This is a genomic window from Agarivorans sp. OAG1 (assembly GCF_037076485.1).
Lineage (GTDB): Bacteria > Pseudomonadota > Gammaproteobacteria > Enterobacterales > Celerinatantimonadaceae > Agarivorans > Agarivorans albus.
This window is the reverse complement of sequence record NZ_AP028990.1, coordinates 1,001,685-1,232,370: the sequence shown is the minus strand read 5'-3', so window position 1 is coordinate 1,232,370 and position 230,686 is coordinate 1,001,685. Positions and strand designations below refer to the sequence as shown.

Annotated in this window: 212 protein-coding genes, 5 tRNA genes and 3 rRNA genes (2 of these 220 only partly in view); 96 read left to right on the top strand and 124 right to left on the bottom strand. The window is 44.6% G+C overall.

What is annotated here, in order from left to right; translation table 11 throughout:
• Positions 1–1,065, bottom strand: the 5' portion of a protein-coding gene (locus tag OAG1_RS05745) for a methyl-accepting chemotaxis protein (RefSeq protein WP_338624765.1). 852 nt of this gene lie to the left of the window's left edge; the window shows 1,065 of its 1,917 coding nt (coding positions 1–1,065); the start codon lies at positions 1,063–1,065; its stop codon lies beyond the left edge, outside the window.
• A gap of 182 nt (positions 1,066–1,247) precedes the next feature.
• Positions 1,248–2,141, bottom strand: a complete 894-nt coding sequence (locus tag OAG1_RS05740; RefSeq protein WP_338624763.1) for an AraC family transcriptional regulator — start codon at positions 2,139–2,141, stop codon at positions 1,248–1,250.
• A 135-nt stretch (positions 2,142–2,276) separates the two neighbouring features.
• On the opposite strand from OAG1_RS05740, the gene OAG1_RS05735 reads away from it, so the two are divergent.
• On the top strand, positions 2,277–3,437 hold the full coding sequence (locus OAG1_RS05735; RefSeq protein ID WP_338624761.1) for a PLP-dependent aminotransferase family protein: 1,161 nt from the start codon (positions 2,277–2,279) through the stop codon (positions 3,435–3,437).
• A gap of 7 nt (positions 3,438–3,444) precedes the next feature.
• Here the strand turns inward: OAG1_RS05735 and OAG1_RS05730 are convergent, their stop codons facing one another.
• Positions 3,445–5,190: a lysophospholipid acyltransferase family protein gene (locus tag OAG1_RS05730; protein WP_338624759.1), complete on the bottom strand. Its 1,746-nt coding sequence runs from the start codon at positions 5,188–5,190 to the stop codon at positions 3,445–3,447.
• A gap of 120 nt (positions 5,191–5,310) precedes the next feature.
• Here OAG1_RS05730 and OAG1_RS05725 point away from each other — a divergent pair, with 120 nt between their 5' ends.
• Both OAG1_RS05725 and OAG1_RS05720 read left to right on the top strand, forming a co-directional pair.
• Positions 5,311–5,757, top strand: coding sequence for a hypothetical protein (locus tag OAG1_RS05725; protein ID WP_338624757.1), 447 nt, complete (start codon positions 5,311–5,313; stop codon positions 5,755–5,757).
• Between the two features lie 207 nt (positions 5,758–5,964).
• Positions 5,965–6,516, top strand: a complete 552-nt coding sequence (locus tag OAG1_RS05720; RefSeq protein WP_016402655.1) for an acyl-homoserine-lactone synthase — start codon at positions 5,965–5,967, stop codon at positions 6,514–6,516.
• Here the strand turns inward: OAG1_RS05720 and OAG1_RS05715 are convergent.
• Positions 6,513–6,959 carry a DUF4902 domain-containing protein gene (locus OAG1_RS05715; RefSeq protein WP_338624754.1) on the bottom strand — a complete coding sequence of 149 codons (447 nt, stop codon included), beginning with the start codon at positions 6,957–6,959 and terminating at the stop codon, positions 6,513–6,515. The two genes, OAG1_RS05720 and OAG1_RS05715, sit on opposite strands and share 4 nt — an antisense overlap.
• Positions 6,960–7,114: 155 nt before the next feature.
• Here OAG1_RS05715 and OAG1_RS05710 point away from each other — a divergent pair, with 155 nt between their 5' ends.
• Both OAG1_RS05710 and OAG1_RS05705 read left to right on the top strand, forming a co-directional pair.
• A complete protein-coding gene (locus OAG1_RS05710; protein WP_016402653.1) occupies positions 7,115–7,819 on the top strand; it encodes an autoinducer binding domain-containing protein in 705 nt (234 codons plus the stop codon).
• 90 nt (positions 7,820–7,909) lie between these two features.
• Positions 7,910–8,581 (top strand): trimeric intracellular cation channel family protein, encoded by a 672-nt coding sequence (locus OAG1_RS05705; RefSeq protein WP_338624750.1) that lies wholly within the window; start codon positions 7,910–7,912, stop codon positions 8,579–8,581.
• On the opposite strand, the gene OAG1_RS05700 is transcribed toward OAG1_RS05705, so the two are convergent.
• Together OAG1_RS05700 and OAG1_RS05695 are read right to left on the bottom strand one after the other, a co-directional pair.
• Positions 8,578–9,756: a 3-phosphoglycerate dehydrogenase family protein gene (locus OAG1_RS05700; RefSeq protein WP_338624748.1), complete on the bottom strand. Its 1,179-nt coding sequence runs from the start codon at positions 9,754–9,756 to the stop codon at positions 8,578–8,580. The two genes, OAG1_RS05705 and OAG1_RS05700, sit on opposite strands and share 4 nt — an antisense overlap.
• An 81-nt stretch (positions 9,757–9,837) precedes the next feature.
• Positions 9,838–10,953: a phosphoserine transaminase gene (locus OAG1_RS05695; RefSeq protein ID WP_338624746.1), complete on the bottom strand. Its 1,116-nt coding sequence runs from the start codon at positions 10,951–10,953 to the stop codon at positions 9,838–9,840.
• A 414-nt stretch (positions 10,954–11,367) separates the two neighbouring features.
• Between OAG1_RS05695 and OAG1_RS05690 the strand changes: the two genes are divergently transcribed.
• The 6 genes from OAG1_RS05690 (at position 11,368) to glgC (OAG1_RS05665) (ending at position 17,060) form a co-directional block, all read left to right on the top strand.
• Positions 11,368–11,793 carry an NUDIX domain-containing protein gene (locus tag OAG1_RS05690; RefSeq protein ID WP_338624744.1) on the top strand — a complete coding sequence of 142 codons (426 nt, stop codon included), beginning with the start codon at positions 11,368–11,370 and terminating at the stop codon, positions 11,791–11,793.
• A gap of 114 nt (positions 11,794–11,907) precedes the next feature.
• Positions 11,908–13,374, top strand: coding sequence for a multiheme c-type cytochrome (locus OAG1_RS05685; RefSeq protein WP_152781855.1), 1,467 nt, complete (start codon positions 11,908–11,910; stop codon positions 13,372–13,374).
• Between the two features lie 49 nt (positions 13,375–13,423).
• Positions 13,424–13,990 (top strand): NapC/NirT family cytochrome c, encoded by a 567-nt coding sequence (locus tag OAG1_RS05680; protein ID WP_016402646.1) that lies wholly within the window; start codon positions 13,424–13,426, stop codon positions 13,988–13,990.
• Positions 13,991–14,108: 118 nt separating this feature from the next.
• Positions 14,109–14,651: an acyl-CoA thioesterase gene (locus OAG1_RS05675; RefSeq protein WP_016402645.1), complete on the top strand. Its 543-nt coding sequence runs from the start codon at positions 14,109–14,111 to the stop codon at positions 14,649–14,651.
• A 108-nt stretch (positions 14,652–14,759) separates the two neighbouring features.
• Positions 14,760–15,485, top strand: coding sequence for a transporter substrate-binding domain-containing protein (locus tag OAG1_RS05670; RefSeq protein WP_338624740.1), 726 nt, complete (start codon positions 14,760–14,762; stop codon positions 15,483–15,485).
• 321 nt (positions 15,486–15,806) lie between these two features.
• On the top strand, positions 15,807–17,060 hold the full coding sequence (gene glgC, locus OAG1_RS05665) for a glucose-1-phosphate adenylyltransferase (protein ID WP_016402643.1): 1,254 nt from the start codon (positions 15,807–15,809) through the stop codon (positions 17,058–17,060).
• Between the two features lie 27 nt (positions 17,061–17,087).
• On the opposite strand, the gene OAG1_RS05660 is transcribed toward glgC (OAG1_RS05665), so the two are convergent.
• From OAG1_RS05660 to OAG1_RS05640, 5 genes are all read right to left on the bottom strand, one after another.
• A complete protein-coding gene (locus OAG1_RS05660; RefSeq protein ID WP_016402642.1) occupies positions 17,088–18,332 on the bottom strand; it encodes an EAL domain-containing protein in 1,245 nt (414 codons plus the stop codon).
• Positions 18,333–18,420: 88 nt separating this feature from the next.
• The gene (locus tag OAG1_RS05655) at positions 18,421–21,090 is read right to left on the bottom strand and encodes a molybdopterin-dependent oxidoreductase (protein ID WP_338624737.1); all 2,670 of its coding nucleotides are present in this window, start codon (positions 21,088–21,090) and stop codon (positions 18,421–18,423) included.
• 376 nt (positions 21,091–21,466) lie between these two features.
• Positions 21,467–21,829, bottom strand: a complete 363-nt coding sequence (locus OAG1_RS05650) for a hypothetical protein (RefSeq protein WP_338624735.1) — start codon at positions 21,827–21,829, stop codon at positions 21,467–21,469.
• Positions 21,830–21,832: 3 nt separating this feature from the next.
• Entirely contained in the window at positions 21,833–22,603 is a 771-nt protein-coding gene (locus OAG1_RS05645; protein ID WP_338624733.1) for a ribonuclease H family protein, read from the bottom strand.
• A 104-nt stretch (positions 22,604–22,707) separates the two neighbouring features.
• Complete coding sequence (locus tag OAG1_RS05640) at positions 22,708–23,646, bottom strand: LysR family transcriptional regulator (RefSeq protein ID WP_338624731.1); 939 nt, start codon at positions 23,644–23,646, stop codon at positions 22,708–22,710.
• Between the two features lie 48 nt (positions 23,647–23,694).
• Between OAG1_RS05640 and OAG1_RS05635 the strand changes: the two genes are divergently transcribed.
• Entirely contained in the window at positions 23,695–24,468 is a 774-nt protein-coding gene (locus OAG1_RS05635) for an SDR family oxidoreductase (RefSeq protein ID WP_338624729.1), read from the top strand.
• Positions 24,469–24,542: 74 nt separating this feature from the next.
• Here the strand turns inward: OAG1_RS05635 and OAG1_RS05630 are convergent, their stop codons facing one another.
• The 3 genes from OAG1_RS05630 to OAG1_RS05620 form a co-directional block, all read right to left on the bottom strand.
• The gene (locus OAG1_RS05630; protein WP_016403794.1) at positions 24,543–24,776 is read right to left on the bottom strand and encodes a YdcH family protein; all 234 of its coding nucleotides are present in this window, start codon (positions 24,774–24,776) and stop codon (positions 24,543–24,545) included.
• A 291-nt stretch (positions 24,777–25,067) separates the two neighbouring features.
• A complete protein-coding gene (locus OAG1_RS05625; protein WP_338624726.1) occupies positions 25,068–25,874 on the bottom strand; it encodes a hypothetical protein in 807 nt (268 codons plus the stop codon).
• Complete coding sequence (locus tag OAG1_RS05620) at positions 25,871–26,329, bottom strand: hypothetical protein (protein WP_338624724.1); 459 nt, start codon at positions 26,327–26,329, stop codon at positions 25,871–25,873. The genes OAG1_RS05625 and OAG1_RS05620 overlap by 4 nt, the downstream gene beginning before the upstream one ends.
• A 258-nt stretch (positions 26,330–26,587) precedes the next feature.
• On the opposite strand from OAG1_RS05620, the gene OAG1_RS05615 reads away from it, so the two are divergent.
• From OAG1_RS05615 to arsJ, 4 genes are all read left to right on the top strand, one after another.
• The gene (locus OAG1_RS05615) at positions 26,588–27,370 is read left to right on the top strand and encodes a metalloregulator ArsR/SmtB family transcription factor (RefSeq protein ID WP_338624722.1); all 783 of its coding nucleotides are present in this window, start codon (positions 26,588–26,590) and stop codon (positions 27,368–27,370) included.
• A 9-nt stretch (positions 27,371–27,379) separates the two neighbouring features.
• Positions 27,380–27,874 (top strand): tyrosine-protein phosphatase, encoded by a 495-nt coding sequence (locus OAG1_RS05610; RefSeq protein WP_338624720.1) that lies wholly within the window; start codon positions 27,380–27,382, stop codon positions 27,872–27,874.
• 11 nt (positions 27,875–27,885) lie between these two features.
• Positions 27,886–28,896 carry an ArsJ-associated glyceraldehyde-3-phosphate dehydrogenase gene (locus OAG1_RS05605; protein ID WP_338624718.1) on the top strand — a complete coding sequence of 337 codons (1,011 nt, stop codon included), beginning with the start codon at positions 27,886–27,888 and terminating at the stop codon, positions 28,894–28,896.
• A 189-nt stretch (positions 28,897–29,085) separates the two neighbouring features.
• Entirely contained in the window at positions 29,086–30,312 is a 1,227-nt protein-coding gene (gene arsJ, locus OAG1_RS05600) for an organoarsenical effux MFS transporter ArsJ (protein ID WP_016403798.1), read from the top strand.
• A 100-nt stretch (positions 30,313–30,412) separates the two neighbouring features.
• On the opposite strand, the gene OAG1_RS05595 is transcribed toward arsJ, so the two are convergent.
• From OAG1_RS05595 to OAG1_RS05570, 6 genes are all read right to left on the bottom strand, one after another.
• Positions 30,413–30,943, bottom strand: coding sequence for a hypothetical protein (locus tag OAG1_RS05595; protein WP_040307656.1), 531 nt, complete (start codon positions 30,941–30,943; stop codon positions 30,413–30,415).
• 73 nt (positions 30,944–31,016) lie between these two features.
• Positions 31,017–31,553 (bottom strand): hypothetical protein, encoded by a 537-nt coding sequence (locus OAG1_RS05590; RefSeq protein ID WP_040307657.1) that lies wholly within the window; start codon positions 31,551–31,553, stop codon positions 31,017–31,019.
• Positions 31,554–31,729: 176 nt separating this feature from the next.
• The gene (locus OAG1_RS05585; RefSeq protein ID WP_016403799.1) at positions 31,730–31,873 is read right to left on the bottom strand and encodes a hypothetical protein; all 144 of its coding nucleotides are present in this window, start codon (positions 31,871–31,873) and stop codon (positions 31,730–31,732) included.
• Between the two features lie 31 nt (positions 31,874–31,904).
• The gene (locus OAG1_RS05580) at positions 31,905–32,684 is read right to left on the bottom strand and encodes a metallophosphoesterase family protein (protein WP_338624711.1); all 780 of its coding nucleotides are present in this window, start codon (positions 32,682–32,684) and stop codon (positions 31,905–31,907) included.
• Positions 32,685–32,815: 131 nt separating this feature from the next.
• Positions 32,816–33,691 carry a carboxypeptidase-like regulatory domain-containing protein gene (locus OAG1_RS05575; protein ID WP_338624709.1) on the bottom strand — a complete coding sequence of 292 codons (876 nt, stop codon included), beginning with the start codon at positions 33,689–33,691 and terminating at the stop codon, positions 32,816–32,818.
• Between the two features lie 439 nt (positions 33,692–34,130).
• Positions 34,131–35,144 carry a linear amide C-N hydrolase gene (locus OAG1_RS05570; RefSeq protein WP_338624707.1) on the bottom strand — a complete coding sequence of 338 codons (1,014 nt, stop codon included), beginning with the start codon at positions 35,142–35,144 and terminating at the stop codon, positions 34,131–34,133.
• 279 nt (positions 35,145–35,423) lie between these two features.
• Between OAG1_RS05570 and OAG1_RS05565 the strand changes: the two genes are divergently transcribed.
• Both OAG1_RS05565 and OAG1_RS05560 read left to right on the top strand, forming a co-directional pair.
• Positions 35,424–37,874: an EAL domain-containing protein gene (locus OAG1_RS05565; protein ID WP_016403803.1), complete on the top strand. Its 2,451-nt coding sequence runs from the start codon at positions 35,424–35,426 to the stop codon at positions 37,872–37,874.
• 89 nt (positions 37,875–37,963) lie between these two features.
• A complete protein-coding gene (locus OAG1_RS05560; RefSeq protein ID WP_338624704.1) occupies positions 37,964–38,734 on the top strand; it encodes a class I SAM-dependent methyltransferase in 771 nt (256 codons plus the stop codon).
• A 259-nt stretch (positions 38,735–38,993) separates the two neighbouring features.
• On the opposite strand, the gene OAG1_RS05555 is transcribed toward OAG1_RS05560, so the two are convergent.
• Complete coding sequence (locus OAG1_RS05555; protein WP_338624702.1) at positions 38,994–41,978, bottom strand: ExeM/NucH family extracellular endonuclease; 2,985 nt, start codon at positions 41,976–41,978, stop codon at positions 38,994–38,996.
• Positions 41,979–42,269: 291 nt separating this feature from the next.
• Positions 42,270–43,481, bottom strand: a complete 1,212-nt coding sequence (locus OAG1_RS05550; RefSeq protein ID WP_338624700.1) for an MFS transporter — start codon at positions 43,479–43,481, stop codon at positions 42,270–42,272.
• Positions 43,482–43,585: 104 nt separating this feature from the next.
• Here OAG1_RS05550 and OAG1_RS05545 point away from each other — a divergent pair, with 104 nt between their 5' ends.
• The 4 genes from OAG1_RS05545 to OAG1_RS05530 all read left to right on the top strand — a co-directional run bounded on the left by OAG1_RS05545 (position 43,586) and on the right by OAG1_RS05530 (position 46,709).
• The gene (locus tag OAG1_RS05545) at positions 43,586–44,470 is read left to right on the top strand and encodes a LysR family transcriptional regulator (RefSeq protein ID WP_338624698.1); all 885 of its coding nucleotides are present in this window, start codon (positions 43,586–43,588) and stop codon (positions 44,468–44,470) included.
• 83 nt (positions 44,471–44,553) lie between these two features.
• Positions 44,554–45,387 carry an ion transporter gene (locus tag OAG1_RS05540; RefSeq protein ID WP_338624696.1) on the top strand — a complete coding sequence of 278 codons (834 nt, stop codon included), beginning with the start codon at positions 44,554–44,556 and terminating at the stop codon, positions 45,385–45,387.
• A gap of 67 nt (positions 45,388–45,454) precedes the next feature.
• Positions 45,455–46,162: a glycerophosphodiester phosphodiesterase family protein gene (locus OAG1_RS05535; protein ID WP_338624694.1), complete on the top strand. Its 708-nt coding sequence runs from the start codon at positions 45,455–45,457 to the stop codon at positions 46,160–46,162.
• Between the two features lie 49 nt (positions 46,163–46,211).
• Entirely contained in the window at positions 46,212–46,709 is a 498-nt protein-coding gene (locus OAG1_RS05530; protein ID WP_338624692.1) for a hypothetical protein, read from the top strand.
• Here the strand turns inward: OAG1_RS05530 and OAG1_RS05525 are convergent.
• On the bottom strand, positions 46,706–47,251 hold the full coding sequence (locus OAG1_RS05525; protein WP_338624690.1) for a GNAT family N-acetyltransferase: 546 nt from the start codon (positions 47,249–47,251) through the stop codon (positions 46,706–46,708). The two genes, OAG1_RS05530 and OAG1_RS05525, sit on opposite strands and share 4 nt — an antisense overlap.
• A 9-nt stretch (positions 47,252–47,260) precedes the next feature.
• Positions 47,261–47,605, bottom strand: coding sequence for a DUF2956 domain-containing protein (locus OAG1_RS05520; protein WP_338624688.1), 345 nt, complete (start codon positions 47,603–47,605; stop codon positions 47,261–47,263).
• A 171-nt stretch (positions 47,606–47,776) separates the two neighbouring features.
• Here OAG1_RS05520 and OAG1_RS05515 point away from each other — a divergent pair, with 171 nt between their 5' ends.
• A complete protein-coding gene (locus OAG1_RS05515; protein ID WP_338624686.1) occupies positions 47,777–48,997 on the top strand; it encodes a uracil-xanthine permease family protein in 1,221 nt (406 codons plus the stop codon).
• A gap of 61 nt (positions 48,998–49,058) precedes the next feature.
• Here the strand turns inward: OAG1_RS05515 and OAG1_RS05510 are convergent, their stop codons facing one another.
• From OAG1_RS05510 to OAG1_RS05490, 5 genes are all read right to left on the bottom strand, one after another.
• Positions 49,059–50,405, bottom strand: a complete 1,347-nt coding sequence (locus OAG1_RS05510; protein WP_338624684.1) for a DUF1501 domain-containing protein — start codon at positions 50,403–50,405, stop codon at positions 49,059–49,061.
• Positions 50,406–50,414: 9 nt separating this feature from the next.
• Entirely contained in the window at positions 50,415–52,304 is a 1,890-nt protein-coding gene (locus OAG1_RS05505) for a DUF1800 domain-containing protein (protein WP_338624682.1), read from the bottom strand.
• Positions 52,305–52,544: 240 nt separating this feature from the next.
• The gene (locus tag OAG1_RS05500) at positions 52,545–53,345 is read right to left on the bottom strand and encodes a phosphotransferase (RefSeq protein WP_338624680.1); all 801 of its coding nucleotides are present in this window, start codon (positions 53,343–53,345) and stop codon (positions 52,545–52,547) included.
• A gap of 11 nt (positions 53,346–53,356) precedes the next feature.
• Positions 53,357–54,043 carry a hypothetical protein gene (locus tag OAG1_RS05495; protein ID WP_338624678.1) on the bottom strand — a complete coding sequence of 229 codons (687 nt, stop codon included), beginning with the start codon at positions 54,041–54,043 and terminating at the stop codon, positions 53,357–53,359.
• 216 nt (positions 54,044–54,259) lie between these two features.
• Entirely contained in the window at positions 54,260–54,853 is a 594-nt protein-coding gene (locus OAG1_RS05490) for a LysE family translocator (protein ID WP_016403820.1), read from the bottom strand.
• A 119-nt stretch (positions 54,854–54,972) separates the two neighbouring features.
• On the opposite strand from OAG1_RS05490, the gene OAG1_RS05485 reads away from it, so the two are divergent.
• The 6 genes from OAG1_RS05485 to OAG1_RS05460 all read left to right on the top strand — a co-directional run bounded on the left by OAG1_RS05485 (position 54,973) and on the right by OAG1_RS05460 (position 60,001).
• Entirely contained in the window at positions 54,973–56,358 is a 1,386-nt protein-coding gene (locus tag OAG1_RS05485; RefSeq protein WP_338624675.1) for a PLP-dependent aminotransferase family protein, read from the top strand.
• Positions 56,359–56,466: 108 nt separating this feature from the next.
• Positions 56,467–57,309, top strand: coding sequence for a 23S rRNA (adenine(2030)-N(6))-methyltransferase RlmJ (gene rlmJ / locus OAG1_RS05480; protein ID WP_016403823.1), 843 nt, complete (start codon positions 56,467–56,469; stop codon positions 57,307–57,309).
• A gap of 94 nt (positions 57,310–57,403) precedes the next feature.
• Positions 57,404–57,859 carry a hypothetical protein gene (locus OAG1_RS05475; protein WP_338624672.1) on the top strand — a complete coding sequence of 152 codons (456 nt, stop codon included), beginning with the start codon at positions 57,404–57,406 and terminating at the stop codon, positions 57,857–57,859.
• A 284-nt stretch (positions 57,860–58,143) separates the two neighbouring features.
• Positions 58,144–58,638, top strand: coding sequence for a DUF2798 domain-containing protein (locus OAG1_RS05470; RefSeq protein WP_338624670.1), 495 nt, complete (start codon positions 58,144–58,146; stop codon positions 58,636–58,638).
• Between the two features lie 65 nt (positions 58,639–58,703).
• A complete protein-coding gene (locus OAG1_RS05465) occupies positions 58,704–59,018 on the top strand; it encodes a DUF3861 domain-containing protein (protein WP_338624668.1) in 315 nt (104 codons plus the stop codon).
• Positions 59,019–59,155: 137 nt separating this feature from the next.
• A complete protein-coding gene (locus OAG1_RS05460; RefSeq protein ID WP_338624665.1) occupies positions 59,156–60,001 on the top strand; it encodes an SDR family oxidoreductase in 846 nt (281 codons plus the stop codon).
• Here OAG1_RS05460 and OAG1_RS05455 read toward each other — a convergent pair.
• Entirely contained in the window at positions 59,998–60,807 is an 810-nt protein-coding gene (locus OAG1_RS05455) for a phosphotransferase (RefSeq protein WP_338624663.1), read from the bottom strand. The genes OAG1_RS05460 and OAG1_RS05455 overlap by 4 nt on opposite strands.
• Positions 60,808–60,853: 46 nt before the next feature.
• Between OAG1_RS05455 and thiB the strand changes: the two genes are divergently transcribed.
• The 4 genes from thiB to OAG1_RS05435 all read left to right on the top strand — a co-directional run bounded on the left by thiB (position 60,854) and on the right by OAG1_RS05435 (position 64,535).
• A complete protein-coding gene (thiB, locus tag OAG1_RS05450; protein WP_338624661.1) occupies positions 60,854–61,837 on the top strand; it encodes a thiamine ABC transporter substrate binding subunit in 984 nt (327 codons plus the stop codon).
• A 3-nt stretch (positions 61,838–61,840) separates the two neighbouring features.
• Entirely contained in the window at positions 61,841–63,415 is a 1,575-nt protein-coding gene (locus OAG1_RS05445) for an ABC transporter permease subunit (RefSeq protein ID WP_338624659.1), read from the top strand.
• Positions 63,399–64,100 carry a thiamine ABC transporter ATP-binding protein gene (gene thiQ / locus OAG1_RS05440; protein WP_338624657.1) on the top strand — a complete coding sequence of 234 codons (702 nt, stop codon included), beginning with the start codon at positions 63,399–63,401 and terminating at the stop codon, positions 64,098–64,100. Before OAG1_RS05445 ends, thiQ begins: the two co-directional genes overlap by 17 nt.
• A gap of 96 nt (positions 64,101–64,196) precedes the next feature.
• Positions 64,197–64,535, top strand: coding sequence for a hypothetical protein (locus OAG1_RS05435; protein WP_016402916.1), 339 nt, complete (start codon positions 64,197–64,199; stop codon positions 64,533–64,535).
• Positions 64,536–64,538: 3 nt separating this feature from the next.
• Here OAG1_RS05435 and OAG1_RS05430 read toward each other — a convergent pair whose 3' ends face one another.
• Positions 64,539–65,297 (bottom strand): transporter substrate-binding domain-containing protein, encoded by a 759-nt coding sequence (locus OAG1_RS05430; RefSeq protein WP_338624654.1) that lies wholly within the window; start codon positions 65,295–65,297, stop codon positions 64,539–64,541.
• Between the two features lie 254 nt (positions 65,298–65,551).
• Here OAG1_RS05430 and OAG1_RS05425 point away from each other — a divergent pair, with 254 nt between their 5' ends.
• A complete protein-coding gene (locus tag OAG1_RS05425; RefSeq protein ID WP_338624652.1) occupies positions 65,552–67,048 on the top strand; it encodes a hypothetical protein in 1,497 nt (498 codons plus the stop codon).
• Between the two features lie 54 nt (positions 67,049–67,102).
• Here OAG1_RS05425 and OAG1_RS05420 read toward each other — a convergent pair whose 3' ends face one another.
• Both OAG1_RS05420 and dapA read right to left on the bottom strand, forming a co-directional pair.
• Entirely contained in the window at positions 67,103–67,879 is a 777-nt protein-coding gene (locus tag OAG1_RS05420; protein WP_338624650.1) for a diguanylate cyclase, read from the bottom strand.
• 146 nt (positions 67,880–68,025) lie between these two features.
• Positions 68,026–68,898 (bottom strand): 4-hydroxy-tetrahydrodipicolinate synthase, encoded by an 873-nt coding sequence (dapA, locus tag OAG1_RS05415; protein ID WP_338624648.1) that lies wholly within the window; start codon positions 68,896–68,898, stop codon positions 68,026–68,028.
• A gap of 316 nt (positions 68,899–69,214) precedes the next feature.
• Between dapA and rsmC the strand changes: the two genes are divergently transcribed.
• From rsmC to OAG1_RS05395, 4 genes are all read left to right on the top strand, one after another.
• Positions 69,215–70,246 (top strand): 16S rRNA (guanine(1207)-N(2))-methyltransferase RsmC, encoded by a 1,032-nt coding sequence (gene rsmC / locus OAG1_RS05410; protein WP_338624646.1) that lies wholly within the window; start codon positions 69,215–69,217, stop codon positions 70,244–70,246.
• A gap of 116 nt (positions 70,247–70,362) precedes the next feature.
• Positions 70,363–71,604: a glucose-1-phosphate adenylyltransferase gene (gene glgC / locus OAG1_RS05405; protein ID WP_256471422.1), complete on the top strand. Its 1,242-nt coding sequence runs from the start codon at positions 70,363–70,365 to the stop codon at positions 71,602–71,604.
• Positions 71,605–71,696: 92 nt separating this feature from the next.
• Positions 71,697–73,175: a glycogen synthase GlgA gene (gene glgA / locus OAG1_RS05400; RefSeq protein ID WP_016402923.1), complete on the top strand. Its 1,479-nt coding sequence runs from the start codon at positions 71,697–71,699 to the stop codon at positions 73,173–73,175.
• A gap of 77 nt (positions 73,176–73,252) precedes the next feature.
• Complete coding sequence (locus OAG1_RS05395) at positions 73,253–73,531, top strand: late competence development ComFB family protein (protein WP_016402924.1); 279 nt, start codon at positions 73,253–73,255, stop codon at positions 73,529–73,531.
• Positions 73,532–73,695: 164 nt separating this feature from the next.
• Here the strand turns inward: OAG1_RS05395 and OAG1_RS05390 are convergent, their stop codons facing one another.
• Entirely contained in the window at positions 73,696–73,908 is a 213-nt protein-coding gene (locus tag OAG1_RS05390; RefSeq protein ID WP_016402925.1) for a hypothetical protein, read from the bottom strand.
• A 58-nt stretch (positions 73,909–73,966) separates the two neighbouring features.
• Entirely contained in the window at positions 73,967–74,857 is an 891-nt protein-coding gene (locus OAG1_RS05385; protein WP_338624642.1) for an EamA family transporter, read from the bottom strand.
• Positions 74,858–75,133: 276 nt separating this feature from the next.
• Between OAG1_RS05385 and OAG1_RS05380 the strand changes: the two genes are divergently transcribed.
• A complete protein-coding gene (locus OAG1_RS05380) occupies positions 75,134–76,147 on the top strand; it encodes an AraC family transcriptional regulator ligand-binding domain-containing protein (protein WP_338624640.1) in 1,014 nt (337 codons plus the stop codon).
• 3 nt (positions 76,148–76,150) lie between these two features.
• On the opposite strand, the gene OAG1_RS05375 is transcribed toward OAG1_RS05380, so the two are convergent.
• Positions 76,151–76,558 carry a GFA family protein gene (locus OAG1_RS05375; protein ID WP_338624638.1) on the bottom strand — a complete coding sequence of 136 codons (408 nt, stop codon included), beginning with the start codon at positions 76,556–76,558 and terminating at the stop codon, positions 76,151–76,153.
• A 141-nt stretch (positions 76,559–76,699) separates the two neighbouring features.
• On the opposite strand from OAG1_RS05375, the gene OAG1_RS05370 reads away from it, so the two are divergent.
• Together OAG1_RS05370 and OAG1_RS05365 are read left to right on the top strand one after the other, a co-directional pair.
• Complete coding sequence (locus tag OAG1_RS05370) at positions 76,700–77,170, top strand: WbuC family cupin fold metalloprotein (RefSeq protein ID WP_338624636.1); 471 nt, start codon at positions 76,700–76,702, stop codon at positions 77,168–77,170.
• 191 nt (positions 77,171–77,361) lie between these two features.
• Positions 77,362–78,486 (top strand): DUF481 domain-containing protein, encoded by a 1,125-nt coding sequence (locus OAG1_RS05365; protein WP_338624634.1) that lies wholly within the window; start codon positions 77,362–77,364, stop codon positions 78,484–78,486.
• Between the two features lie 47 nt (positions 78,487–78,533).
• Here OAG1_RS05365 and OAG1_RS05360 read toward each other — a convergent pair whose 3' ends face one another.
• Together OAG1_RS05360 and OAG1_RS05355 are read right to left on the bottom strand one after the other, a co-directional pair.
• Positions 78,534–79,259 (bottom strand): hypothetical protein, encoded by a 726-nt coding sequence (locus OAG1_RS05360; RefSeq protein WP_338624632.1) that lies wholly within the window; start codon positions 79,257–79,259, stop codon positions 78,534–78,536.
• A 192-nt stretch (positions 79,260–79,451) separates the two neighbouring features.
• The gene (locus OAG1_RS05355) at positions 79,452–81,650 is read right to left on the bottom strand and encodes a malate synthase G (RefSeq protein WP_338624630.1); all 2,199 of its coding nucleotides are present in this window, start codon (positions 81,648–81,650) and stop codon (positions 79,452–79,454) included.
• A gap of 296 nt (positions 81,651–81,946) precedes the next feature.
• Here OAG1_RS05355 and OAG1_RS05350 point away from each other — a divergent pair, with 296 nt between their 5' ends.
• Positions 81,947–82,864, top strand: a complete 918-nt coding sequence (locus OAG1_RS05350) for a hypothetical protein (RefSeq protein WP_338624628.1) — start codon at positions 81,947–81,949, stop codon at positions 82,862–82,864.
• 38 nt (positions 82,865–82,902) lie between these two features.
• The gene (locus OAG1_RS05345; protein ID WP_338624626.1) at positions 82,903–83,208 is read left to right on the top strand and encodes a 4a-hydroxytetrahydrobiopterin dehydratase; all 306 of its coding nucleotides are present in this window, start codon (positions 82,903–82,905) and stop codon (positions 83,206–83,208) included.
• 34 nt (positions 83,209–83,242) lie between these two features.
• Here OAG1_RS05345 and OAG1_RS05340 read toward each other — a convergent pair whose 3' ends face one another.
• Positions 83,243–83,716 carry a YHS domain-containing (seleno)protein gene (locus tag OAG1_RS05340; protein WP_338624624.1) on the bottom strand — a complete coding sequence of 158 codons (474 nt, stop codon included), beginning with the start codon at positions 83,714–83,716 and terminating at the stop codon, positions 83,243–83,245.
• A gap of 113 nt (positions 83,717–83,829) precedes the next feature.
• On the opposite strand from OAG1_RS05340, the gene OAG1_RS05335 reads away from it, so the two are divergent.
• Positions 83,830–84,660, top strand: a complete 831-nt coding sequence (locus OAG1_RS05335) for an AraC family transcriptional regulator (protein ID WP_338624622.1) — start codon at positions 83,830–83,832, stop codon at positions 84,658–84,660.
• Here the strand turns inward: OAG1_RS05335 and OAG1_RS05330 are convergent.
• Both OAG1_RS05330 and OAG1_RS05325 read right to left on the bottom strand, forming a co-directional pair.
• Positions 84,657–85,265, bottom strand: coding sequence for a uracil-DNA glycosylase family protein (locus OAG1_RS05330; RefSeq protein ID WP_338624620.1), 609 nt, complete (start codon positions 85,263–85,265; stop codon positions 84,657–84,659). The two genes, OAG1_RS05335 and OAG1_RS05330, sit on opposite strands and share 4 nt — an antisense overlap.
• Positions 85,265–86,305: an NADP(H)-dependent aldo-keto reductase gene (locus tag OAG1_RS05325; RefSeq protein ID WP_338626415.1), complete on the bottom strand. Its 1,041-nt coding sequence runs from the start codon at positions 86,303–86,305 to the stop codon at positions 85,265–85,267. The genes OAG1_RS05330 and OAG1_RS05325 overlap by 1 nt, the downstream gene beginning before the upstream one ends.
• A gap of 215 nt (positions 86,306–86,520) precedes the next feature.
• On the opposite strand from OAG1_RS05325, the gene OAG1_RS05320 reads away from it, so the two are divergent.
• Entirely contained in the window at positions 86,521–87,882 is a 1,362-nt protein-coding gene (locus tag OAG1_RS05320) for a pullulanase-associated domain-containing protein (RefSeq protein WP_016402940.1), read from the top strand.
• A gap of 117 nt (positions 87,883–87,999) precedes the next feature.
• Positions 88,000–88,656 (top strand): HAD family hydrolase, encoded by a 657-nt coding sequence (locus OAG1_RS05315; RefSeq protein ID WP_338624617.1) that lies wholly within the window; start codon positions 88,000–88,002, stop codon positions 88,654–88,656.
• 478 nt (positions 88,657–89,134) lie between these two features.
• Here the strand turns inward: OAG1_RS05315 and bfr (OAG1_RS05310) are convergent, their stop codons facing one another.
• From bfr (OAG1_RS05310) to OAG1_RS05295, 4 genes are all read right to left on the bottom strand, one after another.
• Entirely contained in the window at positions 89,135–89,602 is a 468-nt protein-coding gene (bfr, locus tag OAG1_RS05310; protein ID WP_016402942.1) for a bacterioferritin, read from the bottom strand.
• On the bottom strand, positions 89,602–90,081 hold the full coding sequence (gene bfr, locus OAG1_RS05305) for a bacterioferritin (RefSeq protein WP_338624614.1): 480 nt from the start codon (positions 90,079–90,081) through the stop codon (positions 89,602–89,604). The genes bfr (OAG1_RS05310) and bfr (OAG1_RS05305) overlap by 1 nt, the downstream gene beginning before the upstream one ends.
• A 451-nt stretch (positions 90,082–90,532) precedes the next feature.
• The gene (mtgA, locus tag OAG1_RS05300; RefSeq protein WP_338624612.1) at positions 90,533–91,219 is read right to left on the bottom strand and encodes a monofunctional biosynthetic peptidoglycan transglycosylase; all 687 of its coding nucleotides are present in this window, start codon (positions 91,217–91,219) and stop codon (positions 90,533–90,535) included.
• 44 nt (positions 91,220–91,263) lie between these two features.
• Entirely contained in the window at positions 91,264–92,466 is a 1,203-nt protein-coding gene (locus OAG1_RS05295; protein ID WP_338624610.1) for a benzoate/H(+) symporter BenE family transporter, read from the bottom strand.
• A gap of 122 nt (positions 92,467–92,588) precedes the next feature.
• On the opposite strand from OAG1_RS05295, the gene OAG1_RS05290 reads away from it, so the two are divergent.
• Positions 92,589–93,167 (top strand): XRE family transcriptional regulator, encoded by a 579-nt coding sequence (locus tag OAG1_RS05290; RefSeq protein ID WP_338624608.1) that lies wholly within the window; start codon positions 92,589–92,591, stop codon positions 93,165–93,167.
• 53 nt (positions 93,168–93,220) lie between these two features.
• Here OAG1_RS05290 and OAG1_RS05285 read toward each other — a convergent pair.
• Positions 93,221–93,296, bottom strand: a tRNA-Phe gene (locus tag OAG1_RS05285).
• Between the two features lie 423 nt (positions 93,297–93,719).
• On the opposite strand from OAG1_RS05285, the gene OAG1_RS05280 reads away from it, so the two are divergent.
• The 4 genes from OAG1_RS05280 to OAG1_RS05265 all read left to right on the top strand — a co-directional run bounded on the left by OAG1_RS05280 (position 93,720) and on the right by OAG1_RS05265 (position 96,701).
• Complete coding sequence (locus OAG1_RS05280) at positions 93,720–94,169, top strand: Fur family transcriptional regulator (RefSeq protein WP_016402947.1); 450 nt, start codon at positions 93,720–93,722, stop codon at positions 94,167–94,169.
• An 87-nt stretch (positions 94,170–94,256) separates the two neighbouring features.
• The gene (locus tag OAG1_RS05275) at positions 94,257–95,696 is read left to right on the top strand and encodes a peptidoglycan DD-metalloendopeptidase family protein (RefSeq protein ID WP_338624605.1); all 1,440 of its coding nucleotides are present in this window, start codon (positions 94,257–94,259) and stop codon (positions 95,694–95,696) included.
• Positions 95,697–95,832: 136 nt separating this feature from the next.
• The gene (locus OAG1_RS05270) at positions 95,833–96,006 is read left to right on the top strand and encodes a hypothetical protein (protein WP_338624603.1); all 174 of its coding nucleotides are present in this window, start codon (positions 95,833–95,835) and stop codon (positions 96,004–96,006) included.
• A 179-nt stretch (positions 96,007–96,185) separates the two neighbouring features.
• Positions 96,186–96,701, top strand: coding sequence for a cysteine hydrolase family protein (locus OAG1_RS05265; protein ID WP_338624601.1), 516 nt, complete (start codon positions 96,186–96,188; stop codon positions 96,699–96,701).
• 19 nt (positions 96,702–96,720) lie between these two features.
• Here OAG1_RS05265 and edd read toward each other — a convergent pair whose 3' ends face one another.
• The 4 genes from edd to OAG1_RS05245 are packed head-to-tail and all read right to left on the bottom strand — an operon-like array spanning position 96,721 to position 102,535.
• On the bottom strand, positions 96,721–98,529 hold the full coding sequence (edd, locus tag OAG1_RS05260) for a phosphogluconate dehydratase (RefSeq protein ID WP_338624599.1): 1,809 nt from the start codon (positions 98,527–98,529) through the stop codon (positions 96,721–96,723).
• 7 nt (positions 98,530–98,536) lie between these two features.
• Positions 98,537–99,067 (bottom strand): gluconokinase, encoded by a 531-nt coding sequence (locus OAG1_RS05255; RefSeq protein WP_338624597.1) that lies wholly within the window; start codon positions 99,065–99,067, stop codon positions 98,537–98,539.
• The gene (locus OAG1_RS05250) at positions 99,064–101,505 is read right to left on the bottom strand and encodes a glycosyltransferase 36 (RefSeq protein WP_338624595.1); all 2,442 of its coding nucleotides are present in this window, start codon (positions 101,503–101,505) and stop codon (positions 99,064–99,066) included. The genes OAG1_RS05255 and OAG1_RS05250 overlap by 4 nt, the downstream gene beginning before the upstream one ends.
• Before the next feature lie 4 nt (positions 101,506–101,509).
• Positions 101,510–102,535, bottom strand: coding sequence for a LacI family DNA-binding transcriptional regulator (locus tag OAG1_RS05245; RefSeq protein WP_338624593.1), 1,026 nt, complete (start codon positions 102,533–102,535; stop codon positions 101,510–101,512).
• Between the two features lie 405 nt (positions 102,536–102,940).
• Between OAG1_RS05245 and OAG1_RS05240 the strand changes: the two genes are divergently transcribed.
• The 3 genes from OAG1_RS05240 to OAG1_RS05230 all read left to right on the top strand — a co-directional run bounded on the left by OAG1_RS05240 (position 102,941) and on the right by OAG1_RS05230 (position 106,265).
• The gene (locus OAG1_RS05240; RefSeq protein WP_338624592.1) at positions 102,941–103,573 is read left to right on the top strand and encodes a glutathione S-transferase family protein; all 633 of its coding nucleotides are present in this window, start codon (positions 102,941–102,943) and stop codon (positions 103,571–103,573) included.
• Between the two features lie 218 nt (positions 103,574–103,791).
• Positions 103,792–104,982 carry a class I SAM-dependent methyltransferase gene (locus OAG1_RS05235; protein ID WP_338624590.1) on the top strand — a complete coding sequence of 397 codons (1,191 nt, stop codon included), beginning with the start codon at positions 103,792–103,794 and terminating at the stop codon, positions 104,980–104,982.
• A 233-nt stretch (positions 104,983–105,215) separates the two neighbouring features.
• A complete protein-coding gene (locus tag OAG1_RS05230; protein WP_338624588.1) occupies positions 105,216–106,265 on the top strand; it encodes an alpha/beta hydrolase in 1,050 nt (349 codons plus the stop codon).
• 57 nt (positions 106,266–106,322) lie between these two features.
• Here the strand turns inward: OAG1_RS05230 and OAG1_RS05225 are convergent, their stop codons facing one another.
• The 3 genes from OAG1_RS05225 to OAG1_RS05215 form a co-directional block, all read right to left on the bottom strand.
• Complete coding sequence (locus OAG1_RS05225; RefSeq protein ID WP_016402961.1) at positions 106,323–106,571, bottom strand: hypothetical protein; 249 nt, start codon at positions 106,569–106,571, stop codon at positions 106,323–106,325.
• Positions 106,572–106,799: 228 nt separating this feature from the next.
• Positions 106,800–107,189 (bottom strand): CBS domain-containing protein, encoded by a 390-nt coding sequence (locus OAG1_RS05220; RefSeq protein WP_016402962.1) that lies wholly within the window; start codon positions 107,187–107,189, stop codon positions 106,800–106,802.
• A gap of 235 nt (positions 107,190–107,424) precedes the next feature.
• Positions 107,425–108,408, bottom strand: a complete 984-nt coding sequence (locus tag OAG1_RS05215; protein WP_338624584.1) for a hypothetical protein — start codon at positions 108,406–108,408, stop codon at positions 107,425–107,427.
• A 278-nt stretch (positions 108,409–108,686) separates the two neighbouring features.
• On the opposite strand from OAG1_RS05215, the gene OAG1_RS05210 reads away from it, so the two are divergent.
• Entirely contained in the window at positions 108,687–109,403 is a 717-nt protein-coding gene (locus OAG1_RS05210; protein WP_338624582.1) for a hypothetical protein, read from the top strand.
• Between the two features lie 66 nt (positions 109,404–109,469).
• On the opposite strand, the gene OAG1_RS05205 is transcribed toward OAG1_RS05210, so the two are convergent.
• Positions 109,470–110,234 carry an exodeoxyribonuclease III gene (locus OAG1_RS05205; RefSeq protein WP_152781982.1) on the bottom strand — a complete coding sequence of 255 codons (765 nt, stop codon included), beginning with the start codon at positions 110,232–110,234 and terminating at the stop codon, positions 109,470–109,472.
• Positions 110,235–110,557: 323 nt separating this feature from the next.
• Here OAG1_RS05205 and OAG1_RS05200 point away from each other — a divergent pair, with 323 nt between their 5' ends.
• Entirely contained in the window at positions 110,558–112,132 is a 1,575-nt protein-coding gene (locus OAG1_RS05200) for a BCCT family transporter (RefSeq protein ID WP_016402966.1), read from the top strand.
• 56 nt (positions 112,133–112,188) lie between these two features.
• Here OAG1_RS05200 and OAG1_RS05195 read toward each other — a convergent pair whose 3' ends face one another.
• From OAG1_RS05195 to OAG1_RS05185, 3 genes are all read right to left on the bottom strand, one after another.
• On the bottom strand, positions 112,189–112,905 hold the full coding sequence (locus tag OAG1_RS05195; RefSeq protein ID WP_152781984.1) for a 3'-5' exonuclease: 717 nt from the start codon (positions 112,903–112,905) through the stop codon (positions 112,189–112,191).
• Positions 112,905–114,791, bottom strand: coding sequence for a DUF294 nucleotidyltransferase-like domain-containing protein (locus OAG1_RS05190; RefSeq protein WP_338624573.1), 1,887 nt, complete (start codon positions 114,789–114,791; stop codon positions 112,905–112,907). Before OAG1_RS05190 ends, OAG1_RS05195 begins: the two co-directional genes overlap by 1 nt.
• A gap of 328 nt (positions 114,792–115,119) precedes the next feature.
• Positions 115,120–116,421 carry an anaerobic C4-dicarboxylate transporter gene (locus OAG1_RS05185; RefSeq protein WP_338624571.1) on the bottom strand — a complete coding sequence of 434 codons (1,302 nt, stop codon included), beginning with the start codon at positions 116,419–116,421 and terminating at the stop codon, positions 115,120–115,122.
• A gap of 313 nt (positions 116,422–116,734) precedes the next feature.
• Between OAG1_RS05185 and OAG1_RS05180 the strand changes: the two genes are divergently transcribed.
• Positions 116,735–117,178 (top strand): GNAT family N-acetyltransferase, encoded by a 444-nt coding sequence (locus tag OAG1_RS05180; protein WP_338624569.1) that lies wholly within the window; start codon positions 116,735–116,737, stop codon positions 117,176–117,178.
• Here the strand turns inward: OAG1_RS05180 and OAG1_RS05175 are convergent.
• The 3 genes from OAG1_RS05175 to OAG1_RS05165 all read right to left on the bottom strand — a co-directional run bounded on the left by OAG1_RS05175 (position 117,175) and on the right by OAG1_RS05165 (position 121,061).
• Positions 117,175–119,838: a family 14 glycosylhydrolase gene (locus OAG1_RS05175; RefSeq protein WP_338624567.1), complete on the bottom strand. Its 2,664-nt coding sequence runs from the start codon at positions 119,836–119,838 to the stop codon at positions 117,175–117,177. The genes OAG1_RS05180 and OAG1_RS05175 overlap by 4 nt on opposite strands.
• A 196-nt stretch (positions 119,839–120,034) precedes the next feature.
• The gene (locus tag OAG1_RS05170) at positions 120,035–120,505 is read right to left on the bottom strand and encodes an isoprenylcysteine carboxylmethyltransferase family protein (RefSeq protein ID WP_338624564.1); all 471 of its coding nucleotides are present in this window, start codon (positions 120,503–120,505) and stop codon (positions 120,035–120,037) included.
• Between the two features lie 13 nt (positions 120,506–120,518).
• Positions 120,519–121,061 (bottom strand): hypothetical protein, encoded by a 543-nt coding sequence (locus OAG1_RS05165; protein WP_338624562.1) that lies wholly within the window; start codon positions 121,059–121,061, stop codon positions 120,519–120,521.
• A 1,055-nt stretch (positions 121,062–122,116) separates the two neighbouring features.
• Between OAG1_RS05165 and OAG1_RS05160 the strand changes: the two genes are divergently transcribed.
• The gene (locus tag OAG1_RS05160) at positions 122,117–123,046 is read left to right on the top strand and encodes a pyridoxal-phosphate dependent enzyme (RefSeq protein WP_338624560.1); all 930 of its coding nucleotides are present in this window, start codon (positions 122,117–122,119) and stop codon (positions 123,044–123,046) included.
• On the opposite strand, the gene OAG1_RS05155 is transcribed toward OAG1_RS05160, so the two are convergent.
• Complete coding sequence (locus OAG1_RS05155) at positions 123,043–123,798, bottom strand: hypothetical protein (RefSeq protein ID WP_338624558.1); 756 nt, start codon at positions 123,796–123,798, stop codon at positions 123,043–123,045. The genes OAG1_RS05160 and OAG1_RS05155 overlap by 4 nt on opposite strands.
• 118 nt (positions 123,799–123,916) lie before the next feature.
• Positions 123,917–124,633: a transporter substrate-binding domain-containing protein gene (locus OAG1_RS05150; protein ID WP_338624556.1), complete on the bottom strand. Its 717-nt coding sequence runs from the start codon at positions 124,631–124,633 to the stop codon at positions 123,917–123,919.
• A 205-nt stretch (positions 124,634–124,838) separates the two neighbouring features.
• On the opposite strand from OAG1_RS05150, the gene OAG1_RS05145 reads away from it, so the two are divergent.
• A complete protein-coding gene (locus OAG1_RS05145; RefSeq protein ID WP_338624554.1) occupies positions 124,839–125,873 on the top strand; it encodes a DUF2157 domain-containing protein in 1,035 nt (344 codons plus the stop codon).
• Positions 125,874–126,372: 499 nt separating this feature from the next.
• Positions 126,373–128,004 carry a methyl-accepting chemotaxis protein gene (locus tag OAG1_RS05140; RefSeq protein ID WP_338624552.1) on the top strand — a complete coding sequence of 544 codons (1,632 nt, stop codon included), beginning with the start codon at positions 126,373–126,375 and terminating at the stop codon, positions 128,002–128,004.
• Positions 128,005–128,157: 153 nt separating this feature from the next.
• On the opposite strand, the gene OAG1_RS05135 is transcribed toward OAG1_RS05140, so the two are convergent.
• Positions 128,158–129,105 (bottom strand): LysR family transcriptional regulator, encoded by a 948-nt coding sequence (locus OAG1_RS05135; protein ID WP_338624549.1) that lies wholly within the window; start codon positions 129,103–129,105, stop codon positions 128,158–128,160.
• A 354-nt stretch (positions 129,106–129,459) separates the two neighbouring features.
• Here OAG1_RS05135 and OAG1_RS05130 point away from each other — a divergent pair, with 354 nt between their 5' ends.
• A complete protein-coding gene (locus OAG1_RS05130; protein WP_338624546.1) occupies positions 129,460–130,584 on the top strand; it encodes an efflux RND transporter periplasmic adaptor subunit in 1,125 nt (374 codons plus the stop codon).
• On the top strand, positions 130,581–133,682 hold the full coding sequence (locus OAG1_RS05125; protein WP_338624544.1) for an efflux RND transporter permease subunit: 3,102 nt from the start codon (positions 130,581–130,583) through the stop codon (positions 133,680–133,682). Before OAG1_RS05130 ends, OAG1_RS05125 begins: the two co-directional genes overlap by 4 nt.
• Before the next feature lie 32 nt (positions 133,683–133,714).
• On the opposite strand, the gene OAG1_RS05120 is transcribed toward OAG1_RS05125, so the two are convergent.
• Positions 133,715–134,032, bottom strand: coding sequence for a heavy metal-binding domain-containing protein (locus OAG1_RS05120; protein WP_221074530.1), 318 nt, complete (start codon positions 134,030–134,032; stop codon positions 133,715–133,717).
• A gap of 449 nt (positions 134,033–134,481) precedes the next feature.
• On the opposite strand from OAG1_RS05120, the gene OAG1_RS05115 reads away from it, so the two are divergent.
• Positions 134,482–135,636 (top strand): hypothetical protein, encoded by a 1,155-nt coding sequence (locus tag OAG1_RS05115; protein WP_338624540.1) that lies wholly within the window; start codon positions 134,482–134,484, stop codon positions 135,634–135,636.
• Between the two features lie 243 nt (positions 135,637–135,879).
• Here OAG1_RS05115 and OAG1_RS05110 read toward each other — a convergent pair whose 3' ends face one another.
• A complete protein-coding gene (locus OAG1_RS05110; protein WP_221074535.1) occupies positions 135,880–136,392 on the bottom strand; it encodes a pyridoxamine 5'-phosphate oxidase family protein in 513 nt (170 codons plus the stop codon).
• Positions 136,392–136,907, bottom strand: a complete 516-nt coding sequence (gene hutX, locus OAG1_RS05105) for a heme utilization cystosolic carrier protein HutX (RefSeq protein ID WP_220718739.1) — start codon at positions 136,905–136,907, stop codon at positions 136,392–136,394. Before hutX ends, OAG1_RS05110 begins: the two co-directional genes overlap by 1 nt.
• A 179-nt stretch (positions 136,908–137,086) precedes the next feature.
• Here hutX and OAG1_RS05100 point away from each other — a divergent pair, with 179 nt between their 5' ends.
• The 6 genes from OAG1_RS05100 to OAG1_RS05075 all read left to right on the top strand — a co-directional run bounded on the left by OAG1_RS05100 (position 137,087) and on the right by OAG1_RS05075 (position 141,842).
• A complete protein-coding gene (locus OAG1_RS05100) occupies positions 137,087–137,914 on the top strand; it encodes a TonB family protein (RefSeq protein ID WP_338624534.1) in 828 nt (275 codons plus the stop codon).
• A 4-nt stretch (positions 137,915–137,918) separates the two neighbouring features.
• Entirely contained in the window at positions 137,919–138,656 is a 738-nt protein-coding gene (locus tag OAG1_RS05095) for a MotA/TolQ/ExbB proton channel family protein (protein WP_338624531.1), read from the top strand.
• A complete protein-coding gene (locus tag OAG1_RS05090; RefSeq protein WP_016402994.1) occupies positions 138,653–139,075 on the top strand; it encodes a biopolymer transporter ExbD in 423 nt (140 codons plus the stop codon). The genes OAG1_RS05095 and OAG1_RS05090 overlap by 4 nt, the downstream gene beginning before the upstream one ends.
• The gene (locus OAG1_RS05085; protein ID WP_338624527.1) at positions 139,068–139,922 is read left to right on the top strand and encodes an ABC transporter substrate-binding protein; all 855 of its coding nucleotides are present in this window, start codon (positions 139,068–139,070) and stop codon (positions 139,920–139,922) included. The genes OAG1_RS05090 and OAG1_RS05085 overlap by 8 nt, the downstream gene beginning before the upstream one ends.
• A 62-nt stretch (positions 139,923–139,984) precedes the next feature.
• Positions 139,985–141,052, top strand: coding sequence for an iron ABC transporter permease (locus tag OAG1_RS05080; RefSeq protein WP_338624525.1), 1,068 nt, complete (start codon positions 139,985–139,987; stop codon positions 141,050–141,052).
• A 7-nt stretch (positions 141,053–141,059) separates the two neighbouring features.
• On the top strand, positions 141,060–141,842 hold the full coding sequence (locus tag OAG1_RS05075) for a heme ABC transporter ATP-binding protein (protein WP_338624522.1): 783 nt from the start codon (positions 141,060–141,062) through the stop codon (positions 141,840–141,842).
• An 8-nt stretch (positions 141,843–141,850) separates the two neighbouring features.
• Here the strand turns inward: OAG1_RS05075 and OAG1_RS05070 are convergent, their stop codons facing one another.
• Positions 141,851–142,750, bottom strand: a complete 900-nt coding sequence (locus tag OAG1_RS05070; protein ID WP_338624520.1) for an AraC family transcriptional regulator — start codon at positions 142,748–142,750, stop codon at positions 141,851–141,853.
• A 295-nt stretch (positions 142,751–143,045) separates the two neighbouring features.
• On the opposite strand from OAG1_RS05070, the gene OAG1_RS05065 reads away from it, so the two are divergent.
• The 7 genes from OAG1_RS05065 to OAG1_RS05035 all read left to right on the top strand — a co-directional run bounded on the left by OAG1_RS05065 (position 143,046) and on the right by OAG1_RS05035 (position 151,249).
• The gene (locus tag OAG1_RS05065; RefSeq protein WP_338624517.1) at positions 143,046–143,921 is read left to right on the top strand and encodes a virulence protein; all 876 of its coding nucleotides are present in this window, start codon (positions 143,046–143,048) and stop codon (positions 143,919–143,921) included.
• Positions 143,921–144,850, top strand: a complete 930-nt coding sequence (locus OAG1_RS05060) for an alpha/beta hydrolase (RefSeq protein WP_338624514.1) — start codon at positions 143,921–143,923, stop codon at positions 144,848–144,850. Before OAG1_RS05065 ends, OAG1_RS05060 begins: the two co-directional genes overlap by 1 nt.
• A 5-nt stretch (positions 144,851–144,855) precedes the next feature.
• Entirely contained in the window at positions 144,856–146,157 is a 1,302-nt protein-coding gene (locus OAG1_RS05055; RefSeq protein WP_338624512.1) for a DUF4056 domain-containing protein, read from the top strand.
• Positions 146,150–147,301: a BamA/TamA family outer membrane protein gene (locus OAG1_RS05050; RefSeq protein WP_338624509.1), complete on the top strand. Its 1,152-nt coding sequence runs from the start codon at positions 146,150–146,152 to the stop codon at positions 147,299–147,301. The genes OAG1_RS05055 and OAG1_RS05050 overlap by 8 nt, the downstream gene beginning before the upstream one ends.
• A gap of 110 nt (positions 147,302–147,411) precedes the next feature.
• The gene (ribA, locus tag OAG1_RS05045) at positions 147,412–148,047 is read left to right on the top strand and encodes a GTP cyclohydrolase II (protein ID WP_016403003.1); all 636 of its coding nucleotides are present in this window, start codon (positions 147,412–147,414) and stop codon (positions 148,045–148,047) included.
• Between the two features lie 107 nt (positions 148,048–148,154).
• Positions 148,155–149,063: an EamA family transporter gene (locus tag OAG1_RS05040; RefSeq protein WP_016403004.1), complete on the top strand. Its 909-nt coding sequence runs from the start codon at positions 148,155–148,157 to the stop codon at positions 149,061–149,063.
• A gap of 140 nt (positions 149,064–149,203) precedes the next feature.
• Entirely contained in the window at positions 149,204–151,249 is a 2,046-nt protein-coding gene (locus OAG1_RS05035; RefSeq protein ID WP_338624505.1) for a methyl-accepting chemotaxis protein, read from the top strand.
• Between the two features lie 73 nt (positions 151,250–151,322).
• On the opposite strand, the gene OAG1_RS05030 is transcribed toward OAG1_RS05035, so the two are convergent.
• The 4 genes from OAG1_RS05030 to OAG1_RS05015 all read right to left on the bottom strand — a co-directional run bounded on the left by OAG1_RS05030 (position 151,323) and on the right by OAG1_RS05015 (position 156,127).
• Positions 151,323–152,429, bottom strand: a complete 1,107-nt coding sequence (locus tag OAG1_RS05030; protein ID WP_338624503.1) for a DUF1513 domain-containing protein — start codon at positions 152,427–152,429, stop codon at positions 151,323–151,325.
• Positions 152,419–153,396, bottom strand: coding sequence for an imelysin family protein (locus tag OAG1_RS05025; protein ID WP_338624501.1), 978 nt, complete (start codon positions 153,394–153,396; stop codon positions 152,419–152,421). Before OAG1_RS05025 ends, OAG1_RS05030 begins: the two co-directional genes overlap by 11 nt.
• Positions 153,397–153,405: 9 nt before the next feature.
• Complete coding sequence (locus OAG1_RS05020; RefSeq protein WP_338624499.1) at positions 153,406–154,815, bottom strand: di-heme oxidoredictase family protein; 1,410 nt, start codon at positions 154,813–154,815, stop codon at positions 153,406–153,408.
• Between the two features lie 70 nt (positions 154,816–154,885).
• The gene (locus OAG1_RS05015; RefSeq protein WP_338624497.1) at positions 154,886–156,127 is read right to left on the bottom strand and encodes an imelysin family protein; all 1,242 of its coding nucleotides are present in this window, start codon (positions 156,125–156,127) and stop codon (positions 154,886–154,888) included.
• Between the two features lie 294 nt (positions 156,128–156,421).
• Between OAG1_RS05015 and OAG1_RS05010 the strand changes: the two genes are divergently transcribed.
• Entirely contained in the window at positions 156,422–156,589 is a 168-nt protein-coding gene (locus OAG1_RS05010; RefSeq protein ID WP_016403909.1) for a hypothetical protein, read from the top strand.
• Between the two features lie 124 nt (positions 156,590–156,713).
• Here the strand turns inward: OAG1_RS05010 and OAG1_RS05005 are convergent, their stop codons facing one another.
• The 4 genes from OAG1_RS05005 to OAG1_RS04990 form a co-directional block, all read right to left on the bottom strand.
• Positions 156,714–157,061 (bottom strand): RidA family protein, encoded by a 348-nt coding sequence (locus OAG1_RS05005; RefSeq protein ID WP_016403908.1) that lies wholly within the window; start codon positions 157,059–157,061, stop codon positions 156,714–156,716.
• A 59-nt stretch (positions 157,062–157,120) separates the two neighbouring features.
• Positions 157,121–158,572 carry an FAD-dependent oxidoreductase gene (locus OAG1_RS05000; protein ID WP_338626413.1) on the bottom strand — a complete coding sequence of 484 codons (1,452 nt, stop codon included), beginning with the start codon at positions 158,570–158,572 and terminating at the stop codon, positions 157,121–157,123.
• Positions 158,573–158,926: 354 nt separating this feature from the next.
• On the bottom strand, positions 158,927–159,322 hold the full coding sequence (locus OAG1_RS04995; RefSeq protein WP_338624494.1) for a hypothetical protein: 396 nt from the start codon (positions 159,320–159,322) through the stop codon (positions 158,927–158,929).
• Positions 159,323–159,735: 413 nt separating this feature from the next.
• Positions 159,736–159,811 (bottom strand) — tRNA-Trp (locus OAG1_RS04990).
• Between the two features lie 245 nt (positions 159,812–160,056).
• On the opposite strand from OAG1_RS04990, the gene OAG1_RS04985 reads away from it, so the two are divergent.
• The gene (locus OAG1_RS04985; protein ID WP_338624492.1) at positions 160,057–161,514 is read left to right on the top strand and encodes a methyl-accepting chemotaxis protein; all 1,458 of its coding nucleotides are present in this window, start codon (positions 160,057–160,059) and stop codon (positions 161,512–161,514) included.
• A gap of 60 nt (positions 161,515–161,574) precedes the next feature.
• Here OAG1_RS04985 and OAG1_RS04980 read toward each other — a convergent pair whose 3' ends face one another.
• The 3 genes from OAG1_RS04980 to OAG1_RS04970 form a co-directional block, all read right to left on the bottom strand.
• Positions 161,575–162,018 (bottom strand): TerB family tellurite resistance protein, encoded by a 444-nt coding sequence (locus tag OAG1_RS04980; RefSeq protein ID WP_016403902.1) that lies wholly within the window; start codon positions 162,016–162,018, stop codon positions 161,575–161,577.
• A 123-nt stretch (positions 162,019–162,141) separates the two neighbouring features.
• A tRNA-Thr gene (locus tag OAG1_RS04975) sits at positions 162,142–162,217 on the bottom strand.
• 124 nt (positions 162,218–162,341) lie between these two features.
• A complete protein-coding gene (locus tag OAG1_RS04970) occupies positions 162,342–163,157 on the bottom strand; it encodes a UDP-2,3-diacylglucosamine diphosphatase (RefSeq protein ID WP_016403901.1) in 816 nt (271 codons plus the stop codon).
• 212 nt (positions 163,158–163,369) lie between these two features.
• Between OAG1_RS04970 and yvcK the strand changes: the two genes are divergently transcribed.
• Positions 163,370–164,407 carry a uridine diphosphate-N-acetylglucosamine-binding protein YvcK gene (gene yvcK, locus OAG1_RS04965; protein WP_016403900.1) on the top strand — a complete coding sequence of 346 codons (1,038 nt, stop codon included), beginning with the start codon at positions 163,370–163,372 and terminating at the stop codon, positions 164,405–164,407.
• Here yvcK and OAG1_RS04960 read toward each other — a convergent pair.
• On the bottom strand, positions 164,388–164,897 hold the full coding sequence (locus OAG1_RS04960) for a hypothetical protein (RefSeq protein ID WP_338624484.1): 510 nt from the start codon (positions 164,895–164,897) through the stop codon (positions 164,388–164,390). The genes yvcK and OAG1_RS04960 overlap by 20 nt on opposite strands.
• A gap of 321 nt (positions 164,898–165,218) precedes the next feature.
• Between OAG1_RS04960 and OAG1_RS04955 the strand changes: the two genes are divergently transcribed.
• Positions 165,219–165,935 carry a DUF3581 family protein gene (locus OAG1_RS04955; RefSeq protein WP_016403898.1) on the top strand — a complete coding sequence of 239 codons (717 nt, stop codon included), beginning with the start codon at positions 165,219–165,221 and terminating at the stop codon, positions 165,933–165,935.
• 25 nt (positions 165,936–165,960) lie between these two features.
• Here OAG1_RS04955 and OAG1_RS04950 read toward each other — a convergent pair whose 3' ends face one another.
• Positions 165,961–166,434, bottom strand: a complete 474-nt coding sequence (locus tag OAG1_RS04950) for an Lrp/AsnC family transcriptional regulator (protein ID WP_016403897.1) — start codon at positions 166,432–166,434, stop codon at positions 165,961–165,963.
• A gap of 430 nt (positions 166,435–166,864) precedes the next feature.
• Here OAG1_RS04950 and OAG1_RS04945 point away from each other — a divergent pair.
• From OAG1_RS04945 to OAG1_RS04925, 5 genes are all read left to right on the top strand, one after another.
• Positions 166,865–166,940 (top strand) — tRNA-Phe (locus OAG1_RS04945).
• A 147-nt stretch (positions 166,941–167,087) separates the two neighbouring features.
• Entirely contained in the window at positions 167,088–168,242 is a 1,155-nt protein-coding gene (locus tag OAG1_RS04940) for a BamA/TamA family outer membrane protein (RefSeq protein WP_338624481.1), read from the top strand.
• A 75-nt stretch (positions 168,243–168,317) separates the two neighbouring features.
• A complete protein-coding gene (locus OAG1_RS04935) occupies positions 168,318–168,794 on the top strand; it encodes a DUF4442 domain-containing protein (RefSeq protein ID WP_040307680.1) in 477 nt (158 codons plus the stop codon).
• A gap of 196 nt (positions 168,795–168,990) precedes the next feature.
• The gene (locus OAG1_RS04930; RefSeq protein ID WP_016403893.1) at positions 168,991–169,704 is read left to right on the top strand and encodes a PEP-CTERM sorting domain-containing protein; all 714 of its coding nucleotides are present in this window, start codon (positions 168,991–168,993) and stop codon (positions 169,702–169,704) included.
• 223 nt (positions 169,705–169,927) lie between these two features.
• Positions 169,928–170,950, top strand: a complete 1,023-nt coding sequence (locus OAG1_RS04925) for an SMP-30/gluconolactonase/LRE family protein (protein ID WP_338624475.1) — start codon at positions 169,928–169,930, stop codon at positions 170,948–170,950.
• Between the two features lie 54 nt (positions 170,951–171,004).
• Here OAG1_RS04925 and OAG1_RS04920 read toward each other — a convergent pair whose 3' ends face one another.
• Entirely contained in the window at positions 171,005–171,463 is a 459-nt protein-coding gene (locus OAG1_RS04920; protein WP_016403891.1) for a hypothetical protein, read from the bottom strand.
• Between the two features lie 336 nt (positions 171,464–171,799).
• On the opposite strand from OAG1_RS04920, the gene OAG1_RS04915 reads away from it, so the two are divergent.
• Positions 171,800–173,953: a TonB-dependent hemoglobin/transferrin/lactoferrin family receptor gene (locus tag OAG1_RS04915; protein ID WP_338624471.1), complete on the top strand. Its 2,154-nt coding sequence runs from the start codon at positions 171,800–171,802 to the stop codon at positions 173,951–173,953.
• 68 nt (positions 173,954–174,021) lie between these two features.
• Here the strand turns inward: OAG1_RS04915 and OAG1_RS04910 are convergent, their stop codons facing one another.
• From OAG1_RS04910 to OAG1_RS04900, 3 genes are all read right to left on the bottom strand, one after another.
• Positions 174,022–174,864 carry an HDOD domain-containing protein gene (locus OAG1_RS04910; RefSeq protein ID WP_221074562.1) on the bottom strand — a complete coding sequence of 281 codons (843 nt, stop codon included), beginning with the start codon at positions 174,862–174,864 and terminating at the stop codon, positions 174,022–174,024.
• 84 nt (positions 174,865–174,948) lie between these two features.
• Positions 174,949–175,515, bottom strand: a complete 567-nt coding sequence (locus tag OAG1_RS04905; protein ID WP_338624468.1) for a DUF1415 domain-containing protein — start codon at positions 175,513–175,515, stop codon at positions 174,949–174,951.
• Positions 175,516–175,574: 59 nt separating this feature from the next.
• Positions 175,575–176,453, bottom strand: coding sequence for a LysR family transcriptional regulator (locus OAG1_RS04900; protein ID WP_338624466.1), 879 nt, complete (start codon positions 176,451–176,453; stop codon positions 175,575–175,577).
• Positions 176,454–176,553: 100 nt separating this feature from the next.
• Between OAG1_RS04900 and OAG1_RS04895 the strand changes: the two genes are divergently transcribed.
• The 3 genes from OAG1_RS04895 (at position 176,554) to OAG1_RS04885 (ending at position 180,377) form a co-directional block, all read left to right on the top strand.
• Positions 176,554–177,531 (top strand): aldo/keto reductase, encoded by a 978-nt coding sequence (locus tag OAG1_RS04895; RefSeq protein ID WP_338624464.1) that lies wholly within the window; start codon positions 176,554–176,556, stop codon positions 177,529–177,531.
• A gap of 29 nt (positions 177,532–177,560) precedes the next feature.
• Positions 177,561–178,532 (top strand): aldo/keto reductase, encoded by a 972-nt coding sequence (locus OAG1_RS04890; protein ID WP_338624461.1) that lies wholly within the window; start codon positions 177,561–177,563, stop codon positions 178,530–178,532.
• 114 nt (positions 178,533–178,646) lie between these two features.
• Positions 178,647–180,377: a GGDEF domain-containing protein gene (locus OAG1_RS04885; RefSeq protein WP_338624458.1), complete on the top strand. Its 1,731-nt coding sequence runs from the start codon at positions 178,647–178,649 to the stop codon at positions 180,375–180,377.
• A 104-nt stretch (positions 180,378–180,481) separates the two neighbouring features.
• On the opposite strand, the gene rrf is transcribed toward OAG1_RS04885, so the two are convergent.
• The 5 genes from rrf to pssA form a co-directional block, all read right to left on the bottom strand.
• Positions 180,482–180,597 (bottom strand): 5S ribosomal RNA (gene rrf, locus OAG1_RS04880).
• A gap of 111 nt (positions 180,598–180,708) precedes the next feature.
• Positions 180,709–183,598 (bottom strand): 23S ribosomal RNA (locus tag OAG1_RS04875).
• A 242-nt stretch (positions 183,599–183,840) separates the two neighbouring features.
• Positions 183,841–183,916, bottom strand: a tRNA-Glu gene (locus tag OAG1_RS04870).
• 105 nt (positions 183,917–184,021) lie between these two features.
• Positions 184,022–185,564, bottom strand: a 16S ribosomal RNA gene (locus tag OAG1_RS04865).
• The 16S, 23S and 5S rRNA genes sit together here with 1 tRNA gene alongside, the layout of an rRNA operon.
• Before the next feature lie 452 nt (positions 185,565–186,016).
• Positions 186,017–186,859 (bottom strand): CDP-diacylglycerol--serine O-phosphatidyltransferase, encoded by an 843-nt coding sequence (gene pssA, locus OAG1_RS04860; protein ID WP_338624456.1) that lies wholly within the window; start codon positions 186,857–186,859, stop codon positions 186,017–186,019.
• 192 nt (positions 186,860–187,051) lie between these two features.
• Between pssA and OAG1_RS04855 the strand changes: the two genes are divergently transcribed.
• Positions 187,052–187,297: a hypothetical protein gene (locus tag OAG1_RS04855; RefSeq protein ID WP_338624454.1), complete on the top strand. Its 246-nt coding sequence runs from the start codon at positions 187,052–187,054 to the stop codon at positions 187,295–187,297.
• 18 nt (positions 187,298–187,315) lie between these two features.
• On the opposite strand, the gene clpB is transcribed toward OAG1_RS04855, so the two are convergent.
• From clpB to rluD, 3 genes are all read right to left on the bottom strand, one after another.
• Positions 187,316–189,886 (bottom strand): ATP-dependent chaperone ClpB, encoded by a 2,571-nt coding sequence (clpB, locus tag OAG1_RS04850; RefSeq protein ID WP_338624452.1) that lies wholly within the window; start codon positions 189,884–189,886, stop codon positions 187,316–187,318.
• 116 nt (positions 189,887–190,002) lie between these two features.
• A complete protein-coding gene (gene pgeF, locus OAG1_RS04845; RefSeq protein WP_338624449.1) occupies positions 190,003–190,731 on the bottom strand; it encodes a peptidoglycan editing factor PgeF in 729 nt (242 codons plus the stop codon).
• Between the two features lie 2 nt (positions 190,732–190,733).
• Positions 190,734–191,702: a 23S rRNA pseudouridine(1911/1915/1917) synthase RluD gene (rluD, locus tag OAG1_RS04840; protein ID WP_152784521.1), complete on the bottom strand. Its 969-nt coding sequence runs from the start codon at positions 191,700–191,702 to the stop codon at positions 190,734–190,736.
• Between the two features lie 246 nt (positions 191,703–191,948).
• On the opposite strand from rluD, the gene OAG1_RS04835 reads away from it, so the two are divergent.
• On the top strand, positions 191,949–192,686 hold the full coding sequence (locus tag OAG1_RS04835; protein ID WP_016401298.1) for an outer membrane protein assembly factor BamD: 738 nt from the start codon (positions 191,949–191,951) through the stop codon (positions 192,684–192,686).
• 60 nt (positions 192,687–192,746) lie between these two features.
• On the opposite strand, the gene OAG1_RS04830 is transcribed toward OAG1_RS04835, so the two are convergent.
• Positions 192,747–193,085: a P-II family nitrogen regulator gene (locus OAG1_RS04830; protein ID WP_016401299.1), complete on the bottom strand. Its 339-nt coding sequence runs from the start codon at positions 193,083–193,085 to the stop codon at positions 192,747–192,749.
• Positions 193,086–193,419: 334 nt separating this feature from the next.
• On the opposite strand from OAG1_RS04830, the gene OAG1_RS04825 reads away from it, so the two are divergent.
• Positions 193,420–193,941: a GspH/FimT family pseudopilin gene (locus tag OAG1_RS04825; RefSeq protein WP_338624446.1), complete on the top strand. Its 522-nt coding sequence runs from the start codon at positions 193,420–193,422 to the stop codon at positions 193,939–193,941.
• Positions 193,942–193,967: 26 nt separating this feature from the next.
• Here OAG1_RS04825 and OAG1_RS04820 read toward each other — a convergent pair whose 3' ends face one another.
• From OAG1_RS04820 to murJ, 12 genes are all read right to left on the bottom strand, one after another.
• Complete coding sequence (locus OAG1_RS04820; RefSeq protein WP_040307052.1) at positions 193,968–194,279, bottom strand: hypothetical protein; 312 nt, start codon at positions 194,277–194,279, stop codon at positions 193,968–193,970.
• On the bottom strand, positions 194,263–194,694 hold the full coding sequence (locus tag OAG1_RS04815; protein WP_338624443.1) for a type IV pilin protein: 432 nt from the start codon (positions 194,692–194,694) through the stop codon (positions 194,263–194,265). The genes OAG1_RS04820 and OAG1_RS04815 overlap by 17 nt, the downstream gene beginning before the upstream one ends.
• Entirely contained in the window at positions 194,695–198,429 is a 3,735-nt protein-coding gene (locus OAG1_RS04810) for a PilC/PilY family type IV pilus protein (protein ID WP_338624440.1), read from the bottom strand.
• 56 nt (positions 198,430–198,485) lie between these two features.
• Positions 198,486–198,947 (bottom strand): hypothetical protein, encoded by a 462-nt coding sequence (locus tag OAG1_RS04805; RefSeq protein WP_338624438.1) that lies wholly within the window; start codon positions 198,945–198,947, stop codon positions 198,486–198,488.
• A complete protein-coding gene (locus tag OAG1_RS04800) occupies positions 198,947–199,957 on the bottom strand; it encodes a PilW family protein (RefSeq protein ID WP_338624436.1) in 1,011 nt (336 codons plus the stop codon). The genes OAG1_RS04805 and OAG1_RS04800 overlap by 1 nt, the downstream gene beginning before the upstream one ends.
• Positions 199,954–200,514, bottom strand: a complete 561-nt coding sequence (pilV, locus tag OAG1_RS04795; RefSeq protein ID WP_338624434.1) for a type IV pilus modification protein PilV — start codon at positions 200,512–200,514, stop codon at positions 199,954–199,956. The genes OAG1_RS04800 and pilV overlap by 4 nt, the downstream gene beginning before the upstream one ends.
• 130 nt (positions 200,515–200,644) lie before the next feature.
• On the bottom strand, positions 200,645–201,589 hold the full coding sequence (gene ispH, locus OAG1_RS04790) for a 4-hydroxy-3-methylbut-2-enyl diphosphate reductase (RefSeq protein WP_249483306.1): 945 nt from the start codon (positions 201,587–201,589) through the stop codon (positions 200,645–200,647).
• 9 nt (positions 201,590–201,598) lie between these two features.
• The gene (gene fkpB, locus OAG1_RS04785; RefSeq protein WP_016401308.1) at positions 201,599–202,024 is read right to left on the bottom strand and encodes an FKBP-type peptidyl-prolyl cis-trans isomerase; all 426 of its coding nucleotides are present in this window, start codon (positions 202,022–202,024) and stop codon (positions 201,599–201,601) included.
• Entirely contained in the window at positions 202,021–202,533 is a 513-nt protein-coding gene (gene lspA, locus OAG1_RS04780; RefSeq protein WP_152784507.1) for a signal peptidase II, read from the bottom strand. The genes fkpB and lspA overlap by 4 nt, the downstream gene beginning before the upstream one ends.
• Positions 202,526–205,357: an isoleucine--tRNA ligase gene (ileS, locus tag OAG1_RS04775; RefSeq protein ID WP_338624428.1), complete on the bottom strand. Its 2,832-nt coding sequence runs from the start codon at positions 205,355–205,357 to the stop codon at positions 202,526–202,528. The genes lspA and ileS overlap by 8 nt, the downstream gene beginning before the upstream one ends.
• A gap of 20 nt (positions 205,358–205,377) precedes the next feature.
• Positions 205,378–206,316: a bifunctional riboflavin kinase/FAD synthetase gene (gene ribF, locus OAG1_RS04770; RefSeq protein ID WP_338624426.1), complete on the bottom strand. Its 939-nt coding sequence runs from the start codon at positions 206,314–206,316 to the stop codon at positions 205,378–205,380.
• A 42-nt stretch (positions 206,317–206,358) separates the two neighbouring features.
• Positions 206,359–207,936 carry a murein biosynthesis integral membrane protein MurJ gene (gene murJ / locus OAG1_RS04765; protein ID WP_338624422.1) on the bottom strand — a complete coding sequence of 526 codons (1,578 nt, stop codon included), beginning with the start codon at positions 207,934–207,936 and terminating at the stop codon, positions 206,359–206,361.
• A gap of 238 nt (positions 207,937–208,174) precedes the next feature.
• Here murJ and rpsT point away from each other — a divergent pair, with 238 nt between their 5' ends.
• Positions 208,175–208,435 (top strand): 30S ribosomal protein S20, encoded by a 261-nt coding sequence (gene rpsT, locus OAG1_RS04760; protein ID WP_152784499.1) that lies wholly within the window; start codon positions 208,175–208,177, stop codon positions 208,433–208,435.
• Positions 208,436–208,500: 65 nt separating this feature from the next.
• Here the strand turns inward: rpsT and OAG1_RS04755 are convergent, their stop codons facing one another.
• The 8 genes from OAG1_RS04755 to rppH form a co-directional block, all read right to left on the bottom strand.
• Complete coding sequence (locus tag OAG1_RS04755; RefSeq protein ID WP_016401314.1) at positions 208,501–208,794, bottom strand: metalloregulator ArsR/SmtB family transcription factor; 294 nt, start codon at positions 208,792–208,794, stop codon at positions 208,501–208,503.
• Between the two features lie 139 nt (positions 208,795–208,933).
• Positions 208,934–213,190: a PKD domain-containing protein gene (locus OAG1_RS04750; protein WP_338624418.1), complete on the bottom strand. Its 4,257-nt coding sequence runs from the start codon at positions 213,188–213,190 to the stop codon at positions 208,934–208,936.
• Between the two features lie 555 nt (positions 213,191–213,745).
• Entirely contained in the window at positions 213,746–214,684 is a 939-nt protein-coding gene (gene nhaR / locus OAG1_RS04745) for a transcriptional activator NhaR (protein ID WP_016401316.1), read from the bottom strand.
• 65 nt (positions 214,685–214,749) lie between these two features.
• The gene (nhaA, locus tag OAG1_RS04740; RefSeq protein ID WP_338624415.1) at positions 214,750–215,973 is read right to left on the bottom strand and encodes a Na+/H+ antiporter NhaA; all 1,224 of its coding nucleotides are present in this window, start codon (positions 215,971–215,973) and stop codon (positions 214,750–214,752) included.
• A 192-nt stretch (positions 215,974–216,165) separates the two neighbouring features.
• Entirely contained in the window at positions 216,166–217,017 is an 852-nt protein-coding gene (locus tag OAG1_RS04735) for a thymidylate synthase (protein WP_338624413.1), read from the bottom strand.
• Positions 217,014–217,820 carry a prolipoprotein diacylglyceryl transferase gene (lgt, locus tag OAG1_RS04730; RefSeq protein ID WP_215426380.1) on the bottom strand — a complete coding sequence of 269 codons (807 nt, stop codon included), beginning with the start codon at positions 217,818–217,820 and terminating at the stop codon, positions 217,014–217,016. The genes OAG1_RS04735 and lgt overlap by 4 nt, the downstream gene beginning before the upstream one ends.
• Positions 217,821–217,905: 85 nt before the next feature.
• Positions 217,906–220,173, bottom strand: a complete 2,268-nt coding sequence (gene ptsP, locus OAG1_RS04725) for a phosphoenolpyruvate--protein phosphotransferase (protein WP_338624411.1) — start codon at positions 220,171–220,173, stop codon at positions 217,906–217,908.
• A 3-nt stretch (positions 220,174–220,176) separates the two neighbouring features.
• Complete coding sequence (gene rppH / locus OAG1_RS04720) at positions 220,177–220,716, bottom strand: RNA pyrophosphohydrolase (RefSeq protein ID WP_163132963.1); 540 nt, start codon at positions 220,714–220,716, stop codon at positions 220,177–220,179.
• A 638-nt stretch (positions 220,717–221,354) separates the two neighbouring features.
• Between rppH and mutH the strand changes: the two genes are divergently transcribed.
• Positions 221,355–222,023 carry a DNA mismatch repair endonuclease MutH gene (gene mutH, locus OAG1_RS04715; RefSeq protein WP_338624408.1) on the top strand — a complete coding sequence of 223 codons (669 nt, stop codon included), beginning with the start codon at positions 221,355–221,357 and terminating at the stop codon, positions 222,021–222,023.
• Positions 222,024–222,121: 98 nt separating this feature from the next.
• Entirely contained in the window at positions 222,122–222,442 is a 321-nt protein-coding gene (locus OAG1_RS04710; protein WP_016401323.1) for an isoamylase early set domain-containing protein, read from the top strand.
• Positions 222,443–222,500: 58 nt separating this feature from the next.
• Here OAG1_RS04710 and rplS read toward each other — a convergent pair whose 3' ends face one another.
• The 4 genes from rplS to rpsP are packed head-to-tail and all read right to left on the bottom strand — an operon-like array spanning position 222,501 to position 224,461.
• A complete protein-coding gene (gene rplS, locus OAG1_RS04705; protein ID WP_016401324.1) occupies positions 222,501–222,851 on the bottom strand; it encodes a 50S ribosomal protein L19 in 351 nt (116 codons plus the stop codon).
• A gap of 27 nt (positions 222,852–222,878) precedes the next feature.
• Complete coding sequence (gene trmD, locus OAG1_RS04700; protein ID WP_040307065.1) at positions 222,879–223,631, bottom strand: tRNA (guanosine(37)-N1)-methyltransferase TrmD; 753 nt, start codon at positions 223,629–223,631, stop codon at positions 222,879–222,881.
• Between the two features lie 29 nt (positions 223,632–223,660).
• On the bottom strand, positions 223,661–224,191 hold the full coding sequence (rimM, locus tag OAG1_RS04695) for a ribosome maturation factor RimM (RefSeq protein WP_220718811.1): 531 nt from the start codon (positions 224,189–224,191) through the stop codon (positions 223,661–223,663).
• A gap of 24 nt (positions 224,192–224,215) precedes the next feature.
• Complete coding sequence (rpsP, locus tag OAG1_RS04690; RefSeq protein ID WP_016401327.1) at positions 224,216–224,461, bottom strand: 30S ribosomal protein S16; 246 nt, start codon at positions 224,459–224,461, stop codon at positions 224,216–224,218.
• Between the two features lie 283 nt (positions 224,462–224,744).
• Here rpsP and yjjG point away from each other — a divergent pair, with 283 nt between their 5' ends.
• Complete coding sequence (yjjG, locus tag OAG1_RS04685) at positions 224,745–225,422, top strand: pyrimidine 5'-nucleotidase (protein ID WP_338624400.1); 678 nt, start codon at positions 224,745–224,747, stop codon at positions 225,420–225,422.
• Here yjjG and OAG1_RS04680 read toward each other — a convergent pair.
• The 7 genes from OAG1_RS04680 to urtB form a co-directional block, all read right to left on the bottom strand.
• The gene (locus OAG1_RS04680; protein ID WP_338624397.1) at positions 225,388–225,624 is read right to left on the bottom strand and encodes a ribosome alternative rescue factor ArfA; all 237 of its coding nucleotides are present in this window, start codon (positions 225,622–225,624) and stop codon (positions 225,388–225,390) included. The genes yjjG and OAG1_RS04680 overlap by 35 nt on opposite strands.
• A gap of 161 nt (positions 225,625–225,785) precedes the next feature.
• The gene (locus tag OAG1_RS04675; RefSeq protein ID WP_016401331.1) at positions 225,786–226,142 is read right to left on the bottom strand and encodes a zinc ribbon domain-containing protein; all 357 of its coding nucleotides are present in this window, start codon (positions 226,140–226,142) and stop codon (positions 225,786–225,788) included.
• A gap of 11 nt (positions 226,143–226,153) precedes the next feature.
• Complete coding sequence (fmdA, locus tag OAG1_RS04670) at positions 226,154–227,389, bottom strand: formamidase (RefSeq protein WP_016401332.1); 1,236 nt, start codon at positions 227,387–227,389, stop codon at positions 226,154–226,156.
• A 34-nt stretch (positions 227,390–227,423) separates the two neighbouring features.
• On the bottom strand, positions 227,424–228,113 hold the full coding sequence (urtE, locus tag OAG1_RS04665) for an urea ABC transporter ATP-binding subunit UrtE (protein WP_221074593.1): 690 nt from the start codon (positions 228,111–228,113) through the stop codon (positions 227,424–227,426).
• Between the two features lie 10 nt (positions 228,114–228,123).
• Entirely contained in the window at positions 228,124–228,885 is a 762-nt protein-coding gene (urtD, locus tag OAG1_RS04660; RefSeq protein WP_016401334.1) for an urea ABC transporter ATP-binding protein UrtD, read from the bottom strand.
• Positions 228,872–230,077 carry an urea ABC transporter permease subunit UrtC gene (urtC, locus tag OAG1_RS04655; RefSeq protein ID WP_338624391.1) on the bottom strand — a complete coding sequence of 402 codons (1,206 nt, stop codon included), beginning with the start codon at positions 230,075–230,077 and terminating at the stop codon, positions 228,872–228,874. The genes urtD and urtC overlap by 14 nt, the downstream gene beginning before the upstream one ends.
• A gap of 8 nt (positions 230,078–230,085) precedes the next feature.
• A protein-coding gene (urtB, locus tag OAG1_RS04650; RefSeq protein ID WP_016401336.1) for an urea ABC transporter permease subunit UrtB crosses the window boundary here: on the bottom strand, positions 230,086–230,686 show its 3' portion. 326 nt of this gene lie beyond the right edge of the window; only the last 601 of its 927 coding nucleotides appear in the window; its start codon lies off the right edge, out of view; it ends in the stop codon at positions 230,086–230,088.

Here is a 230,686-nt window from a genome sequence, read left to right as displayed (position 1 = left end):
GTTGAAAAAGGTGGCAATTTCGCCAATCTCAGTATTATTTCGGCGTACTTTTAATCGCTCGATACTGCCATTCTCAACCAGTGAGGCAAAGCCATTTCGCAGTTCACGAAGCGGTTTTAATACGGTACTTTGCATCACAACTTGCATTACGATGGCAATTAGCAAAATTAAGCCCGCAACACTGTATAGGGTGATTTTAACCGTTTGAGTAACCCCATCTCGCTGCTTAATAACGCCCTGCTCTGCTTGAGATATTTGCTGGGTAAGTAACTCAATGTCGGCCGCTAATGCGCTGCGTAATACCATCCGTTGTTCGATTAAAGCGTTAGTCGATTGCAGCTCCCTTGGGTAGCGCTGAGTTAAACTTACTAGCTCGCTCTTTATCTCTTCGGCTAAATCGACAGCTTCTTCAGGGTCGCCTAAGGCAAACTCATCAACTTCAACTTCGCTCATAACCCCCAGCAATGGTAAAGCATCAATTGCTTTTGCATGTTTGTTTACCCGCAAAAATGCATCGTCGTAAGCAGATTTGCTGTTGGCACTAGGGTCTGCAAAATAGCGGCTTCGCTGCATCGACAAGTTAACTAAAGCATTAAGAAGTTCTGTACCTTGTTGAATATAGTCACGAGAACTGGCTGCTTGCGCGCTTAAGCCGTAGTCAACGGTACTGTCTGCCCAACCAAGCATTTCACGCTCTGCATTTATCAACAAGCCTTGCTCATTACCGCTGAGTTTGCCCAGCGCTAAATAACGGTCTTGCAAGGCACTATGTAGTTGATTTAGTAGCTCAGCCAAACCTGGCAAATGCTGCTGATTGGAGCGCTCTACCAGTTCCAGCAGCAAACGCTCAGCTTCACTAAGCTCTAACGCGTTACCGGTATTTAAGTAATTGTTTACCTTAGCCACCAGCTGGCTATTAAATTGAGATTTGAGAGATTGATAATTTTGTAGCTGCTGATTGGAGCTCGACAACTCAACTAAGGAAAAGTATAAGGCTGCAATTAACACCGCACTTACGGCAAATAATGCTATCGCAGATAGTCTAGAGAATCGTGATACTCGCATAAAAACTCCATTCGCAGATTGGCTAAAACTAGCTCTGCGGCAATCCCAAACAGGCCTATTAGGCGCTAATTTGGGCGAAGATTTTATGACTAAAATATGACAATAATATTACATTGATAACTGTGTTAAAAATAGCAAAGCATTTGATATATAAATGAAAATCAACAATTACAGCAACTTAACTACAATGTTATCGGTATACAAAGCTGTAACTCAAAGCGTTCATTTGGATCCAGAAATTGACATCGAGAATAGCGCACATAAGCAGGCGTATTACCTAAACGGTAACCACTATTGGGCAGCCATTGCATATAAAATTTATGCAATATTGGTAACAAATCCCCATATTCTCCAGCGGCATGTAAGGTTGCATGCATGCCTTCGGGAATCGTTAAGGCACTAACTCCACCTCGGCGCACTATTGGGCCATCTACCGCTAAACACGCGACATAGTGACAAAGCGGAGCCGGAACAATATCAGGATTAGAATGATACAAACCTAATAGCTTGTTTACTTGCCACTCCACGCCTTGGCTATCAGCCCAAACTTGCAGTTTTTCATAGGCTTGGCGAATTGAACGATCGTAGCCTTGGTGCCTAACATAAGCGACTGGTTGGGCAGGCAAGCGCTGCACCTTAACCTCAGGCATTTGCAGCGCCTTGGCATTTAGAATTCGCTGTTGTAAGTCATCGCTCCAATGCTGTTGGTAATTAGCTAGGCTAAACTTGCTATAACCATGGTTTCGCCATTGTGTAGGTGAGCAGGCAAAGTGCTTTTTAAAAGCTTGAGAAAACGACGCCGGTGACAAAAAACCACAACATTGCGATGCTTCTTGTATGGTGAGACCGGGCGAAAACATTAATAAATTTGCACAACGCTCCAACCGCGCACGGCGAATATACTCATTAACATTTTCGCCGGTCACTTGCTTAAAACAACGATGAAAATGATAGGGGGAATACGCAGCTACTTTAGCTAATTGCCTCGCACCTAAGGGCTCAGCGATATGTTGGTGAATGTAGTAGAGGGCATCGTTGATTCGATTTACTCGCATTCCATCTGTGCTTAAAGACATTCGATACCTTAAAGACCCACCGTCAGTTCCTCAAAATAGCACATATGGACAAGTCATTGCACATAAACGCTAAAGCATTGCCACAGCAGCTTCTGCAATGATAGTCAGCAGTTTTTACTAAGTAGGTAAATGGCCATGTTAGCGGTAAGCAAACGAGTTAAACAAACTAAACCATCATATATACGCAACATTTTAAAGGTGACTCAGCAAGCTGATATGCTCTCTCTTGCTGGCGGTTTACCCGATGCAGAATTGTTTCCTCTAGATATTTTAAAGCAAGCAGCTGATGAGTTGGCTCAATCACCTAGCATCTTTCAATATGGTGCTACCGAAGGCTTAACTGAGCTTCGCCAATGGCTACTTGAAGAAAATAGCGCTGCGGAGGAGGTATTAATTACCACAGGCTCACAACAAGCCTTGGATTTAATCGCTCGTAGTTACTTAAACCCAGGGGATAAAGTCTTGTGCGAAGCTCCTAGTTATTTAGGCGCCTTGCAGGTTTTTGATTTAGCAGAAGCCGAGATACATACCGTGATAGCAGAAGCTGACGGCCCCAATTTAGCCCAGCTAGAGCAACAGCTAGCTAACTACAAAATAAAGCTTTTTTATGCTGTACCCGATTTTCAAAACCCTAGCGGCCACTGTTGGAGCCTTAGCAAACGAAAGGCTGTTGCTAGCCTACTAGCTAAATATAAAGTCGCACTTATTGAAGATGCCCCTTACCGCCAACTTCGCTACCAAGGTGAGCCACTTCCCACGGTAAGCGAGCTGTCTAAGTATGCAGCATTTCACCTCGGCTCTTTTTCAAAAATAGCCACACCAGGCATGCGCGTGGGCTATGTAAGGGCCAAACAAGCATTACTAGCACCGCTAATTAAAGTGAAACAAGCAAGCGATTTACATTCCGCTCAGCCCATGCAATTGATGCTATTAGCCACGGTTCGTCACCCTTCGTTTGCTGAGCACTTGGATAAGTTGACCAATACTTACCGAACTCGGCGAGACTACTTAGCAGAGCTTTTGCAGCAGCAACTTAGCTATGATTTAGAATTTAATGTCCCTCAAGGAGGCATGTTTATTTGGGCAAGGCTCCCCCGCCACAATGCAATGTCTTTAGCAGAGGCTGCATTAAAGCAAAAGGTAGCAATAGTGCCGGGTGATGAGTTTTGGCCAAGCAAGCATACACCAGACTACCAAGCAATTAGACTAAACTTCACCGCATTAACAGAGCCTCAGCTGGAGCAGGCAGTAAGCCGCTTAAAAAAGGCGCTGCAGCAATGTTCGCCTATCAAATAGAGCGCCTTTATTTCGCTTCAACCAATATCGACTCTTCCCTAATGTGGGTGTCGATATAGCGGGCTTTTTTCTTTTCTTTTAGCTGATGTAAGTCAACCAATACCAAGCCATCAATACACTGGTTGAATTCTGGATCGACATTGAAATCGATGAACTGAACTCCACCGGCGTGACATAACTCGGTGTATTGCTTATAAAGTGTTGGCACTGCGGTACCCATTGCTGCCAATGCACTTTTTAGCTGGGCAAAATCAGTTTTATAATCATCACCGCTAAAGGACATATGAATACTGTTTTTTATTTGCTTGGCCAGCTGGTAAGGCTGGCGCGAACGCGCATAGCTTTTGTTCGAAGGGAAGTAAGTTTGATAAAAATGTATCAGCAAGTCTCTACCAGCCTCTGGCATTGCGGCGCTAATGCTAACCGGGCCAAACAAGTATCGGTAGTGAGGATTGCGCGCTAAAAATGCGCCAATACCCAGCCACAAGTAGTCTAAGCTGCGTTTTCCCCAATATTTCGGCTGCACAAAGCTGCGCCCTAACTCAATACCCGAAGCCAAAAAGTCACAGTTTTTCTCATCGTATTCGAATAGTGATTGGCTATATAGCGCGCCAATTCCCTTATCTTCGATTAAGCGTTTAGTATCGGCAAAACGATAAGCGCCGGCAATTTCAAGTTGCTCTGCGTCCCACAATATAAGATGCAAATAGTTTGCGTCGTATTTGTCGGTATCGGTGCGTCGACCGGTGCCCTCACCTACGGCGCGAAAGGCTAACTCTCGGAGGCGGCCAAGTTCAGACAAAACTAAAGGTTGAGAGTTTCCATAACAAATGCAAATCTGCTTTCCATCTGGCGTCTCGCCTATTTTCTCTAACTGCTTAATCGCCTTTTTTAAGGCAAGGCGCTGCTCTGGATGAGCAATCGCAGCCTCTGTTTGGAACAGGCCTTTTTTGTTACTGCCAATACGATAAAGGTGCTTTTTGATCAACTGAGCTTGGGTGGAACGATCTAGACCACTTAAACCAAAACTCTTTACTGGGATCTGCTCACCCACCACCATCGAGAACACTTTATTGCGATGAAAGAACAGCTCTTTTACCAATAACAAAGTAGATAAAGGTCTATATACAAAAGAGCAAAAGTAAAACAACTTGCTGTTTTTAGCCTTTACGCAAATAGGCAATAAGGGAGTGTTGGTTTTCTTGGCAATGCTCACAAAGCCCTTGGTCCACTTTCCGTCTTTTACCTTAACGCCCTTTAAACGAGAGACCTCTCCAGCAGGAAATATAATCACTGCCCCTTCGTCATCTAATAGCGCTTTAATGGCATTAAGCTGCTTACGCTGGCTATTGCCGCGCATGTTATCGACTGGCAGTAATAAATCGTCAAGCGGCTTAATGGCGGAGAGAATTTCATTGGCAACAATTTTTACGTCTTTACGCACTTGGCTAACTAGGTGTAACAAAGCAAGGCCATCTATCGAGCCTATTGGGTGGTTAGCTACAATAATCACTCGCCCTTCGCTAGGAATGCGCTCTCGCTCATTCTGACTAACGCGATAACTAACATTAAGCTCGGTGAATACTTGGTCGATAAAAGCCACCCCTTTTAAGTGAGGGTGCTTTTCGCCAAAGGCTTGGAATTCGTCTTCAAACAACACTTTAGAAAAAAACCATTTAGCCAAGGAATAACGACGCGGATGCTGTGCTAGGCTGGGGTAATGTTGATTGAGTACCTGCTGTGCTGAAATCATTGCTCTCTCCCTGTATTCGCCGTTAGGCTAGAAGCAGAAGATGACAAAGAAGCAACAATTTTGTGTCAGTTGCATGACACTCCCACACGTAGAAAGTGGATAAATAACAAGGACTGTTAAGTGCAATTAGGTAGCGAAAATCCGCAAATCGTACTCTATCTCGATACCCAAACTCCCTCTCTGCCAAAGAATCATCAAGATTTAAAGGGAGCTGAACTAAGCCAGGCAATTCTAGAAAACAACAATAATAATTGGCGTAAAGTGCTAACTATCTTTGCCAAGCTTTGTGCACCTGATGAAGATTGGCGAAGTTATTTGCATCAAGATTTACTGCTTAAACAGCAAATTAATTTTAAGCAGGTTTTAGTCAAATCTGCGCAAATGCACGTGGTGGCGGGAAAAGCTAACTGGCAACGATTTGACACGGCACTTGTAGAAAAAAGTGCCATAAATCAAAAAAAATGGATTTATTTAAGGCCAAATATTCTGTTTACCCCTTACCCAGACTACCGACAATTCCCTAATAGCATGATTAGCGAATGTAGGGCGCATCTTCATCAAAGTTAAATAAAAATTTAGCTAGTCAACTGAATTATAATAAGTTTATTTTTTGAGCAGCAATATTAGAACTAAAACTAAGACTCAATTGATAAATCCAACAAAAACAAAGCCATAGCTGATTATTACGTCCTTAGCTAGCTGTTAGGTTTAACAGTTTAAAAACAGTGCGCACTGGATTGTACTCATAGCATCATCACTAAGGGAGAGATGCTAATGGACTTTGTTAACGGCGTTGCAGAACAACTTTCACCAACTACATTTCAACACCTAAACAACTACCGTCATCAAGTGTTTGTAGAAATGCTTGGCTGGGAACTCGATACCCCTGATGGCATAGAGCAAGACCAATTTGATCGCGATGACACCGTTTATGTTATCGCTAAAAACGAACAAGACCATATTAGCGGTTGCGCTCGTTTATTGCCGACCACTAAACCCTACCTACTGGAAGAAGTATTTCCAGAGTTATTGAATGGCCTTCCCTGCCCCAAGCAACACGACGTTTGGGAACTTTCGCGCTTTGCTGCAGTAGACTTTGATAATCATAATCAAGCGCCAACTCAACTTATGTCGAGTGAAGCTTTAGCCTTGCTCACCGCCTCAATCGAGTGCGCCAAAAAACAAGGTGCTAAGCGCTTAATCTCAGTCTCTCCGCTAGGTATAGAGCGAATGTTACGCAATGCAGGTTTTCGCTACCACCGTGCCGGTCCACCTAAAATTGTGAATGGCTACGCGCTGTTTGCCTGCTACATAGATATTGCTTAACTCATTACCATTGGCGACTCGCGGTAGCGATTTTTTATCGCTTCCGCCGTTGTTGCTTGCCAAGCCATCACTTCAATAGCCTCTAACAACAATTCATCATTGCGACGTGGGCTCACATCAAAGCCCTCTTCTTGCAACTGAATATTACTGCGTGGTAGGCCTTTTACTCGGCATTGCATCCGACCATTGTGCCATTGCCAATGCCAGTCCCACCCTAGGGTGATAGCGCACACATTTTCAAATAGCCATTCGGTATAGCCACTGAAAATAGCCTGTTCACTATTAAATTCTTCACTACTAATATTGTCTAAGCCAGAAATAATATGGCTAAAAGCGAGCACATTAAGCTGCTCAATTGACAACCTCACCAAACCATCACTGCAGGGAACAACCTGATAGCGATGTGATTCGATTACATTCTGTACACTTGCCTGTGTTTTCATAATTTTATTTTTTAATTATTTGAGCTTCCCCTCAATGAAAGCATTGTGAGGTCTAAGCATCAATTGTCAACATTAACAGTTGCGTTATACTGGTAATTCTACGGGAAAAATGATTATGCGCAGTATTTGCATAACTAGGAGAAGATAAAGCTGTCATGGAAGCTTGGTTAGAAGAACAGTTCTGTTTGTTGGAAACCCAAGGCTCTAGTGAGGCCTTTTTCCAAGAATTATCTAAAATCACCAACGCTTTAGGGTTTGACTTTTGTGCTTATGGCTTGCGAGTTCCTTATCCCTTGTCTGCTCCTCGCACCGAAATGCTCAATAACTACCCCACTATTTGGCAACATACCTACCAAGAGAAAAACTACTTGGCGGTTGATCCTACGGTGCACCATGGGATGACGTCCCAATTACCTATTGTGTGGAGTGACCAAGTGTTCTCCCAAACGCCAGAGCTAATGGAAGACGCCCGCGCCTTTGGCCTTGAATATGGCTGGGCGCAATCGTCTCGCCAAGCCAATGGCACAGTAGGTATGTTAACCCTAGCCCGCTCTTCTGAAATGCTAACGCCAGCCGAGCTAGTGCGTTATCGCTATCAATTATTATGGTTAACCCAGGTAACTCACCACGGTCTTGCATCTCGAATAACCGAAGAAAAGCTTGAGATGCCAGAATTAAGTTTACGAGAGCTAGAAATGTTGAAATGGACAGCCGATGGCAAAACTGCCGATGAAATAGCTACCATTCTCAATATCACCGCGCGTACAGTAAACTTTCACATCAGCCAGGCGATGCGTAAGTTAGACGTGGTTAATAAAACTGCCGCTACGGTTAAAGCGGCACTTATGGGGCTAATCTAAGCCCCAAAAAAGCAGCTCAAACGTTAGAAATCAAAGTCTCAAGGCTAATATGCACTATAATCTAGCAGTCTCTCACCAGCCTTAACTAGCATGACTCTTGATTTAGATTTCCACTCCACCTTATACCTAATAGGCTTAATCGCAGTATTTGTTTTTGCGCTAACTGGCGCGCTGGCTGCGGCTAAGCGCGAGTTAGACATCCTTGCTTTTGTATTTGTTGGCATTGTCACTGGCATAGGTGGCGGAACAATTCGCGATTTATTGCTGAGAACTGATCAAATCTTCTGGATTGCCGATCCCAACTACCTCACTGTGTGTATTGTCGCTTCAGTGATGACCTACTTCTTTGCTCATTGGGTGATCAAAATTGACCGAATCTTGTTGTGGATGGATGCTGCGGGCATCGCCTTGTTTGCCGTGTTAGGTACCAGTAAGGCCTTAAGTTACGAGGTAGCGCCGCTTGTTGCTATTTTAATGGGGGTAATCAGCTCCACTCTAGGTTCTGCAATTCGCGATTTAATGATACAAGTGAAGCTGGTGATTTTTGAGCCTGAAATATACGTAACAGCTTGTCTATTAGGAAGCTTGTCTTACGTAGTGCTAAGTCACTTTGGTATTAACGAGGTCTACAATATCTTGTTATCTAGTGGCGCGGCTTTTCTGTTACGGGTACTGGCTATAGAACTCGATTTAAGATTTCCCAGCTTCACACTTAGTAAGCTACAAAACCGGGAAATTCGTAAACAACAACATAAGTCTTAAGTGTGTTCACCAATGGCATTCACATGGAATACATGCTCTACATTGGCAATCGCCTCTAGCAACTCTGTGGTGGCTGGTGTTGCGATGTCCATCAAGGTGTAAGCAATATCATTGCGACTCTTGTTCAGCATATCAATCACGTTAATATCCATGTCTGAGAGCAAGGCTAATACATTACTTAGTACCTTGGGTACGTTGTCGTTGGCAAAGGCAATACGGTAGCCCTCTGTTCTGCTTAACTTAATGTTTGGAAAGTTAACCGAATTATGGATGTTGCCATTCTCTAAGAAATCAATTAGTTGGCGGGCTGCCATTACGGCGCAGTTTTGCTCGGCTTCGTTGGTGCTTGCGCCTAGGTGTGGCAAACTAAGTACCTTAGGATGCTTTAGCAAAGCAAGGCTCGGAAAATCGCTAACGTATTGAGATAACTGCTGTTTGGCTAAGGCGGTAAGCAAGGCATCTTCGTCTACAATGCTGCCTCGCGCAAAGTTGAGCAACACTGCACCTTGTTTAATAGATGCTAAGTTATCGCTATTAATTAAGCCTTGGGTATGTTTGTTAGCAGGCACATGAATAGTGACATAATCACTCGCAGCTAAAAGATCTTTTAGCTCATCAGCACACTCAACTTCTGAAGATAAGCGCCAAGCTGCTTGCACACTCAGTGCAGGGTCAAAGCCAACCACCTTCATGCCTAAACCAAGAGCAGCATGAGCCACCTCGGCGCCAATGGCACCTAAGCCAACTACTCCTAGCGTTTTACCGGTGAGCTCAGAGCCAACAAACCCTTTTTTCTCGGCTTCAACTTTAAGCTGCAGTGCTTTTGCGTCCATATCTTCGCTCAAGCCTTCAATAAAGCTTAAACCGGCGGCGATGTTACGCGCACTTAGTAGCATTCCCCCCAAGACTAACTCTTTTACGGCGTTGGCATTGGCGCCAGGCGTATTAAACACAACGATGCCCTGCTCACTACAACGCTGGATGGGAATATTATTTACCCCCGCACCACAACGCGCTAAGGCTTTAACTTCACTTGGAAAATCGTAGTCATGTAAATTAGCGCTGCGGAGCATAATGGCATCTGGTGCCTCCTGCCCTTCAGCTACTTGGTAACGCTCCTTAAAACATGCCAAGCCTTGTTGGTGAATATTATTAATGGTCCGAATATTCGGCATACAGCTTCTCCCTAAACAACAATTACGGTGTTTTCGTGACAAACTGCAGCACGAAAATAGAATATTAAAATCTTTACAAACTTATAGGCACACCTGCTTATAAGCCCAAGCTAACCAAGGCATAAAGCGCTCTAGATCTTCTTTCTCTACAGTGGCGCCACACCAAATGCGCAAGCCTGCAGGAGCATCTCGATAAGCACCTATGTCAAAAGCAACCTGCTCTTGGTCTAACAGACCGATAATGGTTTTAACCTGTTCAGCAGACGCATCCAATGTTAAACAAACACTGGTATTTGATAGGGTTTCAGGCTGTTTCGCCAAGAAGTTGATCCACGCGTTGTCGGCAACAAACTGTTTTATGACTTCGAGGTTTTGTTGGGATTTGCTGATGCTTGCCGAGACTCCGCCCAACGATTGAACCCATTTGAGGGCGTCGATATAGTCCGCCACACATAACATCGACGGCGTGTTAATCGTTTCGCCTTTGAATATACCTTCAATGAGTTTCCCTCCTTGGGTTAATCGAAATACTTTAGGCATTGGCCAGCTTGGTTGGTGGCTCTCTAATCGTGCTACTGCTCGTGGGCTAAGAATAATCACCCCGTGAGCACCCTCACCGCCCAGAGCCTTTTGCCAGCTGTAAGTCACAACATCAAGCTTTTCCCAAGGCATGGGCATGGCAAATACTGCGGAAGTGGCATCACAAATCGTTAAACCACTGCGTTGCGAGCTTATCCAATCACCATTTGGCACGGCGACACCAGAGGTAGTGCCGTTCCAAGTAAAAATACAATCATTATCAGGGTTAGCTTGGTTCATGTCTGGTAGCTGGCCGTAATCGCTGCTGTAGTGATTAACCTGCTCAAGCTTTAGCTGCTTGCTCACGTCGGTGAACCACCCTTTACCAAACGACTCCCAACTAAAAATATCTAATGGCTTAGGGCCTAATAGCGACCACATCACCATTTCCATCGCACCCGTGTCAGAGCCTGGAACAATGCCCACTCGGTAACCTTCTGGTAACTCCAATAATTGCTCGGTAAGATGAATCGCTTCGCCTAGTTGAGCTTTACCAATTTTACTGCGATGAGAGCGACCAAGCGCATCAATGTTCAGCTGGCTAAGCGCGTAGCCCGGACGTTTTGCACAAGGCCCAGATGAAAAGTTTGGGCAATTGGGTTTTAACTGCGGTTTCATTAACGATCCTTGTAAGTAGCTGCCTAACTAGGCAATTGAATAATAACTAAAAGCAGTATATGCGAGAGAGCTAGACCATAAAATGACCTGACACCAATTTTAAACGCTGGTGAAAACTTCAATACAAACAAAGGTAAATAGTCTAATTATCAAGATAATTGCAGAGCATATATAGTGGTGAGCAACGCTTAAAACTAAATAGAGATACTAATCCACCATATAACACTAAGGCCCAAATCCTTGACTTCATTTAAGACCTAAAGCTGGGTAGTATTTAACAAAGTCTCAATCTCAAAAAGCGAACATAGCTTGCCAGCCCTTACTTATTGCCCTCAATGTTCCAGTACTACATTCAAGCAAATCGATGTTAAACAATGGGCTTGCAAACAATGCCAATTTAGCTACTTTCACAATATGGCCTCTACCGCTGGCGCCTTACTCATTTATAAAGGAGAACTATTACTAATAGAGCGCGCCATTGATCCGCAAAAAGGCTACTGGGACTTACCGGGTGGATTCATCGAATATGGCGAAAGCTTAGAACAGGGCTTACAACGAGAGCTAAATGAAGAACTTGGGCTTGAACTAGCCACCGAAAAATTTAGCTACTTTGGCTCATTTGCTAATCAATATACCTACAACCAAGTGCTTTATCATACTTGCGACAGCTTTTTTGTTTACTTGCTAGACAGCAAAATATCACCACAAGCAAGAGATGATGTGGCAGGTTGGCAATGGCACAATCTAAAAAACCTTCCTTTAGACAAAATAGCTTTTACCTCGGTAAAGCAAGGACTTAAACAGCTTTCTCAACAAATCACCAACCCCATTCACAAATAAATCACATAAAGTTGATTTAGAACATGCCCTTTTAACCATATTTTTACTATGGTTAATTTGCTCAAAAAGCGAACAACAAGAACTTCTAGCAGGAAGCAAAAAGAGGGTACAAATATGGATAACCATCCCCGTAGTTCTAGTGTTATTACCGCAATACTCACTTTGGCAGCAGCGCTGTGTTTAATACTGTCGTTTTCAAGTAATGCGGAACCCAAAGCCTTAGTGCTAAAACCATTCAAGCAACTCAGCCAAGAAAGCGCCGAGTGTGCCGGATGTCATAAAGACAAAAACCCATCAATTTATGCACAATGGGGCCGTTCGAAACACTACGGAGCCAACGTAGGGTGCTACGAATGTCACCAAGCAAACCCTGAAGACAAAGACGCCATCACTCACGAAGGCCACACCATTTCGGTGATTGTTTCACCTACCGATTGTGCTAATTGCCATACTCAAGAAGTTGACGAGTTCGCTAAAAGCCACCACGCAAAAGCTGGGCAAATCATTGGCTCACTAGATAACTTCCTCGCAGAGGTAGTGGAAGGAGCACTTACCTTTAATGGCCAGTCTCCCGCTGCGGTTAATGGCTGCTGGCAGTGCCACGGTTCAGAGGTAAAAGTGCTGGAAAACGGTGATTTAGACCCCACCACGTGGCCCAACACCGGCATTGGACGAATTAACCCAGATGGCTCGGTTGGCGCTTGTACAGCTTGTCACCAACGCCACGAATTCTCGATGGTGCAAGCTCGCAGACCAGAAGCCTGTGGTAAGTGTCACCTAGGTCCAGACCACCCTCAAAAAGAGGTTTACGAAGAGTCTAAACACGGCATTAACTTCTACGCCAACGTTGATCGGATGAATCTGGACTCGGCCAAGTGGATTGTTGGTGAAGATTACGACGCCGCGCCAACGTGTGCCACTTGTCATATGTCAGCTACTCGCGAGCTGCCTGTCACCCATGATGTTGGCAACCGCATTTCATGGACATTGCGCCCAGCAATCTCGGAAAAAATTGATGCTAAAGCGAAGGCTCAAGGTAAAGAAGTTAAGTCTTGGGAAGCGCGCCGCGACGACATGAAGAACGTCTGTGAGTCTTGCCATACTAAGTCGATGATCGACAATTTCTACCAGCAATTTGATTCACTGGTTGTTTTATACAACGACAAATTCGCCCGTCCAGGTAAAGACTTAATGGATGTGTTGAAGAGTGAAAAAATGCTAACTGAAACAGGCTTTGATGAAGAGATAGAATGGACCTGGTTCTACTTATGGCACCACGAAGGACGCAGAGCTCGTCACGGCGCAGCCATGCAAGCACCAGACTACGTGCAGTGGCACGGCATGTATGAAGTAGCAGAACGCTTCTACATAGAGTTAGTTCCACAATTCCTAGAAGTGGTAGAAAAAGCCGAACACAACGGCAATACCGAAGGTGCAGAAAAAGCCCGCGCTGTTCTTGCCGAAATACTCGATCGCCCAGAGCACGCTTGGTTTAGTGGCAACGAACCGGAAGAAGTAAAAAAAGCCAGAAAAGAAGCACAAGCGGCGTTTAAAGCCCGTTACCTAAGCGAAAGCAAATAGCCACCGATGGGAGCAGTAATGCTCCCCTCTTTTAAAAGAGGATGCTGATATGACAAATAACCAGCAGAAGACTCGGTGGCAAAAACTATGGGCTTGGCTTAAAAAGCCACTCATTGTTGGGATACCCATTGGTGTATTTGTATTAGTGTTAGGTTTAGCAACTGTACAAGGCAGCTTAGTACTATCCAGTACTAACGAGTTTTGTTTTAGTTGCCATCTTAAAATGGACACCATAGTTCAAGAGTACAAGGCATCGAGTCACTACGGAGACGGCAGCAACATCGCCGCCACCTGTGCCGACTGCCACGTACCACACCCATACTTTGAAATGCTACAGGTAAAAATTGCTGCCACCGCCGATATATATCACATGATGGTAGGCACCATAACCAAGGAGAATTTCGAAGAGCACCGGCCAGCCCTAGCTGAAACCGTTTGGCGTGATATGCAAGCCAATGACTCAGCCAACTGCCGACACTGCCACCAAGGTGACAACTTTGATTTAAGCAAACAACCACAGCGCGCGCGATTAAATCACCAGCAAATAGCCGCCCGCGGAGAAACCTGCGTAGACTGCCACCAAGGCTTAACCCACAAGCGGATAGTAATCGAATAAGACCTTTACTATTAAATATAAAGTCTTCAAAGTAACTGCTTTGAAGACTTTTGTTTTTCTACCCTTTACTCATCCGACCTCTCATGTTAAAAACTTGTAAAAAACCACAAAGTAAATTATGAATCACTACTTTCGCCTATTAAGCATGTTTATCCGCCATTGGTTTAGTGCCAAAACTCACCTAGATCCCACGGGAGATTTTGTTATTAAGCTACGTGCCTTACCCTTTGATTGCGACGCCAACATGCACCTTACTAACTCTCGCTATTTTAGCTTTGGTGATTTAGGGCGCATAGATATGATGTTAAAAACCAAACTGGGCTCGGTGGCACTTAAAAAGCGCTGGTTAGGCGTAGTGAATGCACAGTCGGTAACTTATATTCGCCCGATTAAGCCTATGGCCAAAGTGGAGCTGCACAGCAAGCTATTAGGCTGGGATGAAAAGTATTGGTATTTTGAACACCGCTTTATTGGCAACAATACTTTGTACGCCACCATTTTAGTGCGCGGAGTTTTTTTAAAAGGTAAAAAGCCAGTGCCAATGAGCGAGCTACTGTCGTTGGTTGACCATGACCATCCTTCTCCAGAGTTACCGATGCGGGTAGCTCACTGGAAGCAACTACTGTCGACTAAAAAACAAGAATCTCCGGTGCTAAGCTAAATGTCTTGCTTTGCTGGAAATCTGTAAGCGATAAAATATCCGCTAGTGGGTAATCAAAAAGTCGTTCTATCTGCCATAATTTAGATAGAACGGCGACTTGGTATACCCATGAATAAACACCCAAAGCCTATTTGGCTTACCGCTTTATTAATTCTCTTTGTCAGCAACATGGGCTTCACCCAAGCCCAAACCATTACCTTGGCTACCAGCAAATCCATTCCGCCTTACATCATCAAAGATCAGCAGTCTGGCATTCAGCTAGATATTATCAAGCAGGCTTTTAGCAATGCAGGCTATCAAGTAAAGCAGGTTATTTTCACTTCTAATTTACGCGCAGAACGGATGCTAGAACAAAATGCCGTAGACGCCATTGTAAATGCCCCTAACAACGGCACACACGCTCACCTCTCAGAACCGGTTATCTTCTATCAAAATGTTGCTATTAGCCTGTCTGTTCGTCAGCTAAACATCCAATCCATTGATGACTTAACTAAGTTTCGCTTAATGGCTTTTCAAAATGCTAAGAAGTACCTTGGTGAACACTTTGCCAAAGCTACTGAGCAGGCCAAATTCTATACCGAGGTGGCTAACCAAAGTGCCCAATTAGAGCGTTTATACCGCGGACAAGTGGATGTAATTGTTTTAGATAAGCGGATATTCCACTATTTAAATCAGCAACTTATTGCCAAGCAACGTCCTACAGCGCCGGTGACCAAGCACCTCATTTTTCCAGAATCACCGCGACTATTAGGCTTTCATGACCCAGAGCTTCGCGACAAATTTAACGCAGGTCTAAAACAGTTAAACGATCAAAAAGTAAAACATTCAGAATGAACCAACTGGCTAAACCAGTGAAAACAACCATTTTGTGTTACAAATTAGATCAAGCAGCTATTTTCGATAGTTTTTACAAGAATAATTGGGCTTAACACTGATAACAAAAATTTAACAGCCCACTAATTGAGCAGCTTTAAAATAGTAGCAATGCCCACTTATTCAGGCCTACTAGCTGTTTAAGATCACTTTTTAGAAAAATCATCTTTTTTTTACTTAGCGAATAAAAGATTTAAGCCAAAACTGTCATAAATGACAGTTACATTCAGCATGAAAACGCTATCATAGACTTTCTATTACGCCCACGAGGAAATTTTCGATATGTCCGAAAACCGCTATTCCCACACTTCCAGTAATCGCTTAGTGAGACGTTCAGTTGCTTTGGTTCTTGCTGGAGGAAAAGGCACTCGTTTAAAAGAGTTAACCAACAAGGTTGCCAAGCCAGCTGTTTCTTTTGGTGGCAAATATAGAATTATTGATTTCACCCTATCAAACTGTATCAATTCAGGGGTGCGAAACATTGGGGTGCTTACGCAATACATGGCGCATGATTTGATCATGCACCTACAGTCAGGCTGGCAAATTCTTAACCCCGCCTTAAACGAGCGAGTATCAATTATTCCTGCTCAACAACGAACCGGCGAAAACTGGTATCGTGGAACGGCTGACGCGGTATATCAGAACCTCGATATTATTGACCATGAACATTATGACCGGGTGCTGATTCTAGGTGGCGACCATATCTACAAAATGGACTACTCTCGCATGATTAACTTCCATGCAGAGAACGATGCCGATGTTACCGTAGCTTGTATTCGTAAACCCTTATCTCAAGCCTCCTCTTTTGGCGTAATGGGCTTGGATGACCAAGGTCGAATCGTCGATTTTGAAGAAAAACCCGACCACCCTAAATCTGACCCCAACAACCCTGAAAAAGCACTGGTGTCTATGGGCATATACATCTTCAACATGGACGTATTAGACGATGAGCTGCGTAAGGGTTTATTAAAACCAGGATACTCTCACGACTTTGGCCACAATGTTATTCCTAGCATGCTAAAAAACCGCAAGGTTTACGGCTATGTATTTGCTGACAAAGGCCACCCAGGACGTACCGCTTACTGGCGTGATGTGGGTGATATTGATGAGTACTTTGCAGCAAACATGGACTTGGTTGACCCTAACCCAGAGCTAGACTTATACGATCGTGATTGGCCAATTATTACCGATCAAAAACAACGCCCCGGCGCTAAGTTTGTATTTAATGAAGAAAACCGCAGAGGCTATGCCACCGACTCTTTGCTTTCAGCAGGCACCATAGTATCGGGGGCTAAAGTGCATCGCTCGTTATTATCTTTAGATGTGCGGGTCGAAGAGCACTCTGAGCTTGAGCAGGTAATTGCGCTTAATGGCTGCAGTATTGGCAAAAAATGTAAGATTCGAAAGGCAATTATTGCTGAAGACTGTGTCGTGCCAGATGGCACCGTAATTGGCTATGATGAAGCCGAAGATAAGCGCCGTTTTACCGTATCGGCCGGCGGCGTTATTTTAGTCTCTTGTGAAATGCTAAGTTGATTCAAAAGGGGCTAGCTTGCTAGCCCTCTATTCTACCAACAAGGTATCGTCTGCTACCTTACAATCCACTAACAACACCAAGTCTTTAGTTAAGTAAGTACTAAAGGTTTTACACATTTCTTTGCTGCTAGAATCTCGATAGATTTTCGACAAAATTAGTTGTTGTGGCTTAACCGAATCCAAAGCGATTAAGGCGTGAAAATAAGGTCTAAAGCTCCAGTTAAAGCCCACAAAGTTATCATCTTCTTCGATACCTAAGCCGGTCACTTCAAAGTTAGGAGAGACTTGAGTGCCATCAATACGGCACAAAAAGTATCGCAGTATGCCCACACTCGCTAGCTGCTGCTCCAGGCTTAAAGCATTGCCGCCATTTTGCAATTGGTGTTTAAGTGCCAGCACCGTGGTTTTTACCGAAACATTGTGTTTTACCGTTGCTAAAGAGCGCTGACTCTTACGCTTTAAATAACTGGCTAATAGGGTTTTAACTTTAGCTTGGCTAGATTGGGCAGATAGAAACTCCTTCTCGGCTTTATAAAACAACCAGCCCTGCATGTATCGCGCTCCGCACTCTACACCAAAGTGAAATTCCTGCTCGGTTTCCACGCCTTCACAAATCAGTTCACAGCCCGCACGCTGTACTAGCTCAGAAATAGACAACACCACATCTGCGGGCAAGCCTCCTTTGGTGGCGTCTTTAAACAAACGCATATCTAACTTAATGATGTCTGGTTCGAGTGCGATAATTCGATCGATTTGTGAAGCCCCAGCGCCAAAGTCGTCAATCGCCACTTTTAAGCCAGCTTGATGGTACTCTTTCACCACTCGCTGCAAATTATCGATATTGCCGCTGGCTTCGGTGATTTCCATAACGACCCTGCTAGGGTCAATACCAATTTTTTCGATCATCGAAATGGTGGGGGTGCAAATATCTTCAGGTAGCATGTCGACCCAGTCGGGCACAATGTTTAAGGTAAGAAAACCCTCTTGCTGGGATTTTGCAAACTGCTCTAAAGCCTGCTGTCTAACATAGCGATCTACTTGGCGACGATTGCTCAAAGAATACTGATGATCGGCAAACAGCTCTCCTGCGCTGGTAGGCTCTCCAGCGGGATTGTTTCGGCGCGCCAAAGCTTCGTAACCGGCTATTTCCCCAGTAGGTAAATAAACAATCGGTTGATAATGTGGAAAGTAGCTAAGCGGGTTGAGTTGTGTCCGCTTAGCTGCCAATAAAGCTTGATGTAAGCTCACCACTTTTGAAGGGTTCTTAGTCAACGCTTGTGTTGTCCATATCAATACTACCAGTACATAGCCTAAAATTAATCACTAGCTTAATGCACAAAGTACGCCATAAAAACCTTAGCTACTCTATGGTTACAGTTTTAATCATTCGTTTTATCTCAGGAACACAAGATCCACAGTTGGTTCCGGCTTTACAGTGCTTGCCCACTTGTTCTGCACTTTCGCAAGCATGTTCACTAATCACATCACTAATGGTCTGCTCCCGAACCTGATGACAAGAACAGACTATCTTACCTAGATCAGGAGCTGGGCTGGTGCCAGCCAGCACGCCACGGCGAATGTTGTCGGACATTGGTTGCTGCAACAACGACTCCAACCAAGAGCTTGCATTAAGCTCGCCTTTAGCCGCCACGCTAAAGCTAGAGAACAGCTCGCCCTCAATCACCAAAGCGCTGCGGAAGTTCTGTTTGATAGGGTCCGCAAAATCTAAGCTTTGCAGCTTGGTTTGCGACATTAAAAAGCCCTTTAGCTTGGCTGCTAGTTCAACTGGGCTACTGCCATCTGCCAAGCGATATAAAAAGCCATCGGCCAAACCTTGTTTCACCCAATAATCCGCAGGTAAGGCTTGGCATTGCGCTTTTGTTAAAGGCTTAGCTGTGAGCAAAACCGCCTCACTGGCATATTCCCAAGCCGCCAATTTAACTGGCGTATACTTTGACTCAGGCTGACCAGAAAGAGGATCCACAGAGCTATCAACCACTTGGCTCACTAAGCCATCACTTGAATATTGTTCGGTCCAATGAATAGGCATAAATACGTGGCCGGACTTTTGCCCTTCACTTACTTGAATTCGCACTTTTAGCTGACCAACATTGCTAGATAAGCTCACTATGCTGTTATCACACAAACCTTGGTTAGCTGCATCTTGTGGATTCACTTCTAACAAAGGCTCTGAACTATGACTTGTTAACTGTGCAGCCAAACCGGTGCGTGTCATGGTGTGCCACTGATCTCGCATACGGCCAGTGTTTAATACCAAAGGAAAAGCATCGCTAGTCACTTGCTGGGTTGCTTGGTTTGTCACCGCAATAAGTTGTGCCTTACCAGAGGCGGTAGAGAAACGACCATCACTGAACAAACTACGATTATCACTACCCTGTTTGCTTACAGGCCAACGCTGCGGCTCAATGGCATCAAAGGCTTGCTGGTCTTTGCCCGACAACTCACTAATGTTGAATAAACGCTCACCACTTTCTGCTAACAGGCCAGATAATACTGCGTGCTCACTAAATATATCGGCAGAGCTGGTGTAAGAAAATGCTTCAGCAAACCCCATTTTTTGCGCTACTTGGCTTAATAAATACCAATCAGGTTTAGTATCACCTTGCGCCTCTACAAAGGCGCGCTGGCGAGACAACATTCGCTCCGAGTTAGTCACTGTGCCATCACGCTCTCCCCAGCCAGCTGCCGGTAACAGTACATCGGCATAACGGGTTGTATCGGTTTCGGCAATACAGTCTGACACCACTACCATTGGGCATGACAACAGCGCTTCACGTATTTTTGCAGACTCAGGCAAACTTACCGCCGGGTTGGTGCCCATAATCCAAATAGCTTTAATCTCGCCTTTGGCAACTTTATCAAATAAATCAACGGCTTTATGGCCAGGCTTTTGGCTTAAGTTGGAAGTATTCCAAAAGCCCGCTAAGGCTTCTAAATGCTCAGGTTTGTAGTCTAAGTGGCCGGCTAATAGGTTAGATAAAGCGCCCACTTCACGCCCGCCCATAGCATTAGGCTGACCGGTAATAGAAAATGCGCTAGCACCAAGCTTACCTAACTTACCTGTAGCTAAATGGCTGTTAATAATCGCATTAACCTTATCTACACCTTGGCTACTTTGATTTACGCCTTGGCTAAACACGGTCACACAACGCTCGTTATTAGCAAACAACTGGAAGAAACGAAGTAGTGCTTCAGGCTCTAAGCCACAGGTTTTGGCTAAAGCAGCTAGATCACCAGCGTCTTCTACAGCACTTGCCACTGCAGCTTCAAAGCCCTCGGTAAACTGGGCGATGTAATCACTATCTAATTTTCCATGCTCACTTAAATAAGCTAATAAACCATTGAACAAGGCTACATCGCTACCGCCATTTAGTGGCAGGTGTAAATCTGCAATATCGCAGCTATCGGTTCTACGTGGGTCAATCACTACGACTTTTAAGTTTGGATTGGCTTGCTTAGCGCGCTTTAAACGTTGGTAAACAATCGGGTGACACCACGCCAGGTTAGACCCAACCAAGGTCACCAGCTGGGCATGTTCTAAATCTTCATAGCTACCTGGGACAATGTCTTCACCAAAGGCGCGTTTATGTCCAGCAACCGCAGAAGACATACATAAACGAGAATTCGAATCGATGTTTGAACAACCAATAAAGCCTTTAATCAGCTTGTTAGCAACGTAGTAGTCTTCAGTTAATAGCTGTCCTGAAACATAAAATGCTACCGATTCTGGGCCATGTTCAGCAATGGTTTGGCTGAAGCGAGAGGCTACATAACTTAATGCTTTATCTAAAGATTCTTGATGGCCTTTAATATAGGCATGCTCTAAACGGCCTTGCTTAATCACCGTTTCACCCAGCGCTGAGCCTTTAGAACATAACAAGCCTCGGTTGGCCGGATGGCTCGCATCACCGCGCACTTCTACTGCTCCATTACTTGCTACTTTTGCTTCAACGCCACAGCCCGTTCCACAATATGGGCAGGTGGTCTTAATCCATTGTTGTTGAGACACCACGTAAACTCCTCACCTTATTCTTTGCTGGGCTTTTATTGCCCGCATTTATGCTTAGATACAAAGCAAAAGGCGAACCAATAAAATCCCGCAAAAACCTATTACTTAAGGAGTATAAAAAATCGATAAATTGGCAGAAAAAGCCGAATTTTGAGCGCTGAAACAAAATGGCGCACAAGTATGGTGCAAGATGTCCCGAAATTGGGCTTTATTGAAATAGCAGCAAGCATCTCTTTCCAGCTATTTAAACCTCAATTCTTAAACGAACAGATGCAAAGCGCGAAATGGGGAAGCAATTAAACAAACCGCCTTAATTACAACAATGGCTAACAAGATATAAAACACAAAACCGGAGCCTTAGCTCTGGTTTCTATGCTTAGTTTACAGCTGGAGAAAAGTAAGATTTTATCCAATCGTAAAGTACTTGTTGGTTAAACTCGGCAAAAGTGATTTGGTTAAAATCACCCGCGGGGTCTTGCTCTTTAAAAGCAAATTTATACAGCACTTGCTCTGGATTTTGATCATGTAAAATCACAATAATTCGCTTGCTGGTTTTTAAGCAATCGATGGTCATCACATCAGCCGGCACGCCATTTTTACGCATGTTACGACTAATTCCTATCACCGGATCGATTTGCGCAAAATCTTGCTGAATTCTTAAATGAGCAACGTTTGCGATATCAGACAATTTTATTAAGCGCTGTTCACTTGGGCTATTTTCTGCGGTTTGATTTTCCATTTACTAACCTGCCCGTAGCGCCAAAATAGCGGGAATATTTAAGGCCTTGCTGTAAGCAACAAAAGCTTGTTTCTTCTCGGCAATGGCCACTATCGACATCCGATCAGCTAGTTCGTTACCCTCTACCCCAACATGGCCATTTACATGCAATATTTGCAGTTTGTCTTTAAGCTGTTGGTAGCGTTCAAACATTTCCTGAATTAACTGCAGATTCTTAATCTCACCACTGGCTTTCTTCCAGCCTTTTTTCTGCCAGCCTGCAGCCCATTGAGTAATGCATTGAATGGAATATTTAGAGTCACACAAAATCGCCACTCGTAAGCCTTTTTCCAGCTCTTGCTGGGCCATAATCATTGCTTGATTAAGGGCGTTTAGCTCTGCGGTATTGTTAGTGCCCATGGGGTTATATAAGCCATACCAAAGCTCGGCCAACTCTTCGTTGCGATACAAGGCTAAGCCCGAGCCAGCTTCTCCTGGGTTTGGCTCGCAGCCACCGTCGGTATAAATTTTCACTTCTGCGGCTAATTTATTGATTTCCGCAGCAGTATAAGTTTTCACCGTTTGCCCCGACGCTCGTTTACGTGCTGGCGCTGCACCGGAAGCCTTTACGCTAGCACTGGCCTTACCGCCAAAAGCCGCTTCAGCCTCTGCTAAAGTGGGGAAAGACTTGTAACGCGCGCCAGCAAACTTATCAATGCTGCGCTTACAGGTGGGCCAATCGTTAAAAATGCCGGTGTCTCGCCCTTGCCATACCACGTAGTACTTTTTAGCCATGTTTGATTCTCTTACTTATTTGCTGGCTAATATAACCAAGCAAGCGGCTGAACACGAAGGAAAACTTAGAATTTATCTGAGCGCGAATACTTAACTCAATCTGTTTACAAGTTATCTAGCAAAAACTGACTAAATACCGCCACCTTATTTGGCATAAAAGCACGAGATGGATAAAGCAACCATATTGCACTATCACTATTCACTCCTGTCACTTGCCAATCGTTAAGTACCTGCACTAACTTGCCTGACATAAGATCCTCGCGAACCGTCCAATCCGCCAGCAACGCTAAGCCCATGTCATGGTTCACACACTCTTTGATTGCGGCAGCACTCGATAAACTAAGCGAAGGGGTGATTGCAATCTTTTGGCTAGTTTTACCTCGGCTAAATAACCACTGCTTATTTAGCTCGCGATAAGTAAAACCTACAAGGTTATGGTTACTAACATCGCAAGGTTGTTCAATCTTAGCGCTCCGCTTGAGGTAAGCCGAACTCGCCACCAGTAAATAATTAACATCCAGTAATTTACGAGCCACCAAGCTACTATCGTTAAGTGCCCCGTGGCGCAACACCAGATCAAATTGCTGAGCAATAAGATCAACTCTTGAGTCGGACAAGTCCAACTCCAACTGTATCTTGGGATAGGCTTGCTGAAACTTAGCCAGTAGAGGTGCTAATACCAATTGGCCAAAGGAGCTGGACGCGCTCACTCGCAGTAACCCCGAGGGCTGCAAAGTTTCGCCTAAGGCCTCTTGCTGAGCCAAATCAAACTCTTCTAACAAGGGTTCCATACGCAAATAATAGCGCTCGGCAGCTTGGGTTGGATTAAGTGTTCGAGTAGTTCGCTGGAACAACCGCAAGCCCAATTCCTCTTCTAAACCGGCAATGGTACGAGATATAGAAGACGCAGCTACATTGCGCTGCTTTGCCACTACAGCAAAGCTTTTAGCCCGATAAACCGCCCCAAAAATCTTCAGCTTAGCAATGTCCATTGGTGCATAATCCGCATTAATGATTTGCATATAGCCTAGTTTATTGTGCATTTAGATCAACTTAATCTCACTAACAAGAAAGCTTAAGGAGATTGGTTGATGCAAAACACTACACACTTTTCAGGAAAAACCGCCCTCATCATGGGCGCAAGCCGTGGGATAGGCCTAGCGACAGCTCAAGTACTCGCAAGCCTTGGTGCCAAGGTGGTACTGGCAGCACGCAATGAGCAAGAAATCGAAAAACAAGCGCTACTCATTAAGCAACAGGGCGAAATTGCCGACGCCATCACCTGTGATGTAAGCCAATATAGCTCGGTGCTTAATGCGGTCGACTACTGCTTGTCACTGCATGGACAAATCGACTTTCTAATTAACAATGCCGGGGTGATAGAGCCTTTAACAACACTAGTAGAAAGCGATCCAAGTTTATGGGGCTTAGCAGCCGACATAAACTACAAAGGGGTGTATCACGGCATGCGAGCAGTATTGCCACACATGATTAAGGCTAAATCTGGAGTCATTGTTAATCTTAGTTCTGGCGCAGCAAATAGCGCCCTTTGGGGCTGGAGCCACTACTGCTCGAGCAAAGCCGCCAGTCAAAAACTCACCGAAGTGGCACAACTAGAAGTGGCTGAACACCACATCCGTATAGTGGGTTTGTCACCAGGTACTGTGGCTACCGACATGATGGCAAGCATTCGTGATTCACAAATTAACGCGGTGAGTAAACTCGATTGGAATAGCCATATCCCTGCCCAGTGGGCTGCCAAAGCAGTCGCGTTTTTGTGTGGGCCAGAAGGACAACAATTTGCGGGCAGCGACTTCTCGTTAAAATCGGAGCAAGCCAAGCGTCTAGTGGGTTTACTTGACTAAATAGCAAAAAAGGCCACGAAAGCAGCCTTTAAAATTTCAACGAAAAAGTTGCTGTGAGACAAACTAGAATATGTTTACTTAAGGCGGTGATACAGGGAGTCTTTAAGCTCTGCCCTATCATGTTTTAACTGGTGCATCGCCTCGTCATCTATTGGGCCGCCACGCAACTCCAACACACGAATTTCTTTATCTAAGGCATTGTAGCGCTTGGTGTCTGCGGCAAACTTCTCATCGCTGCCCGTTAAGGCAGTAATCTTATCTAGCAGTTCTGGAAACTCTTTTGCCAAAGAATGATCTTCACCTAACATAAAAACTCCTTTCAAATTAAAGGCTGATAAACAAAAAGTTTAGCTTACTGCTTGAGAAGCATACAAGTATCTAAAGAGAGGTACGTTGAGCTTAGGTAAAGCTTAGATGTTCATCTTGTGTTCGCCCCTATTTAAGAGCGTAAAAACCAAATGAAGTGACTATTCACCACCCTATCGAATGATGCTTCTTATTTTTCGTTAGCTAATGCTCGATAATATCGACACAAAACCTAGGCGGCAAATTTCATAGCATCACTCCCAAGCTCAATTACAAAAGAAGCGAGTTAGACGCTATAGTTTCAGAGTATCACAAACTAAACTCTGCACACTCTGAGTAGCACCACACACTCTGGAAACCCGCTTTTCAACCAATCCCCAGATCAATTCGGGATCTTCGTCCAACGCCCTCTCCATTGTACCAATCCCAAAAGTAGCAAATAAAACACTCAACTCAACCTTAGAAACCCAAAACCTTAAGTATTTTGGTGATTTATCTGCAACATAGATTACGTTACCAATTACAAAACCGCCTTGTTGAGCCAACTCTTCAAGCGGCAAAGGTATAACATCAAACTGATTGAACAAACAAATGCTTAGAACCTGCTCATTCTCAAAATAGCCAACATCCCTAAGTGCTAACAACTGTTGTTTAGTAAACCCCCAGCATTTATTGTGGTCAGTACGACCCAAATAACCTGCAAATCCGGTCTTAGAACCTTCCAACTGTTTGCTTTCACAAACAGCTTTCTGTTGCCACACATTGGCATTACAGGCAGCTTCCTTAGCCTTATTCGCAAGAACACAGTTACTGATACTAACTGCATACTCGTTCGCATATAAGCTATTACTCGCAGCCTTCGCAGCCTCACAAACAGGATCGTTACCTCTAACTGAACAAGCTCCCGTTAGCTTGTCTGGCATAAGACATTTATTGCAATCTCTAGTATCTTTTTGGATAGTGAAATCACATGTATCTTCAACCTTGCACTCAGTAACAATATTACATTGCCCATCAAGGTCAGGAAACTCACTAATGCTCAACGCAAGAGCTGGTGGTAAAAAATACAACAAAAATGTAAATATTGTTAAGGGTCTCATTGTGAGCACTCCTTGTTCTTCATTATTGTATCTTGCTTTGCTCTTTCATCGATAGCTAACCCCATGTCTCGCTTGGCTTCAGCCAGCTCCAGCTCCAGCTCATGAACCTGAGTAACTACAGTAACTCCACCCGATTCCCTTGATTCTAGAAGTTCAGCTCGTTGTAAGGTCAGCATCATTTGCCGATGCTTTAATTGTTCTATTGTCTGGTCTAGTCCGCGACCAGCTATCGCTGCACCAATAAGACACTCAATGGTTGCTAATGATTTTTGGTTATCTTGCTGGATCGCATCTACAGTATCTTGAGTTGCAAAAGCAGCATAAATCCAAACAACACCTCCTGCAAAAAAAATTATTATTGAAACTAATTCCTTGTATATCAGAAGCTTATCCACCAAAGCGTTACCTTCTGAGTTTCCTTCAACACCTTCTTGATCGGCTATGTTATTCGGCATATCGAATCCATTCTCATTGATAATCTGGTTACATATTAACCAGTGTAGACAATGACTAATAACTAACAACTAATTACTCACTACATATGAACGAGACATCATCGGGGACAGATAGACCGTTGAATTACAAAGATTACATCCGATTACAAATAATTGTACTGTAAGCAAAGCCTACATTCTTCTTAATAAAAATTTACTTGCCCAAACCCAATATATGAAATATCGTATATATGATTTTTCATATACCTGGTTGCTGAAATGTTATCTATGTTGTTTTTATGTACCGCAAATGCTGCTCGCTCTCAGTTAGCCGAAGCTTTGGTTAACCAGCGTTACGCCGAGCACTTTGTGGCTTATAGTGCGGGCACTCAGCCTAAAGGTATCGATCCTCGCACCATTAAACACTTGCAGGCTCAAGGTCTATCCAGCAGCGGCCTACGCAGCAAAACCATTACAGAGCTTGAGCAAGATATTCAACAACAAACTCAGCGCCCTGCTTTATTTAATTTCATCATTACTTTGTGTGACAGCGCTAAACAAGAATGCGCCTTGCTACCAAATGGCGAAGCGATTTTGCATTGGAATTTGCCCGATCCCGCTAGCGAACAAGGCATGGCCTTATTCGAACAGGTATTTAGCGAGTTAGAACTACGTTTAGCCGAATTTGTGCGTTTTAATCACAACCCACAAGCCGCACTGCAAATCGAAGCTATCGATGTATTTAAACAGTTTAGCGACAATACTCGCTTACAAATTTTGATGCTGATAGAAGATGAGCAGCGCTTGAGCGTTAATCAGCTTTGTACTGCTCTAGAAGTAAGTCAACCAAAGGTATCGCGCCACCTAGCCTTACTGCGCGAATGTCAGTTGCTGTCTACCACGCGCCAAGGCCAGCAGGTGTTTTATCACCTAAACCCTCTATTACCAGAATGGGTGGCGCAAACGCTATCAACTACGCGAGTAGCCAACCCCAGTTATATAAACCAGCCGCTAGCACGCATTAGGCAGCAGGCTAATCCCCAATTAGTTAATCAAGATTAAGGTACTTTTATGTCTTCACATCCTATTTTTGCCGTTGATGTTAGTGACACAGCGCAACTACTGTTAACTCCTTGCCCAGGTACTAAAGGGGTAGATCTTTCTACCTCACTACAACAGCTTTGCTACAAAAATAGCCCGGCACTCATCACCTTAATGACCGAGCAAGAACTGGCCGATAACGACCTAAGTGATTTACCGAAAACTTCTGTCACTCACGATATGCAGTGGTTCCACCTGCCTTTAGCAGACGACACTGTGCCAGACGAAGCCTGGGAAGAGCAATTTCAAAGCGTTCTGCCGCGTTTTTTACAGCTACTAAACAATGGCATGAACTTAACCATTCATTGTAAAGGTGGCAGCGGCCGCACTGGCTTGTTAGCTGCACGCATTATGCTAGCGCTAGGTTTTGAGCTAGACGATGCCATTTCCAAAATTAAAGCAGTGCGCCCTAACGCATTCAGCGTACCTGCTCAACAAACTTACATTCAACAATTTGCCAAATAAGAGACTTAGCAATGACCATTAAAGTAGGAATTAACGGCTTTGGCCGTATTGGCCGCCTTGCCCTGCGCGCAGCTTACGACTGGCCAGAGTTAGAGTTTGTAATGATTAACGATGTGGCCGGCAATGCCGAAACACTAGGCCACTTGCTCGAGTTTGATTCTGTACAGGGGCGCTGGCACCACGGTGTTGAACACAACGCCGATGGCATTGTTATCAACAACAAAACCATTAAGTGCTACCAAGAAAAAGACTTAAGCAAAGTAGATTGGTCGGGCTGTGATGTGGTACTTGAGTCTACCGGCGTTCACCGCTCTAAAGCCAAATTAGCACCTTACCTAGCCCAAGGCGTGAAACGTGTTGTGGTATCTGCGCCAGTTAAAGAAGACGGTGTAGCCAACATTGTTGTGGGTGTAAACGACGATATTTTTGATGCTAGCCAACACCAAATTGTTACTGCTGCATCTTGTACCACCAACTGCTTAGCGCCAGTAATTAAGGTGATTCAACAGCACTTGGGCATTGAGTCTGGCTGCATGACCACCATCCATGATTTAACCAATACCCAAACCATTTTGGATGCACCGCATAAAGACTTACGCCGCGCCCGCGCTTGTGGCATGTCGTTAATACCTACCACTACCGGCAGCGCTAAAGCAATTTGCGACATTTTCCCAGAGCTAGACGGCAAGCTAAACGGACATGCTGTGCGCGTACCACTAGCCAATGCCTCTCTTACCGACATGGTATTCACTCTAGAGCGTGATACCACCGCTGAAGAAGTAAACAGCTTATTTAAACAAGCAGCCGAAGGCGAGCTAAAAGGTATTTTGGGTTACGAAGAAAAACCGCTAGTTTCTATTGACTACAAAGGTGACCAACGCTCTAGCATTGTAGATGCACAATCCACCATGATGGTAGGCAAACGCATGCTTAAAGTGTACGCCTGGTACGACAATGAGATGGGCTACGCAACCCGCACCAGCGAGCTTATTCGCAAAGTTGGTTTAGCAGATAAAGGCTAGGACCAGTAGAACTTTGCTGATGGTTTTTGCAGCAATTTATTCGCCATTTAGGCAAGGCAGTGAGTGTGAAGTTAAGTGGGCTTAATAACCACTCACTAACGCTGAATAAATGGCTAACAAATGCTGCCCGAAGGGTTCAGATAAGCGAACAAAATTTCAACACCAAAGATCAACAGGCCCTAGGCAAACATGATAAAAGCACTACCTCAACAACTTAAACAATACCTATTAGTTACTTTTAACTATTGGAACTTCACCATTACCGACGGTGCATTGCGCATGTTAGTGGTGCTGTATTTTCACCAGCTAGGTTACTCGGCGATTGCGATTGCCATGCTGTTCTTGTTTTACGAGTTTTTTGGGGTAGTGACCAATTTAATTGGTGGCTGGTTAGGGGCGCGTATTGGTCTTAACCACACCATGAACATTGGCTTGGCCATGCAAATTGTTGCCTTGTTGGCATTGGGTTTGCCCTCTGAGTTTTTATCTATTCCCTTAGTTATGGCAGCGCAAGCCTTGTCGGGCATAGCTAAAGATCTAAATAAAATGAGCGCTAAAAGCTCGATTAAGGGTTTGGTGAGCGGTGACCAACAACATAGCTTGTACAAATGGGTGGCCATTCTTACCGGCTCAAAAAACGCCCTAAAAGGCTTTGGCTTTTTTCTAGGTGGTGCGCTACTTAACCTAATTGGCTTTCAGCTATCGATGCTGGCTATGGCGGCGGTATTGTTTGTGGTGCTGCTATTAAGCTTAAAGCTGCTAGAAAAAGACTTGGGCAAAGCTAAGAGCAAACCTAAGTTCTCGCAAATATTTTCTAAAAGCCCACAAATCAATATTTTGGCAGCAGCCCGCTTATTCTTGTTTGCTGCCCGCGACGTATGGTTTGTCGTTGCCCTGCCAGTATATTTAGGTGCCAGCTTAAACTGGTCGCACATCGAAACCGGCACCTTTATGGCCGCGTGGGTCATCGCCTATGGCGTAGTGCAAGGCTTGGCTCCCAAAATAACTGGCAGCCAATCGGGCAAAGTGCCAGGACGAGGCGCAGCCTTAATCTGGGCACTATTGCTTAGCATTATTACCGGCATCCTCGCCTACTTAGTGCAACTTGGCTGGCAGCCACAGGCCACCATAATCGTCGGTTTAATGCTATTTGGCATCGCCTTTGCCATTAACTCCTCACTGCACTCTTACTTAGTGGTGAGTTACGCCAGCGAAGACGGCGTATCCATGGACGTAGGCTTTTACTACATGGCCAACGCTATGGGTAGATTAGTGGGTACAGTATTGTCGGGCGTAGTATTTCAAATGGCCGGACTTGCTGCCTGTTTATGGGTGAGTTTTGCGATGTTAGCGATATGCTGTGTGATTAGTGTAGCGCTGCCAAAAGGAAACGAGGGACTAGTTAAGCACATCTAGTAACTCAATAATTAAGAATTTGGACTCTAAGGCTCAAATAATAAGCGACGAGTATGTGACGGACAGAGGAATGAAATAGAGTGAATTGTTAGCTGTTTATTTAATCGGTAGAGACTAAATAATCTTGTTTTTTACTACAGTATTCGTAATCAATTTTTGTAGGGTAATCTTCGCTCGCTATCACGAGTATTTCGATGATTGTTGATATAGGAATTTTATAGATTTTCTTATTCCTTTCAAAGTCAGAGCAAGTATATACTCCAGCCCAATTTCTAGTCTCATCACGATAAGCATAAATTGCTTGCCCATGAATTAGTTGATTTGAAATGAATTTAACATCCTTTTTCTCTTTAGTTTCACCCTCCAAATCATATAACTCACCAACATCCCAAAAATTCATATTGTTCGCTTGTTTCTGGCATAAAGAAGAATATACCTTAAAGTTTCTTTTTAATGTCTTAGATGATAATTTTAGGGACTCTCCTAGTTTCCTCACCATAAACAACGAAATGATAACATCCTTTTCAAAGTTAACTTGTCGCTTTTCAGAGTAATACGGAGGATTAGCAAGAGGCTTAAAGCTTTTCGCGTATCGAGCTAAGTCATCTTTCCAAACCCTTGATTCAATCATGCAACTAATACCTTGTAGCTACCAGAAAAAACAACATCAACAAAAGCTTTATGACCTGCGCGTCATGCTATTGTCATAAATTATTCTGCGACTCTCTAAATTCACTAAATTTTAGTTTCTTTCCAGATGAATCAATGGAATAAAAAGTCGCAATAATAGTGTCAATATCATCTAAAGAACATGACTCATCATTGCAGTTATAATCACCAAGTGATAAGTACACTTGAACATCATTATTTAAGAGTATGAAGTCAGCAGCTTTGTATTCGATATTACCATCCCTGAAAAAACCCTCGCAAAAAGCATATCCATTTGATTCATGGTTATAATGTTCATCACGGAGAGTTGTAAAGTTCTTTCTCTCTTTTGAAAATGAAGTTACTTGTGTAGGTTTTTTTACATTGAATATCACTATTATTAATGATTTGGTTCCATCTTCAGAAATAAGTGATAGCCTATCCTGTGACTCATCTATTTTCCAACCCGCAGGCATTTCAACATAAAAATACTTGTTACTAAAGATTTCATTATTTTTTTCAGAGGCTTCCGCAATACACTGGAATGAGAATAGTGCTAGAAAGAGCGGTATTATTTTTCTAAGGTGTTTCATTACCTGATTCCCTTGTGACATATAACATTATATTATTGCGACCTTGAAAGCTTGGCTACCTTGTAAAGTAGCTAGATTACTATATATAGAAAAGCCAACAAGCATTAAAAAATTCAGAACAATCATACCCTAACAACACTTACAAAAATAACAACAAACTCAATAATTGAGTTTTCTCATGCTTGCTCTTCTCTCCCTTTCATTATCGCCGAGTCACGCAAGTACCAAGCGATTAAGCCGAGCAATGTTTGAGCGTAGCGAGTTGCGATATGCTTTGTGATTAGCGTGGCACTGCCAACAAGCAAGATAAAAGCATGCATTTGCATGCTTGGGGCGTTTATAACTTGTGGGTTATAAGCCCCGCCCCGTGGTTAAGAAATGCACCCAATCCAGCCTATTTCTTTTCTTGGCTTCACGAGCAGCCTTATCATATGCGTAATCAACTTTTATGTGCTGCACCGACCAGCCTTCTTTATTATTTTCAACGATCGCATAAGTCGCATGAGGGGAGAAACTTTCCATTGAATGAACAACCGGTTCATCGTCGGTATAAGCAGGTAGGCCAACACTCCCAGGGTTTACAATAAGCTGTTTTGTACTGGTTTTAACGGCCCTAGGTGTATGGGTATGACCACAAATAACAACGTCAGATTGAATGGTGCCGAGTAAGCTAACTATTTCGTTATCCGAACGAACAATTGCCCGACCACTATCAATGTTCTCTAAAAGGTAAGTTAAGTCATCATTGGGCGTGCCATGGCAAAGAAAAACATGCTCATTGAGTTGCAGATTGAAAGGCAAATTCCTCATCCATTTAAGCGGCTCAACACCAAGTTCAGCAAGGATGAACTGCATTGTAGGGTTTGACGCGACCTCAACTGAGCTGGCTTCATATATCTGCCGATCTTGGTTGCCACGTACAGTAACAAGATCGTTCTCCATAAGAAGCTCAAAGGTAGATCTGGGAGCTATTGGTCCATAGAGAATATCACCGAGATTAACAACGACATCTGCGCCCCGCTTTCGAATATCGGCTAAAACAGCATCCAATGCATAAACATTGCTGTGAATATCTGATATGGCTGCTAATCGCACAAACTCTCCTGAGGATAAAACACTGAATTCAGGCATGAGCCACCCTAAAAACTAAACCATGGCTCCTTCAACATCTACGCCGATAATTACAATAGGAGGCGCTGCAGGCTTGATCAACACCCGAATAAGGTGTCGGCTGCGCGACACCTTATTTTATAGACACACTTTTACTCAACAATTTCGAAATCAAACTCAAAGTGTTCTCTGTTTGTATTAGAAAGGAGACTTCCTTTACTATTTCTAGCCTCAACTTCAAAAGCATAGAAATAGCCAGGCTTTAGCTCAATCTCATACTGACTCAAATCCAATTCCGTTAAGGCAACTTTAGGCCTCATTGGCCAAATGAATAAGTTTGAACTTTTCCAAGAATTAGCATCAGCTTTTTCATATACTTGCACCGTATACTCGGCGGCTTCTGGATAAGGTTCCCATTTTAGAGTCACTTTTTCATTTTTGGAGTATTGGCTTTTATCTGATTTTTTGACAATTGGATCAACAAACCTGAATTTAAGCCCGCTACCTTTTTGACCTTCGACAACCTGAAATTGGTTTGTGGAATTCCTGTTTTCTGGATGTTCTATTTTGTTAGGAAGTACTTTATTAGCTACAAAATAATCTAGCTCGTAACCATCAATTCGATATTCTCCATAAGGAACGCTTACACGATAAATGCCATTCTCATCCGTAACAGCCCATTGACTCAAGACACTGCCGTTTAATGCCAAGCGTAACTTAAAACCTTTAAGTGGCTGACCATTTACCAAAGCCTCCCCTTCAATAACTCCTTGCCCGCTAGATAACTCCCCACTTTTGTTATCTAAAAAACCTCCTGAATAGGATCCACTAGAGCCTAAAAACCTTCCTGAGTTGCTTAGTAAAGGGGCTTCATCAACTATATGTTTATTTGATTCTACAATTTCTTTTTCAAACCTACTTTCCAAAACGCTAGGTAGAATGAAATATATAGCGATAACCCAGATAGCCACGAAAGCTATACCAAATCCCGTACCAAAAACTACTCCGTTAAACAATTTTCTAAGCATCCCTTCTTCCTTTGAACTTAACACTTTATTATTGATACCTTGCAAATTTAGCTATCTGGGCACTATAAAAATAAGAGCTAGCAACCTTCAAAAATCTAAAACAATCATACCCTAACAACACTTACAAAAATAACAACAAACTCAATAATTGAGTTTTCTCATGTTCGCTCTTCCTTCCCCTTCATTATCGCCGAGTCACGCAAGTGCCAAGCGATTAAGCCAAGCACTGTTTGAGCGTAGCGAGTTGCGCAGGCGCGCTTGGCACTGAGTAACGAGGAAATAAAGTAATGTAGGGCGGCCTTTCTTTAGCTTAGTAAGCTTTAACTGACTAAAGCTTATGTCGTCGCCGAAAGGCGAAACCATCACCCTTTGTAGACAAACGAAACCAACAAAAAAACGGGCCGCAGCCCGTTATAAGTTAAACCCTGTTTCACAACACTTAATTGCTTAACTCATTGGTAAAAGTTGCGTTTGGCATTGGGTTCTCACCTAGCACTACTCGCTTGGCTACACCGGTATCAAACATATCGAAGCTGTAGCTTTCAACCGCAAAGGTATGAGCGCGATCTAACATCATGGTTTTGTTAGTGCGGTCGGTGAATACTGTCCAAAGCGTTGGGAAAGTTGCGTTATCGGCATAGGGGTCTTGCTGGTTGTAGCCAGAGAACGCAGCCGCTTGGGTAGCTTTCATTGAGATAAGCGCTTGCTGGCTATCGGTAATATTACGTTGGTATAAATCTTCGGTGCTTAGTTTGGCGCGCAAGCGACGGTCGGCAGCTCGAATAGTGGCATTAGGTTCTACCTGTTCTTTATCTAGGTTTAAGTGAAAGTCAAAGGCTGGATCGTTGCTCATGTAGCTAGCACCATGCTCGTTATATACCTTCATTTCGCCGCCAATATACTCTACAACCGCTACATCGCCAGATGCGTCTACCAACTGAAAATGAACTGGCGGGTAAATAGCTTCGTCTTCATGGCCTGGTATGCCAGTAATACCGGTAGGTATTACCTCTACCGCTTTTAAACCTTCTAGCGCTTCGGCTACCGTGGCAAAGTTATCTAATACGTAGTTTGGTACTTGCCCTGCATCTACGTTAGGCACCTCGGCAGTGTCGTCTTGAAACTGCGTTCCGGCTGCCGTACCTAAATACAAGATGCGCGCTTCTAAGCCTTTTTCATTTATGCCCTCGGCAACAGTACCATGAGCAAATGATTCAATTTTAATGGCTGCATATTTTGCTTTGCTGCTTACGCCGTCGGTTTTGCTGTAGCTAGTCTCTATGCCGCGACCTTTGCCTACTACCGTGGCGTTGTCGTAACCGTTCCAGTCCATGGTGCGCATGGTCACTTGTGCTTCACCATTGTGGTAAGCAGCTGTTGTGCATGCCTGAGCAGTTTGCATAATGCCGAAAGTAGAAGCTGCGATAGTAAGTGCGATAAGAGTCTTGTTCATAATGTTCACCTTTCTTAATCAGTATCTGTTGCGTTGATGGGTGTAGATTAACGGCAAAACTAAAAAAGCTTTAACTAGCACCTTTCAGTATTACTTACAGCTTATTAAGGCGAGAGAATGAACACTTGGGGAGTAATCAAGCTCAAAAATTGAGCTAAAGCAATGCATCAAAAATAAGGTAGTAATTTGTCAGTAGCCTTTCTCAGTGTTTGCTAAAGTTTAAATGAGTAATCTAATTGTTGTTGGTAATGACAAGTAACCAGTCGCTAGGGGCGAATAATGGTCGTTGATGAATCTTCATTCCAAAAAGTTAAAGATTTTGCCCCACAGGCTTGGTCTATTAACTTACAAAACAACGACTTTACATGCCCTCATCAACTTATTGCGATGCTGGGTTACCCTAGCCAATCGGTGCTCACCCTTTCGCAGCTATTTGCAGCCTTTGAGAAAACCCAATTATCTTTACTTAAAAAGCATATTCGCCAAGTCATCGATACGGGTAAGCCAATTATTCAAACCGCTATATTAAATGCCTACCAACATCGCTACATTGCTGAGATTGTAATTAATCCCCTACCCAAAAATGACAAGGTGATTACTGGTACCATTGAGTTAAAACAGTATTTTCTTACCAAACAGCAAGAACTCGCATTTTTAAAACGGGTTTTTGCTCAAGCTCATGAAGGCTTAATGATTGCCGATATCAATCACACCATATTGATGGTGAACGAGGCAATGTGTAATAACACGGGCTACCCAGAACATGAATTGCTAGGCCAACCCGCATCGATACTTAAAAGTGGGCGCTATACCAAACCGTTTTATCAAAAACTGTGGGGCCACGTAGACGAGAAAAAAATTTGGACCGGCGAACTATTAGCAAAAACCAAACAAGGTGAGGTATACGCTCACGAAGCGCGCATTCAACGTATTGATCTACCTAATGAAGACCATGTTTATGTCTCATCTAGCCACCGCTTAGATACCTCTACCGATTTATGGGACGAAGACGATCCCAACGCTAACTCAAAAGTGCATGTTCCAGACAAAAACGCATTTAACAAAAAGCTAAATGCCGACTACAAGCAGCTTAGCAATGAAGTAACCATAGTTGGCTTAGTATTTAGCGTTAGCCTTGCACAAGCCACCAGCACAATAACCCGCCAATGGTTGGTGGCGCAGCGCTTTAGTCAGCTAAGCCAACGTGGGCATTTAGGCATACTTAATGAAAAAATGTTTGCGGCTTATTGGGTTGTGCCCAAGCAAATGGAAGACATTGAACAAACCTTAAAAAGCGCCCTCGCTGCGCTAGAAGGCCACAACAGTTATGAAGATATTGGCCTGTCGGCTACCGTACATGGCGGAGCCTCGGTGTTACAGATAGATGCGTCTTCGCCTTCGCAGATGTTGGCACATGCTAGCCAAGCGCTAATTGCTAACAGCCAAGGCAACGATTCTTCCTTGTATTATTATGACCGGCGCTTGTCTAAGCGCTTTAACCGAAAAGCCACCTTGGCCACCTTACTAAGGCAAGCCCTAGCGGCTAATCAAGTAGAAGCCTATTACCAACCCATTGTTGCATTACCCGAGCTAAAAATAGTTAAATTTGAAGCACTATGCCGAGTAAAGTTAGACACCAAACTCCCCTACAGTGTGCAAGAGCTAATTGAAATAGCGGAAGAATATAACTGGATTGATCAAATAGACGCCGCGGTTACCAAACAAGCCTTACACGATTTACCACTGCTGCAACGCCACTACCACGACAACAACATTGGCATGTCGATTAATCGCTCGGTAGTTAATGATAGGGTTTCCCATTGTTGCTTGGCAGATACCTTAAATATTTTTGAAGCCAGTGATATTGATTTAAGCCTAATCACTTTAGAGCTTACCGAATCGGCTTATTTTGACGACTCTTATTACCACTCTGAATGGTTAGATAAGCTTAAAGCACATAACATTGCCATTGCCTTAGATGATTTTGGAACAGGCTATTCGTCGTTCTCTTATCTGCGGCAAATTCCGGTAAACATTGTGAAAATTGATCGCTCGTTTGTTTCTGGTTTAACCGAGGAATCTAACGAATTTTCGATGATCGACATGCTGTGCAAGCTTACCCACAAAATGGGAGGTAAGGTGATCGCCGAAGGCGTAGAAACCCAACAAGAGCTTTACCTATTATCCAAGTTAAATGTCGATATGCTGCAAGGTTATATTTTTAGTAAACCACGTAGCCTAGAGCAAACCTTAAGCTGCCATAACGACCCAGTTTATATGCCGCTGTCACAGCACTTATATCACGACAATATAGTGAACGCGCAAACCATAATGCGTCGTGACTTTCCCAAAATTGGCCCCGACCAAAAGCTCAGCGTGGCACTAGAAAAATTTGAACGGCATCAAACCAGACACTTACTTGTGATTGAACAAAGCCACTGCTTAGGTGTGCTGCAACAAAGTGATGTAAGCGCCGCCATTAGCCCGTACCTAAATACCAAAGGTGAACAAAACCGCGACCTAATGACCTTAAATAAACGCGTCCATCAGGTAATGAGTAAAGATTTTCTGCAAGTAAGTTTAGAGACTTCATTCGATCAGCTGTTTGAGCAATTTGTTAATCAACCCTACACCGTAGTAGCAGTAACCGGCCCCAACGGCGTGTGTTTAGGTTTAATATTGCTGGAAGACATGTTGCTAAAACACCGGGAGCACCAAAGCAGCCACTAAAACGTCTAGTTTTGTCAGCGAGTACTGCTTTAAGCACACGCTTTGCGGTAAACTTTTAGCCTAGTAATGATAATTGAGCAGTGGCCAACATGGACTATTTAGCGCTAAACAAAGCCGCTTGGGACAAACGTACCGAGCTTCACGTAGATTCTGATTTTTATGATGTAAATGGATTTCTCGCTGGGAACAGTTCGCTCAAGTCTATAGAGCGCGAACTCATGGGCGATGTTAATGGTAAAAAGCTGTTACACCTGCAATGCCATTTTGGCTTAGACAGCTTATCTTGGACGCGCTTGGGCGCCGAGGTAACCGCTGTTGATCTTTCTAGCGAGGCGATTAAGCGCGCTGAAGAACTGGCAGAAAAAACAGGCTTAAAGGCCGAGTTTGTTTGCAGCGATGTATATGCTTTTGGCGACATAAATCAAACCACTTATGACTGGGTATTTGTGTCTTACGGCGCGTTATGTTGGCTGCCCGACATCACTCGCTGGGCACAAGTAGTTGCAAACAGCTTAAAACCCGGCGGCAAGCTTTGTTTAGCTGAGTTTCATCCGGTGCACGATTTAGTCAGTGGCTATGGTTACTTTCACCGTGATGAAGCAGATTTAGATGAGGAAGGCACTTATACCGAAAACGACAATGGCGAAGAGAGCCCAATGCTAACCTGGGGTCACCCCTTATCTGATGTAGTAAATGCACTGATTCAAGCTGGCTTAAACATCGAGTTGCTAAACGAATACGATTACAGCCCATATAACTGTTTTGAAGATTTAACCGAGCGCGCTGCCGGCGAGTTTGTTTATGAACACGAGCACTATAACTCGCCACTAGTTTACGCCATTGTTGCCAGCAAAAAGTAAGTAACCTGAGCTCAGGATAATAAACTGGTTTCTAGCGGCTATTTTTACTTATTTCGGTGTTGAAGCTACTTGCAATAGACTAGCTATTGGCGCGCAGCTTCGTCTTGAACTAAGTAAAACTATCTCGCCAGAAACATGAAGCTAGATTAAGTACTGGCTAGCAGAGTTATCGTCACTTCCTTATCCCGAGTTCAGGTTAAGTATTAAAAACAAAAAAGCGAGCCATGCAGCTCGCCTTTTCTATTACAATGTTGGCTGTTTAATCGTTGTCGCTAATGTTTACCCAAGTGCTGGTAATGTTACCTAGTTGGGCAGGACGAGCCGAGAACAAATAAACCTTAAAGCGTTCGTCACCTTCTTTGCGCTTATCATCAACGATTTTTGCGTTCACCGTTTTAACGCCACTTTCACCTTCACTCCATTGTACACGTTGGAAAAACGGCGCGCGGTAGTCAAACCAATTAGCAGACGATGGCAATACCAATACCCACGCACTAACAGTAGTGCTGGCTTCACCATTTAACACCAGCGGGATGGTAATGTTGCCAGCAGACTCAGCAACGTTCATTTGCTCAAACTGCATGGCTACACTTAATGGCGTGTTGTCTTCAATAATCAGCTCAACTTGCGGCAAGGCTAAACTGGCCGCGCCTTGCTCTATGCTTAACTGCAAATAGGCGCGCTCTGTTCCCTCTAAAAGCTCATCGGAGTACGCAGCAATATTTAGCTCTCGGCTGCTCATATCACCGTCAAGCCAAGTTAGTTCGCCACTTAGCAATGCTAAATCTTGCTCATCGGCTGAACCCGCAACTACTTGGTACTTAAGCACTACATCGCCAAAATCACCGGCTAAACGCTCTATCGTTAACGAGCCATTACTGCCTTCGGCAATGGTGAGTTCAGTCGCGGTGCTAATAGTGCCCGCACTGCGCATATCTAAAGCAATGATTACTGGATCATGATCCGATGCGCGGTAAGCATGTGGCGCATAAAAGTTAGTAATTTGCGCATCAGACTTATACTCGGTGTTGTAATCTAAACCAGTTGGTTCGTCGGCATTAATATGCCAATCGGTGGCATCTAGCACTCGCGATGCTAAGGCTGAATCGGCTAAGGCGTGGTCTAAACTGCCTGCTTCTTCATCGTAGTAGTAGGAGTAACTGTTTGCTTCAAACAATGGTACTAGGTTAGTAAAACCGGCCGTTTCAAAGGCTAACATTGGGTCTTCTTTGGCATACGCGTTAAAGTCTCCCAACAACAATACCTGTTGTTTTTCGGCAAAAAACTGGCTCAGTGTTTGCGCCGCTAAGGTGCGCTGACCATTACAATTGCCCTGACCATCTCCCATGTCTGGGTCACCTAAAGCATTACAGTTACTGCCTTTAGACTTAAAGTGGTTAACTGCAACATAAAAACGCTCGCCGCCATCTACCATGCTAAATTGCTGCACTAAAGGAACACGGTGCTTAGCAGTAACGTCGTCAAAGGGATAAGCATTAATTAGCTGCGCATCACCATAAACCTGCACAACACTTGGTTGGTAGATTAAACCTACCGTGATCATATCGTTACCAATACGTTCACTTAAAGGCTTCACTACGGCGTAATGTTGCTGCTCGGGCAGCTGAACATTAACCGCATCAACTAAGTTTTGAATTGCGCTAGCCTCATCAAAACCGTTATTTTGCAGCTCCATCAAGCCTACTACATTGGCATTCATAGCAACCAAAGCCGACACCAATTTAGCCCGCTGACGTTCAAATTCTTCAGCAGTATCCGCCCCACGAAAATCAGTCGCATTGTCGATGTCTAAATCAGTGAAAAAGTTAAGCACGTTAAAGCTTGCAACAGTTAAGTTGCCCAGCTCGTCTAGTTCTGGCTCGGTGGTTCTTGGATTCGCATCGATAAAGTTAGGTACTACCGTAGGCTGCACCCGAAACTGGCCGAAGCTGTAATTAATAACGCCTTCAACATTGCTCACTTGCGAACCAGCGCGCAGGCTGTTTAAGGCCGAGAAGTTAGGGAAGTAGGCTATATCATCGGGATTTTGCGAACTTAAACCATCATCCAATACCAATCGGTTAAGCTGGTTAGCTAGGGCTAAAGCTTCGGCTTCTGGCGTATTGGCTGGGTAAACCTGGGTAGACTTAAAGCGCTTACCTAAGGACAACACCGTTTCGCCATAGCGATTAAAGGTGTAGGCAGGCGTGGCGTGTAAGGTTTGTGGCAGCACCACACGCATGCCCTCTAGGTGATAAAGATCCGCATCCACCAAAGGTAGGTTTAAGCTGGTTGCACTAGGTAGTGCTTCTTCGCCACACACAATTAAGCCGCTTACATCTTTAAGCTGATTACCACCGCTATAAGTGGCTACAGTTGCTTTTACGCGTACTCGTTGGCCTAGTGAAACCTCATCTGCATAGTGATAAACAAATATCCCTTCAGAAGTTTCAGGGTCTGCATCCCAGTTAGCATCGGCATGCTGTATAAAAAAGCCAGATAATTGATTGTTAGTAGCATCACCTTGGAAGTCACCCACGACAACAGCTTCAACCACTACTTCTTGGTCTAATAAATTGGCTGAACGAATGCTATTAATCGCAGTGCTTGTATCACCACATTGGCCAATTTCTGAGATTGGAGGATCAATTGGCCCGCCATCGTCATCGCAAGCATCTTGGCCAATGCAGCCTAGGCCATCAACGGTGTTTGTTGCGTAGTTGAACCAGCGAGAAGAAATCACAAATTCTTGGCTGTTGTCGTTATCAGGGCTGCTTTCATCAAGGCGACGCAAGGTTTGATTTTGCGTTGAAGCGCCGCCATCGGTCCAAGTTTGACGCACGCCAATTTGACCAACACGATCAAGCAATACATCGCTGGCAAACAAGCCAACTGCATCATCACCATTAAAGTTAATCACACTTGACTCAATGCCCACACCAGGGGGAATTAGGGCATTGTCGTTATTGCCAATCACCGCATTGCTGTTCACAAATACTAAGGTTTCGCCTGGCGCTAAGTTGCCACTTAACGCTTGGGTATTGGTGGCAATGCTTGCTCCATTGGAAAACAAGCGCAGCTGATAATCACCAGCGCTTAGATCGACCGTTTGATCACCATAGTTCGCAATTTCAATTGCCTTGTTAAAGCTACTACCTTCTATATATTCACTAATTAGTACATTCGCTTGCGCGCTAGTACCTAAGGCGCATAGGCCCACTAACATAAAATTTCTGGGGTTCATATTACTCGTCCCTGAGACCATAAGAATGCCGCACACAGCGGCGCCATTAACTGGTCTAGCCTGACGAAACTTAATGACAAAAAAACATAAAAATGACGAACAAAATGTGACAACTCAGTGACAGTTTTTTGAAGTTAAAGCTCTAAATTTGCCTTAAGCTGAGTGATTAAACACTTTTGATGTCGCAGAATTAATGAAGAAATTTAGACTTCAAAAACTAAATATTGGCGCTAACAAATAGAAACGGCCACACCAGGCAAGGTTTAATAAAGTGGATGAACGGCGATAGCCTTACACCTTAGCAATCTTTAATTCGCCTTCGTCAGCATGCAGGTAACGCTGCGCCATAAATGCCACCGCCGACAGTGAGCAAACACTTACCAACACAATGCCCTGCCAGCCCCAAGCTGCAAAGAAGGGTTGCATTAATGCGCCGCCACTTGCCGCACCAATGTAATAACTAATGGTATAAAGAGCTGATGCGCTGGCCTTAGCTTGAGTGGCATGTTGGTTTACCCATGCGCTGGCTTGAGCATGGCAGAAAAAGAAGCCCATTGAAGAGACCACCATTGCCAATAACAACATCCATAGCTCGCCAAACAGACTTAATAAGCTGGCAATAGTCATCACCAATAAACCCAACACTATACAACTTTTACCGCCGTAACGTTGCGCAATTCGCCCGGCCGAGCTGGCAGTAAATGTGCCGCCTAAGTAACTAAGAAACAATAACGACGTAAGGCTAGCAGGCAGCGAAAATGGCGCTTCGGCCAAAATAAAAGTGAGGTAAGAGAACTGGTTTATAAACACCCCAAAACCAATGCCGCCCACTAAGTAAGCACATACTAACTGCGGGTTGCGCATATGCCGTTTATAGTTAGCGAGACTTTGACATAAGCGCCAGCGACCTAAGGTTTTAGCTTGTTCTGCTGGCAGTAGCATTACTACTGCTAAGGCCATAAATAAGCTAAGTAAGGCAACTACCATAAACGACATCTGCCAAGAGCCCAGCAAGTCGGCACTCCAGCCCCCAAGTAAACGCCCTCCAATTCCACCTAAAGAGTTAGCCGCAATAAAAATACCCACTGCTTTAATCAAGGCTTGCGGATCCAATTGCTCAGCTAAGTAAGCAATCGCTACCGCAGGAACGCCAGCCAAACAAACACCCTGCAGAAAACGCAACGCTACAATGGCATAAAACGATTGGGGGTGCGCCAAGCCTATCAGTAAACTTAAACAAGGGACTAATGCGATAGAGAACAGCAGGATCTTGCGCCGACCCACGGCATCAGATAAGGAGGCTAACAACAACAATCCCAAAGCCATGCCTAACATGGCTGCAGATAACATAGCACTGGCGGCCAACGCCGATACCTGATACTCGCTGGCAAACATAGGCAACAACGGTTGCACCAAGTAAAGGTTAAAAAAGGTGACCAATGAAGCCGCAGACACTGCTGCGGTTACTTTCCAAAAGCCCTTACTGTTTTGCTGATACTGCATAGCCAACTCAATCAATAGCGATAAGTTAATGCTATGCCTGCGCTACCAATAAATAAAATATATTAGTATTATCACTGTGATAACTTTTATTTATGGAAGTACAAATGGAACTGCGACAACTGCGACAATTTGTAACGGTAGTAGAGTTAGCTAGTTTTACCGCCGCGGCTAAACACTTGGGCATTGCCCAGCCAGCCATTAGCGCTACCATAAAAAAATTGGAACAGCAGCTCTCCATTCAATTGCTACAACGCAATGAGCGTAAAGTAAGCTTAAGCGCCGAAGGCCAAATTCTTTACCAGCACGCAATACAATTGCTTAAACAAGCCGAAGACGCAGAACAAGCCATGCAATCTTTAAAAGGCTTAGAAAGCGGTACAGTCACCATTGGCATTCCTAGCATGATGGGCTCTTACTTCTTCCCTCCTTTACTCATGGGCTTTAAAAGTCTCTACCCACAACTAAATTTGTCGGTAATAGATGCAGGTACCGAGTTAGTGAGAAAAAAGCTCCTGAATGGCGAGTTAGATTTAGGCATTGTAGTCACCCACGATGTACCACCCGAGCTACATTGCGAACCAATTTACAAAGGAGAACTGCTAGCTTGTTGTAGCCAAGATAACCCGCTAAGCCAACAAGACAGTATTAGCCACCAAGAATTTTTAGACCATGAGTTGGTGCTATTTAGAGAGGGCTACTTTCACCACAAGGTGATTGAGCAAATAAGTCGTGAGCAGCAGCGAGTGCCACAGGTCTCTTTTCAAACCAACTTAATACCTTTGATTAAATCGATAGTGGCGCGAGATTTTGGCATCACCACCCTGCTTAGCATGGTGGTGCAACCGGGCGACTCCCTGCACTCATTAAGCTTTAATCCACCGTTTTTTCTAGAACTGGGGTTAGCTTGGCGTCGCGACGCCTATATGTCCCGCGCCAATCAGCGCTTCAAAGATTTTGTATTAGAGAACTGCAAACTGGCAGAGGCATAACCAAGAAATCGGAAAACCCAGCAACTACCATTGCGAATTTTTACCGATATACTTAAGCCAGAAACTTAATCAAGGATGAATGTGTGTCTAACGAAACAAGCAAACAAAGCCCAATGCAGCAGCGGCTTTATGAGATAATTTTTGGTTATAATTCAAAAGCCGGTAAACGCTTTGATCTGCTGTTAGTCCTCGCCATTATCACCAGCGTAAGCGTGGTTATTTTAGATTCAGTGAGTGAATTCGAGCAGCTCTACCATACTTGGTTTATCGCCTTAGAGGTGGTATTTACCTTGTTTTTCACCCTTGAATATATCGCTCGCTTGTACTGTTCTCCCCAGCCTAAAGAGTACGCCAAAAGCTTTTATGGCATTGTTGATTTACTGGCTATTCTACCTACCTATTTAGCGCTGCTTTACCCTGCTGCCCAAGTTATGCTGCTATTTCGTTTACTGCGTATATTACGAATTTTGCGGGTGCTTAAGTTAGTGCGCTATATGAGTGAGGCCAACGTGCTACTGCGCGCCTTAATGCTGGCAAGGCGCAAGATTTTAGTGTTCTTATTCTGTATCTGCTTAATTACCACCATTTATGGTGCCTTAATGTATGCCATTGAAGGGCCCGAAAACGGCTTTACCAGTATTCCTAAGAGCATCTACTGGGCGATTGTTACCATTACCACCGTGGGTTATGGCGATATCTCCCCTGCTACACCATTAGGACAAGCGCTGGCGGCCTTAGTCATGATAACCGGCTTTGCCATTATCACCGTGCCAACCGGCATTGTGGGCGCTGAGTTAGTAAACGAAATGCGCAGAGAACAGCGCGAACATCGTTGTTTGCATTGTGAGCGCGCAGGCCACGACCATGATGCAGACTACTGTAAACACTGCGGCGCAAGCCTGTTAGAGGAATCATAAAATTGTGTTATTCAGGCATTAGTCTGCTGGGCTAAACTGAATTACATAACTTAATAACGGTAAATCTATGGTGATTATTGTAGGGCATCGCGGCGCAGCAGGCAGCGCGCCAGAAAACACTTTAGCAGGTTTAGACCGAGCTGCAGAGCTAGGTTTAAGCTGGGTCGAATTTGATACCTTTTTGGCTAGTGATCACCAAGCTATAGTATTTCACGATGAAAACTTAGACCGCTGCACCCACAGCAGTGGCAAAGTGGCTGAGCACAGCTTAGATCAATTGCTAACCATCGATGCTGGAGTTAAGTTTGCACCAGAGTTTATTGGCCAACAAATCCCAAGCTTGCGACAATATTTAATACACGCCAAAAAATTAGGTTTGAAGCTAAATTTAGAGCTTAAGTATCACCAACAACCCCGCCAACAACTTGCCGAAGCGGTGCTAGAGGAGATTGAGCACTGTAATTTTCCCTTAAGCGATTTGCTGATATCCAGCTTCGATCACCAAATTTTGTTGTTTTTACATAAACATGCCAACCAATTAGAGCTCGCCCAGCTTTATGAAGCCCCTCCTGAAAACTGGCGACAACAACTCGCAGACATTGATGCCGTTGCTTGCCATTGTAATTATCAAAAGCTGAGTGTCGCTCAAGCTAAACAAATCAAACTGGCGGGTTATCGTTTGTCTACATACACTGTAAATGAGCCCACCGAAATCACCGCATTGTTACCATGGTTGGATATGGTTATTAGTGACTTTCCTGAGCGATTTTTATAGTCCCTAAGTATGTGGAAAGTTGGCATACTTAATTCGCAGGAAGCGAGCCATGACGCCAGCAAACTTGTCACCTCAGCAGCAACTTAAAGAACGCATTCTCGATCAGGTATTGGCCTTTCTATTAGAGGGTGATTGGCAGCAAATTGAGATGAAGAACATCGCCAGCCAATGCGCTATTAGCGACGCCGAACTTAACGACTGCTTTCCTAACTTGCAATCGATTACTTCGGCGGTAAATAGCCGACTGACTCAAAACTTTATTCAACACCTAGATTTAAGTAGCCGAGAAAGCTTGCGCCTCACTTGGTTAGACAGTTTGGAGTCTCCACGTTTTCGGGCGATTGTGCATTTGTTTATTGATGCTTCTCAGCAAAAAAGTGTGGCGTGGCGTTTAGCGAACGTTGGTTGGAATCAATTCACTAACCATGTGGCTAGCCATTTAGGTTATCAGGCCGTGAATCAAGATCTCCCCTGGCTGCTGGGGAAATCGATGCTCAAATTTATTAACCAACGTGGTCGCACACCACTTAAAAGCGTGGATAGCTAACCTTGTGGTTGTAGTAGGTCATCGCCAATCAGTGAGTAAATTGCTGCATGGCAGGGCTTGCCGTAATCCAATACTCGTGCACGAGCTAAGCATTCAAACTGAGCGCCGGCTTTTTCGGCAACGCGGCGGCTAGCAAAATTTTCTTCAGCAATAACCAACTCTAGTCGGTTTAGCTGCAAAGCATTAAAGGCATAATCAGCCATTAAACGCACGGCTTCGGTGGCGATGCCTTTTCCGCTGGCGCTGTCTTTTATCCAATACCCCAGGTTGGCGGCGCGGTAATTCCATTCAATACGATTAATGGCAATAGCGCCCAAAAACTCCCCACCTTGGCTAGCAAATATACCCATATCAAAGGCAATGTTCTTGGCAATCGCAGCTTGGCTTAGCGCTAACCAAGAGCGGCTTTCCTCTTCAGGGTAATCTTCTTCCATCCAATCTAGCCAACGACACCCGCTAATAGCCGTTTCGCGAACCGCCTCGGCATGGGCAACAGCATCGCTTGGTAAGTAAGGGCGGATAAGTACGTGCTTGCCTCGCATGTTTAGCTCCTAGGCTGGCGATTTACTATAAACATAGGCTGCAAAACCTATCCACGACAAACCTAGCAGTACCCAAGGCAAATACTGCGGCTTGTTCGAACCTGCAGACTGTGAGCTTTCTTGTGCATCAACTTGCTTATCGCTTTGTTGACGAGCTTGTTTTTTACGTGCTTTGTCGGCTTCACGCATTTTAGCTTTATGCTGCTTTTTGTATTGCTCAATTCCTTTTTGAATACCCGCCGATATTAATTTGGTTTGTTCTTTAGTTTGACCCGGCCGCTGATTAGCTTTTGCTATCGCATCCGCCGTTGCTACCGTTTCATCTGAGATTTTTTGTTTCTGCTGCTTTGCCACATTACCTCCTAGCGTAGAGTATTACTTTGAACTATCCCGCTACATAAGTCTAAAAGAACACGCAACTATAATAAAACAAAGACTTTTTTAAAGAGTAACTACCTTGATCATTTTTTTATAACAGCCTTCGGATTACACTAGGCAAATTTTTTTGTTCAGGGAGAATGACGGATGAACACCCCACTACTTGGGGCACAAATGTTACTTGTTGCATTTGGCGCTACCACCTTAGTACCACTATTAACCGGAATAAGCCCCAACCTTGCACTGTTGGGTGCGGGTATTGGTACCTTAATCTTTCAGTTTTGCACCAAGCGACAAATTCCTATTTTCTTAGGAAGTTCATTCGCCTTTATTGGTCCAATTATTTTGGGCACGCAACAATTTGGCTTACCCGCTACCTTAAGTGGCCTAATGGCTGCTGGCTTAATGTTCATTATTATTAGTGCCGTGGTAAAAGTACGTGGCGTTAAAGTGATTGAGCGCTTTTTACCACCCGTAGTGGTTGGCCCTGTAATTATGGTAATTGGCTTAGGTTTAGCGCCAGTTGCGGTAAACATGGCACTAGGTAAAACTGGTGATGGATCAGCGGTATTAGTAGAACAAGACATCGCATTGCTTATCTCTTTAGCCGCCTTGTTCACCACCATAGTGGTATCTATTTTTGCCAAAGGCATGCTTAAACTCATGCCAATTATTAGTGGCGTGGTAGTAGGTTATGTACTGAGCTTATTCTTTGGCTTAGTAGATTTTACTTCTGTAAGCGAAGCCGCTTGGTTTGCTATTCCAGAGTTTGTAACACCAGAGTTTAACTGGCAGGCCATCTTATTCATCGCTCCAATCGGCTTAATTGTTACCATTGAGCACTTTGGTGACATACTGGCAATCTCCAATGTTACTGGCAAAAACTTCGTAGAAAAGCCTGGTATTCACCGCTCATTATTGGGTGATGGTTTAGCCACTATGACAGCTGCCAGCTTTGGCGCTCCACCGGTAGTAAGTTACGGCGAAGTGACCGGTGCAGTAAGCCTACTTAAAACTTACAACCCAGTGATTATGACTTGGGCTGCGGTATTTGCCATTGGCCTAGCTTTTGTGGGTAAAACCGGTGCCTTGTTGTTGTCGATTCCGGTACCGGTAATGGGCGGCATTATGTGTTTGTTATTTGGTGCTATTGCTGCCATTGGTTTAAACACCTTAATTAGCAAACAAGTTGATCTCTCTATTCCACGTAACTTGGTGATTGTGTCTGTAACCCTAGTGTTTGGTATTGGCGGCATGGCAGTTGGCGTAGGCGAGTTCACCCTTAAAGGTGTTGGTCTATGTGGCATTGTAGCTATTATTCTTAACTTGGTATTACCTCAAGAAGAGAAAGCAACAGAGGCTAAGTAAACTCATATGCATACTAAAAGGCCAGCTTTAAGCTGGCCTTTTTTGTTACTTGTTTAAACCCTTAGCTAAACATCGATAAATGGCTTTGGTTAAAGTTGCTAAGGCTTGGGAATAACTCAAGCACCTCACTATCACTTAAACCAAACCAACGGGCTAAACTGGCAAAATATTGCTCATTGGCCACTTGTGGGATCATTCGACCACCGCCCACATCATAAGCGCTGTCTAAGGCTTGCTCGATAACCGAGCCATAAATCTCGCCACCATTTACCGCGCCGCCCATCACAAGTTGGTTACCAGCCCAGCCATGATCAGTGCCGTCGCCATTAGAGCTTAGGGTTCTGCCAAAATCTGACATGGTGAAAGTAGTCACTTGATTAGATAAACCTAAGCTCGTCATCGCGCTGTCAAACTCAGCCATGGCTTGAGAAAGCTGCTGCAATAAAGCGGGGTGATTAACATTTTGATCATCGTGAGTATCAAAACCGCCCATGCCTACAAAATAAACTTGTCGCCCTACCCCAAATTGCGATTGCACAGATAAGGTTTTGGCAACTGCAAGCAATTGCTTAGACAAATTGCTATCACCAAATACATCGGTGAACTCCTCAGCACTGCCAAGCGCTTCGTTTAGCTGTTCGGTATTGCTAATCGAGGTATCTAATTTATCGCTGTAGCTTTTTGCCAAGGGGTGACTGGCACGACTAAACATTTGCTCGAGCTGTTGCCTAAAATCTTGAGTACGTTGCGAAGTACTGTTGTAAGCATTCACTCGGGTAATACCCGATTTATTCATGGCAAAAGGAATCGCATTTGGGCCAGTTTGCCACAGGTTATTTCCCGATAAAGAGATGTTTGAACCAAAGTTGTCATGTTGATTGAGCAGCTCTAAAATGCGCCCGCCCCAACCATAATTAATGCTTTCTTTTTCGCGACCTTGCATCCACGTGGCTTGCTGGTCGTTATGTGAAAACAAATTGTTAGGTATAGCAGCACTTTTGGCTTTGTACTGCTCCAAGGTAATAGGCGCAACTAAACTCCCTACGCCAGAAACCACAGCAAGTTTTTGATTATTAAACAAAGGTGCAATGGGTGATAACGCAGGGTTTAAACCAATTCCCCCATCAACTGCTGTAATCGGGTCAATCGCAATCGCATCACTCACCGCCAGATTTTGGCGACTGTTTAAATAAGCCGCTAAAGGATCACCTTGCTGAGGGATTAGCATATTGAAAGAGTCGTTGCCGCCTTTCAAAAAAATACATACTAAGGCTTTAAATCCATCGGCGCTGGCCGCGGGTGTCGCCAAACTTGTCATCGCTTTTAATTGCATACTGGTGAGCGCTGCCATCGACACCCCACCTTTTAAGCACAGCGATAAAAACTCTCGCCTGTTTTTATAAGTCATCTCAGGCTCCTAAAGCTGAACTATGTAGTCGGGAGACACCGACACGGTAAACAACAAAAACGCAACTTGCTGATAAGGGGTCCAACTCGACCAAATATCTTGCACTTCGCGCAGAGTTTGGCGCTGGTCACTGCTCATGCTGCCGCTATAAAACAAGGTATCGTAGTAATCGAGCAACGGTTCTAAACCCTGTTGCTCAAGAATATCCACGTGAGCTTGCAGGCTCAGCATAATGCGTTTATCACTTGGCTCAGAAATCAGCTCTTTTATGTTCCATAAAAAGCCGCTGTACTGGTTATTAAACTGACCAATTAGCGCTGCGTCATTAGCAATTTGTAGCTCAGGTGCAACAATATCTAGCTCCAACAAATCGGCGGGTTGATAATCTGGCCTAAAGAAATTAAATACCGATGGCGATCCCAGCGGGGTTTGTCCGTGGCTATCGTTTAGCGACCAAGTGAAGTACCAATTAGCAGGGCTAGCGGCATCTAGTTCACGCCAAAACTGAACGGTTCGTAATAAAGGCTCGCGAATTTTTCCGTAATAACTTATTACACCTGAATTTTGCCTGGCTTCATCATCAAGCAAAATAGCGCTTACTACAGCCGCTAAATCACCGCGCTCTCCACTGCCATTGTCATCAAATACGTTGGCTACGCGCTCTACATATTGTGGTGTAGGGTTAGAGGTCACTAAACGTTGAATAAGCTGCTTAGAGATAAATGGCGCAACATTAGGATGCTCAAAAAGATTATCTAGTGCATCACGCATGTCATCTTCAGCGGTTTGCCCACCTGCTAGCACCACACCATTTAACAATGTTTTGTCTTTTTGCGAGTGATAATCAGGGTAAGCTTCCATAGGGATAGTGAAATTACGGCTTGGTCGCTTCCAACGGGCGCTAGCACCAAAGGTCCAACCGGTGAAAACTCTCGCAAAACCTTCAATTTCCTCTTGCCCATAGGTGGCAATGGTATTGCCTTCACCATCGAGTTTAACGCTACCATCTTGATTCAGCTCAGCTAAACCAATGGTAAATAACTGCATCACTTCTCGGGCGTAGTTTTCATCTGGGCGAATATTAAGTTCTTCGTCAGCTTTTTCGTTGCCTAAATGACTTAAATAAGTGCCCATTACTGGTGATAAGGTTACGTCTTCCAACAGCTCACGAAAATTACCAAAGGCATGGGTCAGCAAAATATCTTGATAATGTGCCATGCCTTCGGGCTCGCCGCGCAGGGCATTGTTGCTATCAGATACAACAAAAATCTCACTTAAAGCAAAAGCTACCCGCTGTCGCAGCTGGTCAGGAGCATTAAGAGAGGCCTTCCACCATGCATCGATTCGGTTAATTTGGTTTGGCTCTTCACGGTCTGGGTAATTAGCCACTAGAGGTAAGTGCTTGGTTATTGGCAACTGCATTTGCTCTGCTAACCACTCTTGCTCGCTAATACCTGTTGCCTCGTCAATTTCGCTACCTTTAGGTCCTAAAGTAGCTTGATGCAGCAATCGCGCGGCTTGAGAGCTGCTCATTGCATTTTGCACCTCAAAACTCAAACGCTGGCGAGTCACTTGATCTTGGTCGTTAGTAATAGCAACTTCAAAAGTGTAAGTATCAGCGCTAAGGCTGGAGTTGTTATCTGGAACAATTTCCAACTCTAAGCTGTCGCTTTGAACAAAGTTAATGCTAGGACCCGATACTTGGCGCCATTCAACTTTACTAATGGTGCCTAAACCAGTTGCTTTCGCTCTTAGGCTTACAGGTTGCCCCTTGCGGGCGGTTTCAGTTAGCTCTACTTCTACATTGGGCTCTTGAGGCTCTGCAGGTCCGGACTCTGAGCCCCCGCCACCACAAGCAAACAATGACAAAAGCAAAGCAATACTAATTAGACTTCGCATTAACACGTCCATGTTATTAACAATTAAAAAAATAAAGTGTCCAGAAATCGCACATGCAAATCAACAACTTACTAACATCTGGTTTTCATCACCTGTTAGCGCTACTTTACACCAACAATATGATTAATAAGCACACAAGCCCCGCACTTTGGCCAAACTAGTCTACGGCGTGCTTAAAATGAGGGGAGGAAGCAATCGCTCAAAGAGGACCTTATCCAATAACTGAGCCCAGCTTAAGGGTTAAACTAAACCTTGCTGCGCAATTGCCAAGGTTTGCTCGAAGCTAGAACCAGCCAGCTTTTCTGATAATCGGCCTATAGCAACTAACGGGAGCCAACGCGCTAGCTGCAGTTCATCACGCTTGCTTAGCTGAAAATAATGCCGTTTGTAAGCCGCTACAAATTGCTGTTTTAATTCAACATAAGCCTGTTGCTCAAAGCTATCTGCCACGATCATACTGGTCGCAATTAGCAACTCGGTACGGGCTACATCAGCTAAAGCCGGACCTTTAGTGGCATCAACCCAATCAATCACCATCAAGCCCTGAACAGATAAAATGACGTTAGCAGGGTGAAAATCGCCATGGCAGAGCATGTTTTCCTGGGGGTAAGTTTCTAGTTTCTCCAAGGCCTGTTGTCGCAAATCATGATCAACATCTGCGCGGTATATTTTATCGCTAAGGCGCTGCTGTGTTATGGGCAATGGACTAGCATCGTATTGATGAATAGTGGCATGTAGGCTTGCAAACTCGCAGGCCAAATGAGGAGCGTCTTTAGGATGTTGCTGTAAATAAGCGGCTAAACTTGGACCTTTACAACGCTCAAACACTAGCCCTTGGCGCGAGCCTAACTGCAGCAAATCGATGGGTTTGGGAGTGGGTATCCCTTGTAGATAAGCAAACTTTGCCTTGTTAAGCTCATTTTCGGCTTCGTCTGGAGGATAGCCATCAAAATACAGTTTTAGTACCTGTTTGTTTGATAAGGCAAATACCTCAGCGGTGTTACCACTGGCGATTTTTTTGAGGCGTTTTAGTGTAAGCACCTTTCCTCACACTATGCTGTTAGTTGTTCAAGCCTTAGTCGGCAAGATTTATTTCGTGAATACAACAGCATAAACATACAACAGCTTAACTGCCCTAAACTTAATGGTTCAGACACTTTAATCACATTAAACGTGAGCTCGTAACTCACTCTTTCTTGGCCTATATATTCGTGCCAGCCAGGAAACACCATTGCGGTTTTACCACTGGCACTAAGATGTAGAGCTTGGTCGTTAACCGTAACCAAACTTAAATCACTCAACTCAGCTTGTTGCACATCAAATATGTCCACCCAAATGTCATCAATTGTGAATCGAGAAACAAAATGAGTATGCCCATAAACTAAGGCTTCACTGGCTAAAATGAAAAAGCTTACCGATTGAATTTTGTGCTGTTCTTGAAGCTCCAACCACAGATCTAAGATATCGCTATCATCATAAGCGAGGCTAGCATAGTCAAACCCCTCTGGGCGCAATCGGTCGTAGCCCATAGCCTCTAACTCATCGTCGTAGGCGGCGTTTAGCTTTCGAAGAGGAGAGGTGGTAAACGTGCCTTTTATGGTATTTAAGCCCTTTTTTAGCGTTAAACTAGTAGGGCTCTGTAAGCTAAAATGACCATCAATAGCTTCATCGTAATGCAATACACCCGCCTGTATTGGTGCTACAACAAGCAGCATTAACAGCCCAAACAAACATTTCATCGTCACTTCCTTGTTGTTCGAAAGCTTAGGCCTAGGCACTAACTCATCGACTTAGTTAACTAGTGCCTAATTGCTATGCACCATTGTTAGCTTATAGATAAAAACCATATCAACTATTTACATAATTATTATTAACGAAGATCAATAATACTTACCTGAATCAAACAACAAGGAATAAAGGCAGTTCTAAGCAATAGCTAAGCACCGCTTAATAACTTACACCCACAGCAGCACAACACAGCCAGCCGTTAAAAATGACATGGTGATATTAAAACGCTGCCGAGCGATAGGTGCACTTAACCAACGGGCAATAAACTTTCCAAAGCTCACCCAAATTGAACCAGTAACCGGATTCACCAAGAAAAACGTAAGAACTAAAGCCCAAATAGACTCCCAGTAAGCTTCGCCCGGTAAGGCAAAACTGGCCACGGCCGAAGAGGTCATCATCCACGCTTTAGGGTTTAAGTATTGAAAACCAAGTGACTCAAAAAAACTCAGCGGTTTTGCCATCTGCTGCTTAGCTAGCTGACTTTGACGCAAAATACGCAAAGCCAAATAAAGCAAGTAAGCACTTCCTAATATTTTTAAGGTCCATTGCAAGCTTGGATACTGCTGAAATACCCAGCTAAGCCCCAAGCCCATTAATAAGATCATCGTGGCAATGCCAGTGGGTATACCTGCCATTTGCGGCACACTGCGCTTATAGCCAAAATTAGCACCCGAAAATGTTAACAGCATATTGTTGGGCCCAGGAGTACCTGCCATTACAAAAGCAAATAACACCATAGATGAAAACAACGCGATATCCATACCGTCCTCCCAAATTCAAATTGTATCGATACAATCAACCGAAATTATTAAAAAATCGTAGTTAACTCTCATTACTCACGCTAATATAGCGGTAAGAAGAGATCAAAAGGTTTATTGTCATGATGACAATTTGGCAGAACTTAGATAGTAGCAATAACAAAGCGACTCAGATTGTTGAACAGATCCGCTTTCACATTGAGCAACAGCAACTTAAGCCTGGCGACAAATTGCCGCCTCAGCGACAACTGGCAGAGCGCCTCGCTGTTACAGTAGGTACAATTAGCCGCGCCTACGCCCAAGCAGAACTGCAAGGTTTAATTGAATCGAAAACCGGCAGTGGCAGTTATGTAAAAAGCCCAACCAATTATCAGCAACAATGGGGGAGCTTAAAGGGCAATAATCAGCATATTGAGCTTTGGCAAAACACTGCCTTTACCCAAGCGCGGGCGCAGCAGTTGGTGCCCTTGCTGCAAAACTATGCTCAGGCAGGAGAGCAGCTCGATCAGTTATTAGACAATGACCACAGCCAAAACTTAGTGGCGCAGCGCGAATCGGTGTGTGCTTGGCTTAATCAGAGCAGCAGTTGCTTTAAACCTGAACAACTTTTTTTTAGTTATGGTGCCCAGCATGGGTTAAATCTATGTTTAATCGCCCTTGAGTTAGTCGGTGAACGGGTACTGTGCGAGGCCTTGTGTTATCCCGGCTTAATCACCCTTGCTAAACAATTAAAGATAGAGCTAAAAGGTGTTGCCTTAGATGAACAAGGCATTTGCCCAGATAGCCTGCTAAGCCATATCGAGAAATATCATCCCAAAGCTTTATACCTTACGCCAACCCTGCAAAACCCTACTACTGCAATAATGTCTGAAGCCCGACGACAGCAAATCATCGATATTTGTCGTGCGCATCAAGTGATTATTATTGAAGATGATGTATGTGGCTTATTGCCCGACCAACGCCCACCAGCCATGGTTGAAATGGCGCCGCAACAGGTTATTTACTTAAACAGTTTCTCTAAAGGCGCTTTTAAAGGGCTTAGGTTTGCCTACTTACACACGCCGGCTCATTTGCAAACCGCCTTTAATAGCGCCATAAGGGGCAGTGTTTGGAATATTAGCCCTTTACTGGTTGATGTGGCGATCCAGTGGATACAAGCCGGTTTTGCCGACAAAGCCCTAATAGAGCAACGGCGCTTAATTGGCCAACGGGCCCAGCTACTTCACCACCATATGGCAGGTATGGATTATAGTTACCAAGAAGGCGGGTTACACTGCTGGGTGCGCTTACCCGCTAACTGGCGCTGCAGCCAGTTTGTTGCTGCAGCGCAGCAACACGGTGTAGAGGTCGCTTCTGCAGAACATTTTGTGGTAGATAATCAAGCTAGCCCTAATGCAGTGCGTTTATCTTTAGGCCAAGCTGAAACTAATCAACAGCTCGATCAAGGCTTAACTATTTTAGCTAAACTGCTCAAAGCCACACCCGAGCCCAAACGGCAATTATTCTAAGCGACTAAACACCGATAAACTTGCATCTGCGCTAGTCTCTACCTAGACTAGCGCAATATTGCCAGCCTTGGCTGAGCCCTCATATTTCTTCAATGTCGAGACAACACTTTGTTAAGCTATCGCCACTCTTATCATGCAGGCAACTTTGCCGATGTACTTAAACACTTAGTGCAGCAACGCATCATTTCTTACCTTACTCAAAAAGATAAACCCTTGTGTTACATCGACACCCACGCAGGCGCTGGGGCTTATAGCCTTAATAGCCCAGAAGCTAAGAAAAAGAGTGAGTACGAAAACGGCGTAGGTAAACTTTGGGATGCTGAAGACTTGCCCGAGTTGGTTAAAAACTACCTTAAGCTGGTTAATCAAATTCATCCAGAAAAAACTCGCCAGCACTACCCCGGTTCACCGTGGATAGCCAAAATGATGCTACGCCGTGAAGACCGCTTGTTTTTGCACGAGTTGCACCCAAGTGAACAAGCGCCATTAAACAGCTTATTCCAACGTGATCGCCGCGCCAAAATTCGCCAAGAAAATGGTCATCAAAGCCTTATCGGATTAATGCCACCCAAAGAGCGCCGTGGCCTAGTATTAATTGATCCATCTTACGAAGTTAAAGACGAATACCAAACGGTGGTTAAAACCTTAAAAGAGGCTCATAAACGCTTTGCCTCTGGTACTTATGCACTTTGGTATCCAGTGGTAGACCGCCACCGCATCGACAAACTAGAAAAGCAGCTGATCAACAGCGGCATTAGCAATATTCAATTGTTTGAATTAGGTATTCGCCACGACAGTGAAGAGTTTGGCATGACCGCCAGCGGCATGATCGTCATTAACCCACCGTGGACCTTGATGAAAGAAATGCAAGAAGTACTGCCCTATTTAGCAGAAACCTTAGGCGAAGAAGGCGAAGGTAATTGGCGCGCCGAAGTACTGGTAGAAGAGTAAGCTAACACATCCAACTGGCGCACTTTGCGCCAGTTTTCTGAACCTAAATTATCTTTTTACCTAGTGCAATTGTATAAAGCCGTGGAATTGATTTTTGAAGAATATATCAAGAGACATTAAGGATCAGGCCTTAAAAGCTGGAAGAAGAAATACTCAAGCAGTTTTTAGGTATTGGGGACTTAAAGCTAGCCTTCCTACTTTTGGCATGTTGCTTTCGTCGATCTTCGGACTCTCACCTTATTCAGCTGCCACACTTCTGACACTTAGCCTATTACTTGTATGGTGTGCGAGAAAATCAAAATCAAAGCTCTTATATCAAGCGTATCATGTTGCGGCTTTTTTCTGCGGCACCTTATTTCAAACTGTAAAACCCGACTTTAGCCTTTTGGACTGCTCTTTAATGACAGGCATATATATGTGGCTCAGTTACGACCACCTAAAACGTGAAACTCGAATTTCGTGGATAGGGAGCGTCCGCGCGACCATAAGAGATGAATTGCAACAAGAAGAATATAAAGAGCTGAACCGTAGATTAGGATTAAAACCCTAAAATAGTTTATTCAATTCGTGAAACAACCAAGCCAATCTGCTCTTTACACTTATTTATGCATGAAGCTATGACTTAAGTGCTCAACCTGTCGCTTCTTGTGCAGCTACCGTTAACTATAACCCTCTAAAACCGCCTAAACTTCTAAGTCCCACTCTAGGCCAATATCTCCTGTTGAATGACCCTTTGTCGCTAAGCCATACAAATTAAGCCCAACCTATAGTTGACTTAATCAACCAAATTAAATATAGTTGACATATTCAACTAATTTCAATCTGGAAAAAGCCTTGAATGCACAAATGAACCCAGCACTAACTGCAGAACTTCAACCCAAAAGCCCTCCTTTGTTTCAAAAGGTATTGCTAGTTATGGCAATGATGACGGCGATAGGAGGCTCGTTAACTGGCGTAATGACTTACCTAAACCTAGGTTATAGCCCGTTATTTTTTAGCCAATGGCTATCAGCGTTTCTGTTAGCAGCTAGCACAATTATGCCTATTGGTTTCTTACTGATGGCTGCAATCAGCAAAGCTGCCGAGAAATGGTTACCTAAGATGCAAGTACAGCAACGCAATATTGTGGTGGGAGTGGTAATGGCCGTAATTATGGAGTCTGGGCTGGCCTTTAGCACCACACTAAACAACCTAGGTTTAAGTAATGGCGCTGACTTTTTAGCGAGTTGGTTACAAACACTATTAACAGCACTGCCCTTTGCACTGGTGTTAATTATCACCGTTTCATTAACCATAAAACCTAGAGTGGAACGCTTTTTAAAAAGCTAACAGCCAGACTCCGTTTGCCCGCTGCAGACCGCTCTGTAAACAAGCTAAACAACATAGGAAACAATATGATGTCTACATTAAGAAAAGATAAACACTACCAAATCACTATTGAAGAATTAGCTAGCGATCAACAAACCGCTAGAACCTTGCAATTTAACTACCAAGACCGAGAAGACTTATTCAAGGCGGTAGAGCAAATAACTAAAGGTAGCGAGCTGGCAAATAATGATGCGAAAAGACTGGCAGTATCGTTGCGTTTATTAGGTCCGTTAATGATGAAAAACCGAAAACACTCTCTATTCGCTGAGTTTTTTCCACACTTTAAAACCTTTATGCAGCAACTTAAATCAACGGTAAAACAAGCCAATAATGCTCACTAATTGCCATTAGCCATTGCCTAGCGGAAATCTCGTTAAACTATAAATATCTTTTGGTTGCGCGAGTTAAACCAGCAGCTTTTAAATTCTCATCTAGAATTTTTCTAAGCGTCGAGCCATAGCCTACAGAGAGACAAACCATGAAAATAGCCGTAACAGCAGCCAGCGGACAACTTGGAGCCGCCATTGTAAAAGCCACTGTAGCTTTAACATCCAAGCAAGATGTAATTGCCCTAGCACGCACCCCAAGCAAAGCTGAGCATTTAGGCGTAGAGGTTCGTGCAGGAGACTACAATCAGCCAGAACAACTGGAACAATCTCTGCAATCTGTAGACGCATTACTGTTGGTGTCTGGCATGGACGCCCCGGATAAACGCATTGGCCAACACCGCAATGTAATTAATGCTGCAAAAAAAGCGGGCGTGAAAAAAATTGTCTATACCAGTGTGCAAGGCGCTGAAGAAAACACCGCGTTTTCTCCTGTAATTCAAAGCAACCGCCAAACCGAGCAAGACCTAAAAGATAGTGGCTTAGCATGGGTTATTGGGCGCAACGGCATCTACATAGAACCAGATATTGAATACATCGAGAATTACAAAAAAGCAGGCACAATAACTAACTGCGCAGGCGATGGAAAATGTGGTTACACAAGCCGTGGCGAGCTAGGTTACGCCTACGCAAAAATGCTAAGCGAAGACAAACATAATGGGCAAACTTACAATTTGCACGGACAATCGTTAACGCAATACCAGCTGGCCGATTATTTGAACCAAGCCTTTGATACCGAATTAAGCTATCAGCCAATGAGTGTTGAAGATTATCGGAAAGACCGCATTGAAGAACTCGGCGATTTTATCGGAACCGTTATTGCCGGCATCTATCAAGGCATCGCCGAAGGAAAATCGGATAATCCTAGTCATTATGCGCAAGCAGCAGGTAGAGAACACATCAGCTGGCAAGATTATTTTAATAAGTTAAAGCGTTAAACGTGAGCGAGTAACCAGCGCTCTGAGCGCTGATTTAACCCAGCTAAACTGGGTTGATATTGCCAGTACCAAGCCAGATCTAGTAGCTCAACAGCTGCTTCTAACAACGTGAATTCAGCTTCGCTTAATTGAGAGGCGAGCACTAAATCTTGGCGCTGCTGCCTGCTTACTGGGCAACGTACCGCAACACTGGCAGCATCCCAGCCTTGCATAGAGCTGGCAGCATATTCCCAATCCAATACAAACAATTGCTGCTTAGGGCTAAGTAGCAGGTTGTCTAAATGTAGATCATGATGATTAAAGGCGAGACCACTTGGCCAAAGCTGTTCTTTAAGCCATGTCAAAGCGAGTTGTCGAAAACGCTTCGCTTGAGCTGCGGTAATATCCCCTACATAACGGCTTAGGTAGTGGATCATATCAAACTTGGCTAAGCCTTGGCCTAAACGTGGCAAGCTAATAATTATCGACAATAGCTGTTGCCAAAGCGCGTCAGAAAAACCGCTTACGTGACTAAGCACTTCACCAGATTGGTAACGATAGAGTAGAAACTGCCCCTTAAAACTTAGCGGGTGCAAATCAATAATCCACGCTTGTCCTTTAAGCTGTTGTAATACTTCTCTTTCGCGTTGATAATCCAAGCCATAACAAGGCTGTTGTTGATTAAGTCGCAATACCAAGCGTTCGTGTTCGGTTGTTAATAACCAAGAATGCTGATGTCCACCCGCAAAACGGTCTACTGTTAGAATGTTGCCCAAATGCTGTTGTAGATACGTGGCTATCGATTCTGGCAGTGGAGAGTTATGCAAGGTGACGTCCGGCGGTGGTCTTAAATCTATTATCAAGGAGTGTAAGATGAAAAAATTGCTATGGCTAGCTTGCTGTACTCTTAGTCTATTTGGCTTAAATGCCCAAGCAAACAGCGAGCTAACAGTTTATACCTACCAAAGCTTTGTCTCTGACTGGGGACCAGGCCCAGCCTTAAGCAAAGCCTTTGAAGCTGAATGTAACTGCAGCATTAACTGGGTAGGTTTAGACGATGGCGTAGCCATTTTGAACCGCTTAAAGCTAGAGGGAAAACGCAATAAGGCTGATGTTATTTTAGGTTTAGACACTAACCTTATCCCAGAAGCTGAAGCAATTGGTGCAGTGCAAGCTCACCAATTAACCCTTCCTAAGTTAGCCATAGACTGGCAAGACAACAACTTTGTGCCTTATGACTACGGTTACTTCGCGTTTATTTACAATACCGAGTTGTTAAAGAATAAACCTAGCTCAATGGAAGAACTGATTAATGAGTTTGATGGCACCATCCTTTACCAAGATCCGCGAACTAGCACTGTAGGCCAAGGTTTAATGCTTTGGCTAAAAGCGCTATATGGTGATGATACCAAGCAAGCTTGGAGCAAGTTAAAAGATAAAACGGTTACCGTAACCAAAGGCTGGAGCGAAGCTTACGGCATGTTCTTAAAAGGCGAAGCCGACTTAGTACTAAGTTACACCACCTCCCCGGCTTACCACATGGTAGCCGAGCAAGAAAACCGCTACCAAGCGCTAGGGTTTAGTGAGGGGCACATGAGCCAAGTGGAAGTGGCTGCAATAAGTGCAACCAGCCAACAGGTTGAGCTGGCTCAGCAGTTTTTGGCTTTCTTGGTTAGCGCACCTGCTCAACAGGTTATTGCCACCACCAACTGGATGCTGCCAGTAAACCCAGAAGCTGAGCTGCCAGAAGCCTTCTCAACACTTGTAACACCAAAAGCCTTAAGCCTTGACCAAGCGACTGTTAGCCAACAGCGCAAAGCGTGGACTAAAGAATGGCGTAACACGGTTAGCCAATAATAAATGATGAAGAAACTGGCGGCCATTGCGGGTTATACCGCCAGTGCATTTCTTGCCTTGGTAATTTGCGCTGCCTTTTGGGGCCTAGCAGAGCAAGCCAAGGAGTTAAGCTGGAGCGCGTTTAACGATCCATATTTATGGCGAGTACTGCGCTTCAGCCTTTGGCAAGCTTTGCTGTCGGCATTGCTCGCCTGTGTTGGCGGTATATTGCTCGCTCGCGCTTGGTTTTATCTTCAACCCAGAAGCCTTAACTGGCAATTGCGCCTAGCAAACTTATGTTTTGTATGCCCGGTGATTTTGGTGGTGCTAGGCTGCGTTGGTAGCTTTGGCCTAAATGGTTTTTGGCAACATTTAGCCCCTTTTTCATGGAAGATATACGGCCTACCAGGCATTTTAATCGCACACACCTTTCTAAACATGCCGCTTATAGCGCGCTATTGTTATTTACAATACCAAGCCATACCTGCCAGCTATTGGCGCCAAGGCAAGCAACTTGGTTTCAGCCAATTTAGTTATTGGCGCTTAATCGAATGGCCAATGTTGCGCTCTCGCTTGGCAGGTTTGTTTGGCTTAGTGTTTTTATTGTGTTTTGGTAGCTTTACGATTGTGCTGGCACTAGGTGGTGGGCCGCAAAGTACAACTCTTGAAGTGGCGATCTATCAGGCACTTCGCTACGATTTTGATCCCTTATTCGCACTTCAATGCGCCTTATTACAACTGCTTATAGCAACTAGCCTTGGCTGGTTATTACTTGGTCGAGAACAACAAGATAGTATTCGCCACCAACAAAACTTAACTAGCATTCATCAACATTCCACCCTGTCACTTACCTGGCACCGGCTAATTATTACCAGCTACTATCTGTTTATAAGCTCAGTTGTCTTAGGCATGTTTAGCCCGCTGTTAGCGCTTAGCTGGCAAGCCTTACCTTGGCAACAGTGGATAGAAAGCAGCTTGTGGTCGTTAAACATTGCGCTGCAAAGTGTAGTTTGGGTATTAATATTGGGCAGCGCTCTTTTATGGCAATACAGCAGTAACTTAAGCCAAAATAAAGGCGCTAAAAGACACAAAGGCCAAGAGTTACTTGCGTCTGTGATGCTATTAGCACCAGCCATGGTGATTACCACCGGATTGTTTTTTCTACTGCTTAGCCGCACCGACATTAGCCGCTATACAGTGCCCTTAGTTGCGTTGATTAACGCCTTAATGAGCTTACCGTTTTATATGCGCAGCCTAAAACCGGCCCTCAACGACAGCGTAAAACAATACGCCAAACTTAATCAAAGTTTAGACCTGCCTGCGCTTAGCCAAGTCCGTTTTATTTATTGGCCTTTAATGCGCAAACCCTTAAGTGTGGCGATTAGCTTGTGCATGGTTTTATCTTTGGGTGATATGGGAGTGATAGCGCTAATCGGCAGTGTTGATGTCACCACCCTGCCACTCCTTCTGTTTCAACAACTAAGTAGCTATCAATACGCCTTAGCTAGTGCCACAGGGCTAATCATGCTACTGCTATGCGGTGTTATTTTTTACTTACTCGATATTAGCCTCGGACGAGACAATGCTGAACATATCTAAGCTACAGTGCCAACGCCATCACCAGCACTTTAGTTACTCTCTAGAAGTAAAGCCCGGTGAAGTGGTGGCCTTGTTGGGTGCCAGCGGCAGCGGAAAAAGCACTTTGTTGGAGCTTATCTCCGGGTTTGTTCAGGCCAGCTCGGGCAGTTTAAGCTGGCAAAATGGAGACTTGTTAACACTGCCGATCAATCAACGGCCGGTAACGTCGCTATTTCAGCAGCATAATTTATTTCATCACTTAAGCCTCAAGCAGAACATTGCTTTGGGTATTAGCCAACAGCTAAGGCTAAGCCCTAGCCAGCAACAACAAGTTACAGAAATTGCCAAAAACCTTGGCATCTCAGCAATTTTAGACAAACGCCCAGACCAAGTTTCTGGTGGCCAACAACAACGCGCCGCGCTAGCACGCTGCTTAATTCGTCATCGCCCTATTCTGTTGTTAGATGAACCCTTTAGCGCGCTTGATCCAATGTTACGTTTAGAGTGTTTAGAACTAGTTAAACAACTCGCTGAGCAATACCAGCTAGCGGTGTTGATGGTAACGCATCAATGGCAAGACGCATTGAGAGTTGCCCAACGAGTGGCGTTTATTGAACAAGGCAAAACCCAGCAATTTGCTACCGTTGATGAACTGCAACAATCGCCGGCCAATCAACACATTGCTCACTACCTGGCCTGTAGCTAGATTTTTAGCTTGTCAGCCTTCAGGACAGTAAAGTTTGTATTGATTCAGCCGATATAAGTCCAATAGTCATTTATGTACTTGGGTTAGAGCTCAGTTATGCAGGTTAATTACAATCTACAAGCCGCCTCGTTAGAATCTACCTATCAAGCTCGTCAGCGCATCGAGAGCACCGCGCCACGCCAAACCATTACCGAGTATACGGCGCAGCGCCAAATGACGAATCCAGGTACTGCGGTTTTTGGCAATAACGATGTTCAACCCGGATTAACCGCCACTCAGCTACGTGACAGTGACGACGCCAAGCAAGCTAACCGTAAGGCAATTCGAGAAGCAATGGGGCGCAGTGTGGACCAATCGGCAACCCACATTCGTTTGTACTTTCAATATATGGAAGAAAAAGGTACCCGAGGCCCACAATTACTGGCTCGAGCCTAAGCGCTAATTGGCAAGCGCCAACTGATACTTACTCATTATTTTCTGCAATTCTCCCGACAAGCTTAACTGTTGCAAATACACATTTAGCTGTTCAATGGTTAGCGATGACTCTCCGCGCACGAGAGCATGCAAGCTATATACTGGGCTAAAATTATCCACCAACTTAAGTGAGCTTAATAAACTAGGTCTTTGGCGAGTAAGTGGCAGGTAATAGCTTTCGTTAACCATGGCAAAATCTACCCGGCGCTTTAACACCATTTTTATACAATTCATCACATGGGAACAGGTACTAACTGCAAAGCCTTCATCGGATAAATGCTCACGCTGATGTAATTCATCAAACAATACCACGCTGTAATTATGCTCAGGCACAAACAGGCCATCTTGCTCATAATCATGCTGCTGGTGAGTCAGTAATAAGTTTCTGTCTAAAACCAGAGGAAGGCTTTGTTGTACATTGAGCTGCTGCCAACCCCACTCTAGATTTTCAAATAAGATCAGCTCAAAGCGTTGCCGTGAGAACGCAGCATGACGGTGGTGGCGTGAGGTAGATACAAAGCGAAACGAATACTCATCTTGAAGATGATTGAGCGCCCTTAATATATCTAAGGTAACACCGCTATAACGGTTGGTGGATATGTCGTGAATGACATAGGGAGGATAATCGTAACCGCCAACTTTAATCTCTGTAAGTTGCTTAGCACTAGTAAATAGCGGGCACAGTACTACTAAGCCCCATAGATACATCCTTGTTTGTAACATCTAGCACACCCTAAACAACCATCAAACAAATATAAAATAAACATGAGACCCACTAAACAATCATCATGCAGAAATGCCTTATCCAACACACTTTTACTTAGCTAAGTACCAAAGTTAGCAGCCATCAACCAGCAACTAATTCTAAAAAATATATAAATACCAGTATTTAAATCCACAAAACAATCAAAAAGGCTTGATAATTGCTTTGTATACAGCAATATCAATATTTTGACTCGCAGTTTGAGGACTTTTAAGTGAATAAAGCTTTGTTACCCAGTTTGGTTGCCACCCTTGTGTTAAGTGGCTGCGGAGGAGGTGACAGCTCACCTTCTACTCCGAGTACCCCTAAGTACAATTGGCAAATAATCCAATTGCATACTCTAAAAGAGAGCGATGTAAAATCCGGCTGTATTATTTATGGCACTTCAGAAAGCGATCCTAGCCGAGTAATTACCGCATCGGTCGCCAATGCTGGATACAATGTTTTGTTCCACAACGCAGATGGTTCGATTATTGATGAACACACTATTCCAGCAATAGATGTTCCCAGCAGCGGCATTGTGACCATTGATAGCGGATTAGTACCAGATGACGGCTATGTATCTTTAGAAGAGGTTGATAGCAATTTAAGCGGTAACCCTGACGTATACATGTTTAGTGTGGAAAAAGACCTATTAAGCCACAAGGTGTTAAATGTACGCTCAGCACAAACTGGCAGCGAGTGTTACAAGGGCAAAGACTATCGCTCAATCAGTGATACCGCCGATTCGGCAGCATTAACAGTACTTCAAGAAAGTGGCGTAAGTTACTACCAAACTAGCTATTCTGCGGATGCGGTATCGGGCAGAGAGATCGCATCCCACATTCCGGTACTCTCGCCGCTTCCCGCCGCCCGAGATACTCTAGTTACCGCTTTTTACACCAGCAACAACGACCAACATACAGACCTAGCTTATTATGGCTTTATTGAACCTAGCTTTGTTTACGACACTGAAGACTACGATGAGATTGTAGCCGCTAGTTTGAGCAATCAAGATCTCATGCCAATGTATTGGCAAAGTGCCGCTAACCTAGATCTTGATGAAGGCAGCGCCATCTTGGCAATCCACAACAATCAAAGCTATCAATGGCAAACCCTTTATCATGATGTTGATGAGTTTACGATTGCCGCTGACTACAACGAGGTTAGCCACTGGTTAGGTTTATTCTCAGGTATCAGCAATGATAGCTCTTGGCAATTTGAGAGCGTAATGGCGATAGACGAGCAAGATAGTAACCTAGAGGTAAGTTTACCTGAGTTAGCGCCAATAACTGGTGTAGATATTCAGCAGCAATGCCCTACCGCACTCGATAACGCTAAGTTCTGTATCGACAATTCTGGCAGCTTCTCTGAAGAGGACTTTGCCCTGCAACGCAGCCACATAAAAGTACTAACCAATAATAACCGCGCCTTCTATCAAAGTATTTATGCCCAGCCAAAAGCGCAGCAACCGCTTTTAGAGAGCAGCGCTATTGAACTGTCTATTCAAGATCTTGAAGGCCTAGAACTGGCCTTAATAGATGCCGAGTTAGCAAGCACTCAGCAAGATTACTTTATGGCTAAATACCTTGATAGTAGAAGCATCGCAGAAACAGGTCAGGGTGGCACCTTTAGTGATGCCAATGGTTTCATTATCACTCCCGACGACTACCAAGAGCTGTATTTAGATATGCTGAAAAGCAGTACCACCGTGGTGCAGCAAGCTAAATAAAACGTAGAGACGTGCTCCTACTGGCGATAAAGCTAGGAGCATTCTTGCCTTGGTCTAAGAAAGACGCAGCGCTTCCACTGCGTCTAATCGATGGGCCAATAACGTGTCAACATTGTCACCATGCTCTGGGTAATAAGCCCAGCCCATTTTTAAACTATCCAAAGCCACACCCTCAAGCTGCCTTTGTAACTCACTACTGAGCTTACTGGCAACGGTATTTACCGCTCCCCTGCTGGTGCCATACAACAAAGCAATTAATTCACCCTCTTTAAACTGGGCAATGCTGTCTGAACGGCGCAACTGTTCTTGCAAAACTTTAGCAACAATAGCGCAGACCAAAGAGCTATCGTTGCTGGCGTAATGCAAGGTGAGAATGGCAAAAGGCTCGTGATTACGCTGGCTTAAGCGCATGGCTTGAATCAGCAGCTCTCGAAACAACGAGGCAGAAAGTAAACCGCTTTGCGGATCACGCAGTTTAGCTTCGTCGTTTATCACTGGCATGGTTAAGGGTAATACACTCGCCAGCAAATACTGCTGCTGCTGAATTTCAACCGGCATTCCGTGAATGCGTAACCACTCATCATCGCTATGGCAATAGTGACAAAAAAAGGCTTGTTGGCTTTGCAGACTGGTATGTAAAGCTTGTTGAAAAGCAGCGCGACAACGTACGTCAATTCGTTCTAACCATTGCTCTAGGCTAAGCTGCTCAGAACGACCATCTTGCCAGGGGTAGCGCACCGACACTTGGCCGTTATCAGGCTGCAGTAACCAATACCCACTATCGGCTTCTACAATGCCATGAAAAAAACTCACCAGATCTATTTCTGCCACTACTACGTCCCTGAAGTTTGCGTGATTATCAGTATAGCAGAGTTAAATCAGGGGCTTAGCTTAAGCGAGGGAAAGCGGTAGTTGAATAAACGCTAAGTAAATAAAAAGGCCGAGCAAGCTCGGCCTTATCAATAATTATATTATTACTAAATGAGTTCTAAGTTCTGCATCACATTGCGGATACGGGTCTTGGTTGACTCTGACAATTCAGTTACCGGTAAACGGCATTCTGCTTGGCATTTATTCAACAAAGACATCGCGTATTTAGCACCTGCAGGGCTAGGCTCGGCAAACATCGCTTGATGCAAAGGAATCAGTTTATCTTGAATCTCACTAGCTTTAGCATAATCACCATCTAGGGTGGCTTGCTGCATTTGAGCACACAGTTTTGGTGCTACATTGGCAGTAACCGAAATACAGCCTTGACCACCACTCACGTTGTAAGAAACTGCAGTGGCATCTTCACCACTTAACCAGCAAAAGTCTTGCTCAATTAATTGACGTTCAAACAATGGGCGAGATAAATCACCAGTTGCATCTTTAACACCAACAATGCGTGGTAACTGCGCCAGCTTAGCAATAGTGCTAGGGCTTAAATCTACCACTGCGCGTGGAGGAATATTGTATAAAACAATTGGGATGCCGGTGGCATCGTGCAGCATTTTAAAGTGTTGGAACAAGCCATCTTGATTTGGACGATTGTAATATCCCGCCACGTGCAAGGTAGCATCGGCGCCAGCTTGTTGAGCAGCCTTAGTATATTCGATGGCTTCGATTGGGTTGTTTGAACCAGCACCAGCAATAACAGGCACTCGCCCTTTTGCCTGCTCTACTACCGCTTTAACCACAGCAATATGCTCATCGTGAGTTAAGGTTGGGCTTTCACCAGTTGTACCTACAGGCACAATACCGTGAGTACCTTGGCCAATATGCCACTCAACTAACTCGCGAATCGCTGCATAATCTACTTCACCTTCAATAAAGGGAGTAACCAACGCTACTATCGATCCTTTAAACATGCCCGCTCCATCACTTACTTCAAAAATAAAAAAACCCGGTCACAGTGGCCGGGTTCAAAAACGTTTTTTCGATTTAGTTACACCCAGCCGTTAACCACCCGCGTTTTAATTCGGGCCGTTTATACTTCTTCAATTCTAAAGAAAATGGCAACAAGGTGTTGTCCTTAACAATCAAAATTCTTGCTAGCTAGTTTCCTTAGCACGCGGTAAAAGTCAAGTAACCTGAAAAATAAATCCGCATAAGTTCTCATGAGATAGCCTTTTCCCTTAAAACTTTTTATTATTGCGGGCAACCACGCCCCAACCAAGCCAGATTATGAATACCTCTCCGCACGCCACTAGCCAAGTTCTTGCTCGCCATGATGACCTGTTCTCTCAACAACATCTTGTAGTGGCTGGCCAGTTAGCTGATAACTACCCGTTGAACTTGTTGGAACAGGTGGCTTCGTTGCAGGTATGTTGTAGTCATTTTGGCCACCATCAATATTTTGCCAAGCAAGCAAACAGCAAGCTCTCCAGTCAATTTAGCGCAGCACCAAGTTTAGCCAGCAACAGCAATGCTTTGCTGCTATTTATGCCTAAAGCCAAACAAGAAGCCGCCTATCTATTTGCCTGCATTTTGCCGCAGCTTGAAGTTGGCGCCGAGATATTTGTAGTGGGCGAAAACCGCGGCGGCGTAAAAAGTTGTGAAAAGCTGCTGGCGGAATTTGGTATTAAAGTAAATAAAATCGACAGTGCACGCCGTTGTGGGCTCTATTTTGGCGTGCTCAATCAAGCTGCACCACAGTTTGATGCTAGCCAATGGCAAAACAGCTTTGAGGTAGCACTTCCTAATGCTTCACTTAAAGTAAAGTCCCTTCCTGGGGTATTTAATCATGGAAAACTCGATGAAGGCAGCCAATTGTTATTGGAACACCTGCCCACTTTGTATGGCAGCGTGCTCGACTTTGGGTGTGGTGCGGGCATTATTGGTGCAAGCCAGGCCCTGTTACACAATGTAGACATAAGCCTGCTCGATGTGAGTGCATATGCTATTGCAAGCAGTAAGGCTACTCTGCAAGAAAATCAACTCACTGGAACGGTAATTGCTTCGGATGGTTTAAGCGAGGTGAAACAGCGCTTCGATTTTATTGTAAGCAATCCGCCTTTTCATGCTGGAATTGATACCCAATATGAAACCACCGAGACGTTTCTTGCTCAGGCAAAACAGCACTTAAACGCCAACGGTGAACTGTGGTTAGTCGCCAATAGTTTCTTACAATACGAAGCACTAATAAAGCAGCACTTCTCCCGCTTTGAAAGTGTACTCGACAACAAAAAATTCAAGATTTTGCGTTGTTGTGTATAGAAAGAACTTTTTTTTAATGTGGAATTACTAAAACCCAGTTTCTGCTATTTACATTAAGGTAAATATCTGGAAACTAAGCCAAGCCACTTTGAAAACGATTTCACGAAACTGACACAATTACAGAGGTACAAAGTCTCATGGCAGGAATTCTTACAATGATCCTCGCTGGTGGTGAAGGTACTCGCCTTTATCCACTCACCGATAGCCGCACCAAGCCAGCGGTTCCGTTTGGAGGAAGTTACAGGCTGATCGACTTTGCCTTAAATAACTTTGTTAACTCTGACTTCTTAAAAATCTACGTGCTAACTCAGTTTAAATCGCAATCGTTAAACATTCACTTGCGCCAAGCTTGGCACCTATCAGGTATTACCGATCGCTTTATTGATGCGGTTCCAGCACAAATGCGAGTAGGCAAACGTTGGTACGACGGCACAGCGGATGCTATTTACCAAAATGCCCGCTTCATTGAAATTAACGAACCTGAGCATGTATGTATTTTTGGCAGCGACCATATCTACAAAATGGACGTACGCCAAATGGTAGATGAACACCGCCGCAAAGAGGCTGCACTTACTGTAGCGGCGATTAAAGTACCCAAAGAACAAGCCGATCAATTTGGCATTATTGAAGTAGATGAAGAGGGCCGCATGATAGGTTTTGAAGAAAAACCTAAAGTGAACCCTAAAACGATTCCTGGCGACCCTGACCACGTTCTTGCTTCTATGGGTAACTACGTATTTGAACGTAAAACCCTACTAGAAGCCTTATACGACGATGCCAAAGAAGACAGCTCCACCCACGATTTTGGCCACGACATCATTCCAAAGCTTTACCCTAAAGGAAAAGTATTTGCTTATGACTTCACCCAAAATACCATTCCTGGCGAAACGGTAAGTGGCTACTGGCGTGATGTGGGTACCCTAGATGCTTATTGGGCAGCCCACATGGACTTGTTGGATGAAGAACCACCATTCTCACTATATAACCCCAAGTTTCCACTACATACCCATTACCCACCGCTACCACCAGCCACATTTAAAGATGTTGGCGACAAAAAAGTCAGCGTTAGCCAATCACTAATTTCTGCTGGTAGCTTTATTTTGGGCTCAGAAGTTAACCGCAGTGTGTTTGGATTTAGAAGCCACGTACGTCCAGGTTCGGTAGTTAGCGAATCGGTGCTTATTGGTAATTGTAGAATTGGTGAAGGTTGTCAGATCCGCCGCACTATCATCGATAAAAACGCTGAAATTGCACCGGGCACCATTATTGGTGAGAACCTCGAGGAAGATCGCAAGCGCTTTACGGTATCCCCAGAAGGGATTGTTGTGATACCGAAAAACGCCAAGGTAGGCTTTTAAGCTGCAAATTGCCTTGAAAACAAATAAGCAATTACTCTAATATTGTTTCACATAAGGCACCCTTCGGTGCCTTAATCGTTAAGGAGTGCTCTGTGACAGCCCATCCTGTCAAGATTCTGTTTGTAGCTTCTGAAGTAGAAAGCTTAGCTAAAACAGGTGGCTTAGCCGACGTTGCTAAAGCCTTACCGCTGGCTCTGAAGGAACATGGCCAAGACGTAAGAATTATTATGCCGTTTTATAAAACTATAAATCGTCATGATGAAGCCGAGAAAATTCTCGACCTTAGCCTTCAAACTAGCCATGGTTGCCAAGATATTGATTACGCAGTCTTCAAGCTGATGCTCGAAGATGTGCCCGTTTACTTAATTCAGCAAAATGACTATTTTGAGCGGGACCAATTGTACAGCGAAGGTGAGTTTGCCTACGATGACAACGGCGAACGCTTTACCTTTTTCTCTCGTGCAGTATTCCAAGTGGCCGAAGCCCTTGAGTTTAAACCAGACATTTTCCATTGTAATGACTGGCACACTGCGCTTATACCTTACTTACTCAAGCAAAAATTTGCTCATCACCCATTTTTTTGCAACAGCAAATCGGTACTTACTATCCATAATGCTGCTTTCCAAGGCATTTTTGAGAAGCACCAATTTCAGCTTTTAGAAGGCTTAGCCGATGGCTTAGTTGATCAAATACTTGATGGCTACAACTGCATTAACTTGCTTAAAGCTGGCATTCGCTTTGCCGACAAGATCAATGCAGTAAGCCCAAACTACGCTCAGGAATTACTCACCCGTTTAGGCTCACACGGCCTTTGTGATTATTTTGAGCAGCGCCGCGGCGATTTGGTAGGCATATTAAACGGTTGTGAATACTCCGACTGGGATCCAGCAACCGACAAGTATATTCCAACAAACTACTCTGCCGCTGATATGAGTGGTAAAGCTGTTTGTCGCCAAGAACTTCAAGTTGAAACAGATTTAGCCCAGCTAAACGTGCCAATTTTTGGCATGGTATGTCGCTTAACCGAGCAAAAAGGCTTTTACCTGTTACTACCTGCCCTACAACAGTTTTTACGTCACAATGTACAAGTGGTGATAGTAGGCACTGGTGATAGCGGCATCGTGGCTGAGCTTGAGTCAATGCAAAAGCAATGGCCAGATAAACTGCGGTTTATTCATGCTTATAGCAATGAGATGGCCCATTTAGTGGAAGCTGGCGCAGACTTCTTCTTAATGCCTTCGCTGTTTGAACCATGTGGCCTGAATCAAATGTACAGCTTAGCCTATGGCACCTTGCCGATTGTGCGTGGCGTTGGCGGCCTAAGAGACACGGTAAGCGATTACGATGAAGATGCAGAAAACGCCACCGGGCATATCTTCTATGACCCAGAGCCAGCCGATTTGCTAAACATTTTGCGCCGGGCCCTGTTACTTTATTTAGAACATCCGGAAGAGTTTCAGGCGATGCGCCATCGTGCAATGCTGTCTCGATTCCATTGGAAGGAGTCAGTTTGGCAATACGAAGCCTTGTATAATGACGCCTTAAATGTGAATCCGGTTCAACATCAATAAGATTAAACAGCTAGAGAGTGGCGACTCTGGCTTTTCTTATATAACCTGAATGTATACATTTACTTGAGGGAAAGATAATGCGCTTATCAGAGGAAATTCATAATTTTACTGAGTTCCTACTAGGTGAACAAATTCATGCCTTAGAGATCCATAAGCGCTGTGACCTAGATACTCTGCAAGATTTATGTTGCTTAGTGCTCAATCGTTTACCACCACGTTATATTCGTCATGACGTGGATGTACTAAGTGCAATTAGCGACGCAGAACGGGAACAATTGGTTGAAAAAACCAAAGTGGCAATTGAAGAAAGCCTAAAATTTCTAGAGCAAGATCGTCGCCAAGCACCACGCGATTAGTTATACCAATCACACTAAGTAAGTGATCAGAAATAACGCAGAAAAAATACTCGAGAATAAGGCAGAATTTTTTTGATAAGTAGATATTCTACAATCAAAAATTCTAACGCAGTTATCGAGCATTTTAACCAGATAGCATGAACCGTTACTTAGTACGATTGGTATTATTTAGGTAAACTTAGCTCTAGTTCGATAGACGTACAGCCCTTGGCGCAATAAACGCCAGGGGCTTTTTCTTGCCCAGGTAACACCACCGTCAAAGGCTGCTTACAATGCTCACACTGCTTAGCTTTGCCTGCCAATACTTGCTTAATTAAGTTTCGCTGCTGAGCATAAGCATTAGCACTGCGCTTATTGAGTTCTTTAAATTCCGACATAATTAATACTCTTTCATTACTCCCGCTACTGTAGAGCGTGAGCCCTAGGCTTACAATATCAAATCGACTTGCTTGGGCTATTTGCTAGAAACTTATGCAAGTTTTGGCCAAAGACACAACATATCAAACCCAATAAGACTAAGCCTGCAGCAAGCCACTCCAAGTGAGTTAAGCTCTCATCAAAGACTAGGTTGGCAGTCAACATTCCCACTACAGGTACCAACAGGGCAAAAGGTGTTACAGCAGCGGCGCTATACTTAGCCAGTAGATGCCCCCAAATTGCAAAAGCAAGTAAGGTAGAAATAAACCCGACATAAGCTAAAGCTAACCAAGTTGAAGTTTGAGCACTTACTAGCAACTGATAAGGCGTATTGGTTTCAAATAAATATGAAAAAGCCAACAAAGGTAATGGAGGAATCAGACTCACCCACACCATAAAATGCAGTACATTAACGCCTTTCGCCTGCTTCATAAACAAGTTAGAAACGGCCCAAGACAAGGCCGCCAAAAGCAACAACAGCAAGCTTATCAAGCTGAGGTTCTCGGAGCTCAAGCCAAAAAACAGCGCAAAACCAAGGCTGGACAAGCTTATTCCTGCTAGCTGATAAGTGGTAATTTTTTCTTTAAACCAAGTAAAGCTGAGCAAAATAGTGAACATCACTTGTGCTTGCAATAACAAAGACGACAAACCAGCCGATGCCCCAACCTGCATGGCCACAAACAGTAAGCTAAACTTGATCACTCCCAAAAACACGCCCACGGCGACTACGTTGCGCACCGCTGTTTTAGGAAAAGGTACAAAGAACACCGCAGGTATTGCCACAATGGCAAAACGCAAAGCAGAGAACAATACTGGTGGAAGCTCCGCTAAACCCAACTTAATTACTGAGAAGTTCACTCCCCAAATAGTGGCTACGATTAAGGCAAACAGAATATCAATAGGCTTCATAGTATCCATGGGTGAAGACAGGAGTGCTTATCCAGCCTAACCGCAAGTGTTAAAGGCGTCAAAGCTGATTCAAGAACCCAACAACAAACCCCTTGCCCTAACAACGAAGCTACACCTCCCCAGCTGCAAGTTATAGCCACAGAAAAACCTTTAAAGAGCGAAACAAAAACCAAGGTATTGAGTAAACGAATATGAGAAGATGCCCTCAATAGATAGAAGTGACCATTTTATGAGATTTATTGACGTAAAATGTAAATAGTGTGAGTAGTAAATACGATGAAAGAATTTGATATTGGGTTTGTTCGGCTTAACTTCATTAAGCCCTTGCTCAATGGCTTATACGCAGAGTATGCGATTAAGCCTGATGAACTTGGCATTCCTTCGGCTTTGCTTGAAGAACCTCTCACACTTATCCCCGTAAACGTCGCCAATCGCTGGTTTGAACAAGCCGAACACTTAAGCCAAGACCCACTTTTTATGCTTAAGCTTACCCCGTATATTGGTTTTGAAAATGTAGAACTGTTTAACAAATGGGTTTACCACACACCTGATTTTGTAGTGACATTTCGCCGTATTAACTATGGTTGTTCGATGCTACAGTCAGGTTGCTCGTTGAGCGGGTTGCAGTCAGGAAATATTGTAAAATGGGCATACAATAACCCCTATGCAAGCCACCAAGCGCGCCTGCATGATAGCCTGCGTATGGCAATTATGATGGTCAACATGTTGCGTTATTACTTAGGTGAGGAGTTCACGCCTTTGCAAGTTAACCTAACTGGCCCAGCCGCAGAACTTAAACAACTGGAAGCATTTTTTGGCTGCAAGGTTAAACAAAGTAGCGCTCAAACCGAAGTATGGCTTAATGCTTCAGTTACCCATTTAGACGAAAATAGCCAGTGGGAGAGGCATGCTCCACTACGCTTAAATGATGCCCAGCTCGACGAATACATTAATATCCCTCAGCCTCACGACACGGTTAAATCATTATATTCACTAATAAACTTTTCCCGCTATTACGGACGCCCGAACGTAGACTTTTTGGCCGACTGCTTGAGTATATCGCGTCAACAATTACAACGCCGCTTATTGGCCCATGGCTGGAATTTTTCAGCCATGACAGCCAACGTATTATGTAACGAAGCGGTACAGTATCTATTTAAGGGCTACGACATTAATAACATTGCCCAGCGTTTATCTTATAGCAATGAGCAAAGTTTTTGCCGCGCCTTTAAACGCTTACGTGGTGTAACACCTTATCAATACTTGCAAAAGCTTAAGGCTAAAACCTAATGCTTATTCACGTCCTTCTTGGTGTTGCGGTAAGTTATCGCAAATATCGAACCAGTTAGCTTTATAAGCTACAAAGATATGTGCGTCTGGTTTTAGCTTTATGTCAGTATCAAGAGTAGCCAAGCTAAACTCTATAAAACGGCCATCATCATTGGCGGGAGCAAAGCTTAAGCTTGAGCCACACTCGCTGCAAAATTGCCTTACAGTGCCATTCTCAGCGGTGAATTTCTTTAAGTATTCCAAACCGCTTGTCCAGCGAAAGTTCTCGGTTTTAGCTTCACCATAGCTTGCAAAGGCAGCCCCATGAAACTTTCTGCACATACTGCAATGACAATGCCCCATTCGAGGCTCAAGTTGCTCAACTTGATAGCTCACTTTTCCACATAAACAACGCCCTGTCATTTTGCTCATAGCGAATTCCTTAACCAATAATGGGAATGAATTATCACCTTACACTGATAATCCGCGTTTGTTGAGTCAGCAAAAATATGCCACCATCTGGCCCTATAACCATGACTTAATCGAATACGTTCATTTATAGGACTCTAGTTAATGTTGAAGATCATCAACAACAAGGACTTTTCAGACTTTAGCGACAAGGCTAAAGCAGCGCCACGCCAGCGCAGTCATCACAATTTACACGAAACCTTAGACGCAGGTGTGCAACGCTTGTTTATTGCTACAGAGCCCGATACCTACATGCGTCCGCACCGCCATAGTGAAGCCCACAAATGGGAACTATTTTTAGTGCTCAAAGGACAACTCGACTTACTAATATTTAATGAGCAAGGCGAAGTTACCGAGCGCCATAGTTTGTCCCCAGAAACAAACCGAGCTATCGAGGTTCCACCCAATGTTTGGCATGGATACGCTTGCATGCAAGCTGGAACAGTCGGCCTCGAGATAAAAGAAGGTGCCTATGTGCCCACTCCCGCAGAAGATTTTGCGCCTTGGTCTCCAGCTGAAGGAGAAGAGGGAGCAGATGAGTATCGCGAGTGGATGCGCAGTGCTCAAGTAAAGTAAGCAATTTGCGATGTTTAGCTGAGTAATACTCATCGAGATAGATAACTGAGCAGATATCTATTTCGATGAGTATAAAGTGTACTTGGCTAAACAAAACACCTTGTATTCTCAAGCGTTTATTCCGTATTGCTTAAAAAGCCGCTAATATCAAAATACTGTCATTAAATGTCTGATGGAGCAGCCACCACTTAATGCGCCTTTTAGTTGTTATATTGTTCATAAGCTCTAACCTTAGCCTAGCCTTAGCTGCAGAAACCTCTCTTCCCGAGGCCGAGCAGACGCCCAACTCAATAACCGAACAATTTCAACAAGACTACTTTAGTGCACTAGATTTGGATGAAGACAAAGACTGGATTCAATTAGATTCTGGTGAAGTTATTCAAGGAGACTTAGAAGAGCTTTATCAAAAAGAAGTGCTATTTGATAGCGATGAGTTAGACGATCTAAACATTGATATTGACGATATTCAACGGCTGCGCACAGCCAAATGGTTTCAAGTAAATTTACGCGGCTTAGGGGTAGTACGTGGCCGCTTAATGGTAGATAAAGATGGCGTAACCATCATTGGCAAAGACACCCATTATGCCTCGCGCCAAGATGTTATATCGGTGTACCGAGTAGCCGAACGAGAAGCCGATCGCTGGGAGAACAAAGCGACCTTAAGCGCCAACGTTGCCAGCGGGAATACCAATACCTTAGAGATAAACGGCAAACTAAATAGTGAACGAAAAACGGCACTTAATCGTACAATTATTACTTATCTTGGGGTGATCTCAGAATCAAATGATGAAACCACCGCGCGTAATCACCGCGTTACCCTTTCTCACGATTTATACAAACACCACGATTGGTTCTTTCGCCCTATATTGGCTGATTTCTATCACGCACCATTAAAAAATATAAAACTGCAAAGCCAATTGGCCTCGCAAGTGGGTTACATCGCAGTGGACGATGATGACAAAAAATGGGAGTTGTCTGTTGGTCCTTCATGGCAGCAAACCCGTTTTGAAGAAGTTACCGAAGGCAGTTCTAACAAAGAAAGCAGTATGGGTTTGTCTTTTGGTTCTAACTTCGAAATAGACATCACCAAAGACATTGAATTGACTCATGACTACCAAATGACCTTGTCGCAGAAAAAGACCGGTGGTTACCAACACCACAACCTACTTAATCTAGCCATTGATATCACCGACGATCTAGATTTAGACATCGACTTTATTTGGGATTACACCGAGTCGCCCACAGCAGACTCAGACGACATAACACCGGAAAAAAATGACTATCGCCTAGTGATTGGTATTGGCTTAGATTTTTAACAAAAAAAGCCTCTTAACAAAGAGGCTTTAGTAGCAAGTATCGAACTTTAAAGGGTTTTGGTGTTTGTCTGACCTTCAGCAGTGGCAGCTTTAACACTGTTTGCGTTTGTCTCATCGCGCAAACGCGCCATATTGCGAATATGTTCTACACAAAATTCTACTGAACGCGCTAACTCACGCTTAAGCCCTTCACCACTTTCCAGCTCGACATAAGAAGGCCCTTGCTCAGTATCTGCATACTCAGGCATATTGTTACAAGCTTCTTCAGCAATAACGATTCCCTTTTCACGGTCGATAAGTCGAGCATGCACCTGATAACTCACACGATAATTGTCCCAGTCACTGGTGTAATATATCGAGCTCCAAGATAGGGTGCGAACATCAAGAATGTAGTCATAATCAGAGTATAGTTCGATGATGTTTGGCAATTCAGGAATGGTTACTGATTTAGATTCATCATCCACCACCTTTACTTTATAGCTATCACTTAGGCCGCTGGCTAATTCACGTGCAATATCCAGAGCAGGGTCTTCAATTTGATTGTTTACAATCATGGCATTGCCTGAAGAAATAGCAGAAGCCAACCCCAATAAGCCAAACTGCACATTTGCGGCAGTTTGTGCAGCAAAATCAGGAAGCGCACTATAACGGGTATAAACGAGGCTCTTATCCGCTAAAGATAGAGACTCATTAGCATCTAATGGTTTGGTTTTTATCGTAGAACATGCCGTAAGAGACAACACAACTACTGCAAATATCAGTCGTAGTAACAAGATTTTAATCCTTTAAAAATTTAAGTATCCACTTCGCATACCAAGCTCAATCATGCAGCTTTGGTGCGGACAAAAGACTACCTAATTTAATCAAGGATTTCAGTACCTAAGCACCTGATTTTATTGTTTAATATCAAAATCATACAAAATAAGCACCTATTAAGGTGCTTATTAATAATGAAAATGTTTACCCTACCGGGACTTAAACTCTCGACGCCATGCGTGTAATAGGGGTTCGGTATAACCACTAGGTTGCTCACAACCTTTAAACACCAGATCTAGGGCGGCTTGATAGGCACAACTGGTAGCGACATTTCCTGCCATATTCAGATAGGCTGGGTCGCCACTGTTTTGTTCATCGACCAATGCGGCAATCACTTCAAAACGCTGCTTCACTAGCTCTTCACTTACAATATTGTGTTTTAACCAGTTTGCCACGTGCTGACTAGATATACGCAAGGTAGCGCGATCTTCCATTAAACCTACGCCATTAATATCTGGTACTTTAGAACAACCAACTCCTTGCTCTACCCAGCGAACAACGTAACCAAGAATACCTTGGATGTTGTTATCTAGTTCTGCAATAAGTTGCTGCTCAGTCCAAGCCGTATCAGCCGCTAATGGCGGCGTTAATAAGTCATCTAAGTAACGCTGTTCATCACTACTTAGTGCCTCTAATAGTTGATTTTGAATACTCGATACATTTACCTGGTGATAATGCATCGCATGCAGCGTTGCGGCAGTGGGTGAAGGAACCCAGGCCGTGCTAGCGCCACTTTCTGGATGAGCTTGTTTAGCCTGCATCATAGCTGCCATCATCTCGGGCATGGCCCACATGCCTTTACCTATTTGTGCTTTGCCGTGCAAACCACAAGCAAGGCCGGCTTGAACATTGTTGAGTTCATAAGCTTTAATCCACACGCTTTCTTTTATATCACCTTTTGGCACCATAGCGCCGGCGGCCATGCTAGTGTGAATTTCATCCCCCGTTCTATCTAAGAAACCAGTGTTAATAAACACCACTCGCTGATGAGCTTCTGCTATACACGCTTTTAAATTAACACTGGTGCGGCGTTCTTCATCCATTATGCCCAATTTAATGGTGTTAGCTGTAAGACCGATAAGCTCTTCAACGGCTGCAAAAATTTGATTACTAAACGCAACCTCTTCTGGGCCATGCATCTTAGGTTTAACAATGTAAATCGACCCTTCGCGGGAGTTGCGATAAGGGCTATTTCCAAGCAAATCATGTTTAGCGATGAGGCTGGTAAACACAGCATCAAGTAAACCTTCTGGAACTTCATTGCCCTTAGCGTCTAACATTAGGTTGTTGGTCATCAGGTGACCCACGTTACGAACAAACATTAACGAGCGTCCACTTAAGCTAAAGCCGTGGCCTTGAGTGTTAATGTATTGGCGGTTAGGCGCTAGCTCGCGAGTAATCTGTGTGCCGTTTTTGGTTAAGCTTTCATTCAATGTTCCGCACATTAAACCTAACCAGTTTTTGTAAACTTCTACTTTATCTTCGGCGTCTACCGCGGCAATAGAGTCTTCACAATCCATAATGGTGGTAAGTGCAGACTCCAATACAATGTCTTTTACATTGGCACTGTCTTGCGCGCCAATTTGGTGTTCTTCATCAAACTGAATTTCGATATGTAGCCCATGGTGTTGCAACAAAATCGCCGAAGGCTGCTCGGCATCTCCTTGGTAGCCCGCAAGGTGAGAGGCTTCTTCCAAGGTGGTATTCGAACCGTCTTTAAGGCCAACCAGTAAACCACCAGAAAGCACACTGTATTTGGTTGCATCAGCATGGCTGCCATGAGCTAAGGGACAATGTTTATCAAGTAATGCGCGGCCATAAGCAATAACCGCTTCTCCACGCGCAGGGTTATAGGCAGAGCCGGGGGCAAGCTCACCACTTTGCTCAATCACATCGGTACCATAGAGTGCATCATACAAACTGCCCCAGCGAGCATTAGCGGCATTTAAGGCATAGCGAGCATTCATTACCGGTACCACTAACTGTGGGCCTGCTAATAGAGCTAGTTCACGGTCTACTTTTGATGTAGCAAGGCTCACTTGCTCAGGCGCTTTAACCAGATAATTAATATCTTGTAGAAACTGTTGGTAAGCTTGGGCATCGATGGGGGCTGGATGCTGCTGATGCCATTGGTCAATTTGGCTTTGTAAGCTATCACGCTTAGCCAACAAATCTTGGTTTTTAGTAATGAAGTGATCTAAATAGGCTTCTAGCCCAGACCAAAAGCTGTCTTGCTCTACACCAGAGTTAGGCAAAACATCCTGATTAATAAACTGATAAAGCAAATTCGATACTTGGTAGTGTTCCAGCTGATGATAGCTAGATGCGTTATTAGTCGGTTTACTCATCAAACGTTCCTTTATTTTATAGTTATTATGTAGTTAACGAAGTTGAAACTTCGCTAATTGGTTCATGTTACCCTTAACAGTGTTGCAAGCCCGACGAGTAACTCGACGCGCAATAGATTTCAGATTAGCATCCCATAATCGGCCCATGAATAACAATTGGCCAAATGTAGCATTTGCAATCATACATCTCTTTGCTAGTATTTTTCAAACACTTGTTTGAATCCGTTTCTAACTTGCGTTTCAATATGTAAATAACACCGCGCTAGCACAGCGTATAACCAAAATGGGGCAAGGACTTGCTAAGGTTTATCACTCGCTACTCTACTCAGCTATTAGCCAGCTGTGTTTTCATCGGCTTTGCGCTGCCTAACTTCTCTAATGCCTTACTGCCTTTTTTACCGGCGGTACTGTTTGCTTTAATGCTATTTACCATCGTAAGTTTGAACATCAGAACCTTAGTTAAAGACTTAGCCCAAACATCAATTTGGCTTTACGCAATTTGGCATACGCTTGGTTTAACCGCTTTGATCATGCTAATTGCTTGGTTTTTCAATGTTAGTAGCCAACTCTATTTAGCCATTGCAGCCACTTGCGCTACTGGCTCTCTGTTCGCCAGCCCTGCGATTGTTCGCTCGATAGGCTTAGATGCTCAACGCTGTATGGCCATGACAATTGCCTCTACCTTATTAATGCCTGGCGTTTTACTGCTTAATAGTCATCTGTTCAGCCACTTTAGTCATAACCAGCAATTACAATTAGACATGCAGGTTTATGGCCAACGTTTAGCAATTTTTATCATATTACCTATTATTATCAGTTTGTTACTGCACAAACTGCTCAAGCAACAACTGATCGACAAAGCACTTATTCAGATCCGGCCGGTAACCATAGTATTGGTGTTTTTTTTTCCCTTGGGCCTAATGGGAGCATTTCGCGAAGTGTATGACACCAGCCCAGCTGTTGCGTTAGAGTATTTAGCAATTGCCAGTGCTGCATGTTTCATTGCCTTTGTCGCCAGCTTTTTGTTGTACCTCAATAAAGGTAAAGAGCTCGCTATAATTAGCGGGGTAACTGCCACTAATCGTAATGTTTTGCTCACCTATAGTATTACCGGTAGCTTTTTAGGGATTGAATACATGATTTATATGGGGGCAATTCAGCTACCCGTGTATTTGTTGCCAATGCTAGTAAAACTGACTTCACGCTCTCGCTAAACTAATCTTATAGGTAATCAAACAAGTTAGAGGTAATTATGAGTGAGCATGCACTAAGCCAACCAGCTATTCACTTAGCCTTAAAACACCTACCGAGTTGGCAGTACCAAAATAACTTTATCGTAAACTCTTATCGGTTTAAGAGCTTTGTACAAGCCTTTGAGTTTATGGGAAGAGTAGCTGATTACGCTGAGCAGCAAAACCATCATCCAGATTGGTCCAACTGCTATAACAAGGTAGATATTTCATTGACCACCCACGAATTAGGCGGAGTAAGTGAACGTGACTTTAAGTTGGCCACACTTATCGAAGACTTGTACCAACAATACTATCTCACCAAGTAGGCAGCCCTAATTGATGAGATAGTGATAGATGCAATTAAAGTTTAGCGGCATCTACGGCTTTTATTTCTGGCCAATTCTGGTTGGCGTCCACAATCAATTCACCGGTGTTTTCTAACCAACGCTGTTGGACCTTTTTATCAAGGTTAAGGTAAAGCTTCCCATCAACAATTTTCCATGCTGTTGGGTCGGTATCAAACTTCTTCTCCATGGCTACGCCAAAGGCACAATAACCACCGTATTGAGGCGCGTACTTAGTAGGGTCAGCTTTAAATGCATCACGATTGTCTGCTGATGCAAAATGGTAGATAGCATTATTATGAGTAGCGGTATAGCTATTGTTACCTTGGGTTGGCTGACCACTGACAAAGTAGGCAACTGGATCATAGCCCTTAATGGCTAAATCATTGGCGTCTACGCTCATACCCACATCGGCAGCAAAGCTAAAGCTACTAAAAGCTAGGGAAGTGGCAAGTGCGCTGGTACGAATAATTGCTTTTAGTGTATTCATTTTCATTCTCCAAATAATAGTGTGCTAAACGACAATGAAACATTAACGGCTAGCTCCGGTCTGTTGGGATACAATCGTTCAGCAATTAGTGCAAAAAGTACGGAATAACTAAAATGGACCAACTTTCTAGCCTACTCAGACAGTTTTCAATCAGCGCTGGTGTTTTTTATTCAGGGCAATTATGTGGCTTATCTGATGTAGCTACAGGTGATGAGCTTGTTGGACACATTCATGTATTGCGATCTGGTAGTTTAAGTATTCAAAGCAAGCAGCAACTGTTAAATGTAGTTGCACCCAGTTTAATTTTTTTCCCCCAACCGCAAGCCCATCGACTTATTGTGGATGAGCAACAGCCAGCAGAACTTGTGTGTGCCACTATTCGATATGACAATGCCAATCACAGTGCGCTAGCGAATGCCTTGCCAGAGCAAATTGTGCTACCGCTTAGTCAACATGCTCAATTTGCCCGCACTATAGAGTTGCTCTTTAACGAAGCCTTTGAGACTGACCAGGGCTCGTTAGTGATAATGGACAAGTTAGTGGAAGTCCTCGTCACCTTATTACTACGCCACAGTATTAACCAACAAAACAAACACTCCGGCTTAATTGCCGGCTTATTGCACCCCAAACTATCGCTCGCCTTAGCGGCTTTACATAAGCAAACGGCTTGCGAGCACTCAGTTGAATGGCTCGCAGAACAAGCGGCTATGTCGCGCACTAGTTTTATTGAAAGCTTTAAGCAGACTATCGGCTGTTCGCCTGGCGACTATTTAGTGGAATGGAAAATCAACCAAGCCAAACAGTTGCTAAAGCGTGGAAAACCGATTACTTGGGTTGCTTCGGAAGTGGGTTATCAAAGTGTATCTGGCTTCACCCGAGCATTTAGAGCCAACACGAATATGTCTCCTAAACAATGGTTAGATGAGCGTAGCTCTAGCAACTAGCTTAATAACTGCTTAATCTGGTTTTGCAGTTTAGGTACTAAGTCTTGCTCAAACCAAAGGTGCTTAGCAAACCAATGGCGATTGCGCGGTGAAGGATGAGGTAAAGGCCATATACCTTGGGCCGCGTAATGCTGATAATTACCAACATTTTCACTTAGCGTAGTTTTTGTATCTGTGGGCAAATAAAGAGCTTGGGCGTATTGGCCAATCAACAAAGTAAGCTCAACCTTGTTGAGCTGTTCGATGATTTGTTGATGCCAAGTATCAAAACACAGTTTTGGTGGCGGCAAATCTCCATGCCTGCCTTTACCGGGGTAACAAAAAGCCGAAGGAACAATCGCCACCGTTTCTGCATCATAAAATGTCTCTGGTTCTAGCGCCAACCATTGTCTTAAACGCTTACCACTGGCGTCATCCCAAGGCACGCCACTTTTGTGTACTTTTATTCCAGGAGCCTGGCCAATAATCAATATCTTTGAGTGAACACTAGCCTGCACCACTGGGCGTGGCTCAAGCTGTTTCTCACACAAACGACAAGCACTCACCTGCTCTAGTAATTGCCTAAAGCTTTCAGAACGATCTTCTTTGATCATAGATTCACGCATTAGGGACAAGGTATCCTAAATGTATCACCCAGCTCTTGAATTCGCTGCTCCAACTGATCAGACATTAACACTTTAGTACTACTCAGATTTTCTTTGAGCTGTTCAAGGTTGGTGGCACCAATAATATTGGCTCCCACAAAGCTACGCTGATTGACAAATGCCAAGGCCAACTGGGCAGGACTTAATTCAAATTCACGCGCTAAATCGACATAATGCTGAATCGCTTGTTGAGCTTCTGCGCCATAGCGAGCAAAACGCTTATATAAGGTGAGTCGTGCACCTTCGGGCCATTGATCATTCAAATACTTCCCAGTTAGTGCACCAAATGCTAATGGGGAATAGGCTAATAAAGGAATATTCTCGCGGTGCGACACTTCCGCTAAGGCAACTTCAAAACTTCGATTAAGCAAATTGTAAGGGTTTTGGATCGAGACGATCTTCGGCAAGTTATGCTTCACTGCTAAATGAACATAACGCATTGCTCCCCATGGTGTTTCATTAGAGATCCCCAGGTAGCGAACCTTTCCCGAATTCACAAGATCAGCTAAGGCTTCAAGTGTTTCTATAATAGGTGTTTGATCAGCGCCTTCTTGATGCTGATAGTTTAACTGGCCAAAAAAGTTGGTAGCACGATCTGGCCAATGCACCTGATAAAGATCAAGGTAATCGGTTTGTAATCGATTTAAAGAGTCTTCTAGTGCTTGATGAATGCCATTCCATGTAAGCCGCATATCTTGGCGGATGTAACCACCGCGATCTGATTTAGAAGGCGCAGCAACCTTTGAGGCTAATATCAGCTCGTCTCTACATTTTCGCCGTGTTAAGTAGTCGCCAATGATAGTCTCGGTGTCACCTTGGGTACTTTGTTGAGGTGGCACTGGGTACATTTCTGCTGTATCAATAAAATTAACCCCATGCGCCAAAGCGTAATCAAGTTGATCAAAAGCCTGATCACGAGAGTTTTGCTCTCCCCAAGTCATTGTTCCTAAGCAAATTTCGCTTACTCGTAAATTTGACTCTCCTAATTGACGATATTTCATCATGCAATCCTCATAAGGTCAGACAATTTCTTTTTGACGTAAAAAACAATTAGCAGCAAAAACTGGACATTTTTACTGCAAAAACCTGCAGCAATTGGAGCTAAGTCTATTTTTCTTTAAAATTTAACACCATATTGGTGATCTAGTTGCTACTTCTTTAATGTTTTTTTAGTTATTATGGGTTCATGCGACTTAAACAAGTTAATGGAGTAATTGTGCAAAGAGCATCCATATTTATATTACTTTTCTGGTGTATTAGTACAGTTGCCAGTGCAGATAGCGTAACTGTTCACTACAAGAGCATTAATAACAACTATGATGGTTGGGGTTTACATATCTGGGCCGGTGAAGAAATGGTGAATGGCAAACAAGTTGGTGCTAGAACCGACTTCCGTTTGCGTAAAGGCACCACCCCTGGCGACCCGTTAATGCCGAGCAAGTTTGACGACTTCGGTGTAGCCTTTACGATCCCTGTACGTAAAGATGCTAAACAATTCTCATACACGTTGACTAATGGTGAACTTCACCATATGAACGTTGAAGAATGGAAGTGGATCAAAAGCAAGCATGGTTTAGAGATTTGGATTGTAGAAAAAGATCCGAAGATATACACCGGCGTGCCAAGACAGTTTGCTAAAAGTGCTACAACGCAAACGGCAAAAACCACAACTACTTCAGCTAAGCCTAAAGCAGTACTGCCACCGCCAGTGCCTAAAGCTAAAGCAACAACCACTACAGCCAAGGTAGCTGCCAAGCCTAAGCCTACGCCAAAACCGGTTGCGAAGAGTACAGGCCCAAGCCCAGAAATGACGCGTACTTTGAATTTGCTTAAGAACGATTTAAGCAAAAAGAATAAGACTATTAACAAGCTTCAGTCTGCGCTAAACGATACTCAAAAAATCAACCAGCGTTTACAAAACGACTTAAACAGCAAGTTGATTGACTACCAAGCCTTGCTGCAACTTAACGACAAAATAAGCAACGAAAACCGCACATTAACTGCGTCTAACCAAAGCTTATATGCGCAAGTTGAACAGGCTGGTAGCAGCAATGCCGAAGCTCAGTTGTTAGAGCGAAATCAGCAGCTTGAAAAACAACTTGCTGGCGTTAACGAGCAAGTGCTTGGTTTACAGAAAACCATTGCTGAAAACACCGGTAACTCTGAGCAACAAAAACAGTTGCAAGAGCAGTTTAACCAAATGCAAACGCAACGAGATGAGCTACGAGCAGACAACAACAAGTTAAGTGCTCATATTGTAGAACTTGTACAACGCTCGGAAAATGCTGGCCAAGCCCAAGAGTCAGGCATTGCTTGGTGGTTATTCGGCGCGGTAGTTGCGGTGCTAGTGGTATTAATTGGTCTAGTCTTCTTGGCAACCAGCAAGCGTTACAAAGATCTTCAGTTAGATATGGAAGATGCGCTTAAACGTAAAGAAGAAGAAATCAAAACCGAGAAAATTTACGCTGCAGCTGCTAACGAGAAGCTACGCAAGGTACTTCACGGTGAAGCGCAACAACGCAGTTGGGCGCCAGTACCAGATGGCTTACCAGAGAATCTCAAAAAAGATACTGCATAAAATAACAAGGCCAGCTCAGCTGGCCTTTTCTTTACCCTCAATAAAATTTAGCCATTGAGCTATCCTTCAGTTTTCCTTAGCATCGTCTTTAGTCGCTCACACGTGAAAGAGGCCTATGTGGAACTACATATATTCGATTTAGATGAAACACTGATCGCTGGCGACAGTGGCGTACTATGGCATCAATTTCTAGTACAGGAAGGAGTGGTTACCCAAGCAGGTTTTCTTGAACAAGACGCTGCAATGATGCAGCAATATGCTTTAGGCGAGCTAGCCTTAGAGCAATACATATCTTTCAGTTTAACTCCGATAAAACACCTTAGTAGTGAGCAAGTTGACCGCTTAGTAAGTCAGTTTGTTCGCCAGCAAGTTAATCGTATTGTCTACCCGCAAGGCCAAGCATTAATCTCTCAGTTAAAGCAAAGCCATGAAGTACTTATAATCTCCGCTACAGTTAGCTTTATAGTTAACCAGATTGCGCAATTATTAGGTGTTGAACATCATTTAGGCGTTGATTTACATGCCGAGCAGGGAAAGTACACAGAACAAATACATGGTGTTGCTAGCTTTCGAGAAGGTAAAGTCACACGGCTTAAGCAATGGCTCACTAGTCAGTCAAGGCAGTACTCATCAATCAGCTTTTATTCTGACTCAATTAACGACCAGCCCTTACTAGAGTATGCAGACAATGCATACACGGTTAACCCCTGCCCTAAGCTTAAACAGCTCGCTTTAGAGCGGAACTGGACGCAATTTAGCTGGCAGCTCAGCTAATACCAATCGTACTAGGGTCTGTTGATCTTTGCTGATGGTTTTTGCAGTAATTTGTTTGCCATTTAGGCAAGGCAGTGAGTGTGCAGTTAAGTGGGCTTAATAATCACTCGCTAACGCTGGATAAATGGCTAAGAAATGCTGCCCGAAGGGTTCGGATAAGCGAACTTTACTCTTTGTTAAGCACTTCTTGCTTAGCCCACTAGGCTTCTAAGTGCTCGCCGCGATTAAAGCCCGCTTATCTCGAACAAAATTTCAACACCAAAGATCAACAGACCCTAAGTAACAGTTCACTCTATCTGGTTAAAATACTCGATAACTGCGTTAGAATTTTTGATTGTAGAATAATTACTTATCGAAAAATCCTGCCTTATTCTCGAGTATTTTTCCTGCGTTTTTTTGAACTCTTACTTAGTGTGATTGGTATAAAACAAAAAACGAGAGCAAAAGCTCTCGTTTTTATATCTGCTGGGCACAACTTTTACATTTGGCTTTGTAGGTAATTCTCTAAGCCAATTTTCTTAATTAAGCCTAACTGCTGCTCTAACCAATAAGCGTGATCCATCTCGGTATCATCAATCAGGGTTTGCAACATGTTACGTGTTACGTAATCTTGCTTAAGCTCGCAAAGGGCCATCGCTTCTTTTAGTAAGGCATCAACTTCGTACTCAACTTTTAAGTCATTCTCAAGCATACTTGGTACATCGCTACCAATACGCAAAGGCTCACGCTTACTTAAGTCTGGAGTACCTTCTAAGAACAAAATACGTTGAATAAGCAATGAGGCGTGACCTTTCTCATCATCAAACTCGTGGTCGATGCGCTCATATAACTTATTGAGGCCCCAGTCTTCATACATGCGTGAATGGATAAAGTACTGATCCATTGCCGTTAGTTCATTCATCAACAGGCGGTTTAGCACATCAATGACTTCATTATTACCTTTCATTAGTCATCTCCTTCGGTAATTTGAGCAGCTAAATAGTTTTCTAGGCCCATTTTTTCAATTTGATATTGTTGAGTTTCAATCCAATCAATATGATCTTCTTCGTAATCTAAGATTTCTTCTAACAAATCTCGACTAACGAAGTCTTTAGCCTGCTCACATTCGGCAATAGCTTGTTTAATGATTGGCAACTGCTCTAACTGGAAGTCCATATCACATTGCAGCATTTCCTCGGTCGACTCACCAATGCGCAATACACCCAACATGTGGGCATGAGGTAAACCTTCTAGGAACAAAACTCGCTCCATTAATTTGTCGGCTTGCTTCATATCCTTAATCGATTTTTTATAATTACGCTCATTCAGCGCATCAAAACCCCAGTTTTTATACATTCTGGCATGTAAAAAATACTGGTTAATCGAAGTAAGTTCTGAAACTAACACCTTATTTAACAAAGCAATTATATTTGGTTCGGCTTTCATTACTGCGCTCCAAGCTGCCAATTTGAGGTATCGAAAAAGTATACACCCTAACTAAGCTCACTGCATAATACATTTACATTTCATTAACTTACAGTAAAAAGAATGACAACCATTATCATTAATATTTAAATTTAGTATGCGATTAAGTGACCAAAATTAAAATCGATTTACCGATCACACTCTTTAGCGATTGTTTAAAAAAACAGCAGTCAATATTGATCTAAAACAAGTTCTAAAATTCAGTGTTTACTCAACATTTAGTATAATTACATTGAATCAAACTCCAGGGATGGCTAAACACAAGTGAGGTCACTATGTTCTTTGGATTCTTAAAAACACTCTCAAAAGCTAGCCTTATCGCAATCTCTGTATTTGTCATTTTGCTTTGTCTAAAGCTGTCATCTCAATTCGCTATAGACCTTTTCCAAGCAGCACTTTAGTCATGCGTAAACTAATGGCGGCTCAACTCTAAAGATCCTAATTGGCGCATTTGCTGGCGAATCCACGAGATTCGCTGGCTCATAAACGCACTGTTGGGGTTTAGTGAGTAGCGATATGGACTTGGCAGCAAGGCTGCCAAGCTTGCCGCTTGATGAGCGCTAAGTTGTGATGAAGACAAAGCGAAGTAATGCTGACTAGCAGCCTCTACCCCGTAGATACCAGGACCAAACTCAGCAATATTTAAGTAAATCTCGATGATTCTGGATTTAGGTAGGTTCAACTCCAGCAAACCTGCAAAGCCAGCCTCTACTGCCTTTCGCCAATAACTCTGACTAGGCCACAACCACAGATTCTTGGCAGTTTGTTGAGTAATAGTACTACCGCCCCTTAATCGCCCGCCTTGTTGATTGCTCTTATACGCTTTCCAGATAGCTAAAAAGTCTACGCCATAGTGCGACAAAAACCGTTGGTCTTCAGCGGCAACCACCGCCAAGGGCATTGATTTGTTGATATTAGCTAATGGTATCCATTGGTGCTGTACTTGCTCAGGGTAAGAAACAGGGGGGAACCAAGCACGGTGTATACGCCAAGACCAAATTGATGGGTCTATCCAACGCAAGGCTAACACCATTAACTCGGCAAACAGAGCAAGTAGCAGAAAGCCTTTTAGTAAATAGAACAAAAAACGTTTAATCAACGACGTAAACAATCATATTTGTGATGCTTCAACCTTAAGATAAGCTAGGCTTTATTGCTAGCTTCTCTAGTCTCTTTAACTATTCCAGCGGCTTCATTACGAGAAAAAAGGTAGTGCACGATCAAACCTAAACTTAGGCCCCAAAACGCGCTGGCAATGCCAAACAAGTTGACCGATGAAGCCGTTACCAAAAAAGTAATGGCGGCCGCCTCTCTCCCCTTTGTGCAGGCCAAGGCAGTTGATAAACTGTTTGCGATGGTACTAATCAGCGCTAAACCAGCAATAGCCACCACCAACTCTTGAGGAAAAGCGGCAAACAAACTCACCACCGTTGCTCCCAGCAAGCCCACCAGTAGATAAAACACTCCAGCCCATATCGAGGCAAAATAGCGTTTTGTGGGATCTTCATCGGCCTCCTTGCCCATGCAAATTGCAGCAGTAATGGCCGCCAAATTAAAAGCAAAGCCTCCAAATGGCGCTAGCAGTATCCCGGCGACGCCTGTCCAAGATATCAGTGGAGAAATTGCAGGCCGATATCCGTTGCCATATAAGGCAGCGATACCAGGCATATTTTGTGAGGCCATGGTGACCACAAACAAAGGCAAACCTACACCTAAAATTGCTTGCCATGAGAACGCTGGACTAATCCACACCGGCATAGCTAGCTCTAAAGTCACCGACGATAACTCCAGCAAACCCAAGTAAAAAGCTGCTGTAATGCCTACCAGTAAGGTAACCAGCATAACGTAGCGTGGGCCATACAATTTGCCGATTAGGTAGCAGGCCACCATGCTGGATACCAATACCAATTGGCTCTCTAGTGATTGAAACAACTGCAAACTAAATTGCAATAACACCCCAGCTAACATCGCGGAGGCCACTGATTGTGGGATCCAACGGATCAGCTTATCCATCAACCCACTTAAACCCACTAAAGTTATTAATAGCGAGCTAAACAAAAACGCACCAATCGCTTGATTAACCGAGAGCCCAGATAAGCTAGTCACTAGCAGTGCTGCGCCAGGCGTAGACCAAGCAGTAAGAATCGGCTTTTTGTGATACCAAGAAAAGCCGATACTCGTCGCCCCCATCCCAATACCTAAAGCCCACAACCACGAACCAATTTGCTGTTCGCTAGCTCCTGCCGAAGCAGCAGCTTGAAACACAATAACGGCTGAGCTGGTATAGCCCACTAATACTGCGATAAAACCAGCCGACACTCGAGATAAAACAAACCAGTCACGCATAGCTACTCCTTGGCTTAACTGTAAATTCCTACTCACACCGTGCGCTATAGCGCACGCACTGGACAAGCCTAGCACTTGTGCGCTATAACGTACAAGACTAATTTTTCAACAAGTAGGTTATTTTGCTGGCCTTAAATCAATATCTCGCGGCAGCGCTCAAACAGCAGCGTAAAGACAAACAGTGGAGTTTAGACACCACAGCCAAACAAACCGGTGTGAGTAAAGCCATGTTAGGGCAAATAGAACGTGGTGAATCTAGCCCCACTATTGCCACATTGTGGAAAATAGCCGGAGGCTTTAATACTTCCTTATCAACCTTTTTAGAGCCAGAACTTGCAGAACAAGCTCAGCCAGAAATTCGCAGCGCAGATCAACTTCGCCAACAACCCGCCAGCGATGACATGCTCGTAGCAATTTTATTCCCTTACGATGAAAAGTATGGCTTTGAGATGTACGAACTCACCTTGTTAGAGAACTATCAGCGAGTATCTGAGCCCCACGAAGCTGGAGTGAGTGAACATGTCATTGTGACCAGTGGGGAGATGGAAGTTTTAGCTAACGGGCAATGGAATAAACTCAGCCAAGGACAAGCGTTGCGCTTTGCCGGCGATAAACCACACGGCTACAGAAACTTAAACAAGCAAGCGGCGGTGTTTCATTGCTTAATTCACTATTCTCGCAATAAATCTCAGCAGAACTAAACGCAAGGCTTGAAACGAAAAAAGCCTGCTAAATTTAGCAGGCTTTTTAAAGATGGTGCCCGGAGGCGGAATCGAACCACCGACACGAGGATTTTCAATCCTCTGCTCTACCGACTGAGCTATCCGGGCAACGGCGGCTATTAAACGTTTTTAGCCGAAACAAGTCAACCGCTTTTTCGCAATTAAGGTTCGAGTGCTTACAAAGCGAGCAAACTAAATAAAAAATCAGCACTTTTAGTGGAGCCTTTATCTACAGCAGCTTCAGCGCTAATCAATCGCATTAAATTACTCGGTATTTACATGTCTTCACTCTTTGAAGTAAACAGCAATAGCAGACGGCATAATCACTTAAAGCAGCACATTTTAACCTGTCGCCAATCAACGACAGAATTTAGCGCTTTATTTACAATCACTTAAATAAGACATAAAAAACCATGGCAATGTCGATACTTGACCTTGCAAGACTTGCCTATAAGCAGTGATTGTTATAATGTAACGCTCAAATTTTGTGGGTGTATTTCGCTCATCAGCTAAGTTCTATTTCGGTAAAGCATGTCTACAGCCAATTATATACAACGTGTCAGTGACTACTGTAGCCAAAATAAGCTTAAGTTCACGCCAAATCGTGCAGCAGTGTTGGCTATTCTTCATCAACATCAACAAGCACTTAGCGCTTACGATATTTTGGCTAAGCTGCAACAACAGCAACAAAATACCAAGCCTCCAACGGTATATCGCGCTTTAGATTTCCTACTGCAATATCACTTCATTCAGCATATTGAATCAAGTAGCCGTTACATCATTGGCCACCAGCATGCCCCATTTACTCCACAACCCTTGCTTATTTGCACCGACTGTAAATCTGTCACTCAAATAGGCTTGTCTGAATCATTAAAAATTGAATTGGACCAGTTTGCCGGACAGCAAGGCTTTAAATTGCATTCGCAAAGTTACGAATTCCAAGGGCTTTGCTCTGGTTGCCAACAAGGGCAAGTGTCGTGAATAGCACCACGAACCAGCAAAAGTCGCTCACTAGTATTAATACAATAACAGCTGCGTTAAGACAGCGTTCATTAGGTAAAAGATTGTATGTTTAACAGTAAAACTCGTTTGTTTGGTCGCCCTAGCAGGCTTCCCAACAAACATTGGCAGCTCATTATTGCCTGCGGTGTACTCGTAGGCATTGCCAGTATTTGGCCTAGCTCCAAACAAGTAAGTACCAACAGCCGCCAGCTCATCGAACTGCCGCAAAACGACTTTAAGTCAGAGTCCGATGGCATCACTTTTAGTCTGGCTAGTCGCTCCAATGAAGCCATCGATATAGTAAAGCAGAATACCCAAGATGAGCCCAGTGCCGAGCAGTTTAGACAAGCTGCTGAATCGCCAGTTGTGGCGAAGCAAAACACCAACGAGCCAACACTCACTGCTGCAAAAACAGAGCCTGAACAAGCTGAGGTTGGAGGCGAGCGCAGCTATCAATACACTATTGAGAAGGGTGATACTCTAGGTAAAATTTTCACTCGCTTTAACATCGACCAAACCACGATGTATCAAGTACTAGAGGCGGATATTTCGGTACTAGCTTTAGATACCTTAAGTCCTGGCCATGATCTTACCTTTACCATCGACCACGACCAGCAACAGTTATTGGCCCTACAGCTTGCCTTTAATCCGGCACAAAAAATCATCTTTAAGCGTGTAGATGCAAGCAGCTTCGAATACGAAACCATTAATATTGAAGGGCAATGGCAGAAACAAGCCATAGCAGGCACCATTGAAGGTAGCTTTTACGTATCAGCCCGAAAAGCTGGCTTAAGCCCAAGTGAAGTAGAGCAAGTAGCGCAAATGTTTAAAGACAAACTGCGTTTTTCTCGTGACTTTAGAGCAGGCGATGTATTCCAAGTTGTACGTAATCGCCAATACATCGATGACGAACTCACCGGTCAAAGTGAAATTAGTGCAGTGCGTATTTTTAACCGAGGCAACGAATACAGCGCTTATTTGTTTAGCAATGGTAACTACTATGACAAAGATGGCGAAAGTCTAGCGCGCGCCTTTATGCGAGTACCGCTTAAAGGCGCTCACCGGGTCACCTCTGGTTTTAACCCACGTCGCAAGCACCCAATTACCAGACGTATCTCGCCACATAACGGTGCCGATTTCGGCGTAGCTATTGGCACCCCGGTATTGGCCGCAGGTGATGGCGTAGTAACACGAGTCGAGAATCACCCTTATGCGGGTAAATACATCGTGATTCAACACGGCGGTAAGTATCGCTCACGTTACCTACATTTAAACAAATTTAAAGTTCGCAAAGGGCAACGAGTCACTCGTGGCCAAGTGATAGCAGACTCAGGCAATACCGGCCGCTCAACCGGGCCCCACCTGCATTACGAGTTCCATATTAACGGCCGAGCGGTTAACCCAATGACAGCAAAAATCCCCCTCGCCTCTGCCATTGATAAACAAGAGCGTGCTGAGTTCGACCAGCTGGTGAGCAATATGAATGATTTGATTGCGGCGGGCTAAACCACTTCACTTTCCCCTTTAAAAGCGGACCTTAATTGGTCCGTTTTACTTTTCTTTACGTTTTATTACAGATTGCTGGCAATCAAAAGAGGCTATTCGCGGTCTAATAACATGTACAGCTTGTTAGGGGTATTTTATGAACCGACTTACATTGGTGTTGTTGCTGCTTATTCCAGTGTTGCTCTCAATCTCTATTGCCAGTCAATTACACAAAGGTGTGGCGCTAAATTCATCGCTATTTTCTTCGCAAACTGATTTGCCAGAAAGCCACAACACCCATCCAATATTAGCTAGCAAGGATAATAGCTAGCTCAACACTAAACATGCTAGCTTCTGAGTAAAGCAGTGGTGCCTACTGTTCCTTATTAACACTTCTCACAATGTCAGTTTTACCCTCATAGTTGTCATTTATGACTCTGTTAGCCAACCAGCACCAATCCGATAATAGCCTCACTGATTAAACGCAATTATATTAAAAGGCTAACAATTATGACCACTGCCCTGTTAATCATCGATCTACAAAATGACTATTTCCCTGAAGGCAAATACCCGCTTTGGAATACCTCAAAATGCTTGCAGAACATTCAATCTGCGATAGCAAAGGCTACAGAGCAACAGATGGAGCTTATTCATATTCAACACATTGCCGACCCAGCATTGGGGCTCGCCCCGTTTTTCAATCAAGACTCAAGCGGCGCAGACATTCACCCAGAGATCTTAGCGGCAGCTCCACAAGGCAAAGTGATAGTGAAAAGATTTGCCGACAGCTTCGAGCAAACCGAACTTAATGCTTACCTGCAACAGCGTGGTATAAACAAGCTGCTAATCTGCGGCATGATGACCCAAAACTGTGTTACTCACACTGCCTTATCAAAAGCTGCAAAGGCTTATGAAGTATCCATTTTGGCGGACTGCTGCACCACGGTAGATGAAATGCTACACAACATGGCCCTACATGCCTTGTCTACCCGGGTTCCACTATTAAGCCTTGAGCAAGCTTTTTAAGTTGCGGCTACGTGAAGACTTAGTCATTAAATAATATGGTAGCGCCGCTCTCGGCGCTGCCTACCAAACGCCTAAAGGGATTAAATAGCTCTCTGCCACAACCCTCATCTTGTTTGGTTTTGCTGTCGGCGACAGGCTCTCGTTGCAGTAGTTCTTGCTCGGTAACTTGGCAGTCGATGCGTCCTTTAATCGCATCTAAGTAGATCATGTCACCGTCTTGTACTTTGGCCAGCAAACCGCCTTTGGCCGTTTCTGGACTTAGATGCAACGCGGCAGGAATTTTGCCTGATGCGCCCGACAAGCGACCATCGGTAAGCAGTGCCACCTTAAAACCTTGTTTTTGCAAGTTGCCCAATACTGGCATCAATTTATGTAGCTCTGGCATTCCATTGGCTGCAGGACCGTTATAACGCACCACTACTACAATGTCTTGGTCAAGCTGACCTTGTTGATACGCTTCTACCACTTTGTGCTGACAATCAAATACCTTGGCTGGCGCACAAATAACTTGATGCTCAGCCTTAACTGCACTGGTTTTTATTACAGCCCGCCCCAAGTTTCCGCTTAATACCTGCAAGCCGCCACTGCGATTAAACTGTTTTCCGTCTGCTGCAATCACATGATTATTGTTGCTGGCCTGTGCTGGCCCCCACTTTAGCTCTTCGCCTACTAAAACAGGTGACTGTAAGTAATCACTTAGCTTTCCATAGAGAGTAGTGGCATCCATATGCAGCAAGTCTCGTTGCGCTAACAAACGCAGTAAACTAGGCACTCCACCAGCTTGCTCAAAGGCATTAATATCTGCTGGGCCATTAGGGTACATACTAGAAAGTTGCGGCACTACCTCGGCAAGCAGCGCAAAATCATCCCAATTAATGATAATGCCGGCACAACGGGCAATCGCTATCATATGTAAGGTGTGATTAGTGCTGCCTCCAGAAGCCAACAAAGCCACTAAACCATTCACAATGGCTCTCTCATCGATAACTTGATAGAGCGGGCGATAAGCTGAGCCTCCGCGAGTAATTCCCACCATGTGACTAAGTAAATGTTGATTAAGCTTGTCTCTAAGTGCGGTATTCACATTAACAAAGGCGCTACCCGGTAGCATTAAACCCATGGTTTCAAATACCAGCTGATTAGTATTGGCAGTACCATAAAAAGTGCAGGTGCCGGGCGCATGGTAGGCTTTGTTTTCCATCTGCTGTAGCGCCGCTTTATCCACTTCTCCGGCTGCATGCTGTTGGCGAACCGCCACCTTTTCATCATTGCTAATACCACTTGGCATTGGCCCGCTGGGCATAAAAGCAGTTGGCAGGTGACCAAAAGACAAAGCTCCCATCAACTGCCCTGGGGCAATTTTGTCGCAAACCCCTAATAAGACGCAGGCATCAAACCCTTGATGGCTCAAACCAATGGCAGTGCTTTGGGCAATAAGGTCACGTGAATACAGCGATAAATCCATGCCCTCTTGGCCTTGAGTAACGCCATCACACATCGCAGGCACTCCACCAGCAACTTGCGCGCTATGGCCAAGTTCAGCCATTTTTTGCTGAATCAACTGAGGGTATTGAGCGTAGGGCTGATGAGCACTTAACATATCGTTGTAGGCAGTAATAATAGCCAGATTTACTTTGGTAAAATCTAGCAAACGGTCTTTTTGTTGCTGACCACAGGCAGCAATGGCATGGGCTAAGTTACCACAGCTTAAATGCGCCCTTGCATTCCCCTGCTCTGCTTGTTTCTCCATTCTTTGAACATAAGCGCTGCGCAAGCCTTGGCTGCGCGCAATAATGTTTTGGGTAACTTGTTTGATAGTGGGATTCATTTCAACCTCAATTAAGCGCAGGCTTGCGACTAATACTATTAATACAACGTGCTAGTACCTGCTCTAGGTTAGCGTCAATTTCAATCGGAATAACATCAGCTTCGGCAGAAGAAGGGGCTTCTAAGGTGGCAAATTGGCTAGCTAATAAGTGCTGTGGCATAAAATGATTACTGCGCCGCTCTAGCCTTTGCTGAATTAGAGTTTGTTCACCTTTTAAGTAGATAAACACCACTTTATTGCTTACTTGGCGCAATAGATCTCGGTAAGATTTCTTTAATGCAGAACAAACAATGACTACCGTTTTTCGTTGCTGGCTAATAGCATCAGCTTTAGCCACTATGCTCGCCAGCCAAGGCTTACGGTCCTCATCATTTAGTGCAAGACCACTGCGCATCTTTTCTATGTTGCTTTGAGGGTGTAGCGTATCTCCGTCAATAAACTCAGCTTGCAGATAGTTTGCCAGCCCTTCACCAATGCTAGATTTGCCACAGCCGGAAACTCCCATAATGTAATAAACCATACCCTGTTCAGCATTCATACTAAGGCACTCTCAGCAGCGGCTTGGCTGGCCTTGTCTTCTAGTGCCTGTATTACCCTTATCTGATACCGTTCGCCAGCCACGAAACCACTAAGCAGCAATTTACCATCGGCCAGCTGAATAATGGTGAGCTTAGCTTCATCAGCACTCAATAGCTGTTTTGCGCTTATAGGCTTGGCACCGCCTCCACTAAGTTGTTGGTATTGGACATCAAAGCTTGCCCCTCTAAACTCTCGAACCACCGAGGCTTTAGGCCAATCACTTGGCAGCTGCGGCCGAAGCAGCAAGCCCTGTGGCGTACCACGTAGGCCAAATAACTGCTCAACCACTAATTGATAATACCAAGCGCAAGTACCAGTATTAAACAAGTTACTTGAGCGCCCAGCAGTGCGTGGGTATTGGTAATAAGCGCCGCGATAATAGTTAGGTAAATAAATGGGCAATTGCCCACGCACTTTCAATTCGTCTGCTGCATTGCTTGGCAGCATTTTGCGCAATACATCAAATGCCCGCTCCCCTTCTTCACAGGCATACAAAGAAGCCGCGTAAAACGCTGCTGCATGGTTATACACCGAGCCATTTTCGGCACTGCCCGGCCACTTTTGAGTAACTCGACCAACATCATCGCGCATTTCGGTAAAGGCAGGCGCACTCATCATTACGCCAAACGGCGTGTCTAACTGCTCATCAATGGCCTGCAGCATCTGCGTTTTTTGCTCATTACTGGCAGCCCCACATAACATTGCCCAGCTCTGGGCATTAAGAAATATTCGCCCTTCCTTATCGCTGCTTATGCCAAATAACTTCCCTGCATCGGTAATGCCGCGCCCATACCATGCGCCATCCCAAAAATAGTGATTAATGCGCTGGTTTAATTGTTCTGCATATTGGCGAAAGGCTTGAGCTAAGGCAGCTTCGCCTAAGTGCTCACACACAGGCACCCACAGTTGTAAGGCATAAGAAATGGCTTCGGCTAACCAACCCGACACGCCCTTGCCTTGATAGCCCACCATGTTCATTGGGTCGCACCAATCCCCCTGGGCGATATAAGGCAAACCACGTTCATCTTTGGCCTCACACAAAAATTGCATCGCCTTGCTAACATGCTCAAATACACTTTGCTCGAGTGGGTTATCTGCCCAACAAAGCCTAAGTTGTAGCAAGCTATAGTCGTTGGTTTCTTGAAGATAGGCGTTTAACACAATGGCGAGCCAAACGGGGTGGTCGGTATGGGGCACTTGGTTAATGTACTTAAGCTCCGCCTGTTCGCTTAACAAAATGCCGTCGGGCATCTCACCTGAGAACTTTTGCTGTTTTAGCGCGGTTAGCAATGCCTGTTTACAGGCTTCTGGTTTGAGGTAAACCATGCCCATGGCATCTTGCAAATAGTTACGGGTTTGAGGATCGGTCGTTAAACGCTGACTATCACCATGATAAAACACCTGCCTAGGCAGCCAATGGTTAACAAAGTGATTAAACTGCTGATCGGGCGTCTCTATGGAAATACAGCCTTTGGCCTGAGCAAAATAGGCTTCGCTAGCTTGGCGTTGAGGCTCTAGCTCGGCGTACAAATACTGCTGGTTGAGTTGCTTAATTTCGGCCTTATCTTTCGCCGGACCAAAACTAAGATTAAGCACATCGCTGCCCTTGGCCGGTAAATTATATTGAAACTGCATAATCGCCGCTGGCAGCTCATAATGCGCTTCGCCATTATTTAAGTTTCCACCTTGCTGCAAAGCACTGGGGTTATGTAAACCGCCCTCTCCTTCAAAAGCCTGTTGTGAAACTTCATAGAAATCAGGCAGTCGGCTGGCAGACAAAAAGGTAAGATCTTTGAAGTGCTGATTTTTGAAATAATCAGTTACTTTTTGGTAAGGAGTTACACTACTGCAAACAATCGCATTAAGCTCAGCATCATATTGCCCGCCCATGTTCATCCACGAGGCGTAACCCACTGGGAAATAGGGTATTAAAGAAATGTCTCGGCGCTGCGAGCTTAGGTTTCGCAAAGTGACTTGCCAACTCTCTAGCACTGCATCAACTGCAAGGCTAAGCCTTATACTTAACTCAATATCAAGCTTTTCTACCACCCAGCGAATGTCAGCCAAGCCCGGCTCAAAAGCAAAGCGGTCTAAGTCCACTTTCATTGGCTCGTAGGGAGCAGAAAACATCTCGCCAGTTTGATTATCTCGCAAGTAGAAAAAACGCCCAGGATGATGACTAAAATAAGGCTGCTCAGGTTGCATAAAGCTTTGCGCAGCTAAATTGGGCACATGAGCATATTTGCGAGGTTCGGGATCCATATATTGGCTAACCGCAAAGCCACGACAGTTCATGTGCAACATCATTTTTTTATTCCACAAATAAGCCGCGCTGTTTGGCGCAATACAAGGGTCTTCTAAGTGATAACGTGTTCCATCTTCTATAAACTTCGCCATAAGCTTAGCCTTCTTTAACCTTAAGATACGGGGATGCTTGGGTGCTCGCTCGCGCAATAAAACGCGGCTCAGACACGCTGGGAATAGTGAGTGTTAAGTCGTAAGCTAAATTGAGTACTTGCCTGCTAGCGGCTGTCGCCATTTGTTTGATAGGAATGGCAATCGTGCTAAGAGGTGGTGAGGCGACTGCGGCAAAATCGACATCATCGTAGCCCAATACCGAAACCTGTTGCGGCACCTTTATGCCAGCCCCCTGCAAGATTGATAAAGCCACTAAGGCAACTTTGTCGCTACCACAAAACAGTGCATCAAAAGGCAACTGTTTATCCAGTAGCTGCTGCACTGCAAACTGGCTAGTGGCAAAATCAAAGCTTCCTTCAATACACAATTCCGGGTTAATCGGCCGACCTTGGCGGGCTAATTCATCCACAAAACCTTGCTGGCGCTGCTGCGCATCTTGGGCACTTAAACGGCCACTTATACAAGCAATGTTCTTATGGCCTAGCGCCAACAAGCTGTTTGCTGCCAAACAACCACCTGCATAATGATCAACACTAAAAGACTGCTTAGACAATAAATCGGTGGAGTGATTAATAAATACCAGCGGTGGGTAATTAGCTTGAGCAATCAGCAGATCTGAAATGGCGATTTCTGGGCACACCATCAGCACCCCATCGCAATCACGATTAATTAAATAGTCTAAGTGCTGCAGATATTCTTCATTACTGTTTGCTTCTTCAGCATTGGCAATAATCAGGTGTTTGTCGTGCAAGCGCAGTTCAAACTCTATGGCTTGTAGTATGTGCTGATAAAAAGGGCCGGACAATGAAGGTAACCAAACACCAATAATGTTGGAGCGCTGGGTAGATAAAGCCCGAGCAAGGCTGTTCGGCCGGTAGTTAAGCTGCTGCATGGCTTCGCTTACCTTTTGTTCAGCCTTGGCAGACACTCCGCCGTTGCCAGCTAAGCAGCGAGATACGGTTCCCACACCTACTTGCGCCAACTTAGCCACATCTTTAATCGTTGCCATCGTTTCCAATATTGCTAACCCGCCTTGGAACTAGCATGGTCGCCAAATCTTAGATGCTCAAGCTTTAAACAAGCAAAACGGAACCGATTCCAAATTACTATGAAACCAAGCTTGAATTAGCTCTTTAGTTTCACAGCAGCTCTTCAAAACGCTGACAAATTGCCAACAACAAAAGCTCGCGTAGTCGCGTTCAAACAACTACTTTATACCAATCACACTAAGTAAGTGCTCAGAAATAGCGCAGGAAAAATACTCGAGAATAAGGCAGGATTTTTCGATAAGTAGTTATTCTACAATCAAAAATTCTAACGCAGTTATCGAGTATTTTAACCAGGTAGTATGAACAGTTATTTAGTACGATTGGTATTATACAATGCTTGCTAATGCTGAATAGGAACAGTTTGAATGATTACTTTGTATGGCTCGCCACGCACTCGCTCTTTGCGCGTATCGTGGATGCTGGAAGAGTTACAACTTGAATGGAATTATCACTATCTTAACCTTCAAGTTGGTGAACACCACAGCGATGAATACTTAAGCATTAATCCCTGCGGTAAAGTGCCTGCATTAAAAGATGGCGAGCTAGTCTTTAATGAATCTGCCGCAATTTGCCTTTATTTAGCCGAGAAATACGGCCCGCACTTTTTGCCCTCCCCAGGTAGCGACCAAGCTGCCCTGCACCACCGCTGGGTAAGCTTTACCATTTGTGAATTAGAACAAGCCTTGTGGAACATGGGCAAACATCGCTTTGCTTTACCTGAAGAACTGCGCGTGCCAGAGATGCTAGAAACCGCTACTTGGGAATTTAACAAAGCGGCTGCCATTGCCGAACAATGGGTTCCAGAAGAAGGTTATTTATTAGGCGAGCAATTTACGGTTGCCGATATACTGCTGTGCCACACCTTAAACTGGGCAATGGCGTTTCAGCAGCAATTGCCTACAAAACTCATGGCCTACCGCAAACGCACCAGCCAGCGCTCGGCACTCAACACCGGCCTAGAGAAAGAAATGAATGGCAAAGCCATGAGTAAACTCTAGGGACTGTTTATCTTTCGCGGCTAATTTTGTTCGTGAAAGATAAACAGCCCCTAGACCCCAGACAAAAATAACTCACTAAATAGCCAAGCTTCTGCTTGGCTTTTTCATCGCCTAATAAACCGAGTAAACCTGCCAACGAGTAATAAAGCCAGACTATACTTGGGTTTTGCTAAGCATGGCGCTTATAATGCGCGGCATTAATCATTAGGAAGCAGAACATGAGCGGCATCATCACCCTTAAGGCCAAGCGCGACAAAGCGTTGTTACGTCGTCACCCTTGGATTTTTTCAAACGGCATTCATAAAGTATCGGGCAAGCCACTCTCTGGCGAAACCGTAGAAGTTTACAGCGCCGAAGGGAAATATCTGGCTACTGCTGCCTACTCGCCAGAATCGCAAATTAGAGCTCGAGTTTGGAGCTTTGAACAGCAGCAAGAAATTGATAAGCAGTTTTTTATTGACCGCTTAGAAGATGCTCAAGCGGCTCGACAAATTCTCGGTGAGTTTGCCGATACCGACGCTTATCGTTTAGTTGCTGGTGAAAACGATGGCCTACCAGGCATCACCATTGATCGCTATGCAAATGTATTGGTATTGCAGCTGCTAAGTGCTGGTGCAGAGTTTCAGCGTGCCAACCTTATTGAAGCGCTAAAACACTGCTACCCAGATGATGTTATCTACGAGCGCTCAGACGTAGATGTTCGCAAAAAAGAAGGTTTAGCTCCTCAACAAGGGCTGATTCATGGTGAGCTACCCGCTCAACCAATGGAAATAAATGAAAACGGTTTGCGCCTACTCATTAACGTGGAAACCGGCCATAAAACCGGTTACTACCTTGATCAACGCAATAACCGCAAACTGGTTGGCCAGCTCGCCAAGGGCAAAAAAATACTTAACTGTTTTTGTTATACCGGCGGCTTTGGCACCTATGCCTTGGCTGGCGGCGCTAAAAAGGTAGTCAACGTAGATGTCTCTGACGCCGCTTTAGAGATAGCCGCCAAAAACGTTGAGTTAAACGACTTAGACGCTAGCAAAATAACCCAGCTAAATGCCGATGTATTTAAGCAACTGCGCGCCTACCGCGATTGTGATGAGCAGTTCGACATGATAGTGCTAGACCCACCAAAATTTGTTGATAGTAAAGCCAGCTTAAATCGAGCTAGCCGAGGTTACAAAGACATCAACATGCTTGCTATGCAGATGTTACGTCCTGGTGGAATATTGCTGACTTACTCCTGCTCTGGCCTTATGCCAACTAGCTTGTTCCAAAAAATCGTGGCCGATGCAGCCATCGATGCCAAGCGAGAAATGCAGTTTCTTAAAACCCTAGAGCAAGCCGAAGATCACCCAATTGGCGGCCCCTACCCGGAAGGTCACTACCTAAAAGGCTTTTTGTGTAGAGTTAAATAACTCTAGCCTTTTGACGCATCAAAGACGCTGCTTTTGCAGCGTTTTTTTATTCTATCAACATATCTCGCTAAGCAAGTTTCACTAAACAAATCTCACTACAAACGCTGACATATTCGCCACGGCTTAAACAAGAAGACGACAGTTCTATACAAAAGATTTAGCGTATTAGTTTCATAATAATAATCACTAACTTAATGTAAGGCAGCTAAGCGCTTAACAAGGGACATTAAAGCATGAGCAGATCAACGATTTATCGCTATGGTTTGTTACTCCTCATCATTGGGGTGGTATTTTCCTGCTTAGATGATTCACCTCAAGTTAATGAAAAGAAAATTAGTTTCCCCTCTGGTGAGCTTAAGATAAGTGGCTCACTAATTACTCCCACCAATCTTCCAGGGCCTTACCCTGTTGTTGTGCTAGTACACGGCGACGGTGCGATGCCTTATGATGCCTATGGCTATTACAAACCGATATGGACCGAGTTTGCCAAACGAGGCATTGCTACTTTAAGTTGGGATAAACCCGGCGTTGGCGGTTCAAGTGGAAACTGGTTAGAGCATTCTATGGAAGAACGAGCGGAGATTGTGAGAAATGCAATAAGCTACCTACGCACGCAAAATGCAGTTATCGACCAGCAACACATCGGTTTAATGGGCTTTAGTCAAGCTGGCTGGGTATTGCCTAAAATAAGCAATCAACAGCATCAGGTTGATTTCGCTGTGTTTGTAGGCACCGCGATTAACTGGTTGCGCCAAGGCCAATACCACCGCAGCATCAGTAATGGTACTGGCAGTAATCCAGAATTCTATAAAACGCTACCTGATTCCTTGCTCACTCAAGCAGTAAAACAAAACTTGTCTTTCGCGGCTTACCAAAGCGCACACCAAGATATGCTCACAAGCGATCCCAACTATAATGAGGGCTTGTTTAACGATGAAGCTCGTTACGGTTTTATCGCAAAAAACTGGATGAATGACGCAAGCTCAGAGTTAAGCCAAATAGACATTCCTATTCTCGCAGCTTTTGGACAAGACGATCTTAATGTAGATATCAACGATAGCATTTACCATTATCGCCAAGCCTTCGCCCACAACGATCCGGAGCTGCTAAGCATTAAGCAGTTTTCTGGAGCCAGTCATGGGCTATTGCAGTCCTGGTTTTGGAATACTCAAAGCCCCGGAATCGCGCATATCTTAATGATTGAGTTTTTTGGCAAAAGCATGTTTGCCGACAACTCGCTTGACCAAATTGCGACTTGGGTGGAGCGCCAAGTCCAACACTAGCGACTTAAGTCACTAGGCCTTAATCGCTGCATGCGAAGTCTCATGATCAGCATTAAATTAAATCACTTTAAATACAACACGCTCATTGTCTTCAATATCTTCTATTTCGAGGATCACCCCAGAACTATCGCGACTCAGCAGCGACGCTTTTAGGGTTGCCAAGCTATCGGCGTCATCGGAGAAATAAGCAGCCAATTTAGGCGGTAAACATTTAAATAGAGTTTTTGCGATGTATATGGGCAAATTGACCGAGTCAGAAAGGCTTCCGGTATCTAGCTGATAAGTTTCGATTCTTAATTTTTTCATACAGTCGCTTCCTTAGTGACTAACTACCATTGCTAACTAAAGCAATATCCATAAGAGACTTGAAATTAAACCATCCACAAGCCCTAGTGATAAAAAAATCACTAACAACTCTATAATAGTCAAAGTTTTTATGAGCAGCTTGAAATGTATGAAACTAATTGCAGTGTTTACCTATTGCTATACAGGCACCAGCAAAGATAGGAACTCTCTCAACCATAACTAGAGTAACTAGATAAACTCTGTTTTTAAGAAAGCACTTAATACATCAGAGGCAGAGACAATGCCAACACAGGCCGAACCTTCGGTAACAATAAGGTGATGGATCTTTTCATAACTCATAATTTCTGCGGCTTGCTGAATACTAATATCAGGCGCAACCTCTATCACCCGATGTGTACACAATTCCCAAGCATGTTCCAACTTTGGATTAGCGCGCTGGGTACTAAAGTGCACCAAATCACTCGCGCTAATTACGCCAAAAATGGCGCCATCAGGGCTAAATACCGGAACACAACAAAGCTTGTTGTCATCTAATACTTGGCATACTTTTTCAACCGAATCGTCTAGCGCAACTCCGATTACATTGGTTTCCATGAAACTGCTAATTTGAGTGCTCATTAGATGCCTCCTTAGCATTTAGTTCTCAAACCAAAAGGTTATTGATACTTTAATCATAGTTGGAATTAATGCTTTAGGTGGCCACTCGAGCGCAAATGAGGCTCTAGCTTGTTGAAGATCAATATTGCTTAAACGAGCACACACATAGACTGGCGATTAGGCTTGGATATGCGGGTGAGCAGCCAGTGGTAACTAAGCTCCCTTATTTACCCCAACCACTAGCCCCAAAGTGATTTTACTCTGGTAAGTTATTCCAAAGCTTTACGCAGTAATAGATGGGCATGTGATCGGTAAAACTAATTTTGCTGTCGGCTTGCCACTGTTTAAGGTTATCTCGCCATTCTTTAAATGACTCAAGTAAGTGCTGGTTTATCTCGGTAAGATCAACACTCAAGCTCTTACGCCGTTGCTCTTGAGCTTTAAAAGTATTAACAATAAGCGCTTTGTACTCGGTAGGGCTCTTTTCCGGTCGTTGGTAATCTATTTGCTGATTGCTGTGAATGTAAACCAGCTCGCCAACATCCTCAAAACCAAAGCTTATCGCGGGCAAATTAGGCGGTAACATCGGTATAGGATCTTTGGCGTGTTCTACTCGCCAAATAGGCCGGTGATTAATCTGCTCAATAAATTGTTGATTACCGACTCTGGGAGAACCATAAATATATAAACCCGTTGCTTGCGGCACTTTAGCAAAACATAAGCTTGCTAAAGCACCACCCAAGCTATGTCCGGTAAGCCAAATAGTGCGGTCTGGGAAGTCTACTATCTGCTGCTCAATAAACTGCTGTAAGCCTTGCTCGCCACTCCAAACTTCGTCGAGCGCTTTGGCAAAACCTTGATGTACTTTTCCACCCTCTGCAAAAGCTACAGGCATGCTGTCTAAGTCTGTTTTTAACTCGTATAAGGCAGACAAAGATTTAAGCTCTGTGCCGCGAAAGGCAATGATTAAGGCTTCTCGATTTCCAGCTGCCATGCATTCTGTGCCGGTGCCCTCAAAAAAAGTAAACTGCTCAAAGCCAGCTAGCTTAAAAGCCATACGAGCAAAACCAGGGTGACAATAAGCAAGCAGTGAACATTCGGCCAACCACCAAGCATTTACCTCTGAGAACTCGGTATTGTTGGGCTGAAACGGATATTGATTAGCGCCTTCAAAATAAAGGTAATTCATATCAGGCGGAACAATGTCGTAGTTTTTGGTGTCGGGGATTGGCTTCTTCATGGCTAAAACTGCTACTGTTAAGCGAACGATTAGCTTAACGCATTTACTAGGGGCTGTTGACCTTTCGAGCTGATTTTTGCGGCTTATATACAAGGCAAAAGCTTTAATGAGTAGCAAGCCTAAATGACAAGCTGAAAACGCATTAGAAATAAGCCACAAACGCTGCCAGAAGGCTTCGGCTAAACAGTAACACTCGCCTAGTTTGAGCTATAAATGCAAGTTAAACGGTGGCTGTCCGTGTATAAATCCTAGCTAACAATGAAATTGGAGAACAAGTAATGGCAATGATTGCTGGCAAAACTCGCCTTATAGCAACAATGGCTTTGAGCTCATTATTGTTAGCATGTGTACCTACCATTCAAACCGTTTACCTCACACCACAAGTGCAAGGGAAGGTAGTGTTATTTACCCCAGGTGAGAGCGCTAACTTTAGCCCTTTAAGTGGTATTGCTGCTTACTACCCTTCTGCACCGGAAGCGGCGACACAATCCAATCAGCAAGGTGAATTCCTACTGGAGGCAAACAGTACGGTGGAAGCCAGTTTATTGATGCCAGGACACTCATTAAATTACTACCCAGTAACAGTACAAGCCGAAACATTTAGTTATACAGTGTTAGCGCAAGCCTCAACTAAGATGCTAGATCTAGAAACGGTTAAGCTAAGCAGTGTAGTTGTTAGCGATGAACTCGAAGGTAAACAGCTGTTGGCTGATTCTGGCCCAAACGCACTTAAGTACTGTAATCTGAATTCGGTTAAACAGCTGCGCAGAGAACAAGCTGTTTATCAACTACTCAAGCAATACTATCCAGCGCCAGAGCATCTTGAACAGCCAGTGCTTAGCTATATCAAAGACCAACAGCAACAAACCTTAATGTGGTTAGAATATGTAAAGCGCTCATGCAATTGGGAGGATGAAGACGGCTACCCTCGCTACCGTGATATGAAAGACGCCCGCGAGTACTTTGCTGAGCTAGAAACAAGCTTACTCAACTAAAGCGCCAAGTAAAAACAAAAAACGCTGCTTATAATAAGCAGCGTTTTTATTTAGTTCGGGGGAAAATTAAAGCGCAACATCCACTTGCACAGGGCAGTGGTCAGAGCCCATAACATCATTCAAAATGTCAGCATCACTAACTTGAGCAGCAAAGGCTTCACTCACCAAGAAGTAATCAATTCTCCAGCCAATATTTCGGCCACGTGCGCCGGCTCGGTAACTCCACCAGCTGTATTTAACCTCGTCCTGTTTCTTTAAGCGGAAGGTATCAACAAAACCAGCGGCGGTTAGATTATCAATGCCGTCAATTTCTGCCTGCATATAGCCAGCGCTTTTGTTGTAGTTAGGTTTTGGACGAGCCAAATCAATGTCTTTATGGGCCACGTTTAAGTCGCCACATACCAACACCGGCTTGCGAGCTTCTAAAGCTTTTAGATAAGCGAGGAAATCGGCGTCCCATTGCTGGCGGTAATCAAGACGTTTTAACTCACTACCAGAGTTAGGGGTATATACCGTTACCAGAATAAACTCGGCGTACTCAGCCGCAATTACCCGCCCCTCTTGGTCGTGCTCCTCAATGCCCATGTCGTATTCAACATTTAGCGGCTTCTCTTTAGTTAAAATGGCAGTACCTGAGTAACCTTTTTTAACCGCCGAGTTACTGTAAATGTGGTATCCCTCTAGCTCACTTAGGGCTTCAAGCACTTGATCATCTTGTGCTTTGGTTTCTTGTAAACACAGCACATCGGTTTGCATTGATTCTAGCGAAGCCATGAAGTCTTTCTTCATCACTGCTCTAATGCCATTTACGTTCCACGATACTAAACGCATTCGCCCTTCCTTAAGAGAGTAAAGTGTAATATTCAAGCCCAAGCCTTGCTCAGGCTGAAGCAAATTAGTGCTTCATTGTAGAGGCTAAAACCAAGGAAAAACACCCTTAAACACTAGGGGCTAAGAATAATACTCAAATACCAAATTGATAGAATCCTGCTTGATTTCTCTCATCTAAATGAAACTTTCATCAATTACTTGTTAACTTACACCTACACTAAGCTAATAGAAGGGCTTACTTTGAGTTAGTTTCTGAAAATTAATGCTTATTAAGGTACAGTAGGCATACAAAATCGCATGGACGTTGTGCTAAATGAGGATGAATGACTACCAACAAAGATAAATACAGTATTGATAATACCGATTACACTGTCGGACAAGATAATGTTCAAAAATGGGGCTTTGATGTACATAACCCAGTTTTTGGCATTAGCGCGTCTTTAATCGGTGTGTTCCTAATAGCCATACTGCTGGTTGATCCAGACGTATCAAAAGCCGCATTAGATGGAATAAAGTGGCAAATTATCGGCGCATTTGATGGCCTATTCATGTGGTCAGCCAACATATTTGTGCTGTTCTGCTTAGCAATGGTGGTATCCCCCTTCGGCAAAATACGCCTAGGTGGTGAAAACGCCAAAACCGATTACTCAATGATGTCGTGGATAGCCATGCTATTTGCCGCAGGCATGGGCATTGGACTTATGTTTTGGGGCGTAGCCGAGCCTGTTGCTTACTTTACAGGCTGGTACGAAACACCACTAAATGTTACCGCCAATACGCCAGAAGCAGCTAAATTAGCGCTTGGCGCCACCATGTTCCACTGGGGATTACACCCTTGGGCCATTTACGGTGTGGTGTCTCTATCACTAGCCTTTTTTGCCTTTAACAAAGGCCTACCGTTGTCTATGCGCTCGGTGTTTTACCCAATTTTGGGTGATCGCACTTGGGGTTGGCCTGGACACGTTGTAGATATTCTTGCAGTACTTGCCACGCTGTTTGGCCTAGCAACCTCTTTAGGTTTAGGTGCGCAACAAGCCGCCAGTGGTTTCCACCATGTATTTGGTGCAGATAACGGCTTACTGCTGCAAATAGGCATCATTTTCTTGGTGACACTATTAGCCGTGGTATCGGTAGTTCGTGGTATTGACGGCGGCGTGAAAGTCATTAGTAACGTAAACATGTTGCTAGCGGCAGCCTTGGTAGTATTTGTTGCCTTAGTCACCTTTGCGGTTTCTATGGGCACAGTGCCAACCACCGTTATGGGCTACATCGAAAACATTATTCCACTAAGTAACCCTGTTGGTCGTGAGGACTCAGCGTGGATGCACGGCTGGACAGTGTTTTACTGGGCTTGGTGGATTTCTTGGTCACCATTTGTAGGCATGTTCATTGCGCGTATTTCACGTGGCCGTACTATCCGAGAGTTTATCATTGCCGTGCTAATCGTACCTACGGTAGTAACCACTCTATGGATGTCGGTATTTGGTGGCGTTGCGATTGATCAAATCGTCAACAAAGTTGGAACCTTAGGCGCCGACGGCTTAACCGAAGTGCCTTTAGCTATGTTCCAAATGTTTGATGCCTTGCCAATGGGCAGCATCTTATCTTTACTAGCGATCGTTTTAGTATTGGTATTCTTTGTAACCTCTTCAGACTCTGGTTCATTGGTTATCGATAGCATTACTTCGGGCGGTAAAGTGGATGCGCCGGTTCCTCAGCGCGTATTCTGGGCGACCATTGAAGGCGCAATTGCTGCCGCGCTGGTTTGGGTTGGCGGCACCGAAGCTATTCAAGCATTACAGGCGGGCGCCATTTCTACGGCCTTGCCATTCACCATCATATTGCTGGTGATGTGTGTAAGCTTGTTAATGGGTCTACGTACCGAAAAACGCAGTTAAGACTTTCTAAGCCTTAACAACTAAAAGCCGAGTAAGCCTATGCTACTCGGCTTTTTTTACAACCACAGTTTGTTGATGGGGGTATCGGGACTAAAGTGATAATGGATCTGCGCTTGCAGCAATTCGGCGGTAGCAATGGCGTCGGTAAGTGCGTCATGCGGCGGATAAACCGGCAAGTTATAACGGCTACGAGTATTAGCCAGCCGAATAGATGTAGGCTTCGGTTTTCTTAGCAAATCTATTAGCTTTTTAGGTTGAGCGGCTAACATGTCGGCTTCTATTTGCATGGTATCCACCAGCGGGAAAATAATGCCTTCATTAATCAAGCTGCGTAGCGTGTGATGCAAAAAATCTCGTTCAATTCTGCGATAGTGTACAACCACTACTTTACCTGCCAGCTCATCTAGTAGCTGCTCCAAAATCCGCAACAAACTGGGTGCGCCTTTTAAGTCGGAATGGGTAATGCCGTGAATCACAATAGAGTCTTCTTTAAGTTTATCCTCTGGGGTAACAAACCAATGTTTTGCTTCTCTACAGGCAATACGTTGCAGCGTAAATGGCACCAAACCAATGCTAATAATGCTGTTCTTTTTTGCATCTAAACCGGTGGTTTCAAAATCTAAGGCAACAAATTCAATGTCTTTAAGTTTGGTATCAGCATGATAAGTGCTGGCGTTATAAAAACTGCTCAAACGCTTATCTTTGCTCTCTAAGGCTTTAATCTTAAAGAAGGCTTTCCAGTTGAGAATTTCTTGCTGATTAAGATTCGGCATTAGCTGTTCTGCATACTGTTAGCGGTGTAACGAAACTTGAGAAAGTTTTGCGCGCTGCTTAGTACCAAAAAGGCATCTTTAAGATTTCGCCTTTCAAAGTCAGACATATTTTCCGGCTCAATATTATTATCAGGCTCTTGGTTGGCTTCTATGTCTAGGGCTTGGTGGCGAATTCGCACCAAAGAAATAAACTCCATCGCATGTTGTAAGTCTTTACCTTTTGAAGGCGGTAAAATTCCCGCCTCAATAATGTCTTCTAAGCGGTCGAAAGAGTTCTGAGATTGCGAGCCAATAGCCAAGCCATGTACCCGAATAAGATCGGCCAGCGGCGCTGTACCGCGTCGTTTTAGGTTAATTGAGTTTTTATGGCGGCCATCTTTTTCCATCACAAAATCTTTAAAAAAGCCCAAGGGTGGCGTGCGATTTAAGGCGTTTCTGGCTAAACAGGCCAGAAAACGGTTGTTCTTTTTGGCCTTGCGAAGAATAAAGGCATTAAGCTGCTCAGCCCATTTGGGTCTGCCATACACGCCGTTAAGGTCAAAGAAAATAGAACAGTTAAGCAATGCTTGCGGGTTAGGATTATCAATCCAATCGGCGAAACATTCTTCCCATTGGCTTTGCGTTTTGCGGTACTCCGGATTTGTCGCCATTATGTCGCCGCTGCAATAGGTATAACCGCAAGCAGCCAAGCCATCACATACGTAGCGCGCAAGCTCTTCAAAATACTTTCCGTGCTCCGCTTCGACATATTGGTTATCTAGAATAATCGCGTTGTCTTGGTCGGTCACAATCAGCTGTTCATCTCTCGCCATCGAACCTAAAGCCAAAAAGCAATAAGGTACGGGCGGAGGTCCTAGCTTTTCTTCCGCTAACTCCAATAAGCGCTGCTTAAAGCTGCGACCAATTTCCGACATGGCTCGCCCCACCATGTGTGAATTGGCATCTTCGTTAATCATCCTTACAAAACAATCTTTAAGTTGATGCGATAGCAGCACTAAATCATCGATACTGTTTTGCTGAAAAATGCTGCTCACAATCAACAAACTATTCTGCGATTCGTAACGAATAATATCGCTAACTTCAATTAAACCAATTGGTTGTTTGTTCTTAAGAATAGGAAGGTGATGCACGTTGTAACGCAGCATCAGCAACATGGCTTCGAATATATAAGCATTGTGATCTAAAGAAATAAGCTCGGTAGACATCACCTCAACGACCTGAGTTTCTACATCTAAACCTTGGGCGATTACTTTGGCGCAAAGATCACGCTGAGTAATAATACCAACAAAGCTTTCACCACCTTCGTCAGACAAATTGGGGTCATTAATCAAGGCGGCTGAGACATTCTCTTCAGACATAATTTTGGCTACATCTTGAATTGAGGTAGTCGACGCTAACATCACCGGTTCGCTACTAAGAATAGTTTTAACCTTTGATGTGGTTAAGGAGTTGGCGTCATCACTGTTATCTTCAACCGCTTGCTGTAAACGAATAGTACCTTCAACTTCCACAAAGTCGGCAAATACATCGTAACGCTCACAGAACTCTTCAAAGATGTTTTCGGGAATACAATATAGCAGTGTGTCTTTAATCGCCTTGGCAGGGAAACGGACCTTGTTGTTGGTTAACAAGCCCATTTGTCCAAACACCCCGCCCTGATCTAAGCGGTTATATAACTCGCCAGTGCGGCGATAAATTTCCACCACGCCGCTGCGTATCATAAAGAGATCATGAATGTTATCGCCAAACTCGATAATCATATTGCCTGCACGGTAATAAGATATCTCAACACTTTTTGCGACTTCGATAATTGCTTCTTCGGGCAATTGGTCAAAGGGAGGGTACTGGCTAATAAAATTGCGAACTTCGAGTAGCTCTACGTCCATTAATCTCTCGGTGTAGAAGATAGTTTGAGTGGTTGGAGTCTAGTATATGGTATCTACCCGATAGTTGCAGTGCAGCAAAGTAAGCCTGAGTAGCATTATTACTAAATATTCGCTATTGCACCGCCGCCAAGTAAGATGACAAAGCCTTGGTAACAACGGATCTAAGAAGCGTTGCGGTTAGCCGGTTTACACACCCTCAGCAAGGCCTGTATTAAGCGCCATGCCGACCGTTTAGAGAGCATAAACCTTTATATTTTCAATAAGCAATTACCGAAACAAATCGCCATGGCGTTTTACTGGAATAAGCAAAACGCCGTAACTTAAGCGCTTATAAAATAATGCCGGCAAACACAAAGCCGAGTATCACCGAACTGGTAATAGTAGCGACACCAGGCACAAAGAAGGGATGGTTAAATACCCATTTCCCAATACGGGTAGAGCCCGTATCATCCATTTCTACAGCCGCTAATAAGGTTGGGTAAGTAGGCAATACAAACAGCGCACTTACTGCTGCAAACGAAGCAATAGCCGCTTCTGGGCTAACACCTAACATAAAGGCCGAAGGCATTAAGGCTGCCGTGGTTGCCGCTTGTGAATACAACAACATGCTGGCAAAAAATAAAATAAGCGCCAACATCCACGGATGATCTTCTAACAAACCACCCGACAAGGCTTTAATTTCATCTAAATGGCCTGATACAAAGGTATCGCCCAGCCACGCTACACCTAATACACAAATACAAGCACTCATGCCCGATTTAAAGGTTGCGGCATTAAGCACTTCGCCAGTATCAATTTTACAAAACAATGCAATGGCGGTGGCCGCAGTTAGCATAAACACCATGATTGCTTCATTACGTGGCAAACTTGGGTTTTCAATTAAGCCAACCGCATCACTAATTGCCGTTGCGTAAAACACTACCGCTACAATAGCCACTAAAAATATAAGAACTGAGCGCTTAGCACTGGCCGGTAAAGCTTCACCTTGTTTATCTCGCTGACTCACTAAACCGTGGTCTAAACGCTCTTGATAAATAGGGTCATCTTTAAGCTCTTTCCCCATAAACTGGGCAACAAAGGCACCCACCATACAAGCTAAAAACGTGGCAGGAATACAAATAAGTAGCAGGCTAATATAGCCAACGCCTTTGTCTTCTAACATGCCGCTCATCAGTACCACTGCCGCCGAAATCGGCGATGCTGTAATGGCGATTTGCGAGGCAACAACTGCAATGCTTAAAGGACGTGATGGGCGAATGCCCTGCTCTTTAGCCACTTCTGCGATCACTGGAAGGGTAGAAAATGCCGTATGCCCGGTGCCGGCAAACAAGGTCATAATGTAGGTAACAATCGGCGCAAGAAAGGTAACTTGCTTAGGGTTACTTCGTAGCACCCGCTCTGCAATATTCACCAAATATTGCAAACCACCAGCTACCTGCATTGCAGCAATGGCAGCAATCACCGACATAATAATTAGGATCACTTCAATGGGAATAGTGCCGGGGCTCATACCCAAGCCAAGAGTAAGCACCAATACCCCTAAACCACCCGCAAAACCAATTCCAATGCCACCTAAGCGCGCACCTAAAAATATGGCTGCTAATACCACCAGCAACTCTATCGTGATCATAATTCCTCCCAAGCTCTAATTGCGACGCACTTTACGTGAAAGCCAACGCCAACAATAGATGATTAAATCAAACTAACGGCAAAAATCAGACAAACAAACCCCAAAATGCAAAATTAACAGAACTTAAATCCATTCAAAATGTAAGGGAAATATCATTTGTTTTTAACCTATATGCAGCATTTGTTAGTAAGACTAGCACTAATTATGTCTATGTATTGATTAAATTTTTGACAAAACAATGATAGAAATTTGCCATGAAAATCCTAACAGCGAACAAAGCAAACAACTGTTAAAAGCCCAAGCCGATTCCTTAATGAAATTAACTGGAAACAGCGCGGTTGAATGTTTTAATGAAAGTGAGTTCTTAGCTGAAGATGCAGTATTTCTATTAGTTAAACGTAAGGGTGTAGCCCTCGCCTGCGGTGGTTTTAGGTATCTACAACCAGGTATTTGTGAAATGAAGCGAATTTACTCGCATCAGGCTGGATTGGGTAAAGTTATTTTGCAAGCTCTAGAGCAATACGCTGTAACTCTGGGTTATCAACAAATTAATTTAGCCACCCGTAACTCAAACACTCAAGCCATCCAGTTTTACGCTAAACACGGCTACCGAGCTATCTCGCCTTTTGGTGTTTATAGTCACCATCCTCATTACTTAAGTTTGGCAAAATCACTCGCCAATGCTGAGCAGACGCTAGGCATAAAAAAGCGCAGCTTAGTCGCTGCGCTTAATCAATATGAATCACCAATATATTAGCTAATGCGGTTAATCAGCTTTCTTAGCTCACGCATTGGCGTTGGCTCATCATCAAAGAAGTTTTGCATTCTTAACAAGGTTAAACCATCGTAGCCAGGTGCGCGCGTTAGCGCTCGTGCCATTTGCTTCCAACCCTGCTCGCCATATAACTCACCAGCAAGTGCATTTTCACCCATCAGTGATACTTGGCATTCGTCTGCTGCATCGGCCATCCAGTCCACTAAATCAGCTGCGCGAGAATAACCTTCATAGTCTTTGTTTATCATTTCTAAACAAGTGAAATGAATCGCGGCACGCGCTTGCTTGCCTTCTGGCAACAAGGCTTTAAGCAAACCTAAGTACTCTTGCTGGTTATTGCTGCTTAAAGTTGGGTGCACTGCAATTAAGCCAGCGGTAATCTCGGCTGCACGTGGCAGCTCGGGATCGCTTACAACCCAGTGAATCCCAGGAATTTTAATGCCAATAGGCACTTGGCCAAATGAATCATCGTCAAACACACTCAATGCATTTTCAAAAATGCGTCGACCATGAGCAACCAAGGCTTTGTGATACCAGGTTAAAAACTCCCGCGCCCACGCATTATGAATGTAGCGCTTGTGACTAAATAACCAATCTGCATCTGGAATTTCGGCTTGCTCGAAGCTTTCCCAAGTAAAACCAAAACTGCCATTAAGCGCTGCAATACTGTGGTACTTCTCTTTTAAATAACGTAACCAGTCTTGTTTTGCTAAGCGGCTGTAACACTGCAAGGTACCGCGGTTAGGGTAATTACCCCAGTCGTGGGCGTTGTAACTTGGATAACGCAGCTCTCCCGCAGGGCCAAGGCTTACGTTGATTTCATCCATCAAGCCAGCTTGGTTAATATAATGCTGCTTAAAGGCTTCCATAAAGCGCTGGTAGTAAGGCATCACAAACTCATCGGCCCATAACGATACATACTCCATAGAAGCATCGCCGGTTTCCGATACATATTGCAGATCTTGCACCGAGTTAAGCTGATCGTTACTTTCCAGCAAACGGCCCCACAACCAAAGGGGAATGGCTTGCATAAAGTCATCGTTCACATTGCCACCCGCCTGGTGGAACGACAAAATAGGTACCCATTGCAAACCTAAACGCTTAAGCAGGCTTACTACGCGGTCGTAGTAACTCCAATCAAACTTGCCAGGTTTGTCTCCTTCAACCAAGCCCCACCAAATATCGGTAGAAATGGCGGTAACACCAATACTACGAAGCTGGCGTAATTGCGCCTCAAACTGTTTCCAGTTTTCTTCATCCAGCAATTGCTTTTGGTTGGCAACTTTAAGATGCAAAGGCCCCATTACTCGGAACTGCTTTTTACCCAATTGCTTAGTTTCGGCAATTTGATACTTAAACTTATTAAGTTGCGACAAACGCCCTTTAACGATGGCCTGCTCATTTAACTGAGACATATCATTAAAGATCCAGCCTTCAAACCCGCTACCGTGTAATACCGAATGATAAAGCTGATCCCAGCCAGGATGGCTAGCCAACGCCTGTGGCTGAGAGTTTTGTACCAAGGCCGGTATTTTTAACTTACGCATTGCAGTAAGTAAGGCTTGATTAACGCGAGTTGCATGGCTTGATTCAGCGCCGCTGGCCACAATCAACAAACGACCGGCAGCTTGCACATGCCAATACTCTAGCTGAGCGATTTGATAATCAAGTAATTGGGGGCGGTCTAACCACGGCTGTGGATTAATCCCGGTTAAACAACCCAACCAAGGATGATCGCTTGCGGTAAGCTCTGGCATAGGAATGTTTAAACACAACTGGCTGTGTGACCATGCATCCGTAAACTGCTGCTCAGCGACTGCCAACACATTACCCACATAAGCTTGCCAATTACTGGCATACCATGCATTAAACTCTTTAAAACAGGTATTACTTGTTTTGTTCTTGTAACAACGGCTAAGGGTTTCGGCCAATTGTTCTTGCCAAGGTGTATCGCCATTTAACTCCCACAAACTCAACCAAGCTTGTTGCGAGCCATATTGCTGTTGCATGTCTTCGGCTAAAGCAGCCAAGGCCGTTGGGCTAAAGCTTTGATAAATAGGTTGACCATCACGCTCACCCCAAGGAATACATGCATCACCATTAGGCCCTAAGCCCAGCAGCAAAGCATCACAACGCGGCGCAAACTCAGCCATGTGCTGTGCAAAGCAGCCCATCCAGTGGCTAAACATTTCCACCAAACCAGCTTCAGCCCACAAACTTGGGCTTTGGGTATTGTCGCGACCATATTGGTTAACGTACTTAATCGCATCGGCAGTTTGAGTTTTGGGTAATGCCGCCAGCATAGAGCCCCAAAACCAATCAGGAAGACGTTGTTCTGTGCCTTGCTGATTATCGGAAGAAAAGAACAACTGGTATTGCAGCTTAAATCCATGCGACACCAAATGCGCAGACAAGCGCTTAAGGGACGCCCAGCACTCTGCCTGATCTAATTGCTCGGCACTAAACGGTGCTATGTAGCGCCAATGCACTGGCACTACCAAAGCATCTACACCATTTTGGCGTAAATTACGAAGTTGTGGAGATAAGCTCTGAAGCTGAGCTTGATTACATGAAGCGGCATACTCAGCCAATGGTAAAGAACCCTTTACCCAAGCTTTGCGTGCTGAAATTGGATTAGCCATGTTTAGCTTACTCTAAAAAAACTGTGCTAGTTATCCCTAGTCCGCGTCTTAACAGCAAGGCTGCAAAGCTTTTCAGCTGAACAAAAGGAGATCGAGATCACATTACATATTGGCTGTAGTGTAGCCTAAGTGCTTAATTTACCAAATTGATCTGGCTTAAAAGTCACTCCGTAAAGTTAAAAAACCTGCACTTTTGCTAAAGCCAACGTCGAACATTGCGGCAATATTGCAGGTATTGTTCATTAAATTGCTGCGTAAGTAGCTTTTCTTCAGGCTTTATTTGTAAACGATTGATAAGCAGCACAAACACTACGCAGCTTAATAAGCTTAAACCCGCCTGCAAATGCAAACACCAGGCCGTTAACAGTAGCAGCAAACTTAAATACATTGGATTACGGCTATAACGATATAGCCCTTCCACAACTAAATGCTTACTACGTTCCGGATGATGAGGATTGATAGTTGTGTGTTTTCGAGCAAAACCAATCAGGCTAGTTACTGCGATAAAGGCCGCCAAAAACACCAAAGGCCACTGCAGCTTTACCAAGCCCAATGGCAGTATTAGCCAACTCCACTGCATACTTAACTGCGCCAAACCGTAAGCTATAGCTACACATAACAATAGCCAAAGGGGGGGAGGAACCAGCAGTTCTAAGCGTTTAAGCACTAAGCCTCTCTAATTAGTTATCGGCGTTATCGGATTTTTCCACTTGCTGATAAATATAGTGCCCTCGGCCAGTAATTGCAGTATGAAATAGATTCTGGAAAGGAAACAAACGCTTTTTAAGGTAATAAGTAAAACTGGCAAACAGTGCACTTAAGGCTACATTTATGAGCCCTTCTAGCTGAAAAATGTAAGGCAAGCTTTGATAGATCGAATAGCCTGAAAACACCATCAGCAGTAAATAGCCATTGGCAGCATTTTTGTAAATCATAAAGATAATTAACAAGGGAACTAAGGCCGGCATCAATAAGGCCATTAACAACTGGGCACTCACTTGTTCTGCAGCCATTAGGCCAAACACCAATTTGCTCAGCACCATAAACTGCAATACTGCCAACAAAAACGCTTTCTGCTTGGAATATTGCTGCAAAGTACCGGGCTCTGGAATAGACGCCAAGGCTTTAGTTACTTTTCGCAGATTCCACTGCTGCTGCTCTGCATGTTCGTAGACTTGTTGTTTGTTTAGCCCTTGAGCTAGTAATTGATCAACTTGTTTCATTGCACCTCCGTAAAGGCTCACTTTACCTTAGTACGCAAATTAGCGACATCTTCGGGCGCACAAATAGCAATTAGCATAAGCAACAAAACAGATCAGATAATCAGCCAAAGATCCTTAGTATGAATTACCTACAGCTAAGCAAAATTTAGCGCTTTACTCTTGATTATCGCCAAACTTATTCACATAAGCGCAAGTTATTAACATTTAATCGTTCTACGCAACCAAATCATCTAGAAAATCGAAATGCCTTAGATTGAGAAAAAACACAATATGCTATTGAGTTACGACCGTTTTACAGTGCTTGTCTCTTAAACAAGCTGCTGTGATATCGATCAGCTTGCTTACGCTAACAGCATAAAAGTGACAATTATTGAACATTCCTGCGAAAAAACGCACTTAGACTAGTACAGCACTATCAGTAGCTTAGCTTACATATTTGCGATATAGGTCAATATAGGCTTAGTTTTTTAGCCATTACATTCTTAAAACAAGGCTCATGAAACGTTCTATTTTTGTATTTATTTTAACTAACAGAAAAATGTCAACGCCACGAAACAAAGAAGCAGTAAAAAAGAATTTTTTACTAATTTTAGGTGACATTATTGACGCTAAAAGCCGATCCGCTGCAAGCCACTAACTTCACCGGGTAGAGAATTTTATCCACAGCTTTGTGCACTGTTTCTGTGGGAAAAGCTGTTTGGATTATTCTGCTTATTTCAGTGAAATATATTGCGCTGACGGATATAGGCAGTTGTTACTCTCATTGACAAGTAAAAAATCAACTAAGGCTTCTATTTTTATTTGTTAACTAAGTCTTGTCATCCACATAAATCTAATCTCCCCCGCCAACGCTGGGCTGCGCGTAAGATCTAAAGAGGATCGCAAAAAATTATGATAGATCTTTTTGCTCATTATTTTTTGTCACCAAATTTTCACAATTGAATGAAATAATAAGCAGTCGCCCAAGTTGTTGGCTCACAATCATTAAATTGCTTTGCCACTGAATCAAGTCAACGTAAACTAATCACCACAGACTCATCACATTTGGTTGCCTGTTGTTTAAACCATCTCCGGTACAGTTGGTACATTTTCAGCGTAAGAAAATCTACGTAAAGCGAGATGATTTGCTGCACCCGCAGTTTTCTGGCAACAAAGCACGTAAGTTCTACCACTTCTTAAATCACCCGCAACCGGGCGTAAGCACGCTAGTAGGAAGTGGATCTGCGCAAGCTAACTCGCTGTATTCTTTAGCTGCGTTAGCGCAACTTAAGCAATGGAAATGCGAATTCTACGTTGATCATATCCCCAGCTGGCTAAAACAAAATCCTTGTGGCAACTATCAAGCAGCGCTAGAGCTAGGGGCACGGATCATTGAGGTAAGTAGTTTACATCGTCAGCAGCAAGCTAACTTAGACAGCTTTATGCAAACCATCGTTAAGCCAAGCTTATCGCCGCAACAATTATTTGTCCCTGAAGGTGGCCGCTGTGAATATGCACGCGAAGGGGTGGTCACACTAGCGGAAGAAATTGAACAATGGCAGCATCAAAACCAAATTGGCCGTTTAAACATAATGCTGCCAGCCGGCACCGGCACCACGGCATTATTTTTGAGTGAATACTTTAGCCAAATGAATCCCTGCATAAAAGTGTATAGCTGCGCCTGTGTAGGAGATGAAGACTACTTAAGCCTGCAATTTACCCAGCTCAATAGTAATACCGCCACTCACCCAATTATTCTACCGCGTACCCAGAAGTATCACTTTGGTAAGTTATATCGCGAACACTACCAAACTTGGCTAGCGCTTAAGCAGCAAACTAAGCTTGAGTTTGAGCTTCTCTACGACCCTATTGGCTGGCAATGTTTAATGCGCTTTCTTGAAGAACAAACGGATGAAACCCCGACCTTATATATTCACCAAGGTGGTTTATTGGGTAATCAAAGCATGCTGCCACGTTACAAACGTAAATACCCCGATTTAACTTAACGCCAATCTAGCCAATAACTATAAGGAAACTCTTCAGACAAACTCACTGTTTCTTGATAGTGAGGACTCGGGCTATTTAAGCATTCGGTGCCATGAAATTCGGGCTCGGCCCAACCGGTATTTTCGTCCAAATATTCGCGGCTATAACCCCAGCGGCCACAAGACAAAATGGTGTCGTAGCTTTGGTCTCGTTGGCACACCACGCAGGTTTCAAACTCCACCATTATATCTTGGCCCTCTTTTCCCAAAGCATCAGAGACAAACGGGGTGTCGTAAATGGCTAAGGTAGACGCTCTCGTAGGAGGTTCACTCCATGGCTTATCGAGCGTATCGGCTGGGGTTTGATGTACGCCAGCGCCGTGTTCTAAGGGAAAGGCATCGTAAAAAGGCTCTACAAAGCTTGCTGGCGCATCAATTTGTGCCCTGCGTTCATCACCTAATAAACGTCGATTGGTGGTGCGAATTTGTAACATGCGATATTGGTTACACTGGGCTTGGTTGGCTAACTCTAACTCGCCTAAGCGATTAGCAAATAGGTGAATTTCTAGCCCCACCCCAGTGGCATTATCTCGCGGAATATAAGACGCTTGCTGGCGACTGCTGTGATACCAAGCTTCAGAAAAGACCAATACGCCTAGCGTTTGCTGTTGGTAGGTAACAGGACACACTTTCCCCACCCATAACTCTTCAGCGACTAAAGCTGAACTTAAGCTGCAATAGCTCAGTGTTATCCATAAGCAAGCTCGCGTCATAAGCCATCCCCGCTATCACTATCATGCAAATGTCATTTAAGTGTAGTCGCTATGCCACAAGCTAAAAGTAAGGGGCGGGTTTTAAATCAATGCAAGCGCTAGAATATAAGGCTTAGTGCTAGCGTTCTTGAATCGCTTTAGGTAGGTAACTCTCTACAATATCTTGAATTTCGCCATTCTCGAGAAGCTGCTGTACGCTCAGTTCAATGTCTTGCAAAATTTGCTCAGCATTGGCTGTATTCGGGGCGATAGAAATAGTGATGTATGATTTCGTAGACGTTAAATAAGCGGGCTGAGCAAGCTCTATTTCCATCTCTTGTGCTAGATTCGAAATGATCCCAAGATTCCCCGCAAAGCCATCTATTCTCCCTGCTTCTAACAACTTAAGTGCCTGTGAGTATGTTTGCGCCGACAATATAGTCACTTGTCCCTGCTCTGCTGCATCATACAACTTTAACCCATAAACCTTGCTAGCTCCCCTTAACGAGGCCACCCTTTTACCCTCAAAGTTATCCCAGGTAAATGGCTTATCCGCGAGGCTGACCACTGCTGTTTGAAAACTGGCTACAGCAATTGGCTGGTGAATCGATTGGTCAAACTTTTTGTTAGGAAACAAGCAAGAAATAACCACTCCTTGTTCGTTATGCAGCAGCTCATTAACAATTCGTGGATAAGGAACCACATTCACTTCAGCATCATCTAACTTTAAGCGCTGAGCAACAAGCTTAAGTATATCGACATAATAGCCTTTCGGCTCAGCGCCTTCTTTAAAGCCAGCAGGTTTAGAATTCAAGGCATAAAAACGATAGAACTCGCCTGAATGCTTTGCGCTCAAACAGCTGCTACAGCTAAAAATAATTATGGCTATCAAAAACTTAAGTGCCATAGGCTAATTATGTCCGTCACATTTGGGATAAGTAAGTAAAGCGACAGCAAGGCTTATCTGTCAAGTTAGCCTAGGGTAGATATTTTTGACAAATGACTTAGTTTTCCTCAGAAAACAATGGCAAGCTGATGAAATCTCGTAATAGGACTCACTAATGACTCAAATTACCCCGCGTAAATTACAACAAGCCGTTGACGCTAATATCATCAGCCAGCAACAAGCAGAAAACTTGCTCAGCTTCTTAGAGTTGCCATCAAGCACTACGGCTCAATTCAACTTTAGTCATTTACTTTATTACTTTGGTGGATTAATCGCCATTGGCGCTATGACCCTGTTTATGAACTTAGCGTGGGAAGGTTTTGGAGGCTGGGGCATCGTTAGCATTAGCCTAGTATATGCGGTACTGGCACTACTTCTTTGCCAACGTTTTAAACGGCAAGGTCATATTATTCCTGCCGGCTTATCTGCCACTTTTGTTATTTGCCTTACACCTCTGGCGGTATATGGCTTGCAACAAGCGATGGGTTGGTGGCCTAGCTCTAGCCAATATCACGACTATCACCGCTATATTCAATGGCATTGGCTATATATGGAAATCGCCACCCTAATCGTTGGTTTAATTCTATGCTGGCGCTACCGTTATCCCTTTATGTTAATGCCGTTGGCCGTTACCCTTTGGTATATGAGCATGGACATCGCCGCCATGTTAGCTGGTGAACGACCCGATTTTCAGTTACGAAGTTTAGTTTCACTATATTTTGGTTTAGCCATGATTTTGCTGGCCTTTTGGGTTGATCTACGCAGTCGTCACAGCGCCGATTTCGCATTTTGGTTATATATCTTTGGCGTACTCACATTTTGGTGTGGCTTAAGCTTCCAACAATCCAATAGTGAGTGGGCAAAGTTTTTGTACTTTCTCACTAACCTAGCCATGATGCTGGCTGGGGTTATTCTGGCCCGCCGCGTATTTGTGGTTTTTGCTGCCATGGGCTGCTTTTACTATTTTTACCACCTTGCCGACCAAGTATTTAAAGACAGTTGGCTATTTCCAATTTCGCTAACGCTGATTGGATTAGCGATGGTCTACCTGGGGATTCTCTGGCAGAAACATCAAGACACAATTAGCCAGCGATTACGCGGGTATTTACCCTTGGCCATACAAGAACTGCTGGCCAATAAAATGCACTAAACGCTGTTAAGGCGGTGGTTTGTCTGAACGTCCTTCAAGCTCTCTAGGGTCTGTTGAACTTTGGTGTTGAAATTTTGTTCGAGATAAGCGGGCTTTAATCGCGGCGAGCACTTAGAAGCCTAGTGGGCTAAGCAAAAAGTGCTTAACAAAGAGTAAAGTCCGCTTATCCGAACCCTTCGGGCAGCATTTCTTAGCCATTTATTCAGCGTTAGCGAGTGATTATTAAGCCCACTTAAATTCACACTCACTGCCTTGCCTAAATGGCTAATAAATTGCTGCAAAAACCATCAGCAAAGATCAACAGACCCTAGTCATTATGTATGATCAACTAAGCCGGAAAACATCAAGAAATCTAAAGCTACACTCAAAAATGTAAAAAAAATTAACATCCATACAAAATTCACTTTGTTTGCCTACAATTAGAACTTATAACTTAGCCTATATGGCTTTGTTTTATATAAGTTAATTATCAATAAGTTGTTTGATACGGACGGTAACGATGAATGTTAAGAGTTTGAGATTTAAGTATTCGGTAATTTTTGCTGTGAATGCTTTGTTATTAATTTTGGTATCGCTGATTGGCTTCAATGTTGGTAAAAGTACCTATAGCAGTTTACTCACCGTAGAAGAAAACATCTTACCCGCCCTTGCGGCGGTACTAAATGCCGACCGAGACCTTTACCAAGCCAGAGTTGCCGAACTAGAAGCACTAGAGGCTCCAAGCTCAGCGCTAGCCGGCTTAATGGACGATTACCAGGAAAATGCCGAGCAAGCGCATCAGCGCATGCAAAAATTTAAAGAGCTGTTAAGCGACTACCCCGAAGCCACCCAAAGCTTGCAAAGCTTTGAGCAAAGATTTAATCAATGGAAAAAACCGAGTACCGAAGTATTTGCCTTGGTTAAAAGCGGTAAAAGAAAACAAGCCATTGAGTTAAGTGCGAACCAAAGTGTGCAAAGTTTTGAAAGCCTCCGAGAGCTTTACGATATCGCGACTGAAGCCGCCGAAAAACTGGCCGATGATATCGAGCAGGAATCTTCTGCCGACGTGACCAGTCAACTAAGTATGCTCGCAGTTGTGGCGAGCATTGCTGTAGTCCTGTCTATTTTGTTGGCTTACTTTGGACCTAAAATTCTAGTTGATTCAATTACTCGTATTACCGCCCGAATTAATGACATTTCTCAAGGAGATGGCGACTTAACTCAGCGCCTAGAAGTACAACGTAATGATGAAATAGGCGAGCTAGCCACCAGCTTTAACCAATTTGTAGATTTGCTAGAGGGCCTAATTGGCAACGTAAACAAATTCTCGGTGGAGCTTAACCAGTCTATCGCTGGCATTGCACAAAAATCTGAGCAAACAACCGAGGTAAGTAAAGAGCAAAACCAATCGGTAGAAATGATTGCTACAGCGGTGACGCAAATGGCAGCGGCCATTAGAGAAGTGGCCAATAATGCCAACCACGCTGCCGAAGAAATCAACACGGTGAATAGCCAAACCGAGCAAGGACAAAACGTTACCAAAGAATCGGTAGAACACATTAATTTACTCTCAAACACCGTTCAAGAAGCGGCCAATGTAGTTGAGAACTTATCGCAAGACTCCGACCGCATCGCCTCAGTATTAGATGTTATTCGCGGGATTGCCGAGCAAACCAACTTACTCGCTTTAAACGCCGCCATTGAAGCTGCGCGAGCTGGCGAACAAGGCCGCGGATTTGCCGTGGTAGCCGATGAAGTAAGAAGCCTTGCTAGCAAAACGCAACAATCTACCGAAGATATTCAAAAAATGATTGAAGCGCTACAAAGCGGTGTAACCCAAGCAGTAGATGCTATTAATAAAGGCTCCACAGTTGCCGAAGGCACCGTTGATTTAGCCGGACAAACCTTAGAAGCGCTTAATCAGATCTTAGAGTCTACTTCTAAGGTGAGCGAGGTTTCGGTCTCAACCGCCACCTCAACCGAAGAGCAAAGCCATGTAACCGAAGACATTGACCGCAACCTTACAGAGCTAGCCGATAAAACCCGCATTAACTTGGAAAACTCTAGTGACTCTTTAGCTGCAGCACAATTAGCAATAGAGAAAGCGGAACAATTAAACCAGCTACTTAGCCGCTTTAAAGTATCGGTTTAGTTAAATAAGTAACCGGCGTTATCTATCAAAGAGTAAGCAGCAATGCTTGCTCTTTTTTGTTGCTATCTAACCTAAACTTGGGATAAGTAAGTGACCATAACTCTGCAGGCCAGTACTTAATCTAGCTTCATGTTTCTGGTGAGATAGTTTGGCTTATTTATATAGCTGTTGGTAGTTGGGTAAGTGCTCAAGCCAAAATGGTGGAGTACCAATATATTGCTGTACAGCACCAATAAACTCTTTCACTAACACCGTTTGCTTGCGATGTGGATACACCGCATAAATGCCAGTATCCATGGTAGAAATTTGGTAGTTGGTAAGCAGTGGCACTAAGCCAAGCTGCTCTGCTGAACACTCAAGATTAAACAAGTCAATCATGCTGTAGCCTAAACCATCACACACCGCGCCCATTAAGGCTCTAACATCACTCACTTTATAATTGCCATGCATGCGATAGCTTTGGTTGGGTTCACCATGTGGGGTTTCGCCTAGCTTAATATGATCGAGCACCCGCTCGCCATTGCTATAGACAACGGCGGGTAACGCCAATAATTGTTCTGGTGTTTCGGGCATACCGTGCTGCTTAACAAAGCTTTTAGAAGCAACCAAAGCAAAGTGAGTATTCGCTAATTTTTTTGCAATCAAGTTAGACGCATTTAACTTACCAATGCGAAATGCTAAATCATAATGGTCGGCAATTATGTCTGAGCGGCGATCTTCCAATACCATGCTAATTTTTACCTGTGGGTATTGCTTCATAAACTGCGAGACCACGGGTTGTAAGTATTGCTGGCCAAAAAATATTGGCGCGACAATTCTTAAGGTGCCCTTAGGCTCCAGTTGGTAAGAGTCAGCAATAATCTGAATGTCGCCCAAGGTATCTAACAACTGCAAGGCTTTATCGAAAATCTCTTCACCAGCTGGAGTTAAGGAAAAGGAACGGGTAGAGCGATTAAGTAGCTGCACGCCAAGTTCAGTTTCTAACTTTTTAATCTGCTTAGAGAGCAAAGAATTATCCATATTGTGCAAGGCAGCAGCTTTAACAAATGAGCCTTGCTGTACAACATCAACAAACAAAGACAATTGCTTGGTATTCGACATTCCCTCTCCTTAACACAAAATTTTGACTAGACCGCACATCCACTTACAAGCACGCACTTACAAGCACTTACTCAAACAAACAGGCGCTTGCCAACATACCCTATCTAGCCTATTTACCCTAGAGCAACAACTCAGCTAGGCCGCACAATGGCGCAAACACACACCGCTGTACTTGCACAGAAACAATCTTTGAACAATTCCATCCAGATGCCTTTGTCAGTGTATGTCAATTCCAAAAATACAAAATCGCCAGCAAGTCGCGACAGTACTTACCGCGAGCAATTTTATACTTTGTGCATTGTAAATTATTAAGCGATTAAGCCCCGTTTCAACAATAGATGCCAAGGAGCTTTTGTGAAAAAACTGGCGATTAAACCCATCTTAATGGCGATAGGCTTATTAGCACTCTCGTTAGCCACCATTGTAATTTTAGAGCCGCAAGCAATAGAAGATGCTCCCGCGAAGGTTGATTATCTACCACTTAGCGCGGTAGTGGTAAGCCCCACTAATTATCAACCCAAACTGTTATTAAGCGGCATTACCAAAGCCCGTTGGTTTAACCAAATTAAAGCCCAAAGCAGTGGCCAAATTATTAACTTTGATGAGCAGTTTACCCCCGGCAGTTTAGTCTCTAAACAACAACTGTTGCTTAAAGTCGACCCCATTCATTTGCAAGCCGAGCTTAGCGCTGCCTTCAGCCAAATAAAGCTAGCCGAACTTAACTACCAGCGAGAAAAGCACGAACAAACCGTTGCGCTTAGTATGTTGTCTAATACCGCCAGTTCGGCCTTTGCTCGACGCGAACCTCAATTGGCGGCAGCCAAAGCAGAGCTGGCCCAAGCCAAAGGCAGCTACCAAAGTATTCAGCAACGCCTGCGCGATAGCCAAGTAGACGCGCCGTTTAACGCCATCATCATCAATAGCTACGTTAGCCCTAAGCAGCAACTAGATGTGGGTGATCCACTGTTTGATATAGCCTCAAGCGAAAGCATCGACATTACCTTACCAGTTTCAGAGCTGCACTGGTCGCGGATTCAAGCCAGCTTAGCCGAGCCACAAATTACCGTTATCGACCGCCAAAATAAAACTTGGCCCGCCAGCGTGCGTTATATTGCGCCACAAGTAGATGCCACCACTCGCCAACGGCAAGTGGTGTTAAGTGTGGCTAAGCCCTATCAAAGCAAACCTCGGCTATTGCCCGAGCAACAAGTAAACATTCAAGTCAGTTTAAGTGTGCAATCTGCGGTGGCCAAACTACCAATGAGCGCATTAACCAAAGATGGCGAAGTATGGACCATCGACAGCATGCAACAATTACAGCTTGAGCAAGTGACCATTCTGGATGAAAACGAAAGCACAGTATGGTTAAAGTTTGTCAATCAGCCGGAGCAAACTCGCAGCGTAGTCGTTTATCCCCTGCCCTCATTACTACCGGGATTACGCGTTAAGCCAAGCTTTGTGCAGGAGAGCCAAATATGAGACAGCTAAGCCATTGGTTTTTGCATAATAGCGTCGCGGCAAACCTCCTTATGCTGGCAATTATTGTGGCGGGTATGCTCTCGCTTAGCCATTTAAGGGTTGAATCCTTTCCTCAAATTGCGCCGTCGAGTTTGGTTATTAGCGTTGCCTATCCCGGTGGAACCGCCGAACAAATTGACCAAAGCGTTACCCAGCGTATCGAGCAAGCCATTGGTGATTTAACTGGCATAAAACAAATAGTGAGCGAATCTTCAGCCGGTTTTTCTCAAGTAAGAGTACGTAAAACCTCTGGTACCGATTTAAACCGTTTAATAGAAGATGTTCGCAATCGGGTCAATGCCATTGCTAACTTTCCGGTACAGGCAGAAAGCCCGCAAATAAGCCGTGATGAATACACCAACCTTGCAGCATTTGTAATTATCTCCGCCCCTCGGCCCGACCAACAATTGCAGCCGATTGCTCGCCAAGTAGAGTTAGCCCTGAAGAAACACCCCAAAATAGCCAAAGTTAGCAATTGGGGCGCGCGTATGCCCTTAATTGTTATTGAGCCCAAATTAGAACAGCTTAAAAACTACCGGCTGAGCTTAGAAGAACTGTCGGCACGCATTGAACAAATGTCGATAGAAACCCGCAGCGGTGAACTAAAAAGCGCCCGCGGCCGCATGGTGTTGCGCGGCGATGGCTACGCCGACAACCTGCAAGAGCTCAAGCAGCTAGGCATTTTATCTAGCCCAACCGGCAGCGTAACCCTGGGTGATTTAGCCCATGTTTATCGCGATTACGAAGCCAGCGGTTCAATTGTACGCAACAATGGCGAGTCAGCCATTGCTCTGCTCATCAGCACCAGCCAACAAGACAACTTACTCGAAGTAAGCCAAGCGGTTAAACAGGTACTTGCCCAACAAACAGAGCGTTTACCCAATGATGTAAGCCTATCCACCATGGCCGACATGGCGCCCTATATTGAAGACCAACTCAGCCGTTTAGCAGACAACGCCTGGCAAGGTTTGCTAATTGTGTTAATTCTGTTGGGCATATTCTTAGAGCTAAAAGTGGCAGTTTGGGTAGCCATGGGCATTCCAGTTGCTATCGCGGGTACCTTTGCCGCCATGGGTTTTATGAATTACAGCATTAACGACATCACCCTATTTGGCATTATCTTGGTATTAGGAATTTTAGTCGACGACGCCGTAGTGGTGGGCGAAAGTATTCACGAACAACGCAGTAAAAGTAAGCAAGCTCTAAAGGCTACATGGCGCGGCTTAGAGTCGGTCTCTGTTGCTACGGTATTTGGCGCACTTACCACCATTGCTGCGTTTTCGCCCATGTTATGGATAGATAACGAGCTAGCCAAATTACTCGCTAGTTTTTCAGCGGTAGTTATTTTTGCGCTGATCTTTTCCCTAATCGAAAGTAAATTGATTTTGCCGGCCCATTTAGCGGCAATTCGCTACCCCTCAACAGCCAATAAGCAATCGGCATCGTGGTTTCGCCGAGTACAACAGCTGGCTCAAGCTGGGCTCAATCGCTTTAGCCAAAAAATCTATAGCCCCATATTGAGCAAAGCCATCGATAACAAAACCGCTACCCTTATTGGCTTTTTTGCCTTAGTGCTTTTAGCTTACGGCTTTTGGTCTACAGGGCTTATTCGTAGTGCTATTTTCCCAGAAATTCCCGGCCGCTATATTAGTGCCAACGTAAGTTTGGAAGACGGCGCACCACTGCCCCTGCAACAAAAAACCTTGTTTAAGTTAGAACAAAGCGCACTGCAACTAAACCAGCAAGTTCAAGAGCAATATCAGTTACAGCAACAGCCCATTAGCAACCTCCTCATTTGGTCAGACGGTTACGGTTCGATAGAAGCCACCTTAGAGATTAGTAATGAAGCGCTTAGCAATTTGCCAAACAACTTATTACTTAATCAGTGGCGCGAACTGAACGGCAGCATAGAAGGGGCTTACTCCAGTGAGTTTACCGCCGACGACGAACCAGCGGGCGGCACCAGCCTAGCCATTAGCGCAGAAGATCGCCAACTTGCAGTATTAGCCGCTACCGCACTAAGCGAACAAGTTAGTCGCCTAGCTGGCGCGCAAGATGTGCGCCACGATGCACGTGGCGGTAGCCAGCAATTGCGCATAGAGCTAAACGACTTTGGCCGCCAGCTAGGCTTAACTCAACGACAACTAGCACTATTTGCCGGCGGCGCCTTTGGCGAGCGCGAAATCCACCGTTTATTGCAACAAGGCCAAGAAACCAAAGTTATCGTGCGTTATAACCACAGCCAAAAAACCACTACCCAACAGCTTCTCGCCACGCCGATATTTTTAGAAAATGGCGAATCATTAATGCTGGGCGACGTGGCTAAGCTGCGTTTTGAGCAACACGCAGAAGTGCTCTATCGACGCAATCAAGAACAAGTGGTTAATCTATACTGGCGCCAAGACCGCGGCGTTCAATCACCCGAAGAGGTACTAGCCAAACTACAACCCATTTTTAAAGACATTGAACAACGCTACCCAGGGGTAAGCATAAACCCCGATGGCGAGTTTGAAGAACTAGGCGAGGTACAAGCAGGTTTTAAATCGGCCATGATCATGACCCTGCTGTTAATCTACATTTTGTTGGCGGTGCCTTTAAAGTCTTATTGGCAGCCGCTCATCATTATGGCAGTTATCCCTTTTGGTTTTGCTGGCGCCATATTTGGCCACGGCATTATGGACTTGCCCTTAAGCATTTTGTCGATGTTTGGCATGATGGCCATGACCGGAATCGTGATTAACGATTCACTGGTGCTAATTACCCGCTTCAACCAATATTACCGCGCTGGCATGCCTTTAAAACAAGCATTAATTAAAGCCGGCACTAGTCGCTTAAGGGCAATATTTTTAACCACCATAACTACCGTGTGTGGCCTGCTCCCCTTATTGTTAGAAAGCGCCGAACAAGCGCAATACCTAAAACCAGCCGCCGTATCATTGGTATTTGGCGAGCTATTTGCCACAGGCGTAACCTTGGTGATTATCCCTACTTTATTAGGAGTATTTACTCGCCGCGATGTAGTAAAACTCCCGGCAAAAGTGGCAGTGTTTAACTCGTAATTAAAAACCAATAAAGGCCGAGCCCTCGGCCTTTATTGGCTTAACTTAACGGCAGTGCCAAACACCATTATTTCTGAAGAGCCATCCATAATTGCACTGGTAGTAAAACGGATCCCCACCACCGCGTCAGCACCTTTGTTTTTGGCACTCTCCACCATGCGTTGAATCGCCACATCACGCGCTTCGCTTAACATCTCGGTATAACCGCGAATTTCGCCGCCAACTATGCTCTTAAAACCCGCCATAATATCGCGCCCAATATGTTTAGACTGCACCACGCTGCCAGTCACCACGCCTAATACTTCGCTAGTAGGTTTGCCGGCTATTGATTCTGTAGTAGTAAAGATCATCTTGATTCCTTAGGTGGAGTGACTTGGTTTGTACTTTGGCATGATAGCTTAAAAATCGGAGTCTCCTTTACCTCTAGCCAAACTTACCATTTGCTTAGTTCGCAAAGCCTTACTGTTAAAACGAACTTAAGGTTAATATTCATTACCAATAATATTGGATAGATAAAAACACAGTTGAATCATATAGATCAATCATTTGTGATGGTTAGCAATACGCATGTACTTTTCTATTCATTAAGCTACTGTTTGTCTGTATATTAGTTGACAAACCACTCTATTAGCTGGATAGCGCTTTGGTCTCAGATATTTACACCTCTATAAAAGCTTACCTTTATGACAGGACTGCAAGTCCATTGCTTGGCGCGTTGGCTGTATCCTTAACTCTGTGGAACTTCAGAATACTAATGCTGTTCTTCTCCGATACTAGCTATAAAGATAAGGTACGGGAGATGGATTCTTTTTACTCTCAACCATTCTTATCAGTTGATTGGTTATCGTGGCTTACAAACTACTGGGTATGCCTATACGCTCTACCGATATTGACTACGGTTTTCTATATTTATGTGTTTCCTTGGTTTTCCCATAGAGTATTTGAATATAGCTATAACAAACAAATAGACCTGAACAACAAAAAGAAAACACTACAAAAATCTGAACTGATTGATGCTGAAGATAAAGAAAAAATCATGCTGTTGACTGAGCAATTGAAGTTGGAAAACCGAGAGCTAATCGTAAAGCACCGTATAGAAATTGAAGAACTCCAAGGACAGATTGATAAGGCATTGAAAGACAAGCTAAGTGAAAGAGAAGATGCAGCTGACTCTCAGCAAGATCTCCTCAACACAATCATGAGCTTAGAGAAAAAAGTAGAAGAGCTTGAAAATGGTCACAACGTACTACAGCCAATTACAAGTCAAGTGTATGATCCAAAGATTGAAAGTGAAAGTGCAGAATCTATTCAAGGTGAAGAAGCTTTATATAAGCCTGAAAGTAAAAATACAGAAGCTGCAATACAGAGGCCTGATTACATTAACTTCTATGAGAGTCTTAATTTGGTAGAGAAATCCGTTGCTGAAAATATAGTGAATGTAATGCTAGACAATGAGCCAGACATAGACGGATTACAATCTCAACTACTAAGCCTATCCCCAGATAATGAAATTGTTAATGATATTCAAGCACTAAAGAAAGTTCTTGGCAAAATGAAGGTTTATGACATTGTCGATACAGACGTTAACCCAATGGGCACCAACTATAGCTTGGCTAAAAATGGAAAACTATTATACCGATACATTTTAGAAAACTCTGCAAATAAGACTATGGCTGTAGACAGTATTGAAGATGAAGAACAAGGTAATAATGTTAACTTCTATTTCGAAGCTGATGAACCTACTCAGAAGCACTACAAAAGAATTTTAGAAGGATTGTATTTGGAAGACAGACGTAAGAGCGAATTTGGAATAAATAGCAGTCTGTTTGATTCTGTAATGGTTCAACTAATACTCCATAACTTAGTTCAAAAACCTGACGAAATTGGTAAGTACCAAATCACAGAAGAAGGTAGGGAGTTTTACACAAATCTAAATAAAATGAGAACTGGATAAACAAACTCTCTCAATGCAGGGCTCTATAATATCACCACTGAAATGCGGGTTTGGACGAGTAGGCCGGCTTAGAGAAACCAAGTTTCATTAACTTGACGGTTCAAAACGGCATAAAAAAAGCTGCACCAATACTAGTGCAGCTACAGTCTAATAAGACCCAAGGTTTCAGCTTTCGCTGAGTGTGGAGAGAGTACTTACGTACAAGGGCAGCTAAGCCCCAACGGGTGTAAAACCCACGGGCAATTAAGCCCGCTTTTTATGCCCTTCCTTCAAGTGCACAAAATCGACATCGTCTAAGCCTTTAATATCAAAGGCTTGACCAAATCCTTTTACATAACGTCCTTTAATTGGTTCTAAAGCAAACAGGCTAAAGTCGGCTAGTTGGCGTAAGTTGCCAACAATTTCGCCGTGGCGCTGTTCGAGTAAATCAATCACTTGCTCGCGCGGTTCGTCGTCTACTTGCTTGGCAATAACGTCGTAACTCAAGCGTTTACGGGCATAAATTTGCTTAGTATCGGCTTCGTCGTCAATTAGCATTACGGCGGCTTTGTTGTGAGCGCGCAAGTAATCGGCATGCTTGGAAATATCGCTAATTAGAATGTAAAACGCCCCTTGGTAACAAATAAATGGCGAGTAAGAGCTATGTGGGAATTCATCTTCCCCCAGCGAGGCAATCAAAATACTCTGCTTGCTAGCTACAAACTCTGCTATTTCGGGGCCTAGGCGCGATGCCAAGCGTGCTTTTTTATCAATCATTACTGTTGGTTCTCTAGTTCCGTTAGTGCCATGTTTTGCTTTAGCAACTCAAAGCGTTCTACTTGTTCTGGCAACAATACGCGTTTGCGATCTCGCCCCAAATAAATCTTAAATATAGTGCTGCCATTATCATCAAAGAACTGAAAACAGTAACTTTGGGTGCCGCGCAAGGGCTTACTTATTAAGGCAATGCTAGCAATGTTGTCTAGCTTTAAATGGCCATGTAAATGGCTTTGCTTATCCATTAAATTGTAATAACCGTGGCCTGGTTTACCACAAGGAAAGTTATCTTTTATTTCAAATACTGAGCCAGCCACTTGAATGATGGTGGTCATAGGTCCCCAGCTTGGGAGATCGTACATTAGCCATTGCAGCTGCTCGTTAGGTAACCAACAGGCCCATTCTTCCGGCAGAGCTTGGACAATTTCTGCTTCGCTGCATTGCGCTTTTTCTGCCAATTGAGCCACACTTAATTCGCTATGCTGCTCTACTACTTCGGCTGGCGTTAAGGCCATTTAACTCTCCTATCTTGCTTGCTATTAGCGGCTTGTTTGGACAATAGGCCAAACTGCTTAACTGTCTGCCACCTTAACCTAGCAACAAATCAAATGCAAATCATTATCATTTGTATTTACTTATTTTTTGTTTGCCAGTATCCTAGGCCCAATGTCGAGTTATGGTGTAAGGGTAAAAAATGGGGAAGCTTAGTTTGGCCGTGCTAATTTCAGCGGCTATACATGGCTACTTTATGTATTTGCAGCCCAACATCAAAGAAGTAACACAAAGCAGTGGCGGCCAAACGGCAGCGCCAAGTTTAAGTGTTGTGGCAATAAATACCTCGGTGGTGGCAACAGAACAAACTGAAATACCTTTAGAAAAGGCCCTGCCCGCTGAGACTCCGCCACCAGTTAAGCCCTTATCAAAACCAGAGCCGGCAAGCCCAAAGGCGCTAACAAACAAGCCTACACCTCGCCCAGTTGAGCAAAAAACAGCGGAAGTAAAACCTGTAGTAAAGGACACACCGAGTGAAAAACAGCCCCCTAAACCTAGAGAGCAAAATCAACTTGCCCAGCATAAACCGCCGCAGCCGGAGCAAGTTAAAAAGACGCCTACAGAACCCCTTAAACCCGCAGCAAAGCCTGATCCTAAGCGCGAGCCTGTTGAAGAGTTAGACACCGCTCAAGCAAGTGCTAGCCAAGTAAATAGTCAGGCGCAAACCGACCAAGGTTTGTCTAAATTGCCGCGCATTAATACCCAGCCTCGCTTTGCTCAACCGCCCACTGCACCAGTGTATCCACGGGTGGCTAAAAAACGCGGTTTAGAAGGCACAGTAATGGTAGAAGTTTGGTTAGACCCTACAGGTCGACAAACCAAACGTGAAATAAACAGTAGTTCGGGCGTAAAAAGCTTGGACAAAGCGGCATTAAAGGCGGTGAAGCGCTGGCAGTTTAAGGGCCTGATTGTAGATGGCCAAGCTCAAGCTTCGCGCGCGCTTATCCCTATTCGTTTCAATTTGAGTTAAGTTTATGCAAATAATATCTTCTGAACAGCTTGGTGCGCTAAGCAACATTTTAACGTCGGAGCAATTGGGCGACTTACGTTGGCCAATTGTACTTTGCTCGGTATTGGCCTGCGCCATCATCATTGAGCGCATCGCCAGTTTAGCCTTTACTCACATTGCTATTCACCAACGTAACTGGCTTAAACTTGCCACCCATTTACTTACCAGTAAAAAAGCCCCCTGTAAAAATCAAAAGCAGTGCTTTTCGCAATCTCGCAGTTTGGCGCGCAAAGCCATTTGCTTGTTATTAGTACATAAAGATCAAGCTAAGAACCTACGTGAAGAAATCGCCGCAGTATGGCTACGCCAACAGCAGCAAAAACTGGCTAGAGGTTTAAAAGCCTTACACATACTGGCCTTAATTAGCCCTTTGTTGGGCTTGCTAGGCACGGTACTCGGCTTAATAGAAATGTTTGATGCGCTGGCAGTAAGCGAGCAAGCTGTTAACCCTGCAATGTTATCGCAAGGTTTAGGCACAGCCATGTATACCACTGCCGCAGGCCTATTAGTTACAGTGCCAGCACTGGCTTTTGCTCATGGTTTAAGCCTTTGGAAAGACAGGATTATTCATGAATTAGAAACCACCATTAACCAGGCAAATCTAATGATTGAAGGAGTAAATACTCTTGCCGATGACGCTCGCACCTTAGCGGTATTTCAGCCTGAAGCGAAGACTAAAGAGTTAGAGCACGCGCCAGCATGATCCGCATCGAACAACAGCACAATAGCTTTAGCATGGTGCCCGACTTAACCGCCCTACTCGATATTATTTTTATTGTATTGGTGTTTTTGCTGCTCACTGCCAATAGCCGGGTTTACCAAATGGATATGGATTTACCCAGCACCAGCCAAGAGCAAAGCAGCGTAGCCAGTGAACCTGCCGAGCTGCAGCTTAGTTTGTTTCAAGATAATCCCATTTGGGGTTTGGATGAGCAGCGTTATCAAACGTTTGCCGACTTTGAACAAGCAATAAAACAACAAACTAGTCAGCAAAGCGATCCTAGCGTGAGCTTAGCTAGCGAGCGCCAAGTGCCCGTTGAACACCTATTAAAAATGTTAGAGCTGCTACAGCAGCTAGATATTAAAACCACCCAAATACTCATGGATAAGAACAATGATTAAGCGCCATCTCTCCCCGCTGTTTTCTGCCTGTTTAGGGCTAAGCCTTATTGCCAGCACAGCGCTGCAAGCTGAACCGCTAAAACGCGTAGTAAGCGCTGGCGCTAACATCACTGAAATCATAATTGCCTTAGATGCTGAGCAACAGATTGTTGCGGTAGATTCTACCAGCCAGTTACCCAGCAACCTTTCGCTGCCAGTAGTGGGCTACCATCGCCAGCTTAGCGCCGAAGGTTTGTTAGCTCTTGCGCCCGATGCAGTAATTGGCAGTGATGAAATGGGCCCCGACAGCAGCCTTAATCAGCTGCAGCAAGCTGGCGTGCAGATCCACCGATTAAATAGCCAATCTACGGTTGCCAGCCTTGAACAGCGCATTGATGCCTTAGCTACACTGCTAGGTCATCCAGCCAAAGCCACGGAGTTGCATCAAAAGCTAAAACAACAGCTAACGCAGCTAGACGAATATTCACAATCGGCCAAGCCAATGAATACCCTGCTTTTTATGAGCCACGATGCGAAAAAGCTACTCACTGCGGGCAGCGATACAACTGCCAATAGCATTATGGAGCTAGCGGGCGCGGTAAACTTGGCCAAACCACATTTAAACAGCTACAAGCCGCTATCAGATGAAGCGATACTTTCTATGCAGCCAGAGCTCTTGCTGTTTAGCCAACGCAGCTTAGATAAATTAGGTGGTGTACAAGGTGTGTTAAGCAGTTTTCCGGTATTAGCTGCGACCCCTGCTGGAAAAACCAAGGCAATTTATGCGATTGATGGACATGCACTTATTGGTGGCTTAGGCTTGGCAAGCATAGATGAAGCGGTGCGCCTAAGCCAACGCTTGCAGTAAATCGTTAACCCCTTGCTGGCGAAGGCTCAAACCTTCGCCATTGTAATTACTAGGTTGTATTAATGTCTCTATTTTCTCAGCATTCGGCTAACCCCAATGCCTTGTTTTCAGGATGGCTACTGCCCGTGGCTTTGCTGGTATTGTTAGCCACCGCGCTATTGTCGGTCACCCAAGGGCCAATGAGTATTCCGGTTAGTGATGCCTTAAGTGCCTTACTGCCCTTTAACTTTGAAGGCGACGCACCGGCGCATTATCAATTAGTGGTAACGGGCATTCGTTTACCCCGCACCCTATTATGCATTGCAGTTGGCGCAATATTGGCAATGTGTGGCGCGGTAATGCAAGGGCTATTTCGTAACCCCTTAGCCGACCCCGGCATTATTGGTGTGTCTAGCGGTAGTGCAGCTGGTGCAGCCATTGCGATTGTATTGCTGGGCTTGGTGAACTGGCAACTGCCCGATTTTATTAGCGCTTTAGCGGTGCCACTGTTCGCCTTTATTGGCGGCTTTGTAACAACGGTATTGGTATATCGTTTAGGTACCACACCTAACGGTACTTCGGTAGTAATGATGCTATTAGCCGGTATTGCTGTTGGCGCATTATCTGGCGCGGGCATTGGCTTATTAAGCTATTTAGCCAATGACCAAATGCTACGTGATTTAAGCTTGTGGCAAATGGGTTCCTTAGCTGGTGCTACCTGGAGCAACATTGTATTAGCCTTTGTCACTTTAGCTATTTTGCTAGTGGTCTTTATGCGCAAAGCCCAAGCCTTAAATGCTTTGCTGTTAGGCGAAGCCGAAGCGGGCCACTTGGGTATTCAAGTTCAAAAACTTAAAAGCCAATTAATTTTCTTTACTGCTTTAGGTGTTGGTATCGCTGTATCGGTATCAGGTTTAATTGGTTTTGTGGGCTTGGTAGTTCCGCACTTAATTCGCATGCTGCTAGGGCCTAATCATCAACGCTTAATTCCTTATAGCGCATTATTGGGCGCAGCCTTATTGTTACTGGCTGATTTGCTTTCTCGCTTAGTGATAAGCCCTGCCGAGCTGCCTGTTGGCATTGTTACAGCCTTGGTTGGCGCACCGTTTTTCATCTTCTTGCTGTTACAACAGCGCCAGCGAATTGCTTAGGGTTTTTATGTCGTCTTTATCAAACAGTATTCAACTGCAAGGCTTAGATTTTTCGCTAGGCAATAAGCAGCTTTTTAGGCAACTTTCTTTAAGCTTTGCCGCTGGCCAACACACTGCATTATTGGGTGCGAACGGTGCAGGTAAGAGCTCGCTACTAAAACTAATTTGTGGAGATCGCCAACAACAAGCCGGCGACATCCAAATTTTAGCTAAGCCGCGCAGCGAATGGGATAAGCCCCAATTAAGTCGCCATTTAGCCGTATTGCCACAAAGCTCAGAACTAAGTTTTGCCTTTAGCGTGAGCGAAGTGGTCGGTTTGGGCTTAATTAACAGCCGCTTAAGTTATCAAGATCAGCAAAAGATTATTAAGCAACAGCTTGAGTTGATGGATATTTGGCACTACAAAGATACCCCCTACCCGCAGCTTTCTGGCGGTGAAAAGCAACGCGTGCATTACGCACGAGTGACTGCTCAGCTAGCCACCACGCCCATCGAGCAGCAAATTTTATTGTTAGATGAACCCACCAGCGCCTTGGACTTAAGCCACCAGCAAGTGCTAATGGAACACGCAGAAAAGCTCAGCCAGCAAGGCGCTACAGTCATTAGCGTGGTGCACGACTTAAACCTTGCCTCTCGTTACTGCCAGCGCATTTTGTTGTTAAAAGACGGTGAAATTTGCAGTGACGGAACGCCAGAAAAAGTACTTAATCAAGCCAACATTAAGCATGTATTTGATTACCAAGCCGAGATAATGCGCCATCCAGAGCAAGACTTTCCGGTGGTTATTTAGCAGCCCTGCTAACTTTTATTTCGAAAGCTGGCTGGGCTGTGGCTAGTTAGCTGCTTAAAGCGGGCGCTAAAGTGGGCTTGGGAGGAAAACCCGGTTTGATAAGCCACTTCTGCCAAACTTAATTCGCCTGTAAGCAATAAGCTTTTAGCCCGCTCGATACGGCGCTTACTTAGGTATTGATGAGGGCTTAACCCGCTGCTTTGTTTAAACATACGGGCAAAGTGATAGTCACTTAAATCCACCAACTGGGCTAATTGATTCAAGCTAAGTTTGTCGGCTAAATGTGCCTCTATAAACTCTTGGCAACGGGCAAGCTGAAATGGCGCAAGTCCGCCACTTAAGGTTGGTTCAGTTAACTGTTTAGTTAAATAGTGTTTGCTTATATGGCCAAGCAGCAGTTGGCTAAGTTGATCCAAGGCTAAACGGTCGGCATCGTCTTGCCAATTAAGCTTAAGTAGCCACTGCTGAATAAGGCTGCTTACGGCGAGATCGTCAGCAAAAGTAAGATCTTGCACGTCAAAGCCTGTGCTGCTTTTATCCCAAATGTGCTCAATGCTTTGGCTTAGATCTTTATCGCTAAAATATAAATGCACAAAGGCCAAATCACCATCCACTTGCCAACGAGATTCATGACCAGCAGGCATTAAACAAAGTTTTCCCGGAGCACCGCCACTCACCAGATCTGAGCCAATCAGCCGCTTAGTTTGATAACCACCAGAAAGGTAAACACTTAAGGTGTGATGCTCAGGGCGATGATAAGAGGTACGGTCATTTTGATTAGACCAACGGGCAAAACCTAACTGCTCGCCAAGGCTAACGCTATTATGTAACACTGCCCGCGCTTGATTAAGCCGTTCAAATACATGGCTACCTTGAATAAGGCGATGATCGGTTAAGTTGCTGCTCATACCACCTCCTTTTGGTGTAGCGCACTAGCCTAAAAAGTATCACCATCATTCCCACTTAAGCAAGCCCACTAACAACAGTAATTACTTGCCTTAGAGCAGATACTCAAATAAAATCCCCCCGATTACTATAAGCACTGAACCTGAACGCATCTCAGGCTATGTAGCGCATTCTTAAAAACTCTTCTAAGCGCTACCCTCCAAACCACACGGACGTAGACACTCTGCCTTTGCAAGCGGGGTGGTATTGGCGATCGTTGCTTAATTATTTACACGCAAAATTGAGACAAGCTCGTACATGAAACTACCTAATTTTCTGCCGGGATTTAGCGCTTTAACGCTATTGGCTCCCCTATTTAGCTTTGCAGAAAACTCACCGCAGCCCACTGATGACAGTGAGCAATACCAGGCTTTTTTCCCCATTTGGGCGCAAGAGGCCATCGATTTGGGCCACAAGTTGCCTAAGCCATATGGCTTTAGCATTAACTACATGAGCATGTCGCAGCCGCTAATTGTGGATAGCGTAGCCTTTTCTGGCCTTGGTAGCGCCATCGACAATCTGGTCGGTGTTAGTGGTAGCCACGCTATTCAAGACTCAGAAACTCTTACTCTGCGCGGAGATGTTTGGGTTTTACCCTTCATGAATGTATATGGGGTACTTGGACAAACCAAAGGCAGCAGTGTTGCCAATGTTCAAGTAGATCTCGCCGGTATGCCTATCGGAGACCCCTTCGATTTTAGCTTAAACTTTAGCGGTATAACCTACGGTGCAGGCACAACAATAGTGGGCGGCGTGGGGAACTGGTTTGCTTTGCTTGATGTTAACTACACCAATACCGATCTCGATATTTTAGACGGGGAAATCAGCACCATTGTGGTCACCCCACGCGCAGGTTACCGCTGGGAAGTGGGCGGGCGTGATATTCAGGTTTGGGGCGGCGCGATGTATCAAAACGTTGAGCAAACCTTTAGCGGCAACCTCAACGACATTGGTATTAATCTTCCACCACCGCTGCCTAGTGGCGGTAAGTTTGTGGTTACGCAACACCTAGAAGAAAAGTGGAATGCCTTAGTGGGCGGACAAATGTCGCTTACCGAGCATGTAGATGCTTTGCTGGAAGTAGGCTTTGGCAAACGCAGTAGCTTTATGCTTGGTCTAGGCTACCGCTTCTAATGCGCATAAAGAATGTGTTTCCCCGCTGGTTGCTCGGCTTGGCTTTACTGTTAAGCCTAAGCGGCTGTTCAGCCCTAGCGGTTAAAGAGCAGCTAGATGCCAAACAACTACAAAATGCGCAGTTTACCGAAAGTGAACTCAGTTTGGCCGAAGGTGGTCAACTGCGTTACTGGGTGGGCGGCCACGGTGAGCCATTGGTATTGCTGCATGGCTTTGGCGGCACAGCCACCACAACCTGGTTGCCAATGATGCTAGAGCTTAGCCAGCACTATCGAGTAATAGCCCCAGATTTAGCGTGGTTTGGAGACTCTTATAGCCAAGGTGACGCTAATATAAGCACCCAACGTGAAGCGGTCAATCAACTCTTGGCACAATTGCGCGTAGAGCAGTTTAACTTAGTAGGTATCTCCTATGGGGGGTTAGTCGCCTACGACATGATGGCCCAGCAAACAGGCATTAAAAAGGCGGTAATACTGTCTAGCCCAGGCACCTTTATCAGTGACCAAGAGCTGCTTGAACTTAGTCAGCGTTTTGAGCGAGAGCAGCCAGCCGATATTTTTGTACCTGAAAATCGCCAGCAAATGCGCCATTTGCTAAAGGGCGTATTTAGTCATTTTCCACCGCTGCCCCATGCAATAGATGAGCAAATCTATCAACGCTACTTTGCTCTATGGCAGGCTCAGAAACGCCAATTAATAGAAACCTTGCCCGAATACCGAGACCAACTCGCCCCGCAAGTAGAACCACAAAAGATGCCACCTACCCTGGTTATTTGGGGAGAGAACGATCGGGTATTTCCCTTACAGCAAGGCAAACAATTGGCGCGCTATTTAGATGCCCCCATGATGGTGATACCAAACGCCCCGCATAACATTAGCAATGAACATCCCAGCACTGTTAGCCAAGCTATAACGCTTTTTATTGAATGAGAACCATGAACAAACTTTGCACTGCCAATACAACTAACAACGGTCGCTTAATTAACACGCTGGCTTTGTTAGCTTCAATCGCCCTATTAACTGGCTGTTCAAGCAATAATTGGCAGACTCGCAACCAACCAACAACGGAAGCGGTGCAAAGTGCGCTAAGCGAGCAACCTGATTTGCAGCTACTTAGCCAACAAACTCCGCAACAATTTAGCCTAGCCAGAATGCCTGAAGACGTAAGACCTTGCTGCGCTTTTGGCAACGCCCACAAGGTTAAAGTAGGCAGCGTACAGGTACCTTTTTTCCGATATGCCAATACTTTATCGCTGGATGAAATTGGCCCGCATGCCTATGAAGCGGGCACTTGGAGCTTTCAACGTGGCGAGCCTAAGGGTCGCCGCAGCGGCGAAAACAATGGTCAACTTTATACCTTACGTGGCGGCTTTATCGACTTAGCCCATGTTCGCGATACAGCCGACAACACCGTGGCCTTGTTTCAGCGCATTTACCCACAGTTAGGCCAAGCATTTACCATTGAACTACCTGCGGAAATCGGCCCCAGAGAAATTCGCATTAAAGCCTTTAAGGTTGAGCATTTAAGCCACCAGCAACGCTGGGAGTTAGCCGCCCAATTAGCAGCGAGAATGGCGTATTCAATGGCCGAAGCACACGAAATTGCCCAATGGCATGGTTACCGTAGTTGGCGTCCATGGTCTGAAGAAGTATCGGCCTATTCGCCAGAAGATCTTTACTCAAACATGCTAGGTGCAAAAATTGGTTTAGCGTTGGTGGTAAACAACCTAAGCATGACCAGAGAGCTCTATAACCAGCACATGAGCCAATGGTTAAGCGCGTCTATTGCGCAATTGGAACCAGTATCAAAGCAGCAAACTAATGCCATGTTTGATGCCATAGACGGCCACTGGTGGGATTCAAATCAAGCACTGCCCAGTAAATTTATGCTGCTAAAACGCCATTATCGCTTAGGCAAAGAACAGCATCCTTACTTAGTGCCGGAGCAGCTTGCTCAGCAAGATGTGAACTGGCCATTGCTTGAACCACTCTTTGCCAAAACAGCTAGCCCTATGCCACTTTCGCTGCCCGCGATTGTTCATGGCATAGATATGGGCGGCGTTGCCCAACAGTGGCTAGAAGTAGCACCCAAGCACCAAGCAAGCTTTAGCCACATACCCAATCACCTTTGGCAAAACGGTTTTAGCAACCGCAAGTTTTTGGCGATATCTGCTTATAACCAGCTGCAAGATGAGTTAGAGCTGCAAGCCCATATTGGCGGCCAGTTAAATGATTAAACTGGTTTACTTTATTGCCGCTGTAAGTGGCGGTGCCTTGGCTTCAGCAGATTTAGCCGAACAGCAACAAAGCCAAGCCGAAGGGAGCTTTATCGATAACATTCTAGAAAAGCTTGGTGCCGACGGCGGTTACGATAGCAGTAAAGCCATCGACTTTAGCGTACTGCCCGGTCCATTTTATAATCCAGAGCTGTCATTAGGGGTGGGCATTTCCGCCATTGGTTTATACCAAATTGATGAAAGCGACCAAGTAAGCCAAACCTCTTCTTTGGTGATTAACGGCTTTGCTTCGATTAATGGCTCAATCGGTATGACCATCGACAACCGCAGCTTTTTCAAAGAAGACCAGTGGCGCCTTTATATTGATGCAGATATCGCCGACGCTCCCGATGTTTTCTATGGGGTGGGATATCAGCAAAACCATCAAGACAATAACCGGGTTGACTTTAATCATCGGGAATTTTCATTACGCCCAATGCTACTCGGTCGCGTGGCTGACTCAGCCTTTATTGGCGCAGGGTTTGACATTAGCTACGCGAAAGCCAGCGAGATCGACCCATCTCAAAGTGAAGTAGATAGCAGCATTCTTGAATCCAGCTCTAGTGCCGTGGGCCTTACCCTCCAAGCGAACTACGACACCCGAGACGTGGTACGAAATCCCTATGAAGGAAGATTATTGCAACTAGATGCTGGCTGGTATCACCCGCATATTGGTAGCAACGATAGCTTTCAAACTCTTAGCTTTAATTACAGCGAGTATTACCGCTTAGGCCCGCGAGATAGCGTGCTTGCTTGGCAATATAAAAGCCGCTTTAGCTATGGTGATGTACCTTGGCACACGCTTTCTACCGTTGGTGGTGGCTCGGCCCTACGTGGCTATACCACAGGCCGATATCGTGACAAACAAATGATGATGAGCCAAATAGAGTATCGCTGGGATTTACCCAGACGGCACGGCTTAGTGTTTTGGCTAGGTGCCGGCGCAGTAGCCCCGACATTGGATGAATTTAGCAGCCAAGAAATACTGCCCAACGCCGGCTTTGGCTACCGCTTCGAAGTAAAAAGCCGAGTGAACTTGCGCTTAGACATGGGCTTTGGTGATGGTGAAAGCGGCTTCTACTTTAATGTAGATGAGGCTTTTTAAACCATAAAGGCATAACCACAAACGATTTACGATTAGGAATTGCTTTGCATTTGGTATAATGAATTTATACACTTCGCCCTCGCCATAAGCTGTAGTAATGGAGCGCTTAAATGAAATCAGCAGAAAAACTAAGTAGTATTCGCACTCGCGTCCCCTTTCAGGTGGGCCGACGTAGCGATATTCCTGCTGAAATGCTCTCATTTACCGACCTAAACAGCGACAAAGAACACGTTGCTTTGGTATTTAAAAATGCCGATAGCCAACAAACTACACCTTTGGTACGGATCCATTCAGAATGCCTAACCGGCGACGTATTTGGCTCATCTCGCTGTGATTGTGGCGAACAGCTAAACGAAGCTATCGAAAAAATGGCTGAGCAAGGCGGCATTATTTTATATATGCGCCAAGAAGGCCGCGGCATTGGTCTGTACAACAAGCTAGATGCTTACGAATTACAGATTAAAGGCGTAGATACTTACTCGGCGAACAATCAATTGGGCTTTGATGACGATTTACGCGACTTTAGTGAAGCGGCACAAATGCTTAAAGCTATGGGTGTGTCGGAATTAAAGTTACTTAGCAATAACCCCAAAAAACAAGCCGCTTTAGAGCAAAATGGTATTGCAGTAAAAGAGCTGCAAAGCACTGGTGTATATCGAAAAGTAGATAACCACTACTACTTAGAAACCAAAGCCAGCCGTGGCAAACACCGCTTAAAACTTACCAAGGACATGCAACCGTCTTAAAAAGCGCAATAATCTATAAAAACGACTAGCGCTGCGCAATAATCTGAAATACTTCCTAGCGACCACCTGAGACACTACGCTTTTAGTGACACCAGCAGGAGGCTGTAATGATAGGCTTTATTTATTTCGCAACCGTATTTATATGGGGCACCACTTGGTTAGCCATTGCCTATCAAATTGGCGACGTGCCGATTGCCAACTCTATCATGTACCGCTTTGCCCTTGCCTCCTTGGTATTGGTGCTGTTTCTGCTTATTACCAAACGCCTACAAAGACTTAGCTTAAAACAACATGGCAGCTGCTTATTGCTGGGTTTATGTTTGTTTAGCTGTAATTTTATGCTGTTTTACCATGCTGCCCAATACATCCCAAGTGGCTTAATTTCAATAGTATTTTCCATCGCGACCATTATGAACATGGGCAATAGCTGGCTGTTTCATGGGCAAAAACCCAGCTTGCGTTTAATCTGCGGAGGCATATTAGGTATAAGCGGCATTATCCTGTTGTTTTACCCTGATATCAGCCATAGCGAAACTGCCAGCCAACAGTTGCTTGGTTTAGTAATGGCGCTAGCAGGAACCTACTGTTTCTCGCTGGGTAACATGCTCTCGGCCAAACAACAAAAACAAGGCTTATCGGTTCTCTCTGTCAACGCTTATGGCATGGCTTATGGCGCAGCACTGCTATTAGTTTGGGGCTTGTTAAGTGGCCAAGAATTTGGTTTTAGCACTGAGCCGCTGTACTTAGGTAGTTTGATATATCTGGCGATAATTGGCTCGGTATTAGGCTTTAGCTTTTATTTGGTATTAGTGGGGAAATTAGGCCCGCAAAAAGCCGCCTATGCCACTGTGCTTTTCCCAGTAGTGGCGCTAGGTTTATCAACCGTTTTCGAAGGCTACCAATGGACATTAGTAAGCTTAAGTGGCGTTGCAATAGTGTTACTTGGCAACTTACTGGTATTTACCAAAGCCAGCCCATGGCAAAAGTGGCGCTTAAAGCTCGCTAAAGTTGAATGAATGGACAACATTTTTGAGCATCCCTGCACTTTAGTAACATACAAATGTGAGCATTAGCAGAATACACCAATAGTATTATTAAATATCACTTACAAGTTGTTCTATACTGATTAAGTTATTAATTTGCAAGGATAGCTTTCATGCTCAAATCTATATCGATTCGTAAAAAACTCTTTGTTCTTCCTTTACTGCTAGCAGCAGCAATGATGGGTGAAGTAATCCTTGTAACAAGCTCTCTGCAACAAAACCATGACGACGCACAAATAGTAAATATTGCCGGTCGCCAACGCATGCTTACTAAGAAATATTCTGCTGAAGAGTTGCATAGAAGCTACTTAAAAGAACAAGAATTTCCAGGCATTCTTAGTGCCGACAACACGGTAAAGCTATATGAAGCTTCACTCAGTGCGTTAATGAGGGGCGGTCAAACCTACGCAGATTTAGGCCTCAAACAGCCTATAAACTTACCCGCTCCCAGTTACCAACCCTTCATCGACCAACTTCAACTCGTTGAACGTTTATGGAAACAACAATTAACTGCAGCACATAAACTGGAAAACGACCCTACAGGCGCCAATGCCAACGCTTTTTTGGAAATAAACCACAAGAGTATGGCGGCCATGAACAAAGCGGTACTCATTTACGCCGATTACGCAGAACTTAAACTAAACAACCTCGTTAATAACAGCATCGGGCTCGCAGTGATTATGGTGATTTTGGCCTCGCTAGTAGCTTGGATTGTCATTAGAGACACTACTCAGCCAATTAATCTATTAGTAGGAATTAGCCGAAAAATTAGTCGCGGTGATTTAAAGTCATCAGCTGAACTTACCCAAATTATCAGCAAAAATGAATTAGGCATGTTGGCGCACCACATCGAATTAATGCGTGAGTCGCTGCAAGAAGCATTAAACGAAATTCAACAGGCTTCTAGCAGCATTAACTTGTCGTCAAACCAGGTGTCGGAGTTATCCAGTCAAATTAGCCAAGCTAACCGCAACGAGCAACAACGCTTTAGCAATATGTATGAGAACTCTCAAACTCTTGAAGAATCCACCGCTCGCTTAAGCGAGATTGCCGCCGAAACCTTAACTATGGTGACCCAGTGTAACGAGTTATCCACTAACGCCTCAGCCTTAGTGGGCGAAAACATCACCATGATGACCACCACCTCGGAAGAAACAGTTAAAGCCAGCAGCTTTATTAAAGATCTAAGCAACACTGCTGAGCAAGTTTATGGCATTGTGGATGCCATTCGCGCCATTTCAGAGCAAACTAACCTACTTGCACTAAATGCCGCAATTGAGGCCGCCAGAGCCGGCGAACAAGGCCGCGGATTTGCCGTAGTTGCCGACGAAGTGCGTAGCCTTGCAGCCAGAACAGGAAGTTCCACCGACGAAATCGCCAAGTTAATTACCCAGCTTACCGAAGGGGTACAGCAAGTCGTTAACAGCATGGGAGAGGTAACAGAAAAGGTTGAGCTAAGCCGCGAAACCTCGAAGCAAACCGAACAAGGCATTCTCCAGGTAACCGATAAAATTCAATCTGTGGCGCAAGCGCAGCAAAGCATCGATGAACAAGTAGACCGCCAAAATCAGCAATTAGATATATTGAAAGAAACCCAAGCCGAGCTACAGGAAATCATTGAGGAAAGCCATAATAAGTCGGAAACCTCATCACTGGTTGCCGGGCAATTGGCGAGAGTATCTAGCAATGTCACCGACTTACTACAGCGCTTTTCTATCGAAGCGTCGCTTAAAGCAGAAACTAAACACGAAGACGAAAAACGCAGTCATCCACGCGTACCTACTGGCTTACATTTCTCACTAAGCCAAGGGCATTTAAAAACCCAAGGCTTAACCAAAGACATTAGTAAAGGCGGGGTAAAACTGGTTATTCCTGGCAGCATGCATTTAAACAACAAGCAATCAATTGTGCTCAATTTGGCTTACTTATATAAGGGAACCAACAAGCAATTTGATATAGCCGGTAAAGTGATGGATGAAACCAAAGACGAATCTGGAAAACTTCAGTTGCACATCCGTTTTGAACAAGCAAATACAGAGCAAAACAAAGCGTTAGACGAAATTTTTGAAGAGCATGGCCTGCAGTCAAACTTCAATAACAATGGAACAAAACAGCGCTACCTAGACCCACACACCGATACAGTGCAATACAGCTCTTAGCTACTGCTAAACTAAAAAAGCCAAGCCTTACTGCAAATAGTAATGGGCTTGGCTTTTTCACATTTTTGGGAGTTTACAGCGCTAAAACGCTTAAGTGGTTATCCCACTGCCAAGCAGTTTGTTGGCGCTGCAGTTTACTGCTTGGCTGAATAAGCTGGCCTTGCCCGGTTGAGGCGAACCACGAATGTTGGCTAGCAGCTAAGCCACACACATCATCAATTTGCATAAGCTGCTCAAGCTCTCGGCTTTGTTCTGACCATACAGCCAACTTAGCACCGCGTGGAGAACTGGCGATAAGCTTGCCATTGCTGCTTACTATGCTGCCAATATATTGATTAAACAAAGCCCAATAATCGGCATCAGCATCCAGCGCTTGGCATTGCTCATTGCCTTTGTGAGAGTATATGAGCGAGGTAACTTCTTGCTCTGGGTTTTGTCCTTGGCAAGCTAACCACACGGTATCGCTGGCTTTAGAATAACTTAGATGGCGAATGCTTAACTGCGGGTTGTTGAGTTCTCGGCGTTGAAGCAGTTTTCCGCTTCGGCTATCCAAATACAATAGAGCTGGCTGCATACTGTCGAGATTAAGCTTTTCTCGCCCTTGGGTATGAATGCCCCCCACCGCAACCACCAAACGCTGCTGCGGCAATAACAGTAACTGGTGTGGGCCTAATCCGCCCAGTGACCACTGAGCGCTTAAACTCCACCCGGAATCTAGCTGGTGATACACCAAAATCTGCCCTTCACTGCTAGCACTTAGCCCCGCGGTCACGTAAAGCTGCGTGGCATCTTCCGAAAAAACTGCATGCCCAAAAAAGTGCATACCTTGTGGCGGTGAAAGCTGTTGAATCACCTCACCAGACTCTGGCGAAAACAACATGATGTATATGCCCGGCCGGCGAGCAACACAAGCGGCTAGAGCCTGCTTAGGTTTGGCCAAGGCAACATAGTGGCCCCGAGCAGGCAAAGCTAACTGGTAACGCAGTTCGCCTTGTATATTCATGGCTGCGACATAGTGTTTATCTACTTGCTTGGCACAAGCAATCAGTAAACTTTGCGGGCTTAGAACCGACTCATTGCTTAAGCCTTTTGCTAAGGCGGGTAAGCTTAAGCAACTAGCCGAAGCCCCAAAACCCAGCAGCTGAAATAGCACCTGTCGGCGATTAAACTTAGTCGCCATCGTTATTGTTAAAGCCCAGTTCAATCGATAAAGCTTGAGGAATTTGGTTAGCAAACAAGCTATCCAGCTTGGCTAAGTGAGGTTCGGCTTGCTGCCAAACGGCAAGTTCTACTTTTTCATCACTGGGCTCTTGGCCTGGCATAAGTGGTGTTAAGGCACTAAATTGCTCACTCACCTGTTTTGCTAACTTACTGTCATTGCTGGCTAAAAACGGCGCTAAATCCTGCTGGTAACGCGTTTGCAACAGGCTTAACTGCTCGGCTAATAACTCAGCGCTAATGTTAGCTCGCCACGCCTCGCCTTGGTATGGGCGCAAGCGTTGGTGCTTGGCTGAATACATCGCGCGAAACTTTCGCAGCATAGTACTAGTTTGTAAGCGATAACTATTTAGCACATCACTGCGCAGCTGCTCTACTTTCAGCTTTTCCAATTCAGCACTTTGTAGGCCGCTACTCACTTGCTCGGTTACACTCACATAACGGTTCACCGCACCCGGCAATAGTGAACAGCGTTGTTGGTCGCTTAAGGTTTCAAACAGTAAATACTCTTGAACCCGTAGGTTACTGTGGGTATCGCTTAGTGGCATAGGCGCATTAGATAAAGCCGCCTTTACCTTACGCCCAGTGGTATCTTTTTTATCTGGCCAATAGCTAATCGCCCAGTTGAGCTTAAGATCAACCAAGGGACCAAGGGCGCTAGATTGCAGCGGCAAATAGGCCAAATAGTTTTGCTTCCATAGCAATTGGCTAGCTAACAGAGCCTCTTGGCTAGGATGGGCACAGTAGCTCTCGATGTGTTGCTGATAACTACGCGCCTGTTCAAGCAGCTGCGCACTAACCTTAGAAATTGACTGTTTTTCTTGCTCAAGCCATTGCTGCTGAGAGGTAGTGGCGCTGGCATTAGCACAACTTAAGCCCAATACTCCCAGCAAACCCATGGTTAGGCCACGCAAAAACTGCTTCTTCATACTTCGTCCTTACAATGAATTCACAAAAGCCACTAGCGCTTCGCGCTGCGACTGATTCAAGTTAGCAAAGGCTTGTTTTGCTGCTTCGGCTTCGCCGCCATGCCATACAATCGCTTCGGTAACATTACGCGCACGCCCATCATGTAATAATTGGCTATGGCCATTTACCGTTTCAGTAAGCCCTACCCCCCATAGTGGAGGGGTTCGCCACTGCTGGCCATTAGCCAAATACTCGCCACGACCATCGGCCAAATCTGGCCCCATATCGTGCAACAGCATATCGGTATACGGGTAAATAAGCTGCTCACTTAATGCCGGCAATTGTTCACGTTTTGCAGTGGTAAAACTGCGTCTGTGGCAACTGTCACAGTTAACTTGGCTAAACAGTTTATCACCTAATTCAACTTGTTCAGCATCCTTAATGCGGCGTTTAGGCACCGCTAAATGCTGGGTATAAAACTCAACAAAACCAAGCAGTTTATCACTCACTTCCGAACCATCGGGGTCAACGCCAGAGGTCGCGTTTAAACAATCCTGTTGCGCAGCAGTACAGTGATCTTTAGTGAACATTAAACTGGTAATGCCAATGTCGCCGTTAAATGCTGCAGCGTTTTGCTGCATCAAGCTAGGCTGTCCTGCTTTCCAACCAAAGCGGCCTAAATTAAAGGCTTGTAGTTGGGCATCCCACACTTGGTTAGCCACACCTCGAATACCGTCGTTATTGCTATCCTCAGGATCGGCATTGGCTAAAATGTCTTCGGCACTAATGCTTTCAAGTAAACCTAAACCTATCATCGGTGAAGCAATACGCGGAGAAAACATCGTATTGGGGTGCATCTCGCCATAGCCTAGCTGGTCAACAATCAACTGTGGTTGGCGTAATACAATACTGCTGCCGTCGGCAAACTTAAAAGGTTTATCGGTATAGGCAAAGCGAACCCGCGCTTCTGCGGCAACACCGGGTATGGCTTGGTCTTGAATTTGCCCGCCATAAGTAGGCTCTGGTACTACGCCGTTTTGAGCTTCTAGGGCTTTTTGTTCCTCTGTTTCTGCAGGAATGCTAATCCGCACCAACATCGATACAGCATTGTTTGCCCCAACCGGTGCAGGGTGGCCTCGACCATCTTTAATGTGGCAGTTTTGACAACCATTGGTATTAAACAAAGGACCTAAGCCATCTCGGGCGATAGTGGTAGCTGGAGCTACAACCCAAGGGTTACGGAAAAAGCTGTTACCGGTACTAAAGTTAAGCCGACCTTCAAAACCTAAATTCGCTGCCGGCATAGAAAACGCGTTGGCATCAGTTTGGGTCGTTGTTGTATCACCGCCCGGTTTTTTGGGGTTCGCTAACACCGCCGAACAAAACACAGCAGCTACAGTAATTATTATTGTTTTTGTTGGGTTAAATTTCACACTCACTCTCTCCATAGAATGGTACTTCAGAAAGCACAAAAGGGAGCCTAAGCTCCCTTATATAAACAACCTCTAATTAGAACTCGTGATCTGCAGTATCTGGGTTTAGGTTGTCTATACCTAATACTTTGGCGCTCGCTTCAATAGCGCGGGTTTGTTCAACCAAGGCTAAAATGGTTCCATTAATTAGTGCATGGCCATCACTATTGCTAGCAGCAATAAGTTGGTCGAAGTATACGCCTTGTTGCTCGGCGCTCGCTACCAATTTGGCTGTTTCTGCCATAGATTGCTCAAACATCTTCTTATTGCTCTTTGCAACACTTGGGTCTTTTTGGGCAACTAACTCAGCTAAGCTTGGACCAGTTAAGGTTGAACCATCTAAACGCTCAAAGCTGCCAAAGTAAACATTGCTAATACCTTGGTTATTGTAGAAGTGAGAGTTGTGCGTATTGTCGCTGAAGCAATCGTGCTCGTCTTCGGTTGAATTAGCTTCTAAGGCTACCTTCATACGCTCGCCTGCTAGCTCGCCTAAAGACAAGCTGCCCATGCCAAACATCATACGGCGTAGCGCTTGTTCACTTGGTTCTGCCACTAGCTGCTGCTGGTATTCGCCACCTTTAGCCCACTGCTTGCTCATCCAAGCCAAGTCATCAACTAATAGCTGAGTTACAGCGCTTAGATATGCAGCGCGGCGCTCACAGTTCCCATTAGTACAGACATCGCCTTTAGCAAAATCGGTGTAAGCACGCTCGCCTGCACCTGCTTTAGTGCCATGCAAATCTTGACCCCATAACAAAAATTCTACAGCGTGGTAGCCAGTAGCAACGTTAGCTTCTGAGCCCGCTAATTCATTTAAAGAAGCTAATAGCTCTGGGGTAATGTTGCTTAAATCAACCTTGTCTTCACCTACTTGCAGGCTAGTGTTGGCAACAATATTTGCCGTAGCGCCAGGGTTACCAAGCTCGTATTGGTAATCGGCGGCAACGTAATCGATTAAGCCTTCATCTAAAGGCCAAGCATTAAGCTGCCCTTCCCAGTCGTCAACAATTGGGTTACCAAAACGAAATACTTCACTTTGCTGGTAATACACGCGAGCCACTTTCCAAGCGTCTTTCGCTGCTAATAAGCTTTTTTCTGAAGGCGCTTCAATAAGCTGCTGCGTTGCTTGCTGTAGCTGTAAAGCACTGGCGTGCGAATCACTAAACACTGCATGAGCTAACTCTGCATAATGCTCTACTACTTGATCTTGTTTTACATCTGCAAACGATGCGTTTGCCAACAATACTGTTGAACCTACTACTACTTTAAATAAGCGCATTGCTATCCCTTTCAAAACACACATGATAATTATTCTCATTATCTTTATCATTGATAATAAGTAAACAAAAATATGTCATTTTGTAAAAATTAATAAAAAGTAGCGCCATTTAACAAAGCACAAAATCACCATATTGATGTAATTAAGTTGTCATATAATTCTCGTTAAATACCCGCGCATGAGAAATTCAGCATCTGGTGAGTAGGAAAGGTTGCCAAGCCTTTATGAACTATTTGGCAACATTTCCCGTTCTAATGACTTAGTTCACACACTTAAATGAGGGTAAAAAAGAGTATGAGCACGCTTAATGGAAAGCAGTTTTGGAAAGCATTACGCAAAAAAGGAATCCCACCTTCGGTATTTGCGATGAAAGCCAATTGTTCGTTAAACAGTGTCTATAACTTGAAAGAGCGCAACCAAATCCCAGAAAAATTTGCGCTGGTACTAGATAGAATAAATTAAGACATTCTGGCGAGTTAATCAGTACCCAGATTAACTCGCTTACTAAAATTATTTCAACAGCTATGCCCGTAACAAGCTCACTTCTTTAGGCTCAGCCTTGTTCTCAAAGCTAACTTACCGCTGATTAAACGGCTGCAGTTACCGACATCTCAACCAGTATCTCTTCTCGCGCCATATGAGCTTGCACACATGCTCGTGCTGGCGGAGTAACATCGGCTATCCAAGCGTCCCACACTTTATTCATTTCGGCAAAATCATCCATGGTGCGCACGTAAATAGTCACGCTTAGTAACTTCGACTTATCGGAGCCAACCGTTGCCAACAGCTCTTCTACTTTTTCTATAGTGGTACGGGTTTGTTCGGCAATCCCTTGGCTGGTGTCTTTAGCCACTTGGCCACATAGATAAACGGTATTGTTATGCACCACTGCGCGACTCATTCGCGCTTTGCTCTCGAAATGTTGAATAGACATGTTTGCTCCTTATAAAAAAGGCTAGCATCGCTAGCCTTCACATTATTAAATCATAGCGCTTAACGCGCCAAAGACAGTGGATAGTTACGTTGTACTGCTAACTGTTCCGCTAATGTTAACACCTGTTGATAGGCTAAACCCTGAGTACTCTGTAAGGTATTAAGATCGCCGCAAGCAGCAGGGCTAAGTAGGCCTAGCTCTCGTATGTTTTCAATAATTTGCTCAGCAGCACTTAAGGCCGAAGAGAACTTTACAATCTCGGTACGTGCATAGTGGGCCTTATCGAAGGAAACGCTAGCTGCGCGTAAACTTGGGTCACTGCCCGGTATTTGCTGGGCACCAAATAGCGGCCGACCAGCCACCTTGGCATTGCTAAAGCTTGGTAAGTAGCGCGACATATGTTTTACCGCCTCGGCAGTGCGCTGCTCTACTTCTTCAGCTTGCCAACCTTGGGTTAACTTGCGACTTAAGCTTGCATCTAGCTCTGGTTGGGCACTGCTTTCGCTGGAGCTAACCAAGCCGCCTTTAAACAAGGTTACGGTGTCGGTCATACCATGCAGCTGAAACAAACCATCTGGATAGGGGGTTAACTGCGCCATACCATTTGGCGTACCGCGCTCTCCATGAACGATTAACTCGGGCCAGCGCCCTTGTGGATTTGGCCAAGTGGCCAAATATGCAGCTTTAAACTCAACCATTCGGCTACGGCTTAGCTTGGCCATATCGTCAATACTGCCACTGCGATATCCACAAGCGTTAATGAGGTAATCCACCTCTATGCTATGGCTACCCTGCGGACTGCTGTAATCCACCCGCCAACGCGGTGTAGCACCTGGCAGTAACTCTATGTGCGTGACTTTAGATTGGGTAAACACTTGGCAGTTGGGCAAGCGCTCACTGGCTAACTTAACCGTGGCGGCAATACGCAACAGGCTTAAGCCGTACTCCTGCACCTGTACAAAGGGAAACTTAAAGGCCGATAAATCTAAGTTTTTGGCAACCGGAATCATCCACTCGTCTGGGCTTTGTGGTTGGGCTACCAACCCTTGCTTGGCCAGTGCCTCTAATTGTTCACGGCTGTAAAGGCGATAATAATCTTCGGCTGGGCCTAGTTTTTGATTGGCTGGGTCTTGTTCAATAAGTGCAGCGTAATGGGCTTGCACCTTGCGTAAACGGGGAAGTAATGCTTCGGGCTCGCCGGGGTCATTTAGTGGCACACTAATAACCGTAGGGCGCCGGTTAACTGCGTGCGGAAATACCCTCAAAGTATGAATGGATTGCTCAAGTAACTTTAAACACTGTTCATCGGAGATTTCTCGATACAGGTTACCACCGGCATGTAAATGACAAGCTGGCGGCCCGTTCACTAAACTAGGCCCTGCTTCAAACAGGCTAACCTTGGCGCCAAACTCAGCCAGCTTAAGGGCTGCAGCGCTGCCGGCAATTCCACCACCTACTACGGCGACTTGAGGCGAAACAGAAGAGGTCGCCGTCACTGGGTGCATTTGCATCACTAAAATTTCATCCGCTAAAGAAAAAAACTATAACGTGATTATTCTAACTGTCGATCAGTAACAATGAAACAGAATTTGCCCTAATCGAGCAGAGCTAAGCTACAGATAAATCGAGAAAAGAGGTTCGCATTGTCAAACAAGAGGTATTGAGGTTGAGAGAACCAAGACCATTTTGCTTTAACCAAGTAACATAGGCTCGCATATCTTCGTCATTGGGAACAATAACTCGCCGATTATTATCGCGCTAATGAGGTGCTCCGCCACACCGGGCTAGTAAACACGAAGTTTTCGAGCTACTTCAACACCGAAAGCAATATGTTTACTTTAGTGTAGGAAAATATAAAGTAACTCTTACCCTTTTATTTTATTTACTTTAATTCCGGTTAGATTCCCTTCAAACACAAAAATAGTAGCATTATCATTACACTCATAGGACTCCATTTGCTGTTCATAGCCCCCCCAAAAGAAAGAAATAGCTATATCATCATTACAAACTAAAACTTCCTTATCATGGCAATTAGCAGGTATTAAATCCCATCGGTAGTCATTACATTCAGGACCAATAAATCCACTTGGGTGTTTAGCAACCATTACGGGATCTATCGCTTCAATCTCTGCGAGTTCACCTTTAGCAGTAATCCAAACACAAGTACTAAACCCAATATTAACAGGAATCAACGAAGTGTATAAATCCTTAGTTTCTACACCATAAACAGGAACGGATAAGTCAACAGTTGTAATATACATAGCCTAGTCTTAGGAATAAAAGGGATCAGAGTCACTTTAATCTAGCTAACAAGCTTTCGCCACCCTTTACGCCTGGCTCGAATGCCTTCTATTACCCGTTGCACCACAAGCCTTACAACTTCCTATTTAAACTTGTCATTACCTAATGCCAAACTTTTTGTGTGGTTCTATCAATCCTATCAGCCTTTATATAAGACTTAATCAGCAGGTTGAGACCGAACTTAATGCAATAGGCAAAGTTGCTCTGTGAGTAGCTTTTCTATTGTGCAACTGTCTTTCGCCTAGTTACACAATAAACTGAAAAAAAAGCCTTAATAAAAGAGAGGTTTAAAAATTGATAGCGGCAGCTTGAGAGAAGCGTATGAACAACGCAGAAACGAAAAAGGCCAGCTAATTAGCTGGCCTTTAAAATTTGGCAGGGGCGGAGAGATTCGAACTCCCAACATTCGGATTTGGAATCCGACGTTCTGCCATTGGAACTACGCCCCTGCAACGGAAGCGAATTATACATAAGCCAGTTTAAAGGTAAAGGGTTTATCGTGTGCTTTTGTTCAAGCGCACAAAGAACCAACAATTTGCAGATAAAACCCGCTAAAGTGTCGAAAATTCAAACAAAAATGAGCTTGTTTATTTTTTAACTCACGCACAGTTCTTTTTTTAGCATGTTGCAAAGTTGTTAAGCCAAGGGCAGCATCAAAGTGGACAGACCTGTTAAGGATAACAAGAGCCTAATTATGCTAAACCCAGTTGAGATATTTGCCAGTATCTTTAAACCTAGAACTAAGGTTAAAGACGAACACCTACAAGCGGTAAAAACCTTGCTGTTTTACTTATTTTTTGGCTTGTTAGTGGGAATATATAGCGCATTTAAGTGGCAAAAATATGCCCATAGCGATCTTATAATCAGTTCGTTAGCTTTAATCGCTAGCACCCTACTCGCCAGCACTATGTTACGCACCGGTTGGCACTACCTTGTAGTAGCCAATATTGCGCTAGCCGGCATGGCGCTGCATGCCATGAACATCGTTTATCAATCTGGTGGCTTATTGCACTCGCCGCATATCTTTTGGCTACCTACCCTGTCCTTATTAAGCTATTTGGCAAGTAATCGATTTTGGGGAAATCTTTGGACTGGCGTTTTATTTAGCATTGGCTTGGTGATGTTATGGGCCGACTACACGGGGATGCAGTTCCCGCAAATGCAATTACCAGCGCGTGCTATGACCATTGAGCTATTCTCTGGTTTCTTGCTGCCCTTGATATTGTTATGGCTAGGACAAAACTATGCGCTAGGTTTACGTGACCATGCCTTTGAGCAAGCAAAGCAAGCGCAATTGAGTAATCAAGATATGATGCAGGCTTCAGAGCAATCCAAACTACAACTTCAACAGGTGGTTGAACACGCTAGTGATAGCTCTACACAATTGGTTAGCTCTGCCAGCGATATGTCGAACACCGTACAACAGATGAACAATAAAGCTGCTCAAATTGCCCAAAGCTCTGCCCACCAGCATCAATCTATTTCTCAAATTAATCAAAATTTGGCGCACATGGAACAGGTGTTAGCGCAAGCTAATCACTCAACGTCGCAGCTATTGTCGCTCTCGCAACAAGCTTCTGGCAATGCAGAGCAAAGCGCTCTGGCCATTAATCAAACCGAACAGTCGATGCAAAAAATTCTTAGTAGTAACCAGCAAATAAACAGCGTCACCGACTTGATTAGCGACATTGCTAATAAGACTAATCTGTTAGCTTTAAATGCTGCTATTGAGGCTGCTAGAGCGGGTGAACATGGTAGGGGTTTTTCTGTTGTGGCCGACCAAGTTCGCGAGCTTAGCCAGCGTAGTAGCCAGTCGACCCAACAAATTCGTGGTTTGTTGGAAACCTGTTCTGCCGACGTTCAGCAAGGTTATAAGGTGGTTGAGCAAAGCGGTGAAATTCTGCATAGCATCATTGGCTTGGTGCAGGATATTTCTGATGGAGTGGCTCAGATGGCTGCGGTAATGCAACAACAAGCAGAAACCGTAGCAGAAGTAATTAATGCCAGCTCAGAGGTGTCGAGCTTTAGTCAGCATAATTCACAGAGCAGCTCGGCATTATTAGACAATACCGAACAACTTACCGGCATTGCCACTCAATTAGAGGGCATGGCTGAGCAGCTTCATCAAACCGTTGCTCGTAGCGAGCTTTAACACTCTATAAAAAACTCATACTAACAATAACTAAGTATGAGTTTTTGGTTTGATTGAATGTTAAGCAGAAGGCTGAGCCGACATTTTGGCTTTTAAAAAGTCACTATGGCTAAGATAGATTAGATCGGACACCTGGCGAATAAGTGCCTCTTCTTGTGGATCGATAACGCCGTCTGCGTAGGCCACCTTCCAAAGTGCTTCGGTAAACTGGTAACGCAATTGGTAGTCCAACTCTTTAACATGACGGGTGAAGTCAAATACCGAGATGGCTTGATTAGCTTGAGTTTGCGCCTGCAAAAATAAATTCTCAGCTTCTTTGTCATCTAGCTCAAAAAGCCGCTTTATTTTACGCAGTATCACCGCATTTTCGGCATTACTTTGTTGGTTATCGCTCTGGCTTAATTGCACTAGTAGGGTGGTTGCTGCGAGTTCTACATTGGGTAACTCACCCTCACTGCTAGTCTCTAGCGTGGCCTGTAAGAACTCTTTAAGGGCTTTAAGCATGCGCCTTCCTCTTTACAATCTTGAAGAAAAGCAGAATAAACTAGCCCAAGCAAAATGCCAAATAACCAACAAGCAAGTGTTAGAAATGAAAAAGCCCCGTCATTAGACGAGGCTTTAAAAGGATGGTGCCGATTGCCGGAGTCGAACTGGCGACCTACTGATTACAAGTCAGTTGCTCTACCAACTGAGCTAAATCGGCACACTGTTGGTACTGCTGATACGCTGTATCGAGCGAGCGCTATTAAACGGATTTTCACAGTGCTTGTCAACGGCCAGAGTGAAAAAATTTTTAATCCGCGCACAACTGCCAATTTAATAACCAATTAAGCTACTTTTTCAGCACTTAGTACTTGAGGCTCAGCAAGGTTAATCGATTCAAGTTCTACTGTCGTTTTCAAACGATCATCCCAGCGGCGTAATTGCAGCTGACCATCCATGGTTTCACACAATAAGGTGCAGTTTTCAATCCAATCTCCATCGTTAGCATATACAACGCCCTGTTGCTCACTTAGCTCAGGGTGATGAATGTGCCCACATATCACCACATCTACTCCTTGGCGTACTGCTTCATTCACCACCGCTTGGCGATAGCGAGCGATAGCCTCGGTGGCTTTGGCAATTTTAGACTTGATATACCCCGCCAACGACCAATAGGGATAACCCAGCGCATGGCGAATTTTGCTCGAAGAGCGGTTTAGAAATAGTAAGAAGTCATAAAGGTGATCGCCCAACTTGGCGTAAAAACGGCCAAAACAGACTTCTTCGTCGAACTGATCACCATGCACCATCAAAATTTGTTTACCAGTAATGCTGGTATAGCGGTACTGTTTGCTCACTTTCACATCGGCGAGGTCCATGCCGTGATAAGCTTTAAACAGTTGGTCATGATTGCCGGGAATGTACACCAGTTCACAACCAGATTTAGCCAAACTCATCAAGTATTGCAGCACTTGGTTATGAGACTCTGGCCAATATACCCGGCGCTTTAACGCCCATACATCAACAATGTCTCCCACCAAAAAAATTCGCTTGGCTTTAGTTTGTTGTAATAGCTGCAGTAGCATTTCTGCCTTGCAATCTTTACAACCCAGGTGAATATCTGAAAGCCATAGGCTCTGATAGATCTGTTTTGTTGTCATTACTTACGCCACATCATCCCTGTTATGGCTAATCTAAAAGGCATATTTGACCAAAAAGTGACGCTTTGATGTCAAGACCATGACAGAATTATCATTGCTAAGCTAAGAGGCTTTGTTTAGTGTACTAAACTCAATTAGGCTAGTGAGAGTGCTTAGGCTTTAGTGGCGCTTAATCGAGTTAATTGGAATGCATAACCATCACGGAGTAGATAGTGAGATCTAATTCCCCACAACGCCCATTATCAATTGCCACCATTGGCGGCGGAAGCGGTCACTTTGTATTGTTATCGGCTCTTAGAGATGCAGATCACCTAGCGATTAGCGCCATTGTATCGATGACCGACAGTGGCGGAAGCACCGGCCGCCTGCGTGATGAACTCGGCATTTTGCCACCAGGGGATATTCTTAAATGTGTATTAGCCCTCTCTCCCTATCGAGAACTAGCCCGTAAGCTTTTGTTAAAACGCTTTACCAAAGGCAAGCGTTTGTCTGGTCATAGTGCCGGTAACATGCTGCTTACCATGCTCTCGCAATACAGCGGTTCTTTTTCGGAGGGTATTCAAGGCTTAGCACAAATGCTTGACGTTGAAGGAGAGATTTTGCCGGTCACTATTGATAAGTCCACCTTAGTAGCCGAACTTACCAGCGGTGAACGTATTTTTGGTGAGAGTGCCATCGATTTACCTCGCGGCGATCAACGAGAAAAAATAGCCAATGTATTTTTAGTTCCTCATCACGCTGAACAAGTGCGAGTTTACCCACCAGTGATTGAGCGCATCAACACCGTTGAGGCGATTGTATTAGGCCCTGGCGATCTGTTTACCAGCATTATTCCTAATTTGTTAGTACCGGGCGTTAAGGAAGCGATAAAAAGCAGCAAAGCTAAGCTTGTGTATGTAAGCAATATTATGACTAAGTTTGGTGAGACCGACGGTTATAATCTAGAGCACTTTATTTCGGATTTAGAGCACTACTTAGGTCGCCCTCTAGATGCTGTTGTGGTGAATAACCATATACCCAGTGACGAAATGATAGCTAACTACAACCTGGAGCGCGCGCAAGTAGTAGCGGTTGATGATCTAGAAGCTATTGGTAACAAATATCAGCTGATTTATGCCGACTTAATTGATGAAGACAGCGACATAGTGCGCCACGATTCAGAGAAACTTGCCAACGCCTTGCTGCCCTACCTTAGTAGTTTAGACAGCCAAACCTTGTCGCTGGTAAAGGCTAGCGGAACTGAGGGTTAATATTGGCTCCGCCCGCTAAGGCTGAGTCAGGCATTCTGCGCATCAAATCATCCAGCTGAGTAAATACCGGACGTAATGACGGGTCGTATTTATCCTGCCAACGCCACTGCCATTCATTGTCACCTTGGGTCCAACGTATCAGCTTTTCTGAACTGTGCTCTCCCGAGTATGGCGAAGCCAGTTGCTTAGGTACTTGCTGCAGTAGCGCATAAATATCTGAGCAAACCAACATCGACAGCTGTTGCACCGCTTCACTAGCATTGTCCTGTTTATGATAGGTTTGACGAATAGAATAATGCAGATTCTCACAATCTACATTCACGGTTGTCATTCCATCAGGGCGATGGAACATGAAGCTTAGCTGATAAGAAGGAGCAGCTTTATCAAACAACGCTACCCAAGTGGTTGCGCCGCTTACTAGAACAATAACTGCGCCTAGTACAATACTTCCCCAATAGCGTGACTTTTTCGCCATAGCTTGCTCGCTCATTCCATGTGCCTATGGTTTATCAACAAAACGCAAAAACGCTTTATTTTGCCACCAATCTTTCTTTTCTCACTTTAAAGGTAGGGCAGATTTAATCGCTTGCAAAGCTCTTTTTTGATAAATAAATCAATTTAAAGGAGAGTGTCCTTGTGGATAAAATTAATTAGTTCAGTGAAAAGAGTTGCTTAGTAAAAAGCACCAGTTTGGGGCTAGAATATTTGCATTCGAAAAAACGTAAAAAAAACTTTTTATACTGATATGACCACCCTTCTATTAATATTTGCTAAAATCGCCGCTCGCCGCATCATGCAAAGAAAGTGAGTTATGAATTTAAACCAATATTTTAGTCGCGAAGATCAACAGTTTGTATTTAGCAGACAACAAGCTTGTGATTTTGCCAAAGGCGTCGCCAACGACTTTAATGCCATTCACGATGCAGACTCTTCGCGTTTCTGTGTCCCTGGTGATTTGTTATTCTCAGTTATGTTGAACGAGCTTGGTTTAAGCCAAGACATGCAATTTACCTTTGCCGGCATGGTTACCGATGGCGTACCACTAAGTATTGAACAACAAGAACAACACTGCTTACTCGTAGATAACAACGGCAAAGAATATCTGCAATTGGAACGCAGCGGTGAAAACCTAAAAGATGCTGAGATTATTGGCGATATTATTGCTGACTATGTGCGTTTCTCTGGGCGTAATTTCCCACACATATTAGTCCCCCTACTCGAAGAACAAGGCTTAATGCTGAATCGTAAGCGCCCGCTAGTGATTTACGAAAACATGAGCCTACATTTCGAGCAATTGCCAACTCGCTCTCCACATTTAGAGTTTGTTGGCGGTGAGTTTATTCCCAATGGTAAACGCGGCGTAGCCTTACTTAAATTTACTATCAGCGAAGATGGTCAAGTTATCGGCAAAGGTCAAAAACGCATGGTACTAGGCAGCTTGCTCCCGTACGAAAAAGCCGAAAGTGACATGCTAATTGATAACTACGAAGGATGCCGCCAGGCCTTCTTAAAACGCCAACAAGCGTAAACAACTAAAGCGCCAATCGGCGCTTTTATTTTATCTGCGATAAAGGCAAGGCTGTGTGGCTAAACACCTGCTGCAGCACAAAGCTAGAGCGCACGCCAGTAACCCCTTCTATCCGAGTTAGTTTGCCCAACAAAAACGCCTGATAATGCTCCATATCTCTTACTACAACTTTAAGCTGGTAATCTGCATCGGTGCCAGTAACTAATGCGCACTCCATCACTTCTTCATAGGCACTAATAATTTTTTGAAAATTTTCGAAGCGCTCTGGAGTATGCCTATCCATAGAGATATGAATATAAGCGGTAAGGTTTAGGTTGAGCTTTTTTTCGTTAAGTAAGGTAACGTGTTTAGCAATGAGCCCGGCATCTTCCAAGGCTTTTACCCGCCGTGAACATGGTGACGGAGATAAACCAACTTGCTCAGCTAACTCTAAATTGCTAATTCGCCCATTGTTCTGCATCAAATCTAAAATCTTTCTATCGGTGCGATCAAGGCGCATTACTTACCTCCAAATTTAAGTATCATTTCAACCTTGGTTTATTTCACCCCAAATAAATCCAAACTACAACAATCATTGCCAACAAACTCTAAAAATACGCAATATAGACAAACACTCACCCCTTTATATTAAATATACTTATTACAGTGAAAAATACTCGGGAACGGCAACAAATATACCCATTTGCTAGCCAATAGTTTGCTCACCACGTTAACTAGCCCCACTCTAATCGGCATTTACCCTTTGCCAGTACAGAGAACAGTGAAACCCATCACTTAAGTATCCAAACTATCTAAAGGTGGCTTAGGCCACCTTTTTGTTTATTCTTTTGCCAGTTGTTGTGCACCATTTAATCGAAGCTCAATTATTTCATTTTTTTTACTGATTTCGGTTGACTTAAACCGGCAAAATTCGTTTAATAGCGCCCGTCGCCCGGATAGCTCAGTCGGTAGAGCAGAGGATTGAAAATCCTCGTGTCGGTGGTTCGATTCCGCCTCCGGGCACCACCTTTAAAAAGCCTGCATTTATGCAGGCTTTTTTCGTTTTAGCTTCCCATACTAAATACCGCAAAAGGCTATCGCTTTAGTTGGCGAATAGCTAAACTCTAACTAAGTGTTTGATATCACATTGCCCACTATTTCAAGGAATGAAATATGCGCCTTTCTTCTTTAGCCCTAGTTTTACCGCTAGTTCTTTCTTCTGGACATAGCCAAGCCGATTTTTTCGAACAGTTTGTTGACCCTACCGACGGCCGTATGGATGCTAGCCAATGGCTTATGGATAACGCGGTAGGTTTTCTGCCGGTACCAATTATTATTACCGACCCCGCGGTGGGTTACGGCGGCGGTTTAGTATTAGCTTTTTTTCACGAAAACGAAGAACTGCAAAATGAACAGCCAGATGATCCCAATGCCCCGCTAAAACTTACACCTAGTGTGTCGGGTTTATTAGGGCTAGCGACAGAAAACGGCACGCGAGGTGCGGGGGCGTTTCATATGGGCATATGGAAGCAAGACAGTATTCGCTACATCGGTGCAATTGCGGGTGTAGATGCCAATATTGATAGCTTTCGCTTGCCCAGCGAAGGGGCAGTTGGCGACATTCCCATTAGAGTTAATCTAAAAGGTACTTACTTACTGCAACAAATCCGCTTTCGCTTAGGCGATAGCCCGTGGTTTGCTGGAGCCAAATACACCTTTTTAAATAGTGACAGTGAGTTTTCTATTGGCAACCTGCCTGATTACTTAAAGCCTCAGTTGAGCATGAAGGATGGCGGAGTAAGCCTGCTGCTTAACTACGATACTCGAGATAACTCGTTTAGCCCTAACCAAGGTCTGTATGGCAACATTAGTTACGCTAAACACGCCGACTACTTTGGCGGCGATAATGATTACTCAATCGCCTCTGGTGAGTTTTCTGGCTTTAGTTATCTAGGCAATAGCTTCCAAGGCTCTATGCGTTTATCGGCCTCAAGCGCCCATGGCGATACTCCTTATTATGCGCTGCCATTTATTGATATGCGCGGCATACCAGCTATGCGCTACCAAGGCGAGCGTATGGCGACTTTACAAGGTGAGCTGCGCTACGACTTTGATGCACGCTGGTCTGCGGTTGTATTTGGCGGTGTTGGGCAAGCATTTAGCTCAGAGCAAAACCTAGGTGACACGCCTAACCGCTATGCTAAAGGCCTAGGTTTTCGTTACCTAATGGCTAGGCGCTTTAATTTACGTACCGGGATAGATATTGCCAGAGGCCCAGAAGATACCACCCTGCACTTTATTGTGGGCGCTGGTTGGTCAGATTTTTAATCCGCCAAACAACAAATGTTGACTTTTTGTTAACAACAAGCTCTACTGGTAAGACCTCTTAAACAAGGAAAAGTTATGCTTCCCAGTGTTCGTAAAGCCAACTTGATGTTGAGTTTGTTTGGTATGTTCAAAGTACCCTTGATTTGGTACTGCCGTCCTAAGATCCTTGAGATGGATGAACAGAAGGTTATTGTTAAAATTCCCCTTAAACGCCGAACCAAAAACCACCTTAACAGTATGTACTTTGGAACCTTAGCGGTTGGCGCAGACGTAGCCGGAGGCTTCTTAGCGATTGCTAAAGCCGAACAATATGGCAAAAAAGTATCGCTAGCGTTTAAGGCGGTTGAAGGGCAGTTTTTAAAGCGCCCGGAAGCAGATGTTATCTTTAGTTGTACCGACGGCAAGCTCATTGACCAGATGCTCGAGCAAACCATGCAAAGCGGTGAGCGAGTAAACCAAGCCGTAACGATTAATGCTACCTGCCCCTCTATTAGCGGCGACGAAGTAGTGGCCAAGTTTTCTCTAACCCTCTCTTTAAAAGCCATCCAATAAACCAATAGTCGGCTGTATTCAGCCGGCTTTTGCAATTTGCAAACAGCTAAGTGCAACTCGCTCCATAAAGCTAGAAGCAAGCATTGTTTGGCACTAAGCCTTTGTAATAAAAGGCACTATAAACATTGGCACGAAACTGGATATAACACCTTAACTACGCGCTAAACAGCGCTTAAATTTAGTTGTCGAGGTTTAAATGAAATCTATATCGCATGCTTTATTTATCACTGCTTGTATTAGCTTCTCAAGCCATGCTGGCATTATTTACACTATTGAGGCTCCTGGCATCCAAACTTCACAAATTAGTGGGCCTAGCTATACAGAAAACTTCGACAATTTAACTTCATCCCAACTCAGCAATGGCTACCAAAATGCCTTTGGAGAGTACTCGGTAGATAAAGGCCAAGCCAAAGTGGCTGATTTTGGCGTTTATGGTGGAGCACATGGCGAAGGTAAATACTTATTTATTCCAAATAAAAGTGCCGTTCAGCTCATTTTTGACCAGCCTGTAGGCTACTTTGGTTTTTGGTGGAGTGCCGGAGACAATGGAAACCAACTTAGTATTACCACCCAGTCTGAGCAGTTGTCCTTTAAAACCAACCAAATTCTTGATGCTGCTGTGCTAGAACCTGGCCATTACGGTAGCCCTACTAGCGTTAAAGGCAACAAACGTGAACCGTATGGTTACGTTAATCTATTCGCCGAAAGCAATGCTGACAAAATTACCGCTATCCGCTTTTTTGGTCGCAACTTCGAGACAGATAACCACACGGTAAGTATTCAACGCGAAGCACTAACCGGCCGCTCATTAGCACCTGTAACAGTGCCGGAGCCGAAGACTTGGTGGTTAATTAGCTTAGGGCTTGTATTGCTTTTATTGAGCCAGCGACGCTCAAAGCGAACCGCTTAAGCTTAGAAGATCATTGAACGCCTATTCCCCTCCCCAACTGGATAACCAATTATTAAGGTAATCTTGCACGATTTAGTAAAAAAGCGCAGTAAAAACGAGACTTAAGCAGAAACACTTAGGTTAATAACTTGTATTCTTTGAATCACAGCAACAAAATGGAAAACCAATTTAACAAATTAGTTAACCAGAAATATTTATTGCTCATCATATAAAGGAATACTAAATGAGAACTGCCTTTGTTTTAGCCGCTAGCTTGCTTGCTAGCGCTTGTTCAACTACCTCTGATCAACTCTCCATCGCCGATGCCGCGGAAACAACCGGCTCAATTGAGTTGATTAACCCACAAGCAAAACAATTTATTGCGGCAGACGCCAAGATTAGTATTCGTGGAAAGGGCTATCGCTGGACAGAAGGGCCAGTATGGATTGAACAACATGGCTTCTTGCTATTTTCCGACATCCCCAACAACACCATCGTAAAGTATCAACCTAATAAAGGTACCGAGCTTTATCTAGAAAACTCTGGTGCTACAGGCCTACAGGAAGGAGACTACGGACAAGGCTCTAATGGTTTGTTATTGAACCCACAGGGACAGCTGGTGCTACTTCAACAAGGTGACCGCCGTGTAGCACTCATGGATGCCCCATTAAACGAACCTCAAAGTAAATTTGTTACGCTGGCTGGCGAGTACCGAGGCAAGCGCCTAAACAGCCCAAATGATGCGGTTTACCACAACGATGGCAGCTTATACTTTACCGATCCTCCTTATGGACTAAATTCAGGCATGAATGACTCGCGCAAAGAATTAGACTTTCAAGGGATCTATCGTCTAAGCCAAGATGGCGAGCTTGAGTTACTAGACAACAGCGTCAACTTCCCAAATGGCATTGCCTTAACGCTTGATCAAAAAACCTTAATTGTGGCGGTGTCTGATGACAAACATCCACGCTGGTTAGCTTATGATGTAAACCCAGACGGCAGCATTAGCAACAAGCGGATATTTCACAACGCTAAAGCGTTACTTGGTGTAGCTGGAGAACAAGGCTTACCAGATGGAATGGCGGTTCATTCTAGCGGTAATATCTTTGCCACAGGGCCAGGTGGAGTGTGGTTGTTCTCCCCAAAAGGGGAAGTACTTGCCAAAATACGTACCGGACGTTTAACCGCTAATTGTACTCTGTCGGCCGATGAAAAATACCTGTTTATAACAGCTCACGACACCCTAATGTCGGTGCCACTGTTGTAATGAAATCAGCTTGCTTAATGAGGCCTTAGCGCCTCTTTAAGCAAGTACTTAACTTTACTGCTTTTGCCACTTTTCACCTTTTAAGGCCATAAAGTCACGCCCCATTTTTAGCACTAATATCTTGCTGTCAGTCTCATTATCAATATACGCACCGGCTGGTACCGTGGCTAGCTCGTCTTTAGCAAGCATTAACCCGCCTGGCATCTTTTTACCACCAACAACATTTCCCCCCTCGAGCACTGCCATTTCAATTACCGACGGAGCTTGAAAGTACCAATACTCATCATCTTCAGCACTAAGTGGATACTCTCCTTTTAGAAAACGTACACCACGCTTTCCCTGTTGGGCGCTGTCTAACCATACTAAGGCATCATTAAACTGAACCTTGCTGGCGGGCTCACTAACCTGGGTAACTGGGCGCTCCTCAAAACCAGAACCCACCCCCACGGATTTACATGCACTAACTAACAACACGCATAAGGTTAAACATACAACACGCTTTATTTGTAACACTTCAATTCCATCCTTAGGTTTAAGTCGCTATACAGAGTTATTTTCACCAATCATCAAAGCTTGGCGAAGTGTGCTTAAAGCTTAGTATATTCTGCCAAATCAAACAGCTATATAAACACCATTATCCAGCTTGGCTGGCTACACAAATTCTTCTAGATAAAATCAATTAGTGGCTAGAGCTTTAATGCCAACTCAAGATATTTCCCATATTCAGCCCTTCCAATTTTAGCTACTTACAAAACTATAATTAAATGCAAATGATTTTAATTCTCATTCGTATTATGTATAGTACCGCCTAATTAAAACTTAACAGGATAAGGAACAAGCCTGAAAACCATGAAAGCATTCAATCGCACTCTAATTGCTAATGCAGTAATTTTTAGCCTTAGCCCTCTCGCTTATGCCGAAACAAATAGCACCATGTTTGACGAAGTGGTGGTATCAGCAACCCGTACCGAGCAATCGGTCAAAGACATCTCTTCTAGCATTAGCTCGGTAAGCTCTGAGCAGCTAGAGCAGCAAATGGCTAATGATTTAAATGACGCTGTTCGTTACGAACCCGGCGTAACCACTACCGGGCAAGGCCGTTTTGGCACTAGTGGCTTTAATATTCGTGGCCTAGATGGCAACCGAATTAAGCTAATGGTAGATGGCATCGAGCAACCCACTGCCTATAACCCTGGTGGCGATGTGATGAACAAGGGGCCAAATGCTTATGAAATTGACACCCTAAGTGCCGTTGAAATTAACAAGGGGCCAGCCTCTAGCCTTTACGGTAGTGACGCCTTAGGCGGCGCAATATTACTAAGAACCAAAAACCCTGAAGATGTACTAGCTGAAGGCGATAGCAACCATGTTGCGCTTAAAACTGGCTACGGTAGTTCAAATGAAGCATATAAAGCCACCGTCGAGGTCGCTAAGCGCTATCAAAAATGGGAAGGTTTAGCCATTTACACCTACCGTGATGGCAGCGAAACTAAAACCCATTCTTCAGGTGAAGACATAAATGGCCGAGACCGCGGGCAAGCCGATCCTCTCGACTTTGACTCTCACAACCTGCTCCTAAAAACTAACTACGCCTTAAATGATGCACATACTTTTGGCCTAGTGGCTGAGCTATTCCAGCGCGAATCTAAGTCAACCATCCTTAGTAACGAAGGCTATAGCATATTCCCAGGCTTTACCTACACAAATGTAACTGGCGAGGACAAAGACACTCGCAGCCGTGTAGGCGTAAACCACACATGGCTAGCCAACAATGCCGCATTTGATGATTTGTTCTGGCAACTAAGCCATCAGCAAAGTAAATCAGAGCACAATAACTACGATACTACCGACTTATACGGTAGCCGTAATCGTGAACGTAACGGTGAAGATAGCTCATTGCAGTTTGATGCTCAGTTCAACAAATTACTGGAGTTTGACCACGGCAGCCACGAAATCAGCTACGGTTTAACAGCTATCAATAGTGATTTTGAGCTGGATTACCGCACCCATTATTACGATACAGGAACAGTAGATCCAGGGGCGCCAGAAGTGCCTAAAGCAGAAGCCGAAAAGCGCGGGATCTTTATTCAAGATCACATGTATTTAATGGATGAACGCTTAGTAGTTACCGCTGGTTTACGTTACGACGACTACAAAGCAACGCCAGATGCCAGCAGCGGCTTTGAAGAGCATAACAGCGATGCTTTAACCAAACGCTTAGGCGCGGTATATCACTGGAATCAACAAGTTAGTACATTTGTTCAATATAGCGAAGGCTTTAGAGCCCCTACCCTTGAAGAACTTTACTACGCCTTTGATAATAGCGGCCACGGTTATGCCACCTTGTCTAACCCTAACCTTAAACCAGAAGAGAGCCAAAGCTACGAGTTAGGCTTACGTACCAATACTGCAGCATCTAGCATGGAGTTAGTGGGTTTCTTCAATGACTACACCAACTTCATTCAATCAGTAACTGATTACAGTGATCCAAGCTATCCAGCGGGTATCACCATCAATGAAAACATTGGTGAAGCTGAAATTTATGGTGTGGAGTTTAAAGGTAACTACTGGTTAGATGAAGCCTTTGGTGCACCTAAAGGTAGCTACAGCCGCTTAAGCGTTGCGTACGCACAAGGCAAAAATAAAGAAGATGGCAGCGCGCTAGATTCTGTTGCACCGCTTACTGCAGTTTGGGGCTTAGGCTACGACCACCAAGATAAACTTTGGGGTAGCCAACTTAACCTAACCATGGTGTCAGCCAAGAAAGAAGGCGACTGGTCTACCGAAAGCAACGCCCATGCACCTGGTCATGCATTGTTAGACCTAACTGCCTACTACCAACCGGTGAACGACCTAGTATTACGAGCAGGCTTGTTTAATGCGCTTGACCAAAAATACTGGAGCTACACCGACCTAGACGGCAAACCATCTGACCATCAAGGCCTAGACCGTTACACCCAGCCAGGCCGTAACTGGGGCGTCGACTTAGCGTATACGTTCTAAACCTTTCCAAAAGTAAAAAGGCTAGCTTACTCAGCTAGCCTTTTTTATATTCATTGAAACGCAATTCTTTATGCCTGCGCCTCTAGCACCGCACTTAATGTGTCTTCTAACTGCTGATCTTCCAAATTCAAGAAAGCTAACAAGCCGTCGTAGCTCTCCTGCCAAGCTTCTTCTTCACTGCTTACTCCCAGTTTACGGTAAGCAACAATACGCGCTATTTTTAATATTGCTAACATTAGCAGCGATGATTTACCAAGCTCTTGCGAACTAAATAAGCCATCTGCATCGTGTTGATAATAAATGGCTTCTATCATCACCTTAGGCAGGCTCCATTGCTGCGCAATAAGTGCAGCCACAGTGGCATGAGTTGTACCATATTCACTGCGTTCACGTTCCGCGAGATGAGCCCATCCCATGTCATTGGCCTCGGCGAGTAAGCTTTCATATTCAGGGAAAGACTGTAGCAAAGCGGGTACGCCAGCCTGATGAAACAAACCCAGCATATAAGCATTATCTTTTGCCGATTCAAAGCCTAGTTCTTCAGCGGTAGCCGCTGCGCAACTAGCCAGTAAATTGGCCTCTAACCAAAACTTATCCAATACTTTAGAGGCTGGCATTGCCCCTTTTAAGGCAACCGCTTTAACAATCGGAAATACCCGATTAATGCCTAAAGTCATAACCGCTTGGTGAATCGATTTAATCTCGTTTAAGCGACGAAACGCAGCAGAGTTAACAATTTGCAACACCGCACCAGAGATCCCTACATCACTAGCTATTGCCTCGGCAATAACCGCTACATCGGGCTCGGCTTTTTTTGTTTCTTGAGTAATCGTTAACAAAACTTGAGGCCGAGGGGGAATAGACAAATCCGCCAAAATCGCTTTTTCGGCCGCAGTTATCGTTAAAGACATATCACCTCCTGTAAAATTTGCTGGCAAAGCATAAGCAAATAACTTAGTAATTTCAAAGCGATAAGATAAAATATATACTCTAATCTACAATTTACAACTCGCCAAAATCTGTTTTAGTGATGAAATCCCCAGTTCTTCAGTAAGCTCAATGTTGTGCTCAGGGATCCCTTCAGGATCAGGGTGAAGTCGAGTTAAGCGACTCACCGTTGCTTCACGAATTAAGTGAAATACCGGATAAGGCGAACGATTAGTATAGTTACTTGGCGCTGTATCTGCTTCTCCAGCAAAACAGTAGTCGGGATGAAAACTAGCTAGCTGGTAAACGCCATCATAGCCTTGTTTGCTTATGATCTTCTCCGCCCAATACAAACAATCTAAATAGTCTTCAAAACTGCTTAAGCTGGGGGTGATAAACAAGGTTGTTTCAACGTCGGGTTGATTATCTAAGATCTGGCATTCTACAACTAACTGCTGCAATAACTCTTCAATATCGTCGCTCATCGCTACTTGGTAGCGAATACTACCACGCTCTAATTCGCGCTTTGCAAAAGGACAAATATTGTATTCAACCACAAAATCTTTCACCCAGCGCATCGTGTGCTGCTGATATTCAGCTTCGCTTATATCACCACTGGGGGAGGAATTACTCATGTTTAATCCTTGAATGCTTTAAAGCCCATAGCGTTAATGATGCCAATCGCTAACAAAAGCTAAATGGCTTGCCTTTTGGCATAGTCTACCAGCCAATCAGCTAGCTTAGTTACTCGTTTCGAGCGATAACGTGCCGGAGGAAACACCATCCATAACGGTTGGCTTACTACCTGCCAATCTTCTAACACTGTTTTTAACTGTCCTGCTTCTAGCGCGTCACGCAAGTACATATCGTGAGTACGAATAAAACCCAAACCCTCCATGGCGGCTTGTTTAAGTACGTGTCCATTAGGACAGGCAAACGAGCCACTCACCGACACCAACAACTTTTGCCCATTCTTTTGAAAAGGCCACTGCGACACCGTGCCACAAATACACTGATGATGACGCAACTCATCGGGGTGCTTGGGCAAGCCATTAGCCGCTAAGTACTCAGGGCTAGCGACCACATGCGTATTTAACTGGCTTAACACCCTTACCTGCAAACTCGAATCGGGCAAAGCTCCCATTCGAAATACAATGTCAAAAGGAGAGCTCAATAGGTCTTCTCGTTGTGATGACAAATCTAGCTCGATATCAATGTTTGGATGTTCTTGGCGAAACTCAAACAAAGCAGGCGCTAGCCATTGCTCTGCAAAAATGCCACCTAAGGAGTTTATTTTTATCTTGCCTTGTAAATGATGTTGCAGCTGTTGGGCAGCTAAAGCACCATCTTCCAGCAACTCTAGGCCTTGACGACAGCTTTGATAATAACTCTCCCCTGCATCGGTCAAGCGTAGCTTGCGGGTCGAACGATATAACAGCTGCACTCCTAAACGATGTTCTAAATCACTCACCCGTTGGCTAATGCTAGCCTTAGAGCTATGCAGCTTATCGGCGGCAGCAGTAAAACTGCCGGTTTCAACTACGGTGACAAAATCGACTAACCCGGCGAACATATTAATCCAAATTTCTGAACAATTATTTCCAATACTAGCTAAATATCAAACAACATAAAACGCTTACACTGTTTTAAAACATAACCAAGTAGGATCAACAATGCAGAACAGAGTGTTAGGTAAAAGCGGCTTAGTATTAAGTGAAATAGGTTTAGGCTGCTGGCAATTAGGCGGTGACTTTGGCCCTGTAAGCGAAGCACTGTCACTGACCATTCTCGAGCAGGCCTACCAAAGTGGCGTGCGTTTTTATGATACCGCCGATGTATATGGCGCGGGCCTTAGCGAACGATTGCTAGGGCAGTTTTACCAGCAGCATTCAGATATAACCATTGCGACCAAGCTTGGCCGAGATGCAAATTTGTACCCGAATAACTACACTAAACAAACAGTTAAACAAAGCATCGAAGCCAGTTTACAGCGGCTAGGTTTAACCAGCATTCCCTTGATTCAACTGCATTGTGTTCCCACCCAGATACTTCGTGATGGTGAAATATTCACTTGGTTAGCCGACTTTAAACAACAAGGCTTGATTGAGCACTACGGTGCAAGTGTAGAGTCGATGGAAGAAGCCAAGTTGTGTTTAAAAGACCCGGCTTTAACCAGCTTACAAATTATCATTAACCTATTTAGACAAGACGCTGTAGCTGAAGTGCTCGATTTAGCTCAAGCTCAACAAGTGGGAATAATTGCCCGTTTGCCCTATGCCAGTGGTTTATTAAGTGGCGCTGTCACCGCGCATCGACAATTTGCCGAAACGGATCACCGCCACTACAACCGAGATGGCGCAGCCTTTCATGTAGGGGAAACTTTCGCTGGTTTGCCGCTAGATAAAGCATTGAACTTGCTTGAACAGCTTAAAGCGCTGCTTCCTGAAAACTTAGCTATTGCAGAGTGTGCAATTCGTTGGCTACTTGACCACCCACAAATAACTAGCGTAATTACGGGAGCAAGCAAACCAGAGCAGATTCAGCAAAATACTCATTACTCAGGCCAAACCTCTTTAAGCAAAGACCTTCATGCCAAGCTTGCCGATTTTTATCAGCAAGAGGTTAGCCCTTGGGTTCGTGGTAACCGCTAAAGAACTTTATAGCCAAAAAGGATAATGCTATGCAATTAAGACAGTTAGGTGAATGGAAAGTAAGCCCTCTTGGTTTAGGTTGTTGGGCCATTGGCGGGCCTTTCTTCGACCAAGACAACAAACCTTGTGGCTGGGGGAAAGTAGACGATGCGGTCTCGATTTCGGCCATTCACGCTGCACTTGATGCTGGCATTAACTTTTTCGACACAGCTGCAGTTTATGGTGCAGGTCACAGCGAGCGGGTATTGGGAAAAGCCCTAGCCAATAAACGCCAACAAGCCATTATTGGCACTAAGTTTGGCCTAGAGTTTGATGAAGATAGCAAAACCATCAGCGGTATCTTTGATCAACACGATGTAATTATTCGACACTGCGAAAATAGCTTAAAACGCTTAGGTACAGAATATATCGATTTATACCAGTTACACCTAAATGAATACCCAGCCGAGAATATAGGACAAATTGTAGAAACTCTAGAGCACTTAGTAAAAGCAGGGAAAATACGCGCTTACGCTTGGAGTACCGACTTTCTAGACCGTGCAAAGGCCTTTTCTTCAGCCGAACACTGCATTGCCTTTCAGTTTCAAAACAACGTGTTAGACCAAAACAATGACTTGGTAAACTTCTGTGCCAAGCACAACAAAACGGCGATAAACCGAGGACCACTCGCTATGGGGCTGCTCTCAGGCAAGTACCATCATTCAAGCATTTTAGATAAAGACGATATTCGTTGTATCAATCCAGAATGGCTCAAATACTTCATAAACGGTAAAGCATCGCCTGAACTGCTCAACAAGTTAGCAGGCATTCAATCAATTTTAACCAGTAAGGGAAGAACGGTTAATCAAGGAGCACTAGCTTGGATTTGGGGCTTAGGTGAGCACACACTACCTATTCCAGGATTTCGTAATACAGCTCAGGTGCTAAATAATGCAGCAGCTATTGAACATGGGCCGCTCAGTAACGCCCAAATGCAGGAAATTAAGCAACTACTCAATTAAAATAGAGCTAAGCATCTAAATTTAAAGAAAAAATCATTATTCACCTACTTGTCACGATTCTGTAAAGAATAGCTGCTACACCTGTTTAGTAACAGAATAGATGAGGCGACAAGGATGCGAGCCAAGCGACAATTGGAGTTTGACGACCTAATTAGGCAACAAAGCATTAGTACCGCTTTTCAAACTATTTGGGATCATAATAACAACCAGGCTTTAGGCTATGAGGCCTTATCTAGAGGCCCATGCAATAGTTATTTCCATTCGCCACTAACACTATTTGAGTTTGCTCGCCAATCTAGCCAACAACATGAGCTTGAATTAATTTGCGCACAGCTAGCTCGACAACGCTTTGATAAGCAAAATGTAAACGGCCATCTATTCATTAACTTCTCACCCGATACCTTGCTGCATATTTATCAGCAGCAAGGTACTCAATGCTTTGAACAACTTATTCCCAGCAAAGGCAACCTAGTTATCGAGCTCACCGAGCACCTGCCAATCTGTGTTGATGAGGCGCTTTTAAAGTGCATCAAAGATCTGCGTGAATTAGCGATTTCCTTCGCTTTAGATGATTTTGGCGCAGGCTACGCAGGCATTAAAACATGGTTACAACTCAGCCCTGAGTATTTAAAGCTAGACTGTTTTTTCTGCGAGCAATTGCTAGAAGATGGCAAAGTTAGCACTGCCATTGCATCGCTGGCGAACCTTGCCGAACAAATTGGCAGCCAAATCATTGTTGAATGCATTGAAAATGCCGAACAATATCAGCAACTGGTAAACCTAGATATTCCTTACCTGCAAGGTTTTCATATTGCTCGACCAACTAATCAACCAAAGCTGCGAAAAACTGCGCCAAGTACTCCTGTAGTAACAGAGCCCTATACGGCGCTTTCTCTAGCCAGCTCTGCCAATATCGTGTCTCCTAACCTATCTTCAAAAAAGCTTTTAACAACTATTCTCGAAGATAAAAGCATTAATTCACTTCCGGTGGTAGATGGACAACAGCGAGTTCTGGGCTTAATAAAGCGCGAAGAGTTACTTGCCCAGTACTCGGGTCCTTACGGTCATTCACTCAATCAGCGCAAAACCGTAGCCGAGTTAATGGATACCAACCCCTTAACCGTGGATGCCAACACCACATTAAGTGAAATCGGCCGTAAACTTAGCCAACATACAGCTAGTGGTTTAGACGCTGTATTTATCGTTACTCAAAATAGTAAGTACTACGGCGTTGGTTTAGCGGTAGATGTAATGCGAAAGCTCTCCGACTACAAACTTCAATTAGCCCGTTACGCTAACCCCTTAACAGCTTTACCAGGTAACGTGCCTCTACAACGTAGCCTAAACCATCTAATCGCGCGCAAACAATCATTTGACCTTGCCTACTTCGACCTAAATAACTTTAAGCCATTTAATGATATTTGTGGTTATGAGCGCGGTGACAAAATGATCAAATTGGTCGCTGAGCTATTAAGGATGCATTTAAGTAAATATGCACACTTTATTGGTCACCTAGGCGGAGATGACTTTATCGTGATTTTCACCACCCAAAACTGGCAGCCTTCCGTATTACACCTACTCAGCACATTTGATAGCCGCCGAGAAGCTTTGTATCGGCAAAAAGACCTAGACGCCAAAGGCATTGTGGCCAAAGATCGTGACGGCCAACAACGCTTCTTTCATCTGAGTGGATTGGCTGTAGGTGTTACCCGCTGGACTGAGGCTTCTCAACTGAGTATCGACGAATTAAGCGAGCGGGCGAGCCTTGCCAAGAAATACGCCAAACGTAATCACTGGTCGACCTTATATGTGCAAGAGGGTGATGTCTGTGATGCGCTAGGTTAGTGCTGTTAATGAAATGACTGAGGATTGAATGATTGATATGCCTGAGAGACTAAATCGCAGGCAATAAAAAAGCCCTCGTCGTAAGACGAGGGCTTAGTATGAGAGCCTGGCGGTGACCTACTTTCACATGGGGAAGCCCCACACTATCATCGGCGCAGTTGCGTTTCACTTCTGAGTTCGGCATGGAGTCAGGTGGGTCCACAACGCTATTGCCACCAGGCAAAAACTGTTGTCTTTAACATTCGAAAAAGCTGAAACATCTCATGAGCACTAACAAGTATTCATGGTTTCTAAAATAAAGTATCTATAAGCAACACCCTTTAGGTGTTGTATGGTTAAGCCTCACGGGTAATTAGTACAAGTTAGCTCAATGCCTCACAGCACTTACACACCTTGCCTATCAACGTTGTAGTCTCCAACGGCCCTTCAGAGGACTTAAAGTCCTAGTGAGAATTAATCTCGAGGCCTGCTTCCCGCTTAGATGCTTTCAGCGGTTATCAGTTCCGAACGTAGCTACTGGGCAATGCTATTGGCATAACAACCCAAACACCAGCGGTTCGTCCACTCCGGTCCTCTCGTACTAGGAGCAGCTCCCCTCAATTCTCAAACGCCCACGGCAGATAGGGACCGAACTGTCTCACGACGTTCTAAACCCAGCTCGCGTACCACTTTAAATGGCGAACAGCCATACCCTTGGGACCGACTTCAGCCCCAGGATGTGATGAGCCGACATCGAGGTGCCAAACACCGCCGTCGATATGAACTCTTGGGCGGTATCAGCCTGTTATCCCCGGAGTACCTTTTATCCGTTGAGCGATGGCCCTTCCATACAGAACCACCGGATCACTATGACCTACTTTCGTACCTGCTCGACGTGTCTGTCTCGCAGTTAAGCTGGCTTATGCCATTGCACTAACCGTATGATGTCCGACCATACTTAGCCAACCTTCGTGCTCCTCCGTTACTCTTTGGGAGGAGACCGCCCCAGTCAAACTACCCACCAGACACTGTCCGCAATCCCGATAAGGGACCAACGTTAGAACATCAACACTACAAGGGTGGTATTTCAAGGTCGGCTCCACGTCATCTAGCGACAACGCTTCAAAGCCTCCCACCTATCCTACACATGTAGGGTCAATGTTCAGTGTCAAGCTGTAGTAAAGGTTCACGGGGTCTTTCCGTCTAGCCGCGGGTACACCGCATCTTCACGGCAATTTCAATTTCACTGAGTCTCGGGTGGAGACAGCTTGGCCATCATTACGCCATTCGTGCAGGTCGGAACTTACCCGACAAGGAATTTCGCTACCTTAGGACCGTTATAGTTACGGCCGCCGTTTACCGGGGCTTCGATCAATAGCTTCGCGCGAACGCTAACCACATCAATTAACCTTCCGGCACCGGGCAGGCGTCACACCGTATACGTCATCTTTCGATTTAGCACAGTGCTGTGTTTTTAATAAACAGTTGCAGCCAACTGGTATCTGCGACTCTCAGCAGCTTAGGGAGCAAGTCCCATCACCATCAAGAGCGTACCTTCTCCCGAAGTTACGGTACCATTTTGCCTAGTTCCTTCACCCGAGTTCTCTCAAGCGCCTTGGTATTCTCTACCCAACCACCTGTGTCGGTTTGGGGTACGGTTTCGTATAATCTGAAGCTTAGAGACTTTTCCTGGAAGCAGGGCATCAACCACTTCGTGTCCGTAGACACTCGTCATCAACTCTCAGCGTAATGTAAACCCGGATTTGCCTAAGTTTACCGCCTACTGCCTTTCACGTGGACAACCATCGCCACGCTGGCCTAGCCTTCTCCGTCCTCCCATCGCAATTATACGAAGTACAGGAATATTAACCTGTTTCCCATCGACTACACTTTTCAGTCTCGCCTTAGGGGCCGACTCACCCTGCCCTGATTAACATTGGACAGGAAACCTTGGTCTTTCGGCGAGGGGGCTTTTCACCCCCTTTATCGTTACTCATGTCAACATTCGCACTTCTGATACCTCCAGCAAACCTTACGATTCACCTTCAACGGCTTACAGAACGCTCCTCTACCGAGCATGCAAGCATGCTCCCGTAGCTTCGGTGGTATGTTTAGCCCCGTTACATCTTCCGCGCAGGCCGACTCGACCAGTGAGCTATTACGCTTTCTTTAAATGATGGCTGCTTCTAAGCCAACATCCTGGCTGTCTAAGCCTTCCCACATCGTTTCCCACTTAACATACACTTTGGGACCTTAGCTGACGGTCTGGGTTGTTTCCCTTTCCACGACGGACGTTAGCACCCGCCGTGTGTCTCCCGAGTAGTACTTGATGGTATTCGGAGTTTGCAAAGGGTTGGTAAGTCGGGATGACCCCCTAGCCTTAACAGTGCTCTACCCCCATCAGTATTCGCTCGAGGCGCTACCTAAATAGCTTTCGAGGAGAACCAGCTATCTCCCGGTTTGATTGGCCTTTCACCCCCAGCCACAAGTCATCCGCTAATTTTTCAACATTAGTCGGTTCGGTCCTCCAATTGGTGTTACCCAATCTTCAACCTGCCCATGGCTAGATCACCGGGTTTCGGGTCTAATCCCAGCAACTATGCGCGCAGTTAACACTCGGTTTCCCTACGGCTCCGCTATTCGCTTAACCTTGCTACTGAAATTAAGTCGTTGACCCATTATACAAAAGGTACGCAGTCACCCCACGAAGGGGCTCCCACTGCTTGTACGTATACGGTTTCAGGTTCTATTTCACTCCCCTCACAGGGGTTCTTTTCGCCTTTCCCTCACGGTACTGGTTCACTATCGGTCAGTCAGGAGTATTTAGCCTTGGAGGATGGTCCCCCCATATTCAGACAACATATCACGTGTGCCGTCCTACTCGATTTCACTTAAAGTAGATTTTCATGTACGGGGCTATCACCCTGTATCGCCATCCTTTCCAGAATGTTCCACTAATCACCTAAAAGCTTAAGGGCTAATCCGGGTTCGCTCGCCGCTACTACCAGAATCTCGGTTGATTTCTTTTCCTCCGGGTACTTAGATGTTTCAGTTCCCCGGGTTCGCCTCGCAACGCTATGTATTCACGTTACGATACTGCATAAAATGCAGTGGGTTTCCCCATTCGGAAATCCATGTCTATAACGTCTTTTATCGACTTAACATGGCTTATCGCAGATTAACACGTCCTTCATCGCCTCTGACTGCCAAGGCATCCACCGTATACGCTTAGTCACTTAACCATACAACACCTAAATGTTGTCGCTTAAATCACTTGAATGGTCAGGCTGTATAATTCCTGCCATTCGAGTACGATCACCTTATTTTTGAATACCAAGAACACTTGTTATTAAACTCATATTCTTGAGATATTTTTTTATCAGCTTTTCCAAATTGTTAAAGAGCAATTGGTTCCTTAGAAACCAAAGCTAAGCACTATATAAACAAATGCTTAGCTTTGTATTCTCAAACCAGTGAGAGAAAATGGTATCCCGTAGGGGATTTGAACCCCTGTTACCGCCGTGAAAGGGCGGTGTCCTAGGCCTCTAGACGAACGGGACACTGCAGTAGCTGTTCTCGTTGGTTCTACACCACACTAGAACTTCTCTCTTTTCTTTTTCATCAAGCAATCTGTGTGAACACGTCACAAAACCTAAGCATCATAATAAGGAGGTGATCCAGCCCCAGGTTCCCCTAGGGCTACCTTGTTACGACTTCACCCCAGTCATGAACCACAAAGTGGTGAGCGTCCTCCCGAAGGTTAAACTACCCACTTCTTTTGCAGCCCACTCCCATGGTGTGACGGGCGGTGTGTACAAGGCCCGGGAACGTATTCACCGTAGCATTCTGATCTACGATTACTAGCGATTCCGACTTCACGGAGTCGAGTTGCAGACTCCGATCCGGACTACGACATGCTTTTTGGGGTCCGCTTGCTCTCGCGAGTTCGCATCCCTCTGTACATGCCATTGTAGCACGTGTGTAGCCCTGCCCGTAAGGGCCATGATGACTTGACGTCGTCCCCACCTTCCTCCGGTTTATCACCGGCAGTCTCCCTAGAGTTCCCACCATTACGTGCTGGCAAATAAGGATAGGGGTTGCGCTCGTTGCGGGACTTAACCCAACATCTCACGACACGAGCTGACGACAGCCATGCAGCACCTGTATCTGAGTTCCCGAAGGCACCAAACCATCTCTGGTAAGTTCTCAGTATGTCAAGGGCAGGTAAGGTTCTTCGCGTTGCATCGAATTAAACCACATGCTCCACCGCTTGTGCGGGCCCCCGTCAATTCATTTGAGTTTTAACCTTGCGGCCGTACTCCCCAGGCGGTCTACTTAATGCGTTAGCTGCGTTACCCACGAGTTAAACTCACAGACAACTAGTAGACATCGTTTACGGCGTGGACTACCAGGGTATCTAATCCTGTTTGCTCCCCACGCTTTCGTACATGAGCGTCAGTTTTTGTCCAGGTGGCCGCCTTCGCCACTGGTATTCCTTCAGATCTCTACGCATTTCACCGCTACACCTGAAATTCTACCACCCTCTACAAAACTCTAGCTTGCCAGTTCCAAATGCCATTCCCAGGTTGAGCCCGGGGATTTCACATCTGGCTTAACAAGCCGCCTGCGTACGCTTTACGCCCAGTAATTCCGATTAACGCTCGGACCCTCCGTATTACCGCGGCTGCTGGCACGGAGTTAGCCGGTCCTTCTTCTGTCGCTAACGTCAAAGATATAACGTATTAAGCTATACCCCTTCCTCACGACTGAAAGTGCTTTACAACCCGAAGGCCTTCTTCACACACGCGGCATGGCTGCATCAGGCTTTCGCCCATTGTGCAATATTCCCCACTGCTGCCTCCCGTAGGAGTCTGGGCCGTGTCTCAGTCCCAGTGTGGCTGATCATCCTCTCAAACCAGCTAGGGATCGTCGCCTTGGTAAGCCATTACCTTACCAACTAGCTAATCCCACTTGGGCTAATCTTTACGCGAAAGGCTCCGAAGAGTCCCCTCCTTTGGTCCGAAGACATTATGCGGTATTAGCAGTCGTTTCCAACTGTTGTCCCCCACGTAAAGGCATATTCCCAAGCATTACTCACCCGTCCGCCGCTCGTCATCTTCTAGCAAGCTAGAAATGTTACCGCTCGACTTGCATGTGTTAAGCCTGCCGCCAGCGTTCAATCTGAGCCATGATCAAACTCTTCAATCAAAAGTTTTTTCGCTCAAAGTTAAAAACTGAAATTATTACTGTGTTTTACAGTGCAAGACTCCAGTTCACTTAAGCTTAATTTTTTCGCTTAAGGTCCTGTGAGTGCTCACACAGATTGCTTGATAAATTGTTAAAGAGCGTTGCTTCTTGCCGAAGCGAGGTGCGCATTCTACGCTTTCCTCTGTGGCTGTCAACCGCTTTTTAAAACATTTTAAAAAGAAGTTTGAGAGCCGGCTAACTCAGCCCTAGGCCTTGCTAACCCTGACGTAGCCCTGCTTCGCTTTAGTGCGCTGCGTGCCGTGTCAGTGGAGGTGCATTATAGGGAAGCGATTTGGTAAAGCAACAGTTATTTTGCTTTTTTGCCAATTATTGAAAGATAAAACCAAAACAGCATATTAATTAAGCAAAAAGGCGCCATTTAAGCGCCTTTTTTCTCATTAAGTACTATTTTGTTACTTTTCTACTTTATCTTCAGCTACTGGTTCAACGGATTGCTCATCGTCTTTATGCTGGCTCTCAGTTCGATGACAATCTAGATCTTCTTCATCACCCACTACGTGTTTAAACTTGAGGTCCTTTACTGTGCGAACAGTATAGATAGGTCCCGAAACAGCATAGGCTGCAAACAGCGTAAACAAGATAACTGCCGGTTTAACGGCAATAACAATAAACACTAATACAATAAGCAGCACGGCAAAAAATGGTACACGGCCTTTTAAGTCGATGCCCTTGAAACTGTGATAGCGGAAGTTACTCACCATTAATAGACCACTGATGACAGTAATAAAGCAGGCAACAAATTCTAAACTGTTACCTGAAAACTGTAGGTCTTGAGCAAACCAGACCATCCCAGCGATTAGCGCGGCCGCGGCTGGGCTAGCTAAACCTTGGAAGAAACGTTTATCCGCGATACCCACTTGAGTGTTAAAGCGGGCTAGGCGCAAGGCTGCACCTACTGTATAAACAAATGCTGCCAACCAACCTATTTTGCCTAAGTCGTGCAGTGCCCAATTGTAAACCACCAGCGCAGGGGCAATACCAAAGGAAACCATATCGGCCATCGAGTCATACTCTGCACCAAAGGCACTCTCGGTATTTGTTAACCTAGCAACTCGGCCATCTACTCCATCAAAAATCATTGCAACAAAGATGGCAATAGCCGCTGCTTCAAATTGGTCGTTCATTGATGCTACTACTGCATAAAAGCCTGAAAACAGCCCTGCGGTGGTAAACAAATTGGGGAGTAAGAAGATACCTTTTTGGCGGGCACCTTCGCTAACTTTTTGCTCGGTCATTTAAATACTCTATAAAACAGCCTTAAAACTTTGGCTAAAAATAGCATAAGCCCCTAGTTGTTAATAGCAATTCAAAGACAAAAGCAGCGCAATGAACTATATCTTAGACATAAGAAATAAATATTAGGAGGAGTTCATTTTTTAGGTCGACTAAACGCACAAATTGGTAGTAACACTATGGACATAGAAAGATTGACGAAGCATTTGAGTTTAGACCCGCACCAAATTAGCCAATTTACTCAGCTTGAACAACGATACAACAGTTTGATGGATGACTTATTTGGTTTTGAAGGTGATAGAAAACAAATGTGGAAAGCAATGCGAGAGTTGTTAAAAGAAAAAGACCAAGAGATTGCTAAGCTGCTTAGCGACAGCCAAACAAAAAGCTATCTCAACCTAAAACAACTCCAAAACCAACAACGTAAGCAAGCTAATTAGCTTGCTTACGCTTTACTTCTATTTAAAGGCTAATTGGCCATCTTCTAACTCGATACGAATGGTTTTTCCAGGTTCGATTTGTCCCGATAAAATGGCTTGCGCTAAGGGGTTTTCTAACTGTTGCTGAATAGCCCGCTTTAAAGGCCGTGCACCATACACAGGATCAAAGCCAGCTTGCCCTAACTTATCTAACACCGCATCGCTAAACTCCAACTTGTAACCTTTTTCCTCCAAACGTGGCACCAAACGCTGAACTTGTATTCCGGCAATTGTGCGGATTTGTTCGTGTGCTAATGGATGGAATACCACCGATTCATCAATTCGGTTGATAAACTCAGGCCTAAATTGTTGAGCAAGCACGCCCATCAACGCAGTTTTTATCTCCTGATGAGTCATCTCACCATGTCGCTCTTGAATAATGTCTGAGCCAAGGTTGGACGTCATAATGATGACTGCATTGCGAAAATCTACTGTTCGCCCCTGCCCGTCAGTTAAGCGGCCATCGTCTAATACTTGCAGCAAAATGTTAAACACATCTGGATGAGCCTTTTCTACTTCATCAAGTAGAATAACCGAGTAAGGTCTGCGCCTTACCGCTTCTGTTAAGTACCCCCCCTCTTCATAACCCACATAACCGGGAGGCGCCCCCACTAATCGAGCAACCGAGTGTTTCTCCATAAATTCCGACATGTCGATACGCACCATTGACTCTTCGGTATCAAACATAAATTCGGCGAGCGCTTTACATAGCTCTGTTTTACCCACACCAGTTGGCCCTAAAAACAAAAACGAGCCAATCGGGCGGTTCGGATCAGATAAACCCGCTCTGCTACGGCGAATAGCATTGGATACTGCTTCTACGGCCTCGCCTTGACCAATCACCCTATCGTGCAGCTGTTGCTCCATACGCAGCAACTTGTCGCGTTCGCCCTCCAGCATTCGATTAACTGGAATGCCGGTCCAGCGCGACAAAACATCAGCAATTTCTGCATCACTCACCTTGTTACGCAACAAACTCATATCTTGCATTTCGGCTTGCGAGGCTAAATCTAACTGGCGTTCCAATTCCGGAATGCGACCATATTGCAGCTCAGACATACGATTTAAATCGCCTGCTCGACGCGCAACGTCCATATCTAAACGAGCTTGCTCTAAATCTGCTTTAATATGCTGAGTGCCCGATAAAGCAGCTTTTTCGGCCTTCCAAACCTCGTCTAGCTCTTTAAATTTACTTTCTTTTTCAGCTAACTCTTCGTCAAGCAAAGCTAGTCGTTTAAGGCTGGCGCTATCGGCTTCTTTTTGCAGCGCTTGGCGCTCCAGCTTTAACTGAATGATTTTGCGCTCAAGTTTGTCTAAGGCTTCAGGCTTAGAATCTATTTGCAGACGAATACTTGAAGCCGCTTCGTCTATAAGGTCGATAGCTTTATCGGGTAATTGCCTATCGGAAATATAGCGATGTGACAAACTGGCCGCTGCAACAATCGCAGGGTCAGTAATTTCAACCGAGTGGTGCAACTCATAACGCTCTTTTAAACCACGTAAAATCGCTATGGTGTCTTCAACGTTAGGCTCTTCCACCAGCACTTTTTGGAAGCGACGCTCAAGTGCCGCATCTTTTTCAATGTACTGACGATACTCATTTAACGTTGTTGCGCCTACACAATGCAGTTCACCACGCGCCAAAGCAGGTTTAAGCATATTACCTGCATCCATCGCGCCATCGCCTTTACCGGCACCAACCATAGTGTGCAACTCATCGATGAAAAGTATCACTTGGCCTTCTTCTTGAGAAAGCTCATTAAGCACTGCTTTTAAGCGCTCTTCAAACTCGCCGCGATATTTAGCCCCGGCCACCAAAGACCCCATATCAAGCGATAAGACGCGTTTGTTTTTTAGTCCTTCCGGCACTTCGTGGTTAATGATCCGCTGAGCTAAGCCTTCGGCTATCGCGGTTTTGCCCACTCCGGGCTCACCAATTAATACTGGGTTATTTTTGGTACGACGCTGCAATACCTGCACGGTGCGACGAATCTCGTCGTCACGACCGATCACCGGGTCAAGTTTACCTTGCTCGGCACGCTCGGTAAGATCTATGGTGTATTTTTCTAGTGCTTGGCGCTGGTCTTCGGCATTAGGGTCATCAACTTTTTGGCCACCTCGAATTTTGGCAATGGCTTTTTCTATATTCTCTTTATTTGCGCCTAACTCACGCATAATATCGCCAAGCTTACCTTTGTCTTCGGTAACAGCTAAAAAGAAGATTTCTGATGAAATGAACTTATCTTTACGCTTTTGCGCCAACTTGTCACAAAGGTTAAGTAACACCACTAACTGGTTCGAAAGCTGTACTTCGCCACCCGTGCCTTCAACACGTGGCAACTGCTCTAGGGCTTGAGAAAGCTGAGAACGTAAGGCGCTGCCTTCAATTCCGGCTTCTACTAATAATGGCCGTAGCGAAGCGGCATCTTGATTTAGCATGGCCGACATTAAATGCACCGGTTCAATAAACTGGTGGTCGCGCCCCAATGCTAAAGATTGAGCGTCTGAAATCGCTAATTGAAATTTGCTTGTGAATCTATCTAGGCGCATGTCACACCTCCGCATATATTAAGCTATTAATGAATATGTGGGATTAGATGTAAAAAAATTCAAGATAAATGGCATTAAAAAACCATCAAGACGATGGTTTTGTGAGCTTTATTGCTTTAGCTAAGCCAGATGGCTGCAGCCATTCGCCCGGTTTGGCCGTCACGCCTGTAAGAAAAGAAACGTGAGGCATTATTTAAAGTACAGCTCGCATCAGCATAAACATCATTCAAACCTAGCGCGCTAAGACGCTGCTTAGCCAGTTGGTGGATATCGGCATAATACTTACCGCTATTTGCGCTAGCCGTAAAAGCGCTGGCCAACTTTGAGTCTTTAGCAACAAATTGCTGATAAACTTCAGCACCTACTTCAAAGGCATCCGGGCCAATCGCAGGGCCAAACCAAGCCATGATCTCACTAGGAGCAATGTTCATTGCTGCCACGGTGTTTTCTAGCACACCATCGAGCAAACCGCGCCAACCGGCGTGCGCCGCCGCCACTACCGTGCCTTGTTTATCGCAAAAAAGTACTGGTAAACAATCTGCGGTCATAACTACACATACCGCATTTTCTTGCATCGCAAAGCTTGCATCGGCCTCAGCAAAACGCATGTTAGACTCACTGGCATTTACCACACGAGTGCTGTGAATTTGCTTTAGCCAGCAAACTTGCTGTGGCATACCTTGTTGGAAATGCTGCCGATTGCACTGCACTGCGCTGGCGTCGTCTCCCACATGATCACCCAAATTGAAGGAATCATATGGAGCCGAGCTAGCGCCTGCTAAGCGGTCACTGTAAACCGCTTTTACATTTTTTGGGCAGGGCCAATCAACCAGCAATTTAGCCATGCTTAGCCTAAATCAGGATTGAGTTTATGATCGGCGCGCAAGGCATCGGCAATATCTAACATGTCTTGAGGAACCGGGGCGTGCCACTCCATCATTTCGCCCGTAATTGGGTGCTCTAAACGCAACATTACCGCATGCAGTGCTTGGCGCTGAAAACCACGCATAGCAGCAATCAACTCATCACTAGAGCCTTTAGGTAAACGCAAACGGCCGTAGGTTTGGTCACCTAAAAGTGAGTGTCCAATATGCGCCATGTGTACCCGAATTTGGTGAGTACGGCCTGTTTCCAAGCGCAAGCGGATACGCGTATGTTGACGGAACTTCTCCGCTACGCGGTAATGCGTTACAGCAGGTTTACCAGTAGCAACTACAGCCATATGAGTGCGCTTAGTTGGATGGCGACCAATCGGCTCTTCCACCAATCCACCAGCAGTCATTACCCCGGTAGCAATCGCTTCGTACTCACGGGTAACATGGCGAGCCTGAAGCGCTTCAACTAAATGAGTTTGCGCAGGTACGGTTTTAGCCACCACCATAAGCCCAGAGGTATCTTTATCTAAACGGTGCACAATACCGGCGCGAGCCACTTCGGCAATTGATGGATAACGATGCAATAAAGCATTGAGTACAGTGCCGCTGTTATTGCCAGCGCCAGGGTGCACCACCATGTTAATAGGCTTATTAATCACCAGAATATCGTCATCTTCATAAACGATATCGAGCTCAATATCTTCAGCTTGGGCTTCAACCACGTCTTCCAACACGGTATTTAATACAATTTCTTCCCCGCCAACTACCTTTTCCCTAGGCTTAACTTTAAGTTCGCCATCTAAACGAACACATTCGCCAAGGATCCATTCTTTGATCCGTGAACGGGAATAATCTGGAAACAACGCAGCTAACGCCTGATCGAGGCGAGCTCCAGCTAGCTCATCATCAACGATTGCTCGCAACTCTAAAGGTTGACTCATCTTAGGTTTTACCTCTAACAGGAAGGCCAAAACGGGCTATTGTAATCATTCCTAGCTTAAAGCATAGAAGAAAATGGTTTGTTAGATGCACCTCCCACTATATATGTCACTCGGTGATTGACGGTTTAAGTGGCATAGAGGATACTGTTTGCCCATTATTTGAGGTGTTTAACCTAATACTTTTCGACGTTGAGACGAGTATTGTTATTTGGTTATCACAGAAACAACAAAGACGATTTTTAGTCCATGATGCGCGTTTATAAGCAAACAATTTCAGTAATACTGCTCGGCTTGATGCTTGGAGCTTGTTCTTCTAATTCAAAAGAAAAGCCAAAGATCCCTGACAAACCAGCGTCGGAGCTATACGCTGAAGCCCAAACAGCGATCAACAATGGCGCGTTTACCGATGCAGTTGAGAACTTAGAAGCCTTAGATACGCGCTATCCTTTTGGCCCCTACTCTAATCAAGTACAGCTTGACCTTATCTACGTATATTACAAACGTAGTGATACAGCGATGGCTTTAGCTAGCACCGACCGTTTTATTCGCAATAACCCAACCCACAGTGAGTTAGATTACGTCTATTACATGCGCGGGCTTACCAATATGGCGGCAGACTACAACTTATTCCAAAGCGTTGTTGGTATTGATCGTTTTGACCGAGACCCAAGCTTTTCTCGCCAAGCTTTCAACGACTTTAAGACCTTGATTAATCGTTATCCGCACAGTGATTATGCTGCAGATGCCAAGCAGCGCATGGTTCACTTAAAAGATAACCTAGCCCGCTACGAAGTATCGGTGGCGCGTTACTACATTAAACGTGAAGCGTATATTGGTGCGGTAAATCGCGCTCGCTATGTGATTGAGAACTTCTCTGATACTCCATCTGCACGCGATGCACTTAAAGTGATGGAAGATGGCTATAAGGCTCTAGGCATTACCGATAAAGCAGAGCAAACCGCATTAATACTTAGTGTGAATTAATATTGACTAAGCATAAAAAAGGCGAGCTAAGAGCTCGCCTTTTTTATATCTGGGTATGCGTTAAATCGCATCTTCGTTTTCTTCACCAGTACGTATACGGATAACGCGGTCTACATCGCGAACAAAGATCTTACCATCGCCAATCTTGCCAGTTTGCGCAGTTTGCACAATGGCTTCAATACAACGCTCTAGATCATCTTTTTGAACGACTAGCTCTAGCTTCATTTTTGGCAAGAAGTCTACTTTGTACTCAGCGCCACGGTAAAGCTCAGTGTGGCCTTTTTGTCGACCAAAGCCTTTTACTTCGGTAACTGTCATACCCGTAATACCAATATCAGCTAAAGCTTCGCGAACATCATCCATTTTAAATGGCTTGATAATTGCCGTGACTTGCTTCATGTGTACTTCCTTTTATTTATCATTTTGTTGAGTATCTATGTCCTTACTTTAAGCCAAGCGCGCGCATGTGACAACGTTATACACTTAGCTTAATCAGGGAATTGGCTAAAAAACACCACTCGGCTCACGCAAAATCAATATCTTAGCTGAATTTTGCCGACTTAAACGTCATCGCAAGAATCTTCAATTGAATCAATGGCTCACCTTTTTCAATCAGTCCTTGGCTTTATTCATCGAACTTACCACACACTTCGTACAAAAAATCCCTCTGTAGCTGCAGACCCGCCATAAGCGTATACACTTACAGTAAAGACTTGAGTTAAGAGTGCCTTAATTGACTAAGCAAACTGGATTCACCTTACTTGAATTAATGATAACCATTGCAATTGCGGTGGTATTACTCGGTATCGGCGTACCCAGTATGAACAGTTTGTTTCAGTCGATGGCAGCGGATGCATCTAGCAACCGGATGATGCGAGAAGTGCGTTTTGCTCGTAGCCAAGCAATAAACCTTAATCAACGTGTAGTTGTTTGTGCCCTAAAGGCCAATGGCAGCGACTGTGGCGGAGAAGTGAATTCTGGTTTAACGGTATTCGCCGATGATAATAACAACGGGAAACTAGATAGTGGTGAAAAAGTGCTACTGGCAGCGGAACCATTTACTAAGGCTGGCAATATCGACTTTAAAGGAGCAATAGATTCATTTTCTTTTCAGAGCGATGGTTTAATTGCCGGGGCTTCGGGAAGCCTCTACTTTTGTTCAAATGATAATAGCTACATTGATGGTGTAGTTATCTCAAAAGGCGGCAATATTCGTTTTATCACCGATAGTGAAAAAAGCAGCTGCCCTATCTAAGCCTGTGACTGAGCTCCTCACTCTAATTAATATTCAAGTTCTGCAAATCGTACATTGGCAATATCACTACTAAACTCACTGTTAAATTCAACACATTCAATCTGAGAAATACTGCCAAACTTTTGGGCGCTAGCGGTGTGATTGGTATACCGCTGTTTAATTTCCGCTGTAATCTCTGCTATTGAATCTAGATCTTTAGGCGAAGCTATTACCACTTGATCATAACCTGTGGAGCCAGCCATGTAGCACTTAACGGTAATCGCCCAGCTTGAAGACATGGGCAAAATCAAACATAAGAAAATAGCTAAACCTTTCATAAGATCACCAACAATCAGCATTTGAATTTCCCGACGAATCCTCAGCAGACTTGCTGCCCTCATCATCGATAGAGAAAATTTTACAATCGGTATCAGCACTAAGTTGAGTACCTAAAGCAGTCGCCTTAGCTGTAAATGTACTAGCCGCAGCAGAACTACTTAGCGTAATGGCATAATAGCCATTCTCGGTGTTATAAGAGCTTGCACCAGACGCAGCCAAGCTCAAGCTGGCAAGGTTAGCTGCATAACTCGCATTATCGGCGTAATACTGTTCTTGTAATACCGCTAAGGTGGCTAGTTCTTTTTGGGCCTCACTGCGCCGAGATTCGGCGACAAATGACGTATAAGCAGGGTAAGCTACCGCCGCCAATATGGCGACAATAGCTACCGCAATCATGAGCTCCATTAACGTGACACCGCGCATCGAGTATTTCATTTAGCCCTCATCAAAATAGAAGTAAATTTGTTTTGGACTCATGTCCATATTGGCTTCTCTTGAGCCTTCCTTACACTCGCCGGCATTTTCACAAGTATGATCATTGTTTTCATCTTGATCATCAAACTCTAGCTCTTCACCAGGGTCACCACCAAAAACTCGTACCACAGACTCACCTTGCTCATCCTCGCCAGAGTGAATAATCAAATCATCGGGTACTTTATTATCTACATCATAGTAGCGACTGTTATTGATACTGGTACCTATGTGCATATCTACAGCATAAGTGCGACCTTTACCGATGGTGGGAATAGTACATGTTGCCGAGTTAGTGGTTTCTGGAATGAACGAAGTGAAATACAACTCACCACCTAATACCAAAGCCGCTCCCAAGGACTTTTCGCCGTCCTCAACCAAGTTATATACCCAACCTTTGGAAGCACCCAGCGCAATGAGCTGTGTTTCAATGGCGCTTTCATCACTTAATGCACCAATAGGATCACTGGTAATGTTGTATAAATCATTAGAAACAATAGCTACTGGCTGAGCATCGTCGTCAAGCGCGCCAAAATCGGTAACTTGAACATTATAATCGCGGAACATATAGAAGCGGTTATCTACTCCATCGGGATCTTTATCACTCACCGGTTTAGTTCTGTCGCCCGTTCCGATTAATACGGCATCGTAGGGTATTTGCTGAGAGTCAGTAATGGTTACTTGGTCATCCCCTTGTCCGGTAGTGATGCGAGTGAGCTTTTTCAGGTAGGTTCTTACAATAACCGGCTCGGTAAAGAACTTACGTTTATCGGTAACGACAGAGCTATCACTAATGCTCGCTAAAGCAGTCATTTTCCACTTTGATTGGGTGGCTGAAAACAAATCCACTCGCCATACTTGGCCTCCGGTATCGCCAAAGTACAAGCGGTCAATATTTCCATCCCCATCACTATCTAAAGTCGCGACTTTAGCAGGAACGCTGTGAGTCAGGCGGTCATCATCTCCCGGTGTAATGCTCCACACTAAACTGCCATCTAAAGCATCAACAATAAATACACCACGGCCTCGATCATCATCACCAGGAGTAGCTAAATCTTGGTTGGTATCATAACCACCACCAAATATAACTACCGGATTACTATGGCCCGGTACATAACCTACTGTAGGCTGAGACCAACTTTGTCCAAGCTCAGACATACCGGTGCTGGAACTATCAATCCGCCACAACATTTTGGGTAGGTCAGGCTTAGTCAAGTCCATCGCATAATAAGCATCCCCACCACGGCGTAGTCCGGTAAACACCAGTACTTTGTCACCACTGCTGCTGTACTTGCCATCATTGTCGGCATCTTTGAGGAATACAGTTGGAGTGCCGTCTATCCCATATACATGTTGCGAGCTTGCTATGTTACTGCGCAAGGTAAGCTGCCTGCCTAGTAGCTCATAGGGGAAAAATGCCCAGCTTTCTGTAACACTTGAGCCGGTATCTTTAAACATATGCATAGCACCACCATTGGTACCTACAATGATTCTTATGTCCATGTCGTCGGGATCAGTGCTGTCCGCTGCTGCGCCACTGCGTAAACCGTAGTTAATGACTAAGGGACGAGAATGCAGCGGATCGCCCATTAAGTCACTGCGAATAGTAGTACTGGTATCTCCGTCATCATTATCTACATCAGTACCACGGATCCAACTTACATGCTCAACAATATCGTCTTCAACAACACCAAGTTGGTTAGCCAAATCGGCATTGCTACCCGCCTTTGTGACCAGATTGTTGGTAGTTAAAGTGGTGAAGCTTCCGCTATCAGTTTGATTGAAATACACCATTCGCGCGTCATTGCTGAGTAAGGTTTCAGAGACCCCTCCTAGCTCTACGTTGTTGCCATCTTTGACTGAAGACCAAAATGTTTTGGCTTCGTCGATGATAGAACCATCTGCACCAATAGCAGGATTCCCATTTTGATCTGCCATGTAGCCTTCAGAAGACAGTTCCAGCTTTTTCAAGTTGCCTCGCCAACGTGGATTAAGTGAAGGCTTGAACATGGCGTAATAAACTCTATCTAGAGTACGAGTACGGTCAAAATTGTTGCTGGTTACAGCGGGAGAAACCAAAGAAGAACTCTCTTCATAGATTCCGATTAAGGCTTGACGAAAAGCGGCTTCTAAAGAGACGCCATCTTCGGCAGGATAAAAGCGCCCTTGCGCATTTTCGGCAGTAGCAGTTAACATTGCCGTGCCGCCTTCGATAACATCTTCACCAAAACCAATAGTAGATATTTTTGCGTACTGCCTACCCGTCATGTTGGGGTTAACATCGTTGGTATTCATCCATTTAGATAGTACTGGTAAATACGAGGTTTCGCTGCCAGTGCCAAAACCAACTGGATCCTTCCAAGTACAACCATTAACCGTGGTGGCATTATCACAACCAAATACATTGTCGGTATTAATTGGCAGATTTTTAACATTTTGATTTTCACCAGCATCAACACTCGGTGTGCCATCGGTGACGTAAATGATGTTGATTGAGCTATCGCATCCCACTTCATAGGGAGATAAATACGTATTTGTTCCTCCGGAGGACGTCTCAATAGTTTTATCTCGATCGTTTTTCTCGTTGTTATTCCCCCTTTCTCCATAATCTACCGCTTCTCCAGCAAAGTAATGTTTGGCCTCCATTAGCGTCTCTACTAGCGGGGTTCCGCCATCGGCAGTGAGCTCTATAATATCAGATATAAGATCCTGATTATCATCTGAGGCTTGAATCCCCCGAATCACCCTGCCGCCGTCGTTAGAGCGATTAAACACCATCAAACCAAATTTAACCCCATTAATGGTACTTAAAGCATTTTCCATTGCTTCTTGAGCAATTTCGATACGAGGTCGAGTAGTAGTTGCATCTGAATGATGATACCAACGTAGGTAATTTGCAGAATAAAGCGTAATTAAATAACCATCATCAAATGAGTCTTTGGTGGTTTGCTCTGCATCGGTTTTATTTAGAGTATAGAAGTCATCAGTGTTATTTCCTGCACCATTTATTGGGTAGCCCTGCGGAGCATCTACATAAGAGTTATTACTCTCGCGATATTGACCGGGGTTAATTGTGGAAACGACTTTATCCACAAAACTCCCGTCGGAAGCCTGCAGTTTTACCGTAAATGAGCGCGGGTCTCCTTCGTCATCCAGTAAACGACCATCACTCGCATCACTACTAAGTTCATAATCATCCATGCAATCAAGAACGGTATAGTTTGCCCCATTGTTTAGGCGAACGTCGTCCCATGAGCCAGTGCCACCTTGCACCCGGTGCTCACGAAAGTAACCAGTAAAAATACCGTTTTTAGCTAAGGCTTCATAAGATGCTGCGCAATTATTAATGTCCCAGATAAACCGGCGGTCATCATTGGCACCAGTGGGAATATACGAGCCATCAACACCGTTAACCGTAAAATAGATGAAATCATTATCTAGGCTGTTTTGAGAGCTAACCGCAATAGGATAATCTTGGTAACTAACATCGCCATTACTGTCGCGGTTGTATCCTTGGCGAGTGGTTATATTCCAAGCCATACTGCCCGAGGTATCAAATATAATTAACACCTTCGGGTCAGCCGAACTCAAGCTATTAAAATCAAATAAAAATAGCTCAGTATCGTCAGCCCAAACTGGAAGAGTTACCGCTGCGGAACACAACCATGCAAGCAGTCCCGACTTTAACCGACCGTTCATCTGCTCTCTCCTTGTTGCCTTGCCTGCAAACTATGCAAGCGGCTTTACCGTTTTGGCTATAGCATCGGCTGCTCTATACCGGCAGCTATTGACGTTGAAGCTCGATTAGCCTTTCCATATGTTTTTGTTGCATCTACTCGTACGTAGCGACACTGCGTAATGGCGTTATTGCTACTGGCGGTAAAACTACGCGCACACACGCTGTCTACCGTATGAATCATGGTACCGTCAGCCCCGGTTACCATGGTTGACACAGCCATCGATGCGGCAGGTGCCATAGCGCCAATCACCCCTTGAAGATTAGGCTCAATAATTAACTCATTCATTTCGCCTTCAAGTAAGTGCTCTGCCCCTACCCGATCTCCCATCGCTGACACTACTTTTAGCCCTTGGTTAGCACTACTTAACAACACCCCACCTAAAAAGCTTAAAATGAGCAAAAATAACATTGCCACAAACAAAGCGGCCCCTTGCTGGCTTTTGGCTTTATTTTGGCTAAGCAAAACAGTTAGTTGCATCAATACACCATGTTTCTTAGTGATACCACCGACTCAAATAAGGCCCGTCGATAATGATCGTTAGCAGCAGCGACACTCAAATCGCCTAATTCGTAGCTATTCCCATTAGTATAGTTTTTATCCTCGGTTAAGGAGCGAACCAACAAAAATACTTTAGCGCCAATCACTCTGCCTTCACTCCATTGTTGAGGTGTCACGTTGTCTGAGGAGACAAAGTCATTCACCACACCATCTTGAGTGGTATCGGTATCAACTCCCAGCAATATGCGCATCCGCTCGATGCCTTCCACCAAGGGACCAGATCCCAAGATTTGCATACCACTGTTATTATCCAGATATAACTGACGAAGCACCGGCAAACCTGACTGAGCGCTCACATCCAGATAGTAAACAATATGCTGGTATTCCCATATTTGCCTGCCAGGCATTACTGTCTCGGTAGGCCAAGGGTCTGCAGAGGTAAATATTTGGGCACTGGCTGCATTTGCGGCAAAGTAGTAGCGGTCAGAATCTAATTCCCCCGCAGATTGAATGGGTGAGCCAATCACTCTTTTGATGCCAATAACATCTGAATCTACAACCAAATTACTGCGGCTACTCACGCAACTGTATTGGCCATTAAGAGAGTTTGAGCTATTTATCTGTCCTACAAACAAGGAGCTAAATCGGCCATCCACAGAGGGAAAGGAACCTTCTGGAGTACTACCAATCCAGTCTATTGTGCAATCATTAGCTGCGGTAACATCGGTGGCGACTAGCTCAACGCCAGAGCCGCGAACCATTGGATTACCGGTATACTCCCCAAAAAAACCCACCATTCTTAAATCACGAGTAATCAAGTGCATGGCTATTCTGCCACTCTCCATCAATTGCTCACTATGGTAGGTTGATTCGGTACTGCGCTGCGAGGCGACCAAAAAACTACTAATCCCTGCAGTTAAGAATAGTCCGATCACAATGGCAATTAGCCATTCAATAAGGGTAAAGCCCTGCTGAGAATGCCTAATCATGAGGCCACCCGCGTCGTTAAGGCCATTTTGCGGCGTTTATCTGACTGTGCTCCACAGTTGGCTGTAACCGTATTACTGCTGGTAATGCCACTAAAAGACTGCCTCGATAACCAAGTAACCACCACGGTAAGCTCTCCATTAGCGCTTAACAATACGCAACCATTTGGCTTAACTAAGCCGCCCTTAGCACCTGCTGCTTTGGCATAGAGGCCATACTCCCAATGGTAAAGATCGTAATTCACTACATCGGCAAGACTACAAGCGGTCATCAAACCACTATCCTCGGCGCAAGCGGGTTTTGCTCTGGCGGTTTGACCATCACCTACGGTAACAGTGGCGGGGTTATTTGCTTGCCAAGCAATATGATTAAGGCGAACCCGCTCTACCATGTCTTCAGCTAAAATCATGGCAACGGTACGTTGATGGGTCTCGAAACTTGAGCGCTTGGCAACCGCTTGCATAGCAACAACCGCTAGCAAACCTACCGCCAATATAAAAGAGGTGATAATAACTTCAATCAGAGTAAACCCTCTGATTTTTGAGTATTTTAGTTGCATCCCAACCTACCCATCCTTGATGCTTTGTGGCCTTCGATAGCTGTGCCTTCCGAAGCGAGCAATTAATTAGGGTATAGCGCAAAAAAGAAGGCTATGCCTTCTTTTTTGGTTTAGTTGAGAGATGACTCAGTTAGCTGGTTTGAGTAACTCTAAGCTCTGCGGGGACTTCAAAAATGGTGTTTTCTTCGCGGCCAGGGTTTTCAACAACGGTTACTCCGCCCATTGCTTTAAGTCCAGAAACCACCTCTTGCACCAGCACCTCAGGAGCTGAAGCTCCAGCTGTAACACCAATGCGACTATCGGCTTTAAACCACTGGCAATTAATGTCGCTAACGCCATCAATAAGGTAGGCAGCTGCACCTGACTTCTCAGCTTTTTCACGCAGTCGGTTAGAGTTAGAAGAGTTTTTCGACCCCACTACCAATACCACGTCAGATTTTTCTGCCAAATCTTTCACCGCATCTTGGCGGTTCTGGGTGGCATAACAAATATCGTCTTTACGAGGCCCTTGAATTTCTGGAAAAGTCACACGTAATGCGTCGATGATCGCGGAGGTATCGTCAACCGACAGAGTAGTTTGAGTACAGTAAAACAACTGCTCAGGTTTCTTAACCTGCAGCTTAGCAACATCTTCTACCGTTTCTACCAAGTAAATACCACCGTCAGCGTTGTCATATTGGCCCATAGTGCCATTAACTTCAGGGTGGCCATGGTGACCAATCAAAATACACTCAATGCCTTTACGGCTGGCGCGAGTAACTTCCATGTGCACTTTAGTTACGAGTGGGCAGGTAGCATCGAAGATTTTAAGATCACGTTGTTTGGCTTCTGCACGTACAGCTTGAGACACGCCATGAGCGCTAAAGATACAAATACTGCCTTCTGGCACATCGCTAAGTTCATCAACAAACTCAGCACCACGTTTACGTAAACCATCTACTACATAGCGGTTATGAACCACTTCATGGCGAACATAGATAGGCGCTCCAAACATTTCTAAAGCACGTTCAACTATAGAAATAGCGCGGTCAACACCAGCGCAAAAACCGCGAGGATTAGCTAACAGTATTTCCACTATCGCTCCTTAATTAACCGCTAAAATTTCTACTTCAAATATAACCGTTTGGCCAGCCAACGGATGATTAAAATCTACCGTCACTGAATCACCGGTTACTTCACGCACAATGCCCGGAATTTCACTTCCATCAGGCTGAGCAAACGCAATAATACTGCCTTCTTCGGCAGGTGCTTCATCACCAAACTTGCTGCGCTCAAAGTACTTAATGTTATCCGGATTGCTTTGGCCAAAGGCTTGCTCGGCATTAAGTTCAAATTGGCTTTTATCACCCGTTTTCAAACCCAATAAACACGCTTCAAAGCCTTCGGTTAGGCTACCATCACCCATTACCAGTTGAGCTGGCTTTGGATAGTTATAAGTACTTTCGGCAATCGATCCATCGCTTAACTTCAATACAAAATGAAGTTCTACTTTGCTTCCTTGCTGAATCATTTAGTTTCCTTGGCTTGCGGCGACAAAAAGCTATCTAACACTAACAATACCGCACCCACACAAATGGCTGAGTCAGCAACGTTAAAAGATGGCCAATGGTAACTGCCTACGTAAAAATCGAGGAAGTCGATAACATAGCCAAACACTACGCGGTCAAATACGTTACCAATTGCTCCGCCTAATACTAAGGCGTAAGCAATGGCTGGCCACTTTTGCTCGGCGGGTGTTTTTTTCATCCACCACACCAGCAAACCACTCACAAAAAGAGCTATGGCAGTAAAAAACCAACGTTGCCAGCCACCGGCATCACTTAAAAAGCTAAAAGCTGCACCGTAGTTTCGAACCGAAACCAAATTAAAGAATGGCGTTACCGCTACCGATTCATATAAATCGAAGGTTTTAGCAATGGCAAACTTGGTAACTTGGTCAACAATGAATACCACCACACTTAACCACAACCAGCGTAAACCAGTGCTATTTGTTTTACTTACTACAGCGTCGTTATGCATAGCTACGAGACTCACCTTCACCCGCGACGTTGGTTACACAGCGACCACACAAGCTTGGGTGCTCAGCGTTTTGACCAACATCTTCGCGGTGGTGCCAACAACGGTCACATTTCGCGGCTTCGGCTACTTCTACGGTAACTTTAAGGTTATCCAACTCAGTAGCAGCGGCATTATCACCCGCTTCACTTAAAGCCTGTAAGCTTACATCTGAAGTTAACAATACAAAGCGTAACTCATCACCCAACTGGCTTAACACTTGCTCTAGCTGGCTATCTACATACAGCGTTACTTTAGCCTCTAAGGTGCCACCAATTTTCTTGTCGCGGCGTGCTTGCTCGAGGTTCTTATTCACTTCATCACGAATAGTGATCAGTTGAGCCCAGAATGCATCATTCATTTTGCTATCTTGTGATAGCGCAGTTAAGCCTTCGTACCACGCTTCAGTGAATACAAACTCACTACGTTCACCAGGTAATGCTTGCCAAATCTCGTCAGCGGTAAAGCTTAAGATAGGTGCAATCCAGCGGGTTAACGCTTCAGCGATGTGGAATAGTGCCGTTTGACAAGAGCGTCGTGCTAGGCCATCGGCTTTTGCGGTGTACTGACGATCTTTAATGATGTCTAAATAGAAACTACCTAGTTCAATTGAACAGAAGTGCATTAGCTTTTGGTAAACAACGTGGAACTGGTATTGCTCGTAAGCTTCTACAATTTCTTGTTGAACAGCGGCTGCTCGACCCACTACCCAGCGGTCAAGCTCTACCATGTCTTCACTTGCCACTAAATGCTGCTCAGGTTCAAACCCGGCTAAGTTAGCCAATAAGAAACGCGAGGTATTACGAATACGGCGATAAGCATCAGCGCTACGTTTGAATACTTCGTCCGATACGCTCATTTCAGCGGTGTAGTTAGTAGATGCAATCCACAAACGTAAGATGTCTGAACCTAGTTTGTTCCAAACATCCTGCGGAGCGATACCATTACCTAATGATTTAGAGAACTTATGGCCATTAGCATCAACGGTGAAACCATGAGTAAGAACTTGCTGGTAAGGCGCTTTGCCGTTAATTGCAGTAGCAATCATTAGTGATGACTGGAACCAACCGCGGTGTTGGTCAGAGCCTTCTAAGTACATATCTGCAGCTTTACCGTTAAACTCTTCACGTGCAGCAACTACACTTGAGTGAGTTGAACCAGAGTCAAACCATACATCTAGCGTATCTTCTACTTTGCGGTACTGCTCGGCTTCATCGCCCAGTAGTTCAGTAGCATCTAGATCCCACCAAGCCTGAATACCGCTTTGCTCAACACGTTTAGCGACGTCTTCCATTAACTCTACCGCACGAGGGTGTAGTTCGTTAGTTTCGCGGTGCACAAACAATGCAATCGGTACGCCCCACGTACGTTGGCGAGAGATACACCAATCTGGGCGATTCTCTACCATGCTTTCGATACGGCTTTGACCCCAATCTGGGATCCACTGGGTTTTCTCGATTTCTTGCATCGCTTGCTTACGCAAACCATTTTGGTCCATGCTCACAAACCACTGCGGCGTAGCACGGAAAATAATAGGGGTTTTGTGGCGCCAGCAATGTGGGTAGCTATGACGGTAAGCATGGTGATGCAGCAGCGCGCCTGTTTCTTTAAGTTTTTCAACTACGTTGTCGTTAGCTTTAAATACATGCTGACCACCGAAAAATTCAGTATCGGCAAGGTAAACACCATTATCACCAACCGGGTTAGCCACTTCTAAATTGTACTTTTGGCCTACCGCGAAATCTTCTTGACCATGACCAGGAGCAGTGTGAACACAACCTGTACCTGATTCAGTAGTTACGTGGTCACCTAAAATAACCGGCACTTCAAAATCATAAAATGGGTGCTTAAGTTTAACTAACTCTAAGGCATCACCCTGGCAGTAACCTAAAGCATGGAAATGAGTTGCTCCAAAGCGCTCTACACACTCTTCCATTAGGTCGCGCGCCAGAATTAAACGCTCTTTGCCCGTTTCAGTTTCAATTTGAACTAACACATATTCAAGGTGAGCATTTAAGGCTACCGCACGGTTAGCAGGTAAAGTCCACGGCGTAGTGGTCCAAATAACTGCAGAGATTGGCCCTTCACCGGTCACGCCTTCAGGGTGATCAAATTTGGCTAATACGTCGGCTTCGTCAACAGCGGTAAAACGCACATCAATGGCAGGAGAGGTTTTATCTTCGTATTCAACTTCAGCTTCAGCAAGTGCACTGCCACAATCGGTACACCAGTGCACAGGTTTAGAACCTTGCAATAGGTGGCCATTATCGATGATTTTTGCCAAGGCACGGATGATGTTTGCTTCAGTATCGAAGTTCATGGTTAGGTAAGGGTTTTGCCAATCACCTAAAATGCCCATGCGGATAAAATCGTTGCGCTGACCATCAATTTGCTTAGCGGCGTAATCACGACACTTTTGACGAAACTCAGCAGCGGTCACTTTTTTGCCCGGCTTGCCAACTTTCTTTTCTACTTGTAGCTCAATAGGTAAACCGTGACAGTCCCAGCCAGGCACATAAGGAGAATCGTAGTCTGATAAAGTCTTCGACTTAATAATGATGTCTTTAAGCACCTTGTTAACCGCATGGCCAAGATGAATATTGCCGTTGGCGTATGGAGGGCCATCGTGCAAAATAAAGCTCTTCTTACCTTTTTTGGCCTGTCTAATTTGGCCGTACAGATCCTTTTCGCTCCAACGCTTAAGCATTGCAGGTTCGCGGTTGGCTAAATTACCACGCATCGGGAATTCAGTATCAGGTAGATTAAGAGTATCTTTATAGTCGCTCATCGAATCACTTTTCCAGTCAATTACTCTGCAAGGCCATAGTAGGCTTTTGCACGCTTAATATCGAGATTCACCTGAGCTTTAAGCGCATCAAGCGAATCAAATTTTTGTTCATCTCGTATTTTTAACTGCGGTTCAACCACTAATCGTTGGCCATACAGATTGGCGTCAAACTCAAACAAATGAGCTTCTACCAATAAATCCTTTCCTGCGGCGGTTGGCCGCCAGCCTATGTTAGCAATGCCTGAAAAGCGATGCTCTGGCTGATCTTGTATATAAGCTTTAACTGCAAACACCCCATGCAAGGGGCATACATGGCGGGCAACTTTTAAATTTGCCGTAGCAAAGCCCAATTGACGCCCCAACTTTTGGCCATGAATGACTTTGCCATTAAAGCTAAATTTTCTGCCTAGCAATTGAGCCACCGTTGAGAAATCGGCCTCGGCTAAATGCTGACGTAATAAGGTACTGCTCACTCGCTGCTGATTTAAGCAAAACGAATCAGTTGCTGTAAGCTCAAAACCGTACTGTTTTTTGGCCGCTTGTAAACTTGCGAAATTACCTTCTCGGCCTTTACCAAAGTGGAAGTCATCTCCCACTGCTAGGTATTTCACTCCCAGCAATTCAACCAATAACTGGCGAACAAAATAGTCAGCACTTTGTTGAGCAAACTCATGGCTAAAACGCACCACCAACAAGCGGTCTACACCTAAGCTTTTTAGTTGCTGGTACTTATCGCGAAATCGGCTAATTCGAGCGGGTGCTTTATCTTTAGCAAACACCTCAAGCGGTTGTGGCTCAAAAATCATCACCACAGCGGGTAAACTCCGCTGGCGAGCCTGTTCAACTAAACGCTTAATTACTTGTTGATGGCCTAAATGCACGCCATCAAAATTACCAATACTTAACGCACAGCCATAGTGACGCGCTTTAATGTTGCGTATTCCGCGAATTAACTCCATTCCCGCGCCTATTTCGTCAAAAACCGACGGATTATAGCTTGTTTAGTCCGCAGTTACAGCCCCGAAACTGCTTTTCAAGTGAGCTAATCTTATCCCCAAGCAAAATAGTAAAACCAAGTAGCTAATCACGGCCGCTGCTACACAGATTAAAAGTTGCCAAACACTGTCTATCCACGACAACGCAAACCATTGTTCAGCAAGAGGAGAAAGCCACACAATGAGTCCCCCCATCAATGTCGATGCCACTAAGATTTTAACAATACATACCAAGGTAGGAGAGCCGAGTTTGTAAACACCTTGTTTGTGTAAACCGCGATAAAGCAGGCTGGCATTAAGCAACGCCGATAAAGCAGTGGCAATAGCTAAACCCACATAACCATAAGGAATCGCGAAGATAAGGTTAAAGCCCATATTGCTCGCCATGGCGATAATGCCAATTTTCACCGGCGTTTTGGTATCTTGGCGCGAGTAATACCCTGGCGCTAATACCTTCACTAGCATGAAAAACAACAAGCCACCGCTATAAGCCATTAAGCTGTAGGAGGCGTTTAACACATCTTGTTGGTCAAAGGCGCCACGCATAAACAAGACTTGTAAAATTGGCTGACCAAGTAACGCCAAACCTACTGTGGCGGGTATACCCAAAAAACACACCATGCGCACTGCCCAGTCCATGGTTTGCTGAAACTGCTGCGGGCTTTTATCAACATGACGCTGCGATAAGCTAGGCAAAATCACGGTGGCAATGGCAATGCCAAACAAACCTAGGGGAAATTCCAACAAGCGATCGGAGTAGTACAGCCACGATATAGAGCCAGTGATTAGGAAACTGGCGATTAGGGTATCCAACAGCAAGTTTATTTGACTGACCGATACACCAAACAATGCAGGGATCATTAAGGTGCGAATTTTTACCACACCAGGATGTTTCCAGCCCCAGCTTGGCTTTTGCAACAACTTAAGCCTAAACAAGAAAGGTAATTGAAATAGAAACTGAATTAGCCCGCCGAAGAAAACTCCCATGGCCAAGCCAACCTCAGGTTGTTCTAGGTTTGGGGAAACAAATATCGCAAAACTAATCACTGCCACATTTAGCAATACAGGCGTGAATGCCGCCACGGCAAAACGACCAAATGCGTTAAGAATCGCGCCCGATAAACCGGTAAAGGTGACAAACCATAAATAGGGAAAAGTAATTTTAAGTAGAAAGGCCGACAGTTCAAACTTAGCAGCATCGGGGCCGTCGTTTAACCACGATATAAACCACCCCGTGCCAAATAGTGCTGCAATTAAAGGCGAACCAATAATGCCAAACAAGGTAACTATGGTAACGGCTAAGCCCAGCGTACCGCTAACTTTGGCGATAAGCTCTCTTACTTCGTCTTCAGAACTCTTTTGCTTGTATTCGGTAAGTACCGGTACAAATGCTTGGGCAAACGCGCCCTCGGCGAATAAGCGGCGCAAAAAGTTAGGAATTTTGTTGGCAAAGAAAAATACGTCGGCAGCAACACCCGCTCCCATTAAATTAGCAATGACCACATCACGAGCCAAACCTAATATGCGGGAAATCAGGGTCATAGCGCTAACAATGGCGCCAGATTTTAACAAGGTTTTACTCAATGCACTGTCCTGTTGCTAAATTACACAAATTCCTCTGCCCTAACATTAAAAATGCTGGTAGAATCGCGGCACAGTTTAACCGCCTATAAAGATCGATGCTACGGTCATGACGTTTAGTTAGGTTTTCCTTGCTTTGATATTTATACTTGGTTAAAAATTGTTTGACATAAACATGAAAAACGGGCATATTCCACGGCCTTTAAATTCATAATTCCAAGACAAAGTTCAGGAGTTACACTTGGCTAATATTAAGTCAGCTAAAAAACGCGCTATCCAAGCTGAAAAGCGTCGTCAACATAACGCTAGCCGTCGCTCTATGATGCGCACTAATTTGAAAAAAGTTATTGCAGCTATCGAAGCAGGCGATAAAGAAGCAGCTACAGCAGCATACCAAGCAGCTCAACCTATCTTAGACCGTTACGCGTCTAAAGGTTTGATCAGCAAAAATAAAGCAGCTCGTCATAAGAGCCGCATTGTTGCAAAAATCAACGCACTTTAATTTAAAGCGCTTGATGAAAAAAACCGGCCTAAGCCGGTTTTTTTATGTCTGCTATTTAGTGCTAATTACTTACAGTAAAGCTCATGTAGCTTCCCTAGAACTGCTTTAGCCTCTTCACTAGCGATTGAGTAGTAAATGGTTTGAGACTCCTTACGCGTGCTCACAAGCTGATCTTTTCGTAACCATGCTAAATGCTGAGATAACGCAGACTGACTTAAAGTGACTCGTTGGTTCAGTTCTCCTACCGTTAACTCACCTTCCACTAAGTGGCATAAAATCATTAAACGGCTTTCGTTTGCTAGCGCCTTTAACAATTTTAATGCAGGTTCAGCATTTTTTTGCATGTCTTGAATGTTCATCTTTCTACCTACTAACTCACTTAAGCCAAACTATACGTGAAATGGCTATAGCTCGCTAGGTTAAAGCTGAGCACATGGTTTTTGAGCGAAGCACAAAAAAGCCGCAATTAAGCGGCTTTAACGTTACTAAACCAATACCTTACTGAGCAATAACCCGATATTGCATCGTGGCATCATTCACTTCAACAATGTAGCTTCCAACAATACCAGTGAAAATATCGCCACCAGTTTGCTCTAGAGTGCCATCGTTGTTGTTATCGCCGTAGTTATTTGACCAGTCACCGTTTACGTCAAACTTAAAACGTTGATTGTTTTGGCCATCAAAGTCCACGCTAACTTGCCAAACATTGTTAGCAACTAAAGTCATAGCAGTAGTTTGCCATCCGTTAGCAGTACCACGAAAATACAACTGCTCAAAGTTAGCTGTAAAGTTAGCATTTGGATCAATCACCTCCACCACTACCGACGCTTGTGCAGTTTTACCGCCATCGTCAGTCACGGTTAAGCTAATACTGTGTGAACCCGCAGTATTGTAGGTTACTGTTGTGGTTTCACTCGTATCACCATTGCTCCATAAGTAACTGGCAATAACGCCATCACTATCACTTGAGCCCGCTGCACTATAGGTGATGCTTTGGCCTATATCTACTTGAGTTGCCGATGCACCAATAATTGCAGTAGGAGCTTGGTTAGCGTTAAGCTCGGTAATGCTGTAAGCCAAAGTTTGGTCATTCACTTCTATCAAGTAAGAACCCACCACATCAGTGAAGATATCTCCACCGGTTTGTTCTAGCACACCATCACTATTGGTATCACCGTAGTTCTGGGTCCAATCACCATTAACATCTAACTTAAAGCGTTGCTCTGCTTGACCATCAAAATCAACCACAACTTGCCAAGTATGATCAGCCACTAAGTCCATGGCAGTTGTCGCCCAACCATTGGCAGTACCACGGAAGTAAAGCTGATTGAAGTTCTTCGCTTTTTCATCACTTTCAACACTTAGCACGGCTTCTGCGGTTGCAGTAGCACCTTCGTTGTCGGTAACGGTTAAGCTAATAGTTTGGCTGGCATCTACAACTACAGAGATAGAGCTGGTTGTTTCACCGGTACTCCATAGGTAGCTAGCAATAGAACCATCTTCATCACTAGAGCCTGAACCATCTAAGTTTACTGTTGTTCCGGCAGCTACAGTTTGAGTAGCTGGAGAGATGGTTGCTACTGGCGCTTTGTTTGGAATAACCGTTAGAGTTACCGAAGTAGTTGCGGTTTTCCCTTGGTTGTCGGTGACCGTTAGGCTAATCGTTTGAGTCTCATTCACTGTAACGGTGATTGACTCACTAGATTCACCAGTACTCCAGCTGTAACTAGCAATAGAGCCATCAGAATCACTTGAACCAGCACCGCTTAGCACAACCTGTGACCCTTTAGCCACTGACTGGCTTCCTGGGCTAATCGCGGCAACGGGTGCGTTGTTTCCGTCTAAACCGTCTGGAATACCTGCAGCAATTGCACCGCCGCTTACATTCCAACTACCCTCATCAATTTGATAGTTTTGACCACCATTATTATCCCAAGCACCACTACAGTTATTCGTCACAAACTCCAGCTGGTTACCGTCTTCTAAATCTACGGTTAAGCTATACCAGTTGTCACCTAGGCTTTGCATTTCTTCACCTGGTGCAGTAGTCCACGTAACTGCGCCGTCTACGGTGTAATGCAAACATACCTTGCCCCAACCGTTGTTATCTTGGTAATACAAGGTACTCAACACAGATTGACCGATAATTCGGTAAGTCACGCTGGTAGAGTCTTTCTGACCAACACTGTCAGTAACAGTTACCGATATAGTGGTACGTTCGTTCAAAGTAACAGTAATCGACGGGCTGGTTTCACCAGTGCTCCATAAGTAGCTCGCGATTGGGCCTTCTTCGTCAGTTGAGCCAGCAGCACTCAAAGTTACTACAGTGCCTAGTTCTACTTCGCCACCTGCGGCATTAATATGGGCCGTTGGTCGCTTATCACCTACTACAACATTGTCGGTGAAGAACATCGCTTCGCCAGCAATTGCGCCGTTCACATCTTCAACGGTTTTACCGCCAACGCTACTAAACTGACCAGCACCTACGTAAACTTGTTGAATCTCAGAACGAGTTACGTTGCCTTTACTATCGGTTGCTTCAATGTAGTAATCCAACAGCTGCTCTTGGTATTGGTCAATGTAGGTGAAGTACATATTGCCGATTTTCTCAGCAGGCACTACTTCGAACATTTCTTTACCAGATGGCTGCCAATCTACACCATTCATGTCACCGTTTAAGTCACGCTCGGTCATGCTAAAGGTTTGCCATTCGCCAACCCGTGAAGGATCGACATCAGGATCGCTAGCATGCGCGCTTGGGTCATAGAGCTTAAAGGTTTTATCGGTAGCGGTTGCCCACTTATCTTTGTGAACGCGTACTTTAACCTTGATATCTTGAATACCGCTTACGTCATAACCGTAGGTATAAATCGCAAACTTGGTATCGGCATATACCGTAGCCCAGCCTTCCGCTTTACTTGAGTTAGCACTACCAGGATTGTATGGGTAACGCTGTGGCCACCAAACCGAAGGACCCGTTTTATCTTGTCCAAGGTTGGCTTCTACATACGGAGTTGTAAAGTGTAATGACTGGTTAAACGAAATAGTAGGTTTAACCCCGTCATCAACGTTTTCATCGTAGTAACCAAAACCAGAATCGATTGAGGCCATAAGGAAGTACCAACCTAACTCTGCAGGGTTTGCACCGCCAGCATAGTTGTTGTTCGCATCACCTTTAACCGGGAAAGACATCATCCACGGATTAAGCTGGTTACCCGGGTAAGTTACCTCGTTATCACGCGCGGTAGTTGGGCTCCAGTAATTAGGGTTATTGTCTAACCAAATTTGCTCAGCGGTTTTTGCATAGTTTTCGGCAGCTTGCAATAAAGCAAAGTTACGCTCTAGGTAGTGATAGCCTAACTCAAGCGATACCATGTGCTCACGTGTAGCCACAAAATCGGTGCCATTTACCGTGTTAAAGTCTGCCATCTGTCCACGCCAAACTCCCATTGGAATATGCCAGTGGTACCACGTAGGATCGGCCGATGAATCACGCGTATCAATCCATGAGCCATCTTGTACGTGCACAATGTCGTCTTCTGGAATTGGATAAGCTTTTAGGTACTCGTCCACGCCCATACCACGCACCGAACTATCGGCATACGTAACATTGCCCGAGTTAGCCCAAGTGCCACCATCGCCCGCTCGACCTGACGAGTTATCACCATCATGGGCAATGGTGAAATACTGGGTACGGCCTAAAGATGCAGCATCGCCTTCAAATGCTTTTAGTACGTCGGCAGTAATTGAGCCTTGGTAACCTTCTTCCCAAGAGCTAGCCTGCTCAACAGGTATACCGGCTACTTTATGCTGCTCACCGGTTTCTGGGTCAACGTATTGAACCCAGTGAGGAATTGAAGCAAACGGGAACTTGTTGTAAGTCACCTGTTGCTCGTTGAACATATGTAACTCGGTCCACGCACCTATGTCGCTAACATTTTGTAAATCTGCGCGGTTAGGCGGAGAAATCAAAGTATCTTTGCCGGGATCATTCAAGTAAGGGTAGTCACGCAAAGTACGTGAATAGTGCACGTTCCCAAGTACCGACCATTCAATACCTAATTTGGTAAGTACTGGAATAATTCGCTCTGAAAAACCAAGCTCTGTTGGGAAGAAACCTTTTGATGACTTAAATGAATCACCTAAAAAGTAATCTTGTGCCAAAGTAACGTTTTGATAAATCAAATCTTTTAAGAAATAGTCATTACCCACCAATGGCCCCATAGTATGGTGACCAGAGAAGTGAATCGTGTCTAAAGCGTTAAAACCACCGCTGGTTTTTGTACCGTTTTGGGTATCGCGCCAATAAGCGCCCCACCCTAAATTGTAACCATCCAAATTACCTAACTCGCCGAAACTCTGCACGTTGTTAATAACTGATGCCGACATGGTGACATGCGTTTGGCTTTGTGGATGATTACCATTGTTGTTTCTAGCCGTGTCCATTGGCCAGCTTAAGTAAGCGCCTTTTTTGGCATGATGTTGATAATAAGATACCAAGTCATCATGCGGCATCGGCGCACCGCTGCCAGGAATATAGAATGTGTAATTTGCTGGAGGGTTATTCTTAAGGTTAATAACTTGGCCGTCGTAGGTATAACGAATTGGATCACCTACAGCTAGACCTTCGTACTTGCTTACATCGTAGTAAGGCCAAAAATTTGGCATGTGATTATGATAAATATGAGTTGCCGCAATTTCCGCTTGCGCAGAGATCGACGCAGCCACCATACTTAAGGCGAACACCTTTTTCATGATTGCTTCCTTTCCCGCACTCGTAGCTCTCAAGCCACTAATACGCTTTACTCGCTGATAAAAATGCAGAAGCCAAACATGGGAAGTTTAGTGTTAACCGTATTTATATTGCCCTACTACCGTTTGTTTCTGCGCTCAGATGCTAAATAGCATCACTCGCCAAACACAGTTGAGATGATCTGGTTTAACGAGGCTTCTGTACAACAGCTCGATGAAAGGAGGCTTATTTTTGCTACCGCGACAAAGAGTTACCAGAAACATTTATTAGGTTAGTACTTGCTAACCCTTATTATTGTTTACACGCTGAACTTAAAGATAATTTTTGATATTTGCTTTAGTTCAGAATGATATTCTGTAATCTATGAGAGATAGCGTAGCGCTAAGCCGATGAATAATTAAGCAACCAGAGCGGTAAACATGCGTCAGTTCAAACTAAATGCGTGGTCAAACCGTTTTTTTTGATATAAATCACAACAAGAAAGCTGATCTGCGAATAAACATAAAATCTACGCTAAATAGTTAAATATTATGAATCTTACTACTTAGCCTTAGCGCTTATTTTGAATTGAAATTTAAAATAGCATCAACATTTTGCAACTGTTGCTCTCCAGAAAACAAAGGAGAAAAATCGCTATTACATAGCTGTTTAACAGAGGGGTGTTGAATCATTCGCTCAGCAAACAATACGTGATACTCCTCGGTTAAATCGTGAGTAACCCCAAGCAAGCGAGTATTAGGGTTAGCCAAGATTTCTTCGGTATAAATGGCTGGCGCAACAAAAATACCATCGGTATATGCGCCAAACGCTTTCATTAAGGCAGCGTCATCAAACTCCCCAAGTACTGATACTTTTAGCCCCAGCTCATCAAACCAAGTCCATAGTTTTCGCCCTAAGGAGCTGCGTCGTCCTGGTAATAATAAGCTGCGCTGCTCTAAACATGCAGGAAAGGGCAACAACGACATTGGTTCATTAGCAAAAAAAGCTATACCACTCTCGCCTAGCTTTTTACTTAATACGCCATCTTGCTGCGCATTGTCTAAACCACAATCCGATAAAATCATATCGAGCTTATGTTCGGCCAATTGAGATAACAACAATTCATGCGTTGACTCAACACAACGTAAACGAATATTGCCGTCAGGTGGCACAGCTGACAATAAAATACGACTCGCTAAACGCTTTGATAAAGCATCGGCTACCCCAACCTCAAACAGCAGTTTTTCTTGCTGAGAGTAATTCACAATATCTAGCATTTCGTAGCTGAGGCTAAACATACGGTCAGCATATTTGTAGACCAGTTGGCCTAATTCGGTAGGAGTGATTTTTGGGCCACGGCGAATAAACAACTCTCCAGCTAAGCGCTGTTCTAATTGCTTAATTTGGCCTGTCACAGTTTGCGGAGTAAGGAATAATGCTTCTGCTGCAGCAGTTACAGAACCACGCTTGTAGGTCATCCAGAAGTAGTAAAGATGGTTGTAGTTTAAGTGTGACATGCCTTACCTAATAGCAAACCCCTTTACGGGGTTTGCTTAAACAGGGTACAGCCTTCACTTAATGGTTAAACCGAAGACGTACTCAATGTATTGGTTTTGCCTTGCTCTTGCTCAGCAATTTTTGCCGCCTCTTCACGGGTAGACCAATGAAGTAAACCATAGCCAATAAGGGCTGCAGTTACCGACCCCGCCAATATAGCTAATCGCGACAAGCCTATCAAATCCGTTTGCCCCGCAAAGGCTAACGACGAGATGAAAATAGACATGGTGAAACCAATACCACATAGCATTGAAGTCGCCAGCAATTGCATATTGTTGGATCCCTCAGGTAACTTCGCCCAGCCGGCTCGTATAGCTAAACGGCTGCAGGTGTAAATACCTAAAGGTTTGCCCACCAATAAACCAAGGATAACACCTAAAGCTAATGGACTTTGGAAGCTCTCGAAGCTAATGCCGTCTAACGGAACACCAGCATTGGCAAAAGCAAAAATTGGCACAATGATAAAGCTAGAAGCAGGATGTAAAGCATGCTCTAACTTCTTAAGTGGTGACCCACCTAACTTAGCTTTAATAGGGATCATGAATCCTACAATTACGCCGGCCAAAGTAGCATGAACGCCAGATTTAAGTACTGCTACCCAAAGCACTACGCCAAGTAACATATATGCACTTAAGCCAGCGTGGCCTCGACGATTTAGCATCCATAAACCAATGGTAGCCGCAACCGCCCACACCAACGGCATAATCGCCACTTCACTGGTATAGAACAGAGCAATAACAACAATTACACCAAGGTCATCAGCAATAGCAAGAGCCAGTAAGAACACCTTTAAACTAGCTGGAACACGTTTGCCTAGTAAGGCCATAACGCCTAGTGCAAATGCAATATCAGTAGCAGCAGGAATAGCCCAACCTTTGGCTAGCTCTCCATCACCGATGTTAAATAGTAGGTAAACAGCAGCAGGCACAACCATGCCACCAATAGCCGCAACTACCGGCAATAACGCTCGCTCTTTAGACGACAACGCGCCTTCTACCATCTCGCGCTTTACTTCTAAGCCAATCACTAAGAAAAAGATGGCCATTAAGCCGTCGTTAATCCACAGCAATAATGGTTTATTAATATCTAGTTCCGCGATACGAACTTGAAACGGCGTATCGAGAAAAGCGAAATATGCAGGAGACAACCACGCACTGTTTGCCATAAACAGTGCCACCACAGCGGCAAGCATTAGCAAGATACCGCCAGCAGCTTCCATTCTTAAAAAACGTTCAAGAAATGATTTCATAACAGCTCACTGAGAAAAATAAAAAGTCATTTTACTGAGAGTGTGAACAAAACATATTCACTTGTAGCTGAACTTACCATCGGAAAAACCGATGATAAATTAGAAAAACAATGGTTTAACCATTGGTTAACAGAAGGGTCGAATATTTAACCCTGCTATAAATCACACTTTCTAGCAGGGTTAATTGGATAGCTATACCGAGAATGGGTAAGCGATAGGGTCGTGATATTGGTAATCAGACACTTCAAAGTCGTCTAAGGTTACCCAGGTTTCTAGATCTTCTAGGCTCTTAATCTTTGGATTGATATGTAACTTAGGGGCGGCAAACGGTTCGCGCTTAAGCTGAACATCTCTCATCAATTCCAACTGATCTTCATAGATGTGGGCATTAACAATTTTGTGGTAAGCCTTACCCGGTTTGTGGCCGGTTATTTGCGCCATCAAGGCCAAAAACGTGAACACTTGAATTTGGTTAAAATTTTGCCCCAGCGGTACATCACAAGAGCGCTGTGACGAAGTAAGGTAAAGCGTATCGCGCACTAAAGAAAAAGTATGAGTATGCATACATGGTCGTAAGCAGCCTAAGTGAAATTCACCCGGGTTATAGAACGACAAAATTTCTCCGCGATCATCAATGCCTTTTGATAGGTCATCGACAATCTTCTTCAGCTGATCAACCGACCCGCCTTCTGGCTTACGCCAAGAACGCCCCTGCACGCCGTAAACCCGCCCCATATCGTTGTCGCCTTTACGTGCCGGGTTGTTTAACCACGCTTCGTTCTCATTTGCATTAGCCAACCACGTAGGTGTGCCTAGCGCTTTGAAATCAGCCGCATTATCTAGGCCACGAATGTAACCCAGTAACTCGGCAATAGCGGCTTTCCAATAGCTTTTGCGTGTTGTAACTAATGGGAATTCATTGTTGGCAACATCGTATTCAAGATCAGCATTAATAATGGTTAAACAACGCTTACCGGTGCGTTCATTTTCAATCCAAGTGCCTTCATCAACAATGCGTTGGCATAGGTCTAAATACTGTTTCATGCGTTACTCTCTTTGGTGTTGCGTCGATAAGCCCAGCGAATAAATAAAACGCCAAATATAATCATAGGTAAAGACAAGATTTGTCCCATGCTCATGCCTAAACTTAACAAGCCTAAGTGGCTGTCTGGCTCTCGGAAAAATTCAATAATAAAACGGAAACTACCGTAGCCTAACAAGAAGGCACCAGAGATAGCGCCCATTGGTGGCTTACGCTTGGCATAAACCAACAAAATAACCAGCAACAATACGCCTTCTAGGGCAAACTCATAAAGCTGTGAAGGGTGTCTTGCTACCAGGCCACCTGTTGGGAACACCATTCCCCAAGGCATGTCCGTTGCGCGTCCCCACAGCTCGCCATTCATAAAATTACCTAAGCGTCCCGTGGCTAAACCAAATGGAATGAGTGGCGCAATAAAATCGGCTACGGTGAAAAAATGGCGTTTGGTTCGGCGCGCAAACCACATCATCGCCGCAATTACACCTAACAAGCCGCCATGGAACGACATGCCGCCGGTCCAAATTTTAAACAAATATAAAGGATCATCTAAAAACTGTGGGAATTGATAAAACAACACATAACCAATTCGGCCACCAATGATTACCCCTACAAATCCATAAAACAGCAAATCGCTTACTTCGGCGCGTGTCCAACCGCTGCCAGGCTTATCGGCCATACGGTTACCCAACCACATCGCAAATAAAAAGCCAAACAAATACATTAAACCGTACCAACGTACGTCCAATGGACCGATGCTAATCGCAATCGGATCAATTTCAGGAAATTGCAAAGGTGTAGACACGATAATTTGCTCTATTTAGGGAATAAAAAGAATGGGCATTTTGCAGTTAAATCAGCCATGAAACAAGCTCTGACTCATGGCAAATTCATTAATGTTTACTAACACGAACCAACTGCGACAAGTTCTGTTGCTGCAAATATTCATACAACAAGCTATATATCGCTGAACCACTTTGGCTTTGTAGGATCTGCTCACGCAAAGCTGCTAATTCACTCAGGTTCACATGGCGTATAATGTACTTAATTTTAGCCAGGTTAAAACTAGACATACTTAAGCGGCGGTAACCTAAGGCTAATACCAGCAAGGCCCCCACCGGCTCGCCAGCCAACTCACCACAAAAACTAACGGGAGTATTGTGCAGATTAGCTTGTTCAATAATTTGATTTAATGCACGCACTACAGATGGGTGAAAAGTATCAAACAACTCTGCAACGCGGGTATTGTTTCGGTCTACGGCTAACAAGTACTGGGTTAAGTCGTTGCTGCCCACCGACCAAAAGTCCACTCGCTGGGCTAATTCTGGTAACAAAAATAATACCGAGGGTACTTCTAGCATCACCCCGTGTTTAGGCCGCTCTGGTGGCTCGGTTAAATCTAATTCATCAACCACTTCCGCCCAAGCTTGCTCGAGCAAGCGCGAGGCTTCATCTACCTCATTAAGGCAACTAATCATCGGCAACATAATGCATAAGTTGCCACACTCGATAGCCGAGCGATACATCGCCCTGGCCTGTACCAAAAATATCTCGGGATGATCGAGAGTTAGGCGAATACCGCGCCAACCTAAAAATGGGTTCTCTTCCACAATAGGAAAATAAGGAAGCTGTTTATCCCCACCCACATCAAGGGTGCGCATACACACTTCTTTACCACGATAGCTGTTTAGAATATCGCGATAACGCGTATATTGTTCGTCTTCAGAGGGAAAACGATCCTGCATCAAAAATGGCACTTCGGTACGATACAAACCCACGCCATCGGCACCTGCATTAATCGCAATGTCGCTATCGGCACTAAGGCCAGCATTAATTAACATTTCAACGTTTTCACCGTCGATGCTAACAGCGGGTTTATCTAAATCTTGCTGAACTAAACTATTTAGCTCGCTCTCTTGCGCCAATAAAGCGATGTACTCATCACGAACAATTTTGTCTGGCTCAACAAACAGCTCGCCGGAGTAACCATCTAAAATAAGCTCACAGCCGCGCAGCTTATTAACGTTAAAACTTAAGCCCATTAAGGCTGGAATGCCCATGGCGCGAGCTAAAATGGCTGCATGTGAATTTGCAGCCCCTCGCTGAGAAATAACCCCGGCCAAAAACTTACGCGGAATTTTTGCGAACATAGTGGCAGTGACTTCCTCAGCAACCACAATCACCGGCTCACTAGGAATAATTTCTGCGCTAGGACCTAATTCCAAGGCGTGCAGCAAACGTAAACCGACATCTTTTACATCCACCGCCCGCTCTTTTAAGTAGGGGTCGTTCATTTCTTCAAACTGCTGCACGTAGTGCTCTATCACTAAACGCAGCGCACCTTCAACCTGATAGCCCTCGCTAATCTTGCGGCGAATATCGCCAGCTAAGCTAGCATCAGCCAACATGTGTTGATAAACATCGAAGATGGAGGCGACATCTTTGGGCAACTGTTCAGACAGCTTAATCGCTAAACTATGGAACTCTTCACGAGTAATTTCTAAGGCAACATCGAAGCGCTGTATTTGGTGCTCACTATCCTCGGCTTTTTCTACAGCTTGCTGCTCTAAGGCGCCGGTAGAGCGATTTATCCAAGCTTTGGCAATGGCTATCCCACTAGAGCTAGAGCCTGCTTTTATTGCTTCAGTCCACTTGTGCTTAGTAGGTTCTTGTAACACCGTTTGAAAATCGGTATTGGCTAATACCCCGGCTAGATGCGCAGCCAGCGTTACCAAAAATGACTCTTCACTTTGATCAAAACTGCGGGTTTCGGACTGTTGTACCACTAATACTCCCAACACCTTTCGTTGGTGAGTAATTGGTGTTCCAAGAAATGAAAAGAAACCGTCTTCTGCGGTTTCGGGTAAATACTTAAAATGAGGGTTTAAACGCGCATCAGCTAAATTAATGGGCTCTTCGCGAACAGCTACTTGGCCAACAACACCTTCTCCCAAAGGCATCATTGCTTTACCCACAGCTTCACTGGCAAGGCCATGGGTTGCTCGCAGAACAAGATTTTGTTGCTGCGAGTCCATCACATACACCGAACAACAGTCGGTATGCATGGTAAGGCGAATCTTTTCGACAAGAATAGCTAAAGCACTGTCGAGAGTATCGGCATTGCTTACCTGTTCAACAATGGCTCGTAACTCTCCTAACACTTACTAAGCTCCTTTTCGCTTTTTATAACGCCGGCGTTTATCTTTGCCTTGATGCTTCTCCGAGCGGTTAAACGGCATGGCTGCTGTTACAAACTCTTTTAATGCTCGGCGATAAACCTCCCGCTTAAAAGACACTACCTGTCTTACGGGATACCAGTAACTCACCCAGCGCCAATCATCAAACTCTGGGTGGCCACAGCGATCAAATTTTATATTAGATTCTTTGCCCACTAAGCGGAGCAAAAACCACTTTTGTTTTTGTCCGATACAAACCGGCGGACTATCCCAACGAATTAAGCGCTTTGGTAATTTATAACGCAGCCAATGTCTGGTTGTTGCTACAATCTTTACATCTTGCGGCAACAAGCCGACCTCTTCATGTAACTCACGATACATCGCTTGTTCAGCAGACTCTCCCTCGTCTACGCCTCCCTGAGGGAACTGCCATGAATGTTGACCATATCTACGTGCCCATAAAACCTGACCACGCTGATTACAAATAACGATGCCTACGTTGGGACGATAACCATCCCCATCAATCACTGAAACAACCTTCAGCTAAAAAACTATAGATAAAGTGATTCTTTCACAGAATCACAAGCGCGGCAAATACGCCTATCACAAAGGGAATAAATTGTAATAATGCAGGCTTAATTAAAGTTATTCGACTTATCTGTGAGAAATCCTGTGCATAACTTGGGTTAAACCCCCTACAGACAAAATCACAGTTCAAAGCCGAACAAAAAACACACCAGCAACAAAACATAAAAACAAATAAAAACAATGATTTAAAAAACCATGATTTTAATAAGCGTTATTTTTGGCAAGTTAAAACTGTTTATAAGTCATAGCGTTTAAAAAACACACAGTTCTGATTTTTTAGGCAAACGGCTAATCTTTCTGACTAAAAATGAACCACTTTTGATTAAATCGTATAATTCTGTGCATAAAATCTAAGTTAATAACAATGACAGATAGTTATCCCTATTATGTGTGGACAAAGCTGTTAGTAAGTGCACATTAGTTATGAATAAACCCCACTACCCCCTAACAAAGCCTACACTTTCTAATAAAAACCTTTTTTAAACATAGCCTTAGCTATATTCACTTAAGCATTTAAGCTTTGCTGCAATTGTTGAACAGCTTCTATACAATAGTGTTTTTATTGGCGCTAGGCATGCATGATCGCTAAACCACAAAGTGAAACAGAACTCTTCGAACGCGCTCAGTCTTTAGCCGGATTAAGCTTAGGCGAACTTGCACATCGTGAAGGTTTTGCCATTCCAAAAGATCTAAAAAGAGAAAAAGGTTGGAGCGGTCAATTGCTCGAATGGTGCTTGGGCGCGAGTGCGGGCAGTAAACCTATCCAAGACTTTCCAGAGCTAGGCATAGAACTTAAAACCATTCCTATTGATGCTTCGGGCAAACCACTAGAAAGTACCTACGTGTGCATAACTCCTCTGTGCAATGTCACCGGATCAACTTGGCACAATAGCAATGTGTATAACAAGCTATCGCGGGTATTGTGGATCCCTATTTTAGCAGAACGGCATATTCCTTTAGATCAGCGTGTTGTGGCCAATCCCATCCTGTGGAGCCCCAATCCCCAGCAAGAACAACTGCTCCGATCAGATTGGGAGGAAATCATGGAAATGATTGCTTTTGGTCAAATAGAACAAATTACCGCGCGCCATGGTCAAGTGTTACAGTTACGCCCTAAAGCCGCTAATAACAAGGCTCGAACCAGCGCAATTGGCCCAAATGGCCAACTAATTCAAACCCTTCCTCGTGGTTATTACCTAAGAACAAAGTTCACCGCAGCCCTGCTTCAAGACTACTTTCAACTGTAAAAAAATTAATCAACTATTGACCAAGCTCTCACTTTTTTGAAAGAATCGATATTGGTCACATAGTATACGGATTTATATTATCTCTCGGAGGAGAAACCATGCCGTTGAAGAAGCAATACCTAAAATCGAAGCCAGAAGTAAAAGTTACCTTTGAAATTGAGAAGGAAGCCACTCAAGAAGCGGAGCAAATTTTCTTGCTAGCTGAGTTTAACGAATGGCAACCTATAGAACTTACTAAGCTAAAAAACGGTAAGTTCAAAGTAGTGGTAAACGTGCCAACAGATCAACAAAGCAGCTACCAGTTTAAATACAAACTTTGCTTGAGCGACGGTGCAGAAGCCTATGACAATGACTGGGCAGCAGACAGCTACCAGCCAAATGGCGTGGATGGTGACAACTCTGTACTTGAAGTGGCTTAAACCACAAACATAAAAAAAGCCCGCTACTGCGGGCTTTTTTATTCTCGAAGAAAAGGGCTTACTTAGCCAATTTTTCTTTAATACGTGCTTTCTTACCAGAAAGTTCACGCAAGTAGTAAAGCTTAGAACGACGAACGTCACCACGACGCTTAACAGTAATACTCTCAACTAGCGGGCTATGAGTTTGGAATGCACGCTCAACGCCTTCACCGCTTGAAATTTTACGTACAGTAAATGCAGAGTGTAAACCACGGTTACGCTTAGCAATTACTACACCTTCAAACGCCTGTAGACGCTCACGGTTACCTTCTTTTACTTTTACCTGAACTACAACTGTGTCACCAGGTGCGAACGCAGGTACGTCTTGCTTCAATTGCTCTTCTTCGAGCTGTTTAATGATATTGCTCATTACTATTTCCTAGAATTAACTGAATCTTTATTTACTATCCAAGGGCGTTTGCTCTTGGATAAACTCAGCAAGAATCTTTTCTTGCTTGTCAGTCAGAGCTAGATTCTCCAATAACTCCGGTCGCCTCAAGTAAGTTCGCCCAAGTGCCTGTTTATAGCGCCATTCTTCGATTTTTTTATGGTTACCACTTAACAGTACCTCGGGTACTGTTTGCCCATCCAAAACTTCTGGACGAGTATAGTGTGGACAATCCAACAATCCATCAGAGAATGAATCCTGCTCAGCTGAAGCTTTATCCCCCAGAACTCCCGGAATTAACCGCGAGACGGCGTCTATCATATTCATTGCTGGCAGCTCACCACCACTTAACACATAATCACCAATCGACCATTCTTCATCAACTTCCGCTTGAATCAAGCGTTCGTCAATGCCTTCATAGCGACCAGCAACAATAATCAGCTTTTGCTGTTGAGCTAACTCTATTACTCCATCTTGCTTCAAGGTACGCCCTTGCGGTGACATATAAATCACCTTAACCCCATCACCAGCGGCCTGTTTAGCAGCATGAATCGCATCCCGTAAAGGTTGCACCATCATTAGCATGCCAGGGCCACCGCCATAAGGTCGGTCGTCCACCGTACGATGTTTGTCATGAGTAAAATCACGAGGATTCCAACACTCAATCTTAATCAGGCCGCGTTTTACCGCACGCCCAGTTACACCGTACTCGCTTATGGCAGAAAACATTTCTGGAAATAGACTTACTATTCCCACCCACAATTGTGGTGTTTGCTCAGCCATAAAGGAACCTAGAAACTAGGGTCCCAATCAACAGTAATAGTTTGAGACTCGCGATCGACGTTATCAATTATCTGAGACTCTATGAACGGGATTAACCGTTCCTTTTTGCCAAAGGCATCTTTTAAATTGGCTTTCACAACCAAAACATCATTAGAGCCTGTTTCCATTAAATCGGTCACATGCCCGAAGTTATAGCCGCCGCGATTAACCACTTGCATGCCCATTAGGTCACGCCAGTAATATTCATCTTCAGCAAGCTCCGGTAGAACTTCCGGCAAAGCCGCAATATCCATTCCGGTTAAACTCTGTGCTTGTTCTCTTACATCGTAGCCCTCAAGCTTAACGATGAAAGATTTGCTGTGTCGCCGCCATTCTGTCACTTCAATTGAAGTATATTCGCCAGAACGGCCTATCAACCAAGGTTGATAGTTAAATACAGCTTCTGCATCTTCAGTGAATGAGTTAACTTTTAGCCATCCTTTAATACCGTAAACGGCACCGAGGCGACCCAGTACGATGGGCTGTTCTTTATTGCTCATCTTAACTCCACTAAAAAGGCTAAATTAAGCTGCTTTTGAATCTTTGATTAGCTTAGCTACACGGTTAGAAACCGCAGCGCCTTGGCCAACCCAGTGATCAATGCGGTCTTGTTCCAAGCGAATACGCTCTTCTTGACCTTTTGCGATCGGATTGAAAAAACCTAATTTTTCAATGAAGCGACCGTCACGTGAATTACGGCTATCAGTAACAACTACTTGATAGAATGGACGCTTCTTAGCGCCGCCACGTTGCAAACGAATGGTAACCATATCGTCCTCATACTAGTTAAAAAATTTAAGGTCCCAAAATGGGATCCCCGCTAATTGAAGCCGCGGAATTGTACTCCTTTTTTGCTTAATTGCAAGCTATAACCCGCTTTGGCGAGCATCTAAATTGCTAGCGCTTATCGGCGCAAAATGGCCAATACTTTCTATGCTTGTTTTTGCTGCTAAAAAAGCTAAGTGACTCAAGCTACTAACGCACGCTTTGACTTAGCTGCAAGCTTCTACCAACATAGGCGTTTAACTATACTGATCACCGAGCCATTTGTTTATGAAGTACCAATGGATATTGTTTGATGCCGATGAGACCTTGTTTCATTTTGACGCTTTTGCCGGCTTACAGTTAATGTTCTCTCGCTATGGGGTTAAATTTGAGCAACAAGACTATCAACATTACCAAACCCGCAACCTGCCCTTGTGGGAAGCCTATCAAGCCGGCCAGGTGAATGCAGAGCAGCTTCAACAGCAACGCTTTGAGTATTGGGGCAAGCAGCTTGAACAACACCCACAAGAGCTCAATGACGCCTTCCTAGAGGCAATGGCAGATATATGCAGCCTATTACCTGGCGCTAAAGACTTGCTAGATGCACTGAAGAGCAAAGTGAAGATGGGCATTATTACCAACGGTTTTACCGCACTGCAAAAAATTCGTATAGAACGCACCGGTTTGAGCGGCTATTTCTCACCTTTGGTTATCTCTGAGCAAGTGGGCGTTGCAAAACCGCATAAAGATATATTTGAGCATGCCTTTGCCCAAATGCAGCAGCCGGAAAAACATCGGGTATTAATGGTAGGAGATAATCCACATTCGGATATACAAGGTGGTATTAATGCGGGGATTAGAACTTGCTGGTTAAATCGTCACGGAGAAGAAAGGCCAGAGGGAATAGAGCCCCACTATGAGGTGAATTCACTTAAGCAACTGCAAACCCTGTTAGAAGCTGCTTAGTTTGAGTTAATCCCAAAAAGTCGAAAGGGGCATTGCCCTTCAGCTTATGCCCCTTTCTAGTATATGAACCTTTGCCTTTTTTCGGCCGTTCAACTTTTGCTTTAAATAACTGGCTGGTAACCAGCGCCTTAATTGCATTGTCGTTTATTTGCCCACGACCGTGCTCATGCGCTAACAACTTAGCGACTTTTTTCTTAGCCATAATCTTTCTCTCATTTGCCCTGCAGCTCCTATAGCCACTTGGGGTGGCTAGTGTAAACCAAGTTAAGCCAAATACACACTGTATATTATTTAAACATCGCAAATAAACAGCCTAACCAAGAAGCCAGCCCTCACCAGCTTCTTGGTTTACCCTATACCAGCTTAATGGCTAATCATCCAAGGCCGCATAGACGGGAACATTTTCTCGCCATTAGCGGTATACAGCAGCTTAGAACCACCGCGCTTAGTATGCTTACAGCCGCAGCCTTTTTTAAGCTTTTCGGCATTTTCGGCCCGCGTATCCACCGTTGAATGCTGCGGCTCATGCCGCGCTTTCTCATTACGCTCAATCGCCTGTTTGGTTTCGGCTGCCATATCCAATATCTCAGGAGGCAACACGATAACCCTAGCGGACAAAGCCTCACACTTTGGGCACTTAGCAGGTTTAGCGCTATCTGCCATAGTGGCTAGCTCGTAGAACAAACCATGTTCGGCACACTTATAGTCATAAACTGGCATAGCTCACCTCCCTATTTATCTAAGTCTGGAGCCAAAGGCATATCGACACTGCCATCTAAATACTTAGTTGGCCCATCTGCATTCGGCTTAATGTCAAACTCAAAGATATCGGTAGGTAACCACAACGTGGCACAGGAGTTAGGTACGTCCACTACCCCGCTTAAATGGCCTTGTACTGGCGCAGTACCAAGCAATGAATAAGCCTGCGCGCCGCTATAACCAAATTTCTTGAGGTACTCAATGGCATTTAAACAGGCTTGGCGATAAGCCACGTTGGCATCTAAGTAATGTTGCTTGCCATCTTCATCAACCGAAATACCTTCAAAGATTAGGTAGTCATCGTAGCGCGGCGTAATTGGGCTTGGTTTAAAGATAGGGTTTTTAATCGCATACTTAGACATACCGTCTTTAATCAAATTAACCCTTAAGTGGATCCAGCCGGCCATTTCAATAGCACCACAGAAGGTGATTTCGCCGTCACCTTGGCTAAAGTGTAAATCGCCTACCGACAAACCCGCGCCTTTTACATACACCGGGAAGTAGATTTTAGAACCACGCGATAGGTCTTTAATGTCACAGTTACCGCCATGCTCACGCGGCGGAACAGTTCTAGCACCTTCTTCGGCCGCTACTTTGGCATCATCGGGCTTCATTTTCCCCATGTGAGCAGTAGGTGCGTAAGGCAGTGCCGCTAACATTGGTACCCGCTCAGGGTCGGTATCAAACAGCTCTTTCTCTCGGCGGTTCCACTCATCTAGCATCTTTTTGTCGGGCAAGCAGCCAATCAGGCCGGGGTGAATCAGGCCCGCAAACTCAACACCGGGAACATGACGAGATTTAGTGAACATACCATTAAAGTCCCAAATCGATTTTTGCGCTTCAGGAAAATGCTCAGTTAAAAAGCCGCCACCATTTTGCTTAGAGAAGAAGCCGTTAAAGCCCCATTGTGAATCATCAAAGGTGCCAATATCTAAGATATCCACTTCTAATAAATCACCAGGCTCTGCTCCCTCTACCCCAACCGGTCCAGAAAGAAAGTGCACCTGAGATAAATCAACATCACGCACATCCGAGGCATCGTCATCGTTTTTGATTTGCCCGCCGGTCCAATCTACACATTCCAAAATGAAATCGTCCCCTGGTTTTACGGTGGCCGCCATAGGAATATCGGGGTGCCAGCGATTATGTAACTTCTCGTTTTCATACGCCGATTTGTTTAAGTCAATCTTGATAATTGTTTCTGCCATGGTCTTTCTCCTTGAATGTAAATTCCCCAACAAGCTATACCGACAGGTACGCGGCCACTTGCTGTTCATCAACGTCATCGCGCTGCACGTCATGCACGATTTGTCCTTTTTCAATCACCAGTATTCGGTCCGCCACATCAAGGGCGAAGCTCAATACCTGTTCCGACACCACTATCGACAAACCACGCTGGTCGCGAATTTGTTTTAGGGTTTTTGCCATATCTTTAATAATTGAAGGCTGAATACCTTCAGTGGGCTCATCCAGTAGCAGTACACTGGGGTTGCTCGCCAAAGCACGAGCAATCGCTAACTGTTGTTGCTGTCCGCCAGAAAGGTTGCCGCCTCGGCGGTGGCGCATTTCCCATAACACAGGGAAAATGCTGTATAAGTCATCGGGTACTTTGTTTTCACCAGTGCTGGTTAAGCCGGTTTCAATGTTTTCTTGCACCGTCATGGTGGAGAAAATCATCCGGCCCTGTGGCACAAAGCCCAAACCAGAAGCCACCCGCTGATGGCTCTTTTTCTCGGCTAAGGGCTCTCCATCTAAATTGGCTTCACCACTTTTGCTCGGAATCATGCCAATCAGCGATTTCATTAAAGTGGTTTTGCCCATGCCATTACGGCCAAGAATCGCCACAATTTCATTTTCTTTGAGGCTAAAATTCATGCCACTTATTACTTCGCTCTGGCCATAGGCCACGTGGTAATCGCTTAGTTCTAACATCACTTTCTCCTTAATGGCCTAGGTAAACTTCGACCACTTTAGGGTCGTTCTTCACCCGCTGCATCGAGCCCTCAGACAATACCTTTCCTTGGTGTAATACCGTCACTCGGTCGGCGATGTCTTCAACAAACTGCATGTCGTGTTCAATCACTAATACCGAGCGTTGCTTGGTAATGCTTTGCAGCAACTGCGCGGTTTGTTTGCGCTCGGCTACCGACATACCCGCCACCGGTTCGTCTAACATCAGCAGCTCTGGATCTTGAATAAGCAGCATGCCTATCTCTAACCACTGCTTTTGGCCATGGCTAAGCAAGTCGGCTTGGTCGTTAAGTTTGTCGCTAAGAAACACCATTTCGGCAATTTCCATGATCTTGGCGTGCACCGCTTCATCACGCTTAAAGGTCAAGGCTCCCCACACATTGCGACCGCGTGGGTAAGAGATTTCCAAGTTTTCAAAAACACTCAGATCTTCATAAATCGAAGGGTTTTGAAACTTACGCCCTACACCGGCATGCACAATTTGGTGTTCTTTCAGCTTGGTAAGCTCTTTTTGTTTGAACTTAATCGAGCCATTGGTGGCTTTAGTTCGGCCACATATCAAATCCAATACCGTGGTTTTACCGGCGCCATTAGGGCCAATAATCACCCTAATCTCCTGCTCTTCAACGTATAGCGACAAGTCATCAACGGCCTTAAAGCCATCAAAAGACACAGTTAAACCTTCAACGCTGAGTACAAAATCTTTGTTCTTTGATGAATTAGGCTGGGGCATTTGGGCTCTCCTTTAGAGATGGCGAAGCACTATCTGCCTCAGGCTCTGCAGCCTGAACCGCCTGCTTTGGCAGATCGGGTTTGCTGGCTTTAGGTTTGAACACGCGCTTAAACCAAGGCTGAATGTAAGATTGATAGAGACCGGCTAAACCATCGGGAAAGGCTAACACCACACCAATGAATAGCGCGCCCATGGCAAATAACCACAGTTGAGGGAAAGACTCAGAGAAAGTGGTTTTAGCGAGGTTTACCAGCAAAGTGCCATATACCGCACCAAGCAAGGATAAACGCCCACCTACGGCACAAAAAATCACCATTTCGATGGAAGGAACAATGCCCACAAAGGAGGGCGACATAAAGCCCACTTGCAGGGTAAACATAGCTCCACCAATGGCGGCAAAGGCTGCACCAACACAAAAGATGAAGATTTTGAAACTGGCAACGTTATAGCCAGAAAAGCGCACTCGATCTTCTTTCTCACGCATCGCCACCAGCAAACGGCCTAACTTACAACGCTTGATGTATAAGGCAGCAAACAGACAACCAAACAGCAACACAGCATTAATGAAGTAAAGAAGGTACTGCGCCGACTCGGTGCGTATATCCCAGCCTAAAAAGGTGCGTAAATCGGTTATGCCGTTTACCCCACCGGTATAGCCTTGCTGGCCGATAATCAAGATGGTGAGAATGGCAGCAATGGCCTGGGTAATAATGGCGAAGTACACCCCACCTACCCGGCGGGTAAACATAGCTACACCAATAATAAAGGCGAACAAAACCGGCACTGCAATCACCGCCACCAAGGTAAAGGCTAAGCTATCGAAGGGCTGCCAAAACCAGGGCAACTCGGTGAGCTGATTCCAATCCATAAAATCAGGAATGCCTGGCGTTGATTGAATCGCGGTGGCTTCGGGGCTTGAGGCTTCCAGCTTCAAGAACATCGCCATACAATAACCACCTAAGCCAAAAAACACGCCTTGGCCTAGGCTTAAAATACCGCCACACCCCCAGCACAGCACTAAGCCAATCGCCACAAAGGCGTAGGTTAAATACTTACCAATTAAGTTGAGTCGGAAAATATCCAAGGACAAAGGCAACACAATGAAAATAATCGCGGCCAACAGTAGATACTTCCACCAATCAACCTTACTGGTATTTTGTGCTGCAGTAGCACTAAGTTGAGATAACATCATCATTCTCCCTAACGACGAACCTTGAGCGAAAACAGACCTTGAGGGCGCAGCATTAAAATACCTACCACGGTCAATAAGGTGAGAACTTTGGCCATCGAACCACTAAGGAAAAACTCCATGGTTGATTGCGCTTGTGAGATGGTAAAGGCCGATGCAACGGTACCAAGCAAGCTTGACGCGCCACCAAATACCACCACTAAGAAGGTGTCTACAATGTAGAGCTGCCCTGCTGTTGGGCCGGTAGAACCCACCATGGTAAAGGCCGAGCCAGCAATACCGGCAATGCCGCAACCTAAGGCAAAGGTGTAACGGTCAACCTTCTCGGTATTAATACCAACAGCGCCCGCCATTGCGCGGTTTTGTACCACCGCTCGGGTTTGTTTACCTAAGCGAGATTTTTGCATTAGCAAGTACACGCCAATGGTGATCATGATGGTTAATGCCATCACAAATATGCCGTTAATTGGCACTTCAATAATGTCGGTAATCGCATAAGAGCCCATTAGCCAATCAGGTAGGCTCACTCCCACTTCTCGAGCGCCAAACACAGTGCGATAGAGCTGCTGTAAAATAAGGCTTAAACCCCAGGTAGCTAGTAAGGTATCTAGT

Coding starts and splice junctions, on each gene's coding strand:
- OAG1_RS05740 (WP_338624763.1), bottom strand. CDS start 2,141: ATGTCTTTAAGCACAGATGGAATGCGAGTAAATCGAATCAACGATGCC.
- OAG1_RS05735 (WP_338624761.1), top strand. CDS start 2,277: ATGTTAGCGGTAAGCAAACGAGTTAAACAAACTAAACCATCATATATA.
- OAG1_RS05730 (WP_338624759.1), bottom strand. CDS start 5,190: ATGATTTCAGCACAGCAGGTACTCAATCAACATTACCCCAGCCTAGCA.
- OAG1_RS05720 (WP_016402655.1), top strand. CDS start 5,965: ATGGACTTTGTTAACGGCGTTGCAGAACAACTTTCACCAACTACATTT.
- OAG1_RS05715 (WP_338624754.1), bottom strand. CDS start 6,959: ATGAAAACACAGGCAAGTGTACAGAATGTAATCGAATCACATCGCTAT.
- OAG1_RS05710 (WP_016402653.1), top strand. CDS start 7,115: ATGGAAGCTTGGTTAGAAGAACAGTTCTGTTTGTTGGAAACCCAAGGC.
- OAG1_RS05705 (WP_338624750.1), top strand. CDS start 7,910: ATGACTCTTGATTTAGATTTCCACTCCACCTTATACCTAATAGGCTTA.
- OAG1_RS05700 (WP_338624748.1), bottom strand. CDS start 9,756: ATGCCGAATATTCGGACCATTAATAATATTCACCAACAAGGCTTGGCA.
- OAG1_RS05695 (WP_338624746.1), bottom strand. CDS start 10,953: ATGAAACCGCAGTTAAAACCCAATTGCCCAAACTTTTCATCTGGGCCT.
- OAG1_RS05690 (WP_338624744.1), top strand. CDS start 11,368: ATGGCCTCTACCGCTGGCGCCTTACTCATTTATAAAGGAGAACTATTA.
- OAG1_RS05685 (WP_152781855.1), top strand. CDS start 11,908: ATGGATAACCATCCCCGTAGTTCTAGTGTTATTACCGCAATACTCACT.
- OAG1_RS05680 (WP_016402646.1), top strand. CDS start 13,424: ATGACAAATAACCAGCAGAAGACTCGGTGGCAAAAACTATGGGCTTGG.
- OAG1_RS05675 (WP_016402645.1), top strand. CDS start 14,109: ATGAATCACTACTTTCGCCTATTAAGCATGTTTATCCGCCATTGGTTT.
- OAG1_RS05670 (WP_338624740.1), top strand. CDS start 14,760: ATGAATAAACACCCAAAGCCTATTTGGCTTACCGCTTTATTAATTCTC.
- glgC (WP_016402643.1), top strand. CDS start 15,807: ATGTCCGAAAACCGCTATTCCCACACTTCCAGTAATCGCTTAGTGAGA.
- OAG1_RS05650 (WP_338624735.1), bottom strand. CDS start 21,829: ATGGAAAATCAAACCGCAGAAAATAGCCCAAGTGAACAGCGCTTAATA.
- OAG1_RS05645 (WP_338624733.1), bottom strand. CDS start 22,603: ATGGCTAAAAAGTACTACGTGGTATGGCAAGGGCGAGACACCGGCATT.
- OAG1_RS05640 (WP_338624731.1), bottom strand. CDS start 23,646: ATGCACAATAAACTAGGCTATATGCAAATCATTAATGCGGATTATGCA.
- OAG1_RS05635 (WP_338624729.1), top strand. CDS start 23,695: ATGCAAAACACTACACACTTTTCAGGAAAAACCGCCCTCATCATGGGC.
- OAG1_RS05630 (WP_016403794.1), bottom strand. CDS start 24,776: ATGTTAGGTGAAGATCATTCTTTGGCAAAAGAGTTTCCAGAACTGCTA.
- OAG1_RS05625 (WP_338624726.1), bottom strand. CDS start 25,874: ATGAGACCCTTAACAATATTTACATTTTTGTTGTATTTTTTACCACCA.
- OAG1_RS05620 (WP_338624724.1), bottom strand. CDS start 26,329: ATGCCGAATAACATAGCCGATCAAGAAGGTGTTGAAGGAAACTCAGAA.
- OAG1_RS05615 (WP_338624722.1), top strand. CDS start 26,588: ATGTTATCTATGTTGTTTTTATGTACCGCAAATGCTGCTCGCTCTCAG.
- OAG1_RS05610 (WP_338624720.1), top strand. CDS start 27,380: ATGTCTTCACATCCTATTTTTGCCGTTGATGTTAGTGACACAGCGCAA.
- OAG1_RS05605 (WP_338624718.1), top strand. CDS start 27,886: ATGACCATTAAAGTAGGAATTAACGGCTTTGGCCGTATTGGCCGCCTT.
- arsJ (WP_016403798.1), top strand. CDS start 29,086: ATGATAAAAGCACTACCTCAACAACTTAAACAATACCTATTAGTTACT.
- OAG1_RS05595 (WP_040307656.1), bottom strand. CDS start 30,943: ATGATTGAATCAAGGGTTTGGAAAGATGACTTAGCTCGATACGCGAAA.
- OAG1_RS05590 (WP_040307657.1), bottom strand. CDS start 31,553: ATGAAACACCTTAGAAAAATAATACCGCTCTTTCTAGCACTATTCTCA.
- OAG1_RS05585 (WP_016403799.1), bottom strand. CDS start 31,873: ATGCATGCTTTTATCTTGCTTGTTGGCAGTGCCACGCTAATCACAAAG.
- OAG1_RS05580 (WP_338624711.1), bottom strand. CDS start 32,684: ATGCCTGAATTCAGTGTTTTATCCTCAGGAGAGTTTGTGCGATTAGCA.
- OAG1_RS05575 (WP_338624709.1), bottom strand. CDS start 33,691: ATGCTTAGAAAATTGTTTAACGGAGTAGTTTTTGGTACGGGATTTGGT.
- OAG1_RS05570 (WP_338624707.1), bottom strand. CDS start 35,144: ATGAACAAGACTCTTATCGCACTTACTATCGCAGCTTCTACTTTCGGC.
- OAG1_RS05565 (WP_016403803.1), top strand. CDS start 35,424: ATGGTCGTTGATGAATCTTCATTCCAAAAAGTTAAAGATTTTGCCCCA.
- OAG1_RS05560 (WP_338624704.1), top strand. CDS start 37,964: ATGGACTATTTAGCGCTAAACAAAGCCGCTTGGGACAAACGTACCGAG.
- OAG1_RS05555 (WP_338624702.1), bottom strand. CDS start 41,978: ATGAACCCCAGAAATTTTATGTTAGTGGGCCTATGCGCCTTAGGTACT.
- OAG1_RS05550 (WP_338624700.1), bottom strand. CDS start 43,481: ATGCAGTATCAGCAAAACAGTAAGGGCTTTTGGAAAGTAACCGCAGCA.
- OAG1_RS05545 (WP_338624698.1), top strand. CDS start 43,586: ATGGAACTGCGACAACTGCGACAATTTGTAACGGTAGTAGAGTTAGCT.
- OAG1_RS05535 (WP_338624694.1), top strand. CDS start 45,455: ATGGTGATTATTGTAGGGCATCGCGGCGCAGCAGGCAGCGCGCCAGAA.
- OAG1_RS05530 (WP_338624692.1), top strand. CDS start 46,212: ATGACGCCAGCAAACTTGTCACCTCAGCAGCAACTTAAAGAACGCATT.
- OAG1_RS05525 (WP_338624690.1), bottom strand. CDS start 47,251: ATGCGAGGCAAGCACGTACTTATCCGCCCTTACTTACCAAGCGATGCT.
- OAG1_RS05515 (WP_338624686.1), top strand. CDS start 47,777: ATGAACACCCCACTACTTGGGGCACAAATGTTACTTGTTGCATTTGGC.
- OAG1_RS05510 (WP_338624684.1), bottom strand. CDS start 50,405: ATGACTTATAAAAACAGGCGAGAGTTTTTATCGCTGTGCTTAAAAGGT.
- OAG1_RS05505 (WP_338624682.1), bottom strand. CDS start 52,304: ATGCGAAGTCTAATTAGTATTGCTTTGCTTTTGTCATTGTTTGCTTGT.
- OAG1_RS05495 (WP_338624678.1), bottom strand. CDS start 54,043: ATGAAATGTTTGTTTGGGCTGTTAATGCTGCTTGTTGTAGCACCAATA.
- OAG1_RS05490 (WP_016403820.1), bottom strand. CDS start 54,853: ATGGATATCGCGTTGTTTTCATCTATGGTGTTATTTGCTTTTGTAATG.
- OAG1_RS05485 (WP_338624675.1), top strand. CDS start 54,973: ATGATGACAATTTGGCAGAACTTAGATAGTAGCAATAACAAAGCGACT.
- OAG1_RS05465 (WP_338624668.1), top strand. CDS start 58,704: ATGATGTCTACATTAAGAAAAGATAAACACTACCAAATCACTATTGAA.
- OAG1_RS05460 (WP_338624665.1), top strand. CDS start 59,156: ATGAAAATAGCCGTAACAGCAGCCAGCGGACAACTTGGAGCCGCCATT.
- thiB (WP_338624661.1), top strand. CDS start 60,854: ATGAAAAAATTGCTATGGCTAGCTTGCTGTACTCTTAGTCTATTTGGC.
- OAG1_RS05445 (WP_338624659.1), top strand. CDS start 61,841: ATGATGAAGAAACTGGCGGCCATTGCGGGTTATACCGCCAGTGCATTT.
- thiQ (WP_338624657.1), top strand. CDS start 63,399: ATGCTGAACATATCTAAGCTACAGTGCCAACGCCATCACCAGCACTTT.
- OAG1_RS05435 (WP_016402916.1), top strand. CDS start 64,197: ATGCAGGTTAATTACAATCTACAAGCCGCCTCGTTAGAATCTACCTAT.
- OAG1_RS05430 (WP_338624654.1), bottom strand. CDS start 65,297: ATGTTACAAACAAGGATGTATCTATGGGGCTTAGTAGTACTGTGCCCG.
- dapA (WP_338624648.1), bottom strand. CDS start 68,898: ATGTTTAAAGGATCGATAGTAGCGTTGGTTACTCCCTTTATTGAAGGT.
- rsmC (WP_338624646.1), top strand. CDS start 69,215: ATGAATACCTCTCCGCACGCCACTAGCCAAGTTCTTGCTCGCCATGAT.
- OAG1_RS05395 (WP_016402924.1), top strand. CDS start 73,253: ATGCGCTTATCAGAGGAAATTCATAATTTTACTGAGTTCCTACTAGGT.
- OAG1_RS05390 (WP_016402925.1), bottom strand. CDS start 73,908: ATGTCGGAATTTAAAGAACTCAATAAGCGCAGTGCTAATGCTTATGCT.
- OAG1_RS05385 (WP_338624642.1), bottom strand. CDS start 74,857: ATGAAGCCTATTGATATTCTGTTTGCCTTAATCGTAGCCACTATTTGG.
- OAG1_RS05380 (WP_338624640.1), top strand. CDS start 75,134: ATGAAAGAATTTGATATTGGGTTTGTTCGGCTTAACTTCATTAAGCCC.
- OAG1_RS05375 (WP_338624638.1), bottom strand. CDS start 76,558: ATGAGCAAAATGACAGGGCGTTGTTTATGTGGAAAAGTGAGCTATCAA.
- OAG1_RS05370 (WP_338624636.1), top strand. CDS start 76,700: ATGTTGAAGATCATCAACAACAAGGACTTTTCAGACTTTAGCGACAAG.
- OAG1_RS05365 (WP_338624634.1), top strand. CDS start 77,362: ATGCGCCTTTTAGTTGTTATATTGTTCATAAGCTCTAACCTTAGCCTA.
- OAG1_RS05355 (WP_338624630.1), bottom strand. CDS start 81,650: ATGAGTAAACCGACTAATAACGCATCTAGCTATCATCAGCTGGAACAC.
- OAG1_RS05345 (WP_338624626.1), top strand. CDS start 82,903: ATGAGTGAGCATGCACTAAGCCAACCAGCTATTCACTTAGCCTTAAAA.
- OAG1_RS05340 (WP_338624624.1), bottom strand. CDS start 83,716: ATGAATACACTAAAAGCAATTATTCGTACCAGCGCACTTGCCACTTCC.
- OAG1_RS05335 (WP_338624622.1), top strand. CDS start 83,830: ATGGACCAACTTTCTAGCCTACTCAGACAGTTTTCAATCAGCGCTGGT.
- OAG1_RS05330 (WP_338624620.1), bottom strand. CDS start 85,265: ATGCGTGAATCTATGATCAAAGAAGATCGTTCTGAAAGCTTTAGGCAA.
- OAG1_RS05325 (WP_338626415.1), bottom strand. CDS start 86,305: ATGAAATATCGTCAATTAGGAGAGTCAAATTTACGAGTAAGCGAAATT.
- bfr (WP_016402942.1), bottom strand. CDS start 89,602: ATGAAAGGTAATAATGAAGTCATTGATGTGCTAAACCGCCTGTTGATG.
- bfr (WP_338624614.1), bottom strand. CDS start 90,081: ATGAAAGCCGAACCAAATATAATTGCTTTGTTAAATAAGGTGTTAGTT.
- OAG1_RS05295 (WP_338624610.1), bottom strand. CDS start 92,466: ATGCGTGACTGGTTTGTTTTATCTCGAGTGTCGGCTGGTTTTATCGCA.
- OAG1_RS05280 (WP_016402947.1), top strand. CDS start 93,720: ATGTCTACAGCCAATTATATACAACGTGTCAGTGACTACTGTAGCCAA.
- OAG1_RS05275 (WP_338624605.1), top strand. CDS start 94,257: ATGTTTAACAGTAAAACTCGTTTGTTTGGTCGCCCTAGCAGGCTTCCC.
- OAG1_RS05270 (WP_338624603.1), top strand. CDS start 95,833: ATGAACCGACTTACATTGGTGTTGTTGCTGCTTATTCCAGTGTTGCTC.
- OAG1_RS05265 (WP_338624601.1), top strand. CDS start 96,186: ATGACCACTGCCCTGTTAATCATCGATCTACAAAATGACTATTTCCCT.
- edd (WP_338624599.1), bottom strand. CDS start 98,529: ATGAATCCCACTATCAAACAAGTTACCCAAAACATTATTGCGCGCAGC.
- OAG1_RS05255 (WP_338624597.1), bottom strand. CDS start 99,067: ATGAATGCTGAACAGGGTATGGTTTATTACATTATGGGAGTTTCCGGC.
- OAG1_RS05250 (WP_338624595.1), bottom strand. CDS start 101,505: ATGGCGAAGTTTATAGAAGATGGAACACGTTATCACTTAGAAGACCCT.
- OAG1_RS05245 (WP_338624593.1), bottom strand. CDS start 102,535: ATGGCAACGATTAAAGATGTGGCTAAGTTGGCGCAAGTAGGTGTGGGA.
- OAG1_RS05240 (WP_338624592.1), top strand. CDS start 102,941: ATGATTACTTTGTATGGCTCGCCACGCACTCGCTCTTTGCGCGTATCG.
- OAG1_RS05235 (WP_338624590.1), top strand. CDS start 103,792: ATGAGCGGCATCATCACCCTTAAGGCCAAGCGCGACAAAGCGTTGTTA.
- OAG1_RS05230 (WP_338624588.1), top strand. CDS start 105,216: ATGAGCAGATCAACGATTTATCGCTATGGTTTGTTACTCCTCATCATT.
- OAG1_RS05225 (WP_016402961.1), bottom strand. CDS start 106,571: ATGAAAAAATTAAGAATCGAAACTTATCAGCTAGATACCGGAAGCCTT.
- OAG1_RS05220 (WP_016402962.1), bottom strand. CDS start 107,189: ATGAGCACTCAAATTAGCAGTTTCATGGAAACCAATGTAATCGGAGTT.
- OAG1_RS05215 (WP_338624584.1), bottom strand. CDS start 108,408: ATGAAGAAGCCAATCCCCGACACCAAAAACTACGACATTGTTCCGCCT.
- OAG1_RS05210 (WP_338624582.1), top strand. CDS start 108,687: ATGGCAATGATTGCTGGCAAAACTCGCCTTATAGCAACAATGGCTTTG.
- OAG1_RS05205 (WP_152781982.1), bottom strand. CDS start 110,234: ATGCGTTTAGTATCGTGGAACGTAAATGGCATTAGAGCAGTGATGAAG.
- OAG1_RS05200 (WP_016402966.1), top strand. CDS start 110,558: ATGACTACCAACAAAGATAAATACAGTATTGATAATACCGATTACACT.
- OAG1_RS05195 (WP_152781984.1), bottom strand. CDS start 112,905: ATGCCGAATCTTAATCAGCAAGAAATTCTCAACTGGAAAGCCTTCTTT.
- OAG1_RS05190 (WP_338624573.1), bottom strand. CDS start 114,791: ATGGACGTAGAGCTACTCGAAGTTCGCAATTTTATTAGCCAGTACCCT.
- OAG1_RS05185 (WP_338624571.1), bottom strand. CDS start 116,421: ATGATCACGATAGAGTTGCTGGTGGTATTAGCAGCCATATTTTTAGGT.
- OAG1_RS05180 (WP_338624569.1), top strand. CDS start 116,735: ATGAAATTAACTGGAAACAGCGCGGTTGAATGTTTTAATGAAAGTGAG.
- OAG1_RS05175 (WP_338624567.1), bottom strand. CDS start 119,838: ATGGCTAATCCAATTTCAGCACGCAAAGCTTGGGTAAAGGGTTCTTTA.
- OAG1_RS05165 (WP_338624562.1), bottom strand. CDS start 121,061: ATGAAACAAGTTGATCAATTACTAGCTCAAGGGCTAAACAAACAACAA.
- OAG1_RS05155 (WP_338624558.1), bottom strand. CDS start 123,798: ATGACGCGAGCTTGCTTATGGATAACACTGAGCTATTGCAGCTTAAGT.
- OAG1_RS05145 (WP_338624554.1), top strand. CDS start 124,839: ATGACTCAAATTACCCCGCGTAAATTACAACAAGCCGTTGACGCTAAT.
- OAG1_RS05140 (WP_338624552.1), top strand. CDS start 126,373: ATGAATGTTAAGAGTTTGAGATTTAAGTATTCGGTAATTTTTGCTGTG.
- OAG1_RS05135 (WP_338624549.1), bottom strand. CDS start 129,105: ATGTCGAATACCAAGCAATTGTCTTTGTTTGTTGATGTTGTACAGCAA.
- OAG1_RS05125 (WP_338624544.1), top strand. CDS start 130,581: ATGAGACAGCTAAGCCATTGGTTTTTGCATAATAGCGTCGCGGCAAAC.
- OAG1_RS05120 (WP_221074530.1), bottom strand. CDS start 134,032: ATGATCTTTACTACTACAGAATCAATAGCCGGCAAACCTACTAGCGAA.
- OAG1_RS05115 (WP_338624540.1), top strand. CDS start 134,482: ATGGATTCTTTTTACTCTCAACCATTCTTATCAGTTGATTGGTTATCG.
- OAG1_RS05110 (WP_221074535.1), bottom strand. CDS start 136,392: ATGATTGATAAAAAAGCACGCTTGGCATCGCGCCTAGGCCCCGAAATA.
- hutX (WP_220718739.1), bottom strand. CDS start 136,907: ATGGCCTTAACGCCAGCCGAAGTAGTAGAGCAGCATAGCGAATTAAGT.
- OAG1_RS05100 (WP_338624534.1), top strand. CDS start 137,087: ATGGGGAAGCTTAGTTTGGCCGTGCTAATTTCAGCGGCTATACATGGC.
- OAG1_RS05095 (WP_338624531.1), top strand. CDS start 137,919: ATGCAAATAATATCTTCTGAACAGCTTGGTGCGCTAAGCAACATTTTA.
- OAG1_RS05090 (WP_016402994.1), top strand. CDS start 138,653: ATGATCCGCATCGAACAACAGCACAATAGCTTTAGCATGGTGCCCGAC.
- OAG1_RS05085 (WP_338624527.1), top strand. CDS start 139,068: ATGATTAAGCGCCATCTCTCCCCGCTGTTTTCTGCCTGTTTAGGGCTA.
- OAG1_RS05080 (WP_338624525.1), top strand. CDS start 139,985: ATGTCTCTATTTTCTCAGCATTCGGCTAACCCCAATGCCTTGTTTTCA.
- OAG1_RS05075 (WP_338624522.1), top strand. CDS start 141,060: ATGTCGTCTTTATCAAACAGTATTCAACTGCAAGGCTTAGATTTTTCG.
- OAG1_RS05070 (WP_338624520.1), bottom strand. CDS start 142,750: ATGAGCAGCAACTTAACCGATCATCGCCTTATTCAAGGTAGCCATGTA.
- OAG1_RS05065 (WP_338624517.1), top strand. CDS start 143,046: ATGAAACTACCTAATTTTCTGCCGGGATTTAGCGCTTTAACGCTATTG.
- OAG1_RS05060 (WP_338624514.1), top strand. CDS start 143,921: ATGCGCATAAAGAATGTGTTTCCCCGCTGGTTGCTCGGCTTGGCTTTA.
- OAG1_RS05055 (WP_338624512.1), top strand. CDS start 144,856: ATGAACAAACTTTGCACTGCCAATACAACTAACAACGGTCGCTTAATT.
- OAG1_RS05050 (WP_338624509.1), top strand. CDS start 146,150: ATGATTAAACTGGTTTACTTTATTGCCGCTGTAAGTGGCGGTGCCTTG.
- ribA (WP_016403003.1), top strand. CDS start 147,412: ATGAAATCAGCAGAAAAACTAAGTAGTATTCGCACTCGCGTCCCCTTT.
- OAG1_RS05040 (WP_016403004.1), top strand. CDS start 148,155: ATGATAGGCTTTATTTATTTCGCAACCGTATTTATATGGGGCACCACT.
- OAG1_RS05035 (WP_338624505.1), top strand. CDS start 149,204: ATGCTCAAATCTATATCGATTCGTAAAAAACTCTTTGTTCTTCCTTTA.
- OAG1_RS05030 (WP_338624503.1), bottom strand. CDS start 152,429: ATGGCGACTAAGTTTAATCGCCGACAGGTGCTATTTCAGCTGCTGGGT.
- OAG1_RS05025 (WP_338624501.1), bottom strand. CDS start 153,396: ATGAAGAAGCAGTTTTTGCGTGGCCTAACCATGGGTTTGCTGGGAGTA.
- OAG1_RS05015 (WP_338624497.1), bottom strand. CDS start 156,127: ATGCGCTTATTTAAAGTAGTAGTAGGTTCAACAGTATTGTTGGCAAAC.
- OAG1_RS05010 (WP_016403909.1), top strand. CDS start 156,422: ATGAGCACGCTTAATGGAAAGCAGTTTTGGAAAGCATTACGCAAAAAA.
- OAG1_RS05005 (WP_016403908.1), bottom strand. CDS start 157,061: ATGTCTATTCAACATTTCGAGAGCAAAGCGCGAATGAGTCGCGCAGTG.
- OAG1_RS05000 (WP_338626413.1), bottom strand. CDS start 158,572: ATGCAAATGCACCCAGTGACGGCGACCTCTTCTGTTTCGCCTCAAGTC.
- OAG1_RS04995 (WP_338624494.1), bottom strand. CDS start 159,322: ATGTATATTACAACTGTTGACTTATCCGTTCCTGTTTATGGTGTAGAA.
- OAG1_RS04985 (WP_338624492.1), top strand. CDS start 160,057: ATGCTAAACCCAGTTGAGATATTTGCCAGTATCTTTAAACCTAGAACT.
- OAG1_RS04980 (WP_016403902.1), bottom strand. CDS start 162,018: ATGCTTAAAGCCCTTAAAGAGTTCTTACAGGCCACGCTAGAGACTAGC.
- OAG1_RS04970 (WP_016403901.1), bottom strand. CDS start 163,157: ATGACAACAAAACAGATCTATCAGAGCCTATGGCTTTCAGATATTCAC.
- OAG1_RS04960 (WP_338624484.1), bottom strand. CDS start 164,897: ATGAGCGAGCAAGCTATGGCGAAAAAGTCACGCTATTGGGGAAGTATT.
- OAG1_RS04955 (WP_016403898.1), top strand. CDS start 165,219: ATGAATTTAAACCAATATTTTAGTCGCGAAGATCAACAGTTTGTATTT.
- OAG1_RS04950 (WP_016403897.1), bottom strand. CDS start 166,434: ATGCGCCTTGATCGCACCGATAGAAAGATTTTAGATTTGATGCAGAAC.
- OAG1_RS04940 (WP_338624481.1), top strand. CDS start 167,088: ATGCGCCTTTCTTCTTTAGCCCTAGTTTTACCGCTAGTTCTTTCTTCT.
- OAG1_RS04935 (WP_040307680.1), top strand. CDS start 168,318: ATGCTTCCCAGTGTTCGTAAAGCCAACTTGATGTTGAGTTTGTTTGGT.
- OAG1_RS04930 (WP_016403893.1), top strand. CDS start 168,991: ATGAAATCTATATCGCATGCTTTATTTATCACTGCTTGTATTAGCTTC.
- OAG1_RS04925 (WP_338624475.1), top strand. CDS start 169,928: ATGAGAACTGCCTTTGTTTTAGCCGCTAGCTTGCTTGCTAGCGCTTGT.
- OAG1_RS04915 (WP_338624471.1), top strand. CDS start 171,800: ATGAAAGCATTCAATCGCACTCTAATTGCTAATGCAGTAATTTTTAGC.
- OAG1_RS04910 (WP_221074562.1), bottom strand. CDS start 174,864: ATGTCTTTAACGATAACTGCGGCCGAAAAAGCGATTTTGGCGGATTTG.
- OAG1_RS04905 (WP_338624468.1), bottom strand. CDS start 175,515: ATGAGTAATTCCTCCCCCAGTGGTGATATAAGCGAAGCTGAATATCAG.
- OAG1_RS04900 (WP_338624466.1), bottom strand. CDS start 176,453: ATGTTCGCCGGGTTAGTCGATTTTGTCACCGTAGTTGAAACCGGCAGT.
- OAG1_RS04895 (WP_338624464.1), top strand. CDS start 176,554: ATGCAGAACAGAGTGTTAGGTAAAAGCGGCTTAGTATTAAGTGAAATA.
- OAG1_RS04890 (WP_338624461.1), top strand. CDS start 177,561: ATGCAATTAAGACAGTTAGGTGAATGGAAAGTAAGCCCTCTTGGTTTA.
- OAG1_RS04885 (WP_338624458.1), top strand. CDS start 178,647: ATGCGAGCCAAGCGACAATTGGAGTTTGACGACCTAATTAGGCAACAA.
- pssA (WP_338624456.1), bottom strand. CDS start 186,859: ATGACCGAGCAAAAAGTTAGCGAAGGTGCCCGCCAAAAAGGTATCTTC.
- clpB (WP_338624452.1), bottom strand. CDS start 189,886: ATGCGCCTAGATAGATTCACAAGCAAATTTCAATTAGCGATTTCAGAC.
- pgeF (WP_338624449.1), bottom strand. CDS start 190,731: ATGGCTAAATTGCTGGTTGATTGGCCCTGCCCAAAAAATGTAAAAGCG.
- rluD (WP_152784521.1), bottom strand. CDS start 191,702: ATGAGTCAACCTTTAGAGTTGCGAGCAATCGTTGATGATGAGCTAGCT.
- OAG1_RS04835 (WP_016401298.1), top strand. CDS start 191,949: ATGATGCGCGTTTATAAGCAAACAATTTCAGTAATACTGCTCGGCTTG.
- OAG1_RS04830 (WP_016401299.1), bottom strand. CDS start 193,085: ATGAAGCAAGTCACGGCAATTATCAAGCCATTTAAAATGGATGATGTT.
- OAG1_RS04820 (WP_040307052.1), bottom strand. CDS start 194,279: ATGCTGATTGTTGGTGATCTTATGAAAGGTTTAGCTATTTTCTTATGT.
- OAG1_RS04815 (WP_338624443.1), bottom strand. CDS start 194,694: ATGAAATACTCGATGCGCGGTGTCACGTTAATGGAGCTCATGATTGCG.
- OAG1_RS04810 (WP_338624440.1), bottom strand. CDS start 198,429: ATGAACGGTCGGTTAAAGTCGGGACTGCTTGCATGGTTGTGTTCCGCA.
- OAG1_RS04805 (WP_338624438.1), bottom strand. CDS start 198,947: ATGCAACTAACTGTTTTGCTTAGCCAAAATAAAGCCAAAAGCCAGCAA.
- OAG1_RS04800 (WP_338624436.1), bottom strand. CDS start 199,957: ATGATTAGGCATTCTCAGCAGGGCTTTACCCTTATTGAATGGCTAATT.
- pilV (WP_338624434.1), bottom strand. CDS start 200,514: ATGCAACTAAAATACTCAAAAATCAGAGGGTTTACTCTGATTGAAGTT.
- fkpB (WP_016401308.1), bottom strand. CDS start 202,024: ATGATTCAGCAAGGAAGCAAAGTAGAACTTCATTTTGTATTGAAGTTA.
- lspA (WP_152784507.1), bottom strand. CDS start 202,533: ATGCATAACGACGCTGTAGTAAGTAAAACAAATAGCACTGGTTTACGC.
- ileS (WP_338624428.1), bottom strand. CDS start 205,357: ATGAGCGACTATAAAGATACTCTTAATCTACCTGATACTGAATTCCCG.
- ribF (WP_338624426.1), bottom strand. CDS start 206,316: ATGGAGTTAATTCGCGGAATACGCAACATTAAAGCGCGTCACTATGGC.
- OAG1_RS04755 (WP_016401314.1), bottom strand. CDS start 208,794: ATGAACATTCAAGACATGCAAAAAAATGCTGAACCTGCATTAAAATTG.
- OAG1_RS04750 (WP_338624418.1), bottom strand. CDS start 213,190: ATGAAAAAGGTGTTCGCCTTAAGTATGGTGGCTGCGTCGATCTCTGCG.
- nhaR (WP_016401316.1), bottom strand. CDS start 214,684: ATGTCACACTTAAACTACAACCATCTTTACTACTTCTGGATGACCTAC.
- nhaA (WP_338624415.1), bottom strand. CDS start 215,973: ATGAAATCATTTCTTGAACGTTTTTTAAGAATGGAAGCTGCTGGCGGT.
- OAG1_RS04735 (WP_338624413.1), bottom strand. CDS start 217,017: ATGAAACAGTATTTAGACCTATGCCAACGCATTGTTGATGAAGGCACT.
- mutH (WP_338624408.1), top strand. CDS start 221,355: ATGATCGCTAAACCACAAAGTGAAACAGAACTCTTCGAACGCGCTCAG.
- OAG1_RS04710 (WP_016401323.1), top strand. CDS start 222,122: ATGCCGTTGAAGAAGCAATACCTAAAATCGAAGCCAGAAGTAAAAGTT.
- rplS (WP_016401324.1), bottom strand. CDS start 222,851: ATGAGCAATATCATTAAACAGCTCGAAGAAGAGCAATTGAAGCAAGAC.
- rimM (WP_220718811.1), bottom strand. CDS start 224,191: ATGAGCAATAAAGAACAGCCCATCGTACTGGGTCGCCTCGGTGCCGTT.
- rpsP (WP_016401327.1), bottom strand. CDS start 224,461: ATGGTTACCATTCGTTTGCAACGTGGCGGCGCTAAGAAGCGTCCATTC.
- yjjG (WP_338624400.1), top strand. CDS start 224,745: ATGAAGTACCAATGGATATTGTTTGATGCCGATGAGACCTTGTTTCAT.
- OAG1_RS04680 (WP_338624397.1), bottom strand. CDS start 225,624: ATGGCTAAGAAAAAAGTCGCTAAGTTGTTAGCGCATGAGCACGGTCGT.
- OAG1_RS04675 (WP_016401331.1), bottom strand. CDS start 226,142: ATGCCAGTTTATGACTATAAGTGTGCCGAACATGGTTTGTTCTACGAG.
- fmdA (WP_016401332.1), bottom strand. CDS start 227,389: ATGGCAGAAACAATTATCAAGATTGACTTAAACAAATCGGCGTATGAA.
- urtE (WP_221074593.1), bottom strand. CDS start 228,113: ATGTTAGAACTAAGCGATTACCACGTGGCCTATGGCCAGAGCGAAGTA.
- urtD (WP_016401334.1), bottom strand. CDS start 228,885: ATGCCCCAGCCTAATTCATCAAAGAACAAAGATTTTGTACTCAGCGTT.
- urtC (WP_338624391.1), bottom strand. CDS start 230,077: ATGATGTTATCTCAACTTAGTGCTACTGCAGCACAAAATACCAGTAAG.